This window comes from Pseudomonas sp. PvP027 (assembly GCF_017833005.1).
GTDB lineage: Bacteria > Pseudomonadota > Gammaproteobacteria > Pseudomonadales > Pseudomonadaceae > Aquipseudomonas > Aquipseudomonas congelans.
On the sequence record NZ_JAFIBK010000001.1, the window covers coordinates 2,482,541 to 2,713,226 of the forward strand.

Annotated in this window: 194 protein-coding genes, 4 tRNA genes, 3 rRNA genes, 1 pseudogene and 1 riboswitch (2 of these 203 cut by a window edge); of the genes and pseudogenes, 80 read left to right on the plus strand and 122 right to left on the minus strand. The window is 59.5% G+C overall.

Annotated elements, in window-relative coordinates; all coding sequences use genetic code 11:
• On the plus strand, positions 1-176 hold the 3' end of the coding sequence (locus JOE33_RS10430; RefSeq protein WP_187625633.1) for a sigma-54 dependent transcriptional regulator. It extends 1,162 nt beyond the left edge of the window; 176 of the gene's 1,338 nt are visible here — the last part of the coding sequence; its start codon lies off the left edge, out of view; its stop codon occupies positions 174-176.
• Positions 177-303: 127 nt separating this feature from the next.
• On the opposite strand, the gene thiO is transcribed toward JOE33_RS10430, so the two are convergent.
• The 7 genes from thiO to JOE33_RS10465 are packed head-to-tail and all read right to left on the minus strand — an operon-like array spanning position 304 to position 7,248.
• The gene (thiO, locus tag JOE33_RS10435; RefSeq protein ID WP_122589375.1) at positions 304-1,407 is read right to left on the minus strand and encodes a glycine oxidase ThiO; all 1,104 of its coding nucleotides are present in this window, start codon (positions 1,405-1,407) and stop codon (positions 304-306) included.
• A 25-nt stretch (positions 1,408-1,432) separates the two neighbouring features.
• On the minus strand, positions 1,433-1,837 hold the full coding sequence (locus tag JOE33_RS10440; protein WP_122589377.1) for a type IV pilin protein: 405 nt from the start codon (positions 1,835-1,837) through the stop codon (positions 1,433-1,435).
• An 11-nt stretch (positions 1,838-1,848) separates the two neighbouring features.
• Positions 1,849-5,046 (minus strand): PilC/PilY family type IV pilus protein, encoded by a 3,198-nt coding sequence (locus JOE33_RS10445; RefSeq protein ID WP_054992681.1) that lies wholly within the window; start codon positions 5,044-5,046, stop codon positions 1,849-1,851.
• Positions 5,033-5,539: a PilX N-terminal domain-containing pilus assembly protein gene (locus tag JOE33_RS10450; RefSeq protein ID WP_054992706.1), complete on the minus strand. Its 507-nt coding sequence runs from the start codon at positions 5,537-5,539 to the stop codon at positions 5,033-5,035. The genes JOE33_RS10445 and JOE33_RS10450 overlap by 14 nt, the downstream gene beginning before the upstream one ends.
• Positions 5,540-5,550: 11 nt before the next feature.
• Positions 5,551-6,255, minus strand: coding sequence for a prepilin-type N-terminal cleavage/methylation domain-containing protein (locus tag JOE33_RS10455; RefSeq protein ID WP_054992682.1), 705 nt, complete (start codon positions 6,253-6,255; stop codon positions 5,551-5,553).
• Positions 6,252-6,767, minus strand: a complete 516-nt coding sequence (gene pilV, locus JOE33_RS10460) for a type IV pilus modification protein PilV (RefSeq protein ID WP_054992683.1) — start codon at positions 6,765-6,767, stop codon at positions 6,252-6,254. Before pilV ends, JOE33_RS10455 begins: the two co-directional genes overlap by 4 nt.
• The gene (locus JOE33_RS10465) at positions 6,757-7,248 is read right to left on the minus strand and encodes a GspH/FimT family pseudopilin (RefSeq protein ID WP_187625632.1); all 492 of its coding nucleotides are present in this window, start codon (positions 7,246-7,248) and stop codon (positions 6,757-6,759) included. Before JOE33_RS10465 ends, pilV begins: the two co-directional genes overlap by 11 nt.
• 131 nt (positions 7,249-7,379) lie before the next feature.
• Here JOE33_RS10465 and JOE33_RS10470 point away from each other — a divergent pair, with 131 nt between their 5' ends.
• The gene (locus tag JOE33_RS10470) at positions 7,380-7,880 is read left to right on the plus strand and encodes a GspH/FimT family pseudopilin (RefSeq protein WP_187625631.1); all 501 of its coding nucleotides are present in this window, start codon (positions 7,380-7,382) and stop codon (positions 7,878-7,880) included.
• 6 nt (positions 7,881-7,886) lie between these two features.
• Here JOE33_RS10470 and ispH read toward each other — a convergent pair whose 3' ends face one another.
• From ispH to murJ, 6 genes are all read right to left on the minus strand, one after another.
• The gene (gene ispH / locus JOE33_RS10475) at positions 7,887-8,834 is read right to left on the minus strand and encodes a 4-hydroxy-3-methylbut-2-enyl diphosphate reductase (protein ID WP_032613232.1); all 948 of its coding nucleotides are present in this window, start codon (positions 8,832-8,834) and stop codon (positions 7,887-7,889) included.
• 57 nt (positions 8,835-8,891) lie between these two features.
• Positions 8,892-9,368 carry a peptidylprolyl isomerase gene (locus tag JOE33_RS10480; RefSeq protein WP_010427409.1) on the minus strand — a complete coding sequence of 159 codons (477 nt, stop codon included), beginning with the start codon at positions 9,366-9,368 and terminating at the stop codon, positions 8,892-8,894.
• Positions 9,361-9,867: a signal peptidase II gene (lspA, locus tag JOE33_RS10485; RefSeq protein WP_032613234.1), complete on the minus strand. Its 507-nt coding sequence runs from the start codon at positions 9,865-9,867 to the stop codon at positions 9,361-9,363. Before lspA ends, JOE33_RS10480 begins: the two co-directional genes overlap by 8 nt.
• Positions 9,860-12,691 (minus strand): isoleucine--tRNA ligase, encoded by a 2,832-nt coding sequence (ileS, locus tag JOE33_RS10490; RefSeq protein ID WP_187625630.1) that lies wholly within the window; start codon positions 12,689-12,691, stop codon positions 9,860-9,862. Before ileS ends, lspA begins: the two co-directional genes overlap by 8 nt.
• A 20-nt stretch (positions 12,692-12,711) precedes the next feature.
• The gene (gene ribF, locus JOE33_RS10495) at positions 12,712-13,638 is read right to left on the minus strand and encodes a bifunctional riboflavin kinase/FAD synthetase (RefSeq protein ID WP_003371105.1); all 927 of its coding nucleotides are present in this window, start codon (positions 13,636-13,638) and stop codon (positions 12,712-12,714) included.
• Positions 13,639-13,770: 132 nt separating this feature from the next.
• Positions 13,771-15,309, minus strand: coding sequence for a murein biosynthesis integral membrane protein MurJ (gene murJ / locus JOE33_RS10500; protein ID WP_096131286.1), 1,539 nt, complete (start codon positions 15,307-15,309; stop codon positions 13,771-13,773).
• A 250-nt stretch (positions 15,310-15,559) separates the two neighbouring features.
• Between murJ and rpsT the strand changes: the two genes are divergently transcribed.
• Positions 15,560-15,838 carry a 30S ribosomal protein S20 gene (rpsT, locus tag JOE33_RS10505; protein WP_003344603.1) on the plus strand — a complete coding sequence of 93 codons (279 nt, stop codon included), beginning with the start codon at positions 15,560-15,562 and terminating at the stop codon, positions 15,836-15,838.
• A 313-nt stretch (positions 15,839-16,151) separates the two neighbouring features.
• Here the strand turns inward: rpsT and JOE33_RS10510 are convergent, their stop codons facing one another.
• From JOE33_RS10510 to rplU, 5 genes are all read right to left on the minus strand, one after another.
• Positions 16,152-16,622, minus strand: a complete 471-nt coding sequence (locus JOE33_RS10510; RefSeq protein WP_010436750.1) for a CreA family protein — start codon at positions 16,620-16,622, stop codon at positions 16,152-16,154.
• 27 nt (positions 16,623-16,649) lie between these two features.
• Complete coding sequence (gene proB, locus JOE33_RS10515; protein WP_187625629.1) at positions 16,650-17,768, minus strand: glutamate 5-kinase; 1,119 nt, start codon at positions 17,766-17,768, stop codon at positions 16,650-16,652.
• An 89-nt stretch (positions 17,769-17,857) separates the two neighbouring features.
• Positions 17,858-19,081 carry an Obg family GTPase CgtA gene (gene cgtA, locus JOE33_RS10520; protein ID WP_209924070.1) on the minus strand — a complete coding sequence of 408 codons (1,224 nt, stop codon included), beginning with the start codon at positions 19,079-19,081 and terminating at the stop codon, positions 17,858-17,860.
• Between the two features lie 216 nt (positions 19,082-19,297).
• Positions 19,298-19,573, minus strand: coding sequence for a 50S ribosomal protein L27 (rpmA, locus tag JOE33_RS10525; protein ID WP_002551972.1), 276 nt, complete (start codon positions 19,571-19,573; stop codon positions 19,298-19,300).
• 32 nt (positions 19,574-19,605) lie between these two features.
• Complete coding sequence (gene rplU, locus JOE33_RS10530) at positions 19,606-19,917, minus strand: 50S ribosomal protein L21 (RefSeq protein ID WP_002551971.1); 312 nt, start codon at positions 19,915-19,917, stop codon at positions 19,606-19,608.
• Between the two features lie 239 nt (positions 19,918-20,156).
• On the opposite strand from rplU, the gene JOE33_RS10535 reads away from it, so the two are divergent.
• The gene (locus JOE33_RS10535; RefSeq protein WP_010436744.1) at positions 20,157-21,125 is read left to right on the plus strand and encodes a polyprenyl synthetase family protein; all 969 of its coding nucleotides are present in this window, start codon (positions 20,157-20,159) and stop codon (positions 21,123-21,125) included.
• Positions 21,126-21,214: 89 nt separating this feature from the next.
• Here the strand turns inward: JOE33_RS10535 and JOE33_RS10540 are convergent, their stop codons facing one another.
• From JOE33_RS10540 to selD, 5 genes are all read right to left on the minus strand, one after another.
• On the minus strand, positions 21,215-22,111 hold the full coding sequence (locus tag JOE33_RS10540; protein WP_187625627.1) for a LysR family transcriptional regulator: 897 nt from the start codon (positions 22,109-22,111) through the stop codon (positions 21,215-21,217).
• Positions 22,112-22,169: 58 nt separating this feature from the next.
• Entirely contained in the window at positions 22,170-22,757 is a 588-nt protein-coding gene (locus JOE33_RS10545) for an NAD(P)H-dependent oxidoreductase (protein ID WP_187625626.1), read from the minus strand.
• 198 nt (positions 22,758-22,955) lie between these two features.
• On the minus strand, positions 22,956-23,720 hold the full coding sequence (locus JOE33_RS10550; protein ID WP_187625625.1) for a sulfite exporter TauE/SafE family protein: 765 nt from the start codon (positions 23,718-23,720) through the stop codon (positions 22,956-22,958).
• Between the two features lie 33 nt (positions 23,721-23,753).
• Positions 23,754-24,854, minus strand: coding sequence for a tRNA 2-selenouridine(34) synthase MnmH (mnmH, locus tag JOE33_RS10555; RefSeq protein ID WP_187625624.1), 1,101 nt, complete (start codon positions 24,852-24,854; stop codon positions 23,754-23,756).
• Positions 24,854-25,888, minus strand: a complete 1,035-nt coding sequence (gene selD, locus JOE33_RS10560; protein WP_010434150.1) for a selenide, water dikinase SelD — start codon at positions 25,886-25,888, stop codon at positions 24,854-24,856. The genes mnmH and selD overlap by 1 nt, the downstream gene beginning before the upstream one ends.
• Before the next feature lie 235 nt (positions 25,889-26,123).
• Here selD and JOE33_RS10565 point away from each other — a divergent pair, with 235 nt between their 5' ends.
• Genes JOE33_RS10565 through phnE form a run of 4 tightly spaced genes read left to right on the plus strand, consistent with a single transcriptional unit; the run spans position 26,124 to position 29,354 of the window.
• Positions 26,124-26,975: a putative selenate ABC transporter substrate-binding protein gene (locus tag JOE33_RS10565; RefSeq protein WP_010434149.1), complete on the plus strand. Its 852-nt coding sequence runs from the start codon at positions 26,124-26,126 to the stop codon at positions 26,973-26,975.
• The gene (locus tag JOE33_RS10570) at positions 26,972-27,769 is read left to right on the plus strand and encodes an ATP-binding cassette domain-containing protein (protein WP_010434148.1); all 798 of its coding nucleotides are present in this window, start codon (positions 26,972-26,974) and stop codon (positions 27,767-27,769) included. The genes JOE33_RS10565 and JOE33_RS10570 overlap by 4 nt, the downstream gene beginning before the upstream one ends.
• Positions 27,763-28,590, plus strand: a complete 828-nt coding sequence (locus JOE33_RS10575) for an ABC transporter permease (RefSeq protein ID WP_010434147.1) — start codon at positions 27,763-27,765, stop codon at positions 28,588-28,590. Before JOE33_RS10570 ends, JOE33_RS10575 begins: the two co-directional genes overlap by 7 nt.
• Positions 28,587-29,354 (plus strand): phosphonate ABC transporter, permease protein PhnE, encoded by a 768-nt coding sequence (gene phnE, locus JOE33_RS10580; protein ID WP_187625623.1) that lies wholly within the window; start codon positions 28,587-28,589, stop codon positions 29,352-29,354. Before JOE33_RS10575 ends, phnE begins: the two co-directional genes overlap by 4 nt.
• A 67-nt stretch (positions 29,355-29,421) precedes the next feature.
• On the opposite strand, the gene ggt is transcribed toward phnE, so the two are convergent.
• The 3 genes from ggt to JOE33_RS10595 all read right to left on the minus strand — a co-directional run bounded on the left by ggt (position 29,422) and on the right by JOE33_RS10595 (position 33,800).
• Positions 29,422-31,149, minus strand: a complete 1,728-nt coding sequence (gene ggt / locus JOE33_RS10585; protein WP_187625622.1) for a gamma-glutamyltransferase — start codon at positions 31,147-31,149, stop codon at positions 29,422-29,424.
• Positions 31,150-31,352: 203 nt separating this feature from the next.
• Positions 31,353-32,240: a 3-hydroxyisobutyrate dehydrogenase gene (gene mmsB, locus JOE33_RS10590; protein WP_054992695.1), complete on the minus strand. Its 888-nt coding sequence runs from the start codon at positions 32,238-32,240 to the stop codon at positions 31,353-31,355.
• 33 nt (positions 32,241-32,273) lie between these two features.
• Complete coding sequence (locus JOE33_RS10595) at positions 32,274-33,800, minus strand: CoA-acylating methylmalonate-semialdehyde dehydrogenase (RefSeq protein ID WP_187625621.1); 1,527 nt, start codon at positions 33,798-33,800, stop codon at positions 32,274-32,276.
• A 158-nt stretch (positions 33,801-33,958) separates the two neighbouring features.
• Here JOE33_RS10595 and JOE33_RS10600 point away from each other — a divergent pair, with 158 nt between their 5' ends.
• From JOE33_RS10600 to JOE33_RS10610, 3 genes are all read left to right on the plus strand, one after another.
• Entirely contained in the window at positions 33,959-34,906 is a 948-nt protein-coding gene (locus JOE33_RS10600; RefSeq protein ID WP_010434142.1) for a LysR family transcriptional regulator, read from the plus strand.
• A gap of 229 nt (positions 34,907-35,135) precedes the next feature.
• Positions 35,136-36,305, plus strand: coding sequence for a polymorphic toxin type 44 domain-containing protein (locus tag JOE33_RS10605; protein ID WP_187625620.1), 1,170 nt, complete (start codon positions 35,136-35,138; stop codon positions 36,303-36,305).
• A gap of 46 nt (positions 36,306-36,351) precedes the next feature.
• Positions 36,352-36,708: a hypothetical protein gene (locus JOE33_RS10610; protein ID WP_010436337.1), complete on the plus strand. Its 357-nt coding sequence runs from the start codon at positions 36,352-36,354 to the stop codon at positions 36,706-36,708.
• Between the two features lie 96 nt (positions 36,709-36,804).
• On the opposite strand, the gene JOE33_RS10615 is transcribed toward JOE33_RS10610, so the two are convergent.
• The 11 genes from JOE33_RS10615 to JOE33_RS10665 all read right to left on the minus strand — a co-directional run bounded on the left by JOE33_RS10615 (position 36,805) and on the right by JOE33_RS10665 (position 55,535).
• Complete coding sequence (locus JOE33_RS10615) at positions 36,805-37,209, minus strand: NUDIX domain-containing protein (RefSeq protein WP_187625666.1); 405 nt, start codon at positions 37,207-37,209, stop codon at positions 36,805-36,807.
• Between the two features lie 122 nt (positions 37,210-37,331).
• Positions 37,332-39,425 (minus strand): exodeoxyribonuclease V subunit alpha, encoded by a 2,094-nt coding sequence (recD, locus tag JOE33_RS10620; RefSeq protein WP_187625619.1) that lies wholly within the window; start codon positions 39,423-39,425, stop codon positions 37,332-37,334.
• On the minus strand, positions 39,422-43,114 hold the full coding sequence (gene recB, locus JOE33_RS10625) for an exodeoxyribonuclease V subunit beta (protein ID WP_187625618.1): 3,693 nt from the start codon (positions 43,112-43,114) through the stop codon (positions 39,422-39,424). The genes recD and recB overlap by 4 nt, the downstream gene beginning before the upstream one ends.
• Entirely contained in the window at positions 43,111-46,584 is a 3,474-nt protein-coding gene (gene recC, locus JOE33_RS10630; protein ID WP_187625617.1) for an exodeoxyribonuclease V subunit gamma, read from the minus strand. The genes recB and recC overlap by 4 nt, the downstream gene beginning before the upstream one ends.
• Before the next feature lie 194 nt (positions 46,585-46,778).
• Positions 46,779-46,894 (minus strand): 5S ribosomal RNA (gene rrf, locus JOE33_RS10635).
• A gap of 154 nt (positions 46,895-47,048) precedes the next feature.
• Positions 47,049-49,942, minus strand: a 23S ribosomal RNA gene (locus tag JOE33_RS10640).
• A gap of 242 nt (positions 49,943-50,184) precedes the next feature.
• Positions 50,185-50,260: transfer RNA gene (locus tag JOE33_RS10645), tRNA-Ala, on the minus strand.
• A gap of 54 nt (positions 50,261-50,314) precedes the next feature.
• A tRNA-Ile gene (locus JOE33_RS10650) sits at positions 50,315-50,391 on the minus strand.
• 83 nt (positions 50,392-50,474) lie between these two features.
• Positions 50,475-52,013: ribosomal RNA gene (locus tag JOE33_RS10655) — 16S ribosomal RNA — on the minus strand.
• The 16S, 23S and 5S rRNA genes sit together here with 2 tRNA genes alongside, the layout of an rRNA operon.
• A gap of 591 nt (positions 52,014-52,604) precedes the next feature.
• A complete protein-coding gene (locus tag JOE33_RS10660; RefSeq protein WP_096101956.1) occupies positions 52,605-54,098 on the minus strand; it encodes a CoA-acylating methylmalonate-semialdehyde dehydrogenase in 1,494 nt (497 codons plus the stop codon).
• 90 nt (positions 54,099-54,188) lie between these two features.
• Positions 54,189-55,535 (minus strand): aspartate aminotransferase family protein, encoded by a 1,347-nt coding sequence (locus JOE33_RS10665; RefSeq protein WP_209924071.1) that lies wholly within the window; start codon positions 55,533-55,535, stop codon positions 54,189-54,191.
• A gap of 112 nt (positions 55,536-55,647) precedes the next feature.
• Between JOE33_RS10665 and JOE33_RS10670 the strand changes: the two genes are divergently transcribed.
• The 9 genes from JOE33_RS10670 (at position 55,648) to JOE33_RS10710 (ending at position 66,066) form a co-directional block, all read left to right on the plus strand.
• Positions 55,648-56,568, plus strand: coding sequence for a LysR family transcriptional regulator (locus tag JOE33_RS10670; protein WP_010431855.1), 921 nt, complete (start codon positions 55,648-55,650; stop codon positions 56,566-56,568).
• A 186-nt stretch (positions 56,569-56,754) separates the two neighbouring features.
• Positions 56,755-58,152, plus strand: a complete 1,398-nt coding sequence (locus tag JOE33_RS10675) for a nucleobase:cation symporter-2 family protein (RefSeq protein WP_010431853.1) — start codon at positions 56,755-56,757, stop codon at positions 58,150-58,152.
• A 94-nt stretch (positions 58,153-58,246) separates the two neighbouring features.
• Positions 58,247-58,909 (plus strand): TetR/AcrR family transcriptional regulator, encoded by a 663-nt coding sequence (locus tag JOE33_RS10680; protein WP_122529403.1) that lies wholly within the window; start codon positions 58,247-58,249, stop codon positions 58,907-58,909.
• A 32-nt stretch (positions 58,910-58,941) separates the two neighbouring features.
• Positions 58,942-59,535 (plus strand): YigZ family protein, encoded by a 594-nt coding sequence (locus tag JOE33_RS10685; RefSeq protein ID WP_122529404.1) that lies wholly within the window; start codon positions 58,942-58,944, stop codon positions 59,533-59,535.
• Positions 59,536-60,067: 532 nt separating this feature from the next.
• Positions 60,068-61,621, plus strand: a complete 1,554-nt coding sequence (locus JOE33_RS10690; RefSeq protein ID WP_032615310.1) for an ABC transporter ATP-binding protein — start codon at positions 60,068-60,070, stop codon at positions 61,619-61,621.
• A gap of 11 nt (positions 61,622-61,632) precedes the next feature.
• Complete coding sequence (locus tag JOE33_RS10695) at positions 61,633-62,733, plus strand: ABC transporter permease (protein ID WP_122529406.1); 1,101 nt, start codon at positions 61,633-61,635, stop codon at positions 62,731-62,733.
• Complete coding sequence (locus JOE33_RS10700) at positions 62,733-63,659, plus strand: ABC transporter permease (RefSeq protein WP_122590051.1); 927 nt, start codon at positions 62,733-62,735, stop codon at positions 63,657-63,659. Before JOE33_RS10695 ends, JOE33_RS10700 begins: the two co-directional genes overlap by 1 nt.
• A 238-nt stretch (positions 63,660-63,897) precedes the next feature.
• The gene (locus JOE33_RS10705; RefSeq protein ID WP_003318635.1) at positions 63,898-64,587 is read left to right on the plus strand and encodes an SDR family oxidoreductase; all 690 of its coding nucleotides are present in this window, start codon (positions 63,898-63,900) and stop codon (positions 64,585-64,587) included.
• Between the two features lie 123 nt (positions 64,588-64,710).
• The gene (locus tag JOE33_RS10710; protein WP_187625090.1) at positions 64,711-66,066 is read left to right on the plus strand and encodes an 8-oxoguanine deaminase; all 1,356 of its coding nucleotides are present in this window, start codon (positions 64,711-64,713) and stop codon (positions 66,064-66,066) included.
• A gap of 111 nt (positions 66,067-66,177) precedes the next feature.
• Here JOE33_RS10710 and JOE33_RS10715 read toward each other — a convergent pair whose 3' ends face one another.
• Complete coding sequence (locus JOE33_RS10715; RefSeq protein WP_187625089.1) at positions 66,178-67,281, minus strand: calcium:proton antiporter; 1,104 nt, start codon at positions 67,279-67,281, stop codon at positions 66,178-66,180.
• 242 nt (positions 67,282-67,523) lie between these two features.
• Here JOE33_RS10715 and JOE33_RS10720 point away from each other — a divergent pair, with 242 nt between their 5' ends.
• The 7 genes from JOE33_RS10720 (at position 67,524) to JOE33_RS10750 (ending at position 74,643) form a co-directional block, all read left to right on the plus strand.
• Positions 67,524-68,444 carry a Fe(3+) dicitrate ABC transporter substrate-binding protein FecB gene (locus tag JOE33_RS10720; RefSeq protein WP_187625088.1) on the plus strand — a complete coding sequence of 307 codons (921 nt, stop codon included), beginning with the start codon at positions 67,524-67,526 and terminating at the stop codon, positions 68,442-68,444.
• Complete coding sequence (fecC, locus tag JOE33_RS10725; protein ID WP_004409631.1) at positions 68,445-69,434, plus strand: iron-dicitrate ABC transporter permease FecC; 990 nt, start codon at positions 68,445-68,447, stop codon at positions 69,432-69,434. It begins immediately after the preceding gene.
• Complete coding sequence (locus tag JOE33_RS10730; RefSeq protein ID WP_032615318.1) at positions 69,431-70,399, plus strand: iron chelate uptake ABC transporter family permease subunit; 969 nt, start codon at positions 69,431-69,433, stop codon at positions 70,397-70,399. The genes fecC and JOE33_RS10730 overlap by 4 nt, the downstream gene beginning before the upstream one ends.
• Before the next feature lie 4 nt (positions 70,400-70,403).
• The gene (fecE, locus tag JOE33_RS10735) at positions 70,404-71,195 is read left to right on the plus strand and encodes a Fe(3+) dicitrate ABC transporter ATP-binding protein FecE (RefSeq protein WP_010431816.1); all 792 of its coding nucleotides are present in this window, start codon (positions 70,404-70,406) and stop codon (positions 71,193-71,195) included.
• A gap of 271 nt (positions 71,196-71,466) precedes the next feature.
• Positions 71,467-72,561: a BMP family ABC transporter substrate-binding protein gene (locus JOE33_RS10740; protein ID WP_054993585.1), complete on the plus strand. Its 1,095-nt coding sequence runs from the start codon at positions 71,467-71,469 to the stop codon at positions 72,559-72,561.
• An 84-nt stretch (positions 72,562-72,645) separates the two neighbouring features.
• Positions 72,646-73,611 (plus strand): 2-oxoglutarate and iron-dependent oxygenase domain-containing protein, encoded by a 966-nt coding sequence (locus JOE33_RS10745; protein WP_187625087.1) that lies wholly within the window; start codon positions 72,646-72,648, stop codon positions 73,609-73,611.
• A 78-nt stretch (positions 73,612-73,689) separates the two neighbouring features.
• The gene (locus tag JOE33_RS10750; RefSeq protein ID WP_010431810.1) at positions 73,690-74,643 is read left to right on the plus strand and encodes an adenosine deaminase; all 954 of its coding nucleotides are present in this window, start codon (positions 73,690-73,692) and stop codon (positions 74,641-74,643) included.
• 252 nt (positions 74,644-74,895) lie between these two features.
• Here JOE33_RS10750 and JOE33_RS10755 read toward each other — a convergent pair whose 3' ends face one another.
• Positions 74,896-75,588: a helix-turn-helix transcriptional regulator gene (locus JOE33_RS10755; protein WP_187625086.1), complete on the minus strand. Its 693-nt coding sequence runs from the start codon at positions 75,586-75,588 to the stop codon at positions 74,896-74,898.
• Between the two features lie 436 nt (positions 75,589-76,024).
• Positions 76,025-76,948, minus strand: a complete 924-nt coding sequence (locus tag JOE33_RS10760) for a LysR family transcriptional regulator (protein WP_096126287.1) — start codon at positions 76,946-76,948, stop codon at positions 76,025-76,027.
• A gap of 115 nt (positions 76,949-77,063) precedes the next feature.
• Between JOE33_RS10760 and JOE33_RS10765 the strand changes: the two genes are divergently transcribed.
• On the plus strand, positions 77,064-78,077 hold the full coding sequence (locus JOE33_RS10765; protein ID WP_054993587.1) for a zinc-binding alcohol dehydrogenase family protein: 1,014 nt from the start codon (positions 77,064-77,066) through the stop codon (positions 78,075-78,077).
• A 75-nt stretch (positions 78,078-78,152) separates the two neighbouring features.
• On the opposite strand, the gene JOE33_RS10770 is transcribed toward JOE33_RS10765, so the two are convergent.
• Both JOE33_RS10770 and JOE33_RS10775 read right to left on the minus strand, forming a co-directional pair.
• The gene (locus JOE33_RS10770; RefSeq protein ID WP_054993588.1) at positions 78,153-79,349 is read right to left on the minus strand and encodes a multidrug effflux MFS transporter; all 1,197 of its coding nucleotides are present in this window, start codon (positions 79,347-79,349) and stop codon (positions 78,153-78,155) included.
• 137 nt (positions 79,350-79,486) lie between these two features.
• A complete protein-coding gene (locus JOE33_RS10775; RefSeq protein WP_010431793.1) occupies positions 79,487-79,684 on the minus strand; it encodes a heavy-metal-associated domain-containing protein in 198 nt (65 codons plus the stop codon).
• Positions 79,685-79,848: 164 nt separating this feature from the next.
• Here JOE33_RS10775 and JOE33_RS10780 point away from each other — a divergent pair, with 164 nt between their 5' ends.
• From JOE33_RS10780 to cueR, 3 genes are all read left to right on the plus strand, one after another.
• Positions 79,849-80,229 (plus strand): hypothetical protein, encoded by a 381-nt coding sequence (locus JOE33_RS10780; RefSeq protein ID WP_010431791.1) that lies wholly within the window; start codon positions 79,849-79,851, stop codon positions 80,227-80,229.
• Positions 80,230-80,298: 69 nt separating this feature from the next.
• Positions 80,299-82,497 carry a heavy metal translocating P-type ATPase gene (locus tag JOE33_RS10785; RefSeq protein ID WP_187625085.1) on the plus strand — a complete coding sequence of 733 codons (2,199 nt, stop codon included), beginning with the start codon at positions 80,299-80,301 and terminating at the stop codon, positions 82,495-82,497.
• Positions 82,494-82,892: a Cu(I)-responsive transcriptional regulator gene (cueR, locus tag JOE33_RS10790; RefSeq protein ID WP_024641796.1), complete on the plus strand. Its 399-nt coding sequence runs from the start codon at positions 82,494-82,496 to the stop codon at positions 82,890-82,892. Before JOE33_RS10785 ends, cueR begins: the two co-directional genes overlap by 4 nt.
• A gap of 22 nt (positions 82,893-82,914) precedes the next feature.
• On the opposite strand, the gene JOE33_RS10795 is transcribed toward cueR, so the two are convergent.
• A complete protein-coding gene (locus tag JOE33_RS10795; protein ID WP_003414611.1) occupies positions 82,915-83,811 on the minus strand; it encodes a PA4780 family RIO1-like protein kinase in 897 nt (298 codons plus the stop codon).
• 244 nt (positions 83,812-84,055) lie between these two features.
• The gene (locus tag JOE33_RS10800) at positions 84,056-84,859 is read right to left on the minus strand and encodes a helix-turn-helix transcriptional regulator (protein ID WP_187625084.1); all 804 of its coding nucleotides are present in this window, start codon (positions 84,857-84,859) and stop codon (positions 84,056-84,058) included.
• A gap of 85 nt (positions 84,860-84,944) precedes the next feature.
• Between JOE33_RS10800 and JOE33_RS10805 the strand changes: the two genes are divergently transcribed.
• Positions 84,945-85,973 (plus strand): bile acid:sodium symporter family protein, encoded by a 1,029-nt coding sequence (locus tag JOE33_RS10805; protein WP_054993591.1) that lies wholly within the window; start codon positions 84,945-84,947, stop codon positions 85,971-85,973.
• A gap of 7 nt (positions 85,974-85,980) precedes the next feature.
• On the opposite strand, the gene JOE33_RS10810 is transcribed toward JOE33_RS10805, so the two are convergent.
• From JOE33_RS10810 to JOE33_RS10820, 3 genes are all read right to left on the minus strand, one after another.
• A complete protein-coding gene (locus tag JOE33_RS10810; RefSeq protein ID WP_054993592.1) occupies positions 85,981-87,378 on the minus strand; it encodes a DUF726 domain-containing protein in 1,398 nt (465 codons plus the stop codon).
• Positions 87,379-87,410: 32 nt separating this feature from the next.
• On the minus strand, positions 87,411-87,689 hold the full coding sequence (locus JOE33_RS10815) for a hypothetical protein (protein ID WP_010436983.1): 279 nt from the start codon (positions 87,687-87,689) through the stop codon (positions 87,411-87,413).
• 186 nt (positions 87,690-87,875) lie between these two features.
• The gene (locus JOE33_RS10820; RefSeq protein WP_122622096.1) at positions 87,876-89,153 is read right to left on the minus strand and encodes an acetyl-CoA C-acetyltransferase; all 1,278 of its coding nucleotides are present in this window, start codon (positions 89,151-89,153) and stop codon (positions 87,876-87,878) included.
• A 108-nt stretch (positions 89,154-89,261) separates the two neighbouring features.
• On the opposite strand from JOE33_RS10820, the gene JOE33_RS10825 reads away from it, so the two are divergent.
• The 6 genes from JOE33_RS10825 (at position 89,262) to JOE33_RS10850 (ending at position 93,921) form a co-directional block, all read left to right on the plus strand.
• Positions 89,262-90,617: a 3-oxoacyl-ACP reductase gene (locus JOE33_RS10825; RefSeq protein WP_122694512.1), complete on the plus strand. Its 1,356-nt coding sequence runs from the start codon at positions 89,262-89,264 to the stop codon at positions 90,615-90,617.
• A 30-nt stretch (positions 90,618-90,647) separates the two neighbouring features.
• Positions 90,648-91,505 (plus strand): MaoC/PaaZ C-terminal domain-containing protein, encoded by an 858-nt coding sequence (locus JOE33_RS10830; protein WP_187625083.1) that lies wholly within the window; start codon positions 90,648-90,650, stop codon positions 91,503-91,505.
• A gap of 121 nt (positions 91,506-91,626) precedes the next feature.
• On the plus strand, positions 91,627-91,932 hold the full coding sequence (locus JOE33_RS10835; protein WP_054993595.1) for a MazG-like family protein: 306 nt from the start codon (positions 91,627-91,629) through the stop codon (positions 91,930-91,932).
• Complete coding sequence (locus JOE33_RS10840; protein ID WP_010436973.1) at positions 91,929-92,678, plus strand: methyltransferase domain-containing protein; 750 nt, start codon at positions 91,929-91,931, stop codon at positions 92,676-92,678. Before JOE33_RS10835 ends, JOE33_RS10840 begins: the two co-directional genes overlap by 4 nt.
• Before the next feature lie 19 nt (positions 92,679-92,697).
• The gene (locus tag JOE33_RS10845; protein ID WP_096140245.1) at positions 92,698-93,336 is read left to right on the plus strand and encodes a DUF4136 domain-containing protein; all 639 of its coding nucleotides are present in this window, start codon (positions 92,698-92,700) and stop codon (positions 93,334-93,336) included.
• A gap of 18 nt (positions 93,337-93,354) precedes the next feature.
• Complete coding sequence (locus JOE33_RS10850) at positions 93,355-93,921, plus strand: DUF4136 domain-containing protein (protein WP_054993598.1); 567 nt, start codon at positions 93,355-93,357, stop codon at positions 93,919-93,921.
• Between the two features lie 117 nt (positions 93,922-94,038).
• Here the strand turns inward: JOE33_RS10850 and JOE33_RS10855 are convergent, their stop codons facing one another.
• Genes JOE33_RS10855 through JOE33_RS10865 form a run of 3 tightly spaced genes read right to left on the minus strand, consistent with a single transcriptional unit; the run spans position 94,039 to position 95,719 of the window.
• On the minus strand, positions 94,039-94,629 hold the full coding sequence (locus JOE33_RS10855) for an LON peptidase substrate-binding domain-containing protein (RefSeq protein ID WP_032615343.1): 591 nt from the start codon (positions 94,627-94,629) through the stop codon (positions 94,039-94,041).
• Positions 94,630-94,643: 14 nt separating this feature from the next.
• On the minus strand, positions 94,644-95,360 hold the full coding sequence (locus JOE33_RS10860) for an LrgB family protein (RefSeq protein WP_032615345.1): 717 nt from the start codon (positions 95,358-95,360) through the stop codon (positions 94,644-94,646).
• Positions 95,357-95,719 carry a CidA/LrgA family protein gene (locus JOE33_RS10865; RefSeq protein ID WP_010436959.1) on the minus strand — a complete coding sequence of 121 codons (363 nt, stop codon included), beginning with the start codon at positions 95,717-95,719 and terminating at the stop codon, positions 95,357-95,359. Before JOE33_RS10865 ends, JOE33_RS10860 begins: the two co-directional genes overlap by 4 nt.
• A gap of 203 nt (positions 95,720-95,922) precedes the next feature.
• On the opposite strand from JOE33_RS10865, the gene JOE33_RS10870 reads away from it, so the two are divergent.
• The 3 genes from JOE33_RS10870 to JOE33_RS10880 all read left to right on the plus strand — a co-directional run bounded on the left by JOE33_RS10870 (position 95,923) and on the right by JOE33_RS10880 (position 98,915).
• A complete protein-coding gene (locus tag JOE33_RS10870; protein ID WP_122529416.1) occupies positions 95,923-96,378 on the plus strand; it encodes a MaoC family dehydratase in 456 nt (151 codons plus the stop codon).
• 140 nt (positions 96,379-96,518) lie between these two features.
• Positions 96,519-98,246 carry a C13 family peptidase gene (locus JOE33_RS10875; RefSeq protein WP_122529417.1) on the plus strand — a complete coding sequence of 576 codons (1,728 nt, stop codon included), beginning with the start codon at positions 96,519-96,521 and terminating at the stop codon, positions 98,244-98,246.
• Between the two features lie 27 nt (positions 98,247-98,273).
• Positions 98,274-98,915 carry an NAD(P)H-binding protein gene (locus JOE33_RS10880; RefSeq protein ID WP_187625082.1) on the plus strand — a complete coding sequence of 214 codons (642 nt, stop codon included), beginning with the start codon at positions 98,274-98,276 and terminating at the stop codon, positions 98,913-98,915.
• 118 nt (positions 98,916-99,033) lie between these two features.
• Here JOE33_RS10880 and JOE33_RS10885 read toward each other — a convergent pair whose 3' ends face one another.
• The 3 genes from JOE33_RS10885 to mpl are packed head-to-tail and all read right to left on the minus strand — an operon-like array spanning position 99,034 to position 101,286.
• On the minus strand, positions 99,034-99,318 hold the full coding sequence (locus JOE33_RS10885; RefSeq protein WP_096140242.1) for a YceK/YidQ family lipoprotein: 285 nt from the start codon (positions 99,316-99,318) through the stop codon (positions 99,034-99,036).
• Positions 99,311-99,940 (minus strand): flavin prenyltransferase UbiX, encoded by a 630-nt coding sequence (ubiX, locus tag JOE33_RS10890; RefSeq protein ID WP_187625081.1) that lies wholly within the window; start codon positions 99,938-99,940, stop codon positions 99,311-99,313. Before ubiX ends, JOE33_RS10885 begins: the two co-directional genes overlap by 8 nt.
• Entirely contained in the window at positions 99,937-101,286 is a 1,350-nt protein-coding gene (gene mpl / locus JOE33_RS10895) for a UDP-N-acetylmuramate:L-alanyl-gamma-D-glutamyl-meso-diaminopimelate ligase (protein ID WP_054993603.1), read from the minus strand. Before mpl ends, ubiX begins: the two co-directional genes overlap by 4 nt.
• A gap of 225 nt (positions 101,287-101,511) precedes the next feature.
• Between mpl and JOE33_RS10900 the strand changes: the two genes are divergently transcribed.
• The 8 genes from JOE33_RS10900 (at position 101,512) to JOE33_RS10935 (ending at position 111,101) form a co-directional block, all read left to right on the plus strand.
• Positions 101,512-103,032 (plus strand): aldehyde dehydrogenase family protein, encoded by a 1,521-nt coding sequence (locus JOE33_RS10900; protein WP_032615356.1) that lies wholly within the window; start codon positions 101,512-101,514, stop codon positions 103,030-103,032.
• A gap of 694 nt (positions 103,033-103,726) precedes the next feature.
• Entirely contained in the window at positions 103,727-105,121 is a 1,395-nt protein-coding gene (locus tag JOE33_RS10905; RefSeq protein ID WP_054993605.1) for an ethanolamine ammonia-lyase subunit EutB, read from the plus strand.
• Complete coding sequence (eutC, locus tag JOE33_RS10910; RefSeq protein ID WP_010427877.1) at positions 105,118-105,981, plus strand: ethanolamine ammonia-lyase subunit EutC; 864 nt, start codon at positions 105,118-105,120, stop codon at positions 105,979-105,981. Before JOE33_RS10905 ends, eutC begins: the two co-directional genes overlap by 4 nt.
• A gap of 296 nt (positions 105,982-106,277) precedes the next feature.
• On the plus strand, positions 106,278-106,925 hold the full coding sequence (locus JOE33_RS10915; RefSeq protein ID WP_032615360.1) for a DedA family protein: 648 nt from the start codon (positions 106,278-106,280) through the stop codon (positions 106,923-106,925).
• Between the two features lie 3 nt (positions 106,926-106,928).
• Positions 106,929-107,738, plus strand: coding sequence for a M90 family metallopeptidase (locus JOE33_RS10920; protein WP_187625080.1), 810 nt, complete (start codon positions 106,929-106,931; stop codon positions 107,736-107,738).
• 110 nt (positions 107,739-107,848) lie between these two features.
• Positions 107,849-108,376 (plus strand): inorganic diphosphatase, encoded by a 528-nt coding sequence (gene ppa / locus JOE33_RS10925; protein ID WP_010427871.1) that lies wholly within the window; start codon positions 107,849-107,851, stop codon positions 108,374-108,376.
• A 357-nt stretch (positions 108,377-108,733) separates the two neighbouring features.
• On the plus strand, positions 108,734-109,465 hold the full coding sequence (locus JOE33_RS10930; protein ID WP_010427869.1) for an XRE family transcriptional regulator: 732 nt from the start codon (positions 108,734-108,736) through the stop codon (positions 109,463-109,465).
• Positions 109,466-109,856: 391 nt separating this feature from the next.
• A complete protein-coding gene (locus JOE33_RS10935; protein ID WP_187625079.1) occupies positions 109,857-111,101 on the plus strand; it encodes a site-specific integrase in 1,245 nt (414 codons plus the stop codon).
• 9 nt (positions 111,102-111,110) lie between these two features.
• Here the strand turns inward: JOE33_RS10935 and JOE33_RS10940 are convergent, their stop codons facing one another.
• Complete coding sequence (locus JOE33_RS10940; protein ID WP_187625078.1) at positions 111,111-111,386, minus strand: hypothetical protein; 276 nt, start codon at positions 111,384-111,386, stop codon at positions 111,111-111,113.
• Complete coding sequence (locus JOE33_RS10945) at positions 111,383-112,363, minus strand: integrase domain-containing protein (RefSeq protein WP_187625077.1); 981 nt, start codon at positions 112,361-112,363, stop codon at positions 111,383-111,385. Before JOE33_RS10945 ends, JOE33_RS10940 begins: the two co-directional genes overlap by 4 nt.
• 1,101 nt (positions 112,364-113,464) lie before the next feature.
• Between JOE33_RS10945 and JOE33_RS10950 the strand changes: the two genes are divergently transcribed.
• From JOE33_RS10950 to JOE33_RS10965, 4 genes are all read left to right on the plus strand, one after another.
• Positions 113,465-115,798: a class I SAM-dependent DNA methyltransferase gene (locus tag JOE33_RS10950; protein ID WP_187625076.1), complete on the plus strand. Its 2,334-nt coding sequence runs from the start codon at positions 113,465-113,467 to the stop codon at positions 115,796-115,798.
• Entirely contained in the window at positions 115,798-117,090 is a 1,293-nt protein-coding gene (locus JOE33_RS10955; protein ID WP_187625075.1) for a restriction endonuclease subunit S, read from the plus strand. Before JOE33_RS10950 ends, JOE33_RS10955 begins: the two co-directional genes overlap by 1 nt.
• Complete coding sequence (locus tag JOE33_RS10960; protein WP_187625074.1) at positions 117,087-120,353, plus strand: DEAD/DEAH box helicase family protein; 3,267 nt, start codon at positions 117,087-117,089, stop codon at positions 120,351-120,353. The genes JOE33_RS10955 and JOE33_RS10960 overlap by 4 nt, the downstream gene beginning before the upstream one ends.
• A gap of 207 nt (positions 120,354-120,560) precedes the next feature.
• Positions 120,561-122,567 carry a type I restriction-modification system subunit M gene (locus JOE33_RS10965; protein WP_187625073.1) on the plus strand — a complete coding sequence of 669 codons (2,007 nt, stop codon included), beginning with the start codon at positions 120,561-120,563 and terminating at the stop codon, positions 122,565-122,567.
• A 592-nt stretch (positions 122,568-123,159) separates the two neighbouring features.
• Here JOE33_RS10965 and JOE33_RS10970 read toward each other — a convergent pair.
• On the minus strand, positions 123,160-123,360 hold the full coding sequence (locus JOE33_RS10970; RefSeq protein ID WP_003384292.1) for a hypothetical protein: 201 nt from the start codon (positions 123,358-123,360) through the stop codon (positions 123,160-123,162).
• 299 nt (positions 123,361-123,659) lie between these two features.
• Between JOE33_RS10970 and JOE33_RS10975 the strand changes: the two genes are divergently transcribed.
• Complete coding sequence (locus tag JOE33_RS10975; RefSeq protein WP_054994400.1) at positions 123,660-123,932, plus strand: helix-turn-helix transcriptional regulator; 273 nt, start codon at positions 123,660-123,662, stop codon at positions 123,930-123,932.
• 45 nt (positions 123,933-123,977) lie between these two features.
• Here the strand turns inward: JOE33_RS10975 and JOE33_RS10980 are convergent, their stop codons facing one another.
• From JOE33_RS10980 to JOE33_RS11035, 12 genes are all read right to left on the minus strand, one after another.
• Entirely contained in the window at positions 123,978-124,829 is an 852-nt protein-coding gene (locus tag JOE33_RS10980; RefSeq protein ID WP_187625072.1) for an alpha/beta hydrolase, read from the minus strand.
• Entirely contained in the window at positions 124,829-127,120 is a 2,292-nt protein-coding gene (locus JOE33_RS10985; protein ID WP_338125231.1) for an autotransporter outer membrane beta-barrel domain-containing protein, read from the minus strand. Before JOE33_RS10985 ends, JOE33_RS10980 begins: the two co-directional genes overlap by 1 nt.
• 180 nt (positions 127,121-127,300) lie before the next feature.
• Complete coding sequence (locus tag JOE33_RS10990; RefSeq protein ID WP_187625071.1) at positions 127,301-128,344, minus strand: WavE lipopolysaccharide synthesis family protein; 1,044 nt, start codon at positions 128,342-128,344, stop codon at positions 127,301-127,303.
• Between the two features lie 54 nt (positions 128,345-128,398).
• Entirely contained in the window at positions 128,399-129,004 is a 606-nt protein-coding gene (locus tag JOE33_RS10995) for a hypothetical protein (RefSeq protein ID WP_187625070.1), read from the minus strand.
• The gene (locus JOE33_RS11000) at positions 129,001-130,776 is read right to left on the minus strand and encodes a hypothetical protein (RefSeq protein ID WP_187625069.1); all 1,776 of its coding nucleotides are present in this window, start codon (positions 130,774-130,776) and stop codon (positions 129,001-129,003) included. Before JOE33_RS11000 ends, JOE33_RS10995 begins: the two co-directional genes overlap by 4 nt.
• 2 nt (positions 130,777-130,778) lie before the next feature.
• Positions 130,779-131,099, minus strand: coding sequence for a hypothetical protein (locus JOE33_RS11005; RefSeq protein WP_010427835.1), 321 nt, complete (start codon positions 131,097-131,099; stop codon positions 130,779-130,781).
• Positions 131,096-131,827 (minus strand): glycosyltransferase family 2 protein, encoded by a 732-nt coding sequence (locus JOE33_RS11010; RefSeq protein ID WP_032615374.1) that lies wholly within the window; start codon positions 131,825-131,827, stop codon positions 131,096-131,098. Before JOE33_RS11010 ends, JOE33_RS11005 begins: the two co-directional genes overlap by 4 nt.
• Entirely contained in the window at positions 131,824-132,462 is a 639-nt protein-coding gene (locus tag JOE33_RS11015; protein WP_032615376.1) for an HAD family phosphatase, read from the minus strand. Before JOE33_RS11015 ends, JOE33_RS11010 begins: the two co-directional genes overlap by 4 nt.
• Before the next feature lie 7 nt (positions 132,463-132,469).
• Positions 132,470-133,084, minus strand: a complete 615-nt coding sequence (locus JOE33_RS11020) for a phosphodiesterase (protein WP_187625068.1) — start codon at positions 133,082-133,084, stop codon at positions 132,470-132,472.
• Position 133,085: 1 nt separating this feature from the next.
• Positions 133,086-133,847, minus strand: a complete 762-nt coding sequence (locus JOE33_RS11025; RefSeq protein ID WP_187625067.1) for a glycosyltransferase family 2 protein — start codon at positions 133,845-133,847, stop codon at positions 133,086-133,088.
• 66 nt (positions 133,848-133,913) lie between these two features.
• Positions 133,914-134,618 carry an ABC transporter ATP-binding protein gene (locus tag JOE33_RS11030; RefSeq protein ID WP_187625066.1) on the minus strand — a complete coding sequence of 235 codons (705 nt, stop codon included), beginning with the start codon at positions 134,616-134,618 and terminating at the stop codon, positions 133,914-133,916.
• Entirely contained in the window at positions 134,615-135,391 is a 777-nt protein-coding gene (locus JOE33_RS11035; protein WP_187625065.1) for an ABC transporter permease, read from the minus strand. The genes JOE33_RS11030 and JOE33_RS11035 overlap by 4 nt, the downstream gene beginning before the upstream one ends.
• Before the next feature lie 313 nt (positions 135,392-135,704).
• Between JOE33_RS11035 and yghU the strand changes: the two genes are divergently transcribed.
• The 7 genes from yghU (at position 135,705) to JOE33_RS11070 (ending at position 143,585) form a co-directional block, all read left to right on the plus strand.
• Positions 135,705-136,547: a glutathione-dependent disulfide-bond oxidoreductase gene (gene yghU / locus JOE33_RS11040; protein WP_187625064.1), complete on the plus strand. Its 843-nt coding sequence runs from the start codon at positions 135,705-135,707 to the stop codon at positions 136,545-136,547.
• A 202-nt stretch (positions 136,548-136,749) separates the two neighbouring features.
• Positions 136,750-137,766 carry a PDDEXK nuclease domain-containing protein gene (locus JOE33_RS11045; protein WP_187625063.1) on the plus strand — a complete coding sequence of 339 codons (1,017 nt, stop codon included), beginning with the start codon at positions 136,750-136,752 and terminating at the stop codon, positions 137,764-137,766.
• A 78-nt stretch (positions 137,767-137,844) separates the two neighbouring features.
• On the plus strand, positions 137,845-139,011 hold the full coding sequence (metC, locus tag JOE33_RS11050) for a cystathionine beta-lyase (RefSeq protein WP_054994389.1): 1,167 nt from the start codon (positions 137,845-137,847) through the stop codon (positions 139,009-139,011).
• Between the two features lie 102 nt (positions 139,012-139,113).
• Positions 139,114-139,359: an exodeoxyribonuclease VII small subunit gene (locus JOE33_RS11055; protein WP_010427819.1), complete on the plus strand. Its 246-nt coding sequence runs from the start codon at positions 139,114-139,116 to the stop codon at positions 139,357-139,359.
• Positions 139,356-140,243, plus strand: a complete 888-nt coding sequence (locus JOE33_RS11060; RefSeq protein WP_096126262.1) for a farnesyl diphosphate synthase — start codon at positions 139,356-139,358, stop codon at positions 140,241-140,243. Before JOE33_RS11055 ends, JOE33_RS11060 begins: the two co-directional genes overlap by 4 nt.
• 162 nt (positions 140,244-140,405) lie before the next feature.
• A complete protein-coding gene (gene dxs, locus JOE33_RS11065) occupies positions 140,406-142,298 on the plus strand; it encodes a 1-deoxy-D-xylulose-5-phosphate synthase (RefSeq protein ID WP_187625062.1) in 1,893 nt (630 codons plus the stop codon).
• A 72-nt stretch (positions 142,299-142,370) separates the two neighbouring features.
• Complete coding sequence (locus tag JOE33_RS11070) at positions 142,371-143,585, plus strand: AGE family epimerase/isomerase (protein ID WP_187625061.1); 1,215 nt, start codon at positions 142,371-142,373, stop codon at positions 143,583-143,585.
• A 36-nt stretch (positions 143,586-143,621) separates the two neighbouring features.
• Here JOE33_RS11070 and JOE33_RS11075 read toward each other — a convergent pair whose 3' ends face one another.
• From JOE33_RS11075 to JOE33_RS11100, 6 genes are all read right to left on the minus strand, one after another.
• Positions 143,622-144,386: an SDR family oxidoreductase gene (locus JOE33_RS11075; RefSeq protein ID WP_032615396.1), complete on the minus strand. Its 765-nt coding sequence runs from the start codon at positions 144,384-144,386 to the stop codon at positions 143,622-143,624.
• 720 nt (positions 144,387-145,106) lie between these two features.
• Entirely contained in the window at positions 145,107-145,823 is a 717-nt protein-coding gene (locus JOE33_RS11080; protein WP_004407872.1) for an ABC transporter ATP-binding protein, read from the minus strand.
• Entirely contained in the window at positions 145,820-146,695 is an 876-nt protein-coding gene (locus JOE33_RS11085) for an ATP-binding cassette domain-containing protein (RefSeq protein WP_010427813.1), read from the minus strand. Before JOE33_RS11085 ends, JOE33_RS11080 begins: the two co-directional genes overlap by 4 nt.
• Positions 146,692-148,005, minus strand: a complete 1,314-nt coding sequence (livM, locus tag JOE33_RS11090; RefSeq protein WP_010427812.1) for a high-affinity branched-chain amino acid ABC transporter permease LivM — start codon at positions 148,003-148,005, stop codon at positions 146,692-146,694. The genes JOE33_RS11085 and livM overlap by 4 nt, the downstream gene beginning before the upstream one ends.
• A gap of 2 nt (positions 148,006-148,007) precedes the next feature.
• Positions 148,008-148,922, minus strand: a complete 915-nt coding sequence (locus JOE33_RS11095) for a branched-chain amino acid ABC transporter permease (protein ID WP_003366358.1) — start codon at positions 148,920-148,922, stop codon at positions 148,008-148,010.
• A 161-nt stretch (positions 148,923-149,083) separates the two neighbouring features.
• Positions 149,084-150,220 (minus strand): branched-chain amino acid ABC transporter substrate-binding protein, encoded by a 1,137-nt coding sequence (locus JOE33_RS11100; protein WP_010427811.1) that lies wholly within the window; start codon positions 150,218-150,220, stop codon positions 149,084-149,086.
• 499 nt (positions 150,221-150,719) lie between these two features.
• On the opposite strand from JOE33_RS11100, the gene JOE33_RS11105 reads away from it, so the two are divergent.
• From JOE33_RS11105 to nadE, 3 genes are all read left to right on the plus strand, one after another.
• Positions 150,720-151,625: a LysR substrate-binding domain-containing protein gene (locus JOE33_RS11105; protein WP_054994385.1), complete on the plus strand. Its 906-nt coding sequence runs from the start codon at positions 150,720-150,722 to the stop codon at positions 151,623-151,625.
• 99 nt (positions 151,626-151,724) lie between these two features.
• Positions 151,725-152,948 carry a nicotinate phosphoribosyltransferase gene (gene pncB / locus JOE33_RS11110; RefSeq protein WP_010427809.1) on the plus strand — a complete coding sequence of 408 codons (1,224 nt, stop codon included), beginning with the start codon at positions 151,725-151,727 and terminating at the stop codon, positions 152,946-152,948.
• A gap of 26 nt (positions 152,949-152,974) precedes the next feature.
• Positions 152,975-153,802, plus strand: coding sequence for an ammonia-dependent NAD(+) synthetase (gene nadE / locus JOE33_RS11115; RefSeq protein ID WP_003317217.1), 828 nt, complete (start codon positions 152,975-152,977; stop codon positions 153,800-153,802).
• 198 nt (positions 153,803-154,000) lie between these two features.
• On the opposite strand, the gene azu is transcribed toward nadE, so the two are convergent.
• The 12 genes from azu to rnr form a co-directional block, all read right to left on the minus strand.
• A complete protein-coding gene (gene azu, locus JOE33_RS11120; RefSeq protein ID WP_010427807.1) occupies positions 154,001-154,447 on the minus strand; it encodes an azurin in 447 nt (148 codons plus the stop codon).
• A gap of 152 nt (positions 154,448-154,599) precedes the next feature.
• Entirely contained in the window at positions 154,600-155,493 is an 894-nt protein-coding gene (locus tag JOE33_RS11125; protein WP_010427806.1) for a transglutaminase family protein, read from the minus strand.
• On the minus strand, positions 155,493-157,988 hold the full coding sequence (locus tag JOE33_RS11130; RefSeq protein ID WP_054994384.1) for a circularly permuted type 2 ATP-grasp protein: 2,496 nt from the start codon (positions 157,986-157,988) through the stop codon (positions 155,493-155,495). Before JOE33_RS11130 ends, JOE33_RS11125 begins: the two co-directional genes overlap by 1 nt.
• Positions 157,989-158,077: 89 nt before the next feature.
• Complete coding sequence (locus JOE33_RS11135) at positions 158,078-161,356, minus strand: transglutaminase family protein (RefSeq protein WP_187625060.1); 3,279 nt, start codon at positions 161,354-161,356, stop codon at positions 158,078-158,080.
• A gap of 402 nt (positions 161,357-161,758) precedes the next feature.
• Positions 161,759-164,068, minus strand: coding sequence for a YgiQ family radical SAM protein (locus tag JOE33_RS11140; protein ID WP_025990818.1), 2,310 nt, complete (start codon positions 164,066-164,068; stop codon positions 161,759-161,761).
• Between the two features lie 107 nt (positions 164,069-164,175).
• On the minus strand, positions 164,176-165,570 hold the full coding sequence (gene dnaB / locus JOE33_RS11145) for a replicative DNA helicase (protein WP_003317209.1): 1,395 nt from the start codon (positions 165,568-165,570) through the stop codon (positions 164,176-164,178).
• 123 nt (positions 165,571-165,693) lie between these two features.
• Entirely contained in the window at positions 165,694-166,140 is a 447-nt protein-coding gene (rplI, locus tag JOE33_RS11150) for a 50S ribosomal protein L9 (RefSeq protein ID WP_003317208.1), read from the minus strand.
• Positions 166,141-166,159: 19 nt separating this feature from the next.
• Positions 166,160-167,056, minus strand: coding sequence for a hypothetical protein (locus JOE33_RS11155; protein ID WP_003422339.1), 897 nt, complete (start codon positions 167,054-167,056; stop codon positions 166,160-166,162).
• A 39-nt stretch (positions 167,057-167,095) separates the two neighbouring features.
• Complete coding sequence (gene rpsR / locus JOE33_RS11160) at positions 167,096-167,326, minus strand: 30S ribosomal protein S18 (RefSeq protein ID WP_002551829.1); 231 nt, start codon at positions 167,324-167,326, stop codon at positions 167,096-167,098.
• Between the two features lie 28 nt (positions 167,327-167,354).
• The gene (gene rpsF, locus JOE33_RS11165; protein WP_002551828.1) at positions 167,355-167,780 is read right to left on the minus strand and encodes a 30S ribosomal protein S6; all 426 of its coding nucleotides are present in this window, start codon (positions 167,778-167,780) and stop codon (positions 167,355-167,357) included.
• Between the two features lie 214 nt (positions 167,781-167,994).
• A complete protein-coding gene (rlmB, locus tag JOE33_RS11170; protein ID WP_003317206.1) occupies positions 167,995-168,756 on the minus strand; it encodes a 23S rRNA (guanosine(2251)-2'-O)-methyltransferase RlmB in 762 nt (253 codons plus the stop codon).
• A complete protein-coding gene (rnr, locus tag JOE33_RS11175) occupies positions 168,753-171,386 on the minus strand; it encodes a ribonuclease R (protein WP_004407829.1) in 2,634 nt (877 codons plus the stop codon). The genes rlmB and rnr overlap by 4 nt, the downstream gene beginning before the upstream one ends.
• A 225-nt stretch (positions 171,387-171,611) precedes the next feature.
• On the opposite strand from rnr, the gene JOE33_RS11180 reads away from it, so the two are divergent.
• Both JOE33_RS11180 and JOE33_RS11185 read left to right on the plus strand, forming a co-directional pair.
• Positions 171,612-171,698 (plus strand) — tRNA-Leu (locus JOE33_RS11180).
• 161 nt (positions 171,699-171,859) lie between these two features.
• Positions 171,860-171,946 (plus strand) — tRNA-Leu (locus tag JOE33_RS11185).
• Positions 171,947-172,051: 105 nt separating this feature from the next.
• Here the strand turns inward: JOE33_RS11185 and JOE33_RS11190 are convergent.
• The 12 genes from JOE33_RS11190 to JOE33_RS11245 form a co-directional block, all read right to left on the minus strand.
• Positions 172,052-173,986 carry a methyl-accepting chemotaxis protein gene (locus tag JOE33_RS11190; protein WP_187625059.1) on the minus strand — a complete coding sequence of 645 codons (1,935 nt, stop codon included), beginning with the start codon at positions 173,984-173,986 and terminating at the stop codon, positions 172,052-172,054.
• A gap of 171 nt (positions 173,987-174,157) precedes the next feature.
• Positions 174,158-175,450, minus strand: a complete 1,293-nt coding sequence (locus JOE33_RS11195) for an adenylosuccinate synthase (RefSeq protein WP_003366319.1) — start codon at positions 175,448-175,450, stop codon at positions 174,158-174,160.
• Between the two features lie 54 nt (positions 175,451-175,504).
• Positions 175,505-176,692, minus strand: coding sequence for an ATP phosphoribosyltransferase regulatory subunit (locus tag JOE33_RS11200; RefSeq protein ID WP_010439864.1), 1,188 nt, complete (start codon positions 176,690-176,692; stop codon positions 175,505-175,507).
• A 270-nt stretch (positions 176,693-176,962) separates the two neighbouring features.
• Positions 176,963-177,832, minus strand: a complete 870-nt coding sequence (hflC, locus tag JOE33_RS11205) for a protease modulator HflC (RefSeq protein WP_003393535.1) — start codon at positions 177,830-177,832, stop codon at positions 176,963-176,965.
• Positions 177,832-179,031, minus strand: a complete 1,200-nt coding sequence (hflK, locus tag JOE33_RS11210; RefSeq protein ID WP_187625058.1) for an FtsH protease activity modulator HflK — start codon at positions 179,029-179,031, stop codon at positions 177,832-177,834. The genes hflC and hflK overlap by 1 nt, the downstream gene beginning before the upstream one ends.
• A gap of 96 nt (positions 179,032-179,127) precedes the next feature.
• Positions 179,128-180,429 carry a ribosome rescue GTPase HflX gene (gene hflX / locus JOE33_RS11215; protein ID WP_002551820.1) on the minus strand — a complete coding sequence of 434 codons (1,302 nt, stop codon included), beginning with the start codon at positions 180,427-180,429 and terminating at the stop codon, positions 179,128-179,130.
• Between the two features lie 12 nt (positions 180,430-180,441).
• Positions 180,442-180,702: an RNA chaperone Hfq gene (gene hfq / locus JOE33_RS11220; protein WP_002551819.1), complete on the minus strand. Its 261-nt coding sequence runs from the start codon at positions 180,700-180,702 to the stop codon at positions 180,442-180,444.
• A 93-nt stretch (positions 180,703-180,795) separates the two neighbouring features.
• Positions 180,796-181,767, minus strand: coding sequence for a tRNA (adenosine(37)-N6)-dimethylallyltransferase MiaA (miaA, locus tag JOE33_RS11225; protein WP_096125325.1), 972 nt, complete (start codon positions 181,765-181,767; stop codon positions 180,796-180,798).
• Entirely contained in the window at positions 181,768-183,714 is a 1,947-nt protein-coding gene (mutL, locus tag JOE33_RS11230; protein ID WP_240009353.1) for a DNA mismatch repair endonuclease MutL, read from the minus strand.
• A complete protein-coding gene (locus JOE33_RS11235; RefSeq protein ID WP_202907622.1) occupies positions 183,714-185,141 on the minus strand; it encodes an N-acetylmuramoyl-L-alanine amidase in 1,428 nt (475 codons plus the stop codon). The genes mutL and JOE33_RS11235 overlap by 1 nt, the downstream gene beginning before the upstream one ends.
• Before the next feature lie 2 nt (positions 185,142-185,143).
• On the minus strand, positions 185,144-185,614 hold the full coding sequence (tsaE, locus tag JOE33_RS11240) for a tRNA (adenosine(37)-N6)-threonylcarbamoyltransferase complex ATPase subunit type 1 TsaE (RefSeq protein ID WP_010439884.1): 471 nt from the start codon (positions 185,612-185,614) through the stop codon (positions 185,144-185,146).
• On the minus strand, positions 185,602-187,092 hold the full coding sequence (locus JOE33_RS11245; RefSeq protein WP_187625057.1) for an NAD(P)H-hydrate dehydratase: 1,491 nt from the start codon (positions 187,090-187,092) through the stop codon (positions 185,602-185,604). The genes tsaE and JOE33_RS11245 overlap by 13 nt, the downstream gene beginning before the upstream one ends.
• Before the next feature lie 63 nt (positions 187,093-187,155).
• Between JOE33_RS11245 and queG the strand changes: the two genes are divergently transcribed.
• A complete protein-coding gene (gene queG / locus JOE33_RS11250) occupies positions 187,156-188,244 on the plus strand; it encodes a tRNA epoxyqueuosine(34) reductase QueG (protein WP_054994401.1) in 1,089 nt (362 codons plus the stop codon).
• A gap of 111 nt (positions 188,245-188,355) precedes the next feature.
• On the opposite strand, the gene JOE33_RS11255 is transcribed toward queG, so the two are convergent.
• Together JOE33_RS11255 and orn are read right to left on the minus strand one after the other, a co-directional pair.
• Positions 188,356-188,967, minus strand: coding sequence for a trimeric intracellular cation channel family protein (locus JOE33_RS11255; protein WP_010439894.1), 612 nt, complete (start codon positions 188,965-188,967; stop codon positions 188,356-188,358).
• A 96-nt stretch (positions 188,968-189,063) separates the two neighbouring features.
• Positions 189,064-189,600, minus strand: a complete 537-nt coding sequence (orn, locus tag JOE33_RS11260) for an oligoribonuclease (RefSeq protein WP_187625056.1) — start codon at positions 189,598-189,600, stop codon at positions 189,064-189,066.
• A 108-nt stretch (positions 189,601-189,708) separates the two neighbouring features.
• On the opposite strand from orn, the gene rsgA reads away from it, so the two are divergent.
• Entirely contained in the window at positions 189,709-190,740 is a 1,032-nt protein-coding gene (gene rsgA / locus JOE33_RS11265) for a small ribosomal subunit biogenesis GTPase RsgA (protein WP_003317188.1), read from the plus strand.
• Positions 190,741-190,800: 60 nt separating this feature from the next.
• On the opposite strand, the gene motB is transcribed toward rsgA, so the two are convergent.
• Together motB and motA are read right to left on the minus strand one after the other, a co-directional pair.
• Positions 190,801-191,841, minus strand: a complete 1,041-nt coding sequence (motB, locus tag JOE33_RS11270; RefSeq protein WP_096140718.1) for a flagellar motor protein MotB — start codon at positions 191,839-191,841, stop codon at positions 190,801-190,803.
• A 3-nt stretch (positions 191,842-191,844) separates the two neighbouring features.
• The gene (motA, locus tag JOE33_RS11275) at positions 191,845-192,696 is read right to left on the minus strand and encodes a flagellar motor stator protein MotA (RefSeq protein WP_005736865.1); all 852 of its coding nucleotides are present in this window, start codon (positions 192,694-192,696) and stop codon (positions 191,845-191,847) included.
• 207 nt (positions 192,697-192,903) lie between these two features.
• Here motA and JOE33_RS11280 point away from each other — a divergent pair, with 207 nt between their 5' ends.
• The 4 genes and pseudogenes from JOE33_RS11280 (at position 192,904) to JOE33_RS11290 (ending at position 198,363) form a co-directional block, all read left to right on the plus strand.
• On the plus strand, positions 192,904-194,439 hold the full coding sequence (locus JOE33_RS11280) for an HDOD domain-containing protein (protein ID WP_187625055.1): 1,536 nt from the start codon (positions 192,904-192,906) through the stop codon (positions 194,437-194,439).
• A 45-nt stretch (positions 194,440-194,484) separates the two neighbouring features.
• Positions 194,485-195,297 (plus strand): annotated as a pseudogene (locus JOE33_RS25790) (rhodanese-like domain-containing protein); the annotation flags it as partial.
• A 162-nt stretch (positions 195,298-195,459) separates the two neighbouring features.
• Complete coding sequence (gene asd / locus JOE33_RS25795; protein WP_240009359.1) at positions 195,460-196,323, plus strand: archaetidylserine decarboxylase; 864 nt, start codon at positions 195,460-195,462, stop codon at positions 196,321-196,323.
• Between the two features lie 255 nt (positions 196,324-196,578).
• Positions 196,579-198,363 (plus strand): hypothetical protein, encoded by a 1,785-nt coding sequence (locus JOE33_RS11290; protein WP_054994372.1) that lies wholly within the window; start codon positions 196,579-196,581, stop codon positions 198,361-198,363.
• 66 nt (positions 198,364-198,429) lie between these two features.
• Here the strand turns inward: JOE33_RS11290 and serB are convergent, their stop codons facing one another.
• Positions 198,430-199,644, minus strand: a complete 1,215-nt coding sequence (gene serB / locus JOE33_RS11295) for a phosphoserine phosphatase SerB (protein ID WP_003431946.1) — start codon at positions 199,642-199,644, stop codon at positions 198,430-198,432.
• Positions 199,645-199,774: 130 nt separating this feature from the next.
• Between serB and JOE33_RS11300 the strand changes: the two genes are divergently transcribed.
• Positions 199,775-201,316 carry a histidine kinase gene (locus tag JOE33_RS11300; RefSeq protein ID WP_187625053.1) on the plus strand — a complete coding sequence of 514 codons (1,542 nt, stop codon included), beginning with the start codon at positions 199,775-199,777 and terminating at the stop codon, positions 201,314-201,316.
• A gap of 616 nt (positions 201,317-201,932) precedes the next feature.
• On the opposite strand, the gene JOE33_RS11305 is transcribed toward JOE33_RS11300, so the two are convergent.
• From JOE33_RS11305 to JOE33_RS11350, 10 genes are all read right to left on the minus strand, one after another.
• Entirely contained in the window at positions 201,933-202,628 is a 696-nt protein-coding gene (locus tag JOE33_RS11305) for a PqiC family protein (RefSeq protein ID WP_032615424.1), read from the minus strand.
• A gap of 183 nt (positions 202,629-202,811) precedes the next feature.
• Positions 202,812-205,067: a DNA topoisomerase IV subunit A gene (gene parC, locus JOE33_RS11310; RefSeq protein ID WP_187625052.1), complete on the minus strand. Its 2,256-nt coding sequence runs from the start codon at positions 205,065-205,067 to the stop codon at positions 202,812-202,814.
• Between the two features lie 10 nt (positions 205,068-205,077).
• Positions 205,078-205,557, minus strand: coding sequence for a TIGR02281 family clan AA aspartic protease (locus tag JOE33_RS11315; protein ID WP_161632433.1), 480 nt, complete (start codon positions 205,555-205,557; stop codon positions 205,078-205,080).
• A gap of 38 nt (positions 205,558-205,595) precedes the next feature.
• Positions 205,596-206,573, minus strand: coding sequence for an esterase-like activity of phytase family protein (locus tag JOE33_RS11320; RefSeq protein WP_010439400.1), 978 nt, complete (start codon positions 206,571-206,573; stop codon positions 205,596-205,598).
• Positions 206,570-208,474, minus strand: coding sequence for a DNA topoisomerase IV subunit B (gene parE / locus JOE33_RS11325; RefSeq protein ID WP_003431952.1), 1,905 nt, complete (start codon positions 208,472-208,474; stop codon positions 206,570-206,572). The genes JOE33_RS11320 and parE overlap by 4 nt, the downstream gene beginning before the upstream one ends.
• A 76-nt stretch (positions 208,475-208,550) precedes the next feature.
• Positions 208,551-209,168, minus strand: a complete 618-nt coding sequence (locus JOE33_RS11330; RefSeq protein WP_187625051.1) for a YqiA/YcfP family alpha/beta fold hydrolase — start codon at positions 209,166-209,168, stop codon at positions 208,551-208,553.
• Positions 209,169-209,256: 88 nt separating this feature from the next.
• The gene (gene cpdA, locus JOE33_RS11335; RefSeq protein ID WP_187625050.1) at positions 209,257-210,063 is read right to left on the minus strand and encodes a 3',5'-cyclic-AMP phosphodiesterase; all 807 of its coding nucleotides are present in this window, start codon (positions 210,061-210,063) and stop codon (positions 209,257-209,259) included.
• An 87-nt stretch (positions 210,064-210,150) separates the two neighbouring features.
• Positions 210,151-210,525 carry a hypothetical protein gene (locus JOE33_RS11340; RefSeq protein WP_054994364.1) on the minus strand — a complete coding sequence of 125 codons (375 nt, stop codon included), beginning with the start codon at positions 210,523-210,525 and terminating at the stop codon, positions 210,151-210,153.
• Between the two features lie 199 nt (positions 210,526-210,724).
• Positions 210,725-211,177, minus strand: coding sequence for a DUF1249 domain-containing protein (locus JOE33_RS11345; RefSeq protein WP_002551796.1), 453 nt, complete (start codon positions 211,175-211,177; stop codon positions 210,725-210,727).
• Entirely contained in the window at positions 211,168-211,785 is a 618-nt protein-coding gene (locus JOE33_RS11350; RefSeq protein ID WP_010439385.1) for an NUDIX domain-containing protein, read from the minus strand. The genes JOE33_RS11345 and JOE33_RS11350 overlap by 10 nt, the downstream gene beginning before the upstream one ends.
• Positions 211,786-211,992: 207 nt before the next feature.
• Between JOE33_RS11350 and JOE33_RS11355 the strand changes: the two genes are divergently transcribed.
• Complete coding sequence (locus tag JOE33_RS11355) at positions 211,993-212,739, plus strand: RsiV family protein (protein WP_032615436.1); 747 nt, start codon at positions 211,993-211,995, stop codon at positions 212,737-212,739.
• On the opposite strand, the gene cytX is transcribed toward JOE33_RS11355, so the two are convergent.
• Entirely contained in the window at positions 212,708-213,997 is a 1,290-nt protein-coding gene (cytX, locus tag JOE33_RS11360; RefSeq protein ID WP_187625049.1) for a putative hydroxymethylpyrimidine transporter CytX, read from the minus strand. The two genes, JOE33_RS11355 and cytX, sit on opposite strands and share 32 nt — an antisense overlap.
• A gap of 249 nt (positions 213,998-214,246) precedes the next feature.
• A complete protein-coding gene (thiC, locus tag JOE33_RS11365; protein WP_187625048.1) occupies positions 214,247-216,136 on the minus strand; it encodes a phosphomethylpyrimidine synthase ThiC in 1,890 nt (629 codons plus the stop codon).
• 154 nt (positions 216,137-216,290) lie between these two features.
• Positions 216,291-216,395: riboswitch (TPP riboswitch) on the minus strand.
• 167 nt (positions 216,396-216,562) lie between these two features.
• On the opposite strand from thiC, the gene JOE33_RS11370 reads away from it, so the two are divergent.
• Positions 216,563-218,002 (plus strand): TolC family outer membrane protein, encoded by a 1,440-nt coding sequence (locus JOE33_RS11370; RefSeq protein ID WP_187625047.1) that lies wholly within the window; start codon positions 216,563-216,565, stop codon positions 218,000-218,002.
• 217 nt (positions 218,003-218,219) lie between these two features.
• On the opposite strand, the gene waaA is transcribed toward JOE33_RS11370, so the two are convergent.
• Entirely contained in the window at positions 218,220-219,500 is a 1,281-nt protein-coding gene (gene waaA, locus JOE33_RS11375) for a lipid IV(A) 3-deoxy-D-manno-octulosonic acid transferase (RefSeq protein ID WP_010440426.1), read from the minus strand.
• Positions 219,501-219,569: 69 nt separating this feature from the next.
• Here waaA and JOE33_RS11380 point away from each other — a divergent pair, with 69 nt between their 5' ends.
• Genes JOE33_RS11380 through JOE33_RS11395 form a run of 4 tightly spaced genes read left to right on the plus strand, consistent with a single transcriptional unit; the run spans position 219,570 to position 222,937 of the window.
• Positions 219,570-219,902: an SMR family transporter gene (locus JOE33_RS11380; RefSeq protein ID WP_002551789.1), complete on the plus strand. Its 333-nt coding sequence runs from the start codon at positions 219,570-219,572 to the stop codon at positions 219,900-219,902.
• Positions 219,903-219,950: 48 nt separating this feature from the next.
• On the plus strand, positions 219,951-221,126 hold the full coding sequence (locus tag JOE33_RS11385) for an FAD-dependent oxidoreductase (RefSeq protein ID WP_187625046.1): 1,176 nt from the start codon (positions 219,951-219,953) through the stop codon (positions 221,124-221,126).
• Positions 221,123-221,938: an aldo/keto reductase gene (locus JOE33_RS11390; RefSeq protein WP_209924072.1), complete on the plus strand. Its 816-nt coding sequence runs from the start codon at positions 221,123-221,125 to the stop codon at positions 221,936-221,938. The genes JOE33_RS11385 and JOE33_RS11390 overlap by 4 nt, the downstream gene beginning before the upstream one ends.
• A gap of 36 nt (positions 221,939-221,974) precedes the next feature.
• Positions 221,975-222,937 carry a hypothetical protein gene (locus JOE33_RS11395; RefSeq protein ID WP_010440419.1) on the plus strand — a complete coding sequence of 321 codons (963 nt, stop codon included), beginning with the start codon at positions 221,975-221,977 and terminating at the stop codon, positions 222,935-222,937.
• Positions 222,938-223,002: 65 nt separating this feature from the next.
• Here the strand turns inward: JOE33_RS11395 and hldE are convergent, their stop codons facing one another.
• Complete coding sequence (hldE, locus tag JOE33_RS11400; protein WP_010440417.1) at positions 223,003-224,424, minus strand: bifunctional D-glycero-beta-D-manno-heptose-7-phosphate kinase/D-glycero-beta-D-manno-heptose 1-phosphate adenylyltransferase HldE; 1,422 nt, start codon at positions 224,422-224,424, stop codon at positions 223,003-223,005.
• A gap of 127 nt (positions 224,425-224,551) precedes the next feature.
• The gene (gene msbA / locus JOE33_RS11405) at positions 224,552-226,354 is read right to left on the minus strand and encodes a lipid A export permease/ATP-binding protein MsbA (RefSeq protein ID WP_010440415.1); all 1,803 of its coding nucleotides are present in this window, start codon (positions 226,352-226,354) and stop codon (positions 224,552-224,554) included.
• A gap of 115 nt (positions 226,355-226,469) precedes the next feature.
• Between msbA and JOE33_RS11410 the strand changes: the two genes are divergently transcribed.
• Positions 226,470-227,108, plus strand: coding sequence for a toluene tolerance protein (locus JOE33_RS11410; RefSeq protein ID WP_187625044.1), 639 nt, complete (start codon positions 226,470-226,472; stop codon positions 227,106-227,108).
• 46 nt (positions 227,109-227,154) lie between these two features.
• Here the strand turns inward: JOE33_RS11410 and JOE33_RS11415 are convergent, their stop codons facing one another.
• The 4 genes in view from JOE33_RS11415 to JOE33_RS11430 are tightly spaced (at most 31 nt apart) and all read right to left on the minus strand, a layout consistent with a single transcriptional unit that may run on beyond the window.
• A complete protein-coding gene (locus JOE33_RS11415) occupies positions 227,155-228,324 on the minus strand; it encodes an O-antigen ligase domain-containing protein (RefSeq protein WP_187625043.1) in 1,170 nt (389 codons plus the stop codon).
• The gene (locus tag JOE33_RS11420) at positions 228,314-229,087 is read right to left on the minus strand and encodes a glycosyltransferase family 2 protein (RefSeq protein WP_054994356.1); all 774 of its coding nucleotides are present in this window, start codon (positions 229,085-229,087) and stop codon (positions 228,314-228,316) included. The genes JOE33_RS11415 and JOE33_RS11420 overlap by 11 nt, the downstream gene beginning before the upstream one ends.
• A gap of 31 nt (positions 229,088-229,118) precedes the next feature.
• Positions 229,119-230,075 carry a glycosyltransferase gene (locus JOE33_RS11425; protein ID WP_032615449.1) on the minus strand — a complete coding sequence of 319 codons (957 nt, stop codon included), beginning with the start codon at positions 230,073-230,075 and terminating at the stop codon, positions 229,119-229,121.
• A gap of 30 nt (positions 230,076-230,105) precedes the next feature.
• Positions 230,106-230,686, minus strand: the final stretch of a protein-coding gene (locus JOE33_RS11430) for a PIG-L family deacetylase (protein WP_187625042.1). 829 nt of this gene lie beyond the right edge of the window; the window shows 581 of its 1,410 coding nt (coding positions 830-1,410); its start codon lies off the right edge, out of view; its stop codon occupies positions 230,106-230,108.

Sequence of the window (230,686 nt, forward strand, 5' to 3'; positions counted from 1 at the left end):
ACGGCCCAAGCCTGGCCGATATCGACAACCTTGAAGACTATCTGGAAAGCATCGAACGCCAGCTCATCCTGCAGGCACTGGAAGAAACCCGTTGGAACCGCACCGCCGCGGCAGAAAGGCTCAGTTTGTCGTTCAGGTCACTGCGCTACCGACTGAAGAAACTGGGTCTGGATTGACTGCGTGCGCGGCAAAGACCGTGTGACGCAGAGCGTCACGAAAGGCATTCCCACGCTGGAGCGTGCGGAACGATAGGTGAGCGTGAGAACACTCTCGCGCCCACGCTCCGCGTGACCGAGAGGATGGCTAGACTGCGAGGCGCCCCGCAGGCGCATAGGGTGCCGGGTCGATGATCGGCTCGCGCTCCAGCAGCAGATCAGTGATCAACTGGCAGGAAGCCGGGGCCAGCACCAGACCGTTGCGGTAATGCCCGCAGTTGAGCCACAGGCCGTCAAAACCTTCCAGCGGGCCAATGAACGGGATGCCCTCGGGTGAGCCAGGGCGCAGGCCTGCCCATTGGGCGACCGGCTCGGCATGGGCCAATGGTGGAAGCAATTCGACAGCCGACGCCTTCAAACTTTCCAATGCAGCCTGCGTGGTGGTTTTATCGAAACCTTCATGCTCCAGGGTGCTGCCGATCAGGATATGCCCGTCACGACGCGGGATCGCGTAGCGCCCTTTCGCCAGCACCATGCTCGACAGAAAATCCGATGCACATTTGTAGAGAATCATCTGGCCTTTGACCGGCTCGACCGGCAGGTCCAGCCCCAGGGTCTTGAGCAACTCGCCACTCCACGCGCCCGCCGCCAGAATCACCCGATCGCCGGTGACATCGCCTGAAGCTGTCTGCACACCTGAAATCCTGCTGCCTTCACGGGTAAAGCCGCTGACTTCGCATTGCTCGCGAATCTCGACATTGGGCATTGCCAGCAAGGCGGCCTTGAGCGATTTGACCAAGCGGGGATTACGTACGTTGGCCACATCGGCCATGTAGATCGCCCGCGAATAACCCTCACCCAGCACCGGCACGGCATCATTCACCGCCAAGATATCCACACGGCTCAACGAACGTTTTTCGCGGACAGCCCATTCAAGCGCAGACTGCTCGTCATCAAGATCGAGCCAGTACAGGCCGGTCCTGTGCACTTCAGGGTCGATACCGGTCTGTGCGAGCAAACGCTCGGCAAGGTGCGGGTAGAAGTCCTGCGACCAATGCGCCAGCGCGGTGACCGCCGGGCTGTAGCGCCACGGGTAAAGCGGCGAAACAATCCCGCCGCCCGCCCAGGAAGACTCCTGACCAACGCCCGAACGATCCAGCAGCACGACCCTGACCTGCTCGGAAGCCAGATTGAAGGCAGTCAACAGACCTATGACGCCACCGCCGACAATGACTATTTTTTGCTTGGACATCTTGGTCTCGTGAAGAGAAAACGGTTTAGCGGCCCCAACAGTCTTTTGGGGTGACGCCAGGGGTTGCGCCGGGGTTGGTACGCGCCCCGGTGTTAGTGATCACGAAACTGCCACACTTGTCGCCAGCCATTAGCGTGCCTGGGATGGGAGTGGCTGTCAGGGTGAAGTCGGTGGCGGTGGGAGCGAAAGCTATCGTGTAATAGGTATTGGCGGCAACCACTGTCGCCCCGACATAGGTGGGCTGAGTGGCTCGTGAATAAAAGCGTTCAACTGCCTGCGTTTGCTCCGATAGCAGACTGGCAATCGCCGACCGCTGGGTACGCTTCACGTACTCGGTATAACTGGGATACGCGATGGCGGCCAGAATACCGACAATCGCCACGACGATCATGAGTTCGATCAACGTAAAGCCCCTGGATGTCGCTCGCATGTCTAGTTTCCCTATTGGATTTGTCGCCACATGATGCGTTGATAAGTGCCGATACCTCCTAAACGCTCGCCAAGTCCACCAATATTTCCGCTACTGTCCGTAACATAGGTCACTGCGCGGGCGGAAGACTCAACATAAGAGGCCAGATTTGGAATACCCGCACCGAAGCTGATGCCGGAAACCAGCGCGTCCTTGTCTGTAATGTCACCGTCTCCGTCAGTATCGAGAAAACGATAAGTGAGCATGCCTCCGGTTGCCGGGTCCAGCTCAAAAAGGCGTCCTGTTCCTTTGCTTTCGCAAGGGTCGGTGGAGTTCACTGCCGCCGTTGTGAAAGCAATTCGTCCCCGGATGGCCTGTGCGGGGAAGATAATTCGTTCGCCCACAAACGGAGCGACGGTCGAAAGCGGCATATACCAGCCTTTCTTGCTCGTCCAGTCCACTTTGTCGGCAGTCGAATTGTAATAGGTTGAGCCACTGCCAGTAACACTCGTGCCGATCTGCTGAACCTGAAGATTGCTCTCTTTAATGCCACCGACTCCGCTGTCTGCGTCCCAGATAGCGTAAAAATCCTGCTGCGCATTCGTCTGTTTATCTGCGGCTTCAAGAAACTTCCCGGTGCCGAAATAGATAATCTTGCCGTTCAGCGGATGATCCAGAATAAACGGCTGCACAGTAATCGGTTGGCCGGCACCCAGTGGCGCGGTAAAGAGTGGTGTGCCGTTGAAGGCCACCTTCCAGCCGCTGGCAGCCGTGGAGCTGAGGTCAAACTTCCACATGCGCCCTTTCAGGTCGCCGGCGTAGGCTGCCTGAACAACGTTCTGTGAGTCCACACGCAACTTTACCGATGAGAGCCCGTTATCTGTTTCGCTACCGGTGACCGGTGTCGGAATTTCAGCAATCAGGGCTCCAGTCGACGCGTTGAGCACGAAAAGCGACGCCCTGCCTGTAAAGCTGCCATATCCGTTGCCGACCACGACTATCCCGGTGCCGTCGTTCATTCGGGCGGCTTCGGGTCTTGAGTAGCTGTACCCCAGGTTATTGAATTTGTTGTTGGCGTCAGAAGCGTCCGGCGCCTTCACTTCCCACAGCGCGCCTACGTTGTTGGTCGTACCCTCAAACAACCTGACAGCGAAGAACGCCTTGCCGCCAGCGCCCAGACCGCTCGCGGCGACTGTACGCCAAGTCGCGTTCTTGCCATTTTGAGTATCGAATACGCTCATCTGCCCATCGACCGTAAATTTATGTACGCCCGCCCCATAGTTACTTGCTGCAATCGTGGCCAGTGAATTCAGCGCCGTCGATGGCATGTAGGCATAGGTGCGCAGACCCGTGCCAGGAGTGATCACGTTGAAGAATCCGTCGTTGGCATTTACAAGCAGGCTTGAACTCATATTGCCAGCCTTGGCGGTCAGGTAATCAGAGTACGAAGTGGTAGTGCCGTAATCGGTGGACGTCTTGTCCGACGGGTTGGCCACCAGCAGATTGGTATTGATCAGGTCGCCCAGTACCCGTGTGCGGGTTCGAAGCGCTGAGTTTGCGGTGCCTTTGGCCCAGGCAATCATTTGCGCACCGTTCACACCGGTCGGTAACGTGGCGGTAAATGCAGTCTGCTGTGCAGAAGACAGTGCGTTGAAGTCCAGTGCAATTCTCGCGAGCGATGACGTGTTCCAGGTTTCATAGGTTGGCGCGGGGGCCGTATTGGCCAATATGGTCGTGTCCGATGTCCAGGCAAGAGCACCTGGATCCCCCGTGGTAGCGTTGAGGTTGTAGGCGTTTACCGTGCCGTGCCAGTCAGCCGGGTCATACAACGTCTGGAAGAAAAGCGTGCCTGACGCAAGGGATGATGAGTTCGATGAGGCTCCGCCACCGGACCCCGCCCTGGCGTAAATGTCAGTGAGCGCAAGGTTCAATGCACTGTTCAAACCGGCGCTGTCATTGGTCTGGAAGTACTTGCCGTGCCCGTGATCATTATTGGCGGCATCTATCAGCATCTGGTTGGCGGCCGTGAAACCGATGGTGTAAGTAATCATGTTCTGCTGCGAGAAGCCGTCGGTGTCCCAACTTTTCTTGGCCAGGTCAGTGGCAGGTGTACTGGTCGCTCTTCGCATGTCGATGTCGTAGGCGAACTTGGCAACGTCATCCAGATAAAGCGTATCGCCCTCGCCATCACCGTTAAGGTTGGCCCCGTCATTGGCCGCATTCAAATCCCAATTGGGCAATGAGCGAGAGGTATTGAGTACATCCTCCGGGTCGTTGGTCGGGAACGTTCGATCGTAAGTCGGCAAACCATCGGTCACTACGACGCCGTAGTTTTTCTGGCAACGGTATTGAATCGGACTCACATAGTTCGAACCGTTCTGATAATACGGTGACATGCCGCGAAAATACCGCGTGATCTCATAATAGGTTTCAGCCAGCGGGGTGTTGGCCGTCGGCTGCAGGTTGGCAATGGCCTGCTTGAGGGCAGCAATATTGTCATTAGCCTGCGTCTGAGTGACGCCATTGGTAGTGCCTGCCACCGGGGCTAGATCGGTGATGACTCTTGCAATCTTGCCACCGGGTCCGAGGTCAAAATTATTCGGATCGTTAAACGTAGCGAGCCCGATTCTAAGCGACGTATTGTTGGTCACCAGATTAGTCGCTACGGTTCTTGCAACGTTCATCCGGTAGTCGTTGGGGATGACACCATTCGTGTAATCGCGAACTCCCGTAAAAAACGCGGGCCGGACCAGGTCGATCAAATAGGAAAGATAATCAGCGGTATAGCGTGTCAACCCGTTTCCTGCCGGATCTGGCAGATTGAGGCAGTACTGAGTGTTATTGCGAAAAACCGCTCGGCCGCCGAACGGGCACATCAATGACAAGTCAAAAATGCTGAGCGCATTGATATCCCCCACCGACAGCGTGTCATCTCCCGATATCGTACTCATGAAGGGGCAGACAACGGTAATCACGCCACTTATGCACTGAGTGGAGTAGTAGCCGATATCTGGACGGTTGACCGATGCGTCAAACCCTGACGCCCAGATGATGTTGTACATACTCCCGGAGTTATCCACCAAAAGCATCAGGTTGGGGGGCACTGCCGACGCACTGAGCAATGGCACCTGCGCGGGTGTAAACGCATAGACCGGCGACGCCAGGTACAACGCCAACAGTGCACCGTAGACGTACTTCAATGCCCCCCGCAACCCTTTAACAGTTGGCATAAATGCTCTCCAACACCGTACGCGGAACGGTCTGACTGGAGACCGGAGCAACGGCTGTTACCCGATAAAGCGTCACGGCACTTGAAGTTTTACACTTTACCGGCGTCATCGTAGTGCCCAAATTCTGAATGGCGTACACGCCGCCGCCCGCCGCTTCAACCCATGTCACACCGGCGCTACCTGCACCTTTGCCTTGCACCGTATTGAAGTCGGTAGGTGGTGCACAATTGGTCGGGGGGGTACAGATGCTCATGGAAAAATCAGCCTTTTTGATCGCGGATTCACCGATGCGCAAAGCCGACTCAGCCATTTGAAAGGACTGGTTGCGGGCCGTGACACTGCCCGCCATCTTCTCCTGTAACGTGGCGTTCTGCATCGATGAAATACCCAGCAACGTCAGCAGTAACAGAAATACCAGGCTGACCAGCAACACCATGCCGCGCTGTTTTGCCGGAAAGGCATGTGTTGTATTGAAGCACCCAGTCTTGTTCATGTTCGGCCCGCTCAAAATCGGTTACGCAAGTAGGCGACGACACTGTACTCCTGGTCCTTGACCCGCCCGTCCGGATCCCGCAGCGTCAAGAGGATGCGTACGCTGCGTATATCGCCAGAGTTGGCTGCGGTAATGGCCTGTGTGTAAGTCATCGGATTGCCCGTCATGCCGAATAGAAAATCCAGCCTGGCCACGTTTTGCAGCAGCGGCTCTGACTTCCCTGTGGTAGTGGCCTGGATATTCAAGTTTGTGCCATTCAGTGTGTAAACCAGTTGCCGCAAGGGAAACGCGGTTTCTCCGACAGCTGGGGTACGCGCACCGGCGTATAGCTGGAGCGTTGATCTGCAATTGGAAATAATCGTCCAGGTGGGCGAGCTTCCAGTGGTGCCGATATCGGCGGTTATCAGTGTCAGTTTATTGTTCGCGCTATCCCACAGGATCGGGTTATCCAGTGCTATGGGATAGGTGATCGCTGGCGAAACGGGTATGTAATTCCTGAAACTCAGGCAGCCATACATACCGCTCATCCTGATTTCCTGTACCAGTTTGCTCAATATGAAACGGGCATCTTCCTGCATCCGCGCGGCAGCGTTCTGGCTTTGAAACGTGCCTCTGGAGGCGGTGAATATCTGGATGATGCCCAGGCTCACTACCAGCCCGAGCACCAGAGCGACCATGATTTCGACCAGCCCGAAGCCTCTGGAAATCTTTCTCATGGGGTGACCCCGATGCGCGAGACCAGCTTGAAGCTTTGAGGCGGCGGCGTGACGGTCGCACTGCCTGTTGCCTGATTGCTCGCAGCGGCAGCCCGCGTATCGTTCCAGCCAATGATAATGGTCACTTCCGGAGCCTTGCTGACATCAACACTGCCCGTGCCACTCGCGCCTGCAAAATTAATGATATTGGCCTTGAAGTCGTATAAATCCTGATCCCGAACTTTATTCGGGTTGGCTACCTGGGATGCAGTAAGGTCCGCCAACGCATACGTCGCCAACACATTGGTCGCACCATTGGCACTCGCATTGCCATCAACATTGGCGCGAATACGATCCATCATGTCGTAGGCAATAAAGCTGGCCTGGCTGCTCATGGTCGCGCTGTCAGTGTATTTGAGCGCGTTGAGCTGAATAGCCGCGGCACCCAGCAGCCCGATAGCCAGGATCAGTACCGAAACCAGTACCTCGATCAAGGTCATGCCGGTCTGGCGATGTCGGGTTTCATTGGGCATTGCAGCTTCCATTGTTTGCACTGAGAACTATTCGGCCAGTCAGGCAGATACTCATGATTTTAGTCGTACTGCCTCGGGTGTAGGTCATGTTCACCGCCGTAGCCGGAGCACTGAGGCCGCCCAGATTATTGAAATCAATTGCCGCCACATTAACGTCCGGTACCAGCGTCCCCCCACTGCTCATTGCGGCCACGTTACGAAGCGCAGTAGGCGGCGTCTTGGTGTCGGAAGCCAGATACACCTGCAAATCGCCTGTCCACGCCGTCCCGCTGGCCGGCGCTATACGCACCGTCACTCCCCTGTTTATCGCCTCGAGCCGCGCATAGTTGAGCGCCCGCTGCAAATCGCTGAGCTCGGTATCGGCCTTGTTGCTCTGGATGGAGCTGGTGAAGTTCGGGATAGCGATAGCCGCCAGGATGCCCACCAGGGACACAGTGACTAACAATTCGATGAGGCTGAATCCCTTGGCTATATAACGCATTGAGTGTCTCCTAGACGTTACGACTATAAGGCAGCAACGCCGCTGGAAAATCCATAGCGGGACGTACGGTTGTTTTGCGACGACGAACGCCCACAGGGTGCTGAAACGGCGGTTTCCAGGGAGGAAAGCTTATGAAGCATGCAGGATTCACACTGATCGAATTATTGATCGTCGTTGCACTGGTGGCCATCCTGGCCAACGTCGCAACACCGTCTTTCAAGGCACTCGTCGATTCCAGCCGTGGCCTTGCGACCGCTCGGGAGCTGGCCAGCGGCATCCGCTCGGCGAGAGCGGCCGCAATCACACGCAATCAGATCGTTACGCTTCATGCCATCGAGAACGACTGGAGCAACGGCTGGCGGATCATACTCGACGCGGATGGCAAAGGTCCCGACGAAAACGATCCGGTGCTGATAGAACGCGCCAATGACGGTACGGCCCGAGTGGTGGATAACCGCAAGCGCGCAGAGGAGATCAGTTTCAGCGGTCTGGGTACGTTGCGACGCAGAACCGCCAGGACGCTGCATGTGTGCGCCGCAGACCAGCCGGTGAGCAACTATCGAGTGATAGTCGCACCGGCCGGGCGCGTGAGGGTCGAGGACACGAAAATCGATGCTGCGCTGTGTGAATGAATAGCCTCAGAGCAGCGACTTGACGCGCAATTCCTTGGGCATGGAGAAGGTGATGTTCTCCTCGCGGCCGGCAAGCTCATCGGCACCGGTCGCGCCCCAGGCCTGCAGTTGCTGGATCACGCCACGCACCAGCACTTCGGGGGCCGAAGCGCCCGCAGTGATGCCGATACGCTCTACCCCGTCGAACCAGCTCTGCTGCATGTCTTCGGCACCGTCGATGAGGTACGCCGGAGTCGCCATGCGCTCGGCCAGCTCGCGCAGGCGATTGGAGTTGGAGCTGTTCGGGCTGCCCACCACCAACACCACATCGCATTCATCGGCCAATTGCTTGACTGCGTCCTGACGGTTTTGCGTGGCGTAGCAGATGTCGTCCTTGCGCGGCCCGCCAATGGCCGGGAAACGCTTGCGCAAGGCATCGATCACCCGGCTGGTGTCATCCATGGACAAGGTGGTCTGGGTCACGAAGGCCAGGGCTTCAGGGTTGCGCACCTGCAGGCTGGCAACATCCTCTTCGTCCTCGACCAGATAGATCGCACCACCATTGGCGGCGTCGTACTGGCCCATGGTGCCTTCGACCTCCGGGTGACCGGCGTGGCCGATCAGGATGCACTCGCGGCCGTCACGGCTGTAACGGGCGACCTCGATATGCACCTTGGTCACCAGCGGGCAGGTAGCATCGAAGACCTTCAGACCACGGCCTGCCGCCTCGGTACGCACCGCCTGGGAAACACCGTGGGCGCTGAAGATAACGATGACGTCATCCGGCACCTGATCCAGCTCTTCGACGAAGATCGCACCCCGAGAGCGCAGGTCTTCGACGACAAATTTGTTGTGAACGACTTCATGGCGCACATAAATCGGCGGACCAAACACTTCCAGAGCGCGATTGACGATTTCGATCGCGCGGTCCACTCCGGCACAAAAGCCGCGGGGGTTGGCGAGTTTGATTTGCATGCTGTGCCTCATGGTTGGTACGGGCAGCCCGGCCTGGGCCGGGCTTGACGGCGAAGGTCAGGAAGCCAGAATCGCCTTCACTTCGAAGATTTCCACTTCAAAGCTCAGAGTCTTGCCTGCCAGCGGGTGATTGAAGTCGATGGTGACCTGATCATCATCGAAAGCTTTCACCACACCGGGCAATTCGGTATTGGCGGCGTCATTGAAGATCACCAGCAACCCTTCGGACAGCTCCATGCCCACGAACTGCGAGCGTGGCATGATCTGCACGTTTTGTGGGTTGGGCTGACCAAAGGCGTTTTCCGGCAGAATCTCAACGGTCTTTTTATCGCCCGCCTTGAAACCGAAAATCGCCATTTCGAAGCCGGGCAGCAGGTTGCCGTCACCGACCTTGAACGTGGCCGGAGCCTTTTCGAAAGTGCTGTCGACGGTATCGCCATTTTCCAGACGCAGGGCGAAGTGCAGAGTGACCTGCGTATTCTGACCGATGCGCAGCTCGTCAGACGAGCCTTGAGTCGACGATTGCTCAGTCATGGACGGTCTCTCCGGTTTTCTTGCTCTTGAACATGTCCAGCGCCAGCATGATTGCGCCGACGGTGATCGCACTGTCGGCAACGTTGAACGCCGGGAAGTACCAGCGGTTCTGCCAGTGAACCAGAATGAAGTCGATCACGTGGCCCAGCACGATACGGTCGTAGAGGTTGCCCAATGCTCCGCCCAGTACCAGCGCCAGTGCAACGGCCAGCCACGTGTCGTCACGCCCCAGACGCTTGAGCCAGACGACCAGCACAGCGCTGACCACCACTGCGATCAGGGCGAACAACCAGCGCTGCCAGCCGGCACCGTCAGCCAGAAAACTGAAGGCGGCACCGGTGTTGTAGGCTAGGGTCCAGCTGAACAGGTCGGGAATCACGATGATCTGCTGATACAGGCTCAACGCGTTCTCGAAGTAATACTTGCTGGCCTGGTCAATGACCAGAACCAGCACGCTCAACCACAGCCAGGCCAGACGGCCAAACGAGGCGTTAGGCATAGTGACGGACCTCGCCTGCACCGCTGATGTTGTCTACGCAACGACCGCAGATTTCCGGATGCTTGGGGTTGACCCCTACATCCTCGCGGTGATGCCAGCAACGGGCGCATTTGGCATGACTGGACTTGAGCACTTTCAGTTTCAGACCGGCGACTTCGGTGACCACAGCATCGGCTGGCGCGGATGCGAGCGGCGCCACACTGGCTGTCGAGGTGATCAGCACGAAACGCAGCTCGTTGCTCAGTTTCGACAGGTCAGCCACCAGCGACTCCTCGGCATACAGGGTCACTTCGGCCTGCAGGTTGCCGCCGATGGCCTTGGCAGCGCGCAGGTTTTCCATTTCCTTGTTGACCGAGGTCTTCACCGCCATGATCCGCTCCCAGTAGGCGCGGTCCATGTCGAAGTGGGCAGGCATTTCGGTCAGGCCTTCGTACCAGGTGTTGAGCATCACCGATTCGTTGCGCTCGCCGGGCAGGAACTGCCACAGCTCGTCGGCGGTGAACGCCAGGATCGGCGCGATCCAGCGCACCAACGCTTCGGAGATATGGAACAGTGCCGTCTGGCAGGAGCGACGCGCGGTGCTGTTGGCCGCCGTGGTGTACTGACGATCCTTGATGATGTCGAGGTAGAAACCACCCAGCTCCTGCACGCAGAAGTTGTGGATCTTCGAGTACACGTTCCAGAAGCGGTATTCGCCGTAATGCTCTTGCAGCTCGCGTTGCAGCAGCAGGGTGCGATCCACGGCCCAACGGTCCAGCGCGAGCATTTCCTCGGCGGGCAGGATGTCGGTTGCCGGGTTGAAGCCCGTCAGGTTGGAGAGCAGGAAGCGTGCAGTGTTGCGGATACGACGATAGGCATCAGCGCTGCGCTGCAGGATCTGGTCGGAAACCGCCATCTCGCCGGAATAATCGGTCGCCGATACCCACAGGCGCATGATGTCGGCACCCAGCGAATCGTTGACCTTCTGTGGCGCTACCACGTTGTTCAGCGACTTGGACATCTTGCGGCCGTTCTCGTCGACCACGAACCCGTGGGTCAGCAGCTCGCGATACGGTGCGTGATCGTCCAGCATGCAGCCGGTCAGCAGTGAGGAGTGGAACCAGCCGCGATGCTGGTCCGAGCCTTCCAGGTACAGGTCGGCACGCGGACCGCTTTCGTGGCCCATCGGGTGCGAACCGCGCAGCACATGCCAGTGCGTGGTGCCCGAGTCGAACCAGACGTCCAGGGTGTCGGAAATCTTGTCGTACTTGCCGGCTTCGTCGCCGAGCAACTCGCTGGCGTCCAGCTTGAACCAGGCCTCGATGCCCTCTTTCTCGACACGCTGCGCCACTTCTTCCATCAGCTCGACGGTACGTGGGTGCAGGTCGCCGCTTTCCTTGTGCAGGAAGAACGGAATCGGCACGCCCCAGTTGCGCTGACGCGAGATGCACCAGTCAGGACGGTTGGCGATCATCGAGTGCAGGCGTGCCTGCCCCCATGCAGGAACGAACTGAGTGTCTTCGATGGCCTTGACCGCACGCTTGCGCAGGGTCTCGCCGCTTTCAGGCTGCTTGTCCATGCCCACGAACCACTGCGCGGTGGCGCGGTAGATCAAGGGCGATTTGTGGCGCCAGCAGTGCATGTAGCTGTGGCTGATGGTTTCGGTGTCCATCAGGCTGCCGACTTCGGCCAGCTTGTCGATGATGTTCTGGTTGGCCTTGAAGACGAACTGGCCACCGAAGAACTCCAGCGACTCGACGTACACACCGTTGCTCTGCACCGGGCTGATGATGTCGTCGTTGGTCAGGCCATATTGTTTGCAGATATTGAAGTCGTCTACGCCATAGGCAGGCGAGCAGTGAACGATACCCGTGCCCGCACTCAGCTCGACGTAGTCAGCCAGGTAGACTGGCGACAGGCGGTCGTAAAACGGATGGCGGAAGTTGATCAGTTCCAGCGCCTGACCGGTGGTAGTCGCGATGACGGAGCCTTCCAGCTTGTAACGGGCCAGACAGCTTTCGACCAGTTCGGCGGCCAGTACCAGCAGTTTGTCGCCGACATCGACCAGCGCGTATTCGAATTCCGGGTGAACGTTCAGCGCCTGGTTGGCGGGGATCGTCCACGGTGTGGTGGTCCAGATCACGATGGACGCAGGCTTGCCCAGCGACGGCACGCCGAACGCGGCTGCCAGCTTTGCTTCGTCGGCAATCGGAAACGCCACGTCGATGGTCGAGGACTTCTTGTCCTGATACTCGACTTCGGCTTCAGCCAGTGCCGAGCCGCAATCGAAACACCAGTTGACCGGCTTGAGGCCCTTGAAGACGAAACCACCCTTGACCATCTCGGCCAGCGCGCGGATTTCTCCGGCTTCGTTGGCGAAGTTCATGGTCAGGTACGGATTGCTCCAGTCGCCGAGCACGCCCAGACGGATGAATTCGGACTTCTGGCCTTCGATCTGCTCGGACGCATAGGCGCGGCACAGCTCGCGCGTACGGTCTGCGGAGAGGTTCTTGCCGTGGGTCACTTCGACCTTGTGTTCGATCGGCAGGCCGTGACAGTCCCAACCCGGCACATAAGGGGCATCGAAGCCCGCCAGGGTCTTGGAACGCAGGATCATGTCCTTGAGAATCTTGTTGACCGCATGACCGATGTGAATATTGCCGTTGGCGTACGGAGGACCGTCGTGCAGGACGAACTTGGGACGATCCTTGCCAATCTCGCGCAGCTTCTGGTACAGGCCAATGCTGTCCCAGCGCTGCAGAGTTTGCGGCTCGCGCTGGGGCAGGCCGGCCTTCATAGGGAAGGCGGTGTCCGGAAGGTTTAGCGTGGCTTTATAGTCAGTCATTTCAGGCTCTTGTTTAGCGGTTAGCCATGCCAATGGGCACGGGCGGCGGCGACGTCCGCATTGATCGCCGTCTTGAGCGCCTCCAGTGAGGCGAAACGCTGCTCATCACGCAGCTTGTGGTGGAAAGCCACCGTCAAACGCCGGTCATAAAGATCGCCGGCAAAATCCAGAAGATGCACTTCAAGGTGGGCACTGCCATCACCCGTTACCGTCGGACGCACACCGATGTTGGCGACCCCCGGCCAGGCTTTGCCATCGATCTCCGTGCTGACCAGATAGACCCCGCTCAGCGGTACACGACGACGCTTGAGTTGCACGTTGGCGGTGGGCGTACCCAGCTGACGCGCCAGTTTCTGGCCGTGCAATACCCGCCCGGCTATCTGAAACGGACGACCGAGCATGCGCTCGGCCAGGGCAAAGTCCGACGCAGCCAGCGCCTTGCGCACCTTGGTACTGCTGACCCGGATGCCATCTATTTCAACGGTCTGCGCCGCTTCTACGGTAAAACCATACGTCGTGCCGGCCTGTTGCAGGAAGTCGAAGTCACCGACCCGGTCGAAGCCGAAACGAAAATCGTCGCCCACTTCGAGGTGCTGGACACCGAGACCGTCGATCAGCACGGTTTCGACGAAACTCGCCGCGCTGAGCTTGCACAGACGCTGATTGAAGGACAGGCACAGTACCCGGTCAACGCCTTCGGCACTCAGCAGCTCGAGCTTGTCACGCAGACGGGCCAGACGTGCCGGCGCCGTCTCGGGTGCAAAGAACTCACGCGGCTGCGGTTCGAAGATCACCACACAACTGGGCACACCCAATTCGACGGCACGCTCGCGCAGACGCGCCAGGATAGCCTGGTGGCCGCGATGAACGCCGTCGAAATTGCCAATCGTGGCGACGCAGCCCCGATGTTCGGGGCGCAGGTTGTGAAGGCCTCTAACCAGCTGCATAACGCACTTCTTGCTCATAAAGTGGCCGATTATAACCACACACGGCCGTGGACGACAGGCAACACACCAAGACTGGATGAAGGTTCTCGCCGTGTGGCCACAAAAACCGTAGGTCAACCCCTGCGACGCGCCCTACATAATGGCTTTGCGGGCGAAATCCCTGAGGCGGAAGCCTAATAAAAGAAGCATGGCGAAATAGGTCACGACGCCGGCGGCAACCAGCGCACCCAGACGCAGAAAACGCTCCAGCATATGACCTTCGTCCCACGCCGGCATGACATGCATGAGGCCCAGCAGCACCGCCGACATCACCGCGACGGCAATCACCAGCTTGAACAGGAACTTCGTCCAGCCGGGCTGCGGCTGAAACAGGTCCTGCTTGCGTAGCTGCCAGAACAGCAAACCGGCATTGATGCACGCGCCAACACTGATCGCCAGCGCCAGGCCGGCATGCTGCAGGGGCACGATAAAGGCCAGGTTGAGCAATTGAGTCACTATGAGGGTGAAGATCGCGATTTTCACCGGGGTGCGGATATTTTGTTGAGCATAAAAACCGGGGGCCAGCACCTTGATCAGGATGATCCCCAGTAAACCGATCGAATAGGCGACCAAGGCACGCTGGGTCATGGCTGAATCGAGTGCATCGAATTTACCGTACTGAAACAACGAAACGGTCAACGGCTCGGCGAGTAACCCCAGCGCCAGGGTGCAAGGCAGCACCAGCACGAAACACAGGCGCAGGCCCCAGTCGAGAATCCGCGAGTATTCCTGGCGATCCCGTTGCGCGTAGGTTTTGGACAGTATCGGCAGCAGAATCGTACCCAGTGCCACGCCAAGTACGCCGGAGGGCAACTCCATCAGGCGGTCGGCGTAGTACATCCATGACACCGAGCCGGCGACGAGGAACGAGGCAAAGATCGTATTGATGATCAGAGAAATCTGACTGACAGACACGCCAAGGATGGCGGGCAGCATCTGCTTCATCACACGCCAGACCCCGGTGTCGCGCAGATTCAGGCGTGGCAGCACCAGCATGCCGATCTTTTTCAGGTGCGGCAGCTGGTAAAGCAGTTGCAGCAGGCCGCCCACCAGCACCGCCCAGCCCAGCGCCATGACCGGCGGGTCGAAGTACGGCGTCAGGAACAGCGCGAAAAATATCATGCTGACGTTGAGCAGCGTGGGCACGAACGCCGGCACCGAGAAGCGGTTCCAGGTATTGAGGATCGCACCGGCCATCGATGACAGGGAAATCAGCAATATATAAGGAAAGGTCACCCGCAGCAGGTCCGAGGTGAGGGCGAATTTCTCCGGGGTGTCGACAAACCCAGGCGCGGTGGCCCAGATCACCCAGGGCGCAAAGATCACCCCGAGCAGCGTCACCAGCGCCAGCGCCAGGGTCAGCAACCCGGTGACATAAGAAATGAATGTGCGCGTCGCCTCCTCCCCCTGCTGGCTCTTGTATTCGGCCAGGATCGGCACGAATGCCTGGGAAAAGGCACCCTCGGCGAAAATACGGCGCAGCAGATTGGGCAGCTTGAAGGCGATGAAGAACGCGTCCGTGGCCATTCCGGCACCGAAAGTACGCGCGATGATGGTGTCGCGAACAAAGCCCAGAACCCTGGAAACCATGGTGATAGAGCTGACGGCGGCGAGTGACTTGAGTAGATTCATTGAAAGAGTTGTGCGCCTTGGCAAAGGATGGGCGATTAAGCCAGCCATTTATGCGATACTTCGCGCCGCAAAAACGTCCGAAGCAAAGGCCGCGAGTTTACAGGTCACAGGCCGGAAATAAATCCTCCAGTCAAATGTAGCAACCACTCAGCGGAACACCTTAACTGCCCTTGACAAGACTTCAACTCATCGGCATGATTCGCGGCCTATTTTGTTTGCTATTTCACAAAGTCTTTCGAGGAGCTCGACGGTGGCCAACACACCTTCCGCCAAAAAACGTGCAAAACAGGCTGAGAAGCGTCGCAGCCACAACGCCAGCCTGCGTTCCATGGTTCGTACCTACATCAAGAATGTAGTTAAAGCCATCGACGCAAAAGACGCAGAAAAAGCGCAAGCCGCTTATGTTCTGGCTGTTCCTGTTATCGACCGTATGGCCGATAAGGGCATCATCCACAAGAACAAGGCTGCTCGCCATAAAGGTCGTCTGAACGGTCACATCAAGGCTCTGAGCCTTGCTGCTGCAGCCTAAGCGATCCGCTTGTTAAAAAACCGACCTCAGGGTCGGTTTTTTATTGCCTGCGGGAAAGCGGGAAACATAAATGTGCGGCGCGGCGCAGATTTGTGACGCGGAGCGTCACGAAGGGAATTCCCACGCTGGAGCGTGAGGAACGATAGCCTTGTAACTGTCGTGCCTCCGCAATGTGGTGTAGATCTGTGACGCAGAGAGTCACGAAGGGCGTTCCCACGCTGGAGCGTGAGGAACGATAGCCTTGTAACTATCGTGCCCATGCTCCGCGTGGGCATGCCGCTCTGGACGCTCTGCGTCCGATCCTTCTACAGGCTCAAGGCGCAGGCGCGGTTGTCCATGGCAGGATCGGAATTGCGGTCACGGCATTCTGCGGGCTGCCTTCGATGACCCGGTCGCTGTAGACCAGGTACACCAGCGCATTACGCTTCTTGTCGAAGAAGCGCACTACCTGCATGGTCTTGAAGACCAGCGAAGTACGCTCCTTGAACACCTCATCACCATCCTTGAGGGTTTCCTTGAAGCGGATCGGCCCAACCTGACGACAGGCGATGGACGCCTCGGCACGGTCCTCAGCCAATCCCAGACCACCCCTCACGCCGCCGGTCTTGGCGCGTGACAGGTAGCACGTCACCCCGTCCACCTTGGGATCGTCAAACGCCTCGACCACAATTCGATCGTTGGGCCCGACCATCTTGAACACGGTCGACACCTGACCGATCTCTTCAGCCGAGACCAGCACCGGCATCAGCAACGCGGCCGCCAGCAAACCTTTCATGAAGTGCATCAAATAGTCCTTTTTTGCAGCCTTGAGTCAGACGAGGATCAGGTTATCCCGATGAATCAGCTCAGGCTCGGCCATATAGCCCAGCTCGCGCACGATGGATTCGGAAGAGTGACCAATGATTTTCTGGGCTTCGATGGCACTGTAGTTACTCAGCCCACGAGCGATCTCGCGACCGTCCGGGGCGACGCACACCACCATCTCGCCACGCCGGAAGCTGCCCTGGACCAGTTTGACGCCCACCGGCAGCAGGCTTTTCTGATCCCTGGCCAGCGCGGCAACCGCACCATCATCCAGCACCAGCGTACCGCGGGTCTGCAGATGCCCCGCCAGCCACTGCTTGCGTGCTGCGAGCATGCCACGCTCGGGGGACAGCAGCGTACCCAACCGCTCACCCCCCTTGAGCCGCGCCAGAACGCGCTCGATGCGTCCGCCGACGATGACAGTATGCGCACCGGAACGCGCCGCCAGACGCGCGGCACGCAACTTGGTCTGCATGCCGCCACGCCCCAGCGCACCACCCGTACCACCAGCCACAGCATCCAGCGCCGGATCATCGGCACGCGCTTCGTAGATCAGCTGCGCATCCGGGTTGTTGCGCGGATCGGCGTCGAACATGCCGTCACGATCGGTCAGGATGACCAGCAGATCAGCCTCGACCAGATTGGCAACCAGCGCCGCCAGCGTGTCGTTATCGCCAAAACGGATTTCGTCGGTAACCACTGTGTCGTTTTCGTTGATGACCGGCACAACCCCAAGCTCGACCAGCGTGCGCAGGGTGCTGCGAGCATTCAGGTAGCGCTTGCGGTCCGACAGGTCGTCGTGGGTCAGAAGAATCTGCGCGGTATGCCTGCCGTGCTCGGCAAAACTCGACTCCCACGCCTGCACCAAGCCCATCTGACCAATGGCCGCAGCAGCCTGAAGCTCATGCATGGCACTGGGTCGGGCCGTCCAGCCAAGACGGCTCATGCCGGCAGCCACCGCCCCGGAAGACACCAGTACCAGCTCGACACCCGCCTCGTGCAGCGCCACCATCTGCTCCACCCAAACACCCATGGCGTTGCGATCCAGGCCCTTGCCATCAGCCGTCAGCAAGGCACTGCCGATCTTCACAACCCAGCGCTGGGCGCCCGTCACTTTGCTGCGCATCTTCTTCCAACCCTAGCCAGAGATTTTCAAATTCGGGATACAAAAACGCCGCTAACAATCGTAGCGGCGTTCAAGTTTACTTCAAGCGATCAGTCACGGACGTAAATGATTTCCGGACCGTCTTCATCGTCCACGTCTTCTTCATCCCAGTCATCATCACCGATGTCATGCACGCTCTTCACGCCACTGCGACGCAGGGCACGCTGATCGTCCAGTGCCTGCAACTGGGCACGGGCTTCATCTTCGATGCGCTGATCAAGCTCGGCCAGCTCTTCGGCGTAACCAGGCTCTTCGGCGATACGCTGACTGCGCTCTTCGAGGTAACGCATGATGTCGCGGGTCAACTGCTCGGTGCCTTCTTTGGCAATTGCAGAGATCACGTAAACAGGGCCGGTCCATTCCAGACGTTCGACGATCTCCTGCTTGCGCGCTTCCTGCTCCTCTTCGAGAATCTGATCGCACTTGTTCAGCACCAGCCAGCGATCACGCTCGGCCAGCGAAGGGCTGAATTTCTCCAGCTCGCTGACGATCACTTCGGCAGCATCCGGAGCACTGCTTTCGTCCAGCGGCGCCATGTCGACGAGGTGCAGCAACAGACGGGTACGCGCCAAGTGCTTGAGGAAGCGAATCCCCAGGCCAGCGCCGTCGGATGCACCCTCGATCAGACCCGGAATGTCAGCAACCACAAAGCTTTTCCAGCGATCGACGCTGACCACGCCCAGGTTCGGCACCAGCGTGGTGAACGGATAGTCGGCAACCTTCGGCTTGGCCGCGGACACCGAGCGGATGAAGGTGCTCTTGCCCGCATTCGGCAAGCCCAGCAGACCGACGTCAGCCAACACTTTCAGCTCGAGCTTGAGATCACGCTGATCACCCGGCTTGCCCGGCGTGGTCTGGCGCGGAGCGCGGTTGGTACTGGACTTGAATCGGGTGTTACCCAGACCGTGCCAGCCGCCCTGGGCAACCATCAGGCGCTGACCGTCTTTGGTCAGGTCACCGATGATTTCCTGGGTGGTGGCGTCGATGATGGTGGTCCCTACCGGCACACGCAGCACCAGCTCTTCACCCTTGCGACCGGTGCAGTCGGCGCTGCCACCGTTGGAGCCACGCTCGGCATCGAAGTGGCGGGTGTAACGGTAGTCAACCAGCGTGTTCAGGTTGACGTCGGCGACCATGAAGATCGAGCCGCCATCACCACCATCACCGCCGTTGGGACCACCGTTTTCAATGAATTTTTCGCGACGGAAGCTCATGCAACCGTTGCCGCCGTCACCGGCTTTTACTCGAATGGATACTTCATCTACAAATTTCATAACGCACGCCTCCCGCCACAGGGACGAGCAGAACCACATAAATTACATAAGACTCTTGCAAAAATGAGCGTTGCGATACCGATCAGAAACCAGCGACCCCACGGGTCAACATCACAACAGCCCGCACAAACAGTTTTGCAAGAGACTCACCTGCCTCTCTACCTCTACAAACAAAAAAGCCCCGTCGCAAGACAGGGCTCTTAAGCTACTGCGTGATTACGCTGCGGAGACTTCAGTCTTCGGAACGATGCTCACGTAGCGGCGACCGAAGGCGCCCTTGACTTGAAACTTGATCACGCCTTCCACTTTCGCGAACAGGGTGTGATCTTTACCCATACCAACGCCGTAACCAGCGTGGAATTGGGTGCCGCGCTGACGAACGATGATGTTGCCAGGGATGATAGCCTGGCCGCCATACATCTTCACGCCAAGGCGTTTGGCTTCTGAGTCGCGCCCGTTACGGGTACTACCACCAGCTTTTTTGTGAGCCATGAGTCAATTCTCCAGTTGAGGATTAGGCTGAATTAAGCCTGAATACCTGTAATTTTGATCTCGGTGTACCACTGGCGGTGGCCCATACGCTTCATGTGGTGCTTACGACGACGGAACTTGATGATACGAACCTTATCGTGACGACCTTGCGAAACCACTTCAGCCACAACGGTAGCGCCAGCAACAACCGGAGCACCGATATTGACGTCGTCGCCATTGCCAACCAGCAGAACGCGGTCAAACGTGACGGATTCGCCAGTAGCGATTTCCAGTTTTTCAATTTTCAGGTATTCACCTGGGGCGACTTTGTACTGCTTGCCACCGGTAACAATTACTGCGTACATGGTATTTCTCCGAAAATCCTGCTCACCCAGCTCTTTATAAGAAGAGTATCGGCTGGCATGGCTGCATGGGGCTGGAACGGCCCGTTTGCATTGCGTAAGGCAGGTGCTGCCCAGGAAAGTTAGGGTGCGCGATTGTACGCAAGGCATTCGAGTGTTGCAAGAGGCGGGTCGTCATACCTTGACACGCTCTACCCCGCGACCTAGCATGCGGCGCAACCTATCCGGAGCACCTGTCGCTGATGCAACCCCAAGCCTTCTACCGCGCGGTGGCGGACGACTTTAGTGCCGTTGACCTTATCATCAAAAAGCAACTGACGTCGCGCGTACCGCTGGTCTCGAAAATCGGTGATTACATCACGTCGGCAGGTGGCAAGCGCCTGCGCCCGTTGCTGGTGCTGCTGTGTGGCAAGGCGCTGGGTCGCGAAGGCGATGACGTTCGCCTGCTGGCCGCCACCATCGAATTCCTGCACACCGCGACCCTGCTGCATGACGACGTCGTCGACATGTCCGGCATGCGTCGCGGTCGTTCCACCGCCAACGCACTCTGGGGCAATGCGCCGAGCGTGCTGGTGGGTGACTTCCTTTATTCGCGCTCGTTCGAAATGATGGTCGAACTGGGCTCGATGGACGTCATGAAGATTCTGTCCAAGGCCACTCGCATCATCGCCGAAGGCGAAGTGCTGCAGCTCTCGAAGATTCGTGACGCCAGCACCACCGAAGAAACCTATATGGAAGTGATTCGCGGCAAGACAGCCATGCTGTTCGAAGCCTCGACCCACAGCGCCGCGGCCCTGTGCAACGCCTCCGAGGCACAGAGCGAAGCACTGCGCACGTTCGGCGATCACCTGGGTGTGGCCTTCCAGCTGGTGGATGACCTGCTGGACTACCGCGGCGATGCCGAGACGCTGGGCAAGAACGTCGGTGACGATCTCGCAGAAGGCAAGCCGACCCTGCCGCTGATCTACACCATGCGTGAAGGCAGCCCGGAACAGGCCGCGCTGGTTCGCCAGGCGATCCAGAAAGGTGGCCTGGAAGATCTGGAAAGCATCCGCAATGCCGTGGAAAGCGCCGGTGCCCTCGATTACACCGCACAGCTGGCCCGCGACTACGCGGCCCGCGCCATTGCCTGCCTGGACGCGCTGCCGCCCAGCGAGTACCGCGACGCACTGGTCGAACTGAGCGAGTTTGCAGTCGCCCGCACGCACTGACAGCCACTCGGTAAAAAGCCCGTCCAGCGTGACGGGCTTTTTATTGCCTGCGTGAAAGACAATTAACTGCCGAGCGCGCACTCCAGGCCTCAGCGTGCGTAGCCCTCAAGCTTCTCCTGCATGAAGTCCAGAAAACACTGAATCCTCAATGCCAGTCGAGAGTTGCGGTAATACACCGCGTGGATCGGCTGGCGGTAGCCGCTGTTGGCTTCCTTCAACAGACAGACCATCCGCCCCTCGCGCAGGTCATCACAGGTCATGAAATCGGACAGGCAGGCGATACCCACGCCTTCCAGCACCAAGTGACGCAAGGTGTCGCCGCTGGATGCAGATATGGAGGGCTTGATCGGCAGGCGGTCGCCCCCGGCATGGCGTAACGGCCACTGGTTGAGGACCTCCACATGGGTGAACCCCAACAGCACGTGCTGCGCCAGATCCTCTGCAGTTTTGGGCCTGCCGTGGCGCTGCAGGTAAGCCGGGCTGGCCACGATATTCAGCAGGCAACTGCCCAGCGAGCGGGCATGCAGGGTCGAGTCGGACAACGCACCGATACGGATCGCGATATCGGTGCTCTGCTCAAGCAGGTCGATGAACCAGTCATCGCTGTTGAGCTCCAGCTCGATATCCGGATAACGCTGACGAAACTCCGCCACATGCGGCACGATGGAGTGCAACATGAACGGTGACGCGGCATTGATACGCAAGCGCCCGGCGGGTGTCTGCCTGGATAAGGAGAGCCGTTCTTCGAGGCTTTCCATCTGCTCCAGGATGTGACGGGCACGCTCCAGAAAGAACTTGCCCTCCTCGGTCAGGTCCATGCGCCGCGTGGTGCGGTTGATCAGCGTGGTTTCCAGCTTGGCTTCCAGACGCGACAGGGTGCGGCTGACACCTGAGGGCGTCTGGCCCATTTTCTCGGCTGCGGCGGAGATCGAACCGCTTTCGATGACCGAAACAAACACCTGCAATTCATCGGATCGGGCTTTCATTGTTGTCCCCTGCTCAACGCTCAGGGGATATTAGCGCTGTTCAGTGCAAAGTTCGTGTTCACTGCACACCAAACACCTTGGCCAGATGAGCCTGGTAACGCTGCACGTCAGCTTCGATATCGGGCATTTTCATCACGTCCACTGCCAGAAACGTCGGCAGGCCTGTCATGCCCAGAAACTCGTTGGCCTTGTAAAACGGAAAGTAGACCGCGTCGACACCTTTGGCTTCGAAGAAATCGGACGGGTCATCGAAGGCTTTCTGCGGCGCATTCCAGGTTGCCGAAATCATGTACTGCCTGCCATGCAGCAAGCCGCCGCTGCCATATGTCTGCGATGCATCCGAACGGGTACGGCCGTCGTTGGCATACAGGCTGCCGTGGCCCTCGGTGAACACTTCATCGATGTATTTCTTGACGGTCCAGGGCGCACCCATCCACCAGCCAGGCATCTGCCAGACGATGACATCGGCCCAGAGAAACTTCTGCACTTCCTCGACCACGTCGTAGCCGCCGTCAATGAAGGTTTGCTTCACATCGAAACCGGCGCGGTCCATGAACGCTACGCCCGCCTCATGCAGGGTCGCGTTATAGCGGCCTTCCGAGTGCGCAAACTGTTTACCGCCGTTGAGGAACACTACTTTTTTCATGGCTGAACTCTCGCAACCCGACCCCGCCCTTCTTGAGGCTGAGGTGGAGGTGATTAATGGATGAGCCGAGAGTAAAGAGATGCGCGCTCATGAGTAAGACAGCGAAGGGCAAAATACTCTTGCTGCCCAGTCACGAATGGCGTGAAGACTATTGAGCGAAATGCGTGAACAGAAGAAGACAGGTTTATCCCGTCAGGCTCAACCCTTTATCAGCAGGTGCAGCCCCAACAGGCCCATGCCGATGAAGAACACACGCTTGAACAGCACCGCGCTGATTCGCTGGCGCAGCCATTGCCCCAGCAGCATGCCCAACAAGGCCGGAATCAGCGCCAGCGTAGATGCGCCCAGCTCTGCGCCGCCCAGCGCGCCGTTCCACGACAGACCCGCCGCCAGCGCCAGCGTCGAGACAGTGAAAGACAACCCCAGCGCCTGAACCAGTTGGTCGCGCTCAAGCCCCAGTGCCTGCAAATAAGGCACCACAGGAATCACGAACACCCCGGTTGCCGAAGCGATCACCCCGGTGATCAGGCCGCACAGCGGACCCAGCCAGCGCTCGGCAGCGGCGGCAACCTTGAAGGTTGGCAGGAACAGCCCGCTCAGCGCGTAAAGAAACAACGCGCCACCCAGCGCCCGGGCCATTGAGTGGCTGCCACTCATGCCCAGCCAGAACGCCCCGGCCAGCGTGCCGATGAAAATCATGCTCAGCATCGGCCATAGCCGCTTCAGCAAAGGCCGTAGATTGCCACCCGTCGCCAGCTGCCAGACGTTGGTGAACGTCGACGGGATGATCAGCAACGCCGCAGCCTGCGCAGGCAGCATGGCCAGCCCCAGCAACCCCATTGCTACCGTGGGCAAGCCCAGGCCGATCACACCCTTGACCGTTCCGGCCAGCAGAAAGGTGCCGATCACCAGGGCCAAAAGGCCCCAGCCCAGCGTTTGATAGAAGTCGAGAATCGAGTGCATGGCATCCCTTGCCAGATGTATAGAGGTCGAGACTTAACGTTGCTCAGAGCGCTCGCGCAGGTAGGCCAGCACTTCCACTTGATGACCTGCAAATTCGATACGTGCCGCTTTGTGTTCGCGCTGGTAAGCGTACATCGGGTCGTAATATTCGCCGAGCAGGCCTTCGATCCAGCCGCGGTGCAGGTCAACCGCACCGTTGCACTGCTGTTCTTCCAGCGCCGCCTGCATAAGACCCGACAGGCGCTGGTGACGCTCGCCGCCCAGGCGTTTGTGAATGTTGTTCAGGCTTTGCAACAGACGCTCGGCAAACAGGCCAAAGCCCTGCTCTTCGCCCTTGACGGTGATGAACTCTGCGCAGAGGTTGATCACGTAGTCATCGAGAATGCGCTCGACGCGATTCTCGAAGCTGTCTTCCAGCCAGACCATCGCGCAGCCTTGCATGGCCTGGTGCAGTTCCAGGGGCACGTTGCAACTCCCGACCAGACGGCTTTCATCTTCCACGACGAATTGTTCGATACCGGCTGCGCGCTTCTTGAGCAGGTCGATGGCCAAGCGATTCTCGAAGTCGATCTGTGCCGGCTGCCCGGTGGCACGCTTGCCGAAGCTGGAGCCGCGGTGATTGGCGATGCCTTCCAGGTCCACGCTATTGCGCAGTTGCGTCAATACTTCGGTCTTGCCCGTGCCGGTCATCCCGCCGAGCACGACGATCTCACACTCGGTTACCGCCTCGTGCAGGGTATCCAGCAGGAACGTGCGCATCGCCTTGTAGCCGCCAAGAACGCGCGGGTAGTCGACCCCGGCCTCCTTCAGCCAGCGCTGCACGGTCTGCGAGCGCAACCCGCCGCGAAAGCAGTACAGATAGCCCTGCGGATTCGCTCTGGCGAACTCGATCCATGCATTGACGCGTTCATCCTTGACCTGACCGCAGACCAGTTGATGCCCGAGCTGGATAGCGGCGTCCTGGCCGCGCTGCTTGTAGCAGGTGCCGACCTTTTGCCGCTCAAGGTCATTCATCAGCGGCAGGTTGATCACACCAGGGAAAGCCCCCTTGGAAAACTCTACCGGAGCGCGAGCGTCCATCATCGGCACGTCGTTGAGAAACAGTGCGCGGTAGTCGCTGCTATTGTCGGCCATCAGAACACCTCGACGGCGTGGGTCTGTCGCTCGCGCAGGGTGCCGATAGGGTTGAGCAGCAGCCCCAGCTCGGCGGCCACGATCAGAAACTCGGCTTCACCTTCAGGGCTGACCGCGACCAGCAGACCACCGCTGGTCTGCGGGTCACACAACAGGTCACGCTGGGCATCGCTCAGCGCGCCGATCCTGTCGCCGTAACTTTCAAAATTGCGCAATGTGCCGCCCGGCACACAGCCCTCGGCAATGTAATGCTCGACGCCGGGCAGACGCGGTACAGCCGCGTAGTCCAGACGTGCGGTCAGACCTGCACCGTCAGCCATTTCAACCAGATGCCCGAGCAGACCGAAGCCGGTGACATCGGTCATTGCCTGCACGCCGTCCAGCTTGCCGAAACGGCTGCCCGGCTTGTTCAGGGTGCACATCCAGTCACGCGCCAGACCGATGTCCTCATCGCGCAACTTGGATTTTTTCTCAGCCGTGGTGAGGATGCCGATGCCCAGGGGCTTGGTCAGGTACAGGGTGCTCCCCGCCAGGGCAGTGTCGTTGCGTTTCATGTGCTTTTTCTGCACCACGCCGGTCACCGCCAGACCGAAGATCGGCTCCGGCGCATCGATGGAATGCCCGCCTGCCAGCGGGATACCGGCAGCGTCGCAGACGGCACGGCCACCGCGAATGACTTCACGCGCCACTTCGGGTGGCAGGATATTGACCGGCCAGCCGAGAATGGCGATGGCCATCAGCGGGTCGCCGCCCATCGCATAGATGTCGCTGATGGCATTGGTCGCGGCGATACGGCCGAAGTCGAACGGATCATCGACGATGGGCATGAAGAAGTCCGTGGTCGAGACCACGCCGCGTTCGTCATCCAGCGCATAGACTGCCGCGTCATCACGCGAGGCATTGCCAACCCAGAGCCTGGGGTCAAGGTTCTGAGCGCCGCTGCCAGCGAGGATCACGTCCAGCACCTTGGGGGAAATCTTGCAGCCACACCCTGCTCCGTGACTGTACTGGGTCAGGCGGATTGGCTCATTCATCGCGACACTCTCGGTTACCGGGAAACAGGCTGTGGAGTCTAGGGGCTGATCCCTTATCAGCGCAAACCGCGTCGTGCGCCGGTTGTGCATTCGTAAGGTGAATCTGCCGAACTGGCCTTTCTCGCCATGCCTCTTATAATCCCCGCGCATCAGCACCGAATCCTGTGAAGCCCCGCCTGCTCGTGCACGCGGGCTTCACGCTATCCTTTTTCCGCTATTGAACCGGAGAACCTCCATGCTCAAGCGTACCCTGGCGCTCGCCGCCGGCCTTGCCCTGTCCTTCTCCGCCCTGACCAGCCACGCTGCCGATACCCTGCGCGTCTCGGCCATTCCCGACGAAGCGCCCACCGAACTGCTGCGCAAGTTCAAGCCGCTGGGTGCCTATCTGGAGCAACGGCTGGGCATGAAGGTCGAGTTCGTCCCGGTCGCGGATTACCCGGCAGTGGTCGAAGCGCTGGCCACTGACCGGCTCGACATGGCCTGGCTGGGCGGCTTTACCTTCGTGCAGGTCAACCTCAAGACCGGTAATGCAGTGCCACTGGTACAGCGTGAGCAGGACGCCAAGTTCACCAGCAAATTCATCACCTCCGATCCGAACGTGACAACCCTGGCGGACCTCAAGGGCAAGACGTTTGCCTTCGGCTCGGTGTCGTCGACATCCGGCAGCCTGATGCCGCGTTATTTCATGCTCAAGGAAAACATCAAGCCGGAAACGTTCTTCAGCCGCGTCGCCTATTCCGGTGCGCATGACGCAACCGCCGCATGGGTTCAGGCGGGCAAGGTCGATGCAGGCGTGCTCAACGCCAGCGTCTGGGACAAACTGGTCGCCAGCGGCAAGGTCGACACCAACAAGGTTCATGTCTTCCAGACCACGCCTACTTACTTCGACTACAACTGGACCGTGCGCGGCAGCCTCGACCCGGCACTGGCAGCGAAGATCAAACAGGCTTTCCTCGACCTCGACCCGGCCAACCCGGAGCAGAAGGCGATCCTCGATCTTCAGGCCGCCAGCCGCTTCATCGAGACCAAGCCAGAGAACTACAAGGGCATCGAAGAAGCCGCACGCGCTGCCGACCTGCTGAAATGACCCTGCGTCTGTCCGGCATCGAGCTGCGCCACAGCGACGGCACGCTGGCGTTGCGTGGCCTGGACCTGAGCATCGATCGGGGCGAGCGAGTGGCGATCATCGGGCCGTCCGGTGCAGGCAAGACCACGCTGCTCAACCTGCTGGCCAGCGCTCTGCCGCCCAGTGCCGGACAACTGCAGGTGCTGGGGACTGATCCCTGGCAGCTCTCCAGCAAACGACGCCAGCGCCTGCGCAGCCGCATTGCGCTGATTCATCAGGCACCGCCGTTGCCGGCGCGCCAGCGGGTGGTGACTGCGGTGTCGGCGGGCAGGCTTGGTCAGTGGGGGCTGGGCAAAAGCCTGCTGAACCTGCTGCATCCACTCGACATCGGCGGCGCCCGCGAGGTGCTGGCACGTCTGGACCTGGCGGACAAATTGTTCGAGCGTTGCCAGCAGTTGTCCGGCGGACAGCTGCAACGTGTCGGCATTGCCCGTGCCCTGTATCAGCAACCCGAACTGCTGCTGGCCGACGAGCCGGTTTCGGCGATGGACCCGCGCCTCGCCGATCACACCCTGGCGCTGCTGTGTCAGCACGCCATCGAGCACAACGTGACGCTGGTCGCCAGCCTGCATGCGGTGGAACTGGCGCTGGCGCATTTTCCGCGCGTCATCGGGGTGCGCGACGGGCGAATTCACTTCGACCTCACCGCCAGCGAGGTCGGCCGGGAGCATCTCGACACGCTGTATGCCAACGAACAACTCAGCCCTCAGCTGGTTTCGGATGCGACTGAGACACGCTGGACACCGCGATGCTGAGTCGGGATCAGCGCGACCCGGCGGCAACGCCACGCTTGTTGCTGACACTACTGGCGGTGGCCCTGCTCTGGCCGGGCATCCGCCTGGCCGAACTGAATCCGCTGGTGCTGCTGCAAGCCGATAATGCGCGGACGATGGGCAGTTTTCTCGCCGGGTTCTGGCCGGTGGCGCACTCTGCGGAATTCCTCGGGCTGCTGCTGGATGCGACGCTGCAAACCCTGGCGATTGCCACCGCCGGCATTGCCCTTGCCTTGCTGCTGGCCGTACCGGCAAGCCTGCTCGCCAGCCAGGCATTGTCGCTGTCGGCCGCCTCACGTGGCGGCCGCCCCGGCTGGCTCGGCCAATGCCTGCGCTGGCCGGTACGCGGGGTGCTGATCTTCCTGCGCAGCGTGCCGGAAATAGTCTGGGCGCTGTTGTTCGTGCGCGCGGTCGGCCTGGGCCCGACGGCGGGCGTGCTGGCCATCGCCATCACCTATGCAGGCATGCTCGGCAAGGTGTACGCCGAGATTTTCGAATCGGTGGACCAGCGCCCGGCCCACGCGCTGCTCCAGGCAGGCAGCGGTCGCTTGGCCGCGCTGGCTTACGGCATCCTGCCCAATGCGGCAGCCGAACTGACTTCCTACACTGTGTACCGCTGGGAGTGCGCCGTGCGCGCCTCGGTGGTCATGGGCTTCGTCGGCGCAGGCGGGCTAGGTCAGCAGATCGACCTATCGATGCGCATGTTCGCCGGTGACGAAGTGGCGAGCATGCTGCTGACCTTCCTGCTGCTGGTGCTGCTCGCCGACCAGCTCAGCCGTTTGCTGCGCAGGCAGTTCACATGAAGCGCGCGGGCAACCTGTTGGTCGTGCTGACGATAATTGCGGCCGTGGTCGCATCGTTTGTGTACCTCGGCCTCGACCTGTTCACCCTGGGCAGTCACGACAACCTGACGCAGATGGGCCGTTACGCATTGCGCTTCATGAGCCCGGACCTGAGCAGCACTCATCTGCAGGCAATCGGCCAGGGCGCTCTGGAAACCCTGGCAATGTCTGCGCTCGGCACATTGTTGGCCGCCATTGCAGGTTTGCTCCTGGCACTGCCCGCTGCCGGGCGCTTCGGTTGGCTCCTGCGCAGCATGAGTCGCCTGCTGCTCAATGCGCTGCGCGCCATTCCGGAACTGGTGTGGGCCGTATTGATGGTGCTGGCTGCCGGGCTCGGCCCCAATGCTGGCACGCTGGCACTGGCACTGCACACCACGGGCGTTCTGGGCCGTCTGTTTGCCGAGGCGCTGGAAAATACCGCGCCGCAACCCGCTGCAGCGATTCGCCTGCAGGGCGGCAGCGCCTGGCAGGCGTTCAGCTACGGCACCCTGCCCAACCTCTGGCCACAGCTGCTGGCGTATACGCTGTATCGCTGGGAAAACAACATTCGTATGGCCAGCGTGCTGGGTTTTGTCGGCGCGGGCGGTCTGGGGCAGATGCTGTACGTCAGCCTCAGTCTGTTTCAGGAAGCGCAGGCCAGCACCGTGATTCTGGCGATGCTGGTACTGGTGTTCGCCGTCGACGCATTGAGCGGCTGGAGCCGGCAGCGCTGGGTGCGCAACTGAGCAGACGCCGGAAAGCAAAACGCCACGACCCTGAAGCTCAGGGCCGTGGCGTGATCAGTAGCGTGACTCAGTAGCCCAGCGACAACCCGGTGTTGCGACGCGGGTCGTTGGCGCCGTAGAAGCGGTTGTTACCGACCGGCTTGCCACCCAGCGAAGGCGCGCCCACCAGAATTGCCGCCACATGATTGAGCGGCTGCGGACCTGCGAACTTTTGCCCCCAGCTCTCGAGAATCTTCAGCGTGTCAGGGCTGACCGCGAAGGTATCGATGTTGGTTTCCTCAGGCTGCCATTGCTGGTGGAAACGCGGCGCGTCCACCGCCTCCTGAATGTTCATGCCGTAGTCGATGACGTTGAGCATGGTCAGCAGCGTGGCGGTAATTATGCGACTGCCGCCCGGCGTGCCGACGACCATAACTGCCTTGCCGTCCTTGGTGACAATGGTCGGGCTCATCGACGACAGCGGCGTCTTGCCCGGCGCGATGGCGTTGGCTTCGCCCTGCACCAGTCCATACATGTTGGGCACGCCGACCTTGACGGTGAAGTCATCCATTTCGTCGTTGAGGATCACGCCGGTCTTGCTGGCCATGACGCCCGCGCCAAACCAGTTGTTCAGGGTGTAGGTCACCGACACCGCATTGCCCCATTTGTCGACAATCGAGTAGTGGGTGGTGTTGCTGCCTTCATGGGGCGCGACGCCCGGTTTGATCTTGTTCGAGTCACCGGCCTTCTGCGGCTCGATGGCAGCGCGCAGCTTGGCTGCATACTTGACGTCCAGCAGGTGCTCGACCGGATTCTTGACGAAGTCCGGGTCGCCCAGGTAGCTGTTGCGGTCCGCGTAGGCGTGCCGCATGGCCTCGATCTGATAATGCATACCCTGCGCCGAGCGGAAGCCCAGCTCTTTCATCGGGTAGCCTTCGAGGATGTTCAGAATCTCGCAGATGACCACACCGCCGGAGCTCGGAGGCGGTGCCGAGACCACGTGGTAGCCACGATAGTCACATTCGACCGGTGCCAGCTCGCGGGTCTTGTAATGGTCAAGGTCCGCCTGGGTGATGATGCCCTTGCCAGCCTGACTGGAATCGACCAGCGCCTTGGCAACCCAGCCCTTGTAGAAACCGTCGCTGCCCTTCTCGGACACTTCCTTGAGGGTCTTGGCCAAGTCTTTCTGCACCAGCTTCTGACCGACCTGCATCGGCTCGCCCTTGTCGAGGAAGATCGAACCGGAATCGGCCATGTCCGCCTTGAACACATCGGTGGCGCTCGACAGCATGTCGACATCGCCCTGCCCCAGCACAAAACCTTCCTCGGCGAGCTTGATCGCCGGAGCGATGACTTCTTCACGCTTGCGGGTGCCGTACTTGCTCAGGGCCATTTCCATACCGGACACGGTACCAGGCACGCCGACGGCCAGATGGCCCTTGGCACTCAGATCAGGGATAACCTTGCCGTCCTTGTCCAGGTACATGTCGGCAGTGGCCGCCAACGGTGCCTTTTCACGGAAGTCGAGGAAGGTCTTGCGCCCGTCGGCCAGCTGGATGGTCATGAAGCCGCCACCACCGAGGTTGCCGGCAGCGGGATAGACCACTGCCAGCGCGTAGCCAACCGCTACGGCCGCATCGACCGCATTACCGCCAGCCTTGAGTACATCGACACCCACGTGGGTAGCCAGGTGCTGAGCCGTCACGACCATGCCGTTTTCGGCAGCGACCGGGGCTTGTGACGCGGCGAATGTGGGGGAATACGCGACAATCAGTGCCGTCGCGATCAACGATCTGGCGAGGGGTTCGAACTTCATGATCGATCTCTTCTTTTTCTGGGTCAGGGACGTTTGATGTGAAGCGCCAGCCTCCGGGCGAGGATGCGGCGCTTCTCGTCGAAGCGTACCGAGCATCCCTGCGCGGGTATGACGAGTTCCAAAGTAGCCGGTTCTGCTGCGTTTTCCTAATGTAAAAACCGGATACACATCAACGCCCCGCTGCTCCCCGAGACAGGTCACGCCTACACTTTCGGGCGATACCCCTCAATGATCGCCGAGAAATCCTTGCCGCCGTCGCCACGCAGGCTCATGGCTTGATACAGCTGTTGCGCCACTGCGCCGAGGATGACCGGTTGATGCGCCGAACGCGCGGCCTCGGTTGCCAGGCCCAGATCCTTGAGCATCAGCTCGGCACCGAAGCCGCCGCTGTAACCGCGTGACGCAGGAGCGGTTTCGACGATGCCGGGCCACGGGTTGTAGGCCTCGGAACTCCAGCAACGACCGGTCGAGGTATTGATGATGCCGGCCAGCACTTGGGTATCGATACCCAGTGCATTGCCCAGCGCCATGGACTCGGCGACGCCGATCATGGAAATCGCCAGCAGCATGTTATTGCAGATCTTGGCGATCTGGCCGGTGCCCACATCACCACAATGCACGATGTTGCGGCCCATCTGGTCCAGCACCGGTTTGAGCACAGCAAAGTGCCCGGCAGAACCTCCGACCATGAAGGTCAGCGTCCCGGCCTGCGCACCACCGGTGCCGCCCGACACCGGCGCATCGCCCAACACCACGCCTTGCTGCGCAGCGAGCGCGGCGATGTCGCGAATGGTTTGCGGGTCGATGGTGCTGCAATCAACCGCCGGAACTCCGGGCGAGATCCCCTTCAAAACGCCGTCGTCGTTCAGGTATACGCTGCGCACGTGCGCCGCAGCGGGCAGCATGGTGATGACCAGTTCACTGCCCTGGGCCGCCTGTGCCGGTGAGTCGCCGATCTGTGCGCCCAGCTCGGCGAATTCAGCCAGTACTGTCTTGTTCAGGTCGAACACCTGCAAGGCGTGGCCGGCTCTGATCAGGTTGCGGGCCATGGGCGCGCCCATGTTGCCCAGACCGATAAATGCGATGTTCATGGTTGTTCTCCCAAGCGAATTGACCGCCAGCGCTCAGCGCAGATTAATCGTGGTGTTCACACCATCATTGACGCTGTCGTCATCGAACCAGCGGCTGGTGACGGTCTTGGTCTGAGTGTAGAACTGCACCACCTGTTTGCCGTACGGGCCCAGATCGCCCAGTTTGGAACCCCGCGAGCCGGTGAAGCTGAAAAACGGCACTGGCACGGGAATCGGAATATTGATGCCGACCTGCCCGACATCGATCTCGCTTTGAAACTTGCGTGCCGCCGCGCCGCTCTGGGTAAACAGCCCGGTGCCGTTGCCGAACGGGTTGGCGTTGACCAGCGCGATAGCGTCATCAAGGGTATCGACCTCCAGCACCACCAGCACCGGCCCGAAAATTTCCTGGGTATAGATCTGCATGTCGGTGGTGACGCCCGAGAACAGTGTCGGCCCTACGAAGTTGCCGCCCTCGTAACCCGGTACCGAAACCTCCCGACCATCCAGTTCCAGCGTCGCACCTTCACGCACACCGCTCTCGATCAGGTCCAGAATGCGCTGTCTGGCGCGCCGTGAAATCACCGGCCCGATGTCGGTGCCCGGTTCCTGACCGGCATTGACCTTTAGTGTCTGCGCCCGCGCCTTGAGGTCCGGCAGCCATTGTTTCGAAGCGCCGACCAGCACCACCACGGAGGTCGCCATGCAACGCTGGCCCGCCGCACCGAAACCTGCGCCCACCAGCGCGTTCAGGGTTTGCTCACGGTTGGCATCGGGTAGCACGACGGCATGATTTTTCGCCCCCATCATCGCCTGCACACGCTTGCCATGCCGACCGGCAAGATCGTAGACATGCGTGCCGACCGCCGTCGAACCGACGAAGGAAACAGCCTTGATATCCTTGTGCGTGCAGATCGCGTCCACCACCTCCTTGCCGCCATGCACCACGTTGAGCACACCGGGCGGCACCCCCGCCTCGATCGCCAGCTCGACCAGCAGCAGGGTCGACAGCGGATCCTGCTCAGAAGGCTTGAGCACGAATGTATTGCCGCAGGCGATCGCCATCGGAAACATCCACAGCGGAATCATCGCCGGGAAGTTGAACGGCGTGATCCCGGCGCACACACCGATCGGCTGACGCAGCGTGTAGGTGTCGACGCCGCTGGCGACGTTCTCGGCAAACTCGCCCATTTGCAGCGTGCCGATCGAGCAGGCGTGCTCGACCACTTCCAGGCCCCGAAAGATATCGCCCTCGGCATCGGCCAGCGTCTTGCCCTGCTCGGCACTGAGTACCGCCGCGATACGTTGGGAGTGCTCGCGGATCAGCGCCTGCAACTTGAGCATGATGCGCATACGCACACCGATCGGTGTTTCGCGCCAGGTTCGATAGGCCGCGTGGGCTGCTGCGACGGCGGCGTCTACTTCACTGGCCGTGGCGAATGGCACCTGGGCGAGGATTTCCTGGGTGGCCGGGTTGACGATGTCTTGCCATTCGCTGCTTAGCGAGTCGGTCCACTCGCCGTTGATCAGCAGTTTCACGCGAGCAATCGAGGTCGTCGTGTGGTTCAGTGAGGCGTTCATTTCAGCGATTCTCCCTTCAGCAAACCACGCATCCACAGCCTGTACAGAAGGATGATCGTGGCCTCCCGGCAGTCTTGTTTTTGAATTGGTCAGGGGGCGTGCTTTGGAGTATAGACGTGCAAACTTCTAACAAGAATGCAGATAAAAGCAGGGTCAACATGCAAAAAAACATCACCTCCCTGGGGTTGTTGAACTGGGATGACCTGAAGTTTTTCCTCGAGGTGGCGCGCACCCGAAAAGTCAGCAGCGCGGCCCGCCGCCTGGGCGTCGACTACACCACCGTGTCGCGGCGCATCAACTCGCTGGAAACCTCGCTGGGCACGCTGCTGTTCGAGAAATCGCGCAACAACGGCTTCATCATGACCGCCGAAGGTCAGCGCCTGCTGGGCTATGCCGAGTCCATCGAAAGCACACTGCACATGGCCTGCGAGCAGGTATCCGGGTCCAGCGTCGCGTTGTCCGGGCATGTCCGCATGGGCTGCACCGAAGGCTTCGGCAGCTTCTTCATCACCCCGCAACTGAGCCACTTTCTCGACAGCTACCCGAGCATTTCGCTGGACATCCTGCCGCTGCCGCACTTCATCAGCCTGTCGAAGCGCGAGGCGGATATCGTTATCGCCCTGGAGCGCCCCGAACACGGCCCCTATGTGTGTTGCAAACTCTGCGATTACAGCCTGCGTCTGTACGCGACCCAGGCCTACCTCGACAACCACCCGCCCATCGAACACAAGGCGGACCTGAGCGAGCACGTCTTCATCAGCTACGTCGACGACCTGGCGTTCAGCTCCGAGCTGCTGTACATGAGCAACCTGCTGCCCAACGCCCAGGCACAACTGCGCAGCACCAGCGTCATAGCCCAATACACAGCCGCCCTGCAGGGCCGCGCACTGGCCATCCTGCCATGTTTCCTCGCCGCTCAAGACCCACGGCTGCTGCCCGTGCTGACGGAAGAAGTGAACATCACTCGTCAATTCTGGATGTACTGCCGGGAGGACCTGCGCAAGCTGAAACGGATCACGTTGCTGTGGGATTACATTCGGGAGGTGACGGAGTTGAATAAGGGTTTTTTGTTGGGGGAAAACCGCGCTATTCGCTTCCTTCAGTGACAGACTTTCAAGGGATCAGGTAACCGTATAGTAGCGGGGTAGACAGCTTGTGACACGGATGCGAGTTCGCTCTCATTGAGGTCACACCGACTTTTCGCTCAGATTCTCAAGGTACTGCGCAAAATTGAGACTTGCCCTACATACCGTCTTTTACGCTTCCGGTAGCCTCCCACGCGTCAACTAAACGCTGGTTGTTGTCTACGGATCAAAGACGCAAGGACGGCATGCAATGATTTCTTCAGCTCGATTGGGCGACAGGCACGCCTGCCCATTGCCGGGTCACGGTACAACGCCTGTCGCTTCTGCATCCGGTGACGTCAACATCAACGGCATGGGCGCGGCACGTGTGGGTGATACCTGCGGGTGTGGTGCGGTCATCACCACAGGCTTTCCTTCCATTCTGGTGAATGGCCGTCCTATGGCCCACTTGGGAAGCCCCACCAGTCACGGCGGGACAATCATCACGGGCTCAGGCAATGTTGGTGGCGGCTTCGTCATGGGCGACGCTGGTGGCGCGAGCATTATTGACTTCATGGCGCTGGGGGCTTTCCGGCCAGACGGTTCCGTGGACGACGAGAAGATGGCGACCTTGTTGTCTGACCCGAAGCTCACGGAGAAAGCCTTGGCGGCGGATGCCTTGGTAGATCCCAAGGCAGCCGGTAAGAAGTCAGATGCGCAGCCTGAGTCAAAAGCGGAACCTGTTGTTTGCAAACACCCTGACAGGATGGAAGAGCTGGCGACTTATATTGCTGGAGAGATGAACGCCAACATCAATAGTCCCGCAGTTCGACAGATGAGAGACCTCAATAGCTTCGATGCGGCGGTAAAGATGAAGGAGTATGAGGCGCTTCCATTTTACTTGCGCCTTGGTCCCGGCCCGGACTTCTACAGCATGGCGGCCGGTATGCAAGCAAAGGCCTTTGCCATCTGGGCAGAACGTGTTGGTCAGAATCGCCCGTGGGATCACAAGCCGATACTCGCCGCGAAATACGATGGCGTCGTCTACCACAAACAGGGCGATTACGATTACTTCTATGACATCTGGTCGAACATTCACTATGGATACGTCGGGCGAGTTGGTGGGCTTTCCGAAAGCATCCTTTTGGATGGCGCAGGTGCTGAGCAGATCGTTTCAGACACACTCAGGAAAGCAGTCGAGGTCCTACAGAAACCGAAAGAGGAAAGAAAACTTCCGGGGCCTAATCGCTCGGCCGACATTGATGGACTCCGTGCATGGGACGACGCCCCAGACCGGATTTCGATTAGCATTGGGATCAAGCTGTTCAGCCAAAACCCCACCGGTGGAATTACGGCACAAATGGTAATGAAGGAAGTTCTTGCAGTAGCACCTGAAGCATGGGGAAAAGGCATCCGTGAACACAAATGCAAGCAAAACTAAAACCGGGTATGGCCGTTGGCTGCTTGTTGGCCTATTGGTCGGCCCTATGGCCTTTTGGTACTTAGCGTCTCCAGTCGTAGCAGTAAATTTTTCTCACGAAGGAAAGGACGAGTTTCGATACATCTGGAACACTCAGCATCAAATTTATAAAGGTGACATGCCCGCAGGTGGCGGCTCAGCGGTCGAGTGGGGCCAAATCTTCCCTGATAAAGACTTCTTCATGAGGTTCGACTGGTGGACCGACAAGGGATTTCAGAGGTGTTTCTACGTAACGCCGAAATGGGGGCGGATGATAGACATCTATCTTGATGATATCGGCAGGATCGACACAGCCAAAACGGCGCCTGACGTCATTGCTCGTCTGAAACAGTGTCCGGGGCGACCAGACCCCTTCCAGCCCTGAGGCGTGCTACCAGCGCCACGTCAAACTCGGCACAGCCAATGAGTAAACACAGAAGACACTCCCGGCACCTAAAGAAGAGCTGACCCATGCCCAAGCTCAAGCAAGGGTCTCCCTGAGAAAGCTCAAGGCATCCTTGAAAATATGGTGCCACCTGTCAGACGGCTCACTCATCAGCGGATGCCAGAAAAATCTGAAATCGTGCCCTCCATCATCCTCTGCAAAATGCACCCAGCTATCGGGAAGGTCTTGAGCCACATGACACTCATGAAATGCCCAGACATGTCCCGTTATGGTGGAATGCCACTCACCCAGATTTCGCTTTGCTGTCGCTTGAATCCCGGCCTCCTCCATTAACTCCCGCACAGCAGCCGCGCAAGTTGACTCGCCTGGTTCCACACTGCCCTTGACCAATTGCAGGCACGCCAACGGATGCTCAAATGCCAGAATTTCCAGCACTCCCCTGTTCCGCAGAACCACAGCACACACTTTATCCGCCGTCATCACGCAGTTACACCTTGGCCTTTTCAGTTGCCCCTTAACCCGGTTGAAGAGCATAGGGGTTATGACGCTAGACGTCGTATCTGTGCTGCCCGGTAGAGAATCGCCGGACAGCCCGGACATGATCAAAGCCCCAGCATCAGCCCACTCAGGCGTTTGACCTTGCGGCGCAGGGCTTCTTCGAATATGCCCTGGCGCGGTTCGATCAGGCTGAACCAGTGCTTGGCGCGGGTGATGCCGGTGTAGATGAGCTCCTTGGTCAGTACCGGGTTGAGCGCTTCGGGCAGGATCAGGGCGGTATGGGCGAATTCCGAGCCCTGGGATTTGTGTACGGTCATGGCGTACACGGTTTCTACCTCGTTGAGGCGGCTGGGCAGGACGAAGCGTACGCCATCGCTGCCGTCGTTGCGGGGAAAGGCGACGCGCAATACCTGTTTGCCTTCGCCGTCGCGCTCGGGCAGACGCAGGGTGATGCCGATGTCGCCGTTCATCAGGCCGAGGCCATAGTCGTTGCGGGTCATCAGCACCGGGCGACCTTCGTACCATTGCTGCTCGCTTTCGATCAGCTTCGCGCTGAACAGCGCGTGAGTGATGCGCTGGTTCAAACCCTCCACGCCCCACGGGCCTTTGCGTACGGCACACAGCAATTGAAAGGCGTCGAAGGCGCTGAGTACCGAGCGCGCCCAACGCGTCCAGCACGCGTCGTCCAGTGCCGAACCATCGGCGGGACGCTCGGCAGCGAGTATGTTCAGGTAATGCCGGTAACCCTGCGGGCCTTGCTCGCCCCTGCCCAGACCGTCGAGAACCAAGCGTTCAAACTTGAGGTCCTGCTCGCCTTTGAGTGCCAGGGCGAACAGGTCGTCATGACTGCCTGCCGACAGCAGCGCGCGGGCCTGTTGGTCCTGTTGCTGGTTGACCAGTCGGGCCAACTGGCCGATGCCGCTGCCCTGGCCAAAGCGACGCGAGTGGCGCAGCATCACCACTTGCTGGGCCAACGGATGCTGCTGCGCATCGCCCTGGCGCAAACCGCCCTTGCCGAGGTCTTCGCCGCTGACCGCTTCCAGCCAGGCCTGGGTGTCGGGGCTGTAGAAACCTTCTTCGGCGTCGCGGCACAAATCCCCGAGGACCGCCCCCGCCTCCACGGACGCCAGCTGGTCCTTGTCGCCCAGCAGAACCATGCGTGCATGCGGCGGCAGTGCGTCGAGCAGATTGGCCATCATTTCCAGGTCGATCATGGACGCTTCATCAACCACCAGCACATCCAGCGGCAGTAAATTGCCCGCGTGGTGGCGGAAGTGCCGGGTACCGGGGCGACTGCCCAGCAAGCGGTGGACGGTGGTCACCTCACTGGGGATTTTCTGTCGTACGTCGTCACTGACATCCAGGCTCTGCACCTGTTGGCTGATGGACTCGGTCAAACGTGCCGCCGCCTTGCCGGTGGGCGCCGCGAGCCGGATGCGCAGCGGTTGGCCACTCTGTACCGCCGGGGCCTGCAACAAGGCCAGCAGGCGTACCACCGTGGTGGTTTTGCCGGTGCCGGGGCCGCCGGTGATGATGCTGAAGCCCTTGCGGGTGGCCAGCGCGCAGGCAAGTTTCTGCCAGTCGATGACGGCTTGTGGCGAGGGATCGGCCGGACCGAACAACGCGTCGAGCTGCTGCGCCAAATCCTCCGGCGGCGTTTCACGCTGGGCCAGGCGCTGACGCAAGGCTGCAGCGATACGCCGTTCGTAAGTCCAGTAGCGACGCAGGTACAGACGCCGCTCGGCCAGCACCAATGGTTTTTGTCGCGCTTCGGCACTTGAATCGCCGACCTCGGCGACCAGCATGCTGTCTGCCAGCGCCTGACACCAGGTAGCGCCATCCAGTGCTGCCAGCAGTTGTGAGGGCAGCAGCATCGGCGCGCTCTGCTGATCGCCTTCGGGTGGCAGTGACAGGGCGAAGTCCGGTTCTTTGAGGGTCTCGTACAGATCAAGGCAGACATGGCCGTGGCCGAGCTGATGACTGGTAAGCGCCGCAGCCACCAGCACCAACGGATCGGCCTGCGGATCGAGGTCACTGAGGAACGCGACGAACGCCTTGTCCAGAGCACGCAACCAGCCGCGCTCGACCCAACGTTCGAGCAGGATCAGCAGATCGCTGACGCGCGTCAACGGGTTCAACTCAGCAAGGCTGATGTCGTCCAGTGCCGTAGGCAACAGATCATCGAACGAGCGGCTCATGCCAATGCTCCCGGCAGGTCATGCGCTATCGGTTTTCCCTGAAACAACAGGTCCAGACTTTCGATCAGCTCACGTGGCGGACGGGTGAAATACGCTCCCTGAGAGGCCGAGCGACTGCCCCGCAGGAACAGGTACAACGCGCCGCCCATGTGCTGGTCGTAATCGTAGTCGGCCATCCGCGTCTTGAGCTGACGGTGCAGGGCCAGCAGATACAGGACGTATTGCAGGTCGTAGCGGTTGTCGAGAATGGCGGTTTCCATGGCCAACTGGGTGTAGGCACTGTCGTCGCTGCCCAGCCAGTTCGACTTGTAGTCCGCCACGTAATACCGGCCTTCGTGTTCGAACGTCAGGTCGATAAAGCCCTTGAACATGCCGTTGAGCGAGACCGTCTCGGTCGCAGCACGCGGTGCATTGTCGTGGGTGAAGCGGCGCACCAAGGCATCCATCTGCGCGACGTTGACGTTATTGCTGGCGAACCAGAATTCCATTTCCACACGGTACTGATTGGGCTGATCCAGCTCGCTCAGGGCCACCGGTGCAGCATCCGGTGACAGGCGCATCGGCATGTTCAGCATGTGTTGCAGCCAATCGCTCAGGGTATTGATCCAGCCTGCCCAACCGCGCCGATTGCAGCGCCGGGCGACGGCGTCCTGCAGTTTCTCCGGCGCGTGTGCCGTCATCGCAAAACCTTCGTTGCCAGCCCACTCGAGCAGCCCGTGCAGAAAGGTGCCGGGATTGGGGCCACGCGGAAAACGATGGATATCGCCGCCGCTGGTCAGGATGTCGCGTGGGGCTTCGGGGTCCAGGCGCTCGTCGTCGAACAGTTTCTGTGCCTGCGGGCTGTCAGGTGATTCATCGGCACCGGCCGTTACCGTGTCGCCGATACGCAGGGCACTGTAGGACGCGATCCACCAGTTCTCGGCAGCGCGACGTTTGGGCACCAGCAGCTTGACCAGCGCCGCTGCGTTGCGCGGCGCACTGAAGTGCTCGTCGGTGGGTCCAGGAACGGGCTGCAAGGCGATCGCCTCACACCCCTGGGCCAGATCACGCAGCCAGACGCTCAACTCCGTCGACTCGGCCAGCGCTGCGCCACCGCCCAGCAGGTAACCCAGTGCCGAACGATGCAGCATCGAGGTGTTGGCATTGCCACGCTTGAGGTCGGCGACGCCCAGCCAGCAGGCATGTTCCGATCGGGTGAGGGCAACGTAAAGCAAGCGCAGGTCTTCGGCCAGACGTTCGTCATCGGCTTGTTGAATCAGCGCCTCGGTAGGCTGCAGGCTGATCTGGGACTTGCCGTCGGCGTCATGAAACTGCAACGGCAGGCGACTGCCGTCCACAGGCTTCGACGAGCAAATGAACGGCAGGAACACCAGCGGGTACTGCAGCCCCTTGGACTTGTGGATAGTGACCACCTTGACCAGTTGCTCGTCGCTTTCCAGACGCAGGATCTGCTCCTCTCCGGCCTGACCGGAGAGTGCCAGGTGGTCGCCCAGATGACGGATCAGCGCCTGTTCGCCATCCAGCTCGGCGGCAGCCTGCTGCAACAATTCAGACAGGTGCAGCAGGTTGGTGAGTACTCGCTCGCCGTCGTTGCGGGTCATCAAGGTCTGTGGCAGGGCAAAGTCGTGCAGCAGACGGCGCAGCATCGGCAGCACACCCTGGCTGCGCCATATGGCGCGATAGCCACGAAACTGCATAACGCGCCGCTCCCACGCCAGTTCGTCCTGATTCAGGCGTTCCAGCTCGGCCAGCGGCAGGTCCAGCGTGATACACGCCAGCGCGGCACGCAGCGTGCGTTCGGAGTCCGGCTCGGCACAGGCCTTGAGCCAGGACAGCAGGTCGTGGGCTTCCTGAGCGGCGAACACCGAATCCTTGTCGGACAGGTACACGCTGCGCACACCACGCGTGGTCAGTTGCTGACGCACCGCCTGCGCTTCCTTGCCGTCGCGGACCAGAATCGCAATGTCGGCCGGACGCAGCCCGCGCAGTGCGTTGTCGGGCGTGACGAAACCGGCACGGTCCTGCTGACCGGCATTGAGCAGACGCACGATCTCGCTGGCGCAACTGGCTGCCAACTGTTGACGATAAACCACGCCGGACACCGGCTGGTCGCTCTGCAGATGCCAGACCGTCAGCGCCGTCAGGGGTGCACCGTCGACGTGCAGTGTCTCTTTGCGGCCTTGCGCCAGCGCATCGGAGAACGGTACCTGATTGCCTTGCTCGTCACGAAACAGGAACGCACCGCGACCTTGTTCACGTTGCTCTGCGCGCGTGAAGACATGGTTGACCGAGTCGACCATCGCATGACTGGAGCGGTAGTTGGTGTCCAGGGTATGCCAACGGCCATCGGTGGCCTGGCGGGCACGCAGGTAGGTGTAGATATCGGCGCCGCGAAAGGCATAGATCGCCTGCTTCGGGTCGCCAATCAGGAACAGCCCGGTCTGCTCATCGTTGGCCTCGAGACGATAGATGCTGTCGAAGATCCGGTACTGGACCGGGTCGGTGTCCTGGAATTCGTCGATCAACGCCACCGGAAACTGTTCGCGAATCAGGGTGGCCAGACGCTCGCCGCCAGCGCCATGCAGGGCGGCGTCGAGCCTGAGCAGCATGTCATCAAAGCCCATCTCGGCACGGCGACGCTTCTCTTCTTCAAAGCGCGCGCTGACCCACTGCGCCGCATGCTGCAACACGGCAGCATCCGGTTTGGGCAAGCCGTCGAGCGCCGCCTTCAGCTGTGCCATCGCCTCGAAGGCCGGGTGCGCAGGTGGATCGCTCTTCCAGGCTTCAGCAATACCTTCAGGGGTCAGACGAGTGAAACCAGTGCCCAGATCCAGTGCTTCCTGCGTGTCGTCAGCGGCCCAGGCGGCAAGCTTTTCAAACCAGGGTTTGAAGTAGCGTTCCTGCATCTTGCGGCCATCGACAGCCTTGCGGGCGACGGCGTCCTGACAGAGCGCATACAGCTCGTCAGCCCACACGGCCCAAGGCGCTTTCAGCGCGGCAAGCGCTGCCCGGCGCTCTTGCAATGATGCCGCGATCAGTTCGGCCGGTTCCTGCGTGCGAGGACTGCGATCGCGCCCGAACAGACCTCGTACACGCGGCAATAACGCTGCCGGGCCGCTGAGGTTTTCCCGCACCCAGAGCAATGCGTCGCCGCTCATGGGGTAGCAGAAGCGTCGCCAGTAATCGCGCAGGACTTCGCCGAGCAAATCGCTGTGGTCGGTTTCCAGCGTCTGGGTGAACAGGCTGCCGCTGTCGAATGCGTGCTCGCGCAACATGCGCTGGCACCAACTGTGAATGGTCGAGACCGCGGCCTCGTCCATCCACTGTGCGGCGATGTCCAGACGGCTGGCGCAGGCTGGCCATAGCGACGCGTCGAACTGTTCACGCAGCTCGGCAATCAGGCCATCGGGGGCGGCGATCTCGTCACGAAAGAACCGCGCAGCCTCCGCCAGCCGGGTACGAATTCTGTCACGCAGCTCCTTGGTCGCGGCGTCGGTGAAGGTCACCACGAGGATCTGCGGCGGCAGCAGTTCACGACCAAAGCCGGACTGCTCGGTGCCGTGGCCGAGCACCAGACGCAAGTACAGGGCGGAGATGGTGAAAGTCTTGCCGGTGCCGGCGCTGGCCTCGATCAACTGGCTGCCGCGCAGTGGAAAGCGCAGCGCGAGTGGAAGGGATTGCTCGCTCATGCGCTGCCCTCCCCGCCGGACAACGACTGCCAGGGCGCGTCGTAAATCGGTTTGTAAAGCGTCTCGCACCAGCCTGCAAATTCTTCACTGTCCATCAGTGCGTCAAAGTCCGGGAACTGCCGAGCCAGTGCCGTGCTTTCGCGACGCTCGCCATCGGTGGTCTGTCCGTCACCTTCGTAGGCTTTGCGGGCGGCCGCTTCGGCTTTGTCGGCGGGCTGGCCCAACCAGGCAAAGGCGGTTTTGACAGCGATCGGAAGAGGTTCCTGCATGCCGCGCAGCCAGGCCGTCAGCAAGTGATTGAGGGTAGTCACGGCGGCTGCCTTGTCCAGCGGCTCAAGCATCAGGGTTTCATCACTGGCGACCAGCGCCGTGCTCAACGGCAGACCACAGGCGCACGCCACCAGGTGATTGACCCACGGCCGAATCAGCCGGTGCCACTTGCGGGTCTTTTTCGAACCGATGCTGTTGGGAATGGCGGTGACCAGCAACAGCTCGCTGCGGGCGTTACGGTGCAGCCCGCCCAGCCAGCCGTCGATGCTGACACCCGCATGGCTGAAACCGATCGGTAAAGCGCTGCTCAGGGTCTCGGGCCAGAGGGTCAACAGATCGTGGTAGCGCCTGAGTACGTCCGGCAGCGGCTCGATCAGTTCGCTCTGCATCAAGGTGCCGAAACCTGCGAGCGGCAGCAGACCACTGGCTTGCAGTTTCAGCGCCTGAGTCTGCAGAGCAGACTCCATGTTGTCCGGCGAGGACATGCCAGCGCCAAGCAGGCTTTCACTCAGGCCGTAGCGCTCAAGGGCGTCGAGCACGAACGGTTCCTCATCGGCGAGCGGCGCTTCAGCGACTTCGAAATAGATCTTCAGGCGCTGGCTGAAGAAGTGCTTTACCGGATTTCTCAGGAAATCCTGCAACTGCGCAATGGACAGCGGTTCTTCCTGTTCATGAGCGGGCAGCGCTTGGGGCACGGGCAGCTGAAGGTCGGTTTCATGCAGCAGGCGCCACTCGCGTGCGAAGCTGAAGTACCCCGTGCCGGCGTGGAAGTAATTGGCGCTGAAGGGTTGCAATGGGTGATTCACCGTCAGGGCTTTCAGCAAGCGCTCATCATCCTGTTTAACGTCCGGATCGGTCTCGCCAGCCAGCTTCCAGCCGCTGGCGAGGTGATCGCGCAGCTGACCGATCAGCACCGAAGCCGGACGCTCACTGTTGTCACGAATGCTGTGGCCAACCCAGCTGACATACAACTGGTCTCTGGCCGAGAGCAGCGCTTCCAGCAACAGGTAGCGATCGTCTTCACGTCGGGAACGGTCGCCGGGGCGGTAATCGCTGCCCATCAGGTCGAAATCCAGCGGCGGTTGCGCGCGCGGGTAATCGCCGTCGTTCATGCCCAAGAGGCAGACCACTTTGAACGGAATGGCACGCATAGGCATCAGCGTGCAGAAGTTGACCGAGCCCGCCAGAAAACGCTGGGACAGGCGCCCTTGATCGAGCCCGGCCAGCCACGCCTCACGCACAACGGTCAGCGGCAGCTCATCGGTCAGCCTTACCGTTGCACAGGTTTCCAGCCAGTTCTCGCGCAGTGTTTCCAGTTGGGCAAGCAGGTAGTCGTCATGCTCGCTGTCGGCGAGGAAGAACAACTGCAGCAAGGATTGCAGGCGGGCACCCCACGCTTCCGGAGTCGTGGGTGTCGACAACTCCGTATGAGCGACCTGGAGAGCGTCAATCAGCGCGACCAGCGGACCGATCAACGCCGCATCAAGCCCGCCGATCTCATCGTAAGGTTCGATACCATCGTAAGCCGCACCTGCCCCCACGGCGTAACCCAGCAACATTCGGCGCAGGCCGAAATGCCAGCTGTTCTGCTCAAGGGCATCAGGCAGTCCCAGACCGGCACGCTGTTGAGCATTAAGGCCCCAACGAATGCCTGCGCCTTCTATCCAGCGATGCAGCGTTGGCAAGTCACGTTCCTGAATCCTGAAGCGTGCTCGCAAGGCTGGAACGTCCAGAAGGTCAAGAATTTCGCTGACCGGAAAACGGCTGTCCGGGAGTTTGAGCAGATGCTCGACAGCAATCAGCAACGGCTCGCGGCCGCGCTGGCCCTGGTCAGCCAGCGTGAAGGGTATGAAGCGACGATCTTCGCGTTCGATCTGCCCGAATACCGCTCGTATGTGCGGGGCATAGCTGTCGATGTCCGGGACCATGACAATCACGTCACGCGGGCGCAGGCCGGGATCTTTGCTGAATCTCGCCAATAGCTGGTCATGTAGCACTTCCACTTCGCGCTGTGCGCTGTGGGCCACATGGAAGCGAATCGAGCGATCCTCAAGAGGATCGACTGCCGGCCAGAGCTCACGGGTCTCATCCAGCGGACGCAGCTCGAGAATATCGTCCTGCAACTGGTTCAGCAGGGTGGTGGGCTCCGCGTCACTGAACAGGTCAATGCGCTCGTCCTTGAACGAGGAGCGGTAGCTGCGTGGGTCGTCATGGCTGTCGAGCAGGTTGATGTAATCACGTCCCTGCTTGCCCCAGGCCGCGAGCAAGGGGTGAGCATGCTGATGCAGCGCTTGCGGGTCGAGAACCATTGGCATTCCGCTCTTGCGCGCCTGGCGCTTGTACTGGTGACGCAGCAGGTCCTTGTCAGCAACGATATCGGTCCAGTGGTGACGGCACGGATTGTGGACACAGAGCAGAACCTGACTGAATCTGGCCAGCCCTGCCAACGCCTCGAGTGCTTGTGCCGGCAGTGACGAAATGCCGAAAACGATGACCCGTGCCGGCAAGCCCGGCGGCGCTTCGGTCATGTTGCCGATGCGCTCGATGAAGCGTTGATGCACGCCTGCGCGGCTCTGCGACATCCCTTCAGCACCGACATCATCCAGCAGCGCGCGCCACAGTTCGGCTTGCCAGCAATTGGCGGCTGACAGTGGTCTGGACTGGCCTCGTACGTCGCGCAATTGATGGCGACCAGCGGCCCAGTCTTCCAGCCAGTCAGCGCGGTAAACCTGATATTGGTCGAACAGATCGGACAGGCGTTCGGACAATTGATAGCGCTTGCGCAGGTCAGTGTCGTCGGTCAGAAATCGCTGCAGAGGCTCGAAGTGTGGCTGATTGATCAGCGAGGGCAACAAGCGCATCAAGCGCCAAGTCAAAGGGGTCTTGTCGAGCAACGAAGTCTGGGGAATCTCATCCCCTCCCAGCACCATGCGATACAGCGTCCACATGAAACTGCCGGGCAACTGGACGTCTATGGCGGCGGCGATACCACAGCCACCGTTATCTTCATCCTGAGCATCTTCGGCCAACGCCAGCTTCAGCCATTGAGCAATACCGTTGCTCTGCACCAGAGCAATCTCGTTTTCCAAGGGTGCCAATGGATAACGCCGCATCCAGGACACAACCAGACTGCGCAGTTCATCCGGGCGGTTGCCTTGAACCACCATGAAGCCTGCACTCAGAGAGGTTGTAACGGACATGCTTGCTTCCTTGACGGGTGCGTAGAACCTGATGCCGAACCATAAGGGCAAGCGCACCGGATTGCCATAAGCACGTGCGTCTGGATGACTGCCGGAGAGGTGGAGTTATAAGTTCAGGAGAATGCAGAGGTTTCTCAAACCCCAGACAAACAAAAACCCTCGACGCGTAAGCGAAGAGGGTTTCTGGAATTCAATCTTGACGATGACCTACTCTCACATGGGGAAACCCCACACTACCATCGGCGATACATCGTTTCACTGCTGAGTTCGGGATGGGATCAGGTGGTTCCAATGCTCTATGGTCGTCAAGAAATTCGGGTACCGAATCGTGCCGTGCGGCGCGCTTCAGCAAATCGGGTATGTGATAGTCGGTTCAGGTGTTGTTCGTGACGCAAACTTTCGGTTCGTGTCATCTCCACAGTCACCGCAATCTGGTCATTCGACGCAAATTGCTTGGGTGTTATATGGTCAAGCCTCACGGGCAATTAGTATTGGTTAGCTCAACGCCTCACAGCGCTTACACACCCAACCTATCAACGTCGTAGTCTTCGACGGCCCTTTAGGGAACTCAAGGTTCCAGTGAGATCTCATCTTGAGGCAAGTTTCCCGCTTAGATGCTTTCAGCGGTTATCTTTTCCGAACATAGCTACCCGGCAATGCCACTGGCGTGACAACCGGAACACCAGAGGTTCGTCCACTCCGGTCCTCTCGTACTAGGAGCAGCCCCTCTCAAATCTCAAACGTCCACGGCAGATAGGGACCGAACTGTCTCACGACGTTCTAAACCCAGCTCGCGTACCACTTTAAATGGCGAACAGCCATACCCTTGGGACCGGCTTCAGCCCCAGGATGTGATGAGCCGACATCGAGGTGCCAAACACCGCCGTCGATATGAACTCTTGGGCGGTATCAGCCTGTTATCCCCGGAGTACCTTTTATCCGTTGAGCGATGGCCCTTCCATACAGAACCACCGGATCACTAAGACCTACTTTCGTACCTGCTCGACGTGTCTGTCTCGCAGTCAAGCGCGCTTTTGCCTTTATACTCTACGACCGATTTCCGACCGGTCTGAGCGCACCTTCGTACTCCTCCGTTACTCTTTAGGAGGAGACCGCCCCAGTCAAACTACCCACCATACACTGTCCTCGATCCGGATAACGGACCTGAGTTAGAACCTCAAAGTTGCCAGGGTGGTATTTCAAGGTTGGCTCCACGCAGACTGGCGTCCACGCTTCAAAGCCTCCCACCTATCCTACACAAGCAAATTCAAAGTCCAGTGCAAAGCTATAGTAAAGGTTCACGGGGTCTTTCCGTCTAGCCGCGGATACACTGCATCTTCACAGCGATTTCAATTTCACTGAGTCTCGGGTGGAGACAGCGCCGCCATCGTTACGCCATTCGTGCAGGTCGGAACTTACCCGACAAGGAATTTCGCTACCTTAGGACCGTTATAGTTACGGCCGCCGTTTACCGGGGCTTCGATCAAGAGCTTCGCTTGCGCTAACCCCATCAATTAACCTTCCGGCACCGGGCAGGCGTCACACCCTATACGTCCACTTTCGTGTTTGCAGAGTGCTGTGTTTTTAATAAACAGTCGCAGCGGCCTGGTATCTTCGACCGGCAGGGGCTTACGCAGTAAATGCTTCACCTCCACCGGCGCACCTTCTCCCGAAGTTACGGTGCCATTTTGCCTAGTTCCTTCACCCGAGTTCTCTCAAGCGCCTTGGTATTCTCTACCCAACCACCTGTGTCGGTTTGGGGTACGGTTCCTGGTTACCTGAAGCTTAGAAGCTTTTCTTGGAAGCATGGCATCAACCACTTCGTGTTCTAAAAGAACACTCGTCATCAGCTCTCGGCCTTAAGATCCCGGATTTACCTAAGATCTCAGCCTACCACCTTAAACCTGGACAACCAACGCCAGGCTGGCCTAGCCTTCTCCGTCCCTCCATCGCAATAACCAGAAGTACAGGAATATTAACCTGTTTTCCATCGACTACGCTTTTCAGCCTCGCCTTAGGGACCGACTAACCCTGCGTCGATTAACGTTGCGCAGGAAACCTTGGTCTTTCGGCGTGGGTGTTTTTCACACCCATTGTCGTTACTCATGTCAGCATTCGCACTTCTGATACCTCCAGCAAGCTTCTCAACTCACCTTCACAGGCTTACAGAACGCTCCTCTACCGCATCATCCTAAGATGATACCCGTAGCTTCGGTGCATGGTTTGAGCCCCGTTACATCTTCCGCGCAGGCCGACTCGACTAGTGAGCTATTACGCTTTCTTTAAAGGGTGGCTGCTTCTAAGCCAACCTCCTAGCTGTCTAAGCCTTCCCACATCGTTTCCCACTTAACCATGACTTTGGGACCTTAGCTGACGGTCTGGGTTGTTTCCCTTTTCACGACGGACGTTAGCACCCGCCGTGTGTCTCCCATGCTCGGCACTTGTAGGTATTCGGAGTTTGCATCGGTTTGGTAAGTCGGGATGACCCCCTAGCCGAAACAGTGCTCTACCCCCTACAGTGATACATGAGGCGCTACCTAAATAGCTTTCGAGGAGAACCAGCTATCTCCGAGCTTGATTAGCCTTTCACTCCGATCCACAGGTCATCCGCTAACTTTTCAACGGTAGTCGGTTCGGTCCTCCAGTTAGTGTTACCCAACCTTCAACCTGCCCATGGATAGATCGCCCGGTTTCGGGTCTATTCCCAGCGACTAGACGCCCTATTAAGACTCGCTTTCGCTACGCCTCCCCTATTCGGTTAAGCTCGCCACTGAAAATAAGTCGCTGACCCATTATACAAAAGGTACGCAGTCACCCAACAAAGTGGGCTCCCACTGCTTGTACGCATACGGTTTCAGGATCTATTTCACTCCGCTCTCCGCGGTTCTTTTCGCCTTTCCCTCACGGTACTGGTTCACTATCGGTCAGTCAGTAGTATTTAGCCTTGGAGGATGGTCCCCCCATATTCAGACAAGGTTTCTCGTGCCCCGTCCTACTCGATTTCATTGCAAAGGGATTTTCGCGTACAGGGCTATCACCCACTATGGCCACCCTTTCCAGAGTGTTCCGCTAATCTCAATACAACTTAAGGGCTGGTCCCCGTTCGCTCGCCACTACTAAGGGAATCTCGGTTGATTTCTTTTCCTCAGGGTACTTAGATGTTTCAGTTCCCCTGGTTCGCCTCTTGCACCTATGTATTCAGTACAAGATAACCATCTTATGATGGCTGGGTTCCCCCATTCAGACATCTCCGGATCACAGTCTGTTTGCCGACTCCCCGAAGCTTTTCGCAGGCTACCACGTCTTTCATCGCCTCTGACTGCCAAGGCATCCACCGTATGCGCTTCTTCACTTGACCATATAACCCCAAGCAATCTGGTTATACTGTGAAGACGACATTCGCCGAAAGTTTGCATTTCACAAACTTTACCTTAGCCCGGACACGCACCAGTGAAAGAGGTGCCCGGTCTATATTTCTTTCTATCACATACCCAAATTTTTAAAGAACGATCTAATCAAAGACTAGAAATCAACATTCAGGCATTGATCGTCAGGATCAATGGAATGCTCATTTCTAAGCTTTCAAACAGAAGCAGTAAGTGGTGGAGCCAAGCGGGATCGAACCGCTGACCTCCTGCGTGCAAGGCAGGCGCTCTCCCAGCTGAGCTATGGCCCCGTATTTCTACATACCGTGGAGGCGTCTCTCTGACCAGCTATCTCACCAGTAAACTGGTGGGTCTGGGCAGATTCGAACTGCCGACCTCACCCTTATCAGGGGTGCGCTCTAACCAACTGAGCTACAGACCCGAACTCGGGCGCTGCTTCTAATCGTCTTCTTCAATGAATCAAGCAATTCGTGTGGGTGCTTATGGTGCAGCTGAGTCGTCGATTAAGGAGGTGATCCAGCCGCAGGTTCCCCTACGGCTACCTTGTTACGACTTCACCCCAGTCATGAATCACACCGTGGTAACCGTCCCCCCGAAGGTTAGACTAGCTACTTCTGGTGCAACCCACTCCCATGGTGTGACGGGCGGTGTGTACAAGGCCCGGGAACGTATTCACCGCGACATTCTGATTCGCGATTACTAGCGATTCCGACTTCACGCAGTCGAGTTGCAGACTGCGATCCGGACTACGATCGGTTTTGTGAGATTAGCTCCACCTCGCGGCTTGGCAACCCTCTGTACCGACCATTGTAGCACGTGTGTAGCCCAGGCCGTAAGGGCCATGATGACTTGACGTCATCCCCACCTTCCTCCGGTTTGTCACCGGCAGTCTCCTTAGAGTGCCCACCTTAACGTGCTGGTAACTAAGGACAAGGGTTGCGCTCGTTACGGGACTTAACCCAACATCTCACGACACGAGCTGACGACAGCCATGCAGCACCTGTCTCAATGCTCCCGAAGGCACCAATCCATCTCTGGAAAGTTCATTGGATGTCAAGGCCTGGTAAGGTTCTTCGCGTTGCTTCGAATTAAACCACATGCTCCACCGCTTGTGCGGGCCCCCGTCAATTCATTTGAGTTTTAACCTTGCGGCCGTACTCCCCAGGCGGTCAACTTAATGCGTTAGCTGCGCCACTAAGAGCTCAAGGCTCCCAACGGCTAGTTGACATCGTTTACGGCGTGGACTACCAGGGTATCTAATCCTGTTTGCTCCCCACGCTTTCGCACCTCAGTGTCAGTATCAGTCCAGGTGGTCGCCTTCGCCACTGGTGTTCCTTCCTATATCTACGCATTTCACCGCTACACAGGAAATTCCACCACCCTCTACCATACTCTAGCTTGCCAGTTTTGGATGCAGTTCCCAGGTTGAGCCCGGGGATTTCACATTCAACTTAACAAACCACCTACGCGCGCTTTACGCCCAGTAATTCCGATTAACGCTTGCACCCTCTGTATTACCGCGGCTGCTGGCACAGAGTTAGCCGGTGCTTATTCTGTCGGTAACGTCAAAACAATCACGTATTAGGTAACTGCCCTTCCTCCCAACTTAAAGTGCTTTACAATCCGAAGACCTTCTTCACACACGCGGCATGGCTGGATCAGGCTTTCGCCCATTGTCCAATATTCCCCACTGCTGCCTCCCGTAGGAGTCTGGACCGTGTCTCAGTTCCAGTGTGACTGATCATCCTCTCAGACCAGTTACGGATCGTCGCCTTGGTGAGCCATTACCTCACCAACTAGCTAATCCGACCTAGGCTCATCTGATAGCGCAAGGCCCGAAGGTCCCCTGCTTTCTCCCGTAGGACGTATGCGGTATTAGCGTCCGTTTCCGAGCGTTATCCCCCACTACCAGGCAGATTCCTAGGCATTACTCACCCGTCCGCCGCTCGCCACCAGGTACAAGTACCCGTGCTGCCGCTCGACTTGCATGTGTTAGGCCTGCCGCCAGCGTTCAATCTGAGCCATGATCAAACTCTTCAGTTCAAACATCTAACTGGGTTTTGAGAAAACCCTAAACTTGGCTCAGCAATCGTTGGTTACATCTTTGATTTCTCGCGGAGTAACTTGGGTTGCTGATAATCTGTTGACTTCAGTCTGACACCACAAGCACCCACACGAATTGCTTGATTCAGTTGTTAAAGAGCGGCGGTTAAGATCTTTCGTCTCAACCGAGGCGCGCATTCTACAGCGTCCTCTGTATCTGTCAAGCGGTTATTTTAAGAAGTTTTCAAAGTTTCCTTTGCAACTTCAACCACTTGCGCTGCGATCAACTCTGGAGCTGCTCATCAGCGGGAGGCGAATTCTACAGCGTTACAACCGCGTGTCAAACTCTTTTTTCTCACCGCTGCCGATCAACCCAGACCCGACCTTCTTCCTCGCTGACTCTTCACTCCAAAACCTTGCAAACTATTGATCTACAAGGCTTTTTCGTTTCCGTCTGCGCCGGAAGTGGGGCGAATTATAGACACATCACAGAGGGCGTCAACCGTTAATTTCAAAAATCTTCAGCCTGCTTTGCGACTCCCCCGTAAACACGGGAGATCTTCTTTATAGACGATCTCCCTCCCACAGGATTTACAGGCTTGGAAAGGCAAATTGCGACGCTTCATGGCTCGCACGTTGCGGCCAGCGCTGGGTAATGGCCTTGCGACGGGTATAGAAGCGCACACCATCCGGACCGTAGGCATGCAGGTCGCCGAACAGGGAACGCTTCCAGCCACCAAAGCTGTGATAGGCCACCGGCACCGGCAGCGGGACGTTGACCCCGACCATCCCCACTTCAATCTCGTCGCAGAACAGACGCGCCGCTTCGCCATCGCGAGTAAAGATGCAGGTGCCGTTGCCGTATTCGTGATCGTTGATCAGTTGCATGGCCTGCTCAAGGCTGTCCACGCGCACGATGCACAGCACCGGCCCGAAAATCTCTTCTTTATAGATACGCATCTGTGGCGTTACGCGATCAAACAGGCAGCCGCCCATGAAGAAACCCTGTTCGTGTCCGGCAACCTGAAGATTGCGCCCGTCCACCACCAGGGTAGCGCCCGCCTGCACACCGTCTTCTATATAGCCGCCGACCTTGTCGCGATGCTGCCCGGTGACCAGTGGCCCCATGTCCAGCCCGCAGGTCGTGCCTGCACCGATCTTCAGGCTCTGGATTTGCGGAACCAGCTTGGCCACCAATGCATCAGCGATCTGATCGCCGACGCACACCGCGACCGAAATCGCCATGCAGCGCTCGCCGCAGGATCCGTAGGCTGCGCCCATCAAGGCACTCACGGCGTTGTCCAGATCGGCATCCGGCATCAGCACCGCATGATTCTTGGCACCACCGAGGGCCTGAACGCGCTTGCCACGCGCGGCGCCCTCCTTATAGATGTACTCGGCAATCGGCGTAGAACCGACGAAGCTCAGCGCCTTGACCTCCGGCGCTTCGATCAGCGCATCGACCGCGACCTTGTCACCGTGAACCACATTGAGCACACCCTTCGGCAGCCCGGCCTCATGCAGCAACTCGGCAATCAACAATGTGGAACTGGGATCGCGCTCCGAGGGCTTGAGGATGAAGCAGTTGCCGCACGCAATGGCCAGCGGGTACATCCACAGCGGCACCATCGCCGGGAAGTTGAACGGGGTAATACCGGCAACGATACCCAGCGGCTGAAAGTCAGACCACGCATCGATGTTCGGCCCGACGTTGCGGCTGTATTCCCCCTTGAGCACTTCAGGTGCAGCACACGCGTATTCGACATTTTCAATGCCGCGCTTCAGCTCGCCTGCCGCATCTTCCAGAGTCTTGCCGTGTTCTTCACTGATCAACTGGGCAATGCGTGCCTCGTTCTGCTCAAGCAGCTGCTTGAAACGGAACATCACCTGAGCACGCTTGGCAGGCGGCGTATTGCGCCATGCCGGAAAGGCGGCCTTGGCCGAGTCGATTGCTTTCTGGACTGTTTCGCGGTCTGCCAGCACTACGGTGTGGATAACCTGCCCGGTCGACGGGTTGAACACATTGGCGCTACGCCCCTCGTCAGAAACAAACTCGCCGTGGATCAAGTGCTGAATGCTGCTCATGGAAAACTCCGGATATAGGCATCGGGCGTGAGTCAGCTCACACCCGATGCGATAAGGGCATGTAGATAAGAAGAGAGCCCGCCAGCGCGGTCAGTCGATCAGGTTCAGGGTTTCGCCGACGGCATCGAACAATCGATCCAGATCCTGCGCCTGGCTGTTGAAGGTCGGTCCGAATTGCAGGGTGTCACCGCCGAAGCGTACATAGAAACCGGCTTTCCACAGTTTCATTCCCGCCTCAAAGGGCCGCACGATGGCATCGCCGTCACGCGGTGCGAGCTGGATGGCACCCGCCAGACCGTAATTGCGGATGTCGACCACGTTTTTCGCGCCCTTGATACCGTGCAGCGCACGTTCAAAATGCGGAGCGACTGCTGCAGCCTGCTGCACCAGATTCTCCCGTTGCAACAGTTCAAGCGCTGCCAGCCCGGCCGCACATGCTACGGGGTGAGCGGAATAGGTGTAGCCGTGAGGAAATTCGACGGCGTACTCCGGCGTCGGCTGATTAATGAACGTTTGATAGATCTCGCTGCTGGCGATTACTGCCCCCATGGGGATGGCGCCATTGGTGATCTGCTTGGCGATGCACATCAGGTCAGGCGTGACACCGAAACTGTCGGCGCCAAACATCGAGCCCGTACGACCGAAGCCGGTGATGACTTCATCGAAGATCAGCAGAATATTGTGCTGATCACAGATTTCCCGCAGGCGCTTGAGATAGCCTTGCGGCGGAACGATCACACCGGCCGAGCCCGCCATGGGCTCGACGATCACCGCAGCGATGTTCGACGCATCATGCAACTCGATCAGCTTGAGCATCTCGTCGGCCAGCGCGATACCGCCCGCCTCGGGCATGCCCTTGGAGTACGCATTGCTGGCCAGCAGGGTGTGCGGCAGGTGATCGACATCCATCAACTGCCCGAACATCTTGCGGTTGCCATTCACGCCACCCAGGCTGGTGCCTGCCACATTCACCCCGTGATAGCCGCGTGCCCGACCGATCATCTTGGTTTTGGTCGCCTGGCCTTTCAGCCGCCAGTAGGCGCGCACCATCTTCACGGCCGTATCCGCGCACTCGGAACCCGAGTTGGTATAGAAGACATGGTTGAGATTGCCCGGCGTCAGGTCGGTAATCTGTTCTGCCAGCTGGAACGACAGGGGATGCCCGAACTGAAAACCCGGTGAGTAATCCAGCACACCCAGTTGCCGGGACACGGCTTCCTGAATTTCCTTGCGAGTGTGCCCGGCCCCGCATGTCCAGAGACCGGAAAGCGCATCGTAGATCTTGCGCCCCTTGTCGTCTGTGAGATAGCTGCCATGCGCGGCCACCACCATGCGTGGATCGCGCTGGAAATTTCGATTCGCGGTGTAAGGCATCCAGTGAGCATCGAGCTTCAACTGACGGGTGACAGGCACATCGGACACTTCGAACATATTCATGGGAGCAAGCCTCGCAGGCGCTAAAACGAACGGTCATTGCAGCCAAGGTGCCACGCGGCTAAAGTTCATAAAACCCGCCTTTTACGATCTTTGGTTTGGTAATCACTAAACAATGAATATCCGTCGTTCCGATCCGGTGTCGCAGGTCAGTGATTTTGATATTCGCTTGCTGCGCCTGTTCAAAAGCGTGGTCGAGGCGGGTGGCTTTTCTGCGGCTGAAAGTGTGCTCGGCATTGGCCGATCAGCGATCAGCCAGCAAATGAGCGATCTGGAACAACGTCTCGGCCTGCGTCTGTGCCAGCGAGGACGAGCCGGCTTTTCACTGACCGACGAAGGGCGCGAGGTCTATCAGTCGTCGTTGCAACTGCTCAGCGCGCTGGAAAGTTTCAGGACCGAGGTCAACGGCCTGCACCAGAACCTGCGCGGCGAGCTGAACATCGGCCTGACCGACAATCTGGTCACCCTTCCCCACATGCGCATCACCCATGCACTGGCTCGGCTGAAAGAGCGCGGGCCGGGCGTGCACATCAACATCCGCATGATCGCCCCCGCCGAAGTCGAGCGCGGTGTACTTGATGGCGGCCTGCATGTCGGTGTCGTACCGCAGGCCAGTGCATTGCCGGGGCTTGAGTATCATTCTTTGTACAGCGAGCGTTCGCTGCTCTACTGCGCGGTCGGGCATCCGCTCTTTTACGCCGACAATGCCACGCTGGATGACACACGCCTCGCGCAACAGGAGGCCATTGCTCCGACCTTTCGCCTGCCCGGCGATGTTCAGGACCATTACCAGGCACTGACCTGCACGGCCAGCGCGTCGGACCGGGAAGGTATCGCCTTCCTGATTCTGACCGGTCGCTACATAGGCTACCTGCCAGATCATTACGCCAACGCCTGGGTGCAGGAAGGCAGGCTGCGCGCATTGAAACCGGATTCGAAGTTTTACGACCTCAATCTGGTGACCGTCACCCGCAAAGGCCGGCGCCCTCATTTGGTGCTGGAGAGCTTTCTGGAAACACTTGCCGCTACCCGATGACACATTTCTACCAGGCATTTTTCTGGTTCGCCGATGCCGCAGAACGCGTCGAAAGTGCTATCAGGCTGATATTCATTGAAATAGTTGGCTTCAAATAGAAATAACCTGAGCAACTGGACAGTTTTTTGCAGTACTCCCGGACAACGACACGCCAGCACATGGCATTTCCCAGTCCGAGACCTCGCCATGCAGCCCGAAACACTCGACAACGATGACCTGATCTATGGCCTGAACGATCGCCCCAAACCCTGGACGGCCATATTGGCTGCGTTCCAGCATGTTCTCGCCAGCTTCGTCGGGATCATCACTCCGCCCCTGATCATCGGCTCGACCCTCGGCCTGACCCAATACATGCCGTACCTGATCAGCATGGCCCTGATGGTCTCGGGCACCGGCACTTTCATCCAGGCACGCCGTCCGTTCGGTATCGGCGCGGGCATGATCTGTCTGCAAGGCACCAGCTTCGCATTCCTGGGCGCCGTGTTGTCCGCAGGCTTTCTGGTCAAGCAGCGCGGCGGCACCCCGGAGGACATCATGGCGATGATCTTCGGCGTGTGCTTTTTCGGTGCGCTGGTGCAGATCGCGCTGAGTCGCTGCATCAGTCAGTTGCGACGGGTCATCACGCCGCTGGTGACCGGTATTGTCATCACGCTGATTGGCGTGAGCCTGATCAAGGTGGGCGTGACAGACCTGGGCGGCGGCTTCAATGCGCCGGACTTCGGCGCCCCCGTGAATCTGGCGCTGGGCGCGCTGGTTCTGGCCGTGATCATTGTGCTTAATCGGTCGAATACGCCCTGGGTACGTTTGTCAGCCATCATCATTGGCCTGGCGGTCGGCAGCCTGGCCGCCTGGTTCAGCGGCAAGCTGGTGCCGCAGCCCCTTCACGACCTGCCCTTGATCAGCGTACCGGTGCCCTTCCGCTTCGGCTTCAATTTCGACTGGAGCGCTTTCCTGCCTGTCGCGCTGATTTATCTGATCAGCAGCATCGAAACGGTCGGCGACCTGACGGCCAACTGCATGCTCGCACGCCAGCCAATCAGCGGCCCGGGCTACCTGGCACGCCTCAAGGGCGGTGTGCTTGGCGACGGCGTGAGCTGCATGATCGCCGCGACCTTCAGCGCATTTCCCAATACCACCTTTGCGCAAAACAACGGCGTGATCCAGTTGACCGGCGTTGCCAGTCGCTACGTCGGGCTGTACATCGGCGCGGTGCTGTTCGTGCTCGGCCTGTTTCCGCACATCGGCGCCATCGTCCAGCAGATCCCCAAGCCGGTGCTCGGCGGCGCGACGCTGGTCATGTTCGGCAGCGTCGCAGCCGCCGGCGTGCGCATTCTGGCCCAGTCGCCGCTGGACCGGCGCAGCATGCTGATCATCGCGACGTCATTGGGTGTCGGTCTGGGCATTGCGGCGCAACCTGCGCTGCTTCATCAGTTGCCGAAACTGGTGCAGAACCTGTTCGATTCGGCCATCACCAGCGGCGGTATCACGGCCATCGTCATGTGCCTGCTGATTCCGGAAGGCAAAGTCGCCGCCGTTCAGACCGACGACCTGGCGGAACCCAAACCGGTGGAGCAACCACGATAACCTTGCATGCCGCGCCCGCACCGACGCTTGCGAGATGCTCGCCGGTGCGCTATCTGTTCATCCGTCGCGCCCTACGACCTGTCCGGAATTGCCCATGACCCTTGAAGTCCCCGCACACAGCGCTCACGTCACCAAGCCTGCAAGCCGTATTCGTCAGAAGAACGAAGAAGCGATCATCCAGGCAGCCGAAGATGAATTTGCCCGCCACGGTTTCAAGGGCACCAGCATGAACACCATCGCGATCAAGGCCGGGCTGCCAAAAGCCAATCTGCATTACTACTTCACCAACAAACTCGGCCTGTATGTCGCGGTGCTCAGCAACATCATCGATTTGTGGGACAGCACCTTCAACCACCTCAGCGTTGACGACGATCCGGCAGAGGCGCTGGCCCGCTATATTCGCGCCAAGATGGAGTTCTCGCGCCGCCAGCCACAGGCTTCGCGGATCTTCGCCATGGAGATCATCAGCGGCGGCGAATGCATGAGCGAGTATTTCAGCCAGGATTACCGCCTGTGGTTCCAGGGCCGCGCCGCGGTCTTTCAGGCATGGATAGACGCCGGCAAGATGGACCCGGTCGACCCTGTGCACCTGATCTTCCTGCTATGGGGCAGCACCCAGCACTATGCCGACTTCGCCTCGCAGATCTGTCGCGTTACCGGTCGCTCCCGACTGACGCGTCAGGACATGGATCAGGCCAGCAACAATCTCATTCGAATCATCCTCAAAGGTTGTGGGCTCACACCGCCAGCCTTGTAGAATCGTCGCCTTGACGTCAGTTGGACACACGCATGCCTTTTACCCTGATCGGCCCTTGCGAATTTCGTGAAGAAATCCGCAAGAGCCGCTTCATCACCCTCGCCGCTCCTATCGCCAGCCCGGCCGACGCACAGGCATTCATCGAGCAACACAGTGACCTGAACGCCACTCACAACTGCTGGGCCTGGAAGCTCGGTGGCCAGTACCGCAGTAACGATGACGGGGAACCGGGCGGTACCGCAGGCAGGCCGATTCTGGCCGCCATCGAAGCGCAGGAGTTCGACCAGGTCGTGGTGCTGGTGATCCGCTGGTACGGCGGCATTCAACTGGGGACCGGCGGCCTGGCCCGCGCCTATGGCGGCGGTGCCAACAAATGTCTGCAGCAGGCTACGCGTGTGCCGCTGATCCAGCGCGCGTCGTTCCACCTTGAATGCAGTTTCAGTGAGTTGGCGCTGGTCAAGCTGCGTCTCGGCGAATTGAACGGTCTGGTGGAAAGCGAAAACTTCATGGCCAACGGTGTACAGATATCCATCGCCATCGGCCCAGAGCACACCGACACCCTGCAGCGCCAACTGGCTGACCTGAGTCGCGGCAGAATCCTTCTGCACGCAGCGCCGGAGCAATAGCCAGAGCTTCTGCGCCACACACTACAATTGCCCACATCTACTGTGCATCCGGCTGTGGATAAGCTGAGCACACTCTATCGCGGGCCTTGCCAGGCTTGCGTTTCAGGCAAATGATCGTTTTTTAAGCAATTGCCGGACGTGGATCCATAAAGAGTGCAAAAACAGCCTGTTAGCGCTTCTTAGTGCCTTTGGATGTTAGCGGCCGCCGCATTATTCTCACTCGACCCGCTTGCGCACAGTATCTGTGGACGAACCTGTGGATAACAGGTGCAAGGGTCGCGCATTGGTTCAGCGCACCGCCCTCCACGTCCGCTGTACATTTTTTGTTCAACTCCAAGGGCCACATTGGCCCGTACCCGGCCGGCATGCCCCGAACTGGTGCTGAAACCAGTGCGCTCGATCAACCAAGGCCGGTGACAGGGCCGGAAACTCTGTGCCCGGCCTTGATTCAGCGCCCGGGACTCTAATCCTGACTCCTTGGCCAGGATTTTGCTTTATCCACACGCGACCCACTTCTGTCTCAGAGCCTTTCATGTCAAACCACGCGATACCTGCGCGCCTGCAACTGCGCCACATCACCAAACGGTATCCCGGCTGTCTGGCCAACGACGCTGTCGACCTGACGATTCAGCCCGGAGAGATTCACGCCCTGCTGGGTGAAAACGGTGCGGGCAAAAGCACGCTGATGAAGATCATCTACGGCGTGACGCAGCCCGACGCCGGGAAGATCATCTGGCAAGGCCAGGCGCAGACCATGCGCAATCCGGCGCAGGCCAGAAGCCTGGGCATCGGCATGGTGTTCCAGCATTTTTCGCTGTTCGAAACCCTCAGCGTCGCGCAAAACATCGCGCTGGCGATGGGCGCAGCGGCAGGCACGCCCAAACAGCTCGAACCGCGCATTCGCGAGGTCTCGCAACGCTACGGCATGGCGGTGGAGCCCCAGCGGCTGGTCCATAGCCTGTCGATTGGCGAGCGGCAGAAAGTCGAAATCATTCGCTGCCTGATGCAGGACATCCGCCTGTTGATCCTCGACGAACCCACGTCGGTGTTGACGCCCCAGGAAGCCGAGGAGCTGTTCGTGACCCTGCGGCATCTGGCTCGAGAAGGCTGCAGCATTCTGTTTATCAGTCACAAACTGGGCGAGGTGCGTGCGCTGTGTCACAGCGCAACCGTGCTGCGCAACGGCAAGGTCTCCGGGCACTGCATTCCCGCTGAATGCTCCGATCTGGAACTGGCGCGCTTGATGGTCGGTGATGCCGAAGGGCTGACCGCACAGTATGAGAAAGTCAGCGGCAGTACCGCCTTTTTGCGTATCGACAAACTGTCCTGGCACAACCCGGACCCGTTCGGTTGCTCGCTCAAAGACCTCAGCCTGGAAGTACGCAGCGGCGAAATCGTCGGTATCGCGGGTGTGGCGGGTAATGGTCAGGATGAGTTGCTGGCACTGCTCAGCGGTGAACAGGCCTTGCCCAACGCCCAGGCGGCGACCCTGCGTTTCGAGAATGCCCCGGTCGGCAACCTGCGCCCCGATGCGCGCCGCAAGCGTGGCCTGGCATTCGTCCCGGCCGAGCGCCTGGGGCATGGCGCTGTGCCGGAACTCAGTCTTGCCGACAACGCGCTGCTTACCGCCTTCCAGCAAGGGCTGGTGAGCAACGGTCTGATCCAGCGCAGCAAGGTGCGCGCACTGGCTGACGAAATCATTCGGCGCTTTGCGGTCAAGACGCCGGATGCACAAGCCCCGGCACGCAGTCTGTCGGGCGGTAACCTGCAGAAATTCATTCTCGGTCGGGAAATCCTGCAAAAGCCGAAACTGCTGATTGCCGCGCACCCCACCTGGGGCGTGGATGTCGGCGCTGCGGCGGCGATCCATCGCGCGCTGATTGCCTTGCGCGACGCGGGGGCCGCCATTCTGGTGATCTCCGAAGACCTGGACGAGTTGTTCCAGATCAGCGACCGACTCGCCGCCCTGAGCGGCGGTCAGCTTTCCGACCTGATCCCCACTGAACAGACCAGCACCGTGCAAATCGGCGGCTGGATGGCAGGTCAGTTCGATCATTCTCACAGCCAGGCCCATACGGCGGGTTAACGGAGCAAAAGATGCTGCTTTCTCTGGAACCGCGCGGCCAGCAATCGCGCGCGATGTTGTGGTGCTCCCCTTTACTGGCTGCGGTGCTGACCCTGGTCTGCGGTTCGCTGCTGTTCATCGGCCTGGGCCTGAACCCCTGGGTGACGCTGCACACCTTGCTGATCGCGCCGGTCAGCGACTGGTATGGCCTGTCGGAGTTGATGGTCAAGACCCTGCCGATTCTGCTCTGCGCGCTGGGTCTGGCGGTCGCCTATCAGGCGCGTATCTGGAACATCGGTGCGGAAGGCCAGTTGCTGCTCGGCGCATTGGCGGGCAGTGCCGTGGCGGTGAACATCATCGACATGGAAAGCCGTTGGGCGCTGGTCATAGTGCTGCTGGCCGGCACCCTTGCCGGCGCTGCCTGGGCGGGAGTGACCGCCTGGCTGCGCACGCACTTCAACGCCAATGAAATCCTCACCAGCATCATGCTCAATTACATCGCCCTCAACTTGCTGCTGTATTTCGTCCATGGGCCGCTCAAGGACCCGGCCGGCATGAACTTCCCGGAGTCAGCGACCTTCGGCGACGCCAGCCGCCTGCCGCTGTTGATGGAGGATGGCCGCGCGCACATCGGCGTGTACTTTGCCCTGTTCGCGCTGGTCGCGGTCTGGGTGTTGCTGCAACGCAGCTTTGTCGGCTTCCAGATCAAGGTGCTGGGCCTGGACAAGCGAGCGGCTGGCTTCGTCGGCTTTCGCGAAAAACGCCTGGTGTGGCTGGTGCTGTTGATCAGTGGCGCACTTGCCGGGCTGGCGGGCGTGTCGGAAGTGGCAGGGCCGATTGGCCAACTGGTGCCGCAGGTCTCGCCAGGTTATGGCTATGCCGCGATCACCGTGGCCTTTCTCGGCCGCCTCAACCCCATCGGCATTCTGTTCTCCAGCCTGCTGATCGCCCTGCTGTATCTGGGTGGGGAAAGTGCGCAAATGACCTTGAACCTGCCGTTGGCAATCACGCAACTGTTTCAGGGGATGATGCTGTTTTTCCTGCTCGCCTGCGATGTGCTGATTCTCTACCGCCCACGTCTGAAACTGCACTGGGCCAAGCGCCAGATGACACCCGTCACAGGAGCCGCATGATGGATATCGACCTGCTGAGCAATATTTTCTACGCCATGGTCCGTTGCGGAACCCCCTTGCTGCTGGTGGCGCTGGGCGAGCTGATCTGTGAAAAAAGCGGCGTCATCAACCTCGGTCAGGAAGGCATGATGCTGTTTGGCGCAGTGATCGGTTTCATCGTCGCCCTGAACACCGGCAACCTCTGGCTGGGTGTGCTGCTGGCGATGCTCGCAGGCATGCTGCTCTCGGCACTGTTTGCCCTGGTGGCGCTGGTGTTCAACGCCAATCAGGTCGCGACCGGGCTGGCGCTGACCATCTTCGGCGTCGGCCTTTCCAGCTTCGTCGGGGCCGCCTGGGTCGGCAAACCGTTGAGCGGTTTCGAACCGGTCGCCATCCCGTTGCTTAGCAACATTCCACTGATCGGCCGCATGCTGTTTGCCCAGGACCTGCTGGTCTACCTGTCTTTCGCCTTGTTCGCGCTGGTCGCCTGGGCACTGCTGAAAAGCCGCGTCGGGCTGATCATCCAGGCCGTCGGCGAAAACCCTGATGCCGCCAGCGCCATGGGCTTGCCGGTGCTGCGCGTGCGCACCCTCGCAGTGCTGTTCGGCGGCGCAATGGCCGGGCTGGCCGGGGCTTATCTGTCACTGGCCTACACGCCGATGTGGGCAGAAAACATGAGCGCCGGACGTGGCTGGATTGCCCTGGCGCTGGTGGTTTTCTCCAGCTGGCGCGTGTGGCGCCTGCTGCTCGGTGCCTACCTGTTCGGTCTGGCCAGCATTCTGCACCTGGTCGCGCAGGGCATCGGCCTGGCCATCCCGTCCAACCTGCTGGCGATGCTGCCTTATGTGGCAACCATCATCGTCCTCGTTCTGCTCTCCCGCGATGCTTTGCGCACCCGGCTGTATGCGCCGGTATCGCTGGGCCAGCCCTGGCGGGCGGGGCATTAAGGAGCTAGCGGCGCAGATGGTTGACGCAGAGCGTCACGACGACATTCCCACGCTGGAGCGTGAGGAACGATAATCCTGAAACTATCAGGCATGCCGTTCCAGTGATTCTCCTGAACGTTTTCGGCTCACCAAGATTCCAACAGGTCATGGGCAGGAGTACGCTGCAAGGTCGAAACTTTCGAGAGGCCTTGCTGGCACTGCCATGGAGTCTGTCTCTCAATCTGCCAAGGAATCATTCATGACCACTACCAAAAAAACCGCCCTCATCATCGGCGCCTCTCGCGGTCTGGGGCTTGGGCTGGTTCAGCGCTTGACCGAACAGGGCTGGCAAGTCACCGCCACCGTACGTGATCCGCAAAATGCCGAAAACCTGAAAGCAGTCGAGGGCGTGCGCATCGAAGCTGTGGATCTGGACGAAACGGCTTCGCTTGAAGTGCTGGTCCAGAAACTGCGCGGTGAGGTGTTCGACGTGCTGTTCGTCAACGCCGGCATCAGCGGCGCGGCACACCAGAGCGCTGCGAAGTCGACCGCTGCCGAGCTCGGGCAGTTGTTCCTGACCAACGCTGTGGCGCCGATTCGTCTGGCCGAGCGCTTCGTCGATCAAATTCGTCCCGGCACGGGCGTCCTGGCGTTCATGAGTTCGTGGCTGGGCAGCGTCACTTGCCCGGATGGCGCAAACCTTGCGCTGTACAAGGCCAGCAAGGCTGCGCTCAACTCGATGACCAATACCTTTGTCACCGAGCTGGGTGAGAACCGTCCCACCGTGCTATCGATGCATCCGGGCTGGGTCAAGACCGACATGGGCGGCGAAAATGCCGCCATCGACGTGATGACCAGCACCACCGGGCTGGTCGAACAGCTCAATGCCTACGCCGGCAAAGGCGGCCATCACTTCATCGATTACCAGGGCAAGACGATTGCCTGGTAACCGGTCGCTCGACTAAAATCGCCGTCCTCCGCCGGGGCGTATCTGCCCCCGGCGACCCTGGATCAGCAGACAGGGCAACACTGAGCTGGCTAACCTGAACCTGTCTTTCAGAGGAGCCGGCCCATGCCCGCGATCCGTATCTGGTTGAAAAATCCCCTTGCCGTGTTTACTGCCAATGACCTGGACGCCCGTGGCGGTCTGGTGATCGAAGGTGGCGTCATCACTGAAGTGCTGGCCGCCGGGCAGCTCCCGTCGACACCCTGCACCCAGACATTCGATGCCCGCGAGCATGTGCTGCTGCCGGGGCTGATCAACACACACCATCACTTCTATCAAACCCTCACGCGGGCCTGGGCGCCGGTGGTCAATCAGCCGTTGTTCCCCTGGCTGAAAACCCTGTACCCGGTATGGGCGCGCCTGACGCCGGAGAAGCTCGCAGTCGCCAGCAAGGTGGCGCTGGCCGAGTTGTTGCTGTCCGGGTGCACGACCGCTGCCGATCATCACTATCTGTTTCCCGATGGGCTGGAACACGCTATCGATGTACAGGTGCAGAGCGTTCGGGAACTGGGCATGCGCGCGATGCTGACACGTGGCTCGATGAGCCTGGGCGAAGCGGATGGAGGCTTGCCGCCGCAGCAAACCGTGCAGCAGGGTGAGGTGATTCTGGCCGACAGCCAGCGTTTGATCGAGACCTACCATCAACGTGGCGACGGCGCGCAGATTCAGATCGCCCTGGCGCCCTGCTCACCCTTCTCGGTCACCCCGCAGATCATGGCCGAGAGCGCAGCCATGGCGGAAAAACTCGACGTGCGCCTGCACACGCACCTGGCCGAAACCCTCGACGAAGAAGACTTCTGCCTGCAACGCTTCGGCCTGCGCACCGTGGATTATCTGGACAGCGTCGGCTGGCTGGGCCCGCGCACCTGGCTGGCCCATGGCATCCATTTCAACCCCGACGAAATCGCCCGTCTCGGCGCAGCAGGTACGGGCGTCTGTCACTGCCCAAGCTCGAACATGCGCCTGGCCTCCGGCATCTGCCCGACCCTGGACCTGCTCGCGGCGGGCGCGCCGTTAGGGCTTGGGGTCGATGGTTCGGCGTCCAACGACGCATCGAACATGATTCTGGAAACCCGCCAGGCGCTTTACCTGCAACGTCTGCGCTACGGCGCCGAAAAAATCACCCCGCAGCTGGTGCTGGGCTGGGCCACCAAGGGGTCGGCGCAATTGCTGGGACGCACTGACCTCGGTGAACTGGCGGTGGGCAAACAGGCTGATCTGGCGTTGTTCAAGCTGGACGAACTGCGCTTTTCCGGCAGCCATGACCCGCTGTCAGCCCTGCTGCTGTGCGGCGCAGACCGTGCCGACCGGGTAATGATTGCAGGGCATTGGCGAGTGATCGACGGCCAGGTCGAAGGGCTGGACATCAAGCAACTGATTGCCGATCACCGCCAGGCTGCTCGGGAATTGATTCAGGGCTGAACGTGCGCAACGATACTCTCGACTATCGTGCGACGCTCCGCGTCGGCATGCCGTTCAGGACGCTCTGCGTCCTCTCGCTACGCCGAACGTGAGGACGATAGGCAATGAGCCTTAAAGCCCCAGACACGAGAGCATGATGAACGTCGCGAACAGCACGAAGTGGGTCATGCCTTCGATGGCGTTGGTTTCACCGTCGTTGAGGTTGATCGCGGACACCAGCAGGGTGATTAAGATCATCACGGTCTGCACCGGAGTCATGGCCATCTGGAAAGGCTGGCCACTGTAAAGCGCCATAGCTTCCATCACCGGAACCGTGAGGATCACGGTCGACAGCGAAGCGCCCAGAGCGATGTTGACCACCGACTGCATGCGGTTGGCCAGCGCGGCACGCAGGGCCGTGAGGATCTCGGGCGCGGCGGAGATGGCGGCTACCAGGATGGCGGTCATCACCGGCGGTGCACCGGTGCCTTCCAGTCCCAGGTCAACCGTCTTCGACATCACTTCGGCCAGCGCACCGATCACCACCACGCCGACAACCAGTGTGGCAATTGAGCGGGTCAGATTGACCGGCTCTGCATGTTCTTCAGCCGGACTGGAGCCCTGGCCCTGGCGTTTCTTCTTTTCCGGGTAGCTGTAGCTGAAAAAGTAACTGTGCGGCCCGACCTGCATGCGCAGGAACAGGGTGTAGAGCAGGATCATCGCGCCGATGGTGAACGCCGAATAGAGCTTCCAGTCACCTTTGGGAATGAACTCGGGTACGACCATCGAGACACCCATCGCGGTGAGGATCATCACGCTGTAGGTGCGCGCCGAATCGTCGTTGTACGACTGCTCGCCGTGCTTGATACCGCCCATCAGCGCCGCAAGACCGAGGATGCCGTTGATGTCGAGCATCACCGCCGAATAAATCGTGTCCCGCACCAGCGTCGGCGACGGCTCGTTGCTCATCATGATCGCCAGGATCACCACTTCGACCGTCACCGCCGACAGCGTGAGGATCATCGTGCCGTAAGGATCGCCGACCTTTTCCGCCAGCATCTCGGCGTGATGCGCAACGCGCATCGAGGCGCAGACGATGAAGGCGACCAGCGCCAGCCCCGACACCAGCGCAACGACCTGACCATTGCCTACCAGCACGTGCTCCAGTGGATAAGCGACGAACATGGCAATGATTGCCAGCAACAGAAACTTTTCTTGCTTGAGCAATGCGCCCATTTTTATTCCCCAAACCTTGCGACATCGCCGCGGATGTACATGAAGGTGGCCAACAGTGAAGGCTGTCAGAGTAGCGTGTGTGACAAAAGGTTTCATAAAATAGCCCGAATGAGAACGGCACTCACGCGTAAATGACTTTTGATCCCGTCGCCGCGATGTGAAATAGTGCCCGCCGTTTTCTTCGCGGCCTTCAGGGCGCGCCTGTTTTTCATGATTCCGCTTTGTTAGAAAGGACCTTTGCCATGCGTGCTTTTCGACTTCCGCATCTGCTGGCTTGCGGCCTGCTGACCCTGATCGCGAGCCTCGCCCAGGCCGCGCCTATCGACATCGATGACGGCCAACACAAAGTCCACCTGCCTGATACTCCCAAGCGTGTGGTGGTGCTGGAGTTTTCGTTTCTCGACGGGCTGGCATCGGTGGGCGTGACACCCGTCGGCGCGGCGGACGATGGCGATGCCAACCGCGTGCTGCCCAAGGTGCGCAAGGCCGTCGGTGAATGGCAGTCGGTGGGCCTGCGTTCGCAACCCAATATAGAAGTGATCGCGCGGCTCAAGCCGGACCTGATCATTGCCGACCTCGGTCGCCATCAGGCGCTGTACAACGACCTGGCCAGCCTGGCGCCGACGCTGATGCTGCCGTCACGCGGCGAGGATTATCAGGGCAGCCTGAAGTCTGCCGAACTGATCGGCGTCGCGCTGGGCAAGGGGCCGCAGATGCAGGCGCGCATCGCAGAAAACCGGCAGCACCTGAAGACTGTCGCCGAGCAGATTCCGGCCAACACCAACGTGCTGTTCGGCGTCGCCCGCGAAGACAGCTTCTCGGTCCATGGCCCGCACTCTTATGCAGGCAGCGTACTGCAGGCGATAGGTCTGAAAGTCCCGGAAGTACGCAAAAACGCCGCGCCCACCGAACTCGTCAGCCTTGAGCAACTGCTGGCTCTGGATCCCGGCTGGTTGCTGGTCGGCCATTATCGCCGTCCGAGCATTGTCGACAGCTGGAGCAAGCAGCCGCTGTGGCAGGTGCTGGGCGCTGTGCGTAACAAGCAGGTGGCCGAAGTGGATGGCGACAGCTGGGCGCGCAATCGCGGGATCATGGCCTCCGAGCAGATCGCCGACGATGCGCTTGCCGTGCTCAAGGGCGGCAAGGCCGTGCTGAACCCGTAAATGCGCCGCTGGCTGATGGCGGGCGTGATCATCGCGGCCTGCCTGGGACTGTTCTGGGTGTCGCTGTTCGCCCTGTCGTCGTTCAGCATTCGGCAGGTGGATGCCTGGAACGGACTGATCACGCAGGGCCGCGAGGGCGGCAATATCGCTTACATCGTCGCGCAACTGCGCGTGCCACGCGCCTTGTGCGCGGCACTGGTCGGTGCCTGCCTGGGCGTGGCTGGCGCGCTGATGCAGGGCATCACCCGCAACCGTCTGGCCTCCCCGTCATTGTTTGGCGTTACCGCAGGCGCAGCCTTGGGGCTGGCGCTGTTTTCCACCGGCCTGGTCGCTCTGCCCTTCCCCGGTGGCGCCCTGCTGATGACCTGCCTCGGCGGTGCGCTGGCGTGGATCACCGTGTTCAGTCTCGGCGGTGCATGGTCACCCGCCACGGCTCAAGGCCGGCTGGTGCTGGCAGGCGTTGCCGTCGCAGCACTGTGCGCTGCATTGACCCGCCTCACAGTCATTCTCGTCGAGGCCCAGGCGCAAAGTGTCCTCAACTGGCTGGCAGGGTCACTGGCCAATGTCGGTGCCGCGCAGTTGCAACTGCTCTGGCCCTGCACGCTGATCGGCGTGGTGCTGGCGATGGCCTGTGCACCGCGCCTGAACCTGATCAACCTCGGCGAAGACGCCGCGCGTTCGCTGGGCGTGCGTATCGGGGCGTTACGCCTGCTGGTATTCGTGGTCAGCCTGCTGCTGGTCGGCGCCAGTGTCTGTGCGGTCGGACCGATCGGGTTTGTCGGCCTGATCGCGCCGAACATCGCTCGCCAGTGGCTGGGCAATGACTACCGCTGGCTGATCCCGATCAGCGCCGGCCTGGGCGCGGCCATCGTGCTGGCCTCGGACCTGATCAGCCGCGCTGTGGCCTTCCCCGTGGAAACACCGGCCGGCGTGGTGACGGCACTGATCGGCGCGCCGTTCTTTCTGTTTCTGGCGAGGCGTGCGCTATGACCCACCCTCGCTCGAGGTTGTTGCTGCTGATGACCCTGCTGGCACTCGCCCTGCTGCTGAGCCTCAGCGCCGGCACCGTGTGGCTGACACCCGGCGCCGTGCTCGATCACCTGATCGCCCATGACAGCAAGGACTTCGAGGTCTGGAATCATCGCCTGCCACGCGGCCTGATCGCGATCATGACCGGCTGCGCGTTCGGCCTGGCTGGCGCCATCGTGCAAGGCGTGATTCGCAACCCGCTGGCCTCGCCGGAAATCCTCGGCGTCACTCAGGGTGCCGGGCTGGCGCTGACCATAGCGATTATCGGCCTGCCGCAGTTACCGGTGTCCGCGCTGCCGTTTGTGGCGTGTCTGGGCGGCGCGGCGGGTGCGCTGCTGCTGGCGTTGTACAACACCGGCGTGCAGTTTTCCGGGGTGCGTTTCGCGCTGTCCGGGGTCGCGATTGCGGTGACGCTGTCGAGCATCACCGAATTCCTGATCCTGTCCAACCCGCTGGATATCAACACCGCCCTGCTGGCGCTGACCGGCAGTTTGTGGAGCCGCAACTGGCACCACGTTTTACTGGCTTTGCCGCTTCTGCTGCTGATCCCGCTCAGCCTGCTGCTGGCCAAACCGCTGAACCTGATCGGCCTGGGTGACGAGGCCGCGCAGAGCCTGGGTACCGGCCTCAAACGTACGCGCTGGCTGGCGATGGGCAGTGCCGTGCTGTTGACCAGCCTGGGGGTGGGCATTATCGGCCCGGTGAGCTTCGTCGGCCTGGTCGCACCACACATGGCCCGCCGTCTGGTCGGCGGTCATCATCAGTACCTGCTGCCCGCCTCGATGGTGCTGGGCGCGTTATTGCTGGTGCTCGCCGACACGCTGGGACGCACATTGATCGCCCCCAGCGAGATCCCTGCCGGGGTGCTCACGGCGGTGATCGGCGCTCCATACTTCCTCTGGCTGCTGGCCCGATTCAAAGGTTGATCCCATGACTGTTCTGAAGGCGCAGCAACTCGACATCGGCTACGGCGCAACGCGCATCGTGCAGGACCTGTCGTTCAGCCCGCCGCCTGCGCAGGTCACTGCGCTGATCGGTCCCAACGGTTGCGGCAAATCCACCCTGCTCAAGGCCTTCGCCCGGATTCTCACCCCGCAATCGGGCAGTCTCAGCCTGGATGGCACAGCCTACAATCAGCTGTCGGCCAACGAACTGGCGCGCAAGGTGGCCTTTCTGCCGCAAGTGCTGCCGATTCCCGAAGGCGTCAGCGTGCGCCAACTGGTGGCGTACGGCCGCAGTCCGCACAACAGCCTGTGGGGACGTCTGAGTGGAGCCGATCAGCACAGTGTCGATCAGGCCTTGCAACGCATGGAGCTGGACACACTGGCCGAGCGCCCGCTGTCCGATCTGTCCGGCGGGCAACGACAACGCGCCTGGCTGGCGATGATCCTTGCGCAGGACGCGGCCATCGTTTTGCTCGACGAGCCTACGACCTATCTGGATATCAGCCATCAGGTCGAACTGCTGGACCTGATGCGTGAACTCAGCGCCGAAGGCAAGACGGTGATTACCGTGCTGCACGACATCAATCAGGCCTGCCGCTACGCCGACCATCTGGCGGTCATGCAGGGTGGACGTCTGGTGACCTGCGGCGCGCCGGGCGATGTGCTGACGGCCGAGCTGGTCTGCCAGGTGTTCGATGTGCAAGTGCAGATCATGCGCGAACCCGTGGCTGGCACGCCGATGTGCATCGTCGAGCGCAGCACGCGCTGCACCAGTTAGCGGCGCAGCCCACCGCGCCTGCACCTTCGCGCTGCACTACGCGTTTCACACAAGTCTGTTTTGGATTCTGGCCGAAGGCCGTGGGAGCGAAAGGGTCGGCATATTCTCCGAAAATGCATAGCCTGAACGACCTCCTTCGCGGACAAGTCCGCTCCTACACACGCACTATTGCTACAGGGTGAAGCAAGCCAGCATCGTAAGTTGTCCTGTTGGTCAGTTATTTGCATTGTCGGGGTATGCACTCCAACAAGACCGCAAGGAGCTAAACCCGATGCACCTGACCAACCCACGTCGTCCCCTGAAAAAACTGCTGTGCGCCGTCGCCGCCGTTGTCGGCATCGGCTCCAGCCTGCTCGCCTCGGCAGCCGATCCGTTAAAAGTCGGATTCGTCTACATCGGCCCCATCGGCGACCACGGCTGGACCTATCAGCACGAGCAGGGCCGCCAGGCAATGGTCAAGGCGCTGGGTGACAAGGTCACCAGCAGCTACGTGGAAAACGTGCCGGAAGGCGCGGACGCCGAGCGGGTTATCCGCAACATGGCCAAGGGCGGTTATGACCTGATCTTCAGTACCTCGTTCGGCTACATGAACCCCACTCTGAAAGTCGCCAAGCAATTCCCCAAGGTGAAGTTCGAGCACGCGACCGGCTACAAGCAGGACAAGAACATGGGCACTTACCTGGCCCGCACCTATGAAGGTCGCTATGTAAGCGGTTACATCGCCGCGAAGATGACCAAGACCAAGAAGATCGGTTATGTCGCCTCGTTCCCGATTCCTGAAGTGCTGCGCGACATCGACGCCATCCAGCTGGCGCTGAACAAATACAACCCAGGCACCGAGATCAAAGTGGTGTGGGTCAACTCCTGGTTCGATCCGGGCAAGGAAGCCGATGCGGCCAACGCGCTGATCGATCAGGGCGTGGACGTGGTGTTCCAGCACACCGACAGCCCTGCGCCGATCCAGACCGCCGAGCGTCGCGGCGTGTATGCCGTCGGTTATGCGTCGGACATGGCCCACTTCGGACCGAAAGCGGTGCTGGCCTCCATCGTCAACAACTGGGGGCCGCACTACATCCAGGCCGCCGAAGGCGCCATCGCGGGCACCTGGAAACCACAGGATTACTGGGGCGGCCTGAAAGAAGGGACGGTCGAATTGCCGATCAGCGACGTGGTGCCTGCTGACGTGAAGGCCGAGGCGCAGAAGATCATCGCCAGCATCGAAAGCGGCGAATTCCACCCGTTCACCGGCCCGATCAAGGACCAGAACGGCACCGTGAAAATCGCTGACGGCGTGGTCGCGACCAATGCCGAGCTGGCATCGATGAACTACTACGTCGAAGGCATCAAGGCCGAACTGCCGAAGTAATCCGGCCGCCGACTGTATGACCATCGTGCCTGCTGCGCCAGGCACGATCATCGACACCCGACACTTCCCTTTCAGGACCGGTTAATGGACCAGCTTCCCGTCATCGACATTGCCCCGCTCTACGGCACGGACACTCAGGCCTGGCAGGATGTCGCCCGGCAAATCGACAGTGCCTGTCGGGAATGGGGCTTCTTTTACATCAAGGGCCACCCGATCAGTGCGCAACGCATCGAGCAGGTGCAATCGGCGGCAAGGGACTTCTTCGCCCGGCCGGCAGCTGAAAAGCTCCTGATCGATATCACCCAAAGCACGCATCATCGTGGCTACGGCGCCATCGCCACCGAACAACTGGACCCCAGCCTGCCCAGCGACCTCAAGGAAACCTTCGACATGGGCCTGCACCTGGATGCCCGTCATCCCGACGTACTGGCGGGCAAACCGCTGCGCGGGCCAAACCGGCATCCGGACATTCCCGGCTGGGAAACCCTGATGGAGCAACACTACCTGGACATGCAGGCGCTGGCTCAAACCCTGCTGCGCGCCATGACCCTGGCGCTGGGCATCGAGCGCGATTTCTTCGATCAGCGCTTCAAGGACCCGGTCAGCGTACTGCGCATGATTCATTACCCGCCGCGTGATACGGCGACCTCAGCCGAGCAACAAGGCGCAGGTGCGCATACCGATTACGGTTGCATCACCCTGCTGCATCAGGACACGGCGGGCGGCCTGCAGGTACGTGATGTGCGTGGCGAATGGATCGACGCGCCACCGCTTGACGGCACCTTCGTGGTCAATCTGGGCGACATGATGGCGCGCTGGAGCAACGATCGTTATCTGTCCACTCCGCATCGGGTCATCAGCCCGCTCGGGGTTGATCGCTATTCCATGCCGTTCTTCGCCGAACCGCATCCCGACACGCGCATCGAATGCCTGCCCGGCTGCCAGAGCGAAGGCCGGCCGGCCCGCTATCCGGTGACCACCTGCGCCGAATTTCTGCTGTCGCGCTTCGCGGATACCTACGCTTATCGTCGCGAACAGGAGGCAAGTTGAACGTTCGGTCAGGTTTTACCCTGCGCAGCGACGTGCATCTGTAGAATGCCCGGGATCTGCACCTGATGAGAAAAGAATATGTACGACTGGTTGAACGCCCTGCCCAAGGCAGAACTGCACTTGCACCTCGAAGGCTCGCTGGAACCCGAGTTGCTGTTCGCCCTGGCCGAGCGCAACAGGATTGCCCTGCCGTGGGATGACGTCGAAACCCTGCGCAAGGCGTATGCCTTCAACAACCTGCAGGAATTCCTCGACCTGTATTACCGGGGCGCAGACGTATTGCGCACCGAGCAGGACTTCTACGACCTGACCTGGGCTTACCTGCTGCGCTGCAAGGCACAGAACGTTATCCACACCGAACCGTTCTTCGATCCGCAAACCCACACCGACCGTGGCATCCCGTTCGAAGTGGTGCTGGCCGGGATTACCGGTGCGCTGAAAGACGGCAAGTCGAAGCTGGGTGTCGACAGCGGCCTGATCCTGAGCTTCCTGCGTCACCTGTCCCAGGAAGAAGCCGAAAAAACCCTCGATCAGGCGCTGCCGTTCCGTGATGCGTTCGTCGCCGTGGGCCTCGACAGTTCGGAGATGGGCCACCCGCCGAGCAAGTTTCAGCGTGTGTTCGATCGCGCGCGCGACGAGGGCTTCCTGACCGTGGCCCACGCCGGGGAAGAAGGTCCGCCGGAATACATCTGGGAAGCACTGGACCTGCTGAAGATCCAGCGCATCGACCACGGTGTTCGCGCCATCGAAGACGAGCGGCTGATGCAGCGCATCATCGACGAACAGATCCCGCTGACCGTCTGCCCGCTGTCCAACACCAAGCTTTGCGTGTTCGACGACATGGCCCAGCACAACATCCTCGACATGCTCGAGCGCGGCGTGAAGGTCACCGTCAACTCGGACGACCCGGCCTACTTCGGTGGCTACGTGACCGAGAACTTCCACGCGCTGTACACCCACCTGGGCATGACCGAAGACCAGGCCAAACGCCTGGCACAAAACAGCCTGGATGCACGACTGGTCAAGCCCTAGAGAGTGATTGAGCAGGCCACACCCATCGTTCTTCACGCTCCGCGTCGCAGAGGACGCAGAGCGTCCCGAACTGCATGCCAACGCGGAGCATTGGCACGATAGGGTTGGGACCGGCATGCCCATCGTTCCCCACGCTCCGTGTGGGAATGCCTTTCGCGACGCTCTGCGTCGCAAGAGGACGCGGAGCGTCCGGAACTGCATGCCAGCGCGGAGCATTGACACGATAGGGACAGACCGCAACTGCCGGTCCAGTCAGGCCGCCGCCGCGATCTTGCTGATTTCCCGCTGCCCACTGGATGAGACCTGCAAGGTGCTGGACTCTTCAGTGGTGCGCAGCCAGCCCATCTGAATGAAAAGCTGCAATAACCCCGCCCCCAGCGCGCCGCCCAGATGCGGGTTGCGATCGTTCCATTTCGGACAGACACAGACCGTTTCCCGCTTGCGTTGCGCCAGTGCGGGTATGTAGATGCCGCGTTCGGCAAATCTGGCCACCCCCTTGCTCGTGACCTCGACGCGCTTCTCCTGTTGTTCTATCCAGCCGGCTTCCAGCAGGCGCTGATAAAGCTCGGCAGCCATTTCGCCACCCAAATGATCGGAGCAGATTCTCGCGCGGCGCAGCGGCAAGGGCGGCGTAGGCTGGGCAAAGCGACGATTGATCTGTTCAGCACTGGCCAGCGAGGCACTGGCCAGCGCCTCGACCGCCGCCCCCACTTCCGGCGCTGCAAGGCGAAAGAAGCGCTTGCGGCCGCGGACCTCCTGTTTCAACAGCCCCCCACTGGTCAGCCGCGCCAGATGAGCGCCAGCAGAGGAAGTCGAGAGTCCCGCCAGGATTGCCAATTCATCGGCAGGGCGAGCAGTACCATCCATCAGTGCCCAGATCATTACGCTGCGCTTGGGGTCGGCCAGCAAGGTTGCGATCTGGCTGATGCAAGGTCCGTATTCCATGTGTTCACTCCCTGTTGAAACATTCATCTATGGTGATGACTGGGTGAAAGCAATCACGCCTCGGTAGAGTTGAACGTGGCTCTTATATGTAATGACAAGTATAAACTCTATGCCCTGCGCCCCCGTTGGGTGAAAAACGCCTCTTACAAACTGCGGGCGCACCACGACGCAAAAAATCGCCCAACTGTGGCGCGTTCACTGAACACCAAGTTTTTCCCGCGACTACGCCGCAACCCCTCTATCCAAGGGGTTTGCAGCGACACTTCAAAAGGGGATTAAAAAGACAAGCGTAATGGCTATGACAAAAATGCCAAATCCACTCAACAACAGTCAGTTTCAACTTTGTTTCGGCAGCCAAACTTCGCGCTATTGAAATACATTAGAAAATTATATTTTCCGACACGTCCGAAGGCCATTTCCTACCGGGACGCGGCGATTAAAACAAGTTTGCGGACGACAGGCCTACAGCGTGTTGCTTACACCGTGACCTGAGCATTTCCAGTAACAGAATGACAGGCTTGCTGAGTTGCGCCCGATGCGCGCACAACAGGTTCAATGGCGCACGCTCCCCGATCAGGTCAGGCATCAACACTTTCAGATGCCCGGCCCGCACATCTGCGGCCACGTCCAGCCAGGACTTGTACGCCACACCTTCGCCCGCAATCGCCCAGCGACGCACCACGTCGGCATCGTCGCTGAACCGGTTGCCGCTGACCGTCAGACTGATTTCGCGCTTGCCGTCGTTCAGCGTCCAGCGGTCATGAATGCGATCGCCGAGCATGAACAGCAGGCAATTATGCTGCGCCAGTTGCTCGACCTGATGTGGTTCGCCATGACGCTGCAGGTAACTCGGCGCCGCACACAATACCCGTCGGTTGTCAGGCAACACCGGGAGTGCGACCAGGCTGGAATCTTCCGGCTCGCCGTAGCGCAGCGCCACGTCGACAGGCTGGCGAAACAGATCGGCAATACGATCACCCAGCAGCAGGCGCACAGTCAGTTGCGGATGCTGCTGTTGAAATTCGTCGAGCCATGGCAACAGCACGTTGCGCCCCAGGTCCGATGGCGCCGAGAGTTGCAGCACGCCCTCGCAACGGTCCTGGCTGCTGGCCAGCAAACGCCGCCCCTCTTCAAGGCTGCCCAGTGCAGCACGCGCATACTCCAGGAACCCTTCACCTTCGGCAGTCAGGCGCAGGCTGCGCGTCGAACGGGCCAGCAAGCGGGTCCCCAACTGCCCTTCGATACGCTTGAGCGCCGCGCTGGCAACCGCCGCAGACATGTCCATGACCCGCGCTGCGGCAGAAAGGCTGCCCAGATCCGCTGCACGTACGAACAACTGCAAGTCATCAAAACGCAGCATCAAGGCCTCGTATTATCAAAATAAAATTGAAAGAGCCTGCCGTTTTAGCGGGTTTTATCTTTACTGGAAATAGCCAATGATCTCTTCATCATTTTCTTTCGGAGCAGACCCTGACATGAAAGCCATTGCGTACTACCAGTCCCTGCCCATCAGCGACGTGAACTCACTGCAGGATATCGAGCTGCCCGAGCCGGTGGCCGGCGTTCGCGATCTGCTGGTCGAGGTCAAGGCCATCTCCGTCAACCCGGTGGACACCAAGATCCGTCAGAACGTCCAGCCTGATGATGGTGCAGGCAAGGTGCTGGGCTGGGACGTGGCGGGTGTGGTGAAGGCCGTCGGCAGCCAGGTCACGCTGTTCAAGCCGGGCGACAAGGTGTTCTATGCCGGTTCTCTGACCCGGCCGGGTGCCAACAGCGAGCTGCACGTGGTGGACGAGCGCATCGTCGGCCACATGCCCAAGACCCTGAGCTTCGCCCATGCGGCGGCGCTGCCGCTGACAGCCATCACCGCCTGGGAACTGCTGTTCGAGCGACTACAGATCCCGCAGCAAAAAGGTGAAGGCGCCCACAGCCTGCTGATCGTTGGCGCCGCCGGTGGCGTGGGTTCGATCCTGACCCAGCTGGCGCGCAAACTGACCTCGCTGAAAGTCATCGGCACCGCCTCGCGGCCCGAGACCGAAAGCTGGGTCAACGAACTGGGGGCGCATCATGTGCTGGATCACAGCAAGCCGCTGAGCGAAGAACTCAAACGCGTCGGCCTGAACCACGTGACTCATGTGGCCAGCCTGACCCAGACCGAACAGCATCTGGATCAGCTCGTCGAGGCACTCAAGCCACAAGGCAAGCTGGCGCTGATCGACGATCCCAAGGCGCTGGATGTGTCGAAACTCAAGCGCAAGAGCCTTTCGCTGCATTGGGAGTTCATGTACACGCGGTCAATGTTCGAAACCGAGGACATGATCGAGCAGCACAACCTGCTCAACCGGGTTGCCGAGCTGATTGACGCCGGGACGCTGAAAACCACCTTTGGCGAGCACTTCGGCACCATCAACGCCGAAAATCTGCGCCGCGCTCATGCCCTGCTGGAAAGCGGCAAGGCCAAGGGCAAGGTGGTACTGGAAGGTTTCTGAGCCGGAAACGCCTGGGCCGTATGAAGTCGATGGTGTCAGTCACGCACGGCGCGACTGACACCACCGCCTTGGCGATCAGGCGGTCTGGAGCGACGCATCGCGCCGGGCCTGCGCACGTCGCGTCAGCACCGAAAGGCCGACGGTCAGCACGCCGCACAGGCTGATGACCAGCGCCATCGGTGTAGCCGTACCGTCATGCAGCAGGCCCACCAGACTGGCGGCGACGGCGGCAACGCTGAATTGCAGACACCCCAGCAACGCCGAGGCACTGCCCGCCCGCGCCCACTGGCCATTCATGGCGCAGGCCGAGGCATTGGGGATGATGCACCCCAGACTTGCCACACAGATGAACAACGGCACCAGCAGCGGCCAGAGCGCCTCGGTGCGCAACCCGCTGATCGCCAGCAACACCAGCCCGGCAGCCAGATAGATCCAGACCGTGCGCGACAGCAAAAACGCCGGACCGGTCTTGCGCAGAATGCGCGCGTTGATCTGCGCCACCAGAATGAAGCCCGCCGCGTTCATTCCGAACAGCCAGCCGTAGTGCTCGGCAGGCACGCCATACAGTTTGATGAACACGAACGGCGAGCCTGCGACGTAAGCGAACATCCCGGCCATGGCAATGCCGCCGGTCAGCGCATGACCGATGAACACACTGTCCTTGAACAGATTGAGGTACTGGCCCAGCGCGCCGCTCAACGGCTGGCGCGGTGTGGTGGCCGGCATGCTTTCCGGCAGCCCCAGTGCAACCGCCGCCAGGCAGGCGCCGCTGAACAGGGCGAGACTGACGAATATCGATTGCCAGCCAAAAGTGCTGACCAGCACGCCGCCCAGCATCGGAGCCAGAATCGGTGCCAGGCCCATGACCAGCATCAGTTGCGAGAAGACCTTGGCCGACTCGACGGCGTTGCATTTGTCGCTGACGATGGCGCGTGACAAGACCATCCCGGCACAGCCGCCTAGCGCCTGCACGAAACGCGCGGCAATCAGCCACTCAAGGCTCGGCGCAAAGGCACAGGCGACCGAGGCGAGCATGAACAGGGTCACTCCGACCAGCAGCGGCATGCGCCGACCGAACCGGTCAGCCACCGGACCATAGGCCAACTGCCCCAGGGAAAGTCCCAGAAAGTAGGCCGCCAGGGTTAGCTGTACGTGTTTTTCATCGGTCCCGAAATACGAGGCCATGGCCGGAAAGCCAGGAAGATAGAAGTCGATGGCCAGAGGGCCGAAGGCGCTCAATGAGCCAAGGATAAGGATCGTTCGTAGATTCATCGGGTGTCCATTCACAGATGCAGAGCAACGGGCTAGTTTACCCGGCTTACCTTGCAGAGAACGACGGACGGGGGAATTAATTCAAAACTTTTCAATGTTTACAGACCGGGAGACCGCATCGATCTCCCGGGTCTGGATCATGCCGGCTGCGCCTGATAACCCTCTTCGCTGATCAGGCTGACAATCCGCTCGGGCGACAGGTTGCTTTGCACCTTGACCTGCTTGCTGGCCAGTTCGACCTGAACATCGGCAGTCGGATCGTCATTTTTGATTGCCTCGGTCACCGCGCGAACACAATGCCCGCAGGTCATGCCTTGAACGTTGAATAACTGCATGGTGTCACTCCTTCAGTGATGAACAGTGAGCATCTTCAACCTTGTCATCATGGCAAGGTCAAGTTTCTGTCATTGCTGCCGGGCTGGTATTCGGCGTAATCGTGAGCCAAGCTGAGTTATCGACACCTCTACCGTCAGCCACATTTACATCAGGAGTATCAGCGATGCGCTGGTCAGCAGTCAGCCTCTTCAGCATTCTCGGTTTCCTGGCTCTCACACCTGCCACTCAGGCGGCTCAGGACTACGGCATCCTGATCATTTCCCGAGAGCGCCTGGAAGTCGCGACTTCCTGCGAGATCGGCATCTACGTTCAGGACCGCCTGGCCGGGAGGCTGTTTCAGGAAGACTCGGTGTCTTTCAACCTGCCTGCCGGTGAAGTCTCGGTGCGACTGAGCACCCTGCGCGGCAATGTCGTGGGCTGTGAACCCGGCATGGAAGCGCCACGCAGCACCAAGATCCAGCTGCGCGCGGGGGATATCCTCAAATACCGCATCGCTGCCGACCTGAACGGGATGTACCTCAAGAAAGCCGATCTCAACTATTGATTCGCGCTTGACCTTGCCCGTATGGCAAGGTTGATCCTTGCAGGTAGCCAGCCTCAGGGAGTGATTCACATGCAAGACACCACCACCTTCGACCTGCCGATCAGCGGCATGACCTGCGCCAGTTGTGCAGGTCGGGTCGAGCGTGCCCTGGTCAAAGTGCCGGGAGTCAACAGCGTGACGGTCAATCTGGCCAATGAACGCGCCCATGTAGACACCGCAGCGCACATCGATCCACAGACCCTGATCGACGCCGTCAGCCGTGCCGGTTATAGCGCCACGCTGAGCCAGGATCGTCACGCAGAAGCCGATCAGAAAGCCCGTCACCTGCACCACGAACGCTGGGCCTTGCTGCTGGCCATCGTACTGGCGCTGCCGTTGATTCTGCCGATGTTGCTGACACCGCTGGGTGTGCACTGGATGCTGCCCGCGTGGGTGCAATTTGTGCTGGCGACGCCGGTGCAGTTCATTCTTGGCGCACGCTTTTACGTGGCCGCCTGGAAAGCCGTGCGCGCGGGTGCCGGCAATATGGACCTGCTGGTCGCGATCGGAACCAGCGCCGGCTACGGCCTGAGCGTCTATCAATGGCTGCACGCTGCGCCCGGAACGACACCGCACCTGTATTTCGAAGCATCAGCGGTGGTTATCGCACTGGTGCTGTTGGGCAAATATCTGGAAAGCCGCGCCAAGCGCCAGACCGCCAGTGCCATCCGTGCCCTTGAAGCACTGCGCCCGGAGCGCGCTCTGCGCGTGGTCGACGGCCTCGAACAGGACGTTGCGATCAGCGCGCTGCAGCTCGATGACCGGGTGCTGGTCAAACCCGGCGAACGGTTTCCGGTGGACGGCGAAGTGGTTGAAGGCCGCAGCCATGCCGACGAAGCGCTGATCACCGGTGAAAGCCTGCCGGTGGTCAAGCAACCGGGCGACAAGGTCACCGGCGGGGCAATCAATGGCGAAGGTCAATTACTGATCAGGACCACAGCGCTGGGCGCGGAAACGGTCCTGGCGCGCATCATTCGTCTGGTTGAAGACGCCCAGGCAGGCAAGGCCCCGATCCAGAAACTGGTGGACAAAGTCAGCCAGGTGTTCGTGCCCAGCGTGCTGGTGATTGCCTTTTGCACACTGGCCGGCTGGCTGCTGGTCGGTGCCTCGCTGGAAGTCGCACTGATCAATGCCGTCGCCGTACTGGTGATCGCCTGCCCTTGCTCTCTGGGCCTTGCGACGCCGACAGCGATCATGGCCGGGACCGGTGTGGCAGCGCGCTACGGCATTCTGATCAAGGACGCCGAGGCACTGGAACGGGCTCACGAGGTCGATGCGGTGGTGTTCGACAAGACCGGCACGCTGACCTCGGGGGCACCGCGTATCACCAACATGAGCGCGGTACTGGGCAATGAGGAACACCTCCTGCAACTGGCGGGCGCACTGCAACGCGGCAGTGAACACCCGTTGGCCAGAGCGGTGCTGGATGTCTGTCATGAATGGCAACTCAAGCCTGATGCAGCGCAAAACAGCCGTGTCCTGAGCGGTCGGGGCATCGCTGGCACCGTTGAGGGCCGTGAGCTGGCGTTGGGCAATCGGCGCTTGCTGGAGGACAGCGGCCTGCCGATGGGCGACCTGACCGAGTCCGCGCGCATCTGGGAGGCCGAGGGGCGCACGCTTTCTTGGCTGATCGAGCAGGCTCCGGAGCCAAAAGTGATCGGCATGTTTGCCTTCGGTGACACGCTCAAGCCCGGAACCGATCAGGCGATCAGAGCGCTGAATGCGCGGGGCATCACCAGCCATCTGCTGACCGGCGATAACCGTGGCAGTGCTCAGGTGGTTGCCAGAGCACTGGGGATACAGGATGTGCATGCCGAAGTGCTGCCTGCCGACAAGGCCGCCACCGTCACCCTACTGAAAAGCAATCATGTGGTGGCGATGGTCGGTGACGGCATCAACGACGCCCCGGCGCTGGCCGCGGCGGATGTCGGTATCGCGATGGGCGGCGGGACCGATGTCGCCATGCATGCAGCGGGCATCACCCTGATGCGCGGCGACCCGCGACTGGTTCCGGCGGCGCTGGACATCAGCCGAAGGACCTACGCGAAAATCCGCCAGAATCTGTTCTGGGCGTTCGTCTATAACCTGATCGGCATTCCCCTCGCGGCATTGGGCTACCTCAATCCGGTATTGGCGGGCGCGGCCATGGCGTTGTCGAGTGTCAGCGTGGTGAGCAATGCGCTACTGCTGAAAACCTGGAAACCCCGCGACCTGGAGGACGCACCATGAATATCGGTCAGGCGGCGAAAAGCAGTGGCTTGAGCGCGAAGATGATCCGCTATTACGAGTCCATCGGTCTGCTGCAGGCGGCCCATCGCAGCGACAGCGGCTATCGCCTGTACAGCGCGGATGATCTGCACACGCTGGCGTTCATCAAGCGCTCAAGGGACCTGGGTTTTTCGCTGGAAGAGGTCGGTAAACTGCTGACGCTCTGGCAGGACCGCCAGCGGGCCAGCGCCGACGTCAAGGCACTGGCCCGCCAGCACATCGCCGAGCTGAACCGGAAAATCGACGAACTGGCGAGCCTGCGCGACACGCTTCAGGAACTGGTGGAACACTGCCACGGCGACGACCGCCCCGACTGCCCGATCCTCAAGGACCTGGCGTCGGGCGGGTGTTGCTAGCCACTACTCCCACAGTGGGGTCTTACTGCATCCACGGCGGCGGTGGTTCTTCAGTGGACTTGCTCGGTGGTGCGTCGTCTGCCGCACGAGCTGCCTGGCGGCGGGCTTCGTCGAGGCGGGCGGCTTCGATTTCGCGCAGTACGCCGCCCACATCGGCTTCGTCCTCCGGCTCATCGAATTCACCGGTCAGCACCGTGGTAGGCGACAAGGTGCCTGCCTCGTAGTACGACCACATTTCCTTGGCGTACTTGGTCTTTCTGAGCTCCGGCGCGAAGCGGCCGAAGTACAGTGCCATGTTGCCGACGTCGCGCTCCAGCATGCTGAACGCGTGGTTGTTGCCCGCGGCATCGACCGCTTGCGGCAAGTCGATGATGACAGGACCGGACGGCGCCAGCAGCACGTTGAACTCCGACAGGTCACCGTGCACCAGACCGGCACACAGCATCAGCACGATCTGCTCGATCAGGAACGCGTGATACTCGCGTGCCTGGTCAGGCTCCAGCACCACGTCGTTCAGACGCGGCGCTGCATCGCCATACTCGTCGGCCACCAGTTCCATGAGCAGCACGCCTTCCAGGAAGTCGTACGGCTTGGGAACCCGCACACCTGCGCCGGCCAGACGAAACAGCGCAGCCACTTCGGCATTCTGCCAGGCGTCTTCGGTTTCCTTGCGCCCGAACTTCGAGCCCTTGGCCATGGCGCGGGCCTGACGGCTGTTGCGTACCTTGCGACCTTCCTGATACTCGGCCGCCTGACGGAAACTGCGTTTGTTAGCCTCCTTGTAAACCTTGGCACACCGCAGCTCATTGCCGCAACGCACAACATAAACAGCTGCCTCTTTACCACTCATGAGCGGGCGCAGCACCTCGTCGACCAGACCGTCTTCGATCAGGGGTTCAATGCGTTTAGGAGTTTTCATCAGCTTTTATTGTGGGTCCTTTGTTGCCAGATACGCGATTGTTGCCGTTATACGGCAATCCTCCGCCAGCGAGTAGGGGTAACACCCTGTGGATTGAAAGGTTTTTTAAGAAAAAACCACGCAATCCCCCGGTTTAAAGCACCTTTCGTGCCGTACAGCCGGTGAAAGATATTCCGGGACAAAACATGTAAACGCAGAAAAAACGGCGTTAGATGCACTCGTTAGTGCACAAGACATCCATGCCTTACTTGAACAAGTCACCGGGGGTATGGCCGAACAAACCCTTGAACGCGGCGATGAACGCTGACGTCGAGTCATAACCGCAGGCCAGCGCGGTGTGCGTCACACTGGCGCCCTCTTCCAGTGCAGACAACGAAGACAGCAGACGTGCCCGCTGCCGCCAGCCACGGAAGCTCAACCCGGTTTCCCGCTGAAACAGGCGCATCAGGGTCTTCTCGGAGGTCCCGAGACGGGCAGCCCAGTCATGCAGGGTTATCAACAGGCCCGGCTCTTCGATCAACTCATTGCACAGCCCCAGCAAACGCGGATGACGCGGCAACGGCAGGGAAAAGCCGACTTCGGGCAGTTGCGCCAGTTGATCCAGCAGGACCTGCACCAGACGCGCCTCATGGCTGTCCTGCTCGGGATAATCCACGGGCAACAGGCAGAAGCTCTTGATCAGCTCGCGGGCCAGTGGCGTGACCTCCAGCACCCGACACCGCTGCGGTGCCCACCCCGAATCTGCCGTGCGAATGTACAGGCTGCGCATTTCGGCACGCATCGAGGTCACGACCTCATGCTCGAGCCCGGCAGGCACCCAGACGCCCCACTGTGGTGGCGCAAAGAAACTGCCCTCGGCGGTATGCACCCCCAGAACGCCACTGATCGCGTAGGAAAACTGCACCCAGTCGTGGCGATGGGGCGGCGTCCACGAACCGGCGCTGAGGCTTTCGGCACGGGCATACAGCGGGCGCGGCAGACCGGACAAAGCCGGTATCTGCCGTTCACCCGTGGGCGGCCGCTGATTGATCTGTCCGTTACTCGGCATCTTATGGCCTTATGTCGCAAGACGGCTATGGAGCAACAGAGTAGCCTGCACGCATCTCTGTTTACAAAAGTTCTACGGACCCCGCATGCAATCACTCAAACACTTCAAACGCGTCGCCACCGACTGGTTCCTCTGGGGCATGGTCCTGGCGACGGTACTCGCCTATTTCTTTCCTCGTTTCGGCGCTACCGGCGGCAGCATGCACGCTGAATACGTCATCAAGGTCGGCGTGTTCGTGGTGTTCTTTCTGCATGGCGTGAACCTGTCCAGCGAGCAGATCAAGAAAGGCCTGACCAACTGGCGCCTGCACGTGATGATCCAGGTCTTCACGTTCGTGGTGTTCCCGCTGATCTGGCTGGCGTGCCACAAGCTGCTGGGCACGCAGGTGCCGGCACTACTGATGCTGGGCTTTCTCTACCTGTGCGCCCTGCCCTCGACCATTTCGTCCTCGGTGGCGCTGACCGGCAGCGCGGGTGGCAATGTCCCGGCAGCGATTCTCAACGCCAGCATGTCCAGCGTCATCGGAATTTTCATCACCCCGTGGCTGGTCAGCCTGGTGGTCGGCACCGGCGCTGGCGGAATCGATCTGGGCGATACGCTGCTCGACCTGTGCGCCATGCTCCTGTTGCCACTGGTGCTGGGCCAGCTCATGCGGCCGTTGCTGGGCAAGTTCTTCGCCCGTCACAAGAAATACACCAACCTGATCGACAAGCTGGTGATTCTGCTGCTGGTGTATGCGGCGTTCTGCAACTCGATGATCTCCGGCATGTGGCAAAGCCAGGGCAACAGCGTGATCCTGACGGCGTTCATCGGCACCGCACTCCTGCTGGCAGTGATTCTGTTGATGACGACCCGCACGGCGCGGGTGCTCAAGTTCGATCATGCCGACAAGGTCGCGGCGGTGTTCTGCGCCACCAAGAAGTCCCTTGCCGCAGGCGCGCCGATGGCCGCACTGATTTTCGGCAGCAATCCGGGGCTTGGCCTGATTCTGTTGCCGATCATGATCTACCACCCGATGCAGTTGATCGTCTGCTCGATCATCGCCGAGAGCTACGCCAGTCGTCATCGCCAGCAGCTTTCGGCCGCCGCGCTGGAAGAAGCTCGCGCCGCGTGAACCCGGCTTACATCAGCGCGTCATCATCCAGCGTGACGCGCGCGTAGAAGACGATCGCCACGGTCGGGATCAGTGCGGAATAACCCGGCCGCAGCGCGGTGCCGAAGTGCGTCAGCAACCGTTGCACCGGGGCCTGGCGGATTGCGCCCAGCAAGCCCTTGACCGCGCCCGGCGCCTCGTCGGGCTGCGCGGCCTTGAAAAACGCCGCCACGGTCAGACGCTCGGCCAGTGCATCGACATGCGCGGCATAGATATCCCAGCTCATCGCACGGACACTGGCGCGCGGCATCTGCACCAGCGGGTGCGCGCTGTTGAACGCATGGCGAAAGAACGTTCTGAGCAGCAGCTCTTCCACTTCAACCACTGTCGCGCACTGGTGCAACGCGTCGCCCAGGCCGTATTGTCGCGCCAGCATGCCCAGCACTCGCGTATAGGGCACGCCACGACGCCGGGCGGCATTGATCAGAAAGTGCCCGGCGACCAGTTGGAATTCGCGCACGAATGCGTAAGTGCGGTCCGCTTCAGTGGCCTTGAGGCGCGTCCAGCGACTGCTGCGCAAGTGCTTGATGGCCGCCTCCAGCACGTAGTCCGGCGAACGGGCCAGAACGCTGTGCAGCCAGATATCCTGCAGGACCGGGTCGCGGGTCATGGTCGGTAGCACCGTAACGCCGGTTTCCAGCCCTTCACAGCCACTGAAGCGGGTGGCAATCAGCACTTCCTGCAAGCGCTGCCAGTAATGGTGATGGCGATACCCCTGCATGCGCACGTTCTCGAAGTGCTCGACCGGCGTGCGCCCCAGGCTCTTCTCGCCCAGATTCAGCAAGAGCACATGATCTTCAGTTGAGTACGCATTGATCAGCCGTCCGCTGATTCTCTGCTTGAGCAGCTCGGCTTCGGCAGCATCGATACGTACGGCAGCGGCCATCAGCAATACATCGCCCACCACCAGCCCGTGTTCGGGCGTCTGCTGCAGGTCCTTGAGTGCGCTGACCAGCAGCCGGCCGCCCAGTGAATGGCCAATCAGGTTGACCTGCTTGACGTCGGGATGATGCTCGAACAGGTAGCGATCCAGCTGCGCCAACAGCACCTTGCCCATGTCGCGGGCACGGTTGCGGATACGCGCAAAGTGAACGACACGATCCCCCGCCAGCGCTGCCGCACCCGCGAGCGGGTGCACACGGGCAGCCGCCATCAGCAGGCCACGGGAACGGTTGTCCATCTGGGTGAAATGGCTGGATGGCCAGAACGCCAGAATATTCACACTCTGGCGCAAAGCGCCGGGGATGCTGTTGGCCAACAGGCGTCGGTCATCCAGATCATGCCCTGACGAATAGCCGTGAATGAAGACGTTGGCGACCTCGCCCGAGGTCTTGGGCAGGGTCAGAAACTTGAAGTGATTTTCCACGTTGTCCTGTCACACATGGGCGGATTGCACGCTCAATTTCTGGCGATGAAGCGCTTGGCGATCAGTACGATCAGCCGCAGGCAGAACATGATACCGGTTACCGCGATGACCCATTTGGCCACCAGCAGGAAATAAACCTCTATTTCATCGGAGACCAGCCCCACCAGCAAGCCCATCCCGCCGATCAGCAAACCGATCAGCATCAGCCCGATATAGGGTCTCAGCCAGCGGGTCCGCGCGCCTTTGTCGAACAGATAGAGCACGGTGCCGATCAGAATCAGAAGTACCGACACACCAATGATGAGCCCCATGCCTTACCTCAACGTTACAGGCCAATAATGCTGATTGATCATCCCGCGCACGGGTGTGACGCGGGGCGTCACGAAATGCATTCCCACGCTGGGGCGTGAGGAACGGTAGTCGTCAGGTAGACCGCTATCGTGCCCATGCCCTGCGTATTTCAGCTGTGGATTATGCCCATGACCCCAGCCATTTGCCTAACGCTCCAGAATTGCCGTCACGCCCTGGCCGCCTGCGGCACAGATCGAAATCAATCCACGTCCGCTGCCTGCCGCGTCCAGTAGCTTGGCCAGGTTGGCGACGATTCGGCCTCCGGTCGCGGCAAACGGGTGACCGGCAGCCAGTGAGCTGCCTTTGACGTTCAGTTTGCTGCGATCAATAGACCCCAGCGGCGCGTCCAGCCCCAGGCGGGTCTTGCAGTAGTCGGCGTCTTCCCAGGCCTTGAGGGTGCACAGCACCTGCGCGGCGAAGGCTTCGTGAATTTCGTAGTAATCGAAGTCCTGAAGGGTCAGGCCATTGCGGGCCAGCAGACGCGGAACCGCATAGACCGGTGCCATCAGCAGCCCTTCTGCACCGTTGACGAAATCCACCGCTGCAGCCTCGCCATCGCGCCAGTAAGCCAGCACCGGCAGGCCCCGCTCGCGAGCCCATTCCTCGCTGGCCAGCAACACCACCGACGCACCGTCGGTCAACGGTGTCGAATTGCCCGCCGACAAGGTGCCCTTGGCGCTGCGCTCGAACGCAGGCTTGAGGCTGGCGAGCTTTTCAAGCGTCAGGTCCGGACGCAGGTTGTTGTCACGGATCAGACCGCGATACGGCGTCATCAGATCGTCCTGCCAGCCCTCGGCACAGGCTGCCGCCATTTTCAGGTGGCTCTCGAGCGCCAGCTGATCCTGCGGCCCGCGCTCTATGCCCCAGGTCTGCGCCATCAGCTCGCAATGCTGACCCATCGACAAGCGCGTACGAGGCTCGCCGTTACGGGGCAGCTCCGGTTTGAGGTGGTGGGGGCGCAACTGCATCAGGGCCTTGAGCTTGTCAGCGGGCGTCTTGCTGCGGTTTACCTGCAGCAGGATCTTGCGCAGCACCTCGTTGACGCCGATCGGTGCGTCGGACGTGGTGTCCACGCCGCCGGCAATGCCGCACTCGATCTGCCCCAGAGCGATCTTGTTGGCCACCAGCAACGCCGCTTCCAGCCCCGTACCGCACGCTTGCTGAATGTCGTAAGCCGGGGTCTGTGCCGAGAGCCGCGAGCCGAGCACGCATTCGCGGGTCAGGTTGAAGTCTCTGGAGTGCTTGAGCACCGCGCCCGTCACCACCTCGCCCATGCGCAGCCCGTGCAGATTGAAGCGCTCGATCAGCCCTTCCAGAGCAGCCGTAAGCATGTCCTGATTGCTGGCCGTGGCATAAGGGCCATTGGAGCGCGCGAACGGAATGCGGTTACCGCCGACGATGGCGACCCGACGAGGATGCGTCATGGAAAACTCCCTTTCTTCAAGCGAATGAATGAGCCGTGTCGATCGCAAGAACAAACGTCATGCCACCGTGGTCCATTCCTTTGAACCCCGACTTCAGGAGAGTGTTCCATGCCGTCAGATCGCTATATTGATTTCGCCAACTCCGACATGGGTCGGCGCCTGGTGAAGGCCGTCGGTCTGCCCGCCCCCACTCACCTGGAGCGCTGGCAGGCCGGGCGTCTTCGGCCCGTCGAAGGGACATTGCTGATCAGTGCAGGACCACTCGGGGATCAGGTCCGCCAGTTCGCCAGCCGCCTGACCGACTCGCTGTACAGCTTCGGCAGCGCCATGCCCGGCGCCACAACATGGGTGTCCAACCAGGGCCCCCGTCTGAAAGCGGTGGTCTTCGACGCCAGCCAGATCCTGCGCACCGAGCAGCTCAGACAGCTGCGGGACTTCTTTCAGCCGCTGCTGCGCAATCTCGACCACTGCGCGCATGTGGTTATCCTCGGCAAATCTCCCGAGACACTCGATGATCCTTTGGCCGCCAGCACTCAACAGGCCATCGAAGGCTTCAGCCGCTCACTGGCCAAGGAAGTGCGCAATGGCGCAACGGTCAAGCTGCTGCAAGTGGATGACGACGCGCATGATCAACTTGAGGGTGCCCTGCGCTTCTTCCTCACACCCAAGGCTGCGTTCATCTCCGGTCAGCTCGTCCACCTGAGTGCCTGCCCGAGCAAAGTGCAGGACTGGACCCGCCCGCTGGCAGGGCGCAAGGCAGTGGTGACGGGTGCTGCACGCGGCATTGGCGCGTCGATCGCCGAGACCCTGACCCGTGATGGCGCGCAGGTCATTCTGCTGGATGTGCCGCAGACCAGAAACGAGCTGGAAGCACTCGCCTCGCGGCTTGGCGGTCAGGCTCTGGCGCTGGATATCTGCGCGGCGGATGCCCCGGCACAGTTGCTCGAACACCTGCCCGATGGCGTCGACATACTGGTGCACAACGCCGGCATCACGCGCGACAAGACACTGGTCAACATGCCGGAAGATTTCTGGGACTCGGTACTGGCGGTCAACCTCAATGCGCCGCAAGTGCTGACTCAGGTGCTGCTCGATGCGGGAGCCTTGAAGGATAACGCGCGGATCGTGCTCATGGCCTCGATCAGCGGTATCGCCGGTAATCGCGGGCAAACCAACTACACCACCAGCAAGGCCGGTCTGATCGGCTTTGCACGGGCCATGGCCCCCGGACTCAAGTCACGCGGCATCAGCATCAACGCCGTGGCGCCGGGCTTCATCGAAACCAAAATGACCGCGCACATGCCGTTCACCCTGCGTGAAGCCGGGCGGCGCATGAGTTCGCTGGGTCAGGGCGGCTCGCCACAGGACGTTGCCGAGGCAGTGGCGTGGTTCAGCCAGCCGGGCAGCGGCGCAGTGAGCGGTCAGGTTCTACGTGTCTGTGGTCAAAACGTGATCGGGGCCTGAGGTCCCGTACCGAATTCAAGGAGATGGACAATGACGGCTCACTGGCGCTACCTCAATTCCCTGCAGCCCCTGTCCAACCTGTTCATCCAGGCAGCGCTCAAGCGCAAGGTAACCGGGATGCAGCTACCCGACCTTGGCTTGCGCAGCTGGATCGCGGTCGATACCGACAAGCTTGAAGCGTACCGCAAGGTCTGCGGATTCGAAGAAAGCAGCCTGCTGCCGCCGACCTATCCGCATGTGCTAGCGTTTCCGTTGCAAATGCAATTGATGACCTCCGAGGACTTTCCATTCCCGCTGCTGGGGCTGATTCACCTCGCCAATCGCACCCGTACGCATCGTCCGCTGGGTGGTGTGAGCCAGTTGTACATCAGCGTTCAGGCCACCGACCTGCGCCCGCACGCCAAGGGTGCGACGTTCACACTGGTCACCCAGGCAGAAGACGGCATGGGGCTGTTGTGGGAAGAAGAAAGCACCATGCTGTGCACCGCCGTGCACCTGGAAGACAGCCCCGTGAGCTATCCCGAAGCCGCGCCGCTCCCGCTCAGCGAGCTGCAGGGCTGGCGGGCGACGGCGCAGATAGGCCGCGAGTACGCCAAGGTGTCGGGCGACTACAACCCGATCCACCTCAGCGCCCCCAGCGCCAGGCTGTTCGGTTTCCCGCGTGCCATCGCCCACGGCATGTGGCTCAAGGCCCGTGCGCTCGCGGCGCTGGGCGAGCATTTGCCGGCCTCGAATGTCGAGATCAGCGTGCAGTTCCAGAAGTCCGTACGCCTGCCTGCCGACGTGATGCTGTCGGCGAGTGCCGCCGGCTCGCATGGCCAGTTCCGTGTCGAAGGCCAGGAGGGCATCGTGCATATGGTCGGCAGCTGGCAGCCTGTCACCGAGTGATGCACAGCCTGATGAACACCTCTGACGGGAGCCCTGCTCCCATCAACGGCTGAACAAACCGCAACGTCCACTTGCCTGGCGACCCGTTCCCCCTGAAGCTATGCGTCTTCAGGAGAGCACGATGAACCTCGACGAGTTGACCCAACGCCTGCACCGCATCCGCGACCAGAATGACTGGAAGCAATTCCACAGCCCGAAAAACCTGGCCATGGCTGCCAGTGTGGAGATGGCCGAGCTGGTGGAAATATTCCAGTGGCTGCGTGAAGACCAGTCCCGCGAGCTGCCTGCCGACCAGTTGGAGCACGCCGGCCAGGAAGTCGGCGACATCGTCCTCTACCTGTTGCTGCTGTGCAGCGAACTGGGGCTGGACATGGACAAGGTGGTGCGCAACAAGCTGGCTGACAGCGAGCGGAGATTTGCCAAGTGAGTGATCGGCATTTCGACCAGCTGGCGACCCGTTTTGCGGAAAAGATCTATGGCGGCGCCAAGGGAGCCATTCGTCTGGCGGTGCTGCAGGCCGACCTGACCGAGACCCTGCCGGCACGACCGCTTCGGGTACTGGATATCGGCGCGGGGCTGGGCCACATGTCGCTGTGGCTGGCCGAACAGGGTCATCAGGTGACCCTGGCCGAACCCGCAGAGCCAATGCTCGAAGGTGCACGTCAGCGCTTCGCCGATGCCGGACAGACGGCAACCTTCATTCAGGCCCCGTGGCAGGCGCTGCCCGATTTACTGAGCGACACTTATGATCTGGTGCTGTGCCACGCCGTGCTGGAGTGGCTGGCCGAGCCGTACACCATCCTCCCGGTGCTGCGCCAGTTGACCAAGGACGATGGCTGGTTGTCGCTGGCGTTTTACAACCGCGATGCCTTGATCTATCGCAACCTGTTGAAGGGCCATTTCCGCAAGATGCGCAAAAATGACATGGCCGGGGAAAGACAGAGCCTGACACCCCAGCAACCGCTCGACCCTCGGGAGCTGGCGACGCAACTTGAAGGCCTGTGGCAAGTCGAAACCCGTAGCGGGGTGCGGGTCTTTCACGATTACATGCCGGTTGAATTCCAGGCTCGGGCCGAGCTGACGGATCTGCTGGAAATGGAACTGGCGCATCGGCGTCATCCAGCCTTTGCCGGGTTGGGTCGATACCTTCACTGGATGTGCCGTCCGGTCTGACATCACTGCGGAGCCCACCATGAAACACCGTTCTGCCTTGTTTGCCGTACTGCTGGGGACCGCTCTGCTCGGGATCAGCGCCTGCCAGAGCGACAACCCGTATGTCGCCAGCTCTCTGCCCATGCCACCCGCCCCTGCGCAAGCGGCAAGGACGCTGGACATGAGCGCCTATCCTGCGCCGCCGCGTGACTATGGGCGTTATCGATCCTGGGGCTGGCTGAACGGCCAGCTGCCGCCCGGCACCGCATGGGTGGATTCGGCGCAGGTGGTCGAGGCTGTGAGCAATGGCCTGGACCAGCGCGGCTTGCGACCGGCACGCGGCAATCAGCCGGCAGACCTGTACGTCACGGCCACGACCCGGCAGGAAACCCGGCTGCGTCAGGTGCGGGAGGATTACGATCCCTACTATGGGGGCGGCATGGGCTATGGCCGCTACGATGGATACCGGCCCGGTTACGGCGGATACGCCAGTGTGCCGGTGGTACGCACTTACCAGGAAAAGGTCATGGTGGTGCAGATCAACCTGATCGACGCGCGTAGCGGCCAGCCGGTATGGAGCGCCAGCGCCGATGCGCGCGCCAGCAATAATCTGGCCGACCGCAGCAATGCGTTGCGTCAGGCCGTGCAACAGGCTCTGGCGGCCTACCCGCCTTCGTAACCCTTCCGGAGAACTGCCATGTTTCGCCGTATCGTTCTGCTGACCTGTGCCGTGTTGCTGACGGCCTGTCAGAGCAACTCGATCAATCGCGACTTCGATGCCCGGCGGGATTTCGGCGGCTATCGCAGCTGGAGCTGGAAAGAGCCCGCCGTTCAGTATCAGCCCGACAATGATCCACGGCTCAAGAGCGACCTGACCGAGCAACGCCTTCGCCAGTCGATCGGCGAACAGCTGGACCAGCGTGGCCTGCGCATGGCCGCAGCCGGCGCCCGGCCGGATTTGAAAGTGCAGGCCTGGCTGATTGTCGAAAACCGTCAGCAGACGGTCAGCACCAACTATGGTGGCGGCTGGAGCCCCTGGGGTGGTTATGGCTACTGGAACGGGCCGATGAACACCGAAACCCGTAGCGTCGACTACAAGGTCGGCACCGTGCAGATCGATATGTTCGACGGCAAGGACGGCAAACTGGTCTGGCGTGGCAGCACCGAGCGCATCCTTAACGACAACGCCGGCAGTCCGTCAGAGCGCGATCAGGCCATGCGCACCACGGTAGCGAAAATTCTGGAGCAGTATCCTCCGCGCTAACGCGCCTGACATGTTGCGCCCCACTACCTGATCAACCGGGCATGGTGCCGATGTACTACGTCGGCGTGCGTTTACGGGGGCACTGCTGTGTTGCGCAATGAACAGCGCGATCGAGGCTCAGGCTTGCAGATCGCCCTGCATTTCATCGAGCAATTCCTGAATCGCGTCGAGGCGCTCTTCGGGATCGTCGATTTCCAGCAGTTCCACTTTGTCTTTTTCAGTGAACGGCAGCAGATAGGCAAGCTGGTTGGACAACGCGTATTGCCCGGCGGCAGATACGCCCATGTTCAAGGAAGCCACCATGGGATGCTCGGCCAGCGCTTCGAGCAGGGCCACGAGGTCGGCGTCTTCCTCCTGCAACGGGCGCTCCACGGGCTCTTCCAGCCACTCGACCTCGGCCACCAGCAGTTGATCGCGCTGAACCTCAGCGGCGACAACCCGGAAGCGACGCCCGCCGACGACACGAATGCCCAGCAAGCCGTTTTCCTGCTGCTGAAAGTCCGTGACCAGCGCCTCGCAGCCGATCAGCGAGTAACCGTCCGGCACAGAGCCAATTTCATTCCCCTCGGTGATACACACCACACCGAAACCTTCACCCTGCTTCATGCAGCGGCCGATCATGTCCAGGTAGCGGGCTTCAAACAGCTGCAGATCAAGCACGCACCCTGGAAACAGTACAGCATTCAGCGGAAACAATGGCAGCGTCATAGAAAAGCCTCCTTTTAAATGGCCAGCGACATTGCCAACGGCAGGAACAACGCCGTTGCAACGCCCATCAGACTCATTGCCAACGCAGCAAAAGCCCCCGATTCCTCGCCCTCCTGCAATGCCACGGACGTGCCTACCGCATGCGCGGTGAGCCCCAGCGCCATGCCTCGGGCAGCAGGATTATCCACCCCGATCAGTGACAACAGACCGGGGCCGAAAATGGCACCGAATACGCCAGTAATCAACACAAAAACCGCCGCCAAGGCGGCAACCCCTCCGATCTGCTCGGCGACCAGCATGGCGATAGGCGACGTCACTGACTTCGGTGCCATGGTCATCAGAATCATGTGATCGGCGCCGAACAGCACCCCGAACCCCACGCACAAACCGGTGGCAAACACCCCGCCGACTACCAGCGTAGTCAAGACCGGCCAGAACAACTGGCGGATGCGCCGCATATTCAGATAGAGCGGGACCGCCAGCGCGACAGTCGCAGGCCCCAGCAACGTGACCAGAATCTCGGTGCTTTTGCGGTACTCGGTGTATTCAAGGTCACAAAACAGCACGACCCCGATTACCACCACCATCGAGACCAGCACGGGCTGCAGGAACAGCCAGCGGGTTTTTTCATAAACCGCCATCGCCAGTTGATAGGCCCCCAGGGTAATCGCGATGCCGAAAAGCGGGTGGTGAATCACCGACAGCCACGCTCCGTGCCAGTCAGGACTCATGGCAACTCCCGGCGCTGGGCCTGACGTTTGATCAGTGTCTGCATCAGCCAGCCGACGAAGGTCACGGAAATCATCAGCGACAGGGTCAGCGTGCCAAAGATCGCCCAGAAGTCCTGGGCGATGGCCGACGCGTAAACCATCACCCCGACTGCAGGCGGCACCAGCAGCAACGGCAGATAGCGCAGCAGGCTGCTGGCCGCCATGCTGATCGGCTCGCTGACTTCACCGCGCCACATCAAATAGGCCATCAGCAGCACGAGGCCGATGATCGGCCCCGGCAAAATCGACAGAAACAGATGGTTGAGCGCGGTCCCCAGCAATTGGAACAGCACCAGCCATGTCAAACCCCTTAACAGCATGAAGACTCCAGCAGATAAACGAACCCGGCGAACGATCGGCGTCATTATAAACACGCTGCGCCAGAGGTCATGAGTGGGTATTCGCATTGCCGCAGTTGCTTGACCGGCCAGCCGCCCTCTGCTGATCTGGTCATTCACCCGCAGGCATACGTTGATGCAGGCGGTGACAGCTCGATACCCCCTCATCAGACAAGGAGAGCGGCATGCCTTTTGTACCCGTCGCAGAGCTCAAGCAATACATCGGCAAGGACGCTGGCTATTCAGACTGGCTGACCATCGACCAGCAGCGTATCAACCTGTTCGCCGACGCCACAGGGGATTTCCAGTTCATCCATGTCGACCCGGTCAGAGCGGCGCAGACCCCGTTCGGCGCGACTATCGCACATGGCTTCCTGTCGTTGTCGCTGATCCCCCAGCTCATGGAGGGCATCATGGTACTGCCCGAAGGCTTGAAGATGGCGGTCAATTACGGGATGGACAGCGTGCGCTTCGTTCAACCGGTGACGGTCAACTCGCAAGTACGTCTCAAGGTCCAATTGACCGACGTGAGCGAGAAAAAACCCGGTCAGTGGTTGCTCAAGGCAACGGCCACGCTGGAGATAGAAGGTCAGGAAAAACCCGCTTTTGTGGCCGAACCTTTAACGTTGTGTTTTGTGTAAAGCGTTTAAAACATGAAACAGTCCTAACAGACTGTTTCATCCCGTTGACTCGCTGCGGCATACTCCCCTGCGGTCGTGACCCATAACATCTGCTCAAGCGGAGCCGGGCTCGCCCCTGAATCATTCTTCCGGGATCTCACATGCGCGCGCTCGCTCCATTGGCTTTGACACTCTTGATCGCAGGCTGCGGTGATGGCGAATCGATTTTGCCACCAGACGGTCGACTGCCCGACGGCGGACGCTACCGGGGCGATCTGGTCAACGGCGTCCTGCAGGGCCAGGGCCGCATCGATTACCCCAACGGCAGTTGGTACTCAGGTCAGTTCGAAAACGGCTTGCGGCAAGGCCAGGGTGAATGGCACTCCAGCAACGGCGACGTCTACAAGGGCGGCTTCGAGCAAGGTCTGTTCAATGGCCAGGGCCGACTGACCAATCGCGCTGGCACGAGTTATGTCGGCAGCTTCAAACTTGGCATGCGTGACGGCGAAGGCACCCAGAAAGACAAGGGCGTGCTTTACCGTGGCCAGTTCAAGGCTGGTGTGTACGACGGCCCCGGTCGCCTGGAACTGGAAGACGGCAGCCAGCATCAGGGCATGTTCGCCAATGGCAAGGCCAACGGCGAGGGTTCGCGCAGTGACGCCAGCGGCAACCAGTACAGCGGCAATTTCATCGACGGTCAATTGCAGGGCACCGGCAGCTTTACCAGCACTGACGGCGATCAATACGTCGGCAACTTCCGCAACAGCCAGCTGGACGGCAAGGGGCGCTACGAAAACAGCGACGGCGACGTCTGGAGCGGTGAGTTCAAGGAAGGCGCGCTGACCGGCAAAGGCGAGTTGATCGGCTCTGACGGCAGCCGCTATCAGGGTGACTTCGACAACTGGCGCTTCATGGGTCAGGGCCAGCTGCTACTGGCCGATGGCAGCCGCTACATCGGCCAGTTCGCCGATGACACCTACCAGGGCGACGGCGTGCTGATTTCCGCCGATGGCAAGGAGCAGCGCGGCATCTGGGCCAACGGCCAGCGGATCCGTGATGCCAAAGGCAAATTGCTGCCGGATCCACTTGAAGCCGGGCTGCTGGTCCAGGGTTCGCTGCTGGACAAGGCACTGGCAGCAGTGCCGGCGTCGACACCCGCCACCGAGCTGTACACGCTGGTCGTGGGTGGCGACGGCAAGCAGAGCGTGTTCATGCGCGAGGCGGACTACGTGAGCAATCTGCTCAAGTCGCGCTTCGGTGCCGTCGGGCAAGTCAGCCTGGTCAATCATCGCGATCACATGGATGACCGGCCGATGGCGACGCGTGAAACCATCACCCGCGCGGTGCAGACACTCGCCCAGCGCACCGGCCCGGAAGACCTGGTGTTCATTTACCTGACCAGCCACGGCACTCAGGATCATGAACTGGTGCTCGACCAGCCGCGCCTGTCGCTGGCAGACCTGCCCGCCGACGCACTAGCCGCAGCCCTTGCACCACTGAAGAATCGTGACAAGGTCGTGGTGATTTCAGCCTGTTATTCCGGCGGGTTCATTCCCGACCTGAAAGATGAGCGCACGCTGATCATGACCGCCTCACGCGCCGACCGCGTCTCGTTCGGTTGCTCGGAAGAAGCGGACTTCACTTATTTTGGCGATGCACTATTTGCCAGGGCATTGGTCGAAACCGATGACCTGCAACACGCTTTCAACGAAGCGAAGGCCTATGTTGCGCAACGCGAGACCGAAGACAACTTCGAAGCCTCCGAACCGCAGATATGGGCACCCAAAGGAGTTCTGGCGCGCTGGCAGCAGTTGCGCAAAAGCCAGGCCGAACGCGCGTTGAGCACGGCGTTGAACCGCACGGAAGCGAAGACTTCGAGTAGCCGCTAGGCTTATCAGTATTGAGGGAGAAGCCACATGTACCTGACGCCGCAACACATCCTGCTCGCAGGAGCCACGGGCCTTACAGGCGAGCATTTGCTGGACAGGCTGCTCAGCGAGCCGACCGTCAGCCGCGTGTTGGCACCGACCCGCAAGCCGCTGGCCGAACACTCGCACCTGGAAAACCCGGTCGGCGAGCTGGCGAACCTGCTGCCAACGCTGTCTGGCCGAGTGGACATCGCATTCTGTTGCCTGGGCAGCACGATCAAACAAGCGGGTTCTCAGGACGCCTTCAAGGCGGTTGATCTGGACATGGTCACAGCGTTCGCCAGCCGGGCCCGCGAACTCGGTGCTCGCCACTTGCTGGTAATCAGCGCAATCGGTGCAGATCCGGCGTCCGGTACCTTTTACAACCGTGTCAAAGGCGAAATGGAACAGGCGCTTCGTGCACAGGACTGGCCGCAACTGACCATCGCCCGCCCTTCCCTGCTGGTAGGCAGCCGTCCTGAAACCCGCTGGGTCGAGCAACTGGCGGCGCCTATCGCCAAACTGATCCCCGGCAAATACGGCGCCATCGAAGCCTGCCAACTGGCCCGCGCCCTGTGGCGGCTGGCGCTGGAAGAACAGAACGGCGTACGGATCGTCGAATCGGATGAGCTGCGCAAACTGGGCAAGTGATGATCGCCAGAGCTCAGACGCTGATCGTCCACACGCTCCGCGTGGGAATGCAGTTCGTGACGCTCTGCGTCATCCAAAGGAGCATTACCTGATAACGCAGGTGGTCGCTCTTATACCGCTAAAGCCCGCCCGTAGCCTGAACCCCGAATCCCGCCGCCGTCAGCAATGACAGTGGCAGCAGCAGGGTGTCGAGCAGCGCACTGCCCGGCAGGTCCAGGCCCGGGTAGCTGGGGGCTTGTGCGCCGAATCGGTCTGCAGCACAGCAACCGCCCTGCAGCGCATACATGTTCAACCGCGTACCGGCATACACCACCGGCGCGCCAGGTTTAGCCGCATTGAGCGTGCGTGCCGTCGCGCAGCCGGTTAGCGCCAGCGCAAGCGCGACCAGCAGCAGCTTATTCATCGCCGCCAATATGGTGCTCGCCCCAACGCGGCAGCATGTCCTGAGGAATATTCAGCAGATTGAGGATCCGCGCGACGACAAAATCCACCAGGTCGTCGATGGTCTGCGGCTGGTGATAGAAACCGGGCGAGGCAGGCAGAATGATCGCGCCCATGTTCGACAGCTTGAGCATGTTCTCCAGATGAATACTGGAAAACGGAGCCTCGCGCGGCACCAGAATCAACTGGCGCCGCTCCTTCAGCGTCACGTCAGCGGCGCGCTCGATCAAATTGTTGCAAGCCCCGGTGGCAATTGCCGACAGCGAACCGGTGGAACAAGGCACCACCACCATTGCGCTTGGCGATCCCGAACCGGAGGCCACTGGCGACATCCAGTCGTCGCGTCCATAGACGCGAATCTGCCCGGCAGACGCACCGGTGTACTCCGTCAGAAACGCCTGCATCATCATCGCCTTGGGCGGCAGGCGTACGTCGGTCTCGGTGGCCATCACCAGTTGCGCAGCCTTGGAGATCATGAAATGTACTTCCCGATCCTCACGCACCAGACAATCCAGCAAACGCAGGCCATATTGCGCGCCGGAAGCGCCGGTCATGGCAACGGTAACGCGCTCCGGGCCGCTCATTTCAGCGCCTCTGCCAGCTTGCCATGCAGACCGCCAAAGCCGCCGTTGCTCATGATCACGATGTGCGTACCGGGCTGTGCCTGGCTTTTCACCTGGTCGATGATCGCTTCAATCGAGTCACACACCTGCGCCGGTACAGTCCCCCCGGCCACGGTGGCGGCCAGGTCCCAGCCCAGATTGGGTGGGGCGTACCAGACCACCTGATCCGCCTGACTCACGCTTTCCCGCAGGCCGTCGCGATGCGCGCCAAGCTTCATCGAGTTGGAGCGCGGCTCGATGACCGCAATGATCGATGCATCACCGACCTTCTTGCGCAGGCCATCCAGCGTGGTTGCAATAGCTGTAGGGTGATGAGCGAAGTCATCATAAATAGTGATGCCGCGTACGTCGGCGACCTTTTCCATGCGCCGCTTGACGCTCTTGAACGCACTGAGCGCCTGCACGCCCAGCGACGGTACGACGCCCACATGGCGAGCGGCTGCCAGCGTCGCCAGGGCGTTGGCCACGTTGTGCTGACCGGTCATGTCCCAGTCGACGGTGCCCTGCGGTTCGCCCTCGAACAGCACTTCAAAGCGTGAACCGTCTTCGCTCAACAGCTGCGCCTGCCACTGACCGTTCTGGCCGGTGGTCTGTACCGGCGTCCAGCAACCCATCTCGATGACCCGCGCCAGCGCTGGTTCAGTCGTCGGATGGATTACCAGACCTTCGCTCGGGATGGTACGCACCAGATGGTGAAACTGACGCTCGATGGCCGGCAGGTCGGGGAAGATGTCGGCATGATCGAACTCAAGATTGTTGAGAATCGCGGTCCGTGGACGGTAATGGACGAACTTGGAGCGTTTGTCGAAGAAGGCGCTGTCGTATTCATCGGCCTCGACTACAAAGAACGGGGTCTCGCCCAGACGCGCCGACACGGCGAAGTTCTGCGGGATGCCACCGATCAGGAAGCCGGGACTCATGCCCGCGTGTTCCAGCACCCAGGCCAGCATGCTGCTGGTGGTGGTCTTGCCGTGCGTGCCGGCCACGGCCAGTACCCAGCGGCCTTGCAGCACATGGTCCGCCAGCCACTGCGGGCCAGACACATACGGCAAACCTTTGTTGAGCACATATTCTACTGCCGGGTTGCCGCGCGACAGCGCGTTGCCGACCACCACCAGATCAGGCGCCGGGTCCAGTTGTGCAGGGTCGTAGCCCTGGGTCAGCTCGATGCCCTGGGCTTGCAGCTGGGTGCTCATCGGTGGATAGACGTTGGCGTCGGAGCCCGTGACCCGGTGCCCCAACTCTTTGGCGAGCACCGCCAGAGACCCCATGAACGTGCCGCAGATACCAAGGATATGAATATGCATGACCAACCTCTCAGAACATCCACGCAGGTTAACGTAGGGACGGTGAAATGGCACCCTGAGTTTGTCCGTTGTCTTGCGCGCACGCCCCATTTCAATGCCCGGCAGATAAGCCTAAAGTCCTAGCCACGGCCGAATGCAAATGGCCTATTCTTGAACGCTTATTGTCAGCTACCCGAAAGCAGAATCGATACAGACTCCCTCACAACAAGAACCAGGAGACATACCATGCGTTACGCTCATCCCGGTACCGAAGGCGCTATCGTCAACTTCAAGGAGCGCTACGGTAACTACATCGGCGGCGAGTTCGTCGCGCCGGTCAAAGGCCAGTATTTCACCAACACCTCGCCGGTCACCGGCAAGGCCATCGCAGAATTTCCGCGTTCCACCGCCGAAGACATCGACAAGGCGCTCGACGCTGCGCACGCCGCCGCTGCAGGCTGGGGCTCGACCTCGGTACAGGCCCGCTCGCTGGTCCTGCTGAAGATTGCCGACCGCATCGAAGCCAATCTGGAAGTCCTGGCCATCACCGAAACCTGGGACAACGGCAAGGCGATCCGCGAAACCCTCAACGCCGACATCCCGCTGGCCGCCGACCACTTCCGCTACTTCGCCGGCGTGCTGCGCGCGCAGGAAGGCAGCGCCGCCGAAATCGACGGCAACACCGTGGCCTATCACATTCATGAGCCGCTGGGCGTGGTCGGGCAGATCATCCCGTGGAACTTCCCGATCCTGATGGCCGCCTGGAAACTCGCCCCTGCGCTGGCTGCCGGTAATTGCATCGTGCTCAAACCTGCCGAGCAGACGCCGCTGGGCATCAGCGTGCTGATCGAGCTGATCGGCGACCTGTTGCCTCCTGGCGTGCTGAACATCGTGCAGGGTTATGGCCGCGAAGCGGGTGAGGCGCTGGCCAGCAGCAAACGCATCGCCAAAATCGCCTTCACCGGCTCGACGCCCGTCGGCTCGCACATCATGAAACTGGCGGCAGACAACATCATCCCGTCCACCGTAGAACTGGGCGGCAAGTCGCCGAACATCTTCTTCGAAGACATCATGAGCGCCGAGCCGGAGTTCATCGAAAAGGCCGCCGAAGGCCTGGTGCTGGCGTTCTTCAATCAGGGCGAAGTCTGCACCTGTCCGTCCCGCGCGCTGGTGCAGGAGTCGATCTACCCACAGTTCATGGAAGCGGTGATGCGCAAGGTCGAGAAGATCAAGCGCGGCGACCCGCTGGACACCGACACCATGGTCGGCGCCCAGGCCTCCGAGCAACAGTTCGACAAGATTCTTTCGTACCTGGACATCGCCAAGGGCGAAGGCGCCGAACTGTTGACCGGCGGCAAAGTGGAGAAGCTGGAGGGCAACCTGTCCACCGGCTACTACATCCAGCCGACGCTGCTCAAAGGCAACAACAAAATGCGCGTGTTTCAGGAAGAGATCTTCGGCCCGGTTGTCAGCGTCACGACCTTCAAGGACGAAGCAGAAGCCGTGGCCATCGCCAACGATACCGAGTTCGGCCTGGGCGCAGGCCTGTGGACCCGCGACATCAACCGCGCCTACCGCGTGGGCCGGGCCATCAAGGCCGGCCGCGTGTGGACCAACTGCTACCACCTGTACCCGGCACACGCCGCGTTCGGTGGCTACAAGAAATCCGGCGTCGGCCGCGAAACCCACAAGATCGCGCTTGAGCATTATCAGCAGACCAAAAACCTGCTGGTGAGCTACGACACCAACCCGCTGGGCTTTTTCTAGCACCAGCCCCGCGATGATCGTCCCCACGCGCTGCGTGGGGACGCCTTTCCAGACGCTCTGCGTCCGATCCTGAATGCCGTCTCAAGATGTCTATCCGTTCCCATGCTCCGCGTGGGGACGCCTTTCCAGACGATCTGCGTCCGATCCTGCACGCCGTCTCAGGATGTTTATCGTTCCCATGCTCCGCGTGGGAATGCCTTTCTGGACGCTCTGCGTCCGATCCTGTACTCCGTCTCAAGATGTTTATTGTTCCCATGCTCCGCGTGGGAATGCCTTTCTGGACGCTCTGCGTCCGATCCTGTACGCCGTCTCAGGATGTTTATCGTTCCCATGCTCCGCGTGGGAATGCCTTTCTGGACGCTCTGCGTCCGATCCTGTACGCCGTCTCAGGATGTTTATCGTTCCCATGCTCCGCGTGGGAATGCCTTTCTGGACGCTCTGCGTCCGATCTTGAATGCGCGGTGTCAGCACGATAATCATCTCAAACAGCATCGCGCACCAACCCTGTGCATCGCGCCCTGGCGTGATGCATCTTTCCTCTGAATACTCTGCTCATAGTTGCAAACTCGCACTCCCGGTCAGGGTGGAGTATTAATTGCTTTCATCTCTTCCCACAGTCGCTTGAAGCGGGGCGTACCCGTTTCACCGAAAGACTACGTCCGACGCAAGCAGCGCGACGTCATGGAGAATCTGTATGGCGAGCTTTTCCCACTCTGTCGGTGCGCAGACGTACCGCTTCGACAGCCTCAAAGAAGTGATGGCCAAGGCCAGTCCTGCGCGCTCCGGTGATTATCTGGCCGAAGTCGCGGCGCAGAACGACGGCGAGCGAGTAGCCGCGCAGATGGCGCTGGCGAACATTCCGCTCAAGCACTTTCTTGAAGAAGCCCTGATCCCTTACGAGCAGGACGAAGTTACCCGGTTGATCATCGACACCCACGACAAGCTGGCGTTTGCTCCGGTCAGCCACCTGACAGTCGGCGGCTTTCGCGACTGGCTGCTCAGCGACAAGGCCGACGAAACCACTCTGCGTGCGCTGGGCCCGGGCCTGACTCCGGAAATGGCCGCTGCCGTTTCAAAGATCATGCGCGTACAGGATCTGGTGCTGGTGGCGCAGAAAATCCGCGTGGTGACGCGCTTCCGCAACACCATGGGCCTGCGCGGCCGGCTGTCGACACGTCTGCAACCCAATCACCCCACCGACGACCCGTCCGGCATTGCAGCCAGCGTGCTCGACGGCCTGCTGTACGGCAATGGTGATGCCATGATCGGCATCAACCCGGCCACCGACAGCACCTCGTCCATCGTTGCCCTGCTGGAAATGCTCGACGCCATCGTCCAGCGCTATGAAATCCCGACGCAGTCCTGCGTGCTGACCCACGTCACCACGTCTATCGAAGTGATCAACCGTGGCGTGCCGGTCGACCTGGTGTTTCAGTCAATCACCGGCACTGAAGCCGCCAATGCCAGCTTCGGCATCAGCCTCAAGCTGTTGCAGGAAGGCTATGAAGCGGGCCTGAGCCTGAACCGCGGCACCCTCGGGCAAAACCTGATGTATTTCGAAACCGGCCAAGGCAGCGCGCTGTCGGCCAACGCGCATCATGGCGTCGACCAGCAGACCTGCGAGACCCGCGCCTACGCCGTCGCCCGGCATTTCAACCCGTTCCTGGTCAACACAGTGGTCGGTTTCATCGGCCCCGAGTATCTGTACAACGGCAAACAGATCATTCGCGCCGGTCTGGAGGATCACTTCTGCGGCAAGCTGCTGGGCGTGCCGATGGGCTGTGACATTTGCTATACCAACCACGCAGAAGCCGATCAGGACGACATGGACACCCTGCTGACCCTGCTGGGCGTCGCGGGGATCAACTTCATCATGGGCATCCCCGGCTCCGACGACATCATGCTCAACTACCAGACCACCTCCTTCCACGACGCGCTGTACGCGAGGCAAAGCCTGGGCCTGCGTCCTGCACCGGAATACGAAGCCTGGCTGGAGAAAATGGGCATCTTCACCCAGGCCGACGGCCGTGTGCGCTTCGGCGACAGCCTGCCGCCGGCCTTCCGTCAGGCACTGGCGCATCTAGCATGAGTGACGAGCCGATGAACGAACTACAAGACGGCGCCATCCCCGCCAATCCATGGCTGGAACTGCGCCGCCTGACCCCCGCGCGCATTGCGCTGGGTCGTACCGGCACCAGCCTGCCGACCTCTGCGCAGCTGGATTTTCAAGCCGCGCATGCGCAGGCACGTGATGCAGTGCATCTGGCCTTCGACCATGCCGCGATCAGCGCGCAACTGAATGAAAAAGGCCGTGAAACCCTGTTGCTGCACAGCGCCGCCGTCGACCGGGACAGTTACCTGCAGCGCCCGGACCTGGGCCGTCGCCTGAATGACGAATCAGCGCAGACGTTGCGCGACTTCGCCGCCGCTCATCCGGGCGGCGTCGATCTGGCGATAGTGGTCGCCGACGGTCTGTCCGCCCTGGCGGTGCATCGACATGCGGTGCCTTTCCTCATGCGCCTGGAAGAACAGGCCAGCGCTGAGGGCTGGTCCCTGTCGCCAGTGATCATGGTCGAGCAGGGCCGCGTCGCAGTGGCCGATGAAGTCGGCGAACTGCTGGGTGCGAAGATGGTGGTCATCCTGATCGGCGAGCGCCCTGGCCTTAGCTCTCCGGACAGTCTGGGCCTGTACTTCACCTACGCACCGAAGGTCGGGTTGAATGATGCGCACCGTAACTGTATTTCCAATGTACGCCTTGAAGGCCTGAGCTACGGCATGGCCGCTCATCGGCTGCTGTACCTGATGCGCGAGGCCTGCAGACGGCAGATTTCCGGGGTCAACCTGAAAGACGAGGCTGAACTGCAGATTCTGGAAGCAGACGGCGCTGACGATCACTCAGATAAACCCATCGGCAATTTCCTCCTCGACGGCCCTGCAGCGCCGCACTAGCTCCCTCACTGGATTGTGCCGTTCAAAGTCGCCGGGCAGATTTGCGTAATCATCCCGGCGTCCGGCATCAGCCCGGATGAACGTTGCGGCCTGACCATTGGGCTCATCAAGCAGCGCCCGAATACCTCGACCTGCTGTTCCCGCCGCTTATGAAAACCTTACCGCTCACACCCCATTCAAAGCCGCCGCTTATTCCGAAGCCCCTTCTGTGCATTCTGCTTCTATAATGCCGCGCATACCGCACAGTCGTTTTCTCCGCATGCGACCCCGGACAGGGTCTCGCCTCAGGTGCCTTAATGGAATTCAACCCGCTCGACCTTATTCTGCATCTCGACGTTTACCTTGACCTGTTGGTGACCAACTACGGCACATGGGTCTACGCGATTCTGTTTCTGGTGATTTTCTGCGAGACCGGGCTGGTGATCATGCCCTTCCTGCCAGGCGACTCGCTGCTGTTCATCGCCGGCGCCGTGGCTGCCGGTGGCGGCATGGACCCGGTGCTGCTGGCCGGGTTGTTGATGCTCGCGGCGATTCTGGGCGACAGCACTAACTACGTGATCGGCCGCACAGCGGGCGAAAAGCTGTTCAGCAACCCGACCTCGCGAATCTTCCGCCGCGACTACCTGCTGCGCACCCAGGATTTCTACGCACGCCACGGCGGCAAGACCGTCACGCTGGCGCGCTTCCTGCCGATTATCCGCACCTTCGCGCCGTTTGTGGCCGGTGTGGGCAGAATGTCCTATCCGCGCTTCGTGGGCTTCAGCGTGCTGGGTTCGGTGCTGTGGGTCGGCAGCCTGATAACACTGGGCTTCTTCTTCGGCAACGTACCATTCATCAAGCAGAACCTGACCTTTCTGGTCCTGGCAATCATCCTGCTGTCGCTGGTGCCGATGATCATCGGCGTGGTGCGCAGCCGCACCGTGCGTCCGGTCGACGCGCGCTGAATCATGTGGTCATTCAGCAACTGGCGCAGGCAGCGCAAGCTTGCCAGACACCCGGTTGCTGACGAGCTGTGGCAGAACGTGTGCGCACGTCTGCCGATCCTCGATGGTCTGAGCAAAGCGCAGCACGCGCAACTGCGTGACGCCTGCGTGCTGTTTCTGCATGACAAACACCTCAGCGCGCTGCCGGGCGTTGATCTGGATGACGAGCAACGGCTGTTTCTCGCCGCACAGGCGCAACTGCCGCTGCTGAACCTGGGCGGACTGAACTGGTATCAGGGTTTTCATGAAATCGTGCTGTACCCCGACGACTTCGTCAGCCCGCAGCGCCATCGCGATGCCAGCGGCGTCGAACACGAGTGGGATGGCGAGCACAGCGGCGAAGCCTGGCTGCAGGGCCCGGTGATTCTGGCCTGGCCTGGTGTATTGAGCAGCGGCGGCTGGGATGGCTACAACCTGGTAATCCATGAGCTGGCGCACAAGCTCGACATGCTCAACGGCGACGCCAATGGCCTGCCGCCGCTGCACAGCGATATGCAGGTGACCGAATGGGCCCGCGTCATGCAAAGCGCGTTCAATGATCTCAATCGGCAACTGGACCACGACCCCGACGCCGAACCCGCCATCGATCCCTATGCCGCCGAAGATCCGGCCGAGTTCTTCGCCGTGACCAGCGAATACTTCTTCAGCGCGCCTGATCTGCTGCACGGCAGTTACCCGGCAGTCTACGAGCAACTGAAAGCGTTCTACCGTCAGGACACCCTGGCGCGGCTTGACCTGATGCGTCGACAAGACCCGGCTTACCGGGACAGCTGACCGCCTCCAAGGCCATGCGTGGCAACCAAAACAGAATATGCCTATAATCCGGACCACTTTATGGCGGTTCGCGCCACAATCTGTCTGGTCAACTAGGGGGGCAATGCCCAATGAGCTACAGCAAGATTCCGGCTGGTAAAGACCTGCCGAACGACATCTACGTCGCCATCGAAATCCCGGCCAACCACGCGCCGATCAAATACGAAATCGACAAAGATTCCGATTGCCTGTTCGTTGACCGTTTCATGGCCACCCCAATGTTCTACCCGGCCAACTATGGTTTCATCCCCAACACCCTGGCTGACGACGGCGACCCGCTGGACGTGCTGGTGGTAACCCCATACCCGGTTACCCCAGGCTCGGTTATCCGCGCACGCCCGGTCGGCATCCTGCACATGACTGACGACGGCGGCGGCGATGCCAAGGTTATCGCAGTGCCACACGACAAGCTGTCCCAGATTTACGTCGACGTGAAAGAGTACACCGACTTGCCGCCGCTGCTGCTCGAGCAGATCAAGCACTTCTTCGAGAACTACAAGGATCTCGAAAAAGGCAAATGGGTGAAGATCGAAGGTTGGGGCAACGCTGATGCTGCCCGTGCCGAGATCACCAAATCGGTTGCAGCGTTCAAAGGCTGATCATCGATCTGGCGTTTCAGGGCACGCCACACGCGTGCCCTGAAACACGCTTGTCCCCCTCCTCGCTGCACCTCCCCGCACACCTCGCTCGCTGAAACACAACCACCCGTTTTTTTTGCAGCGCGCACGTTTAAAAATGCGCCCGGCTTTTAGACATTCGATAAACAGTTCGTTAATGCCCGTATAGCGGGGGTAAACGCGCAATACGTCGTTTAGCCAAAAAAGCACTATTACGGAATCCACCTACACGACATTCATTCCATCCGTAGTCCGGATAGCCATGCGCACCCCGGGATAAGGTCGACGTCAACACCTCGTTCATTTAAACGCCCCGGCGACGTCCGTAGACTTCGCCCTATGAATACATCAGGTGATCGACTCCGCATCCTCCTTCGGGAGTGCCATCTCACAGCGACTGATTTTGCCGCCAACCGCAAAATCACGCCGCAACACGTCAATAACTGGTTCAAGCGCGGCGTGCCCATGGCGCGGATTGACGAGGTGGCTGAACTGTTGACCGTCAACGCCCGCTGGCTGCGCACCGGCGAAGGCCCCAAACACCCTAACGACTGTGCCAATGAAAACACTGGCGGCGATACCCGCGTCATCATTCATCAGGCCAGAAACGTGTCGCGCGGCGACGTGGAAATCCAGATATTCATGGAAGCCGAATCCACCCACGGCGTCGGCAAGACCGTCCTCGCCGAAGCCCCCGGACAGAAAATCCGCCTACCCCTGCAAGTCCTGCAGAATATGGGCATCGACCCGAAAAACTGCATGTGCGTCGCCATGGTTGGCAACAGCATGGCCGACAAGATCCAGGACGGCTCGATCCTCGGCGTAGACCGCGAACTGACCCAGGTCATCGACGGCGAAATCTACGCACTCGAACACGGCGGCATCCTGCGCGTCCGCTACCTCTACCGCCTCCCCAACGGCGGCCTGCGCCTGCGCAGCCACAACGACGCCGAATACCCGGACGAACTGTTCAGCGCCGAAGACATCGACCGGGAGAAAATACGGATTCTGGGCTGGATATTCTGGTGGTCGACGCTGAACAGCCGACGTAATGCCATGCTGCTGTTATGAGGCGTTCGCGGTTGAAAGGCATTCGGGCTGGGCATGGAAGGCGAACTTCAGTATCCTGTTCGCCATCCAGAGCACCTGACGCAGTCATGCGATGCGGTGTTTGAACGGGGCATGTGATCCGTTTGCCTTGTTGCCTATTCGCGCTTCTTCAAGAGGCGCACCTGTTGAAGGCGATTGCGGTCTATCAAAAATAGATCAGAACCGCCTACGAGAAGCCGGCCACAAGCCGGCTTTTTAATGTCTTTTTGAAAGCCATCCTCATCTACTGAAAATCGCGAGAGCCTTGCTAGATCAAGGGTTTCAACCTATTTTTGTTCCTGTGACTTCCGTTTTGATCCGAGGCGTTCCACGCGTAAGTGGGGGAACAAGTGGGGGAACAGAGGGCAAAAAAATGGGTAAACTGACCGCCAATCAAGTCAAGAGTCTGGTTGAGGCTGGGACGTACGAAGACGGTGAAGGGCTTCGTCTTTTGGTGAAACCCTCAGGACGAAAAACCTGGGTACTCCGCTTTCAATTGAACGGCAAACGCAGGGAGATGGGTCTGGGGAGTTACCCTCAGCTCGACCTGAAAAAAGCCCGCGCAGCCGCCTATGAAAATAAAGTCCAGATCCTCAATGGTACTGATCCACTCGCGAAACGACAGGCTGCACAAGCCGCTCAGCGGGAAGCCACTCGCCGGGAACTGGCGCAGTTGATTGCCTTCGAGAAGCTGGCCTCTGACTACCGAGACGCCCATGAATCAAGCTGGTCGGCGAAATGGCGCAAGGGCTGGTTGAGGAAACTTGAGTTCTATGCTTTCCCTACTATAGGGAAGCTGTCAGCCGACCAGATCGAGACCAAACATCTGATCAATGCGTTACAACCAATCTGGTCAAGCAAAACACGGACGGCAGACGAGGTTCGAGGGCAAATCGAACAGATCCTGGATGCCGCCAGAACCCGAGGTCTCAGAACCGGAGAGAACCCGGCACGCTGGCGCGGCCATCTGGAAAACCTGCTCAGCCGACATGAGAAGAAGAAAGCTCGCAAACGCCTGCATCATCCCGCGCTGAATTGGCAGGACCTGCCGAAGCTCATGGAGGCCTTGCGTAAGGACACCAGCCACGCTTCTGTTGCAGCTCAGTTACTGATCCTAACCGGCGCTCGCTCACACATGGTCCGATTCGCGCGCTGGGATGAATTCGACCTTGAGTCCGGTCGCTGGTCTTTGCCCGACGAGCGAATGAAGACCCGCCAGGCTTTCGCGATCCCACTGGCGCCAGAGGTCGTCTCACTACTCAAGAATCTTCCCAAGCTCGGCCGCGAAAGCCCTTATGTATTTCCAGGGAGTGGTCGTAGCGGCATCATGCATGCCAACGGCATTCGTAACCTATTGCACGGGCTCGGTTACGAAAGCATCACTCGCCACGGATTCCGCTCAACGTTCCGCGACTGGGCGGGCGAGCAGACCAGTTTCCCTCGAGAGATTTGTGAACTGTCACTGGCTCATGATCAGCGAGGTGAAACCGAAAGCGCTTACTCACGATCTGACTTCTTCGAAAAGCGTCGAGAGCTGATGAAGGTTTGGGCTCAGTACGCTACATCCAAAGGTGGCAGCGATAGTGAGATTATCCGGAACGACGCAGGAACGCGCTAATGATCAAGTTTAGCGGTTGAACTGCCAGGATTTCCCTAAACGAAGAGTGAGCAATTGGATGGTCAGCAGAAAGTAATAGCGCGTCGATTCCGCGTGCAGGTTCACGTGGTGCTTTAAAAACCATGCGAGATGCTTTTGCTGCCAAGTCCATGGATTGTCACGTTGCCAGCACTCAGCTATCGCTGTTTGGATAGCCTTCGCCTGACGGAGGTGACGTTGACGGGTGGTGTGCGACCCGGTCAGGACGCTCACCAGGAACAGTTCCATATCGAATGGCTTGCTCACGCTCGACCACCAATGTAAGCCGAAACCACGTCGATACGTCCGTGCCCCAGCTCATAGCTGACTTGTTCTCGAGCCTCTTGATCGAGGCGCTGGTCGAGCTGGTAGCACTTGCCTCCGTTAATGGGGGCGGGATGATGGGTAATCTGCTCATAGCGTTCGCACGCATAGGCCGCCCGCAATTCGTGGAAGCCTTTGAGGTTGTTCGTATGGAGGATCTCCCGTGCAGGGCGGACGATCTGCCGATGAAAATCGAGGTAGCTTTCGTGCGGCGCAAGTAGGTTGTGGCTACCGTCGGGCGAGACCTGTTCGGCAAATCTCAGTGCGTCACGAATATGATCATCTACCGTAATCCAGCGAGGTGCCGACGCACCGGATCGGCCACCTTTGGTGCCGTCCTGAATATTAATCTTGCCGAATTGTTCGGTTTCGCACTTTAGGCGCGGAAGGTTAGCCAAAATGGTCTCGCGCAAGCGCATCCCGGTGGCTCGCGCTAACTGTGCGATGGCCGCGGCGCGCGGCATTTGGTGTTCGCAGAGCACGTCGACGATCCGTTTCACGTGCTCGCGGTCTTGGCCTTGCGGTACCGCGCGACGAACACAGGTGCGTCGCATCCCTAGCACCTTGCTCGGGCTCGGCACTTTCACATACTGATCACCACGAAGCGCGGCCATGGTCCGGTTCACGCTGGATAACCGGTTTTGCGCGGTGGCGATGCCGATAGCCCCTTGTTCAATTTGTTTGCACAGATGTCCGGCATAGTCCAACAAGATCTGCCGATCTATCTGCCGTGAATCGTTATACCCTGGCCCATCTTCCGACCGACACCAACGCACAAACGCCTGCCAGCGATCACTGTGTGCTTTGACGGTACCGTAATGCCCCCCGCCAAACAGATCTTTCAATGCCTGTGGCCCGGCATAGCTCAACTGCCGACCATAGCCAAAATTGCGTCCATCTCGCCTACCCACCAGTGCCATGATCGAACTCCTCTCGAAGCCAAAACTTTTAAAACCTTCCCCACGTCATCCCGCCACAAATGTTGAGTGTTATCAGGGATCAAGGCCCCTGCGACCTGTGAGGGTTGTCCACTAACGCGGGACTGACGGCTCTTTACGACCGGGAGCTTGGGCATCTCAGGATCTGGCCTCCTGAACACCTCCGAAGAAGTGGGCGGGTGGAGGCTGCACTGGCTGACGAGATCAGCGCCGCGAGATCCTGAGTCGGGTGAAGGCAGTGATGAGATGACCGGGGCATGCCTGACTGTCAGTCAGGTGCAACCCATTCCTTGGGCTGCGGCACCATCATCTGCATTACTGTTGCTGGTGACCTCGGTGTTTGTCACGCCTATTGTCACAAGGGGTAATGCCGCAAAGCCTTGTACGAGTTGGGCTGCAGCAGCGGTAGGAGCGCCCGTCTCTTTCGGGGAGAAAGAGACGGGCGCAGGTTGGCGCAATGAAATGGCCAAGCGAATAAATTGCTGCAGGGCAGCTATAAAAGGGTATGAGTTGCCGCAGTGGCACTCTGGTAGAAGTAGGCATCCATCACATCCCTGTGACCGTGCGAGCCGCCGGACGCTAATCGCACTTTGGGAGAACCACCACGGTGTGGCGTAGCCTTAAAGGTTCTGGCTACCTAGGTTGCTGTCAACGACAGCGCTTTGCCCGATCTTTTCTACGCCTGTGGATAATTCGGGGCAAGCTCGAATTTTCGGGAATTATGCGGCTGTGGGTGAAATTATCCACCGGTGGAAATCTGTGGTTTTCCACAGACAGTTGCGTGTGCTTTAGATTTTTTAATTGAGGTCCATCCAAGCAGGGCGGCTTTGCAGCCCTGTTTGGATGGACCCGCGTGGAAGGACGGACTGCGGTGATCTCACAGGCTTTCCCACGTTTGGATGCGCCACGGCTATTTTTTAGGCGGCGATCGTCACCTCCCCGCCCCCACGACCTAATGAGAGGAAATATCCAACGCAGGCCATCACCGCTCGCTGTCGTTGCAGCATAATGCGCCCCAGTTATATTCATCACCGAGCTGCGAAGTGGTTCAGCAGCTTCCGAGCACTACAAGGACTTCAGAACATGTCGCAAGCCTCCAACAATCTGGCCGCTTTCATCTGGTCATTGGCCGATTTACTCCGTGGGGATTTCAAGCAAAGCCAGTACGGTCGGATCATTCTGCCATTTACCTTGCTGCGTCGCCTGGAGTGTGTGTTGGAGCCGACCAAAGCAGCGGTGCTGATTCAGCATGAAAAACTCCTGCTACTCAATCACTCCGAAGAAGCCCAAGAGAAACTGCTGCTAAGAGCTAGCGGTGGGCTTTCGTTTTTCAACACCTCAAAAATGGATCTCTCCAAACTCGGTGAAGCGGGCATCAAAGCCAACCTCGAATCCTATCTGCAGGGCTTCTCCAAGGACGCCCGCGAAATTTTCGAACACTTCAAATTTAGCGAATTTATCGGTCAGCTTAACGATGCCAATCTGCTCTACAAGATCGTGCTACGGATTCGTAAGACTGACCTAAGCCCCGCCGCGGTCTCCAACCACGACATGGGGCTCGTGTTTGAAGAACTGATCCGTCGTTTTGCGGAAAGCTCGAATGAAACCGCCGGGGAGCACTTTACTCCACGCGATATCGTGCGCCTCACCACCTCCCTTGTGTTTATGGAGGACGATGATGCGCTGACTAAGCCCGGTATCATTCGCACCATTTACGACCCAACGGCGGGCACCGGCGGCTTTCTCTCATCGGGCATGGAATACGTGCATGAACTCAACCCACACGCGGTGATGCGTGCCTATGGTCAAGAGCTCAACCCCGAGAGTTATGCCATCTGCAAAGCTGACATGCTGATCAAAGGGCAGGACATCAGTAACATCAAGCTCGGCAACACGTTGTCGAACGATCAGCTATACGCCACTGAATTTGACTACATGCTCTCCAACCCGCCGTTTGGCGTGGATTGGAAAAAAATTGAGCAAGAGATCAGTGACGAGCACATGCAAAAAGGTTTCAGTGGCCGTTTTGGCGCAGGTTTACCACGCGTCAGCGATGGCTCCTTGTTGTTCCTAATGCACCTGCTCAGCAAGCTACGCGACGGATCTCAAGGCGGCGGACGGATCGGCATCATCCTCAATGGCTCGCCGTTGTTTACCGGTGGCGCCGGCTCTGGCGAATCGGAAATCCGCCGCCACATCCTCGAAGCTGACTTGCTCGAAGCCATCGTCGCGCTGCCCACCGACATGTTCTACAACACCGGCATTTCCACTTATGTCTGGGTGCTGTCGAACAAAAAAACCGCAGAGCGCAAGGGCAAGGTGCAACTGATTAATGGCGTGAACCTGTGCGGAAAAATGCGCAAATCCCTCGGTTCCAAGCGCAATGAAATGGATGAAAGCGATATCGCCACAGTGATCCGCGCCTTCGGCAGCTTTGCCGCAGTCGATACCTACAAACTGGACAAACAAACTACACAAAAAAGCAATCGTGGCCGCCAGTCTGTTAACCCGAAAGCCGAGGCTGCCAAGACCTTCGCCAGCAAGATATTCAACAGCCATGAATTCGGCTATCGCCGAATCAGCATTGAGCGTCCATTGCGGCTGTCCTTCCAGTTCAGTGACGCACGCATAGCTGAATGTCGCTTTGCCCCCGGCGCCATCAACACCGCCATGCGATGGCTCTACCAAGAGTACAGCGCCGTAGAGGGTGATAGCTGGAACGACAGCGATACCTGTAAGCGTTACGGTGACTTGAGCGCGCATGAAGACGCCATTCGCCGTTACTTCAAACTGCACTTTGCCGACCTGAAAGAGAAACACATCAAGGATCTGCTCAACAGGTCAACGTGGTTAGATCAGAAGCGCCTATTACTCAAAGCGCGAAGCCTGCAGCAGATCATTGGCACTGCCAAGCACGACGACATGAACACGTTTGACGACACGCTCAAGGCCGCCTGTAAGCAACAAGGTATTGCCCTAGATGCAAAAGAGAAAAAGCAGATTACCGATACCGTGAGCTGGAAAAACCCAGCAGCGGCAAAGGTCATCAAGAAAATTCACAAAACCAAAGCCAATCCCCTATACGGCTTGTTTGCCGTTAACGGCGAGGTGCTGGAATATCAAACCGATAGCGACCTGCGTGATAACGAAAACGTCGCGCTGGATCCGAGCCAGCGCGTTAATGCCGTTAACGAGGCATACTTCCTAAAAGAAGTGCAACCGCACGCGCCCGATGCCTGGATTGATGCCAGCAAGAAAGACGCTAAGGATCAGGAAGTGGGCATTGTCGGTTATGAAATTCCGTTTAATCGGCATTTTTACCAGTATCAACCGCCCCGAAATTTACTCGAAATCGATGCCGATCTGGATGCTGTGTCCGCCGAAATAATGCAACTTCTGCAAGAGGTGCATTCGTAATGCCTGGGAGATATAAGCCATATTCAGAATATAAAAACTCTGGAATAGAGTGGCTTGGAGACATACCAAAATCATGGAAGCTTTGCCGTTTAAAATATATGGCAAAAATAAAGAACGGGCAAGATTACAAGAGCATTGAGGTTGATGATGGCTACCCGGTAATCGGCTCCGGCGGGCAATTCACTTACGCTTCTCAGTTCACGTATGATCAAGAGTCTGTTCTTCTCGGCCGCAAAGGCACTATTGACAAACCGTTATACATCAACGAACCGTTTTGGACGGTAGACACCATGTATTACACGGAAATAAATAAAGACATCCCTCCAAAGTACCTTTATTACTTAGCACTGACAATCCAGTTTGGAAGGTATTCAACCAACACAGCCTTACCAAGCATGACTCAGGAGCACCTAGGCAACTACATATTTGCAACGCCTTATGAAAAAAGCGAAAAATCGGCGATCGCCAATTTCCTCGATCACGAAACCGCCAAAATCGACACCCTGATAGAAAAACAACAACAGCTCATCCAACTACTAAAAGAAAAACGTCAATCGGTGATTAGCCATGCCGTGACCAAAGGCTTGAACTCCAACGCAAAAATGCGTGACTCGGGTATTGCGTGGTTGGGCGAGATACCTGAACACTGGAGTGTTAAGCGTATCGGCTTGCTATTTACAGAAAGCAGCTCAAGGGCCTTTAGCGAAGTTGAATTGGAGTATCCGGTTCTCAGCGTTTCAATTCATCATGGGATATCCGACAAAGAATTGAACGAGGAAGAACTAGACAGAAAAGTAGCAAGAAGCGAAGACAGATCACTCTACAAAATCGTCCACAGAAACTATCTCATTTACAACATGATGCGTGCATGGCAAGGAAGTTTCGGTGCATCAAAACTGTCGGGACTAGTGAGCCCTGCATACGTTGTATGCCAACCTACAACGTCCCTTAACTCCTATTATTTTGAATTAGTGCTCCGCACACAAAATGCCATAGTGGAAACGAAGAGATACTCTAGGGGAATAACCGACTTCAGGCTCCGACTATATTGGGATGAGTTCAAGAATATTTGTGTGCCCATACCTGGCAGCACCGAGATAAATGAGATCCTGAACTACATCTCTAAGGTCAATTCCACGTATGATAATTTAATCATTGTTGCTGGACGCCAAATCGAATTACTCCAAGAGCACCGCACAGCCCTAATCTCTGCGGCTGTTACCGGCAAAATTGATGTGAGGAATTGGGTTGCACAGAAAAATAGTCAAACCAATAAGGAAGTAGCCGCATGAGTGTATTGGGTAGCGGTAAGGCCAACGAGCTGACGTTTCAGAACGACATGCTCAAGCATTTATTGGCCAGTGGCTGGCTATTGGGCAATGCGGAACACTACAACCGTGAACTGGCCTTGTACCCCGACGACCTGCTGGGTTTTGTCAAAGAAACCCAGGTTGAACAGTGGCAAAAATTCTGCGCGCTCTACCCGAGCAACCCAGAGTGCCACTTTCTTGAACGTGTTGCCACCCAACTGAATAAAACTGATCCCAATGCCGCCAGCAAAGAAATGCGCACCTTCGGCACGCTGGGCGTGTTGCGCCATGAACTTCGTCACCGTGGCACCCGGTTCAGTCTATGCCAGTTCAAACCTGAACACGATCTAAACCCCGATACCTTGGCTCGCTACGCTAAGAACCGCTGCTGTGTCGTGCCTGAGGTGGCTTATTCGCCTTGGGCAAGCAAAGAACATCTCGAACAGTCCGGCAGCAAGGCAAAAGCCTGGCGAATTGACTTGGTGCTGTTTGTAAATGGCTTGCCGGTCGCCACGCTAGAGCTGAAATCCGAATTCAAGCAGGCTGTGCATAACGCCATTAAGCAATACAAAACCACACGCTTTGCCACCGACCCAATCACCAAAAAGCCAGAGCCACTACTGACCTTCAAGCGTGGTGCTCTGGTGCATTTTGCCGTGAGCCAGTACGAGGTTTATATGGCCACGCGCTTGGAGGGCACGGAGACCTTCTTCCTGCCATTTAACAAGGGCACCACTGTCGGCGGTGCCGGTAATGATGTGCCGGCAGACATTAACCAGTACGCCACCGATTATCTGTGGAATGAGGTGCTGTTGCCCAGCAATCTGCTGTCGATTCTCGGGCACTTTGTGCATCTGCAAATTGAAGAGAAAGAAGATTGGGAGGGTCGTAAATACAAAAAAGAAAGCCTGATTTTTCCGCGTTACCATCAGTGGGATGTAGTGAATAAATTGGTCACAGCGGCCCGTACCGAAGGCTCTGGCCATAAGTACCTGATCCAGCACAGCGCCGGCTCTGGTAAATCCAACTCGATTGCCTGGATAGCGCATCAGCTGTCGGCGCTTTACGACACGCAGGGCTGCAAGCAATTCAACTCCGTGATTGTGGTGACGGATCGCACTGTTCTGGATGATCAGTTGCAAGACACCATCAACCAGTTTGAACATGTCGATGGCGCAGTTGGCCGCATTAATAATCAGGAAGGCGACGGCTCGAAATCAGAGAAGCTGGCAGCCGCGCTGGAGAACTCACAGCCGATTATTATTGTCACCATTCAGACCTTTCCCTACGTGCTGCGCGCCATCGAGAATAGCGTCAGCCTGAAAGAACGCAGCTACGCGATCATTGCCGACGAAGCCCACTCCTCGCAAACCGGCTCTATAGCGCGTCAGCTCAAAGAAGTGCTGATGATTGAGGCCAAGGCTGATGGTGAGGACGAACTCAACTCTGAGGACATTCTCGATGCCGCCGTGGCGTCACGCAAGGCGTCAAAAAACCTGAGTTACTTTGCCTTCACCGCCACGCCGAAAACCAAGACACTGGAGCTGTTTGGCCGTTTGCCCAATCCGGAAGAGCAACCCTCTAAAACCAATAAGCCCGAGGCCTACCATGTGTACAGCATGCGTCAGGCCATTGAAGAGGGCTTTATTCTCGACGTCCTGAAGAACTATACCAACTACAAAGTGGCCTACAACCTGGCGCAAAAAATCGACAAGGCGGATCAGGAAGTCGAAAGCAAAAAAGCCAAGGTCAAGCTCAATCAGTGGGTGCGCCTGCACGAGTACAACATCGCGCAAAAGGTGCAGGTGATCGTTGAGCACTTTCGCAACAACGTGATGGGCCTGTTGGGCGGACAAGCCAAAGCCATGGTGGTCACAAGCTCACGCAAAGAGGCCGTGCGCTACAAGCTGTGTTTCGACAAATACATCGTCGATAAGGGCTACCAAAAAATTCATGCTATGGTGGCATTCTCCAGTGAGGTGGAGTTCACCGAGAAAGATCCAAACGCGGTCGCGCTAGTTGGCAATAAATACACCGAGAGCAACATGAACCCCAACCTCAAAGGCCGCGATATGCGCAAAGCCTTTGATAGCGATGATTATCAGGTGATGATCGTTGCCAACAAATTTCAGACCGGTTTTGATCAACCCAAGCTCTGCGCCATGTATGTGGACAAAAAACTCGGCGGCGTCGAGTGCGTGCAAACCCTGTCACGCTTAAACCGTACGTATCCCGGCAAGGCGGATGTTGGCACGTTCATCCTGGACTTCTTCAACGAGCCGCAAGGCATCCTCGACTCTTTCCAACCGTACTTTCAGACGGCAGAGCTGGCAGATGTTTCCGATCCAGACTTGATCTTCGATTTGTTTGAGAAGCTCAACGCGGCGGGTATTTACAAGTCCAGCGAGGTTGAGCAGTTCTCCGCGGCCTTTTTTATCAAAAACAAAAGCAATGCGGCGATTGCTAACATTTGCAAGCCTGCGGTCGAGCGCTGGACGAAACGCTACAAGTTGGCGGTTGATGCCTATGCACACTCGAAAGACATATTTGAGCGAATCAAAAAGACTCAGGATGCAGTGTTGATTGCCAACGCTGAAAATGACCTGAAGGAATGCAAGCAAGCCAAGGACGCTCTGGACGTCTTCAAAAAGGACTTGGGCACTTTTGTACGCTTCTATGAGTTCATGTCGCAAATCGTCGATTACGATGATAAGCAACTGGAAAAGCTCAGCCTGTACGCACGCAATCTAAGCCCAATGCTGCGTGAAGCCGCTGTGGATGAGGATGATATTGACCTCACTGGTATCGTGCTCAGCCATTACCGTGTTTCGAAAATACGCCAGCAAGACCTGAAGCTAAAAGAAGACTCGCCCGACTATAAGCTCGTGCCAGGTGAAGGGCTCGGATCAGCGGCAGCCAAAGACAAAAAAGAAGAACTGCTTTCGCAGATATTGGAACGACTCAACGAGCTGTTTGTGACGGACCAATTGACTGAAAAAGACATGATCAATTACGCCTACACCATTCGTGACAAGGTCAGTGAAAACCAATTGGTTATGCAACAACTGGCAAACAATACTCCCGAACAAGCATTGCTTGGCAACTTCGCCAATGCGGTTGATGACGCGATTATGGACAGCGGCGACGCTCATCAGAACCAGATGATGCAGCTGCTATCCGATCCGGTTAAGACCAGTAAATTTGCCCGAGTGGTTTTCGATTTACTTAAGCTGGCAGACCAATGATCAAACGCCCCACTACCCCAACCAAGACTAAAAAAGGGAGCGCGATACTGTGACCTGGAAACTGACTACATTGGCCGCAAAACTTGAAGTCAAACCTACTTTTCTAGACGCATATTGTGCAACCGACAAACTATAAACACAGCAAAAATAATAATTTGAACAAAATTTGATAGAACTGAACTCTGATATTTTATTAGGAATCAACCTATGCCAGACGAAGAGCATTTTGCTGAATTACTAGCAAAAATCATAAAATCTTTACAGCGCGGGATAGACGCACTACGCGGAACCGTGTCCCCCGATAGATCTACAAGCATTCTACTTCCAATATTTTTATTCAAAAGGATTTCCGATGTATTTTCCGAGAAATCCCCACCCCGAATTTTGGAAGCAACCATAAGACCAAATTCTTTCCGCATTCCAAAAGGGTGTTCCTGGCAAGATTTAACTACTGAAAGCTTCGACCTAAATCGAACTTTAGAAAAAATCTTCGCCTCGATTGAAAGCGAAAACCCTGAACTACAGGGCGTATTGATCAACGAATACACCCATCGCTCAATTGATGACAGAAATTTTCGGGAGGTACTTCATGCCTTCGACTGCATTCCACTTGGAATGACTCAAGCATCCGACGAGCAGATGGGGGAAATATTTACCAGAGCACTAGAATTCCTTGCACGAAGTAACGGCAAGAGAGGAGGTGAATATCTAACCCCTACCTCAGTCGCAACACTGATAGCAAAGCTAGCGACACAAGATAAAAATGAAATCATTAATGTTTACGACCCTGCATGCGGCTCGGCAGGTTTGCTTTTAGCAGTCGCAAATCAAAAGCTTGTTCTCCACGAACTGGCCGGACAAGACATAAACACAACCACTCTTATCCTAGCGCGCATGAACATGATAATGCACGGCAAGGACCTTAGCCGCGTTAATCTTCAGCTCGGCAACACACTGGAAAATCCTAAGCATATAAACAAACGCTTTGACGTGGTAGTTTCCGTCCCTCCTTTTGGCGCAAGCTGGAATCCAGACCACTCCTACAGCAGCAAAAATCTAATTAGAACTTATGGTCCCGAGCCAACTCGCTCGAAGGCTGACCTTGGTTTTGTTCAGCATATGCTCCACCAGTTGGACAACGAAGGCGTAATGGTCGTCGCCCTACCTCATGGAGTGCTATTCCGCGGAAACATTGAACAACGCATCCGAAAACATCTAATTCAAGAACTGAACTGCCTTGATGCAATCATAGGGATTCCACCAAACCTATTCTATGGGACTGCCATTCCCGCTTGCATTCTAGTCTTCAAGAAGCAACGCACGCACTTCGACAACATACTATTTATCGATGCTAGTGATGAGTACGGAAAAGAGCGATGGCACAACTATCTTCGCAAACAAGACCTAGACAAAATCTTAACCGCCGTTTCTGAGCGCAAGAGCACTGAACTGTATTCCGAAGTAGTTTCAATTGAAAAAATACGCAAAAACAACTTCAATCTAAACTTGCAGTTATATATTGACGAATATCGAAAAGAAACCATTCACAGCTTTGTTGAATTCCACAATTTAATTGAGAAACACCAAGGTAAAAATATAGTATTCCGCGGCGTAAAAGACTCTAGATTTGAAATAACCCCGTCCATAGGCCGCTTGCCTATAGACAGTACAAAAATTGAAGAGTCGGAGGAAACCATATTCAAACAATTCAAGGAGCAGGCCCTACCTCATTTAAATTTCACACCGAGAAATGATTGGGAATGGTTAGCGCTAGCCCAACATCATGGCTTACCAACACGACTCCTAGACTGGACAACCAACCCCCTAATAGCCCTATATTTTTCAGTTGAAGAAGACTGCAAGTCTGACTCAGCGGTATACATTTATGTAGATAATCAGCCACCCGTTGATTTAGCGCTGAGCGAGTATCAGAACCCGTTGCTTTTTCCCAGCGACCAACCCGTCCTTCGCTATACACCTGCCCACTTGACACCTAGAATAATTGCACAAAGCGGACTATTTACTGTCCATCAAAACGTCACACAAGGCTTTACATCCGAACAAATTCATAAAGTCGTTATTCCGAATGCAATAAGAAAAAAGCTAAAACAACAACTCTATCGTTACGGTATTCATCGAGCGACCATTTACCCAGGGCTGGATGGAACTAGTGCTCACATAAAGTGGCTCAACTGTCAGAACGATGAACAGTAGAACTGTCCAGTGAAATATGTTGATGGAGCATGAGGTCACAGCTATTACGACTGCAGACAATTCCGGCATTAGACTGTGTTTCAACAGCGAGTGAGGGTCGAAGCTGAGGGTAACCTGGCCTGCAGGCTGCTGACCAAGTCAGCCGCGACCCCGTCGTTGAACCAGCTAAGCTGACCTTGGATTTGGGCCATGAGAAATCAACTACAAAATGCCTATCTAGCATTTGACCTTCCCTGCTGTCATAGAGAACTTGCGAAATAAATTCAAGAAGAGAGTTTTCCGCCGGCTGATCAGCGCAAACTGAGGGAAACCACCAAGCAAAAAGCTCCAAAAAAAGCCGGTTTTTGCCAAAAAAAGACCAGAAAGAAATCGCAAAAAGTGGGGGAACGAATGGGGGAGCGAAGAGTGTGTTAAAAACATTAACGTCTTTATTTTCATATACCTATATAAATAAAAAGCTAACCACAAGCCGGCTTTTTAATGCCTCCCGCTTTCTTCCTGCAGCCAAACCGTGGATATCTTCTGCTTGAGAGGCTTCCAGCCAAATCAGCCGCTGGCAGTACCTTGCTGGTTGTCCGATAGCGCGCAGAAACTACCCACCGCCCTCCCCCAACCGCCTGCGCCGCGCCACCAGCGCCCTGCGCAGGGAAACATCTGCATACTCCATAAACAGCGTTGCCAATCGATTCAGCGCTGCCTCTTCCTCTTCGCCGCCCACGATTGAATCAAAGCCGAGCGCACGCTTGTTCTGCTCGGGTAGTTCTTCCCAGCTGGTCATGAGATAGGCGTACATTGCGCTGACGATTTGGGGGCTAGTCGAAGACTTGGGCTTTGGGGATGCCTCGGCTAGAACACCTATCCGCGAGCGTATGCGCTGGAGAGCGCGACATTTTTTGCAGATCGGCAGGTATCTTGAAGCATGACGCCGTTGCGGCGATCCGCAGGCTTTGTGACGACTCATGAAGCATCTACTCCTTTGCTGTGGCAGCGACTCATCCTTGTAAAGCGCACTCGGCATAATGAATGCTATAGCGTGTAGCGCTATAACGTGCATTCAAGCGAAATCCCTTCCTTTTGTAAAGGGGGTGCGCCATGGATCTGAGCAACGCAATCGGAGCAGCACTGAAAGAAGCGCGCGAAGCGAAGGGGCTTACACAGGAGGATTTTGTCGGGGTTAGTGGCAGAACGTATCTGTCCGAGATCGAACGCGGATTGAAGAGCCCGACGCTTGAGAAGCTGGATCAGCTCGCGACAAGGATCGGAATTCATCCGCTTGAGCTGCTGGTCTCGTGCTATGCCAAACAGGCGTCGATGAGTCAGCAAGCGTTGCTGGATATGCTGGATGAGCGCTTGCGTAAAGAATGACTCATAGCGATTCAATCCAGTCCGTTCTGGTCAGATACAGGACTGTCACGGGCAGACTTCTAAGTCCCGCTCTCTCCACAGCTTCCAGACCTCTTCCCAGCCAGCTTCATGGCTCGGGCCCGAGACAACGATCAACTGACTGCACGCGCCGCTGCCTAGTTGCGTGCTGTAAAGCGTTGCCAGTTCGGTCGGGATCATTTCGTCGCGCGTTCCTGACAAGTGACGCTGGGGTATCAATGCAAGGCGCTGGATGTAATCCAGTGGGTCCAACGATCCGGTGAGGGGTGAAAGCCCCTTTAGCGCTGTCCACTGCTTCGGGGCCAGATTGCCAGCGATGGTCTGGATCCGGGTGATGTCGTTTCGTTGTCCGGCCAGCAGCAACGCAAGGGTTGCGCCGCCTGAGTAACCAATCAGCTCGAACTCGTTATTACCGTAACGTTGTTTCATCTGGTCCAGCGCGCTGCTGAGGCTGGTGACCACGTCCTGGGAGAAGCGGCGATCGGTCCAGAGTGCAGGGTTGCAGGCCGGTGCCGTGATGAACTGACAAGGTCGCGCCAAATAGACGCTGGGAGTCGGGTCGTTGATTGCCATCCGCGGCACGAACAGCTTACGCGGGCTTGGGTCGAGACTGGGTTGAGTGGCGGTGGCCCAGGCATGACCGTCGCCTTCCAGATAGACCCGCAGACGAGGCGTCCTGAAGGTCTCTGGCGGTAATAGCGCCGCCAGTGGGAAGGGCTGTGCCGACAGAATCTGCATCTGCCGGCCATGCTGCTCCGCCAATTGCTGTAGACCTACGCGTGGCGACTGACAACCGGCAATGGCCCCGCTTAACAGCAGCACCATCACCACTGCAAGGATACCGCCCAGGCGTTTTCGAACGAGGCGGTAACTCCACATCAGAAGTCGTAACGCACTTTGGCAGAGAACACATCGGCATCGAAGTCCGATTTCCCGATGTAGTCGTAGTTGACGCCCAGTGTAACTGCGCCCAGTTTGTAGTCGGCCCCCACGCCCGCTTCGTAACTGTCACGCACGGCCTTGGCGCCACTGGTCACAAACGGTGTGCTGCCGAGCAGAAAGGTGGACGTGCTCTGCGCTTCGTCGGCGGCGAAATCGTGGTAGGCCATCAGCTTGGCCTGTGGCTCCAGCGTTCCGGCGCCCAGGAGGAAGCTGCCAGCCACACGCATGCCCGCGCCCAGCTCAATGGCTTCATAACGCTGATCTTCAACCTTCAGCGCAGCCGACGAGCCTTTCTCGCGATAGCCGTCGATGTTCACCTGGCTGTAACGTGCCGCCACGCGCGGCTCGACCAGGACTTGCGGGCTGACGTGGTAGGTGTAACCGCCCACCAGGTTCAGGCCCAGCAGGTCACTATCATAATCAGCCTTGGCACGTGTACCGGCGATGCTGCGTTTGCCCTGATTGTCATTGAAGCCATAAGTCAGGCTTGTATCGACAAAGTAATTGCCCTGCTCAAAGCCCCCATACAGAGTGAATGCATGGCTGTCGACTTCGGTTTTGTTGCCACTTTTGCCATTCACGTCGGTATTGATGAAGCTGTAGGCCAGGCCCAGCGTCAGGTTGTCGTTGAGTTTGCCGTCAGCGCCTACAGCGACGCCGCTGCTGTACGCGTTGTAGCCCGCAATCCCGTCACGCTGGCCTTGAGTGGCATCGCTGTAAAGCGACTGGACCCAGACACCTGCATTTTTGAAGCCCTCGCCAGAGGACGCGCCGCGTATCGAACTGGTGCGGCTGCCGGTTACGTTACTGATCAGGCCTTGGCTGGTAGTAGCGGCGCTTCTGGCCCCGCCGTTGACCTCCGGCGATAGCTGAGAGGCCAGCTTGGCGAGTTGCCCCCCGTCAGCGTTCAACAAAAGCTGTTTGAACGCATCACTGTCGTTCAGCTTGCTGATGATGCTGTCGCCAGTCAGATTGACGAGCGTTTCCTGATCGTTGGAAGAACCACCATTGTCAGTGATGATCTGGGCGACTTCTTGCTTGCCTTTGCCGGTGACCACAGCCACCACCTCTTTGCCGTCAACGGTATAACTGTCGATTTTAAGCAGCGCCGAGGTACTGACTACATCGAGCTTGCCGGCAGAATCGACCGCGCTTCCATCCTTGGTCAGCAGTTCGATCTTGCCTGCTTCGATAAGTTTGTAAGTGGTGCCGTTGGCACTGAAGTCGTCACCCTTGGCCGCGAGCTTTACTTGCGCGCCCTGTTCGAACTGAGTGAGACCGGTAACTTTCAGCACTGCGGTTTTTGTATCAGTGGCCTTACTCAGATTCAGGCCGAGCGCCGAGTTGGCGTCGACATACAGATCGCCATTAATGCTGCTGTGCGTGGATTCGAAAGTCATGGTAGTCGGACTGTCGGAGCTGCCGCCAACGTAAACCGACCCGCCGCTCTTGAGGCGAATGTTGTAACCATCCTTACGGCTGTCAGTACCTGTGAAGGAAGTATCCCCTTCAAGCTCGATATTGCTCAGGTCGATCAGGTTACCGACAACGACGCTACCCTGTCTCAGGATCAGCTCGATCGGACGATTGCTTTTGGAGGCGTCGATGGCCCTGTCAGAGGAAATGATCGAACCGCTGTTATAGATATTGAAGTCGCCCCGCTCGATGTACCAGGGTTGAGCACCAATCATGGAGAATGTTGTAGTACCCATCACGATAGCAGCGCCCTCGCCGCGAATCGTCCCGGTATTGATTATGTCCGCACTATTGCCGATCATGGTGACCCCATCGACTCGAAGACCTTCAGACCCCGCGCCGCTGGCGGAGAGGCTGCCCTGGTTTTCGATAGCTTTCAGACTCGTGGCGAAATCCAGAGCTGTCGCGCCTTGACCGGTAACGTCAACCAGACCGCGGTTGATGACGCTGCCGCTGATCTTGCCGCCCTCAAGGCTGATGCCTTTGACCCCTTCGCTACTGGCAAAATTACCGGAACCGGTGATGTTCGCGTTGAGGATCAGGCCCTTTTCAATAGTCGAACCGTTGAGCTCGATCGCATCTTTAACCGCACTGCCCGTATAGGCACCGTTGATCTCGAGATTGCCGGTATGGGTCTGACGCTCGCTCTTGTAACCCGCGTTGGTCAGTTCGACTGTTTCAGCAAAAGCCGGAACAGCAGTTGCAGCCACAGCCATGGCGAGAAGGGTCTTGCGAAATATCACAGCGTTCACGATTCATTCCTTATGTTGGGGGCGCTTCCATGCGTAGCGAGAACGTGCCGCAGCAAAAAGTGGCGATTGGCCACGTAGAAGAGCGCGGCGAGGATAAAGTAACCGACTTGAAATAACATCAAATATTATCGATGCAATCGCACTTCGTTAAAATCGTAGAAGTGCGCGGGGTCGAGATCACTAGACCCGATACGACTCCGCATGCGCTACCTTCCTGAGCGTGCGCCAGTACGAGCGGATACGCCTGGCAAGGGGTGGTGAAGTGCTGAACAATACGATGGTCGCAAAGGACACCCACCAGCCGGGGCGCAGGCAGGTCAGCAGGTATTGATTGAGCCAGATGCGCGCGATTCTCAGCCTGTAGCCCTTCGGATCCAAGCGCTGCAATTGCTCTATCGCAGAGGCTGTGTAGAGCGTCGTCAATACGCGGCGGCTGATCAGAAAGCGTTCCGGGAAGTCGATGCCAGCCTCGGAGTGATTCAGGACTCTGAAGTTGCGCCTCAAGACGTTGTCCCATAACTTCAGATTGCTCAGGCTTACCTCGCAGGGGCGTGCGAGCCGCGCTTCAATGCCCTTCCTGCGCATCACACCCAGCATGAGTGCCTGCTCGCTCACCATGCGCGCGGACGTGTAGCCAATGAAGTTGCCAAACGGGTTACGAGACGGCCTGTCGTTGAACAGCGCGTCCCTTTCGAACAGTGGTTGCTCCCACATGGCGAGCATCGCGTCGCGCGTGCCGAATTGAACCAGATCCGATATGTGGAACAACATCGGCAAGCGCTCAGGGTCGCGAATATAAAGCGTCGTGGTGGTGATGGGCGTGTCGAACAGTTGCGTCTCGCCCGGCCCGGAATCATCAGGCAGACCTATGACAGCCAGTGCGGCGCTGGTCAGATTGTGGTCGGCACGCATTTTCATCACATAGGGTCTTGAGGCGCGCTGAATGCCGCATAACGTCGATTGCAGCATGCGATTGATGTTGATCTGATTACCGGCGTCATCGACGAAGGCGCCCGGATCATCCGACATGACGAGCTGGTCCGCCTTCACATCGGAAGTATCTTCATGACGCCAGGTCGAAACGATGATTTCGGCCTGCGGCAGGTGCTTCCGGATCGATGCGATACAGACGAAGATATTTCGCTCGGAACTCAGGTTGCGATACAGGGGGCCCTGAATAACCACGCTGATTTTTCTGGAATCAACGGCCACAAGATGAGGCATGTTTTTTAACCTTGTAATAAAAGCGCCTGCTATCGGCGGTTAGCGGCAGGTCAGTCAGACGGATCCTGCAACCCGCTGAAAGACGCGAAGAACAACACGCCTTATTCGACGCAGGATGCCCGCCAGAAATGGAATACTCATCAGCACTCTCTCAAGACGGGTGACCATGAATAGCCTTCTGATCTGAGCAGAACGATTTGAGGCTGTTGTGCTTGCCGGCAAATTATTGAACGACGCGTTGAGGGTTCGCGCATAAACGCCGAGATGCATGGCGGGCACCATGATCACCAGGTTTCGCTTTCGAAGCCTGGTGCTCAAATAGTTGTAGCGGGCAATTTTCTGGATGAGATCCATACAGGTAGTCGAGTCATGCTGACCAAAATCAATCAGTATCCAGTCGCTTTCGACTTTATCCATGTGCTGGGCAACTCTGTTCGCCACGATGCCGCTCAGGCCATTGTCGTGAAGAAAATCCTCCAGGCTGAACAGGGCGTGCTCGGTCGATGAATCGCTGACGGGTAGCTCGGTCAGGTTGTAAAGGTCATCAATCACAAGTATGGGAACGGTCTTCCTATACTCGTGCTGAATGCGCGCCAGCTGACAGATCAACTGATGGCTGGCAGTGCCGGGGCTCGAATGAGATACGACGAATACCTTCACTTCGCCCCCTTGCTGTAGGACATGAAGGGGGTCGAGTTGTAGATGGCCCTCACAGCAGCCCACAGGCTTTCAAAATAGAAGTTTTTCCCGTTATTTCGATAAGCGCGAACGGCTGAAATAAAAATGCCAGGGAGCGACAGAAGATTGTGGTGAAAATAATCATCCTGCTGGCGAGCAAACCAGGTCTGCGTGCCGCGTTGACGCAACATATTGCGCACCTCGCAGCTCTGCGTGATCAGTGTCTGTTTGGCCAGCACAGGGTCTGTGAGGAAGCGATTGATCAGAAACTCCTGGCGGGTTTCTGTCAGTTGATCGAACAACACAAGCCTCTCGAAGTCGGCGAGGAACTCTCTGACTGCGTCGATATCATTCCTGAAGCTGGACTGCTGGGCCACGCGATCAATCAGTTCGACCCAGTCTCGAACCGAGATGCGATCAAGACCGGTTGGAATGACAACCGCCGATGGATTGGCCAGGTACTTTTCCCCGAACTGTTGCAGTCTGGCCAGCGCGGCCTCGGCGGACAAATTGAAAAGCGGTTTCTTTTGAAGCATCGAGACATAGCAAGGCCCGGACACCTCAAGGCATCCGTTAACCGATTCGACCGAAGCCTTGCCACCCAGTAGCGCCCGGGAGGTCACTGACTGAGTGATGCCAAAGGGATTGATGCGGTTCGGAATACCCGCGCGGGACGCTCGCAACGCATGCTCGATGTCTTCGTATTCCACCCAGTGCAGGGACTCGTCCAGCGGGCACGCATTCCATACGTCTTTGCGACAAATGTAGAGACTACCTGTCGGGTAACTGGCGTCGTTGTTGTAGCGCATCGGGCTGGCGAAGCAGAACCCGGTCCGGTCGACGTCCGAAAATATTGACGGAGCAATGGACAGAGCATGACCGCCGGTGCGATGCAGCCCTTGCAGTCCCTGAGCAACCTCTGCCATGGCCATGCCGTAATCCGAATAGCGCCGCGGGTGCATGCTGATCCGGTTATCGAAAAACATGCTTTGCAATGTCATCAACGGATAGCGCGGGCCAAAGCGGCGGACAACTTCCCCGAAGTGTTTTGGCAAAAAGACGCGGTCATGCAGGATCACCAGATTGCTGTGTGCGGCCTCCCGAGCGAGGCGATTTTTCTTCTTGCATATCTGCACGGGCGGGGCAGTAATGTCCTTCCCCACGATGCGAACTTTGTCGAAATAGGCGAAGTTGCTTCCCGGTGTACCGCACAGAAGTATCTCCTTGTGCGGGATGTCAATTTCCAGAATGCGCTTCACGACAGCATTGAGAACGGTAGCGTCACCTGGACCGACAGGAATGCCGAAGGTCCAGCTATCGAGATCGTCGTTCGACTCGGCAGTCAGCCTGGATACTTTCGTGTAAGTGACGGAGTTGGCCGAACGCGCAATGACCTTGAGCGCCCCCGCGAAGTAATCACGATCCAGATAACACTCGATAGGCGTGTCTTCGATAACCGTGATTTTTTCGCCAACATTCAGAAAGTGAGCACCGTCCCACAACAGCAGAGGGGCCAGCGGTGAATCACTCTGGACACCATAAAAACAGTAGCTCCCCGCCCCATACATGCACAACGGCCGCCGTGCGGCATGCAGTTTACTTATCACCTGTTCAGGCTTGCGAAACGGATGCGCGCGAAACGAGATGAAGCTGGAACACTCATGGGGCAGCAGCAGGCCTACAGGGAGGCTGCGCAAACTGCCCGCCGCTACGTAACCAAGGCTTGGGTGGTGTTGGAGATGGGTCGTTTTCATGGTCAGACGACATACTTGTCAGCGAGCGCGCCCGGCACCTTCACGACAACGGTGGTCGCATCGGTGAGCGCTTCGAACGCCGTGATGTCGCCCGGTTCCAGAACGATGATGTCACCGGCATGCCAGACCTTATCCCGCATGCTGACCGACCCGGCGATGAGCACGGTTATCTCGGTGGCGACCTTGTGGTAATGGGCCGCTTCCTTTTCACCTGCCTTGTAAGTCTTGACCCCGACCTCACAGGACTCGGTACTGAACACTGCAGGTTCGAATCCGCCCACGAACCAGCCTTTGACCATGTCTTCCAGCCTTGCCGTTTTCATCGCATTTCTCCTGCTTCGAAGGCGTGAAGCTGACTATCGGTTTTCAGTGGCCGGTACTGATTCGGTTCGATCCGGTAGACGCCGATCCTCTTCTGCAACAGCACCAGTTCATTGAGGGCGGGGGCTATGTAGAAGTTGTCGTTGACCCTGGCGTCCTTGCGAATCATCTGCTTGGCCGCCGATACGAACAGCGAGCCTGATTTGAACCAGTACACACCTGCAATGGCGTGTGAGCTGATCGGATTTTTTTCGGCAGCCTCAATAACCCGGCAGTCGCTATCCAGGCGCGCGAATGAATAACGCGGGTGCAGAGAATTGAAGATGACCACTCCGGCATCCTCATGACGTTCCCGAAATGCACGCACGACATCCTGCAGCTCGATATCCAGAAAGTCGCTGACACTGAGAATCAGCAGCTCATCATCGTTGTCGATTTCTTCACTCGCCAGAAGCGCCGTGCACGCCGCGCCCCGGGTGATGTTGTGAACCGGTAGAACACTGGCCGACGGGTGCATCTGCGGGACCATGTTACGAAGGTACAGCCGGGCGATATCGTGGTTCGAGAATGTGCAGATCATCCTGCGCGGCTGAAGTACTGCGCAGTTGTCTATCAGCGTATGAATCAGTGGCTTGCCTTTGTATTCGCACAGATATTGCGGGTACTCGCCCTCGTCGTGCGCCGCCTCTGACTGCCTGCCGGTCAGAAGGATGATATTCAACGCGCTCACAGGGCAGCCGCCTTGTCGACGTTAATCTGTTCGACTTTGCCAAGAATATTAGTGAGGTTTACATCGCAGGTCTCAGCCACGACCAGCACATGTGCACCGGAGTCTCTGGCAGCCTTGATGCCATTCTCGTTGTCCTCGACGATGAGGCACTCTTCAGGGCGAAGGCCCAGTTGGCTGATGGCCTTGGTGTAGATGTCCGGCGCTGGCTTGGCATGCTTGACGTCTTCGTTGGAGAGCCGCAGATCGAGGTATCGATCGAGATCTGCCCTGTTCATCATGACCTCCACCGTGTTGCGAATGGAGTTGGACGCCACCGCCAGCTTGTAACCCAGCGTTTTCAGTGATGACAACGCGTACTGATGCACAAAGGTCGGTTTGCACTGGGCGTACACGATCTCCATGGTGTACTGCTGTTTCATCTCGTTGATAAAGGCGTGCAAGGCAACCGGCAGGTCGCGTTCGACACTCAGCATGTCGAGTTTGCGCGAGGTGGGCAGACCGTCGTAGGCGGTGAGGTGTTCGTGACGACTGATGTTGTAACCGAACAGGCTGAGCGCTTTGTTCAGTGCGTCGTAATGCCATTCCTTGGCGTCGATCAGGACACCGTCCATATCGAAAATCACTGCCTTGATCATGATTGCCTCACGAGAAAAAAGTGGCTGCGTCTGCGGGAAGATCAGTGCACAGCATCAAACGGTCATGCGACCCGAACTCAAGCAATTGCTGCCACAGGGCGTCATGAGCACGCCCGTGCAACTCGGGTGACACCACACAAACCTGCTTGCCCTGGGAAAGCAGATCGCCAATGACCTGATTGGAAAACCACTCCCCCTCAAAACCGTCAAGCCAGACGCCTGCTGCCTGTTCAAGCCAGGCTGGCGACGGTTCAACATCGCTGAGACGGGTGTAAGTGACGAGACCGGCATTGAGGTAACTGCGCATGTCCGGCACCGCCATATCGAAGGCGAACCAGTGGGTATGGCTGTACCGGGCGAAGGTTTCAGCGAGAGCCTGTGCCAGGCCATCTGCCTTGACGTTGATGGCCAGAGGCAGGTTGCGACCGGCCATGATGTCGAGCAGACCCTCCAGCGTCAGCTCACCGCCCTTGGGCATGTCGTGGGCAATGACCAACTGACCAGCCACATCGCGGACATCGGTCTCGGTGCCGAAGCCAAGGTCGAACGATCGATGAAAGGCTTCCGGCAAATTGCGCTCGGGCTTTTGCAGCCAATAGCCGCGGTGGCTGATGATCTGCATGTCAGGCCTCTTTTCCCGAGGCTGCCTGCCTGCTCAGCGGCAGCGACAGGAACCGGTCGAGATCTGCCGGTATGCCCAGGCCATACATGCCATGACCTTCTGCGCCAATGCTGTAATGAATGACCCTGGCGCCCTGCCCGATGAGCTCGTTGTAAACCGGTGCAACATAGAACTCGCCATTGACGCGAAGATCTTTCGCGACCATCGCCTCGATGGCCGATATCAGTTGACCTGCGCGGCGAAAGTTATAGATGCCGACAGTGGCCTCGTCGGAGATAACCTCCTTTTCCACCACACGGTCGATCAGGCCCGCAGCACTGAAGCCCACGAACGACCATTTCGGGTCGTCGGCTTTCATGGTCATGATCAAACCCTCTGCATCACTCTCGTTCATTGCCTGCAGATAGGCGTTTATATCCACATCGACGTATTGATCGCTGTTGGCGATCATCACTTGCTGGCCGTCGTCGAGCAGGTGCCTCGCTGCATACACGGAGCACGCAGCGCCACCGGTCAGCCCGCCGAGCTCGACGATCTCGCAGCCAGGCGCCCAGGCACTCAGCTTTTCTCTCAGCCCGTAGCTTGCGACCTGTTCCGCCTGACAGATAAAGATGAAGCGGTGCGGGCACTCCGGCGTCAGGTTGTCGATAACCACCTTGATCATCGGTACACCATGCACAGGGATCAACGGTTTGGGATCGGTGTAACCCGCAACGGCAAAGCGACTCCCGGCCCCGGCCATCGGAACGATAATTTGCAACATGGAAATACCTTTATGAATTGAGTGATGGCCAAGTTGATTGGAAGCATGGCATCGCGAAACAATGAATCAGTAATAACCGTGCTCGGTCATCCGGCCACGCTCGAGCGTCAGGTAACGCTGGCAAAACTCTTTACCTTCTTCTACTGCGTGGGTAACAAGAATCAAGGCCATCCCGTCATCCTGCATCAACCGAATTCGTTCGTGGCATTTGCGCTTGAACTCTTCATCGCCTACCGCAAGTACCTCGTCAGCCAGTAATGTCTGAGGCTCTACGTGAACGGCGACTGAAAAACCCAGCCTCATGTACATACCTGACGAGTAGTTCTTTACCGGTGTATCAATGAAATTTCCCAAACCGGAAAAATCGACAATTTCATTGAAGCGCGAGCGCACTTCCTTGTTGCTCAATCCAAACAGACTGGCGTTCAGGTAGATATTTTCTTCACCGGTCAGCTCGGGGTGAAAACCCACCCCTATTTCGATTAGCGGTGCTACCCGCCCCACACTGGTCAGACGCCCACTGGTGGGTACCAGGATGCGCGAAACCAGTTGTAACAGCGTACTTTTACCGGAACCGTTATGCCCCACCAGTGCAAGTGATTCGCCTTTATGCAGGGTGAACGACACGTCGCTTACTGCCGTGAATGTTTCGGCACGCTCGCGGTACCGAGCGTCAAACAGCCCCAGAAACTTCTTCTTCAACCCGCCCCGGTTGTGGCGCAGAACAAACTGTTTGGTGAGGTTTTCTGCCTTGATGACCACGCGACTCATAAATACTCCACCACGCTGTCCACCTTCCTGAACATCAACAGGCCTACAAGCAGCGACGCAGCGCCCATGAACACGCAGAGCAGCAGATCACGGGGTTCGGGAACGACTCCGGCATGCAGAATGCTGGTGAAACTGTTGAAGTACAGACCTATCGGGTTATAGGCCGCAATGCGGGCGATACCGTCGGGCAGCGATGAAGTCACCCATACAATGGGCGTGAGCCAGAACAGCAAGGGTAGAAACACGTCAATGAAGTGCTTGGCATCCCGAACGGTGACCTGGATGACGCTGAGTGCCAGACCAACGCCCATGATCAATGCCATGAATGCGATCAGCACAATCGGATAAAACAACAGCGCACGCGAAAAGACGCCACCGAGCATGGCAAATAACGACGCATAGACGAGCATGCAGCCGGCCCAGAAAACAATGATTGCCAACGCCCCGGAAATGGGTAGCAACAATCGAGGAAAACGTAACTTTCGAATGAGGTTGCCGTTATTGATCAGCCACTCTCCGCTTTGCGAAACAATTTGCGCCAGAAGCATCCAGTGGACAACACCCGTCACCAGATGAAGCGCGAAGCGGTCCTGACTACTGGGCAGAATATAGGTGAACACCGTGTAATACGTGAGTGTGACGACCAGCGGATTACCCAATGACCAAATAAAGCCCAACGTTGCGCCCATGTAACGGATTTTTATTTCCTTGGAGACAAGGTTAATGATCAGGTCACGCCATTTCATAACGCCTGGATTGCAAAAATACGGCATACGGTATCCAGCTATTAATAGGTAAATCAGAGAGGACAACTTTGACAACCAAGATCATAAATGGATAACCTTATGGCCTCATGCTGCGAACACATGTTCTCTTCTTTTACCAAGCTACAGCTATAGGACGCCGCCTTAGTTCCTGTAGGAATATTCTACAAGCTACCCACTGCAGCGAAATGAGCCCCTCCTGCCCTCGCTACACTCGTTCACGATCGCAAGGCACTTCCCTGCCCGCGCGTTGATCTATAACGTCAATGGTCTTTGCAACACGACCGGCCCAGCGATCCCTCTTGAACAAGCGAGGCTCCTCATGACCCAAACGTCCTACACCCCGCCGAAGGTCTGGCAGCAGGAAACAAAAGCAGGCGGCACGTTCGCCAGTATCAACCGCCCCGTCGCCGGCCCCACGCACGACAAGGAGCTGCCGGTGGGCAAGCACCCGCTGCAGCTTTATTCGCTGGCCACCCCCAACGGCGTGAAGGTCACGATCATGCTCGAAGAGCTGCTGGCGCTCGGGCACAGCGGCGCGGAATACGATGCCTGGCTGATCCGCATCTCCGAGGGCGATCAGTTCTCCAGCGGCTTTGTAGAGATCAACCCCAATTCCAAGATCCCGGCATTGCTGGATCGAAGCCATGAAACACCTGTTCGGGTATTCGAGTCCGGCTCTATCCTGCTGTACCTGGCAGAGAAGTTTTCCAGCTTCCTGCCCGCCGACCCGGCAGGCCGCACCGAAACGCTGAACTGGCTGTTCTGGCAGATGGGCGCTGCGCCGTATCTAGGAGGTGGTTTCGGGCATTTCTATGCCTACGCGCCCGAAAAACTCGAATACCCCATCAACCGCTTCGCGATGGAAGCCAGGCGTCAACTCGATGTGCTGAACCGTCGCCTGGGCGAGCACCGCTACCTGGCTGGCGACACCTACACGATTGCCGATATCGCGGTCTGGCCATGGTATGGCGCGCTGGTGCAGAACAAAGTGTATTCGGCCGCCGAATTCCTCTCGGTACACGAATACCCGAATCTGATTCGCTGGACAGAAGAAATCGCCGCACGCCCTGCCGTTATCAAAGGCCAGAAGGTCAATCGCACCTGGGGCGAAGAAGCCGATCAGGTTCCGGAGCGGCATCAGGCGTCCGATCTGGATAAATAAGGTACACGTCAAGTCCTTCGCGGACAGAAACCTGATGCTACAAACCCACAGGAAACTCTGGAACAGAACGTCCTGATCCGCCCGTAAAGTAGCCGACCTTAGCCACCGCCCAAGGACGCGCCTTTATGAGCCGAACAACTGTTCTTCCAGACTTTCGCTTGCAATCGCCCATCAGGTTGCCACGCAGTGGAGTACTTTCAGTATGAATACTCCCAACACACCGCATACGCCTGTACATGATCGCTTTGATGAAGTGCTCGCCATGATCCGGAGCGCTCGACAGCAGGCCGCACAGGCGGTGAACACCCAATTGATCGAGCTTTACTGGCAAGTCGGCGCTTACATCAGTCGCAAGCTTGAAAACGCTGAATGGGGTGACGCGGTGGTCACCCAGCTTGCCGAGCATCTGGCCACCACCCAGCCAGGACTGCGCGGTTTTACGCGCAGCAACCTTTTTCGCATGCGTCAATTCTATGAGATTTACCGTGCAGAAGAGAAAGTCGCGCCACTGGCGCGACAATTATCCTGGTCACATAACCTGATCATTTTCAGCCAGAGCAAGCGTCCTGAAGAACGCGAGTTCTACCTGAAAATGGCAACTCAGGAAAGGTGGTCAAAACGCGAACTTGAGCGCCAATTCAAGAACGCTCTGTTCGAGCGCACTGTCACCCAGCCAGCCAAAGCCTCGGCGATGCTCAAGGAAACCCGGCCGGCCGCACTGGATATATTCCGTGATGCCTACATGGTGGAGTTTCTGGAGCTGCCACCGGGGCACGCCGAGGCGGACCTGCATGGCGGCTTGTTGAAACGCCTGAGGGACTTTCTGATCGAGCCAGGTCGCGATTTCTGTTTTGTCGGCTCCGAGTACGCGTTGCAGGTCGGCGGCCAGGACTTTGCTCTGGATCTGCTGTTTTTCCATCGAGGCCTCAACTGCCTCGTTGCCATTGAGCTCAAGGTCGGCCGCTTTGAGCCCGAATACCTCGGCAAGCTGGACTTCTACCTGGAAGCGCTGGACCGCAACGAACGCAAACCCCATGAAAACCCGGCCATTGGCGTCTTACTCTGCGCCAGCAAAAACGACGAAGTCGTCGAGTACGCTCTGAACCGCTCGCTTTCACCCGCTTTGATTGCCGAGTACCAGACCCGCCTGCCGGACAGACAGTTACTGCAGGCGAAACTGCATGAGTTCTATGCGAGCGCTGTGTTGAACGATCAGTGATACCTGCCAGGCGCACGATGCATTACGCTTGCGGGTACCTGAGCCGCAGCCTGCAAGCCTTTCCACCCGGAGCCTCCAATGCCGCAAGACAAAGACCCTCGTGCCCACACCGCCCTGTCGCAACGCGGCCGCAGTGCCGGCAGCGGGCCCGGGATTGCGGTCAACCCGCCGGTCGTGCGCCTCAGTACGGTGCTGTTCGACAGTCTGGAGAGTCTGCGACAGGCGGAAATTCGTACCGCGGGGCCGGAGCGCTCGCTGACGTACGGCGCCAACGGCAACCCGACCGCGTTTGCCTTGCAGGACCTCATCTCCGAGCTCGAAGGCGCACACGGCACCTGCCTGTACCCGACCGGGCTGGCCGCAGTGGCGCAGATGTTTCAATCGTTTTTGCGCCCCGGCGATCATGTCCTGATCACCGAGTCGGTCTATGGCCCTGTCCGGCGGCTGGCGAAAACCATGCTGACCGCCTTCGACATCCAGTTCGATTTCTACGCGGCCGACGGCAGTAATGTGGAATCGCTGATCAAGGCCAACACCCGGATGATCTATGCCGAGGTGCCCGGCTCGCTGACATTCGACATGTGTGACCTGCCTGCCCTGTCGCAGCTGTGCAGGGCCAGGAATCTGCTGCTGGCTGTGGATAACTCCTGGGGCTCCGGGGTGCTGTACAAGCCGCTGGAGCTGGGCGCGGACATTTCGCTGATGGCTCTGACCAAGTACGTGGCCGGCCATTCCGACGTCATGATGGGCAGCGTCAGCACCACTGAAGCGCACTGGCATACCCTGAAGACCATGAACACCGCCGTAGGCAATACCGTCAGCCCCGACGATGCCTATCTGGTGCTGCGCGGAGCCCGCAGTCTGGCGGCGCGCATGGCCATGCATGAGCGCCATGCGCTGCAGATCGCTCAATGGCTGCAGGCCCAGCCTCAGGTTGCCCGCGTGCGCTATCCCGCGTTGCCGGACGATCCGGGCCACGCGATCTGGAAACGCGATTTCCATGGCTGCAACGGCTTGCTCAGTTTCGAATTCAATACCGTTGACCGGCAGGTGCTGGATCGCTTTACCGGCGCGTTGAAACTGTTCGGCATCGGCTATTCCTGGGGTGGTTTCGAAAGCCTGATCACGGAAGTCGAGCAACACGGCCCCGACCGCGGCACCGGCCCGATGCTGCGACTGCAGGTCGGCCTGGAAAGCCCGGAGGATCTGATCGCAGACCTGCACAACGGGTTTGCGGCAGGTTGACCCCGGCAGCCGCTTAAAGAGCGCAAGCCCGTCGCCGCAATTTGCCCAGACGCCATCGCTCTGCTAGTGTCGCGCGGTTTAACCTCTACCGGAAATGCCCTCATGGCCCGCAAGAAAGCTGCACTGGATTTCGAACAGTCACTCGCTGATCTGCAAACGCTGGTAGAGCGGCTGGAGAACGGCGAGTTGTCGCTGGAAGACTCCCTGACCGCCTTCGAGCAAGGTGTACGCCTGACCCGCGACTGCCAGAGCGCCCTCACCCAGGCCGAGCAGAAGGTTCAGGTACTGCTGGAGCGCGATGGCGAGCTGAGCGAAGAGCCGTTCGACGATGCGGAACTCCCCGAATGATCGCGAGCTATCAAGCGCAAAGCCAGACTCGCGTCAACGCAGCACTCGACGGGCTGTTTCAGGCACCGGCCCCTGAGCTCGACCGCCTCTACGAAGCCATGCGCTACAGCGTGATGAACGGCGGCAAGCGCGTGCGCCCGCTACTCGCGTACGCCGCCTGCGAAGCACTGGGCGGTGTAGCCGAGGATGCCAACGGTGCCGCCTGCGCCGTTGAACTGATTCATGCCTACTCCCTGGTACATGACGATTTGCCGGCAATGGACGACGACGACCTGCGTCGTGGCCAGCCGACCACACACAAGGCTTTCGATGAAGCCTGCGCGATCCTCGCCGGTGACGGCCTGCAAAGCCTTGCCTTCACGGCCCTGCTCGCCCCCCACCTGACGTCACGCGATGCCGAGACGCGTCTGCAGATGGTCACGGCCCTCGCGACTGCTGCCGGACCGGCGGGCATGGTGGGAGGTCAGGCCATCGACCTGGGTTCAGTGGGGCTGAAGCTCGATCAGGCAGCGCTGGAATACATGCATCGTCACAAGACCGGCGCATTGATCGAAGCCAGCGTCCGGCTTGGCGCACTGGCCAGCGGTCACGCCGATCAGCCGCGGCTTGAGGCTCTACAGGTCTACGCGCGTGCAATCGGCCTGGCGTTTCAGGTCCAGGACGACATTCTCGATGTCGAAAGCGATACCGCGACCCTCGGCAAGCGCCAGGGCGCCGACATCGCCCGCGACAAGCCGACCTACCCGGCGCTGCTGGGCCTGGAAGCGGCCAAGCACTATGCACTGGAACTGCGTGATCAGGCGCTGCAGGCGCTGAGCCCGTTCGATACCGCCGCAGAGCCGTTGCGCCAGCTGGCACGCTACATCGTCGAACGTCGCCACTGAGCACTGGCACCCGAACCGTAAAATCCGCTGAATCAACCACGCTTCATCGTGGTCTCAGTGAGTACACATGTCAGTCGGCAGATCATCCGCCGACTCACTTCATGGGCAGCGTGCGATGCATAAGGTAAACTGCCGCCTCTTTTACTTATAACGATTCGCCTGATGCCCACGACGTTCAAAGAGATCCCACGCGAGCGCCCGGTCACGCCGTTGCTCGACCGAGCCGATACCCCGCACGGCCTGCGCCGTCTGGGCGAAGCCGAGCTGGAAACCCTGGCCGATGAACTGCGCCTGGAATTGCTGTATTCCGTTGGCCAGACCGGAGGGCATTTCGGTGCCGGCCTTGGGGTCATCGAGCTGACCATCGCGCTGCATTACGTTTTCGACACCCCGGACGACCGTCTGGTGTGGGACGTGGGTCATCAAGCCTATCCGCACAAAATCCTCACCGGCCGTCGCGCGCGCATGTCCACCCTGCGCCAGAAAGACGGGGTTGCGGCCTTTCCGCGGCGCAGCGAAAGCGAGTACGACACCTTCGGTGTCGGGCACTCCAGCACCTCGATCAGTGCCGCGCTGGGCATGGCGATTGCCTCGCGCCTGCAGGGCAGCGAGCGCAAATCGATTGCCGTGATCGGCGACGGTGCGCTGACCGCCGGCATGGCCTTCGAAGCGTTGAACCACGCGCCGGAAGTGGCCGCCGATATGCTGGTAATCCTCAACGACAACGACATGTCGATCTCGCGCAATGTCGGCGGGCTGTCGAACTACCTGGCCAAGATCCTTTCCAGCCGCACCTACAGCAGCATGCGTGAAGGCAGCAAAAAGGTGCTTTCGCGCCTGCCCGGTGCCTGGGAGATTGCGCGGCGCACCGAAGAGTACGCCAAAGGCATGCTGGTCCCGGGCACGCTCTTCGAAGAGCTGGGCTGGAACTACATCGGCCCTATCGACGGCCACGACCTGCCGACCCTGATCGCCACCCTGCGCAACATGCGTGACCTGAAAGGCCCGCAGTTTCTGCATGTGGTGACCAAGAAGGGCAAGGGTTTTGCGCCGGCCGAAGTCGATCCGATCGGCTATCACGCCATTACCAAGCTCGAGCCGCTGAATGCGCCTGCCGCGCAGAAAAAGATCAGCGCACCGAAATACTCCGGCGTGTTCGGTCAGTGGATCTGTGACATGGCCGAGGCTGACTCTCGGCTGGTCGGCATCACGCCCGCGATGAAGGAAGGTTCGGATCTGGTCGCGTTCAGCGAACGCTTCCCCGAGCGTTACTTCGACGTGGCCATCGCCGAACAGCACGCAGTGACCCTGGCAGCCGGTATGGCGTGCGAAGGCAGCAAGCCGGTAGTGGCGATCTATTCGACCTTCCTGCAGCGTGGCTACGATCAGTTGATTCACGACGTCGCGGTACAGAACCTCGACGTGCTGTTTGCCATCGACCGCGCCGGGCTGGTGGGCGAAGACGGCCCGACTCATGCGGGCAGCTTCGACCTTTCCTACCTGCGTTGCATCCCCGGCATGGTGGTCATGACGCCGAGCGATGAAAACGAACTGCGCAAGCTGCTCAGCACCGGTTACCTGCACACCGGCCCCGCGGCAGTGCGCTACCCACGCGGCACCGGCCCTAACGCGGTGATCGAGGCCAGTCTGGACACGGTCGAGATCGGCAAGGGCGTTGTGCGTCGTCAGGGTCAGGGCGTTGCGATACTGGCGTTCGGCGTGCAACTGGCCGAGGCGCTGGTGGTGGCCGAGAAGCTCGACGCAACGGTGATCGACATGCGTTTCGTCAAGCCACTGGACGAAGCCCTGGTGAGCGAAGCTGCCGCCAACCACGAATTGCTGGTCACACTGGAAGAAAACGCCGTCATGGGCGGTGCCGGTGCTGCGGTCAGCGAGTTCCTGGCACGCGCCAATATCCTCAAGTCGGTATTGCACCTGGGTCTGCCGGATGTCTACGTTGAGCATGCCAAGCCTGCGCAGATGCTCACCGAGTGCGGCCTGGATGCCCAAGGGATTGAGGCCGCGATCAACGAGCGACTGGCGCTGATCGGCTGACTGCCAGAGGTTCCTCACGCGTCTGGCGTGAGGAACGATCATCACCCTCCCTCGCGCAGCAATCCTGATAACATGCTGCGCACTTCGACACTGCCGCGATGCCAGCCGATGCCTCATGTGACCCGCTCCGCCTCCACGCCTGAATTGACCTCGCTGTTCGCCGCCTTGCAGCAGCACTTCATGCAGGTCGTCGTTCCGCTGTGGCAGGGCCCTGGCTGGAACGCGCAATTGGCATTGCCCTACGAAGCACTCGACGCCAGTGATCAACCGTTGCCGCCGCAACGCTATCGGGCCATGGCCTGTGCGCGTCAGCTGTTTCTGTTTTCCAGCCTTATCGATCACGTGCAAGTGCCAGGCGCGCGGGCGCGGGCCAGTGAATTGTTCCGCTCCCTGCAACAGCACTTCCACGATGCCGAGCATGGTGGATGGTTCTACAGCATCGATCCACAGGGCAAGCCGTTGGATCGCCGCAAGGACCTCTACACCCACGCCTTCATTATTTTTGCCTGCGCACACTACTGGGCGAAAGTGCAGGACCCGCTGGCAGAGTCGGTGCTCAACGCAGCGCTCAACGTTGTGGCAGAACGCTTTGCCGACGACGACGGGCTTTACGAGGCGCAACTCGATGAAGACTGGTCGGTACTGGGCACCGGTCCGCTGCAAAACCCCTTGATGCACCTGGCAGAGGCCTTTCTGGCAACCCTGTCGGTGCGTGCCGACCCTGCCACGCAGGCGGCACTGGACGCGCTGGTTATCCACATGCAGCGCCGTTTCGTCGATACGGCAACCGGCGTGATGCTGGAGAAGCCTCTGGGCGCTGTGGATAACTGGTACGAACCAGGTCATCAGTTTGAATGGTTCTTCCTGCTGCAATCATCGCCGGAACTGCACGGGCGCGAGCTGCATGAATCCATGACTCGCGCATTCACCTACGCCCAGGCGCAGGGTGTCGATTCTCAGAGCGGGGCTGTGACGGCGATGCTGGCGTTCGATGGTACGGTGCGCGATGCCACTCAACGTATCTGGGCCCAGGCAGAATACCTGCGGGCCATGGCCCTGCGCCCGGACTGCGAGTTGGCCTTGACTCAGCAGCTGTCGGCCTTCGAACAGCGCTTTCTGCATGCCAGGGGCTGGAACGAGTGCGTCGAGCCCGATGGCAGGGTCAGCCGCAGCGACATGCCGTCGACCACGCCCTACCACTTGGCGACCTGCTACATCGGCCTGGCGGATTTCGTCGAAAACCGCTTCGTCAGCGCATTCCCGCCGCCAACCCCAGCAGACAACTGATCGAGCCGCAGCAACGCGGCCCGGTCAGCAGGTCAATCAGCCGCGGTTGCGATCAATCGCAAAGCCGGCCCAGGTCTGGCTGACAGGCATCAGTTCCAGGCTGTTGATATTGACGTGCGCTGGCGTGTTCATGATCCAGAAGATGGTATCGGCGATGTCCTGAGGCTGAATCGGCTCGGCACCGGCGTAGGTGGCGTCGTACTTGGCCTGATCACCGCCGAAACGCACCAGCGAAAACTCGCTCTCGCACAGCCCCGGCTCGAGGTTGGTGACCCGCACGCCTGTGCCGATCAGATCGTTGCGCAGGTTCAGCGAGAACTGCCCGACAAAGGCCTTGGTGCCACCGTAGACGTTGCCACCCGGATAAGGGTAGTTACCGGCGACCGACCCCAGGTTGACGATGCTCGCGCCGCGACCATGCGCGATCAGGCGCGGCAGCAGCAGACGGGTGGTGTAAACCAGACCTTTGACGTTGGTGTCGATCATGGTGTCCCAGTCATCCAGATCGCACTTGGGTGCAGGGTCGATTCCCAGTGCCAGACCGGCGTTGTTGATCAACCCGCGAATGGTGCCGAACTCTTCAGGCAAACCTGCGATGGCGCTCTCCATCGCCTTGCGGTCACGCACATCCAGCACCAGCGTATGCACCTTGGTCTGCTTCGACAGCTCGGCGCTCAAGGTATCCAGGCGGTCCTTGCGTCGACCGGTCAGCACCAGCGACCAGCCTGCCTCGGCGAAACGGCGGGCGCACGCCTCGCCAAAACCGGAAGTAGCGCCCGTGATGAATACAGTGGAAGTCATTTCATTCTCCTGACATGGCGCAAAAACAGCGCTGCCTGTTAATAAGTTTCTGGCAAGGGCAGCAGAATGCCCGTCAGCGGGACATCGATGCAACAACCGAGTGTATCTGTACAAAAAACAACCAACCCGAAGCAAGCCTTGCGCCACGGGCCTCACAGGCACTTTTGCCCACCTTATCCACAGTCAGACCCACAATCTCTGGGGGCAAGTCAGTGACGCTGAACGTCACGTCTTTCGGGGCCTGCAGCGTATCAGGCAAAGTTTTTCCCTTGACTTTGCCCGACACCGTCAAGGGGCCGAAAAGCGTCAGAAAACGGTGATGGCCTGTAGCCCAGACCCTGTAACGTCCGGGGCAGTCTTTCCAAGGCTTGTTAACAGACTTATCCACAGGCTGTTGACCTGCAAAAACTGTATGAACGACCAGCTCGAATGCAGTTGACAAACCCTCCATAAAGTTGGCCAAAAACCTCTGTGCAAAATTTAACCACTCTTCTACAGGCCTTATGCATAAAGGGCTGCAGGTAAATACTCCCAAGTTATTAACAGCCGGTTCCACAGTAAACCTGAACAAGTCAAAACGGTGACAAAACAACCCTTTGCAGCGGTTTTATGTCGCACTTGTCAGGCGTGCCAAAATTGTTTTCCACAATTGCATACGAGCGCGCCCCGGATGTTTGAGCATCCGGGGCGCGCGAGAAAAACGGCAGGGTTTTGACGAACTCAGTGCCCGCCCAGATAAGCGTTCCTTACCTCTTCATTTACCAGCAATTCCTGCCCGGTGCCGGACAGTCGAATCTCGCCATTGACCATCACATAAGCCCGGTCGGACAGCTTGAGAGCATGGTTGGCGTTCTGCTCGACCAGAAATATCGTCATGCCCGTGGCTGCCAGTTCACGCAGGGTCGAGAAGATCTGTTTGACGATGATCGGTGCCAGACCCAGGCTTGGCTCATCGAGGAGCAGCAATTTCGGACGACTCATCAGCGCGCGGGCGATGGCGAGCATCTGCTGCTCGCCTCCGGACATGGTCATGGCTCGCTGATTGCGGCGCTCCTTGAGCCTGGGGAACAGCTCGAACATGCGCTGCATGTCTTCGGCCGAATGCTTGTCGCCAATCGGAATGGTGCCCATCATCAGGTTCTCCTCGACCGACATGTCGGGAAACACCCGGCGCCCCTCCGGCGACTGCGCAATGCCGTTGGAAGCGATGTAATGCGAGGACTTCTGGGTGATATCGGTGCCCTGATAGATGATCTGCCCGCTAGCCGCGCGCGGCTGACCGAAGATCGACATCAGCAGTGTGGATTTGCCCGCACCGTTGGAGCCGATCAGGCTCACCGTTTCGCCCTCATTGATGTGCAGCGAGACTTTCTTCAGGGCCTGAATCGGCCCGTAAAACACATCGATCTCTTTCAGTTCGAGGATCGGCTTGCTCATACCAGCTCCTCTTCATCAGCGCCCAGATACGCGGCGATCACCTTCGGATCGTTACGGATCTGTTCCGGCCCGCCCATCGCAATCACGTTGCCATGGTCGAGCACCACAATATCGTCGGAAATCCCCATGACCATGCCCATGTCGTGCTCGATCAGCACGATGGTCATGTCGTGCTCGTCACGCAGCAGGCGGATCATGCCGCTGAGTGCCTCGGTCTCCTGCGGATTGAGACCGGCTGCCGGCTCGTCCAGGCAGATCACCTGCGGCCGTGTGCACATGGCTCGCGCAATCTCCAGGCGGCGTTGTTGCCCATAGGACAATTCGCCAGCCAGACGGTTGGCGCAGTCCACCAGATCGACCACCTCCAGCCAGTAGAAAGCGGTATTCAGCGCGTCCTCTTCGGCCTTGCGATAGCCCTTGGTATTCAGGATCCCGCTGATCAGGCTGCGGTTGACCCACATGTGCTGGGCGACCAGCAGGTTTTCGACCACCGACATTTCCTTGAACAGGCGAATGTTCTGGAACGTGCGCGCCAGCCCTGCCCTGTTGACCAGATGGGTGCCGCCGAACATTTTGTAGTACACCCGGCTGAGGAAGCTTTTCGGCGAAACGAAGTCGGTCGCCTGAAACGGTTCGCCCAACAGCCTGATCACGTTGGTGGTCTTGCCGCGGGTATGCAGTTCGATGCGTCCGCCAGTGGCCTTGTAGAAACCGGTCAGGCAATTGAAGACTGTGGTCTTGCCCGCACCGTTGGGGCCGATCAGGGCGAAGATCGAATTGCGACGGACCTTGAGGCTGACGTCGCTGAGCGCCTTGATGCCGCCAAAGTGCATCATCAGGTGCTCGACGGAGAGAATCACTTCAGTGCTCATCGCGCAGCCCCCTCTGTGACCAGCGCGCCCTTGCGCGGTTTCACCCCGGTGCGGCTGATGCGAATCAGGCCGCGCGGTCGCCAGATCATCATCAGCACCATCAGAATCCCGAACAGCAGCACGCGGTATTCGGAGAAGCTGCGCAGCAGTTCAGGCGCAACGGTCAGTACGAACGCGGCGATGACCACACCGACGGTCGATCCCATGCCGCCCAGCACCACAATCGCCAGAATCAGCGCCGACTCGAAAAAGGTAAATGAGGTCGGGTTGACGAAGCCCTGGTAGCTGGCAAAAAACACCCCGGCAAGGCCTGCGGTCGACGCACCGATGGTGAACGCCGACAGTTTGACCAGCACGTGATTGAGGCCCATCGAACGACAGGCGATCTCGTCCTCGCGCAAGGCTTCCCAGGCACGCCCGATCGGCATGCGGGTCAGGCGATGCTTGATAAACAGCACCGCCAGCACGACCAGAAACAGCACGGTGTAGATGAAGATGAATTTCAGGTCCGGGTTGTAATCGAAGCCGAAATATTCATGGATCGGCACCCCGCCGTCCTTGGCGCGTCGGCCGAATTCCAGCCCCAGGAAGGTGGGCGCCGGCACCGGCACACCGTTCGGGCCGCCGGTAAACGACAGCCAGTTATTCAGCACCAGGCGGATGATCTCGCCGAACCCGAGGGTCACGATGGCCAGGTAGTCGCCATGCATGCGCAACACCGGAAAGCCGAGAATGCATCCAGCCAGCGCCGCCGCAATCGCCGCCAGCGGCAAGGCCGACCAGAAGCCCAGTCCCAGGTACTGATAGCCCAGCGCCAGACCGTAAGCGCCAATGGCGTAAAACGCCACGTAGCCGAGGTCGAGCAGCCCCGCCAGACCGACCACGATGTTCAGACCCAGGCCGAGCAGCACGTAGATCAGACCGAGGATGACCACGGTCAGAATGTACTTGTTGGCGAAGATCGGGAACACGATGGCAATCACGATCAGCAGCGGAATGATCCAGTACAAGCGTGATCGATGATCCGGTTTGAGCACGTGCACGCCGGAGTCGGAGCTTTCGAAGCTCTGGGAAACACGCAGGCCTCTGGGTGTTTGCAGAAACAGACTGATCAGAAAGCGACCGATCATGACCACGCCCACCAGCCACGCCACGCGGGTCGGCTGCAGGTTGAAGCTGTAGCCATCGAGCACGATCCCGACAATGGGGCCGAACACGATCAGCGCCAGCAACCCGGCGACCACGGCATCGATCAGACTTTTCTTGATGTCGACAGGTTTGGAAACAGGAACAGCAACAGGAACGGACATACTTATACCTTCGCCACGAGTGGGCGACCCAGCAGGCCTTGGGGACGGAAAATCAGGATCAGCACCAGCAGGCCGAAACTGAACACGTCTTTGTAATCGGAGTTGATCAGACCGGAGAACTGCGACTCGGCAACCCCCAGGATCAAACCGCCCAGCATGGCACCCGGTAACGAACCGATCCCGCCGAGCACGGCGGCAGTAAACGCTTTGATGCCGATGATGAAGCCCGCATAGAAGTCGAACGTGCCGTAATTCATGGTGATCAGCACACCGGCCAGTGCCGCCATGGCCGCGCCGATGATGAACACATAGGAAATGACCCGGTCGGTGTTGATGCCGAGGATCGAGGCCATCTTGCGGTCTTGCTGCGTGGCCCGGCACATGCGGCCCAGCTTGGTGTACTTGATGATGTAGGTCAGCACGCCCATGCCGACAAAGGCGGCGATGAGGATGAAGATCTTGGTGTAGGTGATCTGCACGAAGCCGCTGCCGACTTCAAAGCGCCACGCACCTTCGAGCAGCGTCGGCACGCCTTGCTGGCGCGCACCCTGGCTGATCTGTGCGTAGTTCTGCAGGATCAGGGAAATACCGATGGCGCTGATCAGCGGTGCCAGACGGGTCGAGTTGCGCAGTGGCTTGTACGCCACACGCTCGATGACGAAGCCGTAAACGCCAGTGACCACAATGGTGAAGATCAGCGTACCGAGAATCAGGAACGGAAAGGATTCCAGTCCGAAGAAAGACAGAACCGCGAGGCCGATGGCGGCCAGGTAGGCGGAAATCATGTACACGTCGCCGTGGGCGAAGTTAATCATGCCGATGATGCCGTAGACCATCGTATAGCCGATGGCGATGAGGCCGTAGACAGACCCGAGAGTGAGTCCGTTGACCATTTGTTGCAGGAAGATTCCATCCATCACGCACGCTCACACAAAAGGGCAGCTCAGCACCCCGCCGGCCACACCCTTGTGAGGCATGACCGACAGGTCCGAAAACGCTAAAAGAGATGCAGGCTCGCTCTTGGGCGAGCCCATCATCGGGTCAGCGCCTGACGCGCAGGGCCGACGCGAGGTCTATCTCACTTCTGTTTTTCGAGTTGCTTGTATTTGCCGGCGGCGTCCCACTGGTAAACCACGTAGTCGGAGACTTTCAAGTCACCTTTGGCATCCCAGGCTTTTTCACCCATGACGGTCTTGACCGGATTGGCCTTGAGCCATGTGGCGGCTGCGTCACCCTTGTTGGACTTGGCACCGTTGAAACCGGCAGCCAGGGCCTGTACCGAAGCGTAAGCGTACAGGGTGTAACCTTCAGGCTCGTAACCGGCCTTGCGGAATTCGTCCACGACAGCCTTGCTGTCCGGCAACGCGCGCGGGTCAGCACCGAAGGTCATGTACACGCCATCGACGTACTGTGCGCCACCCGCAGTGGTGACCAGTTCGTCGGTCACGACGCCATCATCGGACATGAACTTGACGTCCTTGAGGCCCTGCTCGCGCATCTGCCGAACCAGCGGGCCGGCTTCCGGGTGCAGACCACCGAAGTACACGACATCAGCGCCGACCGAGCGAATCTTGGTGACCAGAGCACTGAAGTCTTTCTCACCACGGGTCAGACCCTCTTCGAGGATCGGCTTGACGCCACGCGCGGTCAGTTGCTTGGCCGTTGCGTCAGCGAGGCCCTTACCGTAAGTGTCCTTGTCGTTGATGACGGCGATTTTCTTGCCCTTGAGCACGTCGACGATGTAGTCACCGGCAACGATACCCTGCTGGTCGTCACGGCCGCACATGCGGAACATCTCTTTCAGGCCACGTTCGGTCACGGCCGGGTTGGTCGAGCCGGGCGTAATGGCAATAACGCCAGCATCGCCGTAGATCTCCGAAGCCGGGATGGTCGACGACGAGCAGAAGTGCCCGACCACACCAATTACTTTTTCCTGATCCACCAGGCGGTTCGCAACGGCGACGGCCTGTTTCGGCTCACAGGCGTCATCACCCGCGACCAGCACTATTTTCTCCCCATTGACACCACCGGCTTTATTGATCGCATCGGCCGCAGCCTGCGCGCCCTTCATGTATTGCTGACCAAACGACGCGTTTGCGCCGGTCATCGGGCCCGCTACGCCGATTTTCACGTCCGCCTGTGCAAACGAAGACACGCCCAATGCAGTAGCCACTGCGATTGCCAGAAAACCTTTCCTGTAAAACGTATGCGACATAAGTGGTGCTCCTGAGGATATTTTTTTAGTTGGCACTTTCATGATCGAGCAGATACAGAGTTGGTCAGAGCAAGGCGCGTGCCATCGCTTTTTAGTTGAGGGAGATGGCGTGTGTTTCGTGCCATTCAATAACCAGACGCCGCGCTACAGGGCCCTGCGGTTGCTTCGGACGCACAAGGTGCAACCCTTGATGAAAAAAGAGCAACCCACGCGCACTCAAGTAGCAACCAGCGCATGTCGTGATGGGCAACCCACCTGTAACAGCACACGTCACCGAATTGCACACGCCCGGTGCGCGAACGCTACGAGACGCACCATTTGAGGCTAGCGGATTAAACGAGACCTGCCGCAGACATCGCTCGATTCTGAAACGCGCGTCACGCGCCGCCAGTAATAACCTCCCTGCAGACACCCGACAAACAACCTTTAAGCGAGATATCATTCCGATTATTCATATTGCTTACGCCAGCCCCCGCGCGCCGCAAACAGAGAAGTCATCATGCTGAACAAACGTCATCTGCCCTCGATAGCCGCATTGCAATGCTTTGAGGCAGTGACCCGGCACCTGAGCTTCACGCGCGCTGCTGAAGAACTCAACCTGACCCAGAGCGCCGTCAGCAAACAGGTCGCGCAACTCGAAGAGCTGGTTCAGCACCTGCTGTTTCAGCGCGTGCGCCGCCGTCTGCAACTGACCCCGGCCGGGGCGCTGTATCTGGCCGAAGTGCGCAAGATCCTGACCCAGATCGAGATGTCCACCCACTTTCTGCGCTCCTATGGCGGAGAAACCGAAGTGCTGCGGGTTTCCACCCCGTCGACGTTTGGCGCCCGCTGGCTGGTGCCGCGCCTCAAGGGCTGGCGCCTGCGTCACCCGCATATTCACCTGGACCTGCTCAACGAACAGGAATCCGATGACCTGATCAAGGGCCGCTGCGACGTGTCGTTCTATTTCGGCCAGGCCGCGATGCCCGGTGCAGAAAGCGTGAAGCTGTTCGGCGAGGAACTGGTAGCGGTGTGTGCTCCCGAAAGCCTGCCCGACGAGCCGCTCAGCGACCCGACCCAACTGAGCGAACTGGTCCTGCTGCAGAATGCCTTCCGCCCCGAAGCCTGGCATGAATGGTTCGAGAGCCAGGGCTATCACACCGACCACAGCTATCACGGTCCGCGCTTTGAAACCTTCTATATGTGCATCCGCGCGGCTCAGGTCGGCTGTGGCGTTGCGCTGCTGCCACGCTTTCTGGTCGAGGAGGAACTGGCCGAAGGCAAACTGGTGATTGCCTGGGATTACGCATTGCCCAGCACTAACAGCGCCTACTACCTGTCCTATCCGGAACACACCGCCGACGTACCCAAAATCCGGGTTTTTCTGCAGTGGATGCTGGAACAGTTGGATCAACCCCCCGCTTAAGGGCGACAATGCACACCCATCCGGCCGTGAGCCTTCCATGGTGACAGACAGGAAGTCACGCGCCCCACTTTATCCGGCTGCTCTGGAGAGCCTGATTCAATGAGCGAGAGCGCCTTTTCCAATCGCATCGTGCAAAGCCTGCTCGATACCGATTTCTACAAGCTGACCATGATGCAGGCCGTCCTGCACAACTACCCCAACGTGGACGTCGAGTGGGAGTTCCGTTGCCGCAACGGCGAGGACCTTCGCCCCTATCTGGATGAAATCAAGCACCAGATCGAGCTGTTGTGCGAGCTGTCGCTGAGCCCCGAACACCTGGCTTTTCTGGAGCGCATCACGTTCATCAAACCGGATTTCCTGCGCTTTCTCGGGCTGTTCCGCTTCAATACCCGCTACGTGAAAACCACCATCGAGAATGACGAACTGTGCATTCGCCTGCACGGACCGTGGCTGCACGTCATCCTCTTTGAAGTGCCGCTGCTGGCCATCGTCAGCGAAGTGCGCAACAGGCATCGTTACCCGGACACCCTGCTCAGCCAGGCGCGTGATCGTCTGTATGACAAGTTCGAATGGCTGACCACGCATGCCACGACGGATGAACTGGCCGAGCTGAAAGTGGCGGACTTCGGCACGCGCCGGCGGTTTTCCTACCGCGTGCAGGAAGAAATGCTTGGCGTCCTGAAAAACGACTTCCCAGGCCAGTTCGTCGGCACCAGCAACGTTCATCTGGCCCGTCAACTGGACCTGAAGCCCTTGGGTACCATGGCCCACGAATGGATCATGGCGCATCAGCAGTTGGGACCGCGCCTGATCGACAGTCAGATTGCCGCACTCGATTGCTGGGTCCGCGAATATCGCGGCCTGCTGGGGATCGCGCTGACCGACTGCATCACCACCGATGCGTTCCTGAACGACTTCGATCTGTACTTCGCCAAGCTGTTCGACGGTTTGCGCCATGATTCGGGCGACCCGGTGAAGTGGGCCGAAAAATGCATCTCGCATTACCAGAAGCTCGGTATCGACCCAATGAGCAAGACTCTGGTGTTTTCCGATGGGCTGAACCTGCCCAAGGCGCTCGATATCTTTCGTGCATTGCGCGGACGCATCAATGTCAGCTTCGGTATCGGCACCAACCTGACCGCGGACATCCCCGGCATCGCGCCCATGAACATGGTCTTGAAAATGACCGCGTGCGCCGGTCAGGCCGTGGCGAAAATCTCTGACGAGCCCGGCAAGACGCAGTGCAAGGACCCGAACTTTGTCGCCTACCTGCGGCATGTGTTCAAGGTGCCGGATTTGCCGAGCCCGGAAAAACCCGCTTGAATTGTCCTATCTACGAGGAGTGAATCATGCACGCCGTACAGCGCCAGATTGCTGAACAGCTCAAGGTCCAGCCACCTTTCGCGGACCAGAACGCGCTGCAGGCCGAGGTCGCCCGCCGCGTCAACTTCATCAAGGAGTGCCTGCAGAACGCACGGCTCAAGACGCTGGTGCTCGGCATCAGCGGCGGGGTCGACTCGCTGACGGCCGGTCTGCTCGCCCAGCGCGCGGTCAAGGAGCTGCGTGAAAGCACGGGTGACAACGCCTATCGCTTCATCGCGGTGCGCCTGCCCTATGTGGTGCAGGCCGATGAGCACGAAGCCCAGGCCTCGGTCGACTTCATCGAGCCGGACGAGCGCCATACCATCAACATCGGCAGCAGCGTCAAAGCCTTGGCCGCCGAGGTCAAGGCCTTCGACGGGCTTCCAGCGACCTCGGTGGATTTCGTGCTCGGCAACACCAAGGCGCGCATGCGCATGGTTGCGCAATATACCGTCGCCGGGGCCTATCATGGGCTGGTGATCGGCACTGATCATGCGGCCGAAGCGGTAATGGGCTTCTTCACCAAGTTCGGCGACGGCGCCTGCGACCTGGCGCCATTGAGCGGTCTGGTGAAAAACCAGGTACGCGCCATCGCCCGCCATTTCGGCGCTCCTGAATCACTGGTTGAGAAAGTACCGACTGCGGACCTGGAAGACCTGTCCCCCGGCAAACCGGACGAAGCCTCGCACGGCGTGACCTACGCCGAGATCGACGCCTTCCTGCACGGCGAGCCGGTACGCGAGGAAGCGTTCCGGATCATTTGCGAAACCTACGCCAAGACCCAGCACAAGCGCGAACTGCCTTACGCGCCTTGAGTGATCTGCGCGGCACGGATTTGTAACGCTCATTGCTGGCTATCGTGCCGACGCTCTGCGTCGGCATGCAGTTCTGGACGCTCCGCGTCCGATCCTGAATCTGCGCAGCGGCTCAGATCTGTGACGCAGAGCGTCACGAACGGCATTCCCACGCGGAGCGTGAGGAACGATACTCTCAGACGCTCCGGGGACCTGTCGTTACTTGAGGGTCACAGCGCCTTTCATCATGCTGATGTGCCCGGGGAATGTGCAGAAGAACTGGTATTCCTGTGCAGGGTCGAGCTTCGACACGTCAAACGTCACCGAATCCTTTTCGCCAGCACCGATGACTTTGGTGTGGGCGATGACACGGCTGTCGTCCGGCTTCAAATACTCCTTGTCGATACCCGCCGCCATGCCGTCAGTGACGATTGCCTGGGTATCGGCCTTTTTGCCCAGCACCCAGTTATGGCCCATGACATTCTTCGGCAAGCTGCCGGAGTGAGTCAGGTTGACGGTGAATTCCTTGCAGCTCTTGTCGATCTCAATGGCTTTGGTGTCGTACATCATTTGATCGGTCGAATCGACTGTGGCCGAGCACTCGGCAGCCAGTAACTGGCCACTGGCCAATGACAACAGCGAAATCGCTACAAGCTTGCGAATCATTTGAATCTCCAGGGCAGGACTTGATTAACGTAAAAATGACGTAAGAAGAGAGTGCCCGATGAGGGCCCGGGTTCCAAGGACGTGCGTCAAATGGTCCCGTGGACGCTCGCGACAGAGCGCCCTTTTGAAGAACGATTCACGGCAACAGGTAATTAGCCGCTGACCGGCATCACCGTGACCCGTACCTCCGGATCATGCGTGCCGCCGCCCAGAATCACGCCACGCAACGGCGAGACATCGGAGAAATCACGCCCCCAGGCCAGGCTGATGTGCTCCAGCGCAGGCTGCACATTGTTGGTGGGGTCGAAGTCGACCCAGCCAGACGCCGGACAGAATACCGAGACCCAGGCATGCGAAGCATCGGCACCAATCAGCCGGGGCTGGCCCGGTGGCGGCTGGGTGAGCAGATAGCCGCTCACATAACGCGCCGCCAGGCCACGGGAGCGCAGACACGCGAGCATCAAATGGGCGAAGTCCTGACACACGCCCCGCCGCCGCTCCAGCACCTCCACCAGCGGCGTGGCGACCTGAGTGGCCTCTTCATCGAAGGTGAACTCGTCGAAAATCTTCTCCATCAACGCCTGTACGCACAGCAACAACGGGCGTCCCGGCGGGAAACAGACCTGCGAGAACTCGACGAACGAGCGCTTCAAGTGCACGTAGGGGGATTCGAAGCGATAGCGACAGGCCTCCAGAATATCCTCCGTCATCGGCTTGGCGCTGTACGTCAGCGCACTGCGGGTCACCTCCCATTCCGGCGACAGATTGAAATCCAGAAACGGCTTCTCCATAACCTCGATACGCAACCGCGCATTGACCTGCAACTCATCGTGCGGACGCTCGAAGGCCAGACGGGTCAGCGGGTTGCCGAATACATCCAGCTCATCGCGACGCGTGGTGGGTTCAGGGAGAATCTCCAGCGCCTGCTCGGTGCAACGCTGCCAGGGACTGCTGCGCGGCCACAGATGCGCCAATTGCTGGGCCAGCGAAACCGGGCTGTCGTACTTGTAATGCGTGTCATGGAAAATCTGGTAGAAAGCGCTCATCAGACAGACACCGTGCGTTGGCTAACATCATCGACATGGGCAAAATGACGCAACGCCAGGCGATCGGACGCCTGTCCGCTGCTGTCACCAATGCTTTGCAGCAAATCCGCCAGCCCGTCGAGCACGGCGTCGATACTGCTCTGGCCAAACAACGGATTCTCCAGGCTGCCCAGGTCGAACGCGGCAAGACGCTGCGACAGCACTGCAAGGCTGCTGTCGCGTGGCGCATCGAACTCGTCGTTGAGACGGCGCAACGAGCGCTGCACCAGCTTGAGCTGAAACAGCACCGCATGCGGGTTCTGCTCGTCGAGCAGCAACAGGTCCAGCACCGGAATCAGGTGCGGCACCGCCATGTAACGCGAGCGATAGGTGATGCTGCTGTTGCCCAGCTCCAGCAACCACTCCAGCCCGGCGCGCTCGAAAACCACCAGCCCGCGCAAAAACGCCGACAGACTGGTGCTGAGAAACTTCAGGCGCTCGATCCGTCGCCCGATCATCAGGAAATTCCAGCCTTCGTCGCGGGTCATGTCGTCCAGCGCAAAACCGGACAGCGCCGCCAGCGACATCACCAGACGGTTGAGAAAATCCAGCAGTTCGCCGAAATCCGGCTCTTCGCTTTCCAGGCTCAAGGCTTCGCGCTGCAATTCGACCAGCGCCTGCCAGTTTTCCTTGGATAACTTGCCGCGCACTTGCGAGGCCGCCCACTGCAGACGCTGCAAATTGGCGCGCAGGCTGAACGGCCACTCGTCCCCCAGCAGCGCGACGAGCAGACGATCCTTCAGCTCTTCGCCCTCCTGCGCCTCGGGCAGCATGCCCAGGCTCTCGGCCAGCGCAACGGCGGCTTGCAGCGCGAGAGGGTCATCATCGTCGACGTAGCGCGTCAGCATGATGCGCAGCAGGCGTGCACTGTCGTCGCAGCGCTCGCAGTAACGTCCAAACCAGAACAGGTTTTCCACCACTCGTGACGGCAGATAAGGGTCGCGACGGATCAGGTCGTAGACACCCAGCTTACGCTGGCCCTTCCACGGCTCGCCGAGGTGCGAGCGCTCGCCCAGCACCCAGGTGTCCTTGCTTGCCCCGCCACGCTGCATCGAAACCACGTCGGCATCGGCTTCGGCGGCCACTCGGGTCAGGCCGCCCGGCAGCACGCGATAGCCGTCGAGGCTGGCCACTGCATACACGCGCATGCCGATGGCGCGCGGCTGCAAACCTGTGCCATCGGCCTGCAGCACCGGAGCATGGGACAACTGCGCCAGCTCCTGAGCGACGTAGGCATAGGGCCGCGACTGCATGCGCTGGGCAAGCGCGAGGCGCTGTTCCTCATTCAGATCACGCCCGAACACCGGCGCGAAGTGCTGCGAGGGGAACGCCGGCTTGATCAGCAGATCCGGTAGTTTTTCCAGCGCCTGGGCCAGCACCGGTGGCTCTCCGCACCACCAGGTCGCCACCGAGGGCAGGATCAGGTCCTCGCCGAACAGGTACTGACTGATCTTCGGCAAAAAGCCCAACAGCCCCGGCGACTCCAGTACACCGCTACCCAACGCATTGGCGACCAGCACGTTGCCCTGACGCACGGCCTCAAGCAGCCCCGGCACTCCCAGCGCAGAATCGGTACGCAACTCCAGTGGATCGCAGAAGTCATCGTCCAGGCGGCGCATGATGGCGTGAACCCGGCGCAAGCCGCTGAGGGTTTTCAGGTAGACCGTGGCATCGCGCACCGTCAGATCGCCACCCTCGACCAGCGGATAGCCCAGTTGCCGCGCCAGGTACAAGTGTTCGAAGTAGCTTTCGTTGAAACGCCCCGGCGTCAGCAGGACGATCAGCGGTGCCTCGTTGCTGGTTGGCGCCTGACGGGCCAGCGTCTGCTGCAGCGCGTCAAAGAAACCCGACAGGTGCCGGACTTGCAGGTCGCGATAGGTTTCCGGCAGGGCGCGCGCGACGCTCTGGCGGTTTTCCAGCGCATAACCGGCACCCGAGGGCGCCTGGGTACGGTCGGCAGTGACCCACCAGCGCCCGTCCGGGGTACGCGCCAGATCGACGGCGTACATGTGCAGGAACGTGCCTTCAGGGGGCTTCACGCCCTGACACGGCCAGAGAAAGTTGTTGTGGCCAAACACCAGTTCGGCGGGCAGCAGGCCATTGGCGATCAGCGTCTGCGGGCCGTAAAGGTCCGCAAGCACTGCGTTGAGCAGCCGTGCACGCTGGGCAATCCCTGCCGCCACGTGCTGCCATTCGTCCGCTGCAATGATGTGCGGCAACAGGTCCAGCTCCCACGGACGATCAGCGCCCTTGGGGTCGGCATACACGTTATAGGTGACACCGTTTTCCTGAATCTGCCGGGTCAGCAGGGCCTGGCGCTGGATCAGTTGCGCCGCGCTGCTGCGCCGCATGTGCTCGTACAGACGACGCCAGTGCGGGCGAACGGCTCCGTCGGCGTCGAGCATTTCGTGGTAAGTACCCTCGGACAGCGGGTAGTGGTCAAGCAGGTCGGGCATGGAAGGCTCGGCAGGCAACGTAAGGACTTCAGATTAGTGCAGTCAGATGTCACGTCCGTGTGCATCTGACGCACAGAGCCACTGTTTTTTTAATGCAGACGCATATCCAGCGTCATCGGCAGCTCGTCGTTAATGTTGAGCGACGGAACGTCCAGTTTGCCCGGGGTGTGACCGATGCGGAAGAAACGTGACAGGCGACGGCTTTCCGCTTCGTTGGCGTTGACCGGCAAGGTTTCGTAGTTACGGCCGCCCGGATGGGCGACATGATACTCGCAGCCACCCAGCGAGCGGTGCATCCAGGTGTCGAGCAGATCGAAAACCAGCGGCGCATGCACGCCGATGGTCGGTTGCAGGCAGTTGGCCGGCTGCCAGGCGCGGTAACGCACACCGGCGACGAACTCGCCGGCCCGCCCGGTCGGCTGCAGAGGTACTGCGACACCGTTACAGGTCAGCACATAACGCTGCGGCGGCAACCCGCTGATATGCACTTGCAGACGCTCCAGCGATGAATCAACGTAGCGCACCGCGCCGCCGGCCGAGCCCTCTTCACCCAGGACATGCCAAGGCTCCAGCGCCTGACGCAGTTCCAGCTCGATACCGTTGACGGCGTAATCGCCCACTTTCGGAAAGCGGAATTCCAAGTGCGCAGAGAACCAGTCGGCCTGCACCGGGTAGCCTGCCGCATTGAGGTCGGCGACCACGTCGGCGAAATCCTGCTCGATGAAGTGCGGCAGCATGAAACGGTCGTGCAGTTGCGTGCCCCAGCGCGCCAGCTTCGCGGGTGCGTAGGGTTCACGCCAGAAGCGCGCCACCAGCGCGCGCAGCAGCAGTTGCTGCGCCAGGCTCATGCGTGCATGCGGCGGCATCTCGAAAGCGCGCAGCTCCAGCAGCCCCAGGCGTCCGGTCGCGCCATCGGGCGAGTAAAGCTTGTCGATGCAGAATTCGGCGCGGTGGGTATTGCCGGTGACGTCGATCAGCAGGTTACGCAGCAGACGGTCCACCACCCACGGCGCAACCTCCTCGCCTGGCGCCGGCATCTGCGCAAAAGCGATTTCCATCTCGTAGAGCGAGTCGTTGCGCGCTTCGTCGATGCGCGGTGCCTGAGAGGTCGGGCCGATAAACAGGCCGGAAAACAGGTACGACAGCGAAGGATGGTTGTGCCAATAGCTGATCAGGCTGCGCAGCAGATCCGGACGCCGCAGAAATGGCGAATCCGCCGGAGTCGCGCCACCCAGCACGAAATGGTTGCCGCCGCCGGTGCCGGTATGACGGCCGTCGATCATGAACTTCTCGGTGGTCAGACGCGTGAGGCGCGCCTGCTCATAGAGAAACTCGGTGCGCTCGACCAGCTCGTCCCAGCTCGCCGAAGGCTGCACGTTGACCTCGATCACGCCAGGGTCCGGCGTGATCCGGAAATTGCACAGCCGCGGATCGCTTGGCGGCTCGTAGCCTTCCAGCAGGATCGGGCACTGCAGCTCTTCGGCGGTCGCTTCGATCACGGCCACCAGCTCAAGGTATTCCTCAAGCTTCTGCAGCGGCGGCATGAACAGATACAGCCGCCCTTCGCGCGCTTCGGCACACAGCGCCGTGCGGGTCAGCCAGTCAGCCGACTCGTCGATCTTCGGCGCGCGTTCGGCGTCCGTGTCTGTGGACTTGAGCGCCGAAGTCAACGAATCGCTGTCGGCCAGTTCGGGGAAGTCCTGGTTATGGTCGGTCGGGTGAATGAACGGGTATTCCGCCGCCTTCACCCAAGGCTGCGACGCCAGCGGCAATCGATAGCCCAGCGCAGAATCCCCTGGCACCAGACGGCAATGCTCGTCACGCAGGTACCAGCGGCCACTCTGCCAGCTGTCACCTTCCGCGTTGCGAGCCAGCGGCAGGACCTGACCGATCATCTTGTCCAACCCCTGGGCAAAGACCTTGCGCAGGCGTGCACGCTCCAGCTCATCGCCCAGCCGCGAATCTTCGGCCGTGACGTTGACCGGCAACGCGCCTTCGCGCCACAGGTAGTAGAAATTGTCTTCGTAAGCCGGGAAAACGAAGAGGGCCGGCAGCTTAAGACGCTCGGCTACACTAGCCAGAAAACGCCCCGCCAGTTCGCCGGTCGCGCCATAGTCGCGGGTCTCGTCGGCGATCAGCGCATTATTGCGCCACACCGGCTGGCCGTCCTTGCGCCAGAAGCAGTTCAGCGACCAGCGCGGCAACTGCTCACCCGGATACCATTTGCCCTGCCCGAAATGCACGATGCCCAGCGGCGCGTAATGCCCGCGCATGCGCTGGAACAGCTCGGCGGACAGTTCGCGCTTGCGCGGCCCCAGCGCAGAGGTGTTCCATTCGGCACCATCGCGGTCGTCGATGGACACAAAGGTCGGCTCACCGCCCATGGTCAAACGCACATCGTCGCGCAGCAGATCAGCGTCGATCTGTCGGCCCAGAGCCTGAATGTCCTGCCATTGCGCTTCGGTGTAGGGCTTGGTGACGCGCGGCGCCTCCCAGATGCGCTCGACCGACATTTCGTGGCTGAAATCGGTTTCGCACGGCTCGACCAGGCCACTGATCGGCGCTGCCGAGGAAGGCTCGGGGCTGCATGCCAGTGGAATGTGTCCTTCGCCAGCGAACAGACCGGAGGTAGCGTCCAGCCCGACCCAGCCCGCGCCTGGCAGATAGACCTCGCACCAGGCATGCAGGTCGGTGAAATCGACATCCGTACCCGACGGCCCGTCGAGCGCCTCGACATCGGCCTTGAGCTGAATGAGGTAGCCCGACACGAACCGCGCCGCCATGCCCAGATGACGCAGCAGTTGCACCAGCAGCCACGCGGAGTCACGGCACGAGCCCGATGCGTTCTCCAGGGTGAATTCCGGGGTCTGAACGCCCGGTTCCATGCGGATCAGGTAAGCGACGTCCTGGCTCAGGCGCTGGTTGAGACCGACCAGAAAGTCGATGGCCGGAATCGGCTCGCGACTGATGCTGTCCAGATACGCCTGAAATCTCGGGGTCAGCGGCAGTTTTTCGAGGTACGGCGCCAGCTCGCGCTGCTCTTCGCTGGCGTAGGTGAACGGGATGTTCTCGGCGTAGGGCTCGAGGAAGAAGTCGAACGGATTGAACACCGCCATCTCGGCGACCAGGTCGACTTCGACGCGAAACTCATGGGTCTTTTCCGGGAAGACCAGGCGCGCCAGGTAATTGCCTTGAGGGTCCTGCTGCCAGTTGATGAAATGGTTTTCAGGCAGGACTTTCAGCGAATACGATAGCACGCGTGTGCGGCTATGGGCGGCCGGGCGCAGGCGAACGATCTGAGGACCCAGTTCGACCGCGCGGTCGTAGCGATAATGCGTGACATGGTGCAAGGCAATATGAATCGACACGGCGTGCCTCCTGCGAGCCTGAACGGTAATTGAGCCGCGCAAGACTTATGCCATCCGGTCAAAGTCGTGCGCCAACGAGAGTGGCATTCCCCGCCTGAACAGGCGCAGCACCAAAATCGTGCCGGCCGAAGCCAACGGTGCAAGGGTCGCACAGTAATAAGGCAGACAGTGTGGCAGAGGGATCGAATGGGGGGTGAAGAATTGTGAGCGGCGTGGGCGTGTGCCGTTGATGGATAGAGCGGCGCGGCGGGAATGATGTGACGCGGAGCGTCACGAGCGGCATTCCCACGCTGGAGCGTGAGGAACGATGATCTCAACTGTCGTGCGACGCTCCGCGTCGACATGCCGTTCTGGACGCTCTGCGTCCGCCCCTCTACGAGCAGGCGGCGCTATCGCCGAGCGTTAGCGTGGCACCACTGGCTTGCGCTTGGGCGGTTTGGTGCCTTTGCCTTTGGCTGCATCCATGCGCTCCTTGGCGGCCTGCTTGTTGCGCGCCATTGCGGCAGCCTTGGCCTCTTCGCGCTTGTCCCACGGCTTGCTGCCATCGCTTCCACGTGGCGGCAGGCCGGTGTGCTGGGTCTGGATCAACGTGGTCTTGGCATTTTTTGCAACCTTGTGGCTGCCCGCCGGCGTCGAGTTCTTGCGGCGCGCACTCTGGTAGCTGTCAGTCGCCGGCTGATGCAGCGGAATCAGTTGATCCTTGCCCGGCCCGATCAGATCGGCACGGCCCATGCGCTCCAGTGCCTCACGCAGCATCGGCCAGCCTTTCGGATCGTGATAACGCAGGAAAGCCTTGTGCAGGCGACGCTGCGCTTCGCTCTTCACGATGGTGACCGCATCGCTCTTGTAGGTGACCTTGCGCAGCGGGTTCTTGCCCGAGTGGTACATGGCCGTGGCAGTGGCCATCGGCGACGGGTAGAACGCCTGCACCTGGTCCGCACGGAAACCATTGCCCTTGAGCCACAGCGCCAGGTTCATCATGTCTTCATCGGTGGTGCCCGGGTGGGCGGCGATGAAGTAAGGAATCAGGTACTGCTCCTTGCCGGCTTCCTTGGTGTACTTCTCGAACATGCGCTTGAACTTGTCATAGCTGCCAATGCCCGGCTTCATCATCTGGTTGAGCGGACCTTCCTCGGTGTGTTCCGGGGCGATCTTCAGGTAACCACCTACGTGGTGGGTGACCAGTTCCTTGACGTACTCCGGCGACTCGACCGCAAGGTCGTAGCGCAGGCCGGAGGCGATCAGGATCTTTTTCACGCCCGGCAAGGCGCGCGCGCTGCGATACAGCTGGATCAGCGACGAGTGATCGGTATTCAGGTTCGGGCAGATGCCCGGGAATACGCAGGACGGCTTGCGGCAGGCCGACTCGATCTCCGGGCTTTTGCAGGCGATGCGATACATGTTCGCGGTCGGCCCGCCCAGGTCGGAAATGACCCCGGTAAAGCCCGGCACCTTGTCGCGGATTTCTTCGATTTCGCGAATGATCGACTCTTCAGAGCGGTTCTGAATGATCCGCCCTTCGTGCTCGGTGATCGAGCAGAAGGTGCAGCCACCGAAGCAGCCACGCATGATGTTCACCGAGAAGCGAATCATGTCGTAGGCAGGGATCTTTTCCTTGCCGTACGCAGGATGCGGGACGCGCGCGTAAGGCATGCCAAACACGTAGTCCATTTCTTCGGTGGTCATCGGAATGGGCGGCGGGTTGAACCAGACGTCCACCTCGCCATGCTTCTGCACCAGTGCGCGAGCGTTGCCCGGATTGGTTTCCAGGTGCAACACGCGGTTGGCGTGGGCATACAGCACAGCGTCGTTACGGACTTTTTCCACCGACGGCAGGCGGATGACCGTCTTGTCGCGGGTCATGCGCGGGCTGGCAAGAATCTGCACCACCTTGGCTTCGTTGGGGTCCTCGACGTTGCCTTTTTCCTGCTCGATGGCGCAGGCCTCGGTGTCCTGGGTGTTGACGTACGGGTTGATGATCTTGTCGACCTTGCCAGGACGGTCGATACGCGTGGAATCGACCTCATACCAGCCCTGCGGCGTGTCACGACGAATGAACGCCGTACCGCGCACGTCGGTGATGTCTTCGATCTTGTGGCCATAGGACAAACGCTGGGCGACTTCGACAATCGCACGCTCGGCATTGCCGTACAGCAGGATGTCGGCGCAGGCGTCGATCAGGATCGAGTTGCGAACCTTGTCCTGCCAGTAGTCATAGTGCGCGATGCGGCGCAGCGAAGCCTCGATACCGCCCAGCACGATCGGCACATGCTTGTAGGCTTCCTTGCAGCGCTGGCTGTAGACCAGGCTTGCGCGGTCCGGACGCTTGCCGGCCATGCCGCCAGGGGTATAGGCGTCATCGGAGCGAATCTTCTTGTCCGCGGTATAGCGGTTGATCATCGAGTCCATGTTGCCGGCAGCGACACCGAAAAACAGATTCGGCTCGCCGAGCTTCATGAAGTCGTCTTTGGACTGCCAGTTGGGCTGCGCGATGATCCCGACCCGAAAGCCCTGGGACTCGAGCAGACGACCGATGATCGCCATGCCGAAAGACGGGTGATCCACGTACGCATCACCGGTCACGATAATGATGTCGCAGGAATCCCAGCCAAGCAGATCCATTTCTTCCCGGCTCATGGGCAGGAAAGGTGCTGGTCCGAAACATTCGGCCCAGTACTTGGGATAGTCAAATAACGGCTTGGCTGATTGCATGTTCAGGACCTACGTTTGCACGTTGGAAAAATCGCGGGCGCGGAATATAGCACATTTTTTGATCAAGTCCGACCACGGTGGTCGGATTTGATGGGCTCGACCCGAACTCAGTCGTCGTCGAAGTTGTAACTGCCCGGCGCCAGGTTCTCGAAGCGCGTGTATTTGCCGATGAACGCCAGGCGCGTGGTGCCGATGGGGCCGTTACGCTGCTTGCCGATGATGATCTCGGCAATGCCCTTGTGCTCGGTTTCCGGGTGGTATACCTCGTCCCGGTAAACGAACATGATCACGTCGGCATCCTGCTCGATCGCTCCGGATTCCCGGAGGTCGGAGTTGATCGGGCGCTTGTTGGGACGCTGCTCGAGGGAGCGGTTGAGCTGCGACAGGGCAATCACCGGGCAATTGAATTCCTTGGCCAGCGCTTTCAACGAGCGCGAGATCTCGGAAATCTCGTTGGTACGGTTATCACCGCTGGAGCCGGGGATCTGCATCAACTGCAGGTAGTCGATCATGATCATGGCGATGTCGCCATGCTCACGCACGATCCGCCGTGTCCGCGCGCGCATTTCCGAGGGGCTGATACCGGCCGTGTCGTCGATGAACAGTTTGCGGTCATTGAGCAGATTGACCGCCGATGTCAGACGCGGCCAGTCATCGTCATCAAGCTGGCCCGCCCGCACCTTGGTCTGGTCGATGCGCCCCAGCGAGGACAGCATACGCATGATCAGCGATTCACCTGGCATCTCCAGCGAGTAGACCAGTACGACCTTGTCACTGCGCAGCACAGCGTTCTCGACCAGGTTCATGGCGAAGGTGGTCTTACCCATCGACGGACGTCCGGCCACGATGATCAGGTCGGAGGGTTGCAGCCCGCTGGTCTTCTCATCGAGATCGGTGTACCCGGTCGACAGGCCGGTAATGGCGTTGTCGCTGTTGAACAGCGTGTCGATACGGTCGATGGCCTTGGTCAGCAGGTCGTTGACGCTGACCGGGCCGCCGGTCTTGGGGCGCGCTTCGGCGATCTGGAAGATCTGCCGTTCAGCCTCGTCAAGAATCTCTTCGGCAGTCCGGCCTTCGGGGTTGAACGCACTGTCGGCAATTTCGGTACTGATGCCGATCAATTGCCGCAACGTGGCCCGGGCGCGGACGATCTGCGCGTAAGCCTTGATGTTGGCGACAGAAGGCGTGTTTTTCGCCAGCTCACTGAGGTAGCCCAGGCCGCCCACTTGCGAGGTCTGCCCTTCCTTGTCCAGTTGTTCAGCCAGCGTGACCACGTCAATCGGGCTGTTCTGGTCGGCCAGTCGGGCAATGGCGCGGAATATCAGGCGGTGGTCATGTCGATAGAAATCACCATCGGAAACTTGATCGAGCACCCGCTCCCAGGCGTTGTTGTCCAGCATCAGACCACCGAGTACAGCCTGTTCGGCCTCGATGGAATGGGGCGGCACCTTCAGGGCAGCGGTTTGCAGATCGTATTGTTCGGGGGCGGAAATATCGTTCATGGCCACTTCAATTCGAGGTTTGCAGAATGGGGATGGCACAAAGACAAAGGGCACGACCTGTGAACAGGATCGTGCCCGATGTTAATCCTCTGACGGCAATGCCACCAGACGATTACGTGTTGCTTAAGCAGCCACTACGACAACGCGTACGGTTGCTTCTACGTCGCTGTGCAGGTGCACGGCTACGTCGAATTCACCAACGTTGCGGATAGTGCCGTTCGGCAGACGAACTTCGCTTTTTGCAACTTCAACGCCAGAGGCGGTCAGTGCATCAGCGATGTCGTGGGTGCCGATCGAACCGAACAGCTTGCCTTCGTCACCAGCGGTGGCAGTGATAGTCACTTCCAGCTCAGCCAGTTGGGCAGCGCGAGTTTCGGCAGATGCTTTCTTGTCTGCAGCCAGTTTTTCCAGCTCGGCACGACGCTCTTCAAACGCAGCCACGTTGGCAGCGGTTGCAGCGGTTGCTTTGCCGTAAGGCAGCAGGTAGTTACGACCGTAACCGGCCTTAACGTTTACTTTGTCGCCCAGGTTGCCCAGGTTGGCGACTTTTTCCAGAAGGATCAGTTGCATGTGGAAATCCTCTTAACTTTTAACCTTCACCGTTCGCAGGGCCATTGCCGGAATCTTTCGAGCTCCGGCGACCGCGAAAATCAATCAGGCTGTCGACAATGGCAATTACCACGAGCAACGGATAAATCAGCTGCATGAACACCAGCAGCGTGATGTACATCCCCACCAGCCAGAACCTGGACAGACGCTTTTCAGCGACCAGTCCGTGAATCAGGGCCAGGCCCGCAAAGACCAGCGGTACGCTGCACAGCGGTGTAAGCATCGCTATCTGCGGACCAAAATTCGGCCCCACCAGCATGCACACCACCAGCACCAACGCAGGCACCAGCGGGAGTTTCACGGCGCGAAACTCACGCCCGAAACCACCAGGGTTGTACATCATCGCTTGCCAGTACCGCCCAAGAATCAGGCACAGCACACTGACGATTTGCAGCACAGCCGCTATCAGGCCATTCAGGACGGGTGCAATCAGCGCCCCCAGACGCGCTCGCTCTTCTACGTTCAACTGCTCGTAGAGCCCGGCCAGCATTGTCGGCAGATGTTTCTGCAACTCCTGCGACATTGCTTCCAGAGGTTCGCGAAAAACCGTGCCCAGAATTACTGCATACACCACACCCAACGCCACGCTGACCAGCAGCACGCGGACCCAGGACTCGCTGGCACGCAAAACCATTGCCAAACTCAGTGAACCGGCCAGCACCATGGCTGTACGAGGTTCACCGAAATACCACCAGACCAAGGCCGGCAGCAGAGCCCAGGACAGGACGCCAACGGCATCACTGAACCCGCGTCGCAGGAGCACAAGGCACCCTGCGGCAGCACTCAACCAGAACAACAGCGGCAATGCCGCACATCCAGCCACTACGAGAGTGGCCTGCATACGGCCGCGCATGATGAATTCAGCCAGGGCACGCATGCTTTCTATCCTTTGTTACGTTTTGTCGACTACCTGGTCTCAGCGGCCGTGGCTGTCGGTGTAGGCCAGCAGGGCCAGGAAGCGGGCACGCTTGATAGCGGTGGCCAGCTGACGCTGATAACGTGCTTTGGTACCAGTGATTCGGCTTGGAACGATTTTGCCGGTCTCGGATACGTAGGCTTTCAGAGTGTTGAGATCTTTGTAATCGATCTCTTTGACGTCTTCAGCGGTGAAGCGGCAGAATTTACGACGACGGAAGAAACGTGCCATGTAATTGGCTCCTCAAAAGGTCCGTGGATTACTCGTCAGCGTTATCGCTAACGTCGCTGTTGTCGCCGTCATCGCCATCGGCGCTGTCGGAGTGCTCAGGACGGTCACGACGCTCACGGCGCTCACTGCGGTTCTCTTCAGCCTTGAGCATCTCGGACTGGCCGGTTACGGCTTCGTCGCGACGGATGACCAGGTTACGGATCACAGCATCGTTGTAACGGAAGTTGTCTTCCAGCTCGGCCAGAGCCTTGCCAGTGCACTCAACGTTCAGCATCACGTAGTGAGCCTTGTGAACATTGTTGATTGCGTAAGCCAGTTGACGACGGCCCCAATCTTCCAGACGGTGGATTTTGCCGCCGTCTTCTTCGATCAGCTTGGTGTAACGCTCTACCATGCCGCCGACTTGCTCGCTTTGATCCGGGTGGACCAAAAAGATAATTTCGTAATGACGCATGAATGCTCCTTACGGGTTGTAGCCTGCCGCTCAAATAGCGGTCAGACAAGGAGTGAATGACACTGTTGGTCTTGCTCAGGGACAGGCACATGCGCGCCTGCCGTGACAGCAAGGGGCGCAATTGTAGAGAAGGGTCGAGGGAGGCGCAAGGCAATTGGTGAATTAATGAGCAGATCGCAAGGCGCGACCTGCTCACTCTGGCCCGACGCCGAAATCAGGCCTTTTTGCCGGCAGCCTTGACACTGCGCTGACGCAGCGCTTCGAACAGACACACGCCGGTCGCGACCGAAACGTTGAGGCTGCTGACACTGCCCGCCATCGGCAAGCGCACCAGATAATCACAATGCTCACGGGTCAGGCGACGCATGCCCTTGCCTTCGGCACCCATGATAATGATGGTTGGCCCGGTCAAATCCTGCTGATACAGCTCGACCTCGGCCTCGCCCGCAGTACCGACCACCCACAATCCACGCTGCTGCAGTTTTTCCAGCGTGCGCGCCAGGTTGGTCACCGCCACCAGCGGGATGACCTCGGCGGCACCGCAGGCGACCTTTCGCACGGCTGGCGTCAGGGTTGCAGACTTGTCCTTGGGCACGATAACAGCCAGCGCACCAGCAGCATCGGCGGTACGCAGGCAGGCGCCGAGGTTGTGCGGATCGGTCACGCCATCCAGCACCAGCAACAACGGCGAGCCTTCACTGCGATCCAGCAGCTCGTCGAGCATTGCCTCGCCCCAGACCTGACTCGGGCTCACATCGGCAACAACGCCCTGATGCACGCCCTCGACCCAGGCATCCATTTCGCGGCGCTCGGCCTGACCGATGGTCACGCGATTCTCGGCTGCCAGCGCCACCAGCGTCTGGACGCGAGGGTCATTACGACCCTCGGCCAGCCAGATGTGCTTGACGCGTTTCGGATGATGACGAAGTAACGCTTCTACGGCGTGAACGCCGTAGATTTTTTCCAGCTGACTCATGACTTGGCCTTGGGTTTACGAGCGCCACTGCTTTTCGCAGCTGGCGCGGAGCCCGTCTTTGACGAGCCTTTACGGTGTTTGCTGGCCGGCTTGCCCGATGAAGGCGCAGAGCCCGACCTGTCAGACTTTCCCGACGATGCCTTGCTACCACCCTTCGCGTCTGCCAAAAGCGCTTTTTTCAGCTCGCGGCTCTTACGCACTTCGGCGTTCTTCGCAGCGGCATCGCTCGGGCGATACGCTTCGGGGCTGCTTTCCTTGGTCGAAGCGCTACGGCGTCCGGACTTGGCAGGCGCCTTGTCCTTTTCAGCCGTGGTGGTGGCAGCAGGTGCCGCGGTGTCATTACCACGACGCTTGCGAGCCGTCGGCTTTGCAGCCGCTGCCGCTTCGGAGATCTCGAAATCGATCTTGCGCTCATCCAGATCGACGCGCATGACCCGCACTTCAACGGTGTCGCCCAAGCGGAAGTTACGCCCGGTACGCTCGCCGGCAAGGCGGTGGTGCAGCGGATCGAAGTGGTAGTAGTCACCCGGCAAGGCGGTCACGTGGACCAGACCTTCGACATAGATGTCGGTCAGCTCGACGAACAGACCAAAGCCGGTTACAGCGGTGATCACGCCCGGGAACGACTCGCCCACGCGATCCTTCATGTACTCGCACTTGAGCCAGTTGACCACGTCGCGCGTGGCCTCGTCGGCACGGCGCTCGCTCATCGAGCATTGTTCGCCCAACTGGTCGAGCAGCGCGTCGTCGTACGGGTAGATGCGCGCCTTCGGAATCGTCGCAGCACCGGCACGACGAACGTGCGGCGTATCCTGCTTGGAGCGAATGACGCTGCGGATCGCGCGATGGGTCAGCAGGTCCGGATAACGACGGATCGGCGACGTGAAGTGCGTATACGCTTCGTAATTCAGACCGAAGTGACCGTTGTTGTCCGAGCTGTAGACCGCCTGACTCAACGAACGCAGCATCACGGTCTGGATCAGGTGGTAGTCAGGACGATCGCGAACGGTTTCAAGCAGCGCCTGATAATCCTTCGGCGTCGGACCTTCCTTGCCCTTGTGCAGCGTCAGACCCAGCTCACCGAGGAATGCGCGCAGTTTTTCCAGACGCTCTGGCGGCGGACCATCGTGGACGCGGTACAACGCAGGAATTTCATGTTTCTTCAGGAACTGCGCAGTGGCCACGTTGGCGGCCAGCATGCATTCCTCGATCAGCTTGTGGGCATCATTACGAGTGGTCGGACGGATTTCGGCAATCTTGCGCTCGGAACCGAAGATGATCCGGGTTTCCTGAGTTTCGAAATCGATCGCACCGCGCACGTGACGCGCGCCCAGCAACACCTTGTACATGGCATAAAGCTGCTTGAGGTGCGGCACCACATCGCCGTATTCACCACGCAGGCTCTTGGCTTCAGCGGTTTTCGGCTGCTCCAGAATCGTGCTGACCTTGTTGTAGGTCAGACGAGCGTGGGAGTGGATGATGCCTTCGTAGAACACGTAGTCAGTCATCTCGCCGGTCTTGGAGATGGTCATCTCGCAGACCATGGCCAGACGATCGACATGCGGGTTCAGCGAGCACAGGCCGTTGGACAATTGCTCAGGCAGCATGGGCACGACGCGCTCGGGGAAATACACCGAGTTGCCGCGCACCTGGGACTCGGCATCCAGAGCCGAACCGATCTTCACGTAGCTCGATACGTCGGCAATCGCCACGTAGAGTTTCCAGCCACCGGAGAACAAACGCAGTTTGCCCGGTTTGGCTTCGCAATAGACCGCATCGTCGAAGTCGCGAGCATCTTCACCGTCGATGGTCACGAACGGCAGATGGCGCAGGTCAACGCGGTGTTCCTTGTCCTTCTCTTCGACTTCCGGCTTGAGCTTGGCAGCCTCTTTGAGCACAGCCTCGGGCCACACGTGCGGAATGTCGTAGGTACGCAGCGCGACATCAATCTCCATGCCGGGCGCCATGTAGTTGCCCACCACTTCGATCACGTCGCCTTGCGGCTGGAAGCGCGGCGTCGGCCAATGGGTGATTTTCACCTCGACGAACTGGCCGATCTTGGCGCCGTTGTTACGGCCCGGCGTCACCAGCACTTCCTGCTGGATTTTCGGGTTGTCGGGCACCACGAAGCCGATGCCGCTTTCTTCGAAATAGCGACCCACGATGCTTTCGTGGGCACGAGAGATCACTTCGACGATCACGCCTTCGCGACGACCACGGCGGTCAAGACCGGAAACGCGAGCCAGCGCCCGGTCACCGTCGAACACCAGACGCATTTGCGCCGGGCTCATGAACAGGTCATCGGAGCCGTCGTCAGGTACCAGGAAGCCGAAGCCATCGCGATGCCCGGAGATGCGACCCAGGATCAGGTCAAGCTTGTCTACCGGTGCATAAGTGCCGCGACGGGTGTAGATCAACTGGGCGTCACGCTCCATCGCCCGAAGGCGGCGGCGCAGAGCCTCGAATTGGTCTTCGGTGGTCAGGCCGAACTCTTCGACCAGTTGCTCGCGACTGGCCGGCGAACCGCGCTCGGCAAGATGCTGCAAGATCAGCTCGCGGCTGGGAATAGGGTTTTCGTATTTTTCCGCTTCACGAGCGGCCTCGGGATCGAGGGACTGCCAATCGGCCATTAGATAGTTTTCACCTTGTATATATAGGGGTTAGTTTGGCATAGACCTCATGAAACGGGAAATTTCACGCTCAATGCACCCAACAAAAAGCCTGTTCAACCCCGCAGAAACACCCGAAATACGCCGTCCGCGATTTTTTTCGAGTTTTTTTCACTGGCAGGCTTTACAGTCTAAAAGGCGCTCCGTATAGTGCGCGCCATCGACAGGTTGATGCCTGCCGATACTGCCCAGATGGTGAAATTGGTAGACACGCCAGCTTCAGGTGCTGGTGACCGCAAGGTCGTGGAAGTTCGAGTCTTCTTCTGGGCACCAATTCAGGCAACAGACTACAACAGTCTCAAGCCTCACAAAAACCCGCGAAAGCGGGTTTTTGCATTTTCAGGGTTTTGATTATTAAATCAAAACAGGGGTTTACAGAGTAAAACGATCGCCGTATAGTGCGCCCCATCAACGGCGTACACGCTGCTGATGCTGCCCAGATGGTGAAATTGGTAGACACGCCAGCTTCAGGTGCTGGTGACCGCAAGGTCGTGGAAGTTCGAGTCTTCTTCTGGGCACCAATTCAAAAAAACCGAGCCAATGGCTCGGTTTTTTGCTTTCAGACTCCCGAAAGCTCTCCTCCTGCAGACAGTGCAGCGCCACATTTGCAGCGCCGCACATGGTGCTCAAGCCCGAAATTGCCCCAGGCTCGCCTTCAATTGTGCAGCCAGCCCATCGAGCACCTTGCCGCTGGCAGTCGTCTCGACCACCGCCTTTGCAGCACGCTCGGCCTGAGCATGGATCACCTCTACCCGACCACGCACCGCCTGGGCACCTTCAGCCTGATGAACGGCCGCCTTCGTCGCCAGACCAATGGCCGCATGCACCTGCTCCACCGAGGCCTGCACCGTCTGCTGTCGCTTGGCGCTGTCGCGCAGCACTTCAAGACCTTCCTTGGCCTGGCGTCCGGCGATGCCGATGGCAGCGACCGCCTCTTTCGCGCCGCGCTGCAAGGCCACGATGTGCTCCTGAATATCGCCCGTCGAGCTTTGTGTCTTGCTGGCCAGCGCACGCACTTCGTCAGCCACCACGGCAAAGCCTCTGCCCGTCTCGCCTGCGCGAGCCGCTTCGATGGCTGCGTTCAACGCGAGCAGGTTGGTTTGCTCGGCAATACCATGAATGACTTCCAGCACCACCTCGATCTGCTGGCTTTGCTGCGCCAGACGCTCGATCACTTGCGCCCCCGTCTCGACCTGCCCGGCCAGCGCTTCGATCAACCCGCCAACCTGACTGGAAGTACGGGTGTTTTCATCGGTTGCCTGTTTGATATCGATCACCTGACGCAGGGCTGCCTGCATCGCATGGCTTTCCGACTGTGCCTCGTCGGCCATCTGCTCCAGCGCTTTCAGGCTGGCCGCCACTTCGTCCCGCTGCAATTCGGCTGCGGCATCAGCGCCGGCGTTGCGCTCACTCATGACACCGATTTCCTGCCCGGTGCGCTGCGCCACCTCGCCAGCCTCGCGGACGATAGGTTGCAGCTTGTCGATGAAGCGGTTGACCGCGGCCGACATATCGCCAATCTCGTCATTACTGTCCAGCTTGACGCGCTTGGTCAGATCGCCCTCACCCGCCGCCAGGTCATTGAGTGCCGCGATCAACAGATGCAGCTTGCTGACAACCCGACGCCCGAGCACCACCGCCAGCAACAGCAATACGCACAGGCCGACCAGCGCCAGCCCCATGCCGATGCGCCAGCGCAGCGTTTGGGCAGCCTCCTGAACCGCCACACGCGTATTGGCGGTCATTGCCACACCCGCCGCCTGAGCCGACTGCAGACGCGTGCGCAGAGCGGTCGAGCTGTCTTTCGAGGCACCGGCAAGGCTCTCAGACACCAGTTGCTCGCCACTGGTGATCAGGGTCGCGAAACGCTTGTCCAGGGCGGCAAGATTCTCCTCGACCGTCGCCGTGGACACACCCATGCGCACTTTGCCGATCTCCACACCGTTGGGGCTGATGGATGCTTCGACGTAATACACGGAAGGATCGTTTTTCGCCGCATTGAGTACTTTGTCCATCGCCCGCTCGCCTTCGCCCTTGGCCAAAAGGGCCTTGACCAGCGGATTGTCGCGGTTCATGTAACGCGTAAGGTGTTCACCTGCGGCGTCGTCATAGACGACGAACAGTACGTTGGGATTGCGCTGCGCACGGCGTGCGAATTCGGAAAGCGTTGGAGTGTCGTTGTCCCACATGGCTCGCGGGGCAACGGCGGCCAGCAGTTCGGCCATGTCGGTCGCGGATTCGCGAAGGTCTTTCTCCAGCGTGGCACGCAACTGAGCCTGCTCTTCCTTCAGACGGGTAGAGAGCCCGACGCTGAGGCGCTGACGAGTGCTGGCTGACAATGCATCGAGGCTCGATGTCACTTCACTACTCGCCGATTCCAGCTCTGAGGAAAGATGTTGCGAATCTACCCCCAGGCGGTTGGCGAGATCAGCCTCAAGCGCAGTGACCGTGCTCCGGGTAAGCGCAACCGCCACCACCACCTGCACCAAAAGGGCGATGCCCAGCGCGATGAAGACTGGACGCAACAAACGACTTTGCAAAAGAGATAAGACAGCAGACACAGGAGAATCCCTCCACCCTCAGCGCCACTAAAATGATGGCACTTTTCTGTCATCTTTGTAGCAAGCGCCGTGCCGTGACACAAGTCTCACTTTTGCGCGCGTCCTTGCCCCCGGCGCGAAAACAAAAAAGGGCCGCACATGCGACCCTTTTTGGCACAGCCCGGCGACTTATCAGCCGAACGGATGACGCAGCACGATGGTTTCGTTGCGGTCAGGACCGGTCGAAATGATGTCGATAGGCGCACCCACCAGTTCCTCGACACGCTTGATGTAAGCGCGAGCGGCAGCAGGCAGCTCTTCAAGGGTCTTGGCACCCAGCGTGGATTCACTCCAGCCCGGCATCTGCTCGTAGACCGGACGCAGGCCCAGATAGCTGTCGGCGTCGGTAGGCGCGTCGATGACGGCACCCTCTTCGTTCTCGTAGCCCACGCAGATGTTGATGGTTTCCAGACCGTCGAGTACGTCCAGCTTGGTCAGGCACAGGCCCGAGATGCTGTTGATTTCGATGGCGCGACGCAGGATGACGGCGTCAAACCAGCCGCAACGGCGTGCGCGACCGGTGGTGGCACCGAACTCATGGCCACGCTTGGCCAGGAAAGCACCGACGTCGTCGAACAGCTCTGTCGGGAACGGGCCCGAACCCACGCGCGTGGTGTAGGCCTTGGTGATGCCCAGGATGTAATCCAGGTACATCGGACCAAAGCCGGAACCGGTGGCAATGCCGCCGGCAGTAGTATTGGAGCTGGTGACGTACGGGTACGTACCGTGGTCGATGTCCAGCAGCGAACCCTGGGCACCTTCGAACATGATGTCCTTGCCGTCGCGACGCATCTCATGCAGCGCAGCGGTGACGTCGAGCATCAGCGGCTTGAGCATGTCAGCGTATTCCATGCACTCGTCGAGCGTCTTCTGGAAGTCGATGGCAGGCTCTTTGTAGTAATTGACCAGCACGAAGTTATGGTAGTCGAGCAGCTCGCCCAGCTTGGCGGCGAAACGCTCGCGATGGAACAGATCGCCGATGCGCAGACCGCGACGTGCAACCTTGTCTTCGTAGGCCGGGCCGATACCACGACCGGTGGTGCCGATCTTGAACTCGCCGCGGGCTTTTTCACGCGCCTGGTCGAGTGCCACGTGGTACGACAGGATCAGCGGGCAGGACGGACTGATGCGCAGACGCTCGCGCACCGGAATGCCTTTCTCTTCCAGCTTGACGATTTCGCGCAGGAGCGCGTCGGGAGCAACCACCACACCGTTACCGATCAGGCACTGCACGCCTTCGCGCAGCACACCGGACGGAATCAGGTGCAATACGGTTTTCTCACCGTCGATCACCAGTGTGTGGCCGGCGTTGTGGCCACCCTGATAGCGAACTACGGCGGTAGCATGTTCGGTCAGCAGATCAACGATCTTGCCTTTGCCCTCATCACCCCATTGAGTGCCCAGGACTACGACATTCTTACCCATAACACTTGTCCTCATTCACGCAAACTTGGTGCCGGCGGCGGCCGGCAGGAATACTCAAGAAGCCAGCGGCATTACCTGCCAGTGCTCGCCATGCTGAATCAATTGCCGGTCACAGTCGGCTTCACGCGCGGCGCTCGCCTGCTGCCCAGGCAACGCCTGAACCACACGCTGACCTTCACTGCGCAACTGGCAAACCCTCTGCCAGAGTGCCGCATCCGTACTGTCCGGCACCCAGATACCACCAGACGGTAAGACGATTTCTGCCTGCCCCAGGGTTACCAGGGTTTTCAGGTCGGTGGAAAAGCCGGTCGCCGGACGGGCACGACCGAAGTCGGCACCGATGTCATCGTAACGACCGCCCTGAGCGATCGACTGGCCCACGCCCGGTACGAATACCGCGAACACCACACCGGTGTGGTAGTGGTAGCCGCGCAGCTCGCCGAGGTCAAAGTACAGCGGCAACTGTGGGAAACGCACAGCCAGACGCTCGGCGATCGACAGCAGGTCATCCAGCGCGGCCAGCACTGGCGCAGGTGCGCCGGCCAGACGATCGCGTGCGGCGTCGAGCACCTCACGACCACCGCACAGGTCGACCAGTGCACGCAGCATGGCGGCCAGCTCTTGCGGCAGATCGGCGGTGAGGGCAATCACCTCATCAATGGCCTTGCGCTGCAGCGCATCGAACAACTGCTGCTCGACTTCACCCGACAGGCCGGCGGCGCGCGCCAGACCGCGATAGATACCGACATGCCCGAGGTCCATGTGCACATCCGGCACATCGGCCAGTTGCAGCATGGCCAGCATCAGGCTGATGACTTCGACGTCGCTGCTCGGGCTCGCATCGCCGTACAACTCGGCACCCAGTTGTATCGGGCTGCGCGAGGACGACAGCGCACGCGGTTGGGCGTGCAGAACGCTGCCCGCGTAGCACAGACGGCTCGGGCCTTCACGTTTCAGGGTGTGAGCATCGATGCGTGCAACCTGCGGCGTGATGTCTGCGCGAAAGCCCATCTGCCGGCCCGATTGCGGGTCGATAACCTTGAAGGTGCGCAGATCCAGATCCGAACCCGCGCCAGTCAGCAGCGACTCGAGATACTCGATATGCGGGGTGACGACAAACTCATAGCCCCAGCTCTGAAACAGATCCAACACCTGACGGCGCGCTACTTCAATGCGCGCCGCTTCCGGTGGCAGTACTTCTTCGATGCCATCTGGTAGCAGCCAGCGGTCGACCGTTGCCATTACGCCATTCCCCTGTGATCCAGGCGGCCAGCCTACAGGCCGGCCTTGAGTGAAGCAGAAAGTGGTGCGCCGTATGACGGGCACGACAAATGCCCGAGACAGGCCTTGCAGACCACTTTCCTCGAAAAATCTTGCCGCGTTCCGATTCAGATACGGCCAATCAATCGTGCAGACGCAAAAAAGCCGGGAATTTCCCGGCTGCCGCATGATACACACGTTTCACCGTACGTTCACCCCACCGGGCGGTTTTGCCGCCCGGCGGGTGATTAATTACGGCTTGGCTTTTTCCATGTAGCGAAAGAATTCGCTGTTCGGATCAAGCACCATCACGTCGCTCTTGTTCGCAAAGCTTTCGCGGTAGGCACGCAGGCTGCGATAGAACGCGTAGAACTCCTGGTCCTGACCATACGCCTTGGAGTAGATCGCGGCAGCCTGGGCATCACCATCACCACGCGCTTCTTCCGACTCGCGATAGGCTTCGGCCAGCAGCACACGACGCTGACGATCGGCATCGGCACGGATGCCTTCAGCCAGCTCATTACCCTTGGCACGGTGTTCGCGCGCTTCGCGCTCACGCTCGGTGCTCATACGTTCGAAAACGCTGCGATTCACTTCTTTCGGCAAATCGATGGCCTTGACCCGGACATCGACAACTTCGATACCCAGCTCTTTCTCGGCCATGCGGTTCAGCGAACCGGTGATATCTGCCATCAGCGCGTCTCGCTCACCCGACACGACTTCGTGCAGGGTGCGTTTGCCGAACTGGTCACGCAGGCCGGATTCCAGACGACGCGAAAGACGCTCGTCTGCAATCTGCTTGAGGCCGGAAGTCGCGGTGTAGAAACGCTCCGCATCCTTCACACGCCACTTGGCGTAGGCATCGACCATGACCGCTTTCTTTTCCAGCGTCAGGAAGCGTTGGGTTGGTGCATCGAGGGTCAGCAAGCGACCATCGAACTTGCGCACCTGGTTCACGTAAGGAACCTTCACATGCAGCCCCGGCTGAACGTCAGCCTGGACCACACGACCGAATTGCAGCAGGACCGCACGCTCTGTCTGGGACACGATGTAGAAGCTGTTCCAGGCAATGACAGCCAGTATCACGCCAACAATGAGGGCGATCAGCGATTTGTTACTCATCAGCGAGTCTCCCTGGTACGTACTTCACCACGCTGCTGAGCCTCATTCGCACGGGCGGCGGCGGCAGCAGCGGCAGCATCATTGGCCGACTGCGATGGCGTACCTGCATTGGAGCCATTGGCGGTACCGCTGCGGCTGCTCTCGATCATCTTGTCGAGCGGCAGATAAAGCAGGTTGTTCTGCCCCTTGTCACCGGTCACGAGAACCTTGCTGGTGTTGCTGAAGACTTCCTGCATGGTGTCCAGATACAGACGCTGGCGGGTGACTTCAGGCGCCTTGCGGTACTCGGCAACCAGTTTGGTAAAGCGATCCGCCTCACCCTTGGCACGCGAAACCACTTCATCGCGGTAACCGTTGGCATCTTCGAGAATACGCTGAGCCTGACCACGGGCTTCCGGGATCACACCGTTGGCGTAGCTTTCAGCCTGGTTACGTGCACGCTGCTCGTCTTCACGGGCGCGGATCACGTCATCGAAGGCTTCCTGCACTTCACGCGGCGCGGCGGCGCTCTGTACGTTCACCTGGGTCACGGTGATGCCGGTGCGGTAGGTATCGAGGAAGCGTTGCAGACGCTCCTTGATTTCGCTGGCCATCAGTTCGCGGCCTTCAGTCAGAACCTGATCCATCGCCGTGGAACCCACGACATGGCGCAACGCACTTTCAGTCGCGTGCTGCAGGCTGATTTCAGGCTGATCGACGTTCAGCACGAACGCCTGAAGATCACTGATCTTGTACTGCACGGTCAGCGGCACTTCGACGATGTTCTCGTCTTCGGTGAGCATCTGGCCCTGCTTGCTGTAGGCACGCTCGCGAGTCACGTTCTCCATGTACTTGCGATCGAACGGCGGGAAGTAGATGTTAAGGCCCGGCCCCACGGTCTCGTGGTACTGACCGAAACGCAGCACGACAGCCTGCTCTTGCTCGTCAACCACATAGATAGCGCTGTAAAGCCAGAAAGCGACGAGTACGACAAGCCCGATGCCGAGCAGACCAAGGCCACCGCCCTTGCCTGAACTGCCACCACTGCCGCCGCCATCGCTGCCGCGTTTGTTACCGCCGCCGAACAACCCCTTCAGGCTTTCCTGCAGCTTACGGAAGGCCTCGTCGAGATCAGGTGGTCCCTTGCGGTCGCCGCCACGGCGTTTGCCACCCCAGGGATCTTGATTATTCGAGTTGCCACCCGGCTCATTCCAAGCCATAGCGCTCTCCATCTGATAAAGCAAAGACGCGCCCGCGGCGCGCCGACCAATGCTACAGAATGCTCGGGAAAGCCGTACAACGGCTTTCTCGTGCTTTTATTGCAAAGTGTGTTGCTCGATGAACTCCAGCGGCTGCAATCCTTCGCGACTCACCAGTCGATTGAGTTCAACGCGCGGCAGTCGTACGGCCAACACGCTGGCACCTTCCTCGTCATGCGTTTCGCTCTGCACCGCACCCAGTTCAAAGAACTGGGCACGCAGCCGGGCAAGACTTTGAGGCAGAAGCAGCGTGCCGACGAACAGGTCATCGCCAAGCAATTCGGCGATAGCCTGTTTGAGCAGATCAAGCCCTCGACCATCACGGGCAGAAACCCAGACACGCTGCGGCTTGCCGTCGGCATCACGCTGTATCTGAGGTTCTACACCTTCAAGCAGATCGAGTTTGTTATAGACCTCGAGGATCGGCAAGCCCTCGGCACCGATCTCGCCGAGCACCGCCATGACCTGTTCGATCTGTGACATGCGATCGGGCTCGTGGGAGTCGATCACATGCAGCAGCAGATCGGAGTTGCTCGATTCTTCAAGCGTCGCGCGAAAAGCCTCGACCAGCTTGTGCGGCAGGTGGCGAATAAAGCCCACGGTATCGGCCAGCACGATAGGACCCAGGTCGTCGAGCTGCAGACGACGCAGGGTCGGATCGAGCGTGGCAAACAGTTGATCGGCCGCGAACACATCCGAATCGGTCACCGAGTTGAACAGGGTCGATTTGCCGGCGTTGGTATACCCCACCAGTGAAACCGATGGAATATCCGCACGACGACGCCCGCGACGGGCCTGATCCCGCTGGCTGCGAACCTTCTCCAGCCGTCCCTTGATCTGCCGCAGGCGAACCCGCAGAAGACGTCGGTCGGTTTCGAGCTGGGTTTCACCCGGACCGCGCAGGCCGATACCACCTTTCTGTCGCTCAAGGTGAGTCCAGCCACGGACCAGACGAGTACTCATGTGCTCAAGCTGGGCCAGTTCGACCTGAAGCTTGCCTTCGTGAGTACGCGCCCGCTGCGCAAAGATATCGAGAATCAGACCGGTGCGATCAAGCACACGACACTCGAAAACGCGTTCGAGGTTGCGTTCCTGACTGGGCGTGAGGGTGTGATTGAAGATGACCAGATCGGCCTGTTCGGCCTTGACCTGATCGCGAAGCTCTTCGACCTTGCCAGAGCCGATCAGATATTTGGCCGAAGGCCGATGACGCGGCACGTTGATAAACGCAACGGTATCGGCACCGGCCGAGATGGCCAATTCCTGAAACTCCTGCGGATCTTCGCGCGCCTCAGGGTCCTGACCATCCAGATGAACGAGAATTGCACGTTCACCACCACTGTGGCGCTCAAAGAACAAGGCAGACTCCTATCAGGCGTTACCTGGCTCGGCGTCCGCGCCGTCAGCGTCTGTAGCGCTTGGCAGGCGAATCGGGCGAACCGGTACGACGGTGGAAATAGCGTGTTTGTAGACCATCTGGCTGACCGTGTTCTTCAGCAAAATGACGAACTGGTCGAAAGACTCGATCGTACCCTGCAGCTTGATACCGTTGACCAGATAGATCGATACCCCGACCTTCTCTTTACGCAAGGTATTCAGGTAAGGGTCTTGTAGCGAATGCCCTTTTGACATGTGCCGCACTCCTTTAAGGATCAATAAAATAATAAATCGAATTCGATTAGCTTGACCGGCCACCCCCCAAGGATAGACGGCTATTGCAGGGACTCAGCTCAATATGGAGACCGATCCCAGGTATTTCAAGGCGCGCGACAGATTGTCGCTGGCCAGGCTGTCCAGCCAGTGCAAGTCCTCCCAGCTGCGTAGCCAGGTGAACTGCCTTTTGGCCAGCTGGCGCGTTGCAATGATGCCGCGCTCCTGCATTTCATCCCGCGTCAGCTTCCCATCCAGGTGATCCCAGACCTGGCGATAACCGACAGCTCTTATCGATGGCAACCCCGAATGCAGGTCACCTCTTGAGCGCAATGCCAGTACTTCATCCAGAAACCCCTGATCCAGCATTTGCTCGAAACGTAGCGCGATGCGTTGGTGCAGCACCTTGCGATCAGCCGGAGCGATGGCAAGGTTCGCGACAGTATAGGGCAATTGCTGGCGCCCTGATGCGGCTGCTTCGGTACTTTGCGCAGTTTGTTGCTCGCGGTGTGCCGTCATGCTCATTCCGCTGACGCGATACACCTCAAGCGCCCTGATCAGCCGTTGCGGATCGTTGGGGTGAATACGTGCCGCCGAAACGGGATCGACCACCGCCAGTTGATCGTGCAATGACTGCCAGCCGAAGGCCTGTGCATCCGCCTCAAGCTGCGCCCTGACCTGCGCATCGGCCGCCGGCATATCCGCCAGCCCGTCCAATAGAGCCTTGAAATACAACATAGTGCCGCCGACCAGCAAAGGAATATTTCCGCGTGCGGTAATTTCCGCCATGGCCGCCAGAGCGTCGCTGCGAAAATCGGCTGCGGAGTAGCTTTGCGCCGGGTCGAGAATGTCGATCAGACGGTGAGGAAATTCAGCCAGCTGCGCCTTCGACGGCTTGGCGGTACCGATGTCCATGCCGCGATAGACCAGCGCAGAATCGACGCTGATCAACTCGCAGGGCAGCACTTTGGTCAGTTCTATCGCAAGGTCGGTCTTGCCTGCAGCGGTAGGCCCCATGAGAAAGATGGCCGGAGGTAAAGCGTTCATTCATTGACCGCGCAGGAATAATTTATCCAGGTCATTGAGACCCATCTGGGTCCAGGTAGGACGACCGTGGTTGCATTGCCCGCTGCGCTCGGTGTTTTCCATGTCGCGCAACAGGCCGTTCATTTCCGGAATGGCCAGACGCCGATTGGCGCGAATGGCGCCGTGGCAGGCCATGGTGCCGAGCAACTCGTTCATGTGCGCCTGCACCCGGTCGCTGGTGCCATATTCCATAAGGTCGGCCAGCACATCGCTGACCAGCCGGTTGGCCTCGGCCTGCTTGAGCAACGCAGGGATCTGTCGGATCGCCAGGGTTTCCGGGCCGAGCCGCTGCAGCTCGAAGCCCAGGCGCTGGAAGGTCGCAAGGTGCTCTTCGGCGCAGTCCGCTTCACGCTGGCTGACCGCGATGGACTCGGGTACCAGCAATGGCTGGCCGCTCAAGCCTTCGTTGGCCATGGCTATTTTCAGGCGCTCGTACATGATCCGCTCGTGAGCGGCATGCATGTCCACCAGCACCAGGCCGTGAGCGTTTTCAGCAAGAATGTAGATACCCTTTAGCTGCGCCAGCGCATAACCCAGCGGCGGAATATCACCGGGCGATTCGGGCAGCGACGCAGGCGCGGCACTGGGCAGCGGCGCGAAGAATTCACGGTAGGCGCTTTGCGCTTCGGCCACCGACACGCCAGAGGTAGGCCGAGGCGTGTATTGATACTGATAACCGCTGCCAGTGCCGCCAGCGGTAGCAGGCCGGGCAAAAGGCTCGCCTTGCGGCTGCTCCAGCACGTTGTTGGCCAGACGCATTTCCCCCTGCGGCCCGAACTCGCCCGCTTCAGGCCCGCTCGGGCGTGTCTCGGCAACGACCGGCACACTGCCACCCAGCTGATTTTCAGGACGCACATCGCCCAGCGCACGGTAGAGGGTGCCATACAGGAAGTCATGCACCATGCGCCCGTCGCGGAAGCGCACTTCATGCTTGGTCGGGTGAACGTTGACGTCCACAGCAGCCGGATCGACCTCGAAGAACAGCACGAAGGTCGGGTGGCGGCCATTGAACAACACGTCGCGATACGCCTGACGCACCGCGTGGGCGACCAGCTTGTCGCGTACTGCCCGGCCATTGACGAAGAAATATTGCAGGTCAGCCTGGCTGCGCGAGAAAGTCGGCAGCCCGACCCAGCCCCACAGATGCAGGCCGTTGCGCTCGATCTCGATGGGCAGCGCCTGCTCCAGAAAACCCGGCCCGCAGATTGCCGAGACACGTCGCGCTCTGGCGGTATCGTCGTGCGCTTCATGCAGGCTCAGCACGGTCTTGCCGTTATGCCGCAGGTGGAAGGCCACGTCGAAACGCGCCAGCGCCATGCGTTTGATGACTTCCTGCAAATGATCGAATTCGGTTTTTTCGGCTTTCAGAAACTTGCGGCGGGCAGGCGTATTGAAGAACAGGTCGCGCACTTCAACCGAGGTGCCTACCGGATGCGCGGCTGGCTGCACGCGCGGAGCCATGTCACGACCTTCGGTTTCGACCTGCCACGCCTGATCGGCGTCACGGGTGCGCGAGGTCAGCGTCAGGCGTGCCACGGAGCTGATCGAAGCCAGCGCTTCGCCGCGAAACCCCAGGCTCATGACCCGCTCGAGGTCTTCCAGGTCGCGAATCTTGCTGGTCGCGTGGCGTGCCAGCGCCAACGGCAGATCGTCCGAAGAGATACCACCGCCATCGTCACGCACTTTCAACAATTTGATGCCGGCCTGCTCGACGTCGACATCGATGCGCCGCGCGCCGGAATCGAGGCTGTTTTCCAGCAGCTCCTTGATTACCGAAGCCGGACGCTCGACGACTTCGCCCGCCGCAATCTGGTTGGCCAGACGCGGGCTGAGCAATTCGATGCGTGCTGCGTTCAGGGCAGTCTGAGCGTTATCGGCTTCGGCGCCGTCGAGCAGGAGATCGGTCATTACTGAGTCGCCACCTCGGAACTTGGAATGCGCAGGTCCTGGCCGATCTTCAATTCATCGGTTTTCAGATTGTTGGCGCTGCGCAAGGTGGCGATGTTCATGTCATAGCGCGCTGCGAGCATTGCCAGAGTCTCGCCGGAGCGAACCACGTGATTGCGCGGCCCCTGAGCCAGCTTGCCGTTATCACGCAGCCAGGCGATGTAGGTGCCCTGCGGCGGGTTCTGCTGGAAGAACTGTTTGACGCCCGACGTGATAGAACGCGCCAGCGCCTGCTGATGCGACGCAGAACCGAGTTTGTTGGCCTCATTGGCGTTGGAGATAAAGCCGGTTTCCACCAGAATCGACGGAATATCCGGCGACTTGAGCACCATGAAGCCCGCCTGCTCGACACGTGACTTGTGCAGCGAGGTCACGCGGCCGATGTTGCTCAACACCTTCTGGCCAACGTTCAGGCTCGAAGACAGCGACGCAGTCATGGACAAGTCCAGCAACACACCCGCAAGCATGCGGTCCTTGTCATCGAGGCTGACAGCGCCAGCACCACCAATAAGGTCGGAACGGTTTTCACTGTCCGCCAGCCAGCGTGCGGTTTCGGAAGTAGCACCGCGATCGGACAGGGCGAACACCGATGCGCCGAACGCAGCGGAGGAAGGCGCGGCGTCGGCGTGGATCGATACAAACAGGTCGGCGCCCTTGGAGCGGGCGATCTCGGTACGCTTGCGCAGCGGAATAAAGTAGTCGCCGGTCCGCGTCAGTTCGGCGCGGTAGCCTTTCTCGGCATTCACCTGGCGCTGCAGTTCCTTGGCAATCGACAGCACCACGTTCTTCTCTTTCTGACCGGCGCCGCCCGAGGCACCGGGGTCTTCCCCGCCGTGCCCGGCATCGATCACCACGACGATGTCGCGCTTGCCATTCGGCACCGGGGTCAGCTTGATTTCAGGCTTGGCCGGGCTGACCGGAACAGCAGGCGCCGTGTTGGCAGCGGTGTCGGGAATGACAGGCGTGGGATTGGCATCGGCGGCGTTGTCATAAAGGTCGACCACCAGACGGTTACCATACTGCTGGTTGGGCGCAAGCGTGAAGCTCTTCGGGGTCACACCTTTTTTAAGGTCGATGACCACGCGCAGGTCGGTAGGCGTGCGCTGGGCAGAGCGCATGCTGCTGATCGGCGTATTGGCCGTCGGTACGTTCAAGGGGCCGCCGAGCGTCGCACCATTGATATCGATCACCAGACGGTCAGGCGAAGTCAGGGTAAACAGGCTGTGCTGAACCGGCCCCGTCAGGTCGAAGACCAGACGTGTGTTATCCGGCGCTCGCCATAAGCGGACACTTCGTACTTGCGTAGCGGCAACCGCCTCGACAGCCAGGGCCATCAACAGCAGACCAACTACAGTAACCAGCGCGCGCATGCGCATACCTAACCCCATATCTATTTGAATTCCAAAGCCAAAGTGGCACACCAACGTTCGCCACGCGAGCCCAGCGGGCTCAATATCACGGACCGACCTTCGCCGTGCGGCCCAATGGTAATGGTCAGGTCGGGCTTTGGCAAAAAGCCTGCACCACGCTGGGGCCATTCAATCAGACAAAGTGCATCGCCGTCGAAGTAATCACGCACGCCCATGTACTCGAGTTCTTCCGGATCGACCAACCGGTAAAGGTCAAAGTGAAACACCTTTATTGCGCCGATTTCGTAAGGTTCGACCAGCGTGAAAGTAGGGCTCTTGACGGCCCCGACATGCCCGAAGCCGCGAATCAATCCCCGCGAAAGCGTGGTTTTTCCAGCGCCCAGATCGCCATCAAGAAAGATGACACCAAGGCCTTCGGTAACCCTGGCCAGGCGTGCACCAAAATCCATCATTGCCTCTTCGCCAACCACATGCAGCGTTAAATCAGACACGGTTGCAGCTCCTCCAATAACTGACGAATGGCAGGAATAATATCGCTGGCGGCCAGCCCTCGGCCGTGTTCACCGACGTTCTGACCGGCGCTTGCGTGCAGCCATACCGCCAGACAGGCCGCGTCGAACGGTTTGAGATGCTGCGCCATCAGCGCACCGATCAATCCGGCCAGCACATCACCCAGCCCCGCGGTGGCCATGGCCGGATGACCGCGATCGCACAGCGCCAGTTGCCCGTGCGCATCGGCAATCAGGCTGCCGGAGCCCTTAAGGACGCAAACCGTATCGAATTTACGCGCCAGCGCCCGTACCGCAGCGGCCCGGTCCGCCTGGACTTCCTTGATGCCGACGCCCAGCAAACGTGCCGCCTCGCCCGGATGCGGGGTAATGACACTGCCTTTGGGCAGGCTGACAAGCCCGGCGCCCAGCATATTCAGCGCATCGGCGTCCCACACCTGCGGACGATCCGCATTGGCAGCCGCCGACAGCAGGCTGCGCCCCCAGGCCGCCTGCCCCAGCCCGGGACCGACCACCAACACGCTGGCTGGCTCGATCAAGCCCATCAACTGGTTGGCCGAATGAATCGCCGCGCTCATGATTTCAGGCATGCGTGTCAGGGCAGCAGGAACATGCTCGGGCCGCGTGGCCAGCGTCAGCATGCCTGCACCGCTGCGCAGGGCGCTTTCGGCGCTGAGCAACGCCGCCCCGCCAAAACCGTGATCGCCACCGATGACCAGTACCCGGCCAAACATGCCTTTATGAGCGGTACGCGGACGCGCTGCCAGTTGTGGCAGTGTGTGTTTATCCAGACGCTTCGCGCTGAACGGCGCCTGCGCCACCAGCGCCGGGTCTGCACGCAGGTCGTCGAAAATCAGCTCGCCCACCAGATCCGCCGCATCGCCCGTCAGCAAACCCAGCTTGAGGCCGATGAACGTAACGGTCACATCGGCACGCACCGCGACACCCAGCGTCTGCCCGGTATCTGCACTCAAGCCCGATGGAATATCCACAGCGATGACGGGCAGACCACTGTCGTTAACGGCGTTGATGGCCGAGACATAAGGCTCGCGCACCTCGCCGTCGAGCCCGGTGCCGAGCATCGCATCCAGCACGACACCGGCCAGCGGCTGTCCGGCCCATGCCTGAATATCAATACCGAAAGCCGCAGCATGCGCCGAGGTAGCATCACCTGTCAGTGCGGCCGGGTCGCCCACGGCCAGCACCCTTACCTGCCAGCCGGCCTTGTGCGCCATTGCCGCCACCAGATACCCGTCACCGGCATTGTTGCCACGCCCGGTCAACACCGTCAGTTCGGTCGCCTCCGGCCAGCGCCGAAGTATCGTGCGCCACAACGCCTGCGCAGCGCGCAACATCAATTCCAGGCCGGGCGTGCCGGCAGCAATCAGCCGTGCGTCGAGGTCGCGGACCTGCGCAGCGCTGTACAGCGCGTCGGGTAAATGAGGTTTAGTGTCGAACATGCGTCTATGGGCTCCGATGTCTGGCAGAATTATACGCACCTTGGCCCCGGTTTCTCTCTGCGCATGTCCGCTATTACTGCTGTACTTCCAACTTCCGATGATCTTGCCGCCCTTGCCGTCTCAATCAAGGCGTGGGGGCGTGAGCTGGGCTTTCAGGAAGTCGGGATCAGCGGCCTGGACCTGGCAGAGCACGAGCAGCACCTGCAACGCTGGCTCGATGCAGGCTATCACGGGGAAATGGACTATATGGCAGCCCATGGCAGCAAACGTTCCCACCCGGATGAGCTGGTGCCGGGAACGCTGCGAGTGGTGTCGCTGCGTATGGATTATCTGCCGGGCGACACCGAAATGGCGCAACGCCTGACCGAACCGGAAAAAGCCTATGTCTCACGCTACGCGCTGGGCCGTGATTATCACAAACTCATCCGCAAGCGCCTGCAACAACTGGCCGAGCGTATTCAGCAGGCCATCGGGCCGTTTGGCTTCCGGGCCTTCGTGGACAGCGCGCCAGTGCTGGAAAAGGCCATCGCCGAACAGGCCGGGCTGGGCTGGATCGGCAAGAACACGCTGGTGCTCAACCGCAAGGCAGGCAGCTTCTTCTTTCTTGGCGAACTGTTTGTCGATATCCCGTTGCCGGTCGACGCACCTCATGCAACCGAACATTGCGGGCGCTGCACGGCCTGTCTGGACATCTGTCCGACGGCGGCGTTTATCGGGCCTTACGTACTGGACGCGCGGCGCTGCATCTCTTACCTGACCATCGAGCTGAAGACGGCGATCCCCGAAGAGCTGCGGCCACTGATCGGCAACCGGGTGTTCGGCTGCGACGATTGCCAGATCGTCTGCCCGTGGAACCGCTTCGCCCGCCCCACCGAGCAGAGCGACTTTCAGCCGCGCCACAATCTGGACAACGCGGGGCTGGCCGAGTTGTTCCTTTGGGATGAAGAGAAATTCCTCGGCAGCACCGAGGGCTCACCACTGCGCCGGGCGGGTTATGAACGCTGGCTACGCAACCTGGCGGTGGGGCTGGGCAACGCGCCCTCCACCATCCCGGTGATCGAGGCCCTGCAAGCACGGCGCGACTACCCGTCGGAACTGGTCAGGGAACATGTGGAATGGGCGCTGCAGAGGCATGGCGTGGCGCCGCTTTAACCCTGCAGCGCGGCGCAGACGTGTGACGCGGAGCGTCACGAAAGGCATTCCCACGCTGGAGCGTAAGGAACGATAATTCTCCAACTATCGTGCCTACGCTATGCGCCTGCCTCAAGGCTCGTCTTTATAGACAAACTTGGGCATTTCCCAGCGGAAACGAATCGCCAACAGGCGCAGCAGCAGGCCGCCGAACAGGGTGATCAACACCGCCTGCTCGTTCGGCAACTGCAGGTACTGGCACAGTAGAAAACACCACGCGGCCAGAAAAGACACACTGGCGTAAAGCTCGCGGCGGAAGATCAGCGGGATATCGTTGCAGAAGATGTCACGCAGGATGCCGCCGAAAACCCCGGTGATCACGCCGCACACTGACGCGATCAGCACACCGTGTCCGGCCTCCAGCGCGGTCATGCAGCCGATCAGGGTAAAGGCCACCAGCCCCAGCGCATCGAGCACCAGAAACAGTGAGCGCAGGTGACGCATCAATGGCGCGATGAAGATCGTCACCAGCGCCGCCACACTGGTCAGGACCAGATATTCCGGGTGCTTGACCCAGGTCAGCGGGTAATGACCGATCAGCACGTCGCGGACCGAACCGCCACCCAGCGCAGTGACGCAGGCGATCAGCACCACGCCGAACCAGTCCATCCCGCGCCGCCCCGCAGACAGGGCTCCCGTCATGGCTTCAGCAGTGATAGCGATCAGATAAAGCATCAGCAACATGGCGGCGACTCTGCGACAAAGGCGCGCAGTCTAACCAGCCGACCAACGCACTGAAAGAGTGCAGCGAAGATTATTCACTGCACGCGCCAGTCTCGATCAAACCTTGATGAAGTGCTCACGATAATAGCGCAGCTCGGCAATCGACTCGCGGATGTCATCGAGCGCCAGGTGCGTGCTGCCTTTCTTGAATTTCAGCTCGGGGGACCAGCGCGCAGCCAGTTCCTTGAGGGTCGAGACATCCAGGTTGCGGTAGTGGAAGTAGTTTTCCAGCGCCGGCATGTGGCGATACAGGAAGCGGCGATCCTGGCAGATGCTGTTGCCGCAGATCGGCGAACTGCGCTCTGGCACCCACAGCTTGATGAACTCGAGGGTCTGCGCCTCCGCCTCAGCCATGCTGACAGTACTTTCCCGCACGCGCTGGGTCAGGCCCGAACCGCCGTGCTGGCGAGTGTTCCACTCATCCATTTTCGCCAGCGTCTCGTCGCTCTGATGCACAGCGATCACCGGGCCTTCGGCCAGGGTGTTCAGCTCACTATCGGTGATGATCGTGGCCATTTCGATAATGACATCGGTATCAGGGTCAAGACCGGTCATTTCCAGATCGATCCAGATCAGGTTCTGCTTGTTCTGCATGTGTCGACTCCTCAGCGTAGGCGCGCAGTTTAGCTCACCCTGCCGTGCTAGACTCCTGCCGATCAATCGTACTGCCTAATTCATCGGTTACATCACATCGGAACACCCATGGCCAAACGCCAACTCAATCGTCGTCAGAACTGGCGCATCGAAAAAATTCAGGGCGAGCGTGCTGCCCGCGCGGCAAAACGCGAGTCCGCTACGCTTGAAACACTCGAGGGTGGCGACCTCGGCCCCGAGCAGACGGGCCTGGTGATCGCTCACTTCGGCGTACAGGTCGAAGTCGAGGCTCAGGAAGGCGAAGCGACCGGTCAGGTCTTTCGCTGCCACCTGCGCGCCAACCTGCCTGCACTGGTGACCGGTGATCGCGTGGTATGGCGCGCCGGCAATCAGGGCATTGGCGTCATCGTCGCGCAACTGCCTCGCACCACCGAACTGCGCCGCCCGGATTCACGCGGCCAGCTCAAGCCCGTGGCTGCCAACGTCGACCTGATCGTGATCGTCTTCGCGCCGATGCCCGAGCCGCATGCCAACCTGATCGACCGCTATCTGGTGGCCGCCGAGCATGCCGGGATTCGTCCGTTGCTGCTGCTCAACAAGGCCGATCTGATCGACGAACAGAATGCGCCCGCGCTCAACGCGCTGCTGGCGGTCTACCGCACGCTGGGTTATCCGGTGCTGGAAGTCTCCGCGCACCACGGTGACGGCATGCAGAGCCTGCAAAGCCAGCTTGACGGGCACATCAGCGTGTTCGTCGGCCAGTCCGGTGTCGGCAAGTCCTCGCTGGTCAACAGCCTGTTGCCGGAAACGGACACTCGGGTCGGCCCGCTGTCCGAAGTCTCCGGCCAGGGCACACACACCACGACCACCGCCCGCCTGTTCCACTTCCCGCGCGGCGGCGATCTGATCGACTCGCCGGGCATCCGTGAATTCGGCCTGGGGCACGTCAGCCGTGCTGATGTAGAGGCAGGTTTCATCGAGTTCAACGATCTGATCGGCACCTGCCGCTTTCGTGACTGCAAGCATGACCGCGAACCGGGCTGCGCCCTGCTCAAGGGGCTTGAAGACGGCCGCGTGCAACAGCAGCGCATGAACAGCTACCGCTCGATCATTGCCAGCCTGCCGCAAGACAGCTACTGAGACCGAACGCCGCACGCAAAAACGCCGCGATGATCGCGGCGTTTTTGTACCCGTGGCAGCTCAGTTCTGAGCCGGCTCGACCCGCAACTTGCCATCGTCAAAGATGTTCAGCTTCTGCCGGATCTCGTGCGGCTGGGCGTAGGCCTGCGGATCGGGCGGCGCAGTTGTCGAAGCACCCGGAGCAGCAGGCACCGCCGGTGTCGCCGGCAATGGTGCTGCCGGCGTGGCTGGTGTGGCTGGCGCACCACCGGAGTTCTGATCGCCCTCGATGCGATGCTGGGCCTTTCTGGTCAGTACCACGATATCGATGCGGCGATTGATCGGGTTGGTCGGGTTCTGGTGGTCATAAAGAGCAGACGACGCATACCCCACTACCCTGGCCACCTGTGAATCCGGATACGTCCCCGCTACCAGTGCGCGGCGTGCAGCGTTGGCACGGTTGGCCGACAGCTCCCAGTTGCCGAACCCGCCACTGCCCACGAAAGGCGTCGCATCGGTATGGCCACTGATACTGACCTTGTTCGGCACACTTTTGATGGTGTCAGCCAAGGCCAGCAGAATGTCTTCGAAATAAGGCTTGAGGCGCGCACTTCCCGAGTCGAACATCGGCCGGTTTTCAGCATCCATGATCTGGATACGCAAGCCGTCCTGAGTGATCTCGAACAGAATCTGGTCCTTGAATTTCTGCAGTTGCGGATTTTCCTGGACCTTGTTCTGCAATTCCTGGAGCAGCATCTCCAGACGCTCCTGCTCCACCGCTTCAGCCTTGGTCTCGGCAGTTTCCGCCTCGATCGGCACAGTATCCGGCGATGGCGTAGTCTTTACCTCAGGGTTCAGCGTCTGGTTCGGCGACATCTCCGGCGAACCGCCCAGATCGATCACATACGGCGAACCGCTGTCCGAGAAACCGACCGGGTCCTTGAAGTACCCGGCGACCGCGAGCAACTGCTCGGGGGTAGCAGACGACATCAGCCACAGCACCAGAAAGAACGCCATCATCGCGGTCGCGAAGTCGGCAAACGCGATTTTCCAGGCACCGCCGTGATGTCCGCCACCAAAGCGCTTTACGCGCTTGATGATAATCGGCTGATTATTTTCCATGACTTAGCGACCGCGAACCGCTTGTTCCAGCTCGCTGAAGCTGGGGCGATGCAGCGGATAGAGAACCTTGCGGCCGAACTCGACAGCCAGCGAAGGCGGCATGCCGGAGGCCGAGGCCACCAGCGACGCCTTGATGCTCTCGTAGACGTTCATTTCTTCCTTGGCATCGTGCGCAAGGCTGGTGGCCAGAGGACCGAAGAAACCGTAGGCCGCGAGAATACCGAAGAATGTGCCGACCAGCGCCGCACCTACGTGCATACCGATCGCAGCCTTGTCGCCCGAACCCAGCGATGCCATGGTCACCACGATACCCAGTACCGCAGCCACGATACCGAAGCCGGGCATACCGTCGGCGATACCGGTAATGGCGTGGGATGGATGCTCGAGCTCTTCTTTCATGCTCAACAGTTCCATGTCGAACAGACCTTCCAACTCGTGGGGGGCCATGTTGCCGGACGACATGATGCGCAGGTAGTCGCAGATATACGCAGTCATGCGCTCATCCTTGAGGACACCCGGGTATTTGGCGAAGATCGGGCTGGAGGCAGCGTCTTCGATATCGCCTTCAATCGCCATCATGCCTTCGCGGCGGCTCTTGTTGAGGATTTCGTAGACCAGCCCCAGCACTTCGAGGTAATAGGCATGAGTGAAGCGCGTACCGAACATCTTCAGCGACTTCTTGAACACGTGCATGAACATGTAGCCAGGGTTGGCCTGGAGGAACGCGCCCAGTGCAGCACCGCCGATAATCAAGACCTCGTAGGGCTGGAACAGCGCCATGATCTTGCCATGGGAGAGCACATATCCGCCGAGGACACTTGCGATAACGACAATGATGCCGATGATTTTAGCCATAGGAAAAAATACTTTACTGAGTCGGGTTCAGGGACAGTCCGGAAGTTGTTGAATCTCTTCTTCTCCTTATCGGCCTAACTGGGCGAGACTATAGCCGGTTCTTTTGAAAAACCCATTTATCCGCCTCCGTAAAAGGAGGAAAATGGCCTCAGCGCCCCGTACACTGGCGATTTCCCAGCTTAGATAATCAGCCGCACAGGCCCTCGAATGCCGACAGAACACGCAGCACATCACCTCGTTCCGAAGACGCTGGATGCCTGGGTCAAACTGCTTGACGGCATCGCGTTGCCGGTCCCTGCCGTAAATCATGGGCACGTCCGCGCCGCACTGAACGACAGTCGTCGCTCGCTGCGTGAAATCGCCGAAATGATGCAGGAAAGTCCTGCGCTGGTGCTGAGCGTGATGCGCGAGGCCAACCATCACACCCATGGTTTGACCGAGCAGGCCGAGAGCCTCGAAATTGCGATCAACCGCCTGGGTCTGGCGCGTACCGAAGTCCTTCTGGGCCGTTTGCCGGCCAAACCGCCCGAAGACATTCCTGCGGCCTATCGCCAACTGATTCTGGTCAGCCAGCACGCCACGCAACAGGCCAACGGCCTGTTTGCCAGCCGCCTTGCGCGACTCTGGCAGGACATCCACATGGGCAGCTTGCTGTTTCTGTCGCCGCTGTGGCCGATGGCGCTGGCCTATCCGAAGCTGCTTGAAGAACTGGAACTGCGGGTTATTCACAAAGGCCACTCCAGCGTTGCCGTGGAAAAAGAGCTGTTTGGCGTCAACCTGCTGGAATTGTGCCTGGCACTCGCCGAGTTCTGGCGCCTGCCGATTTGGGTCACGCGCGGTTATAAGCTGTTGATCAACGAGCGACGCGATCTGGCCAAGGCGCTGCGCATCGCCCGCGAAGAACACAGCCCGCTGCACCAGCAACAACTTATGGACGACAACCCCAACCTGCGACGCTGGCTGAATCAGCCAGCCAATACCGTGTTGTTGGGCAATGGCCTGGCGCTGGCCGCGCAAAATGCCTGGAACAGCCCGCACTGCCTGCGCTGGAAACGGCTGACCAGCCTGTACCTGCAACAGTCGATCAGCGAAGTACAGCAACAGGCGCACCAGAATGCCGCCAGCAGCGCACGCATCCATGCGGAAAAAGACATCTGGCACCCGGCCGAATCGCTGATCTGGCCGTGGGACGCGCGCCGTGTAAGGCGCGACAATGAACCTGCACCACCACCATCGGCCGACGCCCTGCAACTGTGGCGCAAGCAATGCGCCGAGCTGCTGCAGGATCCCAGCCCGTTCATCAACGCCATGCACCTGACCACCTCGGCGCGCGACGCCTTCATGTCGTGCGGCATGGAGCGGGTCATGCTGCTGATGCTGGACAAGACCGCGACTGTGCTGCGCGTCAATCAGACTGCGGGACTGCCGAAGGATGCCGCGGCCTTGCAGCTGTTCATCAAGGAAAGCACCGTGCTGCAACGCCTGCTGACCCAGCCGACGCAGTTACGCATGACGCCCGCCAACAGTGCGCAATTTGCCGCCCTGCTGCCGCCGCAGCTGAAAACCCTGTTCAGCGGCCAGCACTGGCTGATTCGCTCGCTGAGCAACAACGGCAAAGTGATGCTGCTGGTGGTCGCCGACCAGGGCGGCGGGGCCTTGTCGGAAATTTCCGTTCAGGCATTCGGAAAAACCGCGCAATGTATTGAACGGGCACTGGGCATCTTTAGTCATCGCAAAGCATGAGGCCTGGCGTACAATTCGCCCCTTTCCTTTCATCGGAGGCTGCAAATGTCCGCATTCACTGGCTTGTCGCTGGTCATCGAACCCAACGATCTGCTTGAGCGTCTAGACGCCCCGGAACTGATCCTCGTGGATCTGACCAGCAGCGCTCGCTACGAAGCCGGGCACATTCGCGGTGCCCGCTTCGTCGATCCGAAACGTACACAACTGGGCAAGCCTCCTGCCCCCGGCCTGCTGCCCGACACTGCGAGTCTTGAGCACTTGTTCGGCGAGCTGGGCCACAACCCCGACGCCGTCTATGTCGTCTACGACGACGAAGGCGGCGGCTGGGCCGGGCGTTTCATCTGGCTGCTGGATGTCATCGGCCACAGCCGTTATCACTACCTGGACGGTGGGCTGCTGGCCTGGGAAGCGCAATTGCTACCGCTGAGCACTGACGTTCCGCCTGCTGCCGATGCCCCGGTAACGCTGACGCTGCACGACGAACCTACCGCCACGCGTGAGTACCTGCAAAGCCGTCTGGGCGCCGCCGACCTGGCGATCTGGGATGCCCGCGCGCCAACCGAGTATTCGGGCGAGAAAGTGGTCGCAGCCAAAGGCGGACACATACCCGGCGCCGTCAATTTCGAGTGGACGGCGGGCATGGACAAGGCGCGCAACCTGCGTATTCGCCAGGACATGCCGGAGATCCTTCGCGACCTGGGCATCACACCCGACAAGGAAATCATCACTCACTGTCAGACCCATCACCGCTCGGGCTTCACCTATCTGGTGGCCAAGGCGCTGGGCTATCCAAGGGTCAAGGCGTATGCCGGCTCGTGGGGTGAATGGGGCAATCACCCGGAGACACCGGTAGCCGTGCCGGATGTGGCCGCCGCGCCGGCCGAGGCAGTCGAGGTTGCGCAACCCGCCGCGCCTGCTCAGCCAGCCCCAGCACCAGCCGAACGCGTCGAACCGGTCCGCGCCACCGAACCGGGACGGACCTCACAGAAATATTCAGGACACTCATCCTCAGGACCTTCAATGAAAGACCGCTTGTTCATCATCAGCCAGTACCTGCTGCCGCACCACCTGCTGTCCCGACTGGCAGGCTGCGTTGCCGAATGCCGCGTACGCTGGTTCAAAAACGCTTTCACCGCGTGGTTTGCCCGCCGTTATCAGGTGGACATGTCGCAGGCACTGGTCGAAGACCTGACGTCCTACGAGCACTTCAACGCGTTCTTCACACGGGCATTGAAAGCCGACGCCCGCCCGCTCGATACCACACCGGGCGCGATTCTCTCGCCAGCCGACGGCGCCATCAGCCAGCTGGGCCCTATCGACCACGGCCGGATCTTCCAGGCCAAGGGCCACAGTTTCAGCGTGCTCGAACTGCTCGGGGGTGATCCCAAGCTGTCGGCGCCGTTCATGGGCGGCGAGTTCGCGACCGTCTACCTGTCGCCGAAGGATTATCACCGCGTCCACATGCCACTGGCTGGCACGCTGCGCGAAATGGTCTACGTACCGGGCCGCATCTTCTCGGTCAACCAGACCACGGCCGAAAACGTACCCGAACTGTTCGCCCGTAACGAGCGAGTGGTCTGCCTGTTCGACACCGAACGCGGCCCCATGGCCGTAGTACTGGTGGGCGCGATGATCGTGGCGTCTGTCGAAACGGTATGGGCCGGGCTGGTCACGCCGCCCAAGCGTGAACTGAAGACGTTCAGCTACGACGAAGCGTCGCGTGCACCGATCCACCTGGAAAAAGGTGCCGAAATGGGTCGGTTCAAGCTGGGCTCTACCGCCATCGTGCTGTTCGGTCCAGGTCAGGTGAAATGGGCTGAACAACTGACCGCTGGCTCCAAGGTTCAAATGGGCCAGGCACTGGCTGTTCCGGCCCAGGCATGATGGCGGCCTGAGCCTCGATGCATGAGTGTCCGATGATGGACAGTGGCGCTCATGCAACGTGCCGCCGGACTATAATGGCTTAGAGCCATATTTTCTGCGAAGCGATGTCGATACTGGTAAAGTCGCCCGATCAATGCTGTAGGATACTTCGCACTTTCATGGGCGTATGCTCGGCAAACCGCGGGTGCGCGATAACCTCGCCCCCCCTATGAAGCCATCGTCCGGGCCAGTGAGTTGTTGGAGTTTGCCTGTCACATGAGTAATTTTAGCCTCCCTCTGCTATTGCGTGCCCCCACGCCGACGCAGTCGAGCCTGACATTCAGTGAAGCCAATCCCCGCGACCTCAAACGCTGGATCTCCAGATTGCCCAAGGCAAACCTCGGAGAAATGGCGCGCCAGCTCTATCAAGGGCTGACCGAGCTGAACCAGTTGATCACCCCGAGCGAAAACCGCCTGCAACTGCTCGAGCTATTGCGACCCGAGGTGTACTTCGTCTGCAAGCACCTCGAACGCCACTTTCTCAATCAGGCCATTGTGCTGGACGAGCGACCACGCAAGGTTGCCAACCTCTGCCAGGCACTGCAAAACCATCTGGCGACCGGTTACAAACAGATCATTCAGCAAGTCGCCCCACGCTACACCCGAGATCAGGCAGGGCTGTTCAGCACTGCACTGCAACGAGCATTACACGGGCTCAACGGACCGCTGATCCGCGCCAATCAGCTCTACTGCCCCGTTCAGGACGGACTGTGGCTCGAACTGCATCAGATCTACCAAATTGCCCGTCAGTACCAGTTGCACAATACGCCGGTCGAAGAACCCCTGGCCCATCACAGCAAAGTGCTGAGCGTGGAACAGACCTACGTGATCGCGCTGCTGATGGGCTGTTCGCGCTGCAATCAGATGCGTCAGTTGAACATCGGCAAACTGGCCGACGCGCTGGAGGCCTGGAGCCCGCTAGTCAGACTGCATTCGCCCGCCACGGAAAGCAGCCTGTTCGCCCTGGACCCGACAGTCGACAAACCGCCGCTGTATCGCACCCTGTTCAACGACGAACAATCTCCACGGCTGCTGGGTATCAATACCTTCGCGCTGGCGGAAGCGATCAATCAGTACCTGGCCCTGCCGGATGATCAGCGCACGCCCTCGCCGCTGCTGATTCCAACCGGTATCAACACTGACCTGCTGCAACATCTGGCGGTCGCCTGGGGTGATGTGGCCGAACGCACCTTTCAACGCACTCCCGGCAAGGGCACGTTGAAACTGTGCATCGGTATGAGCGCGCTGCATTTCTATGTCGCCGGCCAGAAGTCGTTCAGCGAGCTGTTGCAATTGAACAGCGCCACCAGTGCAGCGAGTTTTTCGTTGAAGATGGCCAATGATGACGCAGACGATCCGTGGGCCTCTGCTTTTGATACTCAGCGCGGCAAGACCTCATCCGTCCTGCTGCCCTACGAAGAGATCGAATACCCGAAAAACGACGGCGACAGCGAATCGCTTTCCAACGGCCAGCATACGTTTCCGACTTTCGACCTGAATATCGTCAACCACAGCCCGGGCGGTTACTGCCTGGCATGGCAGAAGGACGTGCCTCAGCAGTTGCAAGCTGGCGAACTGGTGGGCATTCAGGATGACGCAGGCCAGGGCTGGAGCATTGCCATGGTGCGCTGGATCCGTCAGGTACGCAGCGGTGGTACACAGATGGGGATCGAACTGATCGCCCCGTTTGCTCAGCCGTGCGGCATGCAGCTTATTCGCGAACAGCAGAACAGCCAGTACCTGCGAACCCTGATGCTGCCGGAAGTTCGCGCCATGGAAAAACCGCCCACCGTGCTTGCACCGCGCCTGCCGTTTCAGGAAGGCAACAAGGTAATGATCAATGTCGGTGGTGAAGAGCGTCGCGCCTCACTGAGCAACCGGCAGGTCAGCAGCGCCAGTTACAATCAGTTCGAGTATCAGATGTACGACGCCCCCAAAGCCGCCGAGAGCGAAAAGACCAGGCCGGATCAGGAATTCGATTCCTTGTGGGGCACGTTGTAGCGATCACTGCGGCAGCCGCCGCGATTTGCCCCCTGCCTTCAGGGGCAGACCACGATGGACTGAGCGTCAGCGCTTTCCTTCGCGATCGCGGAATCCCAGCAGATACAGCACGCCGTCGAGTCCCAGCGTCGAAATGGCCTGTTTGGCCGATTGCTTGACCAGTGGCTTGGCGCGAAACGCGACACCCAACCCGGCAATGGCCAGCATCGGCAGGTCATTGGCACCGTCGCCGACCGCGATGGTCTGCTCCAGGCTCAACCCTTCCTTGTGGGCCAGTTCGCGCAACAGATCGGCCTTGCGCTGCGCATTGACTATCGGCTCGACCGCTACGCCGGTCACCTTGCCGTCAACCACTTCCAGCTCATTGGCAAAAACGTAATCGATGCCCAGCTTTGCTTGCAGCTGCTTGGCAAAATAGGTGAAGCCACCCGACAGAATCGCCGTCTTGTAACCCAGCCGCTTGAGCTCGGAGAACAGCGTTTCAGCGCCTTCGGTCAGACGCAGAGACGCGCCGATTTCATCCAGCACGCTCACATCGAGACCCTTGAGCAGGGCCAGGCGCTCCTTGAAGCTTTCGCTGAAATCCAGTTCGCCGCGCATGGCACGTTCGGTAATCTCGGAAACCTGCTCGCCGACGCCTGCGGCCTTGGCCAGCTCATCGATGACTTCGGCCTCAATGAGGGTCGAATCCATGTCGAACACCGCCAGGCGCCGATTACGGCGGAACAGCGAGTCCTGCTGGAATGCGATATCTACGTTGAGATCCTGAGCAACCGCGAGGAATTCGGCCTGCATGGCCTTCGGGTCGGCAGGCTCGCCGCGTACGGTGAACTCGATGCAGCCCTTGCCCTTGTCGGCCGGGGTGTCGAGCGGCATGCGACCGGACAAACGATCGATCTGATCGATATTCAGGCCGTACTTGGCAGTGATAGCGCTGACACACTGCAATTGCTCGGCCGTGACCTTGCGGGTCAGCAGCGTAACGATGTGACGCGCCTTGCCCTGGCCTTCGACCCAGTGCTGATAGTCGGTTTCGGACACCGCAGTGAAACGGACTTGCTGATCCAGTTCGTAGGCGGTGAACAGGATGTCCTTGAGCACCGAGGATCCCTGCACGGTATCCGGAATTTCAACCAGGATGCCGAACGACAGGGTGTCGTGGATCACCGCCTGACCAATATCGAGAATGTTCACGCCACCCTGAGCGAGAACGCCGGTGATGGCTGCAGTGAGACCGGGACGGTCGACACCAGTGATGTTAATCAGGACGATTTCGCGCAAGGCGCACCCCCGCAGTGGAAAAAAACCGCATTCTAACCACATTCAGTGACCACCGGGCACAGGCAGCGCTTTGCCGCCACTGGGTCGCTCGTTATACTGCGCGACAACTTCACCGAAAGAGCCGTGCTCTGTGAACCGGCCCACGCCCGTTAAAACCGATAATTTCTTCCTGCTCATCTTTCGTGCCCTGCGTCATCGCCGTGTACCGATCGCTTTGCGCATTGCCAGCCATAACGTGATCCTGGTCGCTTTGGCGCTGGTGATCTACGCCGGTGTCATGGGCCTGCAGTTCAAGCAGGCCATGCATGAACAGGCTGATGCGCTGGGGCAGGCCCTGACCACACAGACCGCCACCTCGGCTACCGAGCTGTTGGTGTCCAACGACATCCTCAGTCTCAACGTGCTGCTGGGCAATCTGGTCAAGAATCCACTGGTAGCGCATGCCGCTATCTACAGTGTGGATAACCGCATCCTCGCGGAGGCCGGTCAGCGCCCGAAAAACGGGCTTCTGGGGGAAGCTCAGGGCCTGTATGAAATCAAGATCACGTTCCAGGACGTGATGGCAGGCCATCTGCGCATCAGCCTCGACATGTCGCAGTTCCAGCAGCCGATGACCATCAGCCTGCAGAGCATGGGCATTCTGGCCGGTATCCTGCTGGCGCTGGCGCTGGCATTGAGCCTGCGCCTTGGCCGTCACATCTCCACGCCATTGATGCAGATGCGTATCTGGCTGCGCGATATTGACCCGTACACACCAGCCACTGATCGCCAGGATGAAATCGGCGATCTGGCGCGGCAGCTGCGCACCTCCTTCGCGCCGCCGGTGCCGGAGCCAGAACCGCTGCCCGAGCCCGAGTATGAGGGCGAGGAAGACGACAGCGAAGATCCTTATCTGGAGCCGGAAGAGAAGCCTGCGCCACCGGTTTCGGCACGCAACAGCGAAGCAAAACCGCGCTTGCCGGCACCACCGGTGCAGCGTCGCATCGTTGCCGAGGAAGATGAAGACGACGATGAGGATCCGTTCGCCGATCTGCGCGATCACTCGGAAAACTCGCAAGCCGTTCGCCCGGTGTCTGCCTCGGTAGCGCCGGTCGAACCGCACAACAGTGCAGTGCTGGCCGTGCAGCTGGGTGCGCAGGATCAATTGCGCCGCCTGCCGCGCGCACGCTTGACCGAATTGCTGCAACGCTACCGCGACTGCCTCGATCAGGCTGCGTCATTGTATGAAAGCGAGCTGCATACGCTGAATGACGGCAGCACGCTGATGCTGTTCCACAGTCACGAAAGCGGTGATGACTACCTGACCAACGCAATCTGCTGCGGTGAGCTGTTGCGCGCACTCAGTCACGCCTTGCAGATCGAGGTGGCCGACAGCGGTATCACCTTGCAACTGCAACTGGGCCTGACGCTGGGCGAAGGCTTGAGTGGTCTGAGCCAGATCGACCTGTTGCTGACTGAAACGGCGCAGGACGCACTGGCGCTGTCTCAGCACAGCCGCAACCTGCTGTTGGTCGAACGCCGCATCAACGACGACCCGTTGATCCGCCAACGCGCCCGCATCCGCCCGATCGCCAGCCCGGAAGGCGCCTGCTGCGTAGAACGCCTGATGGAGCCCTACCCGTCGATGCTCGAACGCCAGCTGGCGCGCATGCACGAGTCCAACAAGGCCTGATCGCCTCCTCCGCTCACTCCTCCCTCGTGCCCATGCTCTGCATGGGCACGCCGCTCTGGGCGCTCGGCGTCCTATCCTGACTGATCTGGTCCGGCGCAATTAGGTGACGCAGAGCGTCACGAACTGCATTCCCACGCGAAGCGTGAGGAACGATAGGTGTCCACAAGATCACCACCGTGCAGTTGCTCCAGCGCAGGCATGCCGCCCCGGAGTGTGAGTAACGATAGGTGCCCGCAAGATCACCATCGTGCCCATGCTCCGCGTGGGCATGCCGTTCTGGACGCTCTGCGTCCTATCCTGACCAGCCTGACCCGGCACAAACAGGTGACGCAGAGCGTCACGACCTGCATTCCCACGCAGAACGTGAGGAACGATAGGCGTCCGCAAGATCACCACCGTGCCGCTGCTCCAGCGCAGGCATGCCGTCCCGGAGTGTCAGTAACGATAGGTGCCCGCAAGATCACCATCGTGCCCATGCTCCGCGTGGGCATGCCGTTCTGGACGCTCTGCGTCCTATCCTGACCGTGCAGCACGTCAGGAACGCCTGGGTGTGAGAACCAGAGAAGAGCGCCCAACAAAAAGCCCGCATCGCTGCGGGCTTTTTGTTGGGCCAATCCTAGAAGCGGAACACTTCAAGATCGGTGCGTATAGGGGAAGCCAGTGGAATTCTTGGCTTGTCAGGCTCTTTGGCCTTGGCGACAGGCGTTTTCTTCGGTTCCTCGAGCGCCTGCCAGGAAATCGGCTTGATCGCCGTGCTGACCTGATCAGCCAGGCGCTGCAACAGCATGCCCTGGGCCTTGACCTGATCGGCAGAGCTGCCGGCATGGACTTGTTCAAGGTGGACAAGCCGGCTGTCACGGACATGGCCCTTGCGGTCCAGAAGTCGCCATTGCGCGTCCAGCACCGCGGGCTGTTTGGCACCGGAATCCAGGCGGGTGATGGACAGCACGACCTGAACATCGGGCGTGAAGCTGGCCGTCGCAGGCGCCATGACGACGCGCTGGCTGTCCAGCTTCCAGGCCAGCTGACGCAAGAGCAACTGGTCGATATCCGAAGACAGGTTACCCGCCCAGCGTCCATCGGACGAGGCAGTCAAGGTACCGTCAGGCTGGCGTTGCAGCAGGGTTTCGCGTTGCAGATAGTCGGCCACCGAAACAGGACCCAGCAATACTGCCAGACCACTACTCTGTTTCGGCTGACCAGGCTCACCACTATCGAGCTGATAAAGCGCGGTCGGCTGGTGCACACTGCAACCAGCCAGACCCAGAACGCCAGTCATCAGCAGGATCAAGGGAAGGCGTAGAAAATTCATCGTCCCATCCAGGTGGCCGTCCAGAGACAGGCCACAGTATTAGTACTTTCAAGACCCATGCAGGCACTGAGCCACGCATGCACCCCAAGACCCCATATCATCCGTGAATATGCATTATGACTCCAGCGATTATGCATCGTACTTCATGGCAAAACGAAGAACCTTGGTGCCAGATCAATGTTTTCAGCTATTTTCCACCAATAATGCATCGACCCTCTGGAAGCCCCTTGGCAGTTTATTGCCACGTCTGCCGCGCTCACCCTTGTAATGTTCGAGGTCTTCTGGCTTCAGCGACAGCGTTCGTTTACCCGCCTGAAGTACCAGCGTAGCGCCTTGTCCGATCACTGCAAGATCAGTCACATACTCTTCACGACTGGCTACCCGCTCACCCGGAATACCGATGATCTTGTTGCCCTTGCCTTTACCCAACTGCGGCAAATCGCTGATCTTGAACACCAGCAGGCGGCCTTCGGTGGTCACCGCCGCCAGCCAGTTCTGCTCACGATCGGGCACAGGGCGAGGCAGGATGACTTTCGCCCCCGCCGGCAGGCTCAGCAGCGCCTTGCCCGCCTTGTTCTTGGCTTGCAGGTCTTCGCCTTTGACGACAAAACCATAACCGGCATCCGACGCGATCACGTACAACGCATCATCTTCCGGCAGCAATACGCATTCGAAGGTCGCGCCTGGTGGCGGTTGCAGCTTGCCCGTCAGCGGCTCGCCCTGGCCTCGCGCAGACGGCAGGGTGTGAGCCGCAACCGAATAACTGCGCCCGGTCGAGTCGATGAACACGGCGAACTGATTGGAGCGGCCGATGGACGAGGTCTTGAAACCGTCCCCCGCCTTATAGGAAAGCCCGGTAGCATCGATGTCGTGGCCCTTGGCACAGCGTACCCAGCCTTTTTCCGACAGGACCACAGTCACCGGCTCGGTGGGCATCAGTTCGTTTTCAGACAGCGCCTTGGCTTCAGCACGCGCAACGATGGGCGAACGACGGTCGTCGCCATAGGTTTCAGCGTCGGCGATCAGCTCGGCACGCACCAGCTTGCGCAGCTTGGACTCGCTGCCCAGCAACGCCTGAAGCTTGGCCTGCTCTTTGCGCAAGGCGTCCTGCTCGCTGCGCAGTTTCATCTCTTCCAGACGCGCCAGCTGACGCAGGCGGGTGTCTAGGATGTAGTCGGCCTGAATTTCCGACAGATCGAAACGCGCGATCAGCTCCGCCTTCGGATGCTCGGCGGTACGGATAATGTGAATCACTTCGTCCAGATTCAGGTAAGCCGTGAGCAAACCGTCCAACAGGTGCAGACGATGCTCGACCTTGTCCAGACGGAATTGCAGACGGCGACGCACCGTACCGATACGGAACGTCAGCCATTCGCCGAGCAGCGTCTTGAGGTTCTTGAGCTGCGGCTTGCCATCCAGACCGATGATGTTGATGTTCACCCGGTAACTGGATTCCAGCTCGGTGGTCGCGAACAGATGCTGCATCAGTTCGTCCATCTCAACCCGATTGGAGCGCGGGATGATCACGATACGGCAAGGGTTTTCGTGGTCCGACTCGTCGCGCAGGTCGGCAACCATCGGCAACTTCTTGGCCTGCATCTGCGCGGCGATCTGTTCCAGCACCTTGGCACCGGACACCTGATGCGGCAGTGAGGTGACGATGATGTCGCCATCTTCGATGCGATAAACCGCGCGCATGCGCACCGAGCCACGCCCGGTCTCGTAGATTTTCAGCAGGTCGGCACGCGGCGTGATGATTTCCGCTTCGGTCGGATAGTCCGGCCCCAGAATGTGCTCGCACAGCTCGGGAACCGTGGCCTTGGGATCGTCCAGCAGACGAACGCAGGCGCTGGCGACTTCGCGCAGGTTATGCGGCGGCACATCGGTAGCCATACCGACGGCAATGCCGGTAGTGCCATTGAGCAGGATGTTCGGCAAACGTGCCGGCAACACCGCGGGCTCGTCCAGGGTGCCGTCAAAGTTCGGCACCCAGTCAGCGGTGCCCTGGCCCAATTCACTGAGCAGGACTTCCGAGTAGCGCGACAGACGCGCCTCGGTGTAGCGCATGGCCGCAAAGGATTTGGGATCATCCGGCGCACCCCAGTTGCCCTGCCCGTCCACCAGCGTGTAGCGGTAGCTGAACGGCTGAGCCATCAGCACCATCGCCTCGTAACAGGCCGAGTCGCCGTGCGGGTGGAACTTGCCGAGCACGTCGCCGACGGTGCGCGCCGACTTCTTGTGCTTGGCGTCGGCACCCAGGCCCAGTTCGCTCATCGCGTAGATAATGCGTCGCTGAACAGGCTTCAGGCCATCACCGATATGCGGCAAGGCACGGTCCATGATCACGTACATGGAGTAGTTGAGGTAGGCCTGTTCGGTGAAGTCAGCCAACGATCGGCGTTCTACACCATCCAGGCTGAGGTCAAGGGAGTCGCTCATGCGGGCCTCATTATTTCGTTGACTGGCGCAGCAGCAAATTGCCGCCACGCTGTGTGAATTCGAGTTGTTTCATTGCGCTCATACCCAGCAGCACCTGTTCACCGTCCAGACCGGGTGCCACCAGGGCACGCACATTGGTCAGGACGATATCGCCCAGTTGCAAGCGGTCAAGCGTGGTCCGAAAACCCTGACTGTTGCCATTGGCCGTGCTGACCGTGACCGGAAAGCCACGCTTGAGCCCCAGACGGTCAGCCATATCACCGGGTACGGCCACATCGGTCGCCCCGGTGTCGATCATGAACTCCACTGTCCGACCGTTGATCTGGCCGGTGGTGACGAAGTGCCCCTGACGATTACCTGCCAGCTGCACTTCTATATAGCCGTCACCGTGTTGCGAGGTAACCACGGCATTGGGGTTCTGCTGCCTGTCTTCCCAATCGCCGAAAAAGCGCGTCGCGAGAAACAGACCGGCCGCCCAGGCCATGATCATCAGCACCTTGCCAGCGCGCTTGCCGGGCTGCACGTCGCTCACTGCCCGGCGCTCCAGCCCGCCTCGGGTGCCGCGAAACGCCAGACGATCGGGCGCTTCTCACCGTCGGCGCGCACACCGAAGTTATTGTCGATGCCGATCCACGCGCCCTTCTCGTCCACCACCAGCGCCTCGGTCAGGCCGTAGGGCTGATCGTAACGACGCGACGGCACCATGGCCTCCTTGGCGAACGACCAGCAACGCTCGACCTGTCCGGTCTCGATATCACGTCGACAGATGCGATACACCGCACGCTCCAGCGTGAACAGCTTGCCGTTGTACAGCGACACATCGGAAAAGTCCGTCGACACCTTTTTGCTGCCCTGCTCCGGCGGCAACGCATCCAGACCGGACTCGGACAGCAGCACGCAGTTCTGCCCGCAGGACCACTGCTCCTTGTTGCGTTGCACCACCAGCAAACCGCGCTTCTCGCGTTCGGCCGCCAGCCAGAGACGATCGCCCGCAGGATTCACGGCAATCCCTTCGAAAATCGCGTTGAAACGTTGCAACATGCCCTGGGCCCGCGCCTGCTCCACCAGCTCTTTTGGTAAATCCAGCCAGAACGGTTTGCCACTCACCGGCACCTTGAGCACCGCGCCGTAAGCCTCGCTGACCAGATAGCGGTTGCCGGCTGCATCGCAGCTGACACCCTCGAAATCCAGACTGCCGCCGCGTATCAGCGCGGAAAGCCCCGCCATGAAACGCAACTTCAATGGCAGATAGCTTTGCGGAGACGGTGCGTCAATGTGGTATGGCTGAGCCTTCCAGGTGTCTTGCGACACATCCAGGCTGTACAGCACATCGTCGTCACGGTCGGACACGGCCCACAGTTGACCGTGGCACATCGCCAGACCTGACAGATTGCCACCGACCATATCGTCTACCGGGTGCTCGGATTGCAGCTTCAGGGCCTCGAACGGCGCAGCGACAACCGGCGCGGCAATCAGGATCAGGGCGGCGAGCCAGGCTCGTATCAAGTCAGGACCTCGGCAAGGTTGCCCTTCGACTCGAGCCAGGACTTGCGATCGCCTGCACGCTTCTTCGCCAGCAGCATGTCCATCATTTCCGAGGTGGCCGCGAAATCATCCAGCGTGAGCTGCACCAGGCGCCGGGTGTTCGGGTCCATGGTGGTTTCGCGCAACTGCGGCGGGTTCATCTCACCCAGGCCCTTGAATCGGGTGACCTGCGGCTTGCCACGTTTCTTTTCAGCGACCAGACGGTCGAGGATCCCGTCACGCTCGGCTTCGTCGAGCGCGTAGTAGATTTCCTTGCCCAGGTCGATCCGGTACAGCGGCGGCATGGCGACATACACGTGCCCGGCGTCGACCAGCGGGCGGAAGTGCTGCACGAACAAGGCACACAGCAGCGTCGCAATGTGCAGACCATCCGAGTCGGCGTCGGCCAGGATGCAGATCTTGCCGTAACGCAGCTGGCTGATATCGGCTGCGCCCGGGTCAACGCCGATGGCCACGGCAATGTTGTGGACTTCCTGACTGGCGAGCACTTCGCCGCCGTCCACTTCCCAGGTGTTGAGGATTTTGCCGCGCAGCGGCAGGATCGCCTGGAATTCCTTGTCGCGTGCCTGCTTGGCGGAGCCACCGGCAGAATCACCCTCGACCAGAAACAGTTCGGAGCGCGCCGGGTCCTGTCCGGCACAGTCGGCCAGTTTGCCCGGCAACGCCGGCCCTTGGGTGATGCGCTTGCGCTCGACCTTTTTGCTCGCCTTGAGACGACGACCGGCGTTGTTGATCGCCAGATCAGCCAGTTGCAGACCCAGCTCGGAGTGAGTGTTGAGCCACAGGCTGAACGCGTCCTTGACCACACCCGAGACGAAGGCCGCCGCTTCACGGGACGACAGACGCTCTTTGGTCTGCCCGGAGAACTGCGGCTCCTGCATTTTCATCGACAGGACGAAAGCAATGCGCTCCCAGACGTCTTCCGGGGCCAGCTTCACACCACGCGGCAACAGGTTGCGGAACTCGCAGAACTCGCGCATGGCATCCAGCAAGCCCTGGCGCAAGCCGTTCACGTGGGTGCCGCCCTGCGCCGTCGGGATCAGGTTGACGTAGCTTTCCTGAACACTGTCGCCCCCTTCGGGCAGCCAGAGCAGCGCCCAGTCGACCGCCTCCTTGTTACCGGTGAAGCTGCCGCAGAACGGCTCGTCCGGCAGGCGCAGGAACTCGGTGACCGAGTCCTGCAGGTAGGAGCGCAGGCCGTCTTCGTAATGCCACTCGACTTTCTCGCCGCTGGATTTGTCTTCGAAGCTGACCAGCAGGCCCGGGCACAGAACCGCCTTGGCCTTGAGGACATGCTTGAGACGGCTGACGGAAAACTTCGGTGTATCGAAATACTTCGGATCGGGGGCGAAATAGACGCTGGTCCCGGTATTGCGCTTGCCAACGGTGCCGACGACCGCCAGCTCGGTGGCCTTGTAGCCGTCAGCGAAGGTCATTTCATATTCGTTGCCATCACGCTTGACCCGCACCCGAACCTGAGTGGAAAGCGCGTTGACCACGGAAATGCCCACGCCGTGCAGGCCGCCGGAGAACTGATAGTTCTTGTTGGAGAACTTGCCGCCCGCGTGAAGCTTGGTGAGGATCAGCTCGACGCCGGACACGCCTTCTTCCGGGTGGATGTCCACAGGCATGCCGCGGCCGTCGTCGGACACCTCGAGCGAATTGTCGGCATGAAGGATGACCTGTACCGAACGCGCGTGACCGGCCAGGGCTTCGTCGACGCTGTTGTCGATGACTTCCTGAGCCAGGTGGTTAGGCCGCGAGGTGTCGGTGTACATGCCCGGACGTTTGCGAACCGGATCGAGGCCCGAGAGGACTTCGATGGCGTCTGCGTTATAAGAGCTAGCGCTGGGATTGGCCATGGGTTCTCGTTATCAATCTTTCATGGAATTTCGGGGGTTCAATGTTCTTGCATTCATGTGACCGGGCATCGATCACCTACAGCGCCGACAGATCGATCTTCTGCAACAGATCGGGGGCAAATCCGGCAAAGGTCAGCAGTGCTGGCATGTGCTCGGCAAAGCCCTGAAAGCTGTGGTCGCCGCCCGCCTGAATGCGCAAGGCGCAGCTGCGGTAAAACTTCTCGGCGCGACGATAATCGAGCGTCTCGTCACCGGTCTGCAGCCATACCTGGAACTGCTGCGGATCCTGTGGCGCGGGAACTTCCAGCTCGGCCAGCGCCCGAATATGATCTTCGGTCAACTGCCACTGCTCGCCGGTGTACAGGTTCTGTTGCACGCCGAGAAAACCGTCGAACAACTGATGCGGATTGACTGCCGGGTTGATCAACACCGCCTTGAGGCCGTGCCGCTGCGCCAAATGAGTCGCATAGTAGCCGCCGAGGGAGCTGCCGACCAGTAATGGCCGTCCCAGCGCCGTGATAGACGTCTCAAGCTGGAGCATGGCCTGACGCGGATGATGATGCAGTTCAGGGACTTGCAGACGATCAGCCAGACCCAGGAACTTCATCAGCGCGCTCAGCTGACAGGCCTTTCTCGACAGGGCCGAGCTGTTCAAGCCATGGATATATAGCAGTGAAGGTGTGTCGCTCGTCACGCTGTCGCTCCCGGGTGCAAGGCAAAGCCGTGTAGTTTACAGGGACTTACGCTACAGCACCTCACAGGAAACGTATCCGCCTGCTCATTCAATAGCCGGTGCCGCCGTAATCGACCTCGAATTCCAGGCCGACCACTCGGGAAACAGCCGTTTCCAGCCGTCCGTCGTCATGCAGTCGCAACCAGCGATAGCCCGGCGCCGTGGTGTCTACCTTGAAATCCACACTGCCCGGCGCGAACTGAATGCAGGTAGACGGCGAGGCCAGCAAGCGCACGCCATTACGCATCTGATCAAACTCCTGATGCACATGCCCCCACAGTATGGCGCGAACCTGCGGAAAACGATCGAGCACGGCAAACAACGCATCGGCATTGCGCAAACCGATCGGCGCCATCCATTCACAACCAATCGCGACCGGATGATGGTGCAGGCAGACCAGGTGATGCCGGTCAGGCGCTTCGCTCAGCGACTGCTCCAGCAACTGCAATTGCGTCTCCGCGAGAAAACCCGGCACCGAACCGGGCACCGCCGAATCCAGCAGCGTCACCCGCCACTGGCCGATGTCCACCACCGGGTCGAGCAACCCATTTTGCTGCGCAACCTGCTCCATCTGCGGCAGCTCGTCGTGATTACCGGCGAACCAGCGCGCTGGCGCGTCGATCCGCCCGCTTATCCGACGAAACGCTTCGTAAGACTCGACACTGCCGTCCTGCGAGATATCGCCGCTGGCGACCACAAGATCGACGTGCGGCTGCTCGGCCAGCACTCGGTCAACGACTTTTTCCAGACTGTCCCGCGTGCTCATGCCCAACAACGCCTCGTCCGCCTCGGCAAACAAGTGGCTATCGGATATCTGCACCAGCAAAACTGACGACGAAAGGGCTGCGCTCGGCAAGACCGTCTCCCAGAGAGGATTCAGCGCGATTATGTGATGCGGCAACGAGCGGGTAAACCGGGAATGTGCGTGCGGACGAGCATTTGGTCACATTTGCTGATTCGCTCGGTGCTTGAGCACAATCGAAGCAATAAGTCCGGCCGACACCATGCCTGCAAGTCCCGCACCCAAGAGATAGCTCAACACGCGCTCATAAGGCATTCCGGGCCAGAGATATACCGCCAGCAAAAGCTCAAGGGCAACACCAAGAATCATTCCTGCCAATCCAGCCAGATGAACGATCCACGGCATGAGCCTCAAAGACAGAATACCGATGACCGCTCCGATAATGGCCATATACAGGGAGTGCTCCCCACGCAAAGCGCTGCCTGTCAGGGTTATCACCTCGATATAGCTGAAAAGGCTGAAAGTGATTCCCGCGAAGCACGCTAACTGACGCCGAGGAGTGCCTAAGTAACTCATTCGTTATACCTGCAAATCAATTCAGGTCGAATGTAAGGCATTGGGTTTCAAATCCAAGGTGCCGGGTTATTTTCAGAAACAACCTACAGGACCGAAGCACACCCACTGTCAGTTGATGTCACTTGCTGGTCAATCAGATGTGGGAGAAATCCAGAGCGAAGCCGGGAAGCGGTAGTACGAGAACAACTGAGGAAAGGAGTTAACGCACCGCCTCAAACTCATGCCCACACGCTAGGCAATGACTCAGCCATTCGCCCAGAAACAGGTTGAGCTGGGCTTTTTCATCCGGTTGGTGCATGTCGGCATTAGGGTAGGGATAGATGCCCCGGAAGCGCCGCGCATGTTCGGCACCGATGACTTCGGCCATGCGTGCGTCGTGGTAGACCTGCACCTCAAGCACCGGCACCGGCAGCCAGGGCAGGCTGTGTTCCTGGCGGACTTGCAGGGTGGTGGTGTACGGGCAGTCGAGCAACACTTCGACGGCCAGTACACCCAGCATCTGATCACCCTGGGTAACGGCGACGCGGCGTGAGCGCTGTTCGTTGCGCATGTCGGGCAGCAGGCGCATCAGGCGCGCGTAGTTAGCCTCGCACGCGGCCTGCAGTCCGGCAAGATCGACACGGTAGCGTTCGCGCAATAGATTCACGACCATAAACCCCTTATCTCTGCACGATTCAGCGCCAGCCATTGCAAGGCGATGATCGTCGATGCGTTCTTGATTATTCCGTCTTTCATCGCCTGCATGGCGTCATCGAATGACCAGACGGTAACCCGGATGTCTTCGCCTTCAGACTCGAGCCCGTGCAGGCCGCCCGCGCCTTCACTGCTGCAGCGCCCCAGAAACAGGTGGACATACTCGTCGCTGCCACCCGGCGAAGGGAAGTATTTGGTGATCGGCCACAGCGCTTCGAACTTCAGCCCAGCTTCCTCCTCCGCCTCGCGATGAGCAACTTCTTCCGGCTGCTCGTCCTTGTCGATGAGGCCTGCGACCAGTTCGACCAGCCAGGGGTTGCTGGTCTTTTTCATGGCGCCTACGCGAAACTGCTCGATGAGCACGACTTCGTCACGCTTGGCGTCATAAGGCAACACGCAGACGGCGTCGTGGCGAACGAACAGTTCGCGGCTGATTTCCTTGCTCATCCCGCCCGCGAACAATTCGTGGCGCACATGCAGCTTGTCCAGCTTATAGAAGCCCTTGAAGCAGTTTTCACGCTTTATGGTTTCAAAAGCGCTTGGTGCAGATCGTGTGGTCTGGGTCATGGGTTTCTCGCTTGCCGCCGTGTTTGACATCGGGCCATCCTAACGCGCATCGGCAGTCGGATGCAGCCCCCTTGAAGATGCAGGGTAGACGGCCGGGACTTAAAACAATTCTAATCTGCCATGATCGAACCGAAGACGTTGTTTACAGTCCAACCAGCCTGCATACGTACAACGCAACCGCCTTTACTGACACTGCCAAGGATCAACATGTCGTTATTGAGGATCACTTCACTGGCTTGCCTGGCCCTGTTGCTCGGCGCCTGCCAAAGCCTCTTCACGCCCAACATGCGCGCACCGCTGCAAGTCCAGCGCGATGCTTCCGAGCTGATCAAGCCGGGCTGCACCACGGCCGACTGCCCGTTGGTGAACATCGATACCGTGCACTTCCCCGATGAGCCGCGACTGGACGCCATCGTTCAGAAGACGTTGCTGCAACTGACCGTTGCCGACAGCAGCGCATCGCCGCCTGCGTCGATCAAAGCCTATCAGGAGCAGTTCCTGAGCCAGGCCCAGGGTCGCAACGCCAGTTATCTGCAGGCCAAGGTACGCGAGCAGCATGACGGTATCGTAGTGGTCGAACTGTCCAGTTATCTGGACACCGGCGGTGCCCACGGCAACCCGGGCCGGGCGTTCATCAACTATTCACGTCAGCAGCAGAAAGTCCTGACCCTGGCTGACATGATCGTCCCGGGCAAGGAAAGCGAGTTCTGGCAGAAAGCCCAACTGGCCCACCAGGGCTGGCTGGTATCGACCAAGATGAATGAAGACAGCGAGTTCATGAAGACCTGGCCGTTTAAGCGCACGCCGCACATTGCGCTGACCTACGGCGCAGTGATCCTCAAGTACTCGGTCGATACCATCGCGCCGTATTCGATGGGGCACATCGAGCTGAAGATTCCTTATCCGCAGCTCAATGGCATCCTCAAGCCGGAACTGTTCCCCGGCCGCGGCTGATCGCACCGCCGATCAACAGCTGCAACACGCCAGCGACAATGAGCGCTGGCAGTGTTGCGCCCACTTCAGGATAAAGATTGGCCAGCAGATGATAGGTGCTGAGCCCGCCGAGCCACGCCAGCAGGCTCATCCAGCGCAAACCGCCCTCCGCTACCTGACCACTGCGACGACGCAGGATGAAATGGTCAACCAGCACGACGCCGAACAGCGGCGCGAATACCGAGCCAATCAATAACAGAAAGTTCTGATACTGCGCCAACGGTGCCAGACAGGCGATCAGCGTGCAGATCACGCCAATCGCCAACGCCAGATGCTCGACCTTGATGCGCGACAGCAGAGCACTGGAGACCGCAGCCGAGTGAATATCGGCGAACGCATTCTCCGTCTCGTCCAGCAGAATCAGCAGCAGCGGGATACCCAGGCCTGCACCGGCCAGCGCCAGTAACAAGGCATTCACCTCGCCGCTCGGGGCGAACGCCAGGGTGTAGGCGACGCCCAGGCTCATCAGCCAGAAGTTACCGATGAAAAAGCCTGCGGCCGTGCCGCTGAAGACACTCTTAGCGCGCTGCCCGAAGCGTGAGTAGTCGGCAATCAGCGGCAGCCAGGACAGTGGCATGGCGATGGCAATGTCGAACCCCGAGGCAAACGGCAGCGAAGCATCGCCGGACGTTGCCCACAGCGCGGTCAGATCAGCCTTGGCCAGCAGATTCCAGGTCAGCCACGCACACGCCGTCAAGAGTATCCACAGGCCCCACTTGCGCAGAAACCGGCGTACGAAGGTCAGTGGCCCGCTGACTGCCAGCAAAGTCGCCAGCGCGCCGAACAACAGCGTCCAGAGCAGCGGATTGCTCCACAGGCTACCCTCTGCAAAAGCCCTGGCGCCGAGCAGACTGGCTGCGTCGCGCATGACGATGATCTCGAACGAACCCCAACCGATCAGCTGCAGCAGGTTCAGTGCCGCTGGCAGCGACGCGCCCTTGCTGCCCAGGCTGAGCTTGAGCGCGGCCATGGACGACAGGCCGGTATCGCTGCCGATCACGCCGACGCTGGCGAGCAGCAAGACGCCCACCAGCGTGCCTAGGAAAATCGCCAGCATCGAGCCGGACATGCCCAACCCCGGCGCCAGCAAGGCTCCGGTCTGCAGCACTATCAGACCGATGCCTAGGGAAAACCACAGGGAAAACAGATCCCGCCCGCCGAACACGCGCTGGCTGGCGGGGACAGGAGTGTCGGGAGAATAGGTACCGGGTGTGTTCACAGAGGTGTCTCGTGTGGAAAGTAAAGGGACCGAGTGCCGCCGCACTGCTCACTCAGAATCGGACGCAGAGCACGCGTCTGCCCGAAGGGCGTAGGAGCGAACGTGTTCGCGAAAGCTTTATTCCGGGCGATACATCTTCAGCGGATGTAACGCCACTTTCGCGAACAATGCGGATCGCCGCCCCGGTCGCTCCTACGCCCTTCGGGCAGAATCAAAGCGGAACTGTCTATAACGACGGGCTATCGCCCTCTACACCTTCTTGTACAACTGGCTGCCTTCCTGCTTGAAGCGTTCGGCCTGTTCGGCCAGTCCCTTGGCGACGTCGACGTCCACCGCCTCGATGCGCTGATTGGCGGCGTATTCGCGAACTTCCTGGGTGATCTTCATCGAGCAGAATTTCGGCCCGCACATGGAGCAGAAATGCGCGACCTTAGCGGAGTCTTTTGGCAAGGTTTCGTCGTGGTACGAACGCGCGGTGTCCGGGTCCAGGCCGAGGTTGAACTGGTCTTCCCAGCGGAATTCGAAACGCGCCTTGCTCAACGCGTTGTCGCGGATCTGCGCACCCGGATGGCCTTTGGCAAGGTCCGCCGCGTGGGCTGCGATCTTGTAGGTGATGATCCCGGTTTTGACATCATCCTTGTTCGGCAGCCCCAGGTGCTCCTTGGGCGTGACGTAACACAGCATGGCGCAGCCGAACCAGCCGATCATGGCCGCACCGATGCCTGAAGTGATGTGGTCGTAACCCGGTGCGATGTCGGTGGTCAGCGGGCCGAGGGTGTAGAACGGCGCTTTGTCACAGCACTCCAGCTGCTTGTCCATGTTCTCCTTGATCAACTGCATCGGCACATGCCCGGGGCCTTCGATCATGGTCTGCACATCATGCTTCCAGGCAATTTTGGTCAGTTCGCCAAGTGTTTCCAGCTCGCCGAACTGCGCCGCATCGTTGGCATCGGCAATCGAGCCCGGACGCAGACCATCACCCAGCGAGAAGCTGACGTCGTAGTCTTTCATGATTTCGCAGATGTCTTCGAAATGGGTGTACAGGAAGTTTTCCTGGTGATGCGCCAGGCACCACTTGGCCATGATCGAACCGCCACGGCTGACAATCCCGGTCACACGCTTGGCGGTCAGCGGCACGTAACGCAGCAGCACGCCGGCGTGGATGGTGAAGTAGTCGACACCCTGCTCGGCCTGCTCGATCAGCGTGTCGCGGAACAGCTCCCAGGTCAGGTCCTCGGCTGCACCACCCACTTTTTCCAGCGCCTGATAGATCGGCACCGTACCGATCGGCACCGGCGAGTTGCGGATGATCCACTCGCGGGTTTCGTGAATGTGCTTGCCGGTGGACAGGTCCATGACCGTGTCCGAGCCCCAGCGGATGCCCCAGGTCAGCTTGGCGACCTCTTCTTCGATAGAAGAACCCAGTGCGCTGTTGCCGATGTTGCCGTTGATCTTTACCAGGAAGTTGCGGCCGATGATCATCGGTTCAAGCTCGACGTGGTTGATGTTGGCCGGGATGATCGCGCGTCCTCGGGCAATCTCTTCACGCACGAACTCGGCAGTGATTTCCTTCGGGATGCTCGCGCCAAAGCTGTGCCCGGCATGTTGCTGGGTCAGCAGACCCGCAGCGCGGGCTTCCTGGAGCTTCATGTTCTCGCGGATGGCGACGTATTCCATCTCGGCAGTGATGATGCCCTGACGCGCATAGTGCATCTGGCTGACATTGGCGCCGGCCTTGGCCCGGCGCGGGTTGCGCACATGGGCAAAACGCAGCGCAGTGAGTTCGGCATCGCTCAGGCGTTGCTGACCGAAGTTGGAGCTCAGACCCGGCAGACGCTCGGTGTCATTGCGCGAGTCGATCCATGGCGAGCGCACGTCAGCCAGGCCTTTGCGCACATCGATGATCACATTGGGGTCGGTGTAGGGGCCGGAGGTGTCGTAGACCGTGACCGGGGCGTTGATCTCGCCGCCAAAGTCAGTCGGAGTAACGTCCAGGGTGATTTCGCGCATCGGCACGCGGATGTCCGGGCGCGAGCCCTGAACGTAGATTTTCTGCGAACGGGTAAACGGCTGTACCGATCCGGAATCGACCTGCGCCGACTCGCTCAAATGGGCTGCGTTTTTTGCTTTTATACTCATCACGGCTCTCCAGACATCCGGTTGCGGATTTATTGTCGGAGTGACCTGACATGACGGACGGGTGCACCAGTGCTGGCGCTGAGTATCGAAAGGAGGCGAAACTGTTCATTATTTGAACAATCGACCCCGGACGGCACTCAAGAGGACTCGCCGGGAGACGAGAAATCTTGTTCCCTACGCAGGCGCTAACCTGATCAGGTTCAACGGGATCCGGTTTAACCGATCTCAGCCTCATAGCAAGGCACCCCGACAAGAACGTCGCCAGTCTATGACGGGGTGGCGTCGCAACGCCAGCCTATTTGCACGGGGCTCGATAAATGGCGCAAATCGACGATTGTTGCCAAAAGCGTCTGGCTCTACACTCCCTAGCCCGGTGTCTCTTCAACCCGAACTGTAATTATTTTCTTCATGAACAGGGAATGCCTCATGTTGCGCAAACTTTCGTTGGTCGTGGCTGTTTCGTTTGCGTCCAGCGGGTTGACCTGGGCAGCCGAATTGCCAATGCCAACGCAGACAGGGCTGTTGAGCGTTTATCAGCAGGCAGTGGACAACAACGCCGACCTCGCGGCGTCGCGCGCCGATTACGATGCGCGCAAGGAAGCCGTGCCGCAGGCCCGTGCCGGTTTGCTGCCGAACATTTCCGGCAGTGCCCAGAACAGCAGCACCCGTACCAGCATCGATCAGCCCAGGGCCGTGGCCACCCGCAGCGGCAACCTCTACCAGGCCACGCTGAGCCAGCCAATATTCCGCGCCGACCGCTGGTTCCAGTTGCAGGCTGCCGAAGCGAGCAACGAACAGGCGGCACTCGAGCTGTCGGCTACCGAGCAGAATCTGATCCTGCAATCGGCACAAAGCTATTTCAGCGTATTGCGTGCACAGGACAACCTGGCCTCGACCAAGGCCGAGGAAGCGGCCTTCAAGCGCCAGCTGGATCAGGCCAACGAGCGCTTCGATGTCGGCCTGTCGGACAAGACCGATGTGCTGCAGGCGCAGGCCAGCTATGACACGTCACGCGCCAGCCGACTCATTGCCCGGCGTCAGGTGGACGATGCCTTTCAGGCGCTGGTAACGTTGACCAACCGGGAGTACAACTCGATCGAAGGCATCGTGCACACGCTGCCTGTGCTGGCGCCGACGCCCAATGATGCCAAGGCCTGGGTTGATACTGCCGCGCAGCAGAACCTCAATCTGCTGGCCAGCAACTACGCGGTCAGTGCCGCCGAAGAAACCCTGCGCCAGCGCAAGGCCGGACACGCGCCAACGCTCGATGCCGTAGCTACTTATCAGCGTGGCGATAACGATGCACTGGGTTTCAGCAACCCCAACTACACTGGCCGCAATTACGGCGGCGACGTCGAGCAGCGCAGCATCGGCGTGCAGTTGAATATCCCGATCTACAGCGGTGGCCTGACCAGCTCACAGGTACGCGAAGCCTATGCGCGCCTGAGCCAGAGCGAGCAACGCCGTGAAAGCCTGCGTCGTCAGGTGGTGGAAAACACGCGCAACCTGCATCGCGCGGTGAATACCGACGTGGAACAGGTCCAGGCCCGCAAGCAGTCGATCATTTCCAACCAGAGCGCGCTGGAAGCCACTGAAATCGGCTATCAGGTCGGCACCCGCAACATCGTCGACGTGCTGGATGCGCAACGCCAGCTGTATGCCTCAGTACGTGACTACAACAACACGCGTTACGACTACATCCTCGACAACCTGCGCCTCAAGCAGGCAGCAGGCACCCTGAACCCGGGCGACCTGCAGGATCTGTCGCGCTACCTGAAGGCCGACTACAACCCGGACAAGGACTTCCTGCCGCCGGACCTGGCGACTGCCGCGCAGAAGAACTTCGAGGGGCCCGCAAAGCGCTGAGATTGCTGGCCGTTCTGGATGCTCTGCGCCCGATTTCAAGTCATGCAGCGCGACGCAGATTTGTGACGCGGAGCGTCACCCAAGGCATTCCCACGCTGGAGCGTGAGGAACGATAAATGTCTGGACGAGCGTGAAAGAAGCGAGGTGTCTGGAAACCACTATCGTGCCCATGCTCCGCGTGGGCATGCCGTTCCGGACGCTCTGCGTCCTCCCCGATTCAGTGCCTGCCCATCAACCGCCCGATCCCGTCGAGCAGGCGTTGCAGCGCGCCCTGATTCGCCTTCATCACCGCAAGCCCGGCATCGGCCATGTTGCGCGCCTGTTGTGGCTGGTCGACAAGACGCTGCACGGCGGCGGCCAGCGCAGCCGTATCGTTGACCTCCTGCAACGCACCGGCCTTGCGCAGCATTGCGGCAATCTCGAGGAAGTTGAACAGGTGCGGGCCGCTGAGTACCGGCATGGCCAGCGCCGCAGGCTCCAGCAGGTTGTGTCCGCCATTGGGCACCAGGCTGCCACCAACGAAAGCGATGTCAGCCAGCGCATAGAGAAACAGCAATTCCCCCATGGTATCGCCCATCAGCACCGAGACGTCCGTCGTGACAGCCTGTGCAGAGGAACGTCGCACCGTCGCAAAACCCTGCTGCAGACACAGCGTATGCACGCTGTCGAAACGCTCGGGATGACGCGGCACCAGAATCAGCAGCGCATCGGGGTGACTGGTCAGTAACGTGCGATGAGCCGCCAGCACGCTTTCATCCTCGCCCGCATGCGTACTGGCAGCGATCCATACCGGACGCTGCGCGGTCTGCCACTGTTCACGCTGGTGGGCGGCACGTTGCAGAAGTTGCGGGTCGATGCTCAGGTCGAACTTGATCGAGCCGGTCACCGCCACGCACTCGGGACGTGCGCCCAGATCACGAAAGCGCTGCGCCTCGACTTCAGTCTGCACCGCGAGCCAGGCCATCTCCGCGAGCATCGGTCGCGTCAGCCCGGCAAAGCGTGCGTACCCTCGTGCCGAGCGCTCCGAAAGCCGGGCATTGGCGAGGACCACGGGAATCCCGCGCAGGGAACACTGATGGATGTGGTTGGGCCATAGTTCGGTTTCCATAATGATCCCCAGCCGTGGCTGCACCTGATCGAGAAAACCAGCGGCCGCCCACGGCAGGTCGTAGGGCAGGTAGCAATGCTGAATCCGCGGCTCGCTGGCGAACAACGCCCTGATTCGCTCCGAACCTGTGGGCGTCATGCAAGTCACAGTGATCGGCAACTGCGGATATTGCACCAGCAGCGACCGAATCATCGGCGCCGCGGCAATGCTTTCACCCACCGACACCGCATGCACCCAGATACCGCCGCGCTGCATGACCGGCAAGCCGCGGGCGAAGCGCTCGCCGATGCGCTGGCGATACGCCGGGGCCTTGCGCGCACGCAACCACAGGCGCAGGGCAACCAGTGGCAGGCCGAGATGAAACAGTACGGTATAAAGAGTTCTATTCATGGGCGCGGAGTTTATCAGCCCGCCATCACAAGTCGCTAGAATGCGCCGCCTGACGAAAAGGAATGCACCATGAACGCTTATTACCTGTTGGCTATCGCTGTTTGCGCGGAAGTCATCGCCACCACGTCCATGAAAGCCGTGAAGGGATTCAGCACACCACTGCCCCTGTTGCTGCTGATTACCGGCTATGCGATCGCGTTCTGGATGCTGATTCTGGTGATGCGCACCATCCCGGTAGGTATCACTTACGCCATCTGGTCGGGCATGGGCATCGTCATGGTGAGCATCGCGGCGTTCTTCATCTACGGCCAGAAGCTCGACCTGCCCGCCCTGTTGGGCATGGGCATGATCGTGGCGGGTGTGGCGGTCATTCAGCTGTTCTCGAAAACCGCCGGGCATTGAAAACCCGATCCTTTATAATGCTCGTACTTTTTGCTCACTGAGGTGCTCATGCCATCGGTTATTTCCACTGACGTGCTGATTGTCGGGGCTGGCGTCGCCGGTCTCTGGCTCAATGCCCGGTTGCGTCGTCAAGGGTTCTCGACAGTGCTGGTAGAAAGCGCCAGCCTGGGTGGCGGGCAAAGCCTCAAGTCTCAGGGGATCATCCACGGCGGCGCCAAGTACGCGCTGCACGGCGCGCTGTCGGGTGCCTCCGAAGCGATTGCCGACATGCCGCGCCGCTGGCGTGAAGCCCTCGACGGCAAAGGCGAGCTGGACCTGTCCGGCGTACGCCTGTTGTCCGAGGCCCATTACCTGTGGTCGCCAGGCACCATCGCCGGCAACCTCACCAGCTTCTTCGCCAGCAAGGCCGTGCGCGGTCGCGTGGATCAGGTCAAGGGCGAGCAACTGCCGCCAGCCCTGCAAAACCCGAAATTCAAAGGCAAGGTATACAGGCTTGCAGAACTGGTGGTCGATGTACCCAGCCTGATCGGGCGGCTCGCCGAGCTGGCCGGTGACAGCCTGCTGGCCGGTCAGCACATCGAACCGCTGTACGAGGGCGATGAGCTGATCGGTCTGCGCGTGGATGGTCGCGATATTCATGCGCAGCGCATTGTGCTCAGTGCCGGTGGCGGTAACGCCGACCTGCTGAACGCTCTTGGCGTGTCGCAACCGCACATGCAGCGCCGCCCGTTGCACATGGTGCTGGTCAAGGGTCCGACCTTGAAGCCGCTGTTCGCTCACTGCCTGGGTGGCGGGCCCAAGCCACGCATCACCGTGACCACGCACCCGGCAGCAGATGGCCAGTGGGTGTGGTATCTGGGTGGCGATCTGGCCGAAGCCGATGGCGTGGCGCGCCAACCGGACGCGCAGATCGCCGTCGCCCGCAAAGAGCTTGAGGCGCTGCTGCCGTGGGTCGACCTGAGTCAGGCGCAGTGGGCGACACTGCGCGTTGATCGTGCCGAGCCGGCGCAATCAGGACTGGTGCGCCCGGACAACGCCTTCCTCGACAGCCAGCAACGCCTGATGATCGGCTGGCCGACCAAGCTGGCGCTGGCCCCGGACTTCGCCGACCGGGTGCTGTCGCAGCTGTCCAGAGACGGTATCCACCCGACCCCGCAAGCTCCGCTGAGCGATGTGCCACGGCCGCCGATGGCCGTACCTGTCTGGGATGAACTGCTGCCATGAGCCTGAAAACCCTGCACGATCTGCATCGCCCGCTGGGCAGTACCGGCCTGAACGTATCGCCGCTGGGGCTGGGCACCGTCAAACTGGGGCGCGACCAGAGCGTCAAGTACCCCAGCGGCTTCAAGATTCCCGATGACCAGCAGGCTCAGATGCTGCTGCGCATGGCCCGCGACATGGGCATCAACCTGATCGACACGGCCCCCGCCTACGGCACCAGCGAAGAGCGACTGGGGCCGCTGCTGCGCGGTCAGCGCCAGGACTGGGTGATCGTCAGTAAGGTCGGCGAGGAATTCGTCAACGGTCAGTCGAGCCATGACTTCAGTGCGACCCATACTCGTACATCGGTCGAGCGCAGCCTGAAACGTCTTGAAACTGACTTTCTCGATCTGGTTCTGGTGCATTCGGACGGCAACGATCTGGCGATCCTCAACGACGCCGAGGTGTACCAGACGCTCGCTGATCTCAAGCGCGAAGGCAAGATTCGCGGCTTCGGCTTTTCCGGCAAGACCGTCGAAGGCGGCCTGCTGGCATTGCGTGACGGCGACTGCGCGATGGTCACCTACAACCTCAACGAACAGGACGAAAAGCCGGTACTGGATTACGCGCAGGTTCATGGCAAAGGCATTCTGGTGAAGAAAGCACTGGCCAGTGGTCATGTCTGCCTGACACCCGGCATGGATCCGGTACACGCCAGTTTCCAGCTACTGTTTGAACATCCGGCGGTTGCCAGTGCTATTGTCGGCACCATCAACCCGTTGCACCTGGCACACAACGTTGCAACTGCCGCTGCCGTGATTTGCCGTCAAGCCTGATTGAGGCGGCCGACCCCAACGCAAGAAGGAGCCGTTATGCCGCGAACACTGATCCGGAAGAATCCCAGCAACTTCAAGACCCTGCCGCTGTTTGTCGAGGCCACTGCGGAAAGCCTGAGCTACCAGAGCGTCGGCATGCCAATGAACTTCGCGCAGACCTTGCAGCGGCGGCGCAAGATCGACGTGCCGGACACCGAACACTTTGCCACCGAGCTGGCTAATCTGGGGGTGTCCGTTCGCCTGACCGTCAGTTGGCAGAACCGCGATTACTGGGTGCTGGTCCGTCAGCGTCGCCAGGACCGCGGCGACGTCGTGCTCAAGCTGATCTCGGGTTATGTCCCAGCCCATGAGCTGACGCTGCCGCTGCACACCGCGATTCAGGAAGTGGCCGAAGAATGCCTGATCGAAACACCACAGGGCTGGCTCAGCGGGCTGTTCAAGGAGACCTGGCTACCTGCGCCCTATGCTGCCGCGCTGCATTATCGCGAGGCCATGCCCTTTCGTCTGAGCCCCCTCTCCGGCGCCGCAAGACCCGTGCGAACCGGCAGTCTGACCCTGCTGGAACGTCCACGGGCCTATGTGCATTTGCCCACGGCGTCCTTGCAGCTGATTTACGACATGCGCCTGGAAATCCCCAAGGAGGCGCGCCCGGTCAGTCTTTTCCATGTCGATGAAGCCCTGGAAAACGATCAACTGGTCGCCCGCCTCAACCGCAGCAAGCCTGATCTGTACCTGATGCCGCTGGAGAATGGCGCGCCTCTGCCCGAGCTGTACACGCTCAAGCGCGACAAGCTGATTCCGGCCGGCACGAGAGGACTGTACCTGGCCGAGAGTTTCGCCGCGCAGGATGGCTGGGTGGTACGTGAAGAACGGATTCGCTGGAAGGACTGGCTGCGTCAGCAGGGCATGGCCCCACCGGCGAAGAAGTCAGGGCTGAAACGCCTGACCGGCAAGGCCCGGGAGCTGCTGCAAATGGCACGCGGCAGCCTGAGCAAGTAAGTCATCCGGCGGCTGCAAGGTGCTGGATCCTTGAGCACGCCGGCATGCAATCGGCAACGTTACGGTTACTGGGCTCGAATCTTCTCGACGATGGCGGTGGTGGAGCTGTTTTCCACCAGCCCCAACACACGCACCTCACCACCGTAAGCCTGAACGATATCGGCACCGACCACCTGATCGACACCGTAGTCGCCGCCCTTGACCAACACATCGGGCTTGACGTGGGTCAGCAGGTTTTCAGGGGTTCCCTCCGGGAAGCTGATGACCCAGTCCACGGCCCCCAGACCTGCCAGCACCGCCATGCGCCGGTCGACACTGTTGATCGGTCGACCAGGCCCTTTCAGGCGACTGACGGACGCATCGTCGTTGACGGCAACGATCAGGCGATCCCCCAGGGCGCGCGCCTGCTCCAGATAGGTCACATGACCTGCGTGGAGAATATCGAAACAGCCATTGGTAAAGACGATCCTTTCCTTGTGTGCGCGCGCATCATCGACCGCCAGCAGCAGTTGCTCCAGACCCAGTACACCGCGCTCGGAGCCCTCCTCACGCTGAATGGCCCGGCGCAGCTCGGGGGCGCTGATGGCCGCGGTACCCAGCTTGCCAACCACGATGCCCGCCGCCAGATTGGCCAGCGCTACTGCATGCGGCAACTCCTCGCCGGCAGCAATCGCTGCCGCCAGGGTAGAAATCACCGTATCGCCAGCGCCGGTCACATCGAACACTTCGCGGGCACGGGCTGGCAGATGCAGCGCCTGCTGGTCAGGACGCAGCAAGGTCATGCCATGTTCACCGCGGGTCACCAGCAGAGCGCCGAGATCGAGCTCCTGCATCAACTGCGCACCCTTGGTGACCAGTTGCGCCTCATCGACACAATGACCGACGATGGCCTCGAATTCGCTGAGATTCGGCGTGATCAGGCTGGCACCGCGATAGATCGCGAAATCCTTGCCCTTGGGGTCGGCCAGCACCGGAATGCCGCGCTTGCGGGCTGCCTGAATCAGCGCCTGATGGTTTTTCAGTGCGCCCTTGCCGTAATCCGACAGGACCAGCACCTTGATGCCATCCAGCAAGCTATAGACCTCTGCGCTCAGAGCCAGCGGATCGGTCCTGAACGGTTCTTCGAAATCGATGCGCAACAATTGCTGGTGGCGACTCATGACACGCAGTTTGACGATGGTCGGCTGATCGGCAATGCGCTGAAAGCGCGCCAGCACACCAGCAGCCTTCAGGCTGTTGGTCAGACTCTCGGCAGCCTCGTCATCCCCCGTCACACCGACCAGCGAAGCGGGTGCGCCCAGCGCAGCGATGTTCAAGGCCACGTTGGCAGCGCCACCCGGACGGTCCTCGATCTGATCGACCTTGACCACAGGCACTGGCGCTTCAGGGGAAATACGCGAGGTACCACCATGCCAGTATCTGTCGAGCATGACATCGCCAACCACCAGGACAGGGGCCTGATCAAAGCGCGGCATGGATAGCTTCATGGAACAACCCGTACTTGAAAAATGGACAGGGGCGGAATCTTAGCACAGGGGTTTGCAACCGACAGGCTGTTGAATCACGCCGCCCGAAGGCAGACGGACCGCGTGGGCCCGCCCGGTGAAGAAGAGGTCAGACCGCGCCGACAGGAGCAGGCTCGTCCAGCCCCATGGCATGCAGGCGGGCGTAATAGCCGTTCTGCGCCAGCAGCTCTGAGTGCGTACCGCGTTCGACGATCTGCCCGGCATCCATGACCAGAATCAGGTCGGCCTTTTCGATGGTCGAAAGGCGGTGGGCGATGACCAGCGTGGTACGGCCCTTCATGACGTGGTCCAGCGCCGCCTGAATGTGACGCTCGGACTCGGTGTCCAGCGCCGAGGTGGCTTCGTCGAGAATCAGCAACGGAGCGTTCTTGAGCAGCGCGCGGGCAATGGCCAGACGCTGCCGTTGACCGCCGGACAGCAGCACACCGTTTTCGCCCACCTGGGTATCGAACCCCTGCGGCAACTGGTCGATGAACTCCTTGGCGTACGCATCAGCGGCAGCCGCTTCGATGTCGGCACGCGGCGCACCGGCCAGATCGCCGTAGGCAATGTTGTTGGCAATCGAGTCGTTGAACAGTGTGACGTTCTGATTGACCTGAGCGATGTGCCTGCGCAGGTTACGCAAGCGATAATCGTTGATTTCGACGCCATCGAGCAGGATGTTGCCCATGTCATGCCCGTAGAAACGCGGGATCAGATTAGCCAGGGTCGACTTGCCGCTGCCGGAGCGTCCCACCAGGGCAATCATCTGCCCCGGCGCGGCGGAGAAGCTGATGTCGTTCAACACCTGACGCTCGGTCTGCGGGTAGAAAAAGCTGAGGTTCTTCACCTCGAGATGGCCGGTCACGCGATCAAGCTCGATGGTGCCGGTGTCGACTTCCTCTTCCACATCCAGCTGTTCGAAAATGCTTTCTGCACCGGCAACGCCTTTCTGGATCGTCGAACTGACTTCCGACAGCTGACGAATCGGCTTGGGCAGCAGGCCCGCAGCGGTGATATAGGCAACCAGATCACCCGCAGTCGCCTCACCACGCAGGAACAGCACGAGGAACATCAGCACCGCCATGGCACTGTAGATCACCAATTGCAGCATCGGCGTGTAGATAGCGCCGGTCTTGGTCATGCGCAGCTGCTTCTTGGTGTTGCTGTTGCTGGCCTGAGCAAAGCGCGCCTGCTCGTAGGACTCGCCACCGAAGCTGCGGACTACGCGATAGCCCTGAATGGTTTCCGAGGCAACATGCGTGACATCGCCCATTGCCACCTGAATTTTCTTGCTCTGCTTGCGGAATTTCTTGCTCGCGGTGCCGACCATGACGGCAATCAACGGCAGGATCGCGAGCATGACCAGCGTCAGCTTCCAGTTCATCATCAGCAGATAGATGAACAGGAACACCACGGTCAGGCCTTCGCGGATAACCACCTTGATGGCATCGGTCGCAGCGCCGGTCACCATTGTGACGTTGAAGGTGATGCGCGAGATCAGATGACCGGAATTGGTCGTGTCGAAGTAACGATTGGGCAACACCAGCAGCTTGTTGAACAGCTCGACCCGCAGGTCATGCACCAGCCCAAGGGAAACCTTGGCCAGGAAATAGTTGCCCAGAAAGGAACCCAGCCCCTGCCACGCGGCGATCAGCACGATCAGCAGTGGCACGGCCTGCAGCAGCTGCAACTCGCGCAGATAAGGGACATTGGGAAACAGCACCGCTTCGGGATTGGTCAGGCCATCGACGAAATATTTCAGGATGCCGGCGAGCATCGGCTGGGTCGAAGCGAAGATCACGAAACCAATGATGCTGAGCAGGAAAATGCCCACATACGGACGCACATAAGACAACAGGCGGAAATAGATTTTCACGCTGGAGGTTGTGGACGATTCGGAGGTTGTCATGAGAATCCGTCGTGTTAAAAAGAGGCCGAATTGTATCACAGCGGTTTTCGCGGCTGCCTGCTGCGGTAACATAGGCGGCTCGTCCGTTCCCAAGGGCGTAAAAACCGGAGTATCGATGCAAGCGCTTGACCACGCCCATTACCTTGAACTGGTTCAAGGTGCCGAAGTACTTGAAGCCGACGGCACGGGCGACAAGGTACTCCGTCTGCGTGACGGCTCCATGCTGAAATTGTTTCGGCGCAAACGCCTAGTCAGCTCCGCAGCCTGGTACCCCTACGCGCAGCGTTTCGCAGACAACTGTGAAACGCTGGCCGAACGCAGCATTCCCTGCCCACGGATACTCACGGTAAGCCGCATCGCCGAGATCGAGCGCGACGCCGTACATTATGACCCGCTGGCCGGCTACACCTTGCGCCAGCTGCTGGGCAGTGCGATTGCCGACGACAAGCTGCGCAGGCAACTGGGAAGCTTCATCGCCGGCTTGCACGAAAAAGGCATCTACTTTCGCTCGGCTCATCTTGGCAATGTGATCCTTACGCCGGAAGGCAGCCTCGGCCTGATTGACATTGCCGACATGAAAACCTATCGCCGTGCATTGCGCAAAAGCCTTCGCTTGCGCAATTTCAAGCACATGCTGCGCTATCAGGAGGACCGCCAATGGCTGCTGGACAACGGCAACCCGGCCTTCCTCGATGGCTACATGAGCGCTCAGACCCTCTGCGACACCTCTGAACTGGCTCAGGCTGTTCAATAACCCGCCCCATAAAAATGGCCGCTTTCGAAGCGGCCATTTTTTGATGCTATTGCTGCTGCCTGAGCCGATGCGTCTGCACCACTCGCCCGAGCACCATGGTCGCAGGTAACAGCACCAGCACCCAGAGTTCGTCTGGATTACCGACCAGCTGGGCGCCGTCGAAGTTGAGCATGACCAGCGCGCACAACAGGTAAAGCCCCCAGGCATCGCCGTTGCGCAAGGCGTCCCACAGCGTCATCGCCATCACGACCAGAAACATCACCAGCGAAGCCGCGCCGGTATACAGCCCCAGCGAAACGAAAATATTGTGCGGGTGCTGGATCGGTACCCCGCCCGTCAGCGTCTGGGTCGTGTAGAAATCGACACCGCAGCCTAGCATCCAGCCACAGCGACGCCATTCACCGGTCATGATTTCAAACAGCTCGATGCGGTAGGAATCACCCCTGACCATCAGCAGGGCGACCCACTGCTCATCCTTGACGAACCAGAAGGTTGCCGCCGCCACGACGCCCAGCGCCAGTAAGCCCACTATCGTGCGCAGCGGAGAACGGTACAGCGAATAGGCGGTGCAGACGGCAAACAGAACGGCACAGCCCACCAGCGCAGTACGCGTCTGCACGACAAAGGCGGTTATCACCAGGGTAGCGAGAACGGCGCAGACAGCCTCGATCCAGCGACGCTCTCTTGCCCACAGCGGCATGGCCAACGCAAGGCTGCAGACCAGCCAGGCACTGGCGTAGATCACGTTCTCCATTCGCCCCGGCAGAATCGCCACACGCTGGCCGAACTCGAACTGCCCGGTCACCCAGCTGCGAATGCTGCTGAGCAGGATGTACAGGCATAGCGCCCAGAACATGCTGCGCACGAATACGCCGCGCCTGAAGAAACCGCTATCGGTAATCGCGGCCACGACAAAGACAAACAGACTGACGTAGATGATGTGCTTGTAATACTGGAACTCCTGCGCCTGTAGCGCAGGGACCAGAAAGCACGCCATGAACACCGCCCACGCAATGCCCAGGGGCTTGGCAAACACGCCAGCACCGCGGTACTTGATCAGGAAGAAAAAGCCCGGCAGCGCCGTTAATGCGTAAAACAGATTGTTGGTGATCTTGGCCGAAGGGTTGAGGATGAAACTCAGCAGGAAGATGACGATGGCAGCCGTGAAGTACTGCTGTACTTTGCTGCCGGGTACTCTTATCGGGTCAACTGACATTATTAAGCAACCAACCTGCTATTAGGCCAGCGAGCACAGCGACGAGCAGCTTGACGCGATCCCGACGTTTGCGACGCTGTTTGTCAAGCCGCTCCTGCGGCACCTCCACGTGCTCACCAAACCCGGTGTGCAACACGGCATCATTTTCCAGAATCAGAGCGTAACGGTTTTGCGCAGCGAATAATTGTGAAAGTTTCTTCTCGCCACCGTGCCCGGCATAAGGCGCATGCTGCTGGTAATCAGCCAGGCGACGCAGCCCGGGATTGAAGGAAAAACCCTGCCATTCCGGCTTGTGCGAGCCCAGTTTATAAAACGGGATGCCTTCTACCACTTCACGCTCGTTCAGGTAAACGTAAGGGCTGTGAATGCGCAGATCGTGATTGTAGCTGCGCAACCAGACCTGCAAGGCCTGGGGGTCGTGTTCCAGCAGCGTCATCGACTCTTCGATGAAGTGCGGACGGTAGAAATCCCAGTCGTCTTCGCAATGGAACACCCAGGACGTTTCGATCAGCGAATAGGCCGCATCGACAGAGCGCATCTGCCCCAGCTTGGGGTTGTTGATGATAAAGCGCGTATGCGGGTGCCAGTGTTCGGGAATGCAGGCCTGAACCCGGTCATCGCCGGAGTCTTCGGTAATCAGCACGTGGCGTATGGGCGCAGTGTTGAAATGGTCGAACGTTTCCAGGGTGCGCTTCAACAGGTCGAATCGACCACAACTGGTGACGACCAGCGTAATGTCGCTGTTTTCGCTGAATACCATCATTCGTTCCCAATCATTGAATATTCATAATTCCCTACCATCCCAATCGTGACCGCAGGCGATCGATCCAGCTCGCCGCCGGCATGCTGCGCAGTGGCGCATGCATGGCGTCCACGATGGCTTTTCCAAGGGCATGGAATGTAAAGCGTTCCTCGACCAAAGTCTGCCCATTACAGGATATTTCACTGGCCAGTGTGACGTTATCGCGCAATTTCGCCAGCTTTTCGCGAAGCTCGGGAATATCGCGATAGAGCACGATGTTGTGCATGTCGACAAAGCCCAGCGCGCGGTTTTCCTCAGCACCCTGATCGAAGGCAAGCAGCACGCAGCCGCACGCCATGGCCTCGAAATTCTTGATCATGTACTCGCCCATGCCCACGTCGGCACTGACGAAAAAACGGATGCGGTTCAGGGTGTCGCAATACTCTTCGCCGGACTTGGTTCGCGTGACGAGCAGATTCTCGACCTGACCCAACTCGTCCAGCAACGCCTTGCGACCGCTGTACGCAACGCTGTTGGTGCTGCCCACGAAGGCCAGTTCGATGTCACGCTCGCGTGACTGCAACTGCAACAGGCTCTGGTCATAGCCCTTGGGCACGAACACGGCGTCGAAACCTTCCTGACGCAGACGCTCGCTGACCATGAACCCCGAACAGATCACCCGCGCCCAGGGCAGCTTGCGGTAGTGCGCGCTGAACTTGCCGGTGTATTTGCACGGGATGTAGTTCTGGTAGGCATCGTGTTCGAGGATGACCAGATTAGGAATCGTGCGGATGAACCCGACCTGACGCACTTCCTGCTTGAAACGCAGGAAAAACACGATCCGGTCATAGCGGCTGACGTCCACCTCGCGACGGAAATAGCCACGCAGGTTGCGTTGCTCCACAGAGCTCAGCCAGCGCACTTCGCATTCACAATGTGCGGCGATGCCGTCGTAGAGACGGTCCAGAATCGCACGCTGCTCTTTCTGGACCAGCAGTAGAACTTTCATGGTTTTCCTTGCAGTACTGCGCCTGCTGAATCAGAGATCACGGCTGCACCAGAACAACTCGTGTCGTCGCACCGCCTTGCGGAAGAATTCGTTTTCGCCCTCGGCCGGCCAGTGGCGACCGGCCAGAATACGCTGCAGCGCACGGCGCACACGGCGCTTGAACGGCATCGGTGGCAGCAGGTCATGCATCATGCCCAGTGCCATGGCCTTGTCACGTTGCGCGGCAACCGACAATTGAAGGCTGTACGGCACCAGCGGCAACGCGGCATCGAATACCGGTGGCAGGCTGATGCCGCTGTAGGCATCGCCCATCGGCCAGCGGTCGTTGTCGTGCAGGTGATTGGCATAACCGAGTACCACGTCCGGCTGCCATTCGAGCCCGAGCAAGGCTTCGCGCACTGCAGCCTGGGCGCAGATGTGATCGGGATGGGGGTCGATGGCAGGATGCGGCATCACCACAACCTGTGGCCTGGCCTTGAGAATCAGCGCGCGCAGGTCGGCGAGCAGGTTATTCCAGGTCGGCTGACCGTTGTCGCCGGGCAATGGCAGGGTATTGAACTGGCGGAACAGGCGGGTATCGGTCAGATCCGCCTCCCGCGAGCCCACTGGCG

Excerpts from the sequence above, each read along its gene's own strand:
- thiO (WP_122589375.1), bottom strand. The coding sequence starts at position 1,407 with ATGTCCAAGCAAAAAATAGTCATTGTCGGCGGTGGCGTCATAGGTCTG.
- JOE33_RS10440 (WP_122589377.1), bottom strand. The coding sequence starts at position 1,837 with ATGCGAGCGACATCCAGGGGCTTTACGTTGATCGAACTCATGATCGTC.
- JOE33_RS10445 (WP_054992681.1), bottom strand. The coding sequence starts at position 5,046 with ATGCCAACTGTTAAAGGGTTGCGGGGGGCATTGAAGTACGTCTACGGT.
- JOE33_RS10450 (WP_054992706.1), bottom strand. The coding sequence starts at position 5,539 with ATGAACAAGACTGGGTGCTTCAATACAACACATGCCTTTCCGGCAAAA.
- JOE33_RS10455 (WP_054992682.1), bottom strand. The coding sequence starts at position 6,255 with ATGAGAAAGATTTCCAGAGGCTTCGGGCTGGTCGAAATCATGGTCGCT.
- pilV (WP_054992683.1), bottom strand. The coding sequence starts at position 6,767 with ATGCCCAATGAAACCCGACATCGCCAGACCGGCATGACCTTGATCGAG.
- JOE33_RS10465 (WP_187625632.1), bottom strand. The coding sequence starts at position 7,248 with ATGCGTTATATAGCCAAGGGATTCAGCCTCATCGAATTGTTAGTCACT.
- JOE33_RS10470 (WP_187625631.1), top strand. The coding sequence starts at position 7,380 with ATGAAGCATGCAGGATTCACACTGATCGAATTATTGATCGTCGTTGCA.
- ispH (WP_032613232.1), bottom strand. The coding sequence starts at position 8,834 with ATGCAAATCAAACTCGCCAACCCCCGCGGCTTTTGTGCCGGAGTGGAC.
- JOE33_RS10480 (WP_010427409.1), bottom strand. The coding sequence starts at position 9,368 with ATGACTGAGCAATCGTCGACTCAAGGCTCGTCTGACGAGCTGCGCATC.
- lspA (WP_032613234.1), bottom strand. The coding sequence starts at position 9,867 with ATGCCTAACGCCTCGTTTGGCCGTCTGGCCTGGCTGTGGTTGAGCGTG.
- ileS (WP_187625630.1), bottom strand. The coding sequence starts at position 12,691 with ATGACTGACTATAAAGCCACGCTAAACCTTCCGGACACCGCCTTCCCT.
- ribF (WP_003371105.1), bottom strand. The coding sequence starts at position 13,638 with ATGCAGCTGGTTAGAGGCCTTCACAACCTGCGCCCCGAACATCGGGGC.
- murJ (WP_096131286.1), bottom strand. The coding sequence starts at position 15,309 with ATGAATCTACTCAAGTCACTCGCCGCCGTCAGCTCTATCACCATGGTT.
- JOE33_RS10510 (WP_010436750.1), bottom strand. The coding sequence starts at position 16,622 with ATGCACTTCATGAAAGGTTTGCTGGCGGCCGCGTTGCTGATGCCGGTG.
- proB (WP_187625629.1), bottom strand. The coding sequence starts at position 17,768 with ATGCGCAGCAAAGTGACGGGCGCCCAGCGCTGGGTTGTGAAGATCGGC.
- cgtA (WP_209924070.1), bottom strand. The coding sequence starts at position 19,081 with ATGAAATTTGTAGATGAAGTATCCATTCGAGTAAAAGCCGGTGACGGC.
- rpmA (WP_002551972.1), bottom strand. The coding sequence starts at position 19,573 with ATGGCTCACAAAAAAGCTGGTGGTAGTACCCGTAACGGGCGCGACTCA.
- rplU (WP_002551971.1), bottom strand. The coding sequence starts at position 19,917 with ATGTACGCAGTAATTGTTACCGGTGGCAAGCAGTACAAAGTCGCCCCA.
- JOE33_RS10535 (WP_010436744.1), top strand. The coding sequence starts at position 20,157 with ATGCAACCCCAAGCCTTCTACCGCGCGGTGGCGGACGACTTTAGTGCC.
- JOE33_RS10540 (WP_187625627.1), bottom strand. The coding sequence starts at position 22,111 with ATGAAAGCCCGATCCGATGAATTGCAGGTGTTTGTTTCGGTCATCGAA.
- JOE33_RS10545 (WP_187625626.1), bottom strand. The coding sequence starts at position 22,757 with ATGAAAAAAGTAGTGTTCCTCAACGGCGGTAAACAGTTTGCGCACTCG.
- JOE33_RS10550 (WP_187625625.1), bottom strand. The coding sequence starts at position 23,720 with ATGCACTCGATTCTCGACTTCTATCAAACGCTGGGCTGGGGCCTTTTG.
- mnmH (WP_187625624.1), bottom strand. The coding sequence starts at position 24,854 with ATGGCCGACAATAGCAGCGACTACCGCGCACTGTTTCTCAACGACGTG.
- selD (WP_010434150.1), bottom strand. The coding sequence starts at position 25,888 with ATGAATGAGCCAATCCGCCTGACCCAGTACAGTCACGGAGCAGGGTGT.
- JOE33_RS10565 (WP_010434149.1), top strand. The coding sequence starts at position 26,124 with ATGCTCAAGCGTACCCTGGCGCTCGCCGCCGGCCTTGCCCTGTCCTTC.
- JOE33_RS10570 (WP_010434148.1), top strand. The coding sequence starts at position 26,972 with ATGACCCTGCGTCTGTCCGGCATCGAGCTGCGCCACAGCGACGGCACG.
- JOE33_RS10575 (WP_010434147.1), top strand. The coding sequence starts at position 27,763 with ATGCTGAGTCGGGATCAGCGCGACCCGGCGGCAACGCCACGCTTGTTG.
- phnE (WP_187625623.1), top strand. The coding sequence starts at position 28,587 with ATGAAGCGCGCGGGCAACCTGTTGGTCGTGCTGACGATAATTGCGGCC.
- ggt (WP_187625622.1), bottom strand. The coding sequence starts at position 31,149 with ATGAAGTTCGAACCCCTCGCCAGATCGTTGATCGCGACGGCACTGATT.
- mmsB (WP_054992695.1), bottom strand. The coding sequence starts at position 32,240 with ATGAACATCGCATTTATCGGTCTGGGCAACATGGGCGCGCCCATGGCC.
- JOE33_RS10595 (WP_187625621.1), bottom strand. The coding sequence starts at position 33,800 with ATGAACGCCTCACTGAACCACACGACGACCTCGATTGCTCGCGTGAAA.
- JOE33_RS10600 (WP_010434142.1), top strand. The coding sequence starts at position 33,959 with ATGCAAAAAAACATCACCTCCCTGGGGTTGTTGAACTGGGATGACCTG.
- JOE33_RS10605 (WP_187625620.1), top strand. The coding sequence starts at position 35,136 with ATGATTTCTTCAGCTCGATTGGGCGACAGGCACGCCTGCCCATTGCCG.
- JOE33_RS10610 (WP_010436337.1), top strand. The coding sequence starts at position 36,352 with ATGGCCTTTTGGTACTTAGCGTCTCCAGTCGTAGCAGTAAATTTTTCT.
- JOE33_RS10615 (WP_187625666.1), bottom strand. The coding sequence starts at position 37,209 with ATGACGGCGGATAAAGTGTGTGCTGTGGTTCTGCGGAACAGGGGAGTG.
- recD (WP_187625619.1), bottom strand. The coding sequence starts at position 39,425 with ATGAGCCGCTCGTTCGATGATCTGTTGCCTACGGCACTGGACGACATC.
- recB (WP_187625618.1), bottom strand. The coding sequence starts at position 43,114 with ATGAGCGAGCAATCCCTTCCACTCGCGCTGCGCTTTCCACTGCGCGGC.
- recC (WP_187625617.1), bottom strand. The coding sequence starts at position 46,584 with ATGTCCGTTACAACCTCTCTGAGTGCAGGCTTCATGGTGGTTCAAGGC.
- JOE33_RS10660 (WP_096101956.1), bottom strand. The coding sequence starts at position 54,098 with ATGAGCAGCATTCAGCACTTGATCCACGGCGAGTTTGTTTCTGACGAG.
- JOE33_RS10665 (WP_209924071.1), bottom strand. The coding sequence starts at position 55,535 with ATGAATATGTTCGAAGTGTCCGATGTGCCTGTCACCCGTCAGTTGAAG.
- JOE33_RS10670 (WP_010431855.1), top strand. The coding sequence starts at position 55,648 with ATGAATATCCGTCGTTCCGATCCGGTGTCGCAGGTCAGTGATTTTGAT.
- JOE33_RS10675 (WP_010431853.1), top strand. The coding sequence starts at position 56,755 with ATGCAGCCCGAAACACTCGACAACGATGACCTGATCTATGGCCTGAAC.
- JOE33_RS10680 (WP_122529403.1), top strand. The coding sequence starts at position 58,247 with ATGACCCTTGAAGTCCCCGCACACAGCGCTCACGTCACCAAGCCTGCA.
- JOE33_RS10685 (WP_122529404.1), top strand. The coding sequence starts at position 58,942 with ATGCCTTTTACCCTGATCGGCCCTTGCGAATTTCGTGAAGAAATCCGC.
- JOE33_RS10690 (WP_032615310.1), top strand. The coding sequence starts at position 60,068 with ATGTCAAACCACGCGATACCTGCGCGCCTGCAACTGCGCCACATCACC.
- JOE33_RS10695 (WP_122529406.1), top strand. The coding sequence starts at position 61,633 with ATGCTGCTTTCTCTGGAACCGCGCGGCCAGCAATCGCGCGCGATGTTG.
- JOE33_RS10700 (WP_122590051.1), top strand. The coding sequence starts at position 62,733 with ATGGATATCGACCTGCTGAGCAATATTTTCTACGCCATGGTCCGTTGC.
- JOE33_RS10705 (WP_003318635.1), top strand. The coding sequence starts at position 63,898 with ATGACCACTACCAAAAAAACCGCCCTCATCATCGGCGCCTCTCGCGGT.
- JOE33_RS10710 (WP_187625090.1), top strand. The coding sequence starts at position 64,711 with ATGCCCGCGATCCGTATCTGGTTGAAAAATCCCCTTGCCGTGTTTACT.
- JOE33_RS10715 (WP_187625089.1), bottom strand. The coding sequence starts at position 67,281 with ATGGGCGCATTGCTCAAGCAAGAAAAGTTTCTGTTGCTGGCAATCATT.
- JOE33_RS10720 (WP_187625088.1), top strand. The coding sequence starts at position 67,524 with ATGCGTGCTTTTCGACTTCCGCATCTGCTGGCTTGCGGCCTGCTGACC.
- fecC (WP_004409631.1), top strand. The coding sequence starts at position 68,445 with ATGCGCCGCTGGCTGATGGCGGGCGTGATCATCGCGGCCTGCCTGGGA.
- JOE33_RS10730 (WP_032615318.1), top strand. The coding sequence starts at position 69,431 with ATGACCCACCCTCGCTCGAGGTTGTTGCTGCTGATGACCCTGCTGGCA.
- fecE (WP_010431816.1), top strand. The coding sequence starts at position 70,404 with ATGACTGTTCTGAAGGCGCAGCAACTCGACATCGGCTACGGCGCAACG.
- JOE33_RS10740 (WP_054993585.1), top strand. The coding sequence starts at position 71,467 with ATGCACCTGACCAACCCACGTCGTCCCCTGAAAAAACTGCTGTGCGCC.
- JOE33_RS10745 (WP_187625087.1), top strand. The coding sequence starts at position 72,646 with ATGGACCAGCTTCCCGTCATCGACATTGCCCCGCTCTACGGCACGGAC.
- JOE33_RS10750 (WP_010431810.1), top strand. The coding sequence starts at position 73,690 with ATGTACGACTGGTTGAACGCCCTGCCCAAGGCAGAACTGCACTTGCAC.
- JOE33_RS10755 (WP_187625086.1), bottom strand. The coding sequence starts at position 75,588 with ATGGAATACGGACCTTGCATCAGCCAGATCGCAACCTTGCTGGCCGAC.
- JOE33_RS10760 (WP_096126287.1), bottom strand. The coding sequence starts at position 76,948 with ATGCTGCGTTTTGATGACTTGCAGTTGTTCGTACGTGCAGCGGATCTG.
- JOE33_RS10765 (WP_054993587.1), top strand. The coding sequence starts at position 77,064 with ATGAAAGCCATTGCGTACTACCAGTCCCTGCCCATCAGCGACGTGAAC.
- JOE33_RS10770 (WP_054993588.1), bottom strand. The coding sequence starts at position 79,349 with ATGAATCTACGAACGATCCTTATCCTTGGCTCATTGAGCGCCTTCGGC.
- JOE33_RS10775 (WP_010431793.1), bottom strand. The coding sequence starts at position 79,684 with ATGCAGTTATTCAACGTTCAAGGCATGACCTGCGGGCATTGTGTTCGC.
- JOE33_RS10780 (WP_010431791.1), top strand. The coding sequence starts at position 79,849 with ATGCGCTGGTCAGCAGTCAGCCTCTTCAGCATTCTCGGTTTCCTGGCT.
- JOE33_RS10785 (WP_187625085.1), top strand. The coding sequence starts at position 80,299 with ATGCAAGACACCACCACCTTCGACCTGCCGATCAGCGGCATGACCTGC.
- cueR (WP_024641796.1), top strand. The coding sequence starts at position 82,494 with ATGAATATCGGTCAGGCGGCGAAAAGCAGTGGCTTGAGCGCGAAGATG.
- JOE33_RS10795 (WP_003414611.1), bottom strand. The coding sequence starts at position 83,811 with ATGAAAACTCCTAAACGCATTGAACCCCTGATCGAAGACGGTCTGGTC.
- JOE33_RS10800 (WP_187625084.1), bottom strand. The coding sequence starts at position 84,859 with ATGCCGAGTAACGGACAGATCAATCAGCGGCCGCCCACGGGTGAACGG.
- JOE33_RS10805 (WP_054993591.1), top strand. The coding sequence starts at position 84,945 with ATGCAATCACTCAAACACTTCAAACGCGTCGCCACCGACTGGTTCCTC.
- JOE33_RS10815 (WP_010436983.1), bottom strand. The coding sequence starts at position 87,689 with ATGGGGCTCATCATTGGTGTGTCGGTACTTCTGATTCTGATCGGCACC.
- JOE33_RS10820 (WP_122622096.1), bottom strand. The coding sequence starts at position 89,153 with ATGACGCATCCTCGTCGGGTCGCCATCGTCGGCGGTAACCGCATTCCG.
- JOE33_RS10825 (WP_122694512.1), top strand. The coding sequence starts at position 89,262 with ATGCCGTCAGATCGCTATATTGATTTCGCCAACTCCGACATGGGTCGG.
- JOE33_RS10830 (WP_187625083.1), top strand. The coding sequence starts at position 90,648 with ATGACGGCTCACTGGCGCTACCTCAATTCCCTGCAGCCCCTGTCCAAC.
- JOE33_RS10835 (WP_054993595.1), top strand. The coding sequence starts at position 91,627 with ATGAACCTCGACGAGTTGACCCAACGCCTGCACCGCATCCGCGACCAG.
- JOE33_RS10845 (WP_096140245.1), top strand. The coding sequence starts at position 92,698 with ATGAAACACCGTTCTGCCTTGTTTGCCGTACTGCTGGGGACCGCTCTG.
- JOE33_RS10850 (WP_054993598.1), top strand. The coding sequence starts at position 93,355 with ATGTTTCGCCGTATCGTTCTGCTGACCTGTGCCGTGTTGCTGACGGCC.
- JOE33_RS10855 (WP_032615343.1), bottom strand. The coding sequence starts at position 94,629 with ATGACGCTGCCATTGTTTCCGCTGAATGCTGTACTGTTTCCAGGGTGC.
- JOE33_RS10860 (WP_032615345.1), bottom strand. The coding sequence starts at position 95,360 with ATGAGTCCTGACTGGCACGGAGCGTGGCTGTCGGTGATTCACCACCCG.
- JOE33_RS10865 (WP_010436959.1), bottom strand. The coding sequence starts at position 95,719 with ATGCTGTTAAGGGGTTTGACATGGCTGGTGCTGTTCCAATTGCTGGGG.
- JOE33_RS10870 (WP_122529416.1), top strand. The coding sequence starts at position 95,923 with ATGCCTTTTGTACCCGTCGCAGAGCTCAAGCAATACATCGGCAAGGAC.
- JOE33_RS10875 (WP_122529417.1), top strand. The coding sequence starts at position 96,519 with ATGCGCGCGCTCGCTCCATTGGCTTTGACACTCTTGATCGCAGGCTGC.
- JOE33_RS10880 (WP_187625082.1), top strand. The coding sequence starts at position 98,274 with ATGTACCTGACGCCGCAACACATCCTGCTCGCAGGAGCCACGGGCCTT.
- JOE33_RS10885 (WP_096140242.1), bottom strand. The coding sequence starts at position 99,318 with ATGAATAAGCTGCTGCTGGTCGCGCTTGCGCTGGCGCTAACCGGCTGC.
- ubiX (WP_187625081.1), bottom strand. The coding sequence starts at position 99,940 with ATGAGCGGCCCGGAGCGCGTTACCGTTGCCATGACCGGCGCTTCCGGC.
- mpl (WP_054993603.1), bottom strand. The coding sequence starts at position 101,286 with ATGCATATTCATATCCTTGGTATCTGCGGCACGTTCATGGGGTCTCTG.
- JOE33_RS10900 (WP_032615356.1), top strand. The coding sequence starts at position 101,512 with ATGCGTTACGCTCATCCCGGTACCGAAGGCGCTATCGTCAACTTCAAG.
- JOE33_RS10905 (WP_054993605.1), top strand. The coding sequence starts at position 103,727 with ATGGCGAGCTTTTCCCACTCTGTCGGTGCGCAGACGTACCGCTTCGAC.
- eutC (WP_010427877.1), top strand. The coding sequence starts at position 105,118 with ATGAGTGACGAGCCGATGAACGAACTACAAGACGGCGCCATCCCCGCC.
- JOE33_RS10915 (WP_032615360.1), top strand. The coding sequence starts at position 106,278 with ATGGAATTCAACCCGCTCGACCTTATTCTGCATCTCGACGTTTACCTT.
- JOE33_RS10920 (WP_187625080.1), top strand. The coding sequence starts at position 106,929 with ATGTGGTCATTCAGCAACTGGCGCAGGCAGCGCAAGCTTGCCAGACAC.
- ppa (WP_010427871.1), top strand. The coding sequence starts at position 107,849 with ATGAGCTACAGCAAGATTCCGGCTGGTAAAGACCTGCCGAACGACATC.
- JOE33_RS10930 (WP_010427869.1), top strand. The coding sequence starts at position 108,734 with ATGAATACATCAGGTGATCGACTCCGCATCCTCCTTCGGGAGTGCCAT.
- JOE33_RS10935 (WP_187625079.1), top strand. The coding sequence starts at position 109,857 with ATGGGTAAACTGACCGCCAATCAAGTCAAGAGTCTGGTTGAGGCTGGG.
- JOE33_RS10945 (WP_187625077.1), bottom strand. The coding sequence starts at position 112,363 with ATGGCACTGGTGGGTAGGCGAGATGGACGCAATTTTGGCTATGGTCGG.
- JOE33_RS10950 (WP_187625076.1), top strand. The coding sequence starts at position 113,465 with ATGTCGCAAGCCTCCAACAATCTGGCCGCTTTCATCTGGTCATTGGCC.
- JOE33_RS10955 (WP_187625075.1), top strand. The coding sequence starts at position 115,798 with ATGCCTGGGAGATATAAGCCATATTCAGAATATAAAAACTCTGGAATA.
- JOE33_RS10960 (WP_187625074.1), top strand. The coding sequence starts at position 117,087 with ATGAGTGTATTGGGTAGCGGTAAGGCCAACGAGCTGACGTTTCAGAAC.
- JOE33_RS10965 (WP_187625073.1), top strand. The coding sequence starts at position 120,561 with ATGCCAGACGAAGAGCATTTTGCTGAATTACTAGCAAAAATCATAAAA.
- JOE33_RS10970 (WP_003384292.1), bottom strand. The coding sequence starts at position 123,360 with ATGTACGCCTATCTCATGACCAGCTGGGAAGAACTACCCGAGCAGAAC.
- JOE33_RS10975 (WP_054994400.1), top strand. The coding sequence starts at position 123,660 with ATGGATCTGAGCAACGCAATCGGAGCAGCACTGAAAGAAGCGCGCGAA.
- JOE33_RS10980 (WP_187625072.1), bottom strand. The coding sequence starts at position 124,829 with ATGTGGAGTTACCGCCTCGTTCGAAAACGCCTGGGCGGTATCCTTGCA.
- JOE33_RS10990 (WP_187625071.1), bottom strand. The coding sequence starts at position 128,344 with ATGCCTCATCTTGTGGCCGTTGATTCCAGAAAAATCAGCGTGGTTATT.
- JOE33_RS11000 (WP_187625069.1), bottom strand. The coding sequence starts at position 130,776 with ATGAAAACGACCCATCTCCAACACCACCCAAGCCTTGGTTACGTAGCG.
- JOE33_RS11005 (WP_010427835.1), bottom strand. The coding sequence starts at position 131,099 with ATGAAAACGGCAAGGCTGGAAGACATGGTCAAAGGCTGGTTCGTGGGC.
- JOE33_RS11015 (WP_032615376.1), bottom strand. The coding sequence starts at position 132,462 with ATGATCAAGGCAGTGATTTTCGATATGGACGGTGTCCTGATCGACGCC.
- JOE33_RS11020 (WP_187625068.1), bottom strand. The coding sequence starts at position 133,084 with ATGCAGATCATCAGCCACCGCGGCTATTGGCTGCAAAAGCCCGAGCGC.
- JOE33_RS11025 (WP_187625067.1), bottom strand. The coding sequence starts at position 133,847 with ATGTTGCAAATTATCGTTCCGATGGCCGGGGCCGGGAGTCGCTTTGCC.
- JOE33_RS11030 (WP_187625066.1), bottom strand. The coding sequence starts at position 134,618 with ATGAGTCGCGTGGTCATCAAGGCAGAAAACCTCACCAAACAGTTTGTT.
- JOE33_RS11035 (WP_187625065.1), bottom strand. The coding sequence starts at position 135,391 with ATGCCGTATTTTTGCAATCCAGGCGTTATGAAATGGCGTGACCTGATC.
- yghU (WP_187625064.1), top strand. The coding sequence starts at position 135,705 with ATGACCCAAACGTCCTACACCCCGCCGAAGGTCTGGCAGCAGGAAACA.
- JOE33_RS11045 (WP_187625063.1), top strand. The coding sequence starts at position 136,750 with ATGAATACTCCCAACACACCGCATACGCCTGTACATGATCGCTTTGAT.
- metC (WP_054994389.1), top strand. The coding sequence starts at position 137,845 with ATGCCGCAAGACAAAGACCCTCGTGCCCACACCGCCCTGTCGCAACGC.
- JOE33_RS11055 (WP_010427819.1), top strand. The coding sequence starts at position 139,114 with ATGGCCCGCAAGAAAGCTGCACTGGATTTCGAACAGTCACTCGCTGAT.
- JOE33_RS11060 (WP_096126262.1), top strand. The coding sequence starts at position 139,356 with ATGATCGCGAGCTATCAAGCGCAAAGCCAGACTCGCGTCAACGCAGCA.
- dxs (WP_187625062.1), top strand. The coding sequence starts at position 140,406 with ATGCCCACGACGTTCAAAGAGATCCCACGCGAGCGCCCGGTCACGCCG.
- JOE33_RS11070 (WP_187625061.1), top strand. The coding sequence starts at position 142,371 with ATGCTGCGCACTTCGACACTGCCGCGATGCCAGCCGATGCCTCATGTG.
- JOE33_RS11075 (WP_032615396.1), bottom strand. The coding sequence starts at position 144,386 with ATGACTTCCACTGTATTCATCACGGGCGCTACTTCCGGTTTTGGCGAG.
- JOE33_RS11080 (WP_004407872.1), bottom strand. The coding sequence starts at position 145,823 with ATGAGCAAGCCGATCCTCGAACTGAAAGAGATCGATGTGTTTTACGGG.
- JOE33_RS11085 (WP_010427813.1), bottom strand. The coding sequence starts at position 146,695 with ATGAGCACTGAAGTGATTCTCTCCGTCGAGCACCTGATGATGCACTTT.
- livM (WP_010427812.1), bottom strand. The coding sequence starts at position 148,005 with ATGTCCGTTCCTGTTGCTGTTCCTGTTTCCAAACCTGTCGACATCAAG.
- JOE33_RS11095 (WP_003366358.1), bottom strand. The coding sequence starts at position 148,922 with ATGGATGGAATCTTCCTGCAACAAATGGTCAACGGACTCACTCTCGGG.
- JOE33_RS11100 (WP_010427811.1), bottom strand. The coding sequence starts at position 150,220 with ATGTCGCATACGTTTTACAGGAAAGGTTTTCTGGCAATCGCAGTGGCT.
- JOE33_RS11105 (WP_054994385.1), top strand. The coding sequence starts at position 150,720 with ATGCTGAACAAACGTCATCTGCCCTCGATAGCCGCATTGCAATGCTTT.
- pncB (WP_010427809.1), top strand. The coding sequence starts at position 151,725 with ATGAGCGAGAGCGCCTTTTCCAATCGCATCGTGCAAAGCCTGCTCGAT.
- nadE (WP_003317217.1), top strand. The coding sequence starts at position 152,975 with ATGCACGCCGTACAGCGCCAGATTGCTGAACAGCTCAAGGTCCAGCCA.
- azu (WP_010427807.1), bottom strand. The coding sequence starts at position 154,447 with ATGATTCGCAAGCTTGTAGCGATTTCGCTGTTGTCATTGGCCAGTGGC.
- JOE33_RS11125 (WP_010427806.1), bottom strand. The coding sequence starts at position 155,493 with ATGAGCGCTTTCTACCAGATTTTCCATGACACGCATTACAAGTACGAC.
- JOE33_RS11130 (WP_054994384.1), bottom strand. The coding sequence starts at position 157,988 with ATGCCCGACCTGCTTGACCACTACCCGCTGTCCGAGGGTACTTACCAC.
- JOE33_RS11140 (WP_025990818.1), bottom strand. The coding sequence starts at position 164,068 with ATGCAATCAGCCAAGCCGTTATTTGACTATCCCAAGTACTGGGCCGAA.
- dnaB (WP_003317209.1), bottom strand. The coding sequence starts at position 165,570 with ATGAACGATATTTCCGCCCCCGAACAATACGATCTGCAAACCGCTGCC.
- rplI (WP_003317208.1), bottom strand. The coding sequence starts at position 166,140 with ATGCAACTGATCCTTCTGGAAAAAGTCGCCAACCTGGGCAACCTGGGC.
- JOE33_RS11155 (WP_003422339.1), bottom strand. The coding sequence starts at position 167,056 with ATGCGTGCCCTGGCTGAATTCATCATGCGCGGCCGTATGCAGGCCACT.
- rpsR (WP_002551829.1), bottom strand. The coding sequence starts at position 167,326 with ATGGCACGTTTCTTCCGTCGTCGTAAATTCTGCCGCTTCACCGCTGAA.
- rpsF (WP_002551828.1), bottom strand. The coding sequence starts at position 167,780 with ATGCGTCATTACGAAATTATCTTTTTGGTCCACCCGGATCAAAGCGAG.
- rlmB (WP_003317206.1), bottom strand. The coding sequence starts at position 168,756 with ATGAGTCAGCTGGAAAAAATCTACGGCGTTCACGCCGTAGAAGCGTTA.
- rnr (WP_004407829.1), bottom strand. The coding sequence starts at position 171,386 with ATGGCCGATTGGCAGTCCCTCGATCCCGAGGCCGCTCGTGAAGCGGAA.
- JOE33_RS11195 (WP_003366319.1), bottom strand. The coding sequence starts at position 175,450 with ATGGGTAAGAATGTCGTAGTCCTGGGCACTCAATGGGGTGATGAGGGC.
- JOE33_RS11200 (WP_010439864.1), bottom strand. The coding sequence starts at position 176,692 with ATGGCAACGGTCGACCGCTGGCTGCTACCAGATGGCATCGAAGAAGTA.
- hflC (WP_003393535.1), bottom strand. The coding sequence starts at position 177,832 with ATGAGTAACAAATCGCTGATCGCCCTCATTGTTGGCGTGATACTGGCT.
- hflK (WP_187625058.1), bottom strand. The coding sequence starts at position 179,031 with ATGGCTTGGAATGAGCCGGGTGGCAACTCGAATAATCAAGATCCCTGG.
- hfq (WP_002551819.1), bottom strand. The coding sequence starts at position 180,702 with ATGTCAAAAGGGCATTCGCTACAAGACCCTTACCTGAATACCTTGCGT.
- miaA (WP_096125325.1), bottom strand. The coding sequence starts at position 181,767 with ATGAACGCTTTACCTCCGGCCATCTTTCTCATGGGGCCTACCGCTGCA.
- mutL (WP_240009353.1), bottom strand. The coding sequence starts at position 183,714 with ATGACCGATCTCCTGCTCGACGGCGCCGAAGCCGATAACGCTCAGACT.
- JOE33_RS11235 (WP_202907622.1), bottom strand. The coding sequence starts at position 185,141 with ATGGGGTTAGGTATGCGCATGCGCGCGCTGGTTACTGTAGTTGGTCTG.
- JOE33_RS11245 (WP_187625057.1), bottom strand. The coding sequence starts at position 187,092 with ATGTTCGACACTAAACCTCATTTACCCGACGCGCTGTACAGCGCTGCG.
- queG (WP_054994401.1), top strand. The coding sequence starts at position 187,156 with ATGTCCGCTATTACTGCTGTACTTCCAACTTCCGATGATCTTGCCGCC.
- JOE33_RS11255 (WP_010439894.1), bottom strand. The coding sequence starts at position 188,967 with ATGTTGCTGATGCTTTATCTGATCGCTATCACTGCTGAAGCCATGACG.
- orn (WP_187625056.1), bottom strand. The coding sequence starts at position 189,600 with ATGCAGAACAAGCAGAACCTGATCTGGATCGATCTGGAAATGACCGGT.
- rsgA (WP_003317188.1), top strand. The coding sequence starts at position 189,709 with ATGGCCAAACGCCAACTCAATCGTCGTCAGAACTGGCGCATCGAAAAA.
- motB (WP_096140718.1), bottom strand. The coding sequence starts at position 191,841 with ATGGAAAATAATCAGCCGATTATCATCAAGCGCGTAAAGCGCTTTGGT.
- motA (WP_005736865.1), bottom strand. The coding sequence starts at position 192,696 with ATGGCTAAAATCATCGGCATCATTGTCGTTATCGCAAGTGTCCTCGGC.
- JOE33_RS11280 (WP_187625055.1), top strand. The coding sequence starts at position 192,904 with ATGCCGACAGAACACGCAGCACATCACCTCGTTCCGAAGACGCTGGAT.
- asd (WP_240009359.1), top strand. The coding sequence starts at position 195,460 with ATGAAAGACCGCTTGTTCATCATCAGCCAGTACCTGCTGCCGCACCAC.
- JOE33_RS11290 (WP_054994372.1), top strand. The coding sequence starts at position 196,579 with ATGAGTAATTTTAGCCTCCCTCTGCTATTGCGTGCCCCCACGCCGACG.
- JOE33_RS11305 (WP_032615424.1), bottom strand. The coding sequence starts at position 202,628 with ATGAATTTTCTACGCCTTCCCTTGATCCTGCTGATGACTGGCGTTCTG.
- parC (WP_187625052.1), bottom strand. The coding sequence starts at position 205,067 with ATGAGCGACTCCCTTGACCTCAGCCTGGATGGTGTAGAACGCCGATCG.
- JOE33_RS11315 (WP_161632433.1), bottom strand. The coding sequence starts at position 205,557 with ATGATCATGGCCTGGGCGGCCGGTCTGTTTCTCGCGACGCGCTTTTTC.
- parE (WP_003431952.1), bottom strand. The coding sequence starts at position 208,474 with ATGGCCAATCCCAGCGCTAGCTCTTATAACGCAGACGCCATCGAAGTC.
- JOE33_RS11340 (WP_054994364.1), bottom strand. The coding sequence starts at position 210,525 with ATGAGTTACTTAGGCACTCCTCGGCGTCAGTTAGCGTGCTTCGCGGGA.
- JOE33_RS11345 (WP_002551796.1), bottom strand. The coding sequence starts at position 211,177 with ATGGTCGTGAATCTATTGCGCGAACGCTACCGTGTCGATCTTGCCGGA.
- JOE33_RS11350 (WP_010439385.1), bottom strand. The coding sequence starts at position 211,785 with ATGACCCAGACCACACGATCTGCACCAAGCGCTTTTGAAACCATAAAG.
- JOE33_RS11355 (WP_032615436.1), top strand. The coding sequence starts at position 211,993 with ATGTCGTTATTGAGGATCACTTCACTGGCTTGCCTGGCCCTGTTGCTC.
- thiC (WP_187625048.1), bottom strand. The coding sequence starts at position 216,136 with ATGAGTATAAAAGCAAAAAACGCAGCCCATTTGAGCGAGTCGGCGCAG.
- JOE33_RS11370 (WP_187625047.1), top strand. The coding sequence starts at position 216,563 with ATGTTGCGCAAACTTTCGTTGGTCGTGGCTGTTTCGTTTGCGTCCAGC.
- waaA (WP_010440426.1), bottom strand. The coding sequence starts at position 219,500 with ATGAATAGAACTCTTTATACCGTACTGTTTCATCTCGGCCTGCCACTG.
- JOE33_RS11380 (WP_002551789.1), top strand. The coding sequence starts at position 219,570 with ATGAACGCTTATTACCTGTTGGCTATCGCTGTTTGCGCGGAAGTCATC.
- JOE33_RS11385 (WP_187625046.1), top strand. The coding sequence starts at position 219,951 with ATGCCATCGGTTATTTCCACTGACGTGCTGATTGTCGGGGCTGGCGTC.
- JOE33_RS11390 (WP_209924072.1), top strand. The coding sequence starts at position 221,123 with ATGAGCCTGAAAACCCTGCACGATCTGCATCGCCCGCTGGGCAGTACC.
- JOE33_RS11395 (WP_010440419.1), top strand. The coding sequence starts at position 221,975 with ATGCCGCGAACACTGATCCGGAAGAATCCCAGCAACTTCAAGACCCTG.
- hldE (WP_010440417.1), bottom strand. The coding sequence starts at position 224,424 with ATGAAGCTATCCATGCCGCGCTTTGATCAGGCCCCTGTCCTGGTGGTT.
- msbA (WP_010440415.1), bottom strand. The coding sequence starts at position 226,354 with ATGACAACCTCCGAATCGTCCACAACCTCCAGCGTGAAAATCTATTTC.
- JOE33_RS11410 (WP_187625044.1), top strand. The coding sequence starts at position 226,470 with ATGCAAGCGCTTGACCACGCCCATTACCTTGAACTGGTTCAAGGTGCC.
- JOE33_RS11415 (WP_187625043.1), bottom strand. The coding sequence starts at position 228,324 with ATGTCAGTTGACCCGATAAGAGTACCCGGCAGCAAAGTACAGCAGTAC.
- JOE33_RS11420 (WP_054994356.1), bottom strand. The coding sequence starts at position 229,087 with ATGATGGTATTCAGCGAAAACAGCGACATTACGCTGGTCGTCACCAGT.
- JOE33_RS11425 (WP_032615449.1), bottom strand. The coding sequence starts at position 230,075 with ATGAAAGTTCTACTGCTGGTCCAGAAAGAGCAGCGTGCGATTCTGGAC.